Source organism: Bacillus sp. TSO22 (genome assembly GCF_020223595.1).
Lineage (GTDB): Bacteria > Bacillota > Bacilli > Bacillales > Bacillaceae > Bacillus > Bacillus inaquosorum.
This window is the reverse complement of the sequence record NZ_JAHAWO010000004.1, coordinates 171857-402542: the sequence shown is the minus strand read 5'-3', so window position 1 is coordinate 402542 and position 230686 is coordinate 171857. Positions and strand designations below refer to the sequence as shown.

General features: G+C 42.6%; 217 protein-coding genes, 1 tRNA gene and 5 pseudogenes (2 of these 223 cut by a window edge). 65 read left to right on the top strand and 158 right to left on the bottom strand.

Features of this window, described 5'->3' with window-relative positions:
* The 3 genes from KHQ79_RS06985 to KHQ79_RS06975 form a co-directional block, all read right to left on the bottom strand.
* Window positions 1-1010, bottom strand: the 5' portion of a protein-coding gene (locus tag KHQ79_RS06985) for a polysaccharide biosynthesis protein (protein WP_178938627.1). 811 nt of this gene lie to the left of the window's left edge; 1010 of the gene's 1821 nt are visible here — the first part of the coding sequence; the start codon lies at window positions 1008-1010; the stop codon falls past the left edge of the window.
* Between the two features lie 235 nt (window positions 1011-1245).
* On the bottom strand, window positions 1246-1929 hold the full coding sequence (epsB, locus tag KHQ79_RS06980; RefSeq protein ID WP_019259530.1) for a protein tyrosine kinase EpsB: 684 nt from the start codon (window positions 1927-1929) through the stop codon (window positions 1246-1248).
* Between the two features lie 5 nt (window positions 1930-1934).
* Window positions 1935-2639 (bottom strand): YveK family protein, encoded by a 705-nt coding sequence (locus KHQ79_RS06975; protein ID WP_029316905.1) that lies wholly within the window; start codon window positions 2637-2639, stop codon window positions 1935-1937.
* Window positions 2640-2870: 231 nt separating this feature from the next.
* On the opposite strand from KHQ79_RS06975, the gene slrR reads away from it, so the two are divergent.
* The 3 genes from slrR to KHQ79_RS06960 all read left to right on the top strand — a co-directional run bounded on the left by slrR (window position 2871) and on the right by KHQ79_RS06960 (window position 5067).
* Window positions 2871-3329, top strand: a complete 459-nt coding sequence (gene slrR, locus KHQ79_RS06970; RefSeq protein ID WP_225514574.1) for an HTH-type transcriptional regulator SlrR — start codon at window positions 2871-2873, stop codon at window positions 3327-3329.
* Between the two features lie 74 nt (window positions 3330-3403).
* Window positions 3404-4873: a para-nitrobenzyl esterase gene (pnbA, locus tag KHQ79_RS06965; protein WP_225514572.1), complete on the top strand. Its 1470-nt coding sequence runs from the start codon at window positions 3404-3406 to the stop codon at window positions 4871-4873.
* Window positions 4874-4875: 2 nt separating this feature from the next.
* Window positions 4876-5067: a hypothetical protein gene (locus KHQ79_RS06960; RefSeq protein ID WP_003235302.1), complete on the top strand. Its 192-nt coding sequence runs from the start codon at window positions 4876-4878 to the stop codon at window positions 5065-5067.
* A 28-nt stretch (window positions 5068-5095) separates the two neighbouring features.
* Here the strand turns inward: KHQ79_RS06960 and padC are convergent, their stop codons facing one another.
* From padC to KHQ79_RS06935, 5 genes are all read right to left on the bottom strand, one after another.
* Window positions 5096-5581, bottom strand: coding sequence for a phenolic acid decarboxylase (gene padC, locus KHQ79_RS06955; RefSeq protein WP_003235304.1), 486 nt, complete (start codon window positions 5579-5581; stop codon window positions 5096-5098).
* Window positions 5582-5602: 21 nt separating this feature from the next.
* Window positions 5603-6058 carry a DUF3237 domain-containing protein gene (locus KHQ79_RS06950; protein ID WP_225514570.1) on the bottom strand — a complete coding sequence of 152 codons (456 nt, stop codon included), beginning with the start codon at window positions 6056-6058 and terminating at the stop codon, window positions 5603-5605.
* A 123-nt stretch (window positions 6059-6181) separates the two neighbouring features.
* Entirely contained in the window at window positions 6182-6865 is a 684-nt protein-coding gene (racX, locus tag KHQ79_RS06945) for a broad specificity amino-acid racemase RacX (protein WP_225514568.1), read from the bottom strand.
* Window positions 6866-6880: 15 nt separating this feature from the next.
* Window positions 6881-8236: a serine hydrolase gene (locus KHQ79_RS06940; RefSeq protein WP_225514566.1), complete on the bottom strand. Its 1356-nt coding sequence runs from the start codon at window positions 8234-8236 to the stop codon at window positions 6881-6883.
* Between the two features lie 142 nt (window positions 8237-8378).
* On the bottom strand, window positions 8379-8867 hold the full coding sequence (locus tag KHQ79_RS06935) for a C1q-like domain-containing protein (RefSeq protein WP_225514855.1): 489 nt from the start codon (window positions 8865-8867) through the stop codon (window positions 8379-8381).
* A gap of 607 nt (window positions 8868-9474) precedes the next feature.
* Here KHQ79_RS06935 and sacB point away from each other — a divergent pair.
* Window positions 9475-10896, top strand: coding sequence for a levansucrase (gene sacB, locus KHQ79_RS06930; RefSeq protein WP_003235314.1), 1422 nt, complete (start codon window positions 9475-9477; stop codon window positions 10894-10896).
* A gap of 76 nt (window positions 10897-10972) precedes the next feature.
* Window positions 10973-12523 carry a glycoside hydrolase family 32 protein gene (locus tag KHQ79_RS06925; protein WP_225514565.1) on the top strand — a complete coding sequence of 517 codons (1551 nt, stop codon included), beginning with the start codon at window positions 10973-10975 and terminating at the stop codon, window positions 12521-12523.
* A gap of 87 nt (window positions 12524-12610) precedes the next feature.
* Here KHQ79_RS06925 and KHQ79_RS06920 read toward each other — a convergent pair whose 3' ends face one another.
* Both KHQ79_RS06920 and KHQ79_RS06915 read right to left on the bottom strand, forming a co-directional pair.
* Window positions 12611-15184, bottom strand: a complete 2574-nt coding sequence (locus KHQ79_RS06920) for an FtsX-like permease family protein (RefSeq protein WP_225514563.1) — start codon at window positions 15182-15184, stop codon at window positions 12611-12613.
* A complete protein-coding gene (locus KHQ79_RS06915; protein WP_225514561.1) occupies window positions 15181-15930 on the bottom strand; it encodes an ABC transporter ATP-binding protein in 750 nt (249 codons plus the stop codon). Before KHQ79_RS06915 ends, KHQ79_RS06920 begins: the two co-directional genes overlap by 4 nt.
* A 164-nt stretch (window positions 15931-16094) precedes the next feature.
* On the opposite strand from KHQ79_RS06915, the gene KHQ79_RS06910 reads away from it, so the two are divergent.
* Complete coding sequence (locus KHQ79_RS06910) at window positions 16095-16769, top strand: response regulator transcription factor (RefSeq protein WP_225514560.1); 675 nt, start codon at window positions 16095-16097, stop codon at window positions 16767-16769.
* Window positions 16770-16771: 2 nt separating this feature from the next.
* A complete protein-coding gene (locus tag KHQ79_RS06905; protein ID WP_225514558.1) occupies window positions 16772-18196 on the top strand; it encodes a sensor histidine kinase in 1425 nt (474 codons plus the stop codon).
* Here KHQ79_RS06905 and KHQ79_RS06900 read toward each other — a convergent pair.
* The 11 genes from KHQ79_RS06900 to KHQ79_RS06850 all read right to left on the bottom strand — a co-directional run bounded on the left by KHQ79_RS06900 (window position 18184) and on the right by KHQ79_RS06850 (window position 25339).
* Window positions 18184-18594: a vitamin K epoxide reductase family protein gene (locus KHQ79_RS06900; RefSeq protein ID WP_225514556.1), complete on the bottom strand. Its 411-nt coding sequence runs from the start codon at window positions 18592-18594 to the stop codon at window positions 18184-18186. The two genes, KHQ79_RS06905 and KHQ79_RS06900, sit on opposite strands and share 13 nt — an antisense overlap.
* Before the next feature lie 78 nt (window positions 18595-18672).
* Window positions 18673-18861, bottom strand: a complete 189-nt coding sequence (locus tag KHQ79_RS06895) for a hypothetical protein (RefSeq protein WP_044445617.1) — start codon at window positions 18859-18861, stop codon at window positions 18673-18675.
* A 73-nt stretch (window positions 18862-18934) separates the two neighbouring features.
* The gene (locus tag KHQ79_RS06890) at window positions 18935-19129 is read right to left on the bottom strand and encodes a hypothetical protein (RefSeq protein ID WP_044445618.1); all 195 of its coding nucleotides are present in this window, start codon (window positions 19127-19129) and stop codon (window positions 18935-18937) included.
* Window positions 19130-19189: 60 nt separating this feature from the next.
* Window positions 19190-19843, bottom strand: coding sequence for a DsbA family protein (locus tag KHQ79_RS06885; RefSeq protein WP_225514554.1), 654 nt, complete (start codon window positions 19841-19843; stop codon window positions 19190-19192).
* On the bottom strand, window positions 19840-20118 hold the full coding sequence (locus tag KHQ79_RS06880) for a hypothetical protein (RefSeq protein WP_225514553.1): 279 nt from the start codon (window positions 20116-20118) through the stop codon (window positions 19840-19842). Before KHQ79_RS06880 ends, KHQ79_RS06885 begins: the two co-directional genes overlap by 4 nt.
* A 17-nt stretch (window positions 20119-20135) precedes the next feature.
* The gene (locus KHQ79_RS06875; RefSeq protein ID WP_225514551.1) at window positions 20136-21899 is read right to left on the bottom strand and encodes an ABC transporter ATP-binding protein; all 1764 of its coding nucleotides are present in this window, start codon (window positions 21897-21899) and stop codon (window positions 20136-20138) included.
* Complete coding sequence (locus KHQ79_RS06870; RefSeq protein WP_225514549.1) at window positions 21899-22339, bottom strand: MauE/DoxX family redox-associated membrane protein; 441 nt, start codon at window positions 22337-22339, stop codon at window positions 21899-21901. The genes KHQ79_RS06875 and KHQ79_RS06870 overlap by 1 nt, the downstream gene beginning before the upstream one ends.
* Window positions 22340-22358: 19 nt before the next feature.
* Complete coding sequence (locus tag KHQ79_RS06865) at window positions 22359-22826, bottom strand: hypothetical protein (protein WP_225514547.1); 468 nt, start codon at window positions 22824-22826, stop codon at window positions 22359-22361.
* Window positions 22807-24639: an asparagine synthetase B family protein gene (locus KHQ79_RS06860; protein ID WP_225514545.1), complete on the bottom strand. Its 1833-nt coding sequence runs from the start codon at window positions 24637-24639 to the stop codon at window positions 22807-22809. The genes KHQ79_RS06865 and KHQ79_RS06860 overlap by 20 nt, the downstream gene beginning before the upstream one ends.
* A gap of 11 nt (window positions 24640-24650) precedes the next feature.
* A complete protein-coding gene (locus KHQ79_RS06855; RefSeq protein ID WP_044445624.1) occupies window positions 24651-25073 on the bottom strand; it encodes a lasso peptide biosynthesis B2 protein in 423 nt (140 codons plus the stop codon).
* On the bottom strand, window positions 25070-25339 hold the full coding sequence (locus KHQ79_RS06850) for a PqqD family protein (protein ID WP_225514543.1): 270 nt from the start codon (window positions 25337-25339) through the stop codon (window positions 25070-25072). The genes KHQ79_RS06855 and KHQ79_RS06850 overlap by 4 nt, the downstream gene beginning before the upstream one ends.
* A gap of 366 nt (window positions 25340-25705) precedes the next feature.
* Between KHQ79_RS06850 and KHQ79_RS06845 the strand changes: the two genes are divergently transcribed.
* From KHQ79_RS06845 to KHQ79_RS06820, 6 genes are all read left to right on the top strand, one after another.
* Entirely contained in the window at window positions 25706-26959 is a 1254-nt protein-coding gene (locus KHQ79_RS06845) for a sensor histidine kinase (protein WP_309247422.1), read from the top strand.
* Window positions 26952-27668 (top strand): LytR/AlgR family response regulator transcription factor, encoded by a 717-nt coding sequence (locus KHQ79_RS06840; RefSeq protein WP_225514540.1) that lies wholly within the window; start codon window positions 26952-26954, stop codon window positions 27666-27668. The genes KHQ79_RS06845 and KHQ79_RS06840 overlap by 8 nt, the downstream gene beginning before the upstream one ends.
* 151 nt (window positions 27669-27819) lie before the next feature.
* Entirely contained in the window at window positions 27820-29382 is a 1563-nt protein-coding gene (gene aspP, locus KHQ79_RS06835; RefSeq protein WP_133485906.1) for an aspartate/proton symporter AspP, read from the top strand.
* A gap of 94 nt (window positions 29383-29476) precedes the next feature.
* Window positions 29477-30061: a TetR/AcrR family transcriptional regulator gene (locus tag KHQ79_RS06830; RefSeq protein WP_225514538.1), complete on the top strand. Its 585-nt coding sequence runs from the start codon at window positions 29477-29479 to the stop codon at window positions 30059-30061.
* Window positions 30062-30142: 81 nt separating this feature from the next.
* Window positions 30143-30478, top strand: a complete 336-nt coding sequence (locus tag KHQ79_RS06825; protein WP_133485902.1) for a DMT family transporter — start codon at window positions 30143-30145, stop codon at window positions 30476-30478.
* Complete coding sequence (locus KHQ79_RS06820) at window positions 30478-30792, top strand: DMT family transporter (RefSeq protein WP_019259545.1); 315 nt, start codon at window positions 30478-30480, stop codon at window positions 30790-30792. Before KHQ79_RS06825 ends, KHQ79_RS06820 begins: the two co-directional genes overlap by 1 nt.
* A gap of 41 nt (window positions 30793-30833) precedes the next feature.
* Here the strand turns inward: KHQ79_RS06820 and KHQ79_RS06815 are convergent, their stop codons facing one another.
* Entirely contained in the window at window positions 30834-31346 is a 513-nt protein-coding gene (locus KHQ79_RS06815) for a DUF3231 family protein (protein WP_019259546.1), read from the bottom strand.
* A gap of 151 nt (window positions 31347-31497) precedes the next feature.
* Window positions 31498-31573 (bottom strand) — tRNA-Arg (locus KHQ79_RS06810).
* 270 nt (window positions 31574-31843) lie between these two features.
* On the opposite strand from KHQ79_RS06810, the gene clpP reads away from it, so the two are divergent.
* A complete protein-coding gene (clpP, locus tag KHQ79_RS06805) occupies window positions 31844-32440 on the top strand; it encodes an ATP-dependent Clp endopeptidase proteolytic subunit ClpP (protein ID WP_003219849.1) in 597 nt (198 codons plus the stop codon).
* Window positions 32441-32512: 72 nt separating this feature from the next.
* Here clpP and pgmB read toward each other — a convergent pair whose 3' ends face one another.
* The 10 genes from pgmB to KHQ79_RS06755 all read right to left on the bottom strand — a co-directional run bounded on the left by pgmB (window position 32513) and on the right by KHQ79_RS06755 (window position 45186).
* Window positions 32513-33187, bottom strand: a complete 675-nt coding sequence (gene pgmB / locus KHQ79_RS06800; protein WP_225514536.1) for a beta-phosphoglucomutase — start codon at window positions 33185-33187, stop codon at window positions 32513-32515.
* Complete coding sequence (locus KHQ79_RS06795; protein ID WP_225514534.1) at window positions 33184-34869, bottom strand: glycoside hydrolase family 13 protein; 1686 nt, start codon at window positions 34867-34869, stop codon at window positions 33184-33186. Before KHQ79_RS06795 ends, pgmB begins: the two co-directional genes overlap by 4 nt.
* The gene (locus tag KHQ79_RS06790) at window positions 34862-37135 is read right to left on the bottom strand and encodes a glycoside hydrolase family 65 protein (protein WP_225514532.1); all 2274 of its coding nucleotides are present in this window, start codon (window positions 37133-37135) and stop codon (window positions 34862-34864) included. Before KHQ79_RS06790 ends, KHQ79_RS06795 begins: the two co-directional genes overlap by 8 nt.
* Window positions 37113-37997: a DUF1189 domain-containing protein gene (locus tag KHQ79_RS06785; RefSeq protein WP_225514530.1), complete on the bottom strand. Its 885-nt coding sequence runs from the start codon at window positions 37995-37997 to the stop codon at window positions 37113-37115. The genes KHQ79_RS06790 and KHQ79_RS06785 overlap by 23 nt, the downstream gene beginning before the upstream one ends.
* Window positions 37998-38001: 4 nt before the next feature.
* Window positions 38002-38838 carry a maltodextrin ABC transporter permease MdxG gene (gene mdxG / locus KHQ79_RS06780; protein ID WP_225514529.1) on the bottom strand — a complete coding sequence of 279 codons (837 nt, stop codon included), beginning with the start codon at window positions 38836-38838 and terminating at the stop codon, window positions 38002-38004.
* Window positions 38839-40146, bottom strand: a complete 1308-nt coding sequence (gene mdxF / locus KHQ79_RS06775; protein WP_225514527.1) for a maltodextrin ABC transporter permease MdxF — start codon at window positions 40144-40146, stop codon at window positions 38839-38841.
* A 35-nt stretch (window positions 40147-40181) separates the two neighbouring features.
* Window positions 40182-41435, bottom strand: a complete 1254-nt coding sequence (gene mdxE, locus KHQ79_RS06770) for a maltodextrin ABC transporter substrate-binding protein MdxE (protein ID WP_019259553.1) — start codon at window positions 41433-41435, stop codon at window positions 40182-40184.
* Between the two features lie 94 nt (window positions 41436-41529).
* A complete protein-coding gene (locus KHQ79_RS06765; RefSeq protein ID WP_225514525.1) occupies window positions 41530-43299 on the bottom strand; it encodes a glycoside hydrolase family 13 protein in 1770 nt (589 codons plus the stop codon).
* 112 nt (window positions 43300-43411) lie between these two features.
* On the bottom strand, window positions 43412-44362 hold the full coding sequence (locus tag KHQ79_RS06760) for a LacI family DNA-binding transcriptional regulator (protein ID WP_225514523.1): 951 nt from the start codon (window positions 44360-44362) through the stop codon (window positions 43412-43414).
* 248 nt (window positions 44363-44610) lie between these two features.
* The gene (locus KHQ79_RS06755; protein ID WP_088112025.1) at window positions 44611-45186 is read right to left on the bottom strand and encodes an LOG family protein; all 576 of its coding nucleotides are present in this window, start codon (window positions 45184-45186) and stop codon (window positions 44611-44613) included.
* A 117-nt stretch (window positions 45187-45303) separates the two neighbouring features.
* Between KHQ79_RS06755 and KHQ79_RS06750 the strand changes: the two genes are divergently transcribed.
* Window positions 45304-45624, top strand: a complete 321-nt coding sequence (locus KHQ79_RS06750; protein WP_003219846.1) for a MazG nucleotide pyrophosphohydrolase domain-containing protein — start codon at window positions 45304-45306, stop codon at window positions 45622-45624.
* Window positions 45625-45651: 27 nt separating this feature from the next.
* Here KHQ79_RS06750 and KHQ79_RS06745 read toward each other — a convergent pair whose 3' ends face one another.
* Window positions 45652-47253 (bottom strand): SulP family inorganic anion transporter, encoded by a 1602-nt coding sequence (locus tag KHQ79_RS06745; protein ID WP_104010193.1) that lies wholly within the window; start codon window positions 47251-47253, stop codon window positions 45652-45654.
* An 18-nt stretch (window positions 47254-47271) separates the two neighbouring features.
* The gene (locus KHQ79_RS06740) at window positions 47272-47865 is read right to left on the bottom strand and encodes a beta-class carbonic anhydrase (protein WP_080010878.1); all 594 of its coding nucleotides are present in this window, start codon (window positions 47863-47865) and stop codon (window positions 47272-47274) included.
* Window positions 47866-48258: 393 nt separating this feature from the next.
* On the opposite strand from KHQ79_RS06740, the gene KHQ79_RS06735 reads away from it, so the two are divergent.
* The gene (locus KHQ79_RS06735) at window positions 48259-49236 is read left to right on the top strand and encodes a 2-hydroxyacid dehydrogenase (RefSeq protein ID WP_225514522.1); all 978 of its coding nucleotides are present in this window, start codon (window positions 48259-48261) and stop codon (window positions 49234-49236) included.
* Between the two features lie 36 nt (window positions 49237-49272).
* On the opposite strand, the gene psdB is transcribed toward KHQ79_RS06735, so the two are convergent.
* From psdB to psdR, 4 genes are all read right to left on the bottom strand, one after another.
* Window positions 49273-51213 carry a lantibiotic ABC transporter permease PsdB gene (psdB, locus tag KHQ79_RS06730; protein ID WP_119914333.1) on the bottom strand — a complete coding sequence of 647 codons (1941 nt, stop codon included), beginning with the start codon at window positions 51211-51213 and terminating at the stop codon, window positions 49273-49275.
* Window positions 51188-51967 (bottom strand): lantibiotic ABC transporter ATP-binding protein PsdA, encoded by a 780-nt coding sequence (gene psdA / locus KHQ79_RS06725; RefSeq protein WP_225514520.1) that lies wholly within the window; start codon window positions 51965-51967, stop codon window positions 51188-51190. Before psdA ends, psdB begins: the two co-directional genes overlap by 26 nt.
* A gap of 82 nt (window positions 51968-52049) precedes the next feature.
* Window positions 52050-53120: a HAMP domain-containing histidine kinase gene (locus tag KHQ79_RS06720; protein WP_225514518.1), complete on the bottom strand. Its 1071-nt coding sequence runs from the start codon at window positions 53118-53120 to the stop codon at window positions 52050-52052.
* Window positions 53114-53827 (bottom strand): two-component system response regulator PsdR, encoded by a 714-nt coding sequence (psdR, locus tag KHQ79_RS06715; protein ID WP_003235360.1) that lies wholly within the window; start codon window positions 53825-53827, stop codon window positions 53114-53116. Before psdR ends, KHQ79_RS06720 begins: the two co-directional genes overlap by 7 nt.
* 145 nt (window positions 53828-53972) lie before the next feature.
* Between psdR and KHQ79_RS06710 the strand changes: the two genes are divergently transcribed.
* The gene (locus tag KHQ79_RS06710) at window positions 53973-54182 is read left to right on the top strand and encodes a hypothetical protein (protein ID WP_060399563.1); all 210 of its coding nucleotides are present in this window, start codon (window positions 53973-53975) and stop codon (window positions 54180-54182) included.
* Window positions 54183-54217: 35 nt separating this feature from the next.
* Here the strand turns inward: KHQ79_RS06710 and KHQ79_RS06705 are convergent, their stop codons facing one another.
* From KHQ79_RS06705 to KHQ79_RS06610, 20 genes and pseudogenes are all read right to left on the bottom strand, one after another.
* Window positions 54218-54982, bottom strand: a complete 765-nt coding sequence (locus KHQ79_RS06705) for an arylamine N-acetyltransferase family protein (protein ID WP_225514516.1) — start codon at window positions 54980-54982, stop codon at window positions 54218-54220.
* The gene (locus KHQ79_RS06700) at window positions 54983-55240 is read right to left on the bottom strand and encodes an HPr family phosphocarrier protein (RefSeq protein WP_003219835.1); all 258 of its coding nucleotides are present in this window, start codon (window positions 55238-55240) and stop codon (window positions 54983-54985) included.
* Window positions 55241-55263: 23 nt separating this feature from the next.
* Window positions 55264-56214, bottom strand: coding sequence for a DNA-binding protein WhiA (gene whiA / locus KHQ79_RS06695; protein WP_225514514.1), 951 nt, complete (start codon window positions 56212-56214; stop codon window positions 55264-55266).
* A gap of 23 nt (window positions 56215-56237) precedes the next feature.
* Window positions 56238-57191, bottom strand: coding sequence for a gluconeogenesis morphogenetic factor (gene mgfK / locus KHQ79_RS06690; protein ID WP_032731799.1), 954 nt, complete (start codon window positions 57189-57191; stop codon window positions 56238-56240).
* Between the two features lies 1 nt (window position 57192).
* Entirely contained in the window at window positions 57193-58080 is an 888-nt protein-coding gene (rapZ, locus tag KHQ79_RS06685; RefSeq protein WP_003235371.1) for an RNase adapter RapZ, read from the bottom strand.
* 23 nt (window positions 58081-58103) lie between these two features.
* Window positions 58104-58580, bottom strand: a complete 477-nt coding sequence (locus KHQ79_RS06680; RefSeq protein WP_014481002.1) for an 8-oxo-dGTP diphosphatase — start codon at window positions 58578-58580, stop codon at window positions 58104-58106.
* A gap of 320 nt (window positions 58581-58900) precedes the next feature.
* Window positions 58901-59851: a thioredoxin-disulfide reductase gene (gene trxB / locus KHQ79_RS06675; RefSeq protein ID WP_003228139.1), complete on the bottom strand. Its 951-nt coding sequence runs from the start codon at window positions 59849-59851 to the stop codon at window positions 58901-58903.
* 218 nt (window positions 59852-60069) lie between these two features.
* Entirely contained in the window at window positions 60070-61482 is a 1413-nt protein-coding gene (gene cwlO, locus KHQ79_RS06670) for a peptidoglycan DL-endopeptidase CwlO (protein ID WP_225514513.1), read from the bottom strand.
* 379 nt (window positions 61483-61861) lie between these two features.
* The gene (locus KHQ79_RS06665; protein ID WP_225514511.1) at window positions 61862-63316 is read right to left on the bottom strand and encodes a tetratricopeptide repeat protein; all 1455 of its coding nucleotides are present in this window, start codon (window positions 63314-63316) and stop codon (window positions 61862-61864) included.
* Window positions 63317-63440: 124 nt separating this feature from the next.
* Window positions 63441-65210, bottom strand: a complete 1770-nt coding sequence (bmrA, locus tag KHQ79_RS06660) for a multidrug resistance ABC transporter ATP-binding protein/permease BmrA (RefSeq protein WP_225514509.1) — start codon at window positions 65208-65210, stop codon at window positions 63441-63443.
* A gap of 165 nt (window positions 65211-65375) precedes the next feature.
* A pseudogene (locus tag KHQ79_RS06655) lies at window positions 65376-65735 on the bottom strand (hypothetical protein).
* A 14-nt stretch (window positions 65736-65749) separates the two neighbouring features.
* Window positions 65750-66231 (bottom strand): annotated as a pseudogene (locus tag KHQ79_RS06650) (DUF6792 domain-containing protein); the annotation flags it as partial.
* A gap of 31 nt (window positions 66232-66262) precedes the next feature.
* On the bottom strand, window positions 66263-66886 hold the full coding sequence (hisIE, locus tag KHQ79_RS06645) for a bifunctional phosphoribosyl-AMP cyclohydrolase/phosphoribosyl-ATP diphosphatase HisIE (protein ID WP_003235384.1): 624 nt from the start codon (window positions 66884-66886) through the stop codon (window positions 66263-66265).
* Window positions 66883-67641 (bottom strand): imidazole glycerol phosphate synthase subunit HisF, encoded by a 759-nt coding sequence (gene hisF / locus KHQ79_RS06640; RefSeq protein WP_225514507.1) that lies wholly within the window; start codon window positions 67639-67641, stop codon window positions 66883-66885. The genes hisIE and hisF overlap by 4 nt, the downstream gene beginning before the upstream one ends.
* Window positions 67638-68375 carry a 1-(5-phosphoribosyl)-5-[(5-phosphoribosylamino)methylideneamino]imidazole-4-carboxamide isomerase gene (gene hisA / locus KHQ79_RS06635; RefSeq protein WP_225514505.1) on the bottom strand — a complete coding sequence of 246 codons (738 nt, stop codon included), beginning with the start codon at window positions 68373-68375 and terminating at the stop codon, window positions 67638-67640. The genes hisF and hisA overlap by 4 nt, the downstream gene beginning before the upstream one ends.
* Window positions 68372-69010 carry an imidazole glycerol phosphate synthase subunit HisH gene (hisH, locus tag KHQ79_RS06630; RefSeq protein WP_003235390.1) on the bottom strand — a complete coding sequence of 213 codons (639 nt, stop codon included), beginning with the start codon at window positions 69008-69010 and terminating at the stop codon, window positions 68372-68374. Before hisH ends, hisA begins: the two co-directional genes overlap by 4 nt.
* Window positions 69011-69595 (bottom strand): imidazoleglycerol-phosphate dehydratase HisB, encoded by a 585-nt coding sequence (gene hisB, locus KHQ79_RS06625; RefSeq protein ID WP_003235392.1) that lies wholly within the window; start codon window positions 69593-69595, stop codon window positions 69011-69013.
* Entirely contained in the window at window positions 69592-70875 is a 1284-nt protein-coding gene (hisD, locus tag KHQ79_RS06620) for a histidinol dehydrogenase (protein ID WP_003235394.1), read from the bottom strand. Before hisD ends, hisB begins: the two co-directional genes overlap by 4 nt.
* Complete coding sequence (hisG, locus tag KHQ79_RS06615; RefSeq protein ID WP_225514503.1) at window positions 70872-71513, bottom strand: ATP phosphoribosyltransferase; 642 nt, start codon at window positions 71511-71513, stop codon at window positions 70872-70874. Before hisG ends, hisD begins: the two co-directional genes overlap by 4 nt.
* Window positions 71506-72681: an ATP phosphoribosyltransferase regulatory subunit gene (locus KHQ79_RS06610; RefSeq protein WP_225514501.1), complete on the bottom strand. Its 1176-nt coding sequence runs from the start codon at window positions 72679-72681 to the stop codon at window positions 71506-71508. The genes hisG and KHQ79_RS06610 overlap by 8 nt, the downstream gene beginning before the upstream one ends.
* A 250-nt stretch (window positions 72682-72931) precedes the next feature.
* On the opposite strand from KHQ79_RS06610, the gene KHQ79_RS06605 reads away from it, so the two are divergent.
* The gene (locus tag KHQ79_RS06605; protein WP_225514500.1) at window positions 72932-73675 is read left to right on the top strand and encodes a C39 family peptidase; all 744 of its coding nucleotides are present in this window, start codon (window positions 72932-72934) and stop codon (window positions 73673-73675) included.
* 254 nt (window positions 73676-73929) lie between these two features.
* Entirely contained in the window at window positions 73930-74595 is a 666-nt protein-coding gene (gene pelC, locus KHQ79_RS06600; protein ID WP_225514498.1) for a pectate/pectin lyase PelC, read from the top strand.
* Between the two features lie 21 nt (window positions 74596-74616).
* On the opposite strand, the gene hprF is transcribed toward pelC, so the two are convergent.
* From hprF to hprK, 5 genes are read right to left on the bottom strand one after another with little or no spacing between them, the layout of a single operon-like run.
* Window positions 74617-75135 (bottom strand): heptaprenylglyceryl phosphate O-acetyltransferase, encoded by a 519-nt coding sequence (hprF, locus tag KHQ79_RS06595; protein ID WP_225514496.1) that lies wholly within the window; start codon window positions 75133-75135, stop codon window positions 74617-74619.
* Between the two features lie 3 nt (window positions 75136-75138).
* Window positions 75139-75789: a pyrophosphatase PpaX gene (gene ppaX / locus KHQ79_RS06590; protein ID WP_003235403.1), complete on the bottom strand. Its 651-nt coding sequence runs from the start codon at window positions 75787-75789 to the stop codon at window positions 75139-75141.
* Window positions 75786-76724, bottom strand: coding sequence for a nucleoside recognition domain-containing protein (locus tag KHQ79_RS06585; protein WP_119914342.1), 939 nt, complete (start codon window positions 76722-76724; stop codon window positions 75786-75788). Before KHQ79_RS06585 ends, ppaX begins: the two co-directional genes overlap by 4 nt.
* 23 nt (window positions 76725-76747) lie before the next feature.
* On the bottom strand, window positions 76748-77557 hold the full coding sequence (gene lgt, locus KHQ79_RS06580; RefSeq protein ID WP_003235405.1) for a prolipoprotein diacylglyceryl transferase: 810 nt from the start codon (window positions 77555-77557) through the stop codon (window positions 76748-76750).
* A 13-nt stretch (window positions 77558-77570) separates the two neighbouring features.
* A complete protein-coding gene (gene hprK / locus KHQ79_RS06575; protein WP_003235406.1) occupies window positions 77571-78503 on the bottom strand; it encodes an HPr(Ser) kinase/phosphatase in 933 nt (310 codons plus the stop codon).
* Window positions 78504-78684: 181 nt separating this feature from the next.
* Here hprK and nagA point away from each other — a divergent pair, with 181 nt between their 5' ends.
* Genes nagA through nagR form a run of 3 tightly spaced genes read left to right on the top strand, consistent with a single transcriptional unit; the run spans window position 78685 to window position 81349 of the window.
* Window positions 78685-79875 carry an N-acetylglucosamine-6-phosphate deacetylase gene (nagA, locus tag KHQ79_RS06570; RefSeq protein WP_119914343.1) on the top strand — a complete coding sequence of 397 codons (1191 nt, stop codon included), beginning with the start codon at window positions 78685-78687 and terminating at the stop codon, window positions 79873-79875.
* Window positions 79872-80600 carry a glucosamine-6-phosphate deaminase gene (gene nagB / locus KHQ79_RS06565; protein ID WP_225514494.1) on the top strand — a complete coding sequence of 243 codons (729 nt, stop codon included), beginning with the start codon at window positions 79872-79874 and terminating at the stop codon, window positions 80598-80600. Before nagA ends, nagB begins: the two co-directional genes overlap by 4 nt.
* 17 nt (window positions 80601-80617) lie before the next feature.
* Window positions 80618-81349 carry an N-acetylglucosamine utilization transcriptional regulator NagR gene (nagR, locus tag KHQ79_RS06560; protein ID WP_225514493.1) on the top strand — a complete coding sequence of 244 codons (732 nt, stop codon included), beginning with the start codon at window positions 80618-80620 and terminating at the stop codon, window positions 81347-81349.
* A gap of 18 nt (window positions 81350-81367) precedes the next feature.
* On the opposite strand, the gene KHQ79_RS06555 is transcribed toward nagR, so the two are convergent.
* Window positions 81368-85237, bottom strand: a complete 3870-nt coding sequence (locus KHQ79_RS06555) for a lamin tail domain-containing metallophosphoesterase family protein (protein ID WP_225514491.1) — start codon at window positions 85235-85237, stop codon at window positions 81368-81370.
* Between the two features lie 164 nt (window positions 85238-85401).
* Here KHQ79_RS06555 and KHQ79_RS06550 point away from each other — a divergent pair, with 164 nt between their 5' ends.
* Window positions 85402-85875 carry a MarR family transcriptional regulator gene (locus KHQ79_RS06550; RefSeq protein ID WP_225514489.1) on the top strand — a complete coding sequence of 158 codons (474 nt, stop codon included), beginning with the start codon at window positions 85402-85404 and terminating at the stop codon, window positions 85873-85875.
* Window positions 85876-85910: 35 nt separating this feature from the next.
* Here KHQ79_RS06550 and cypX read toward each other — a convergent pair whose 3' ends face one another.
* Together cypX and pchC are read right to left on the bottom strand one after the other, a co-directional pair.
* On the bottom strand, window positions 85911-87131 hold the full coding sequence (gene cypX, locus KHQ79_RS06545; RefSeq protein WP_225514487.1) for a pulcherriminic acid synthase: 1221 nt from the start codon (window positions 87129-87131) through the stop codon (window positions 85911-85913).
* A 14-nt stretch (window positions 87132-87145) separates the two neighbouring features.
* Entirely contained in the window at window positions 87146-87892 is a 747-nt protein-coding gene (gene pchC / locus KHQ79_RS06540) for a cyclo(L-leucyl-L-leucyl) synthase (protein ID WP_225514486.1), read from the bottom strand.
* Window positions 87893-88322: 430 nt separating this feature from the next.
* On the opposite strand from pchC, the gene pchR reads away from it, so the two are divergent.
* Window positions 88323-88832 carry a pulcherriminic acid biosynthesis transcriptional regulator PchR gene (gene pchR / locus KHQ79_RS06535; protein ID WP_003235414.1) on the top strand — a complete coding sequence of 170 codons (510 nt, stop codon included), beginning with the start codon at window positions 88323-88325 and terminating at the stop codon, window positions 88830-88832.
* Between the two features lie 21 nt (window positions 88833-88853).
* Window positions 88854-90065: an MFS transporter gene (locus KHQ79_RS06530; RefSeq protein ID WP_225514484.1), complete on the top strand. Its 1212-nt coding sequence runs from the start codon at window positions 88854-88856 to the stop codon at window positions 90063-90065.
* A 29-nt stretch (window positions 90066-90094) separates the two neighbouring features.
* Here the strand turns inward: KHQ79_RS06530 and KHQ79_RS06525 are convergent, their stop codons facing one another.
* The 4 genes from KHQ79_RS06525 to yvlA are packed head-to-tail and all read right to left on the bottom strand — an operon-like array spanning window position 90095 to window position 92106.
* Window positions 90095-90454 (bottom strand): phage holin family protein, encoded by a 360-nt coding sequence (locus KHQ79_RS06525; RefSeq protein WP_003228066.1) that lies wholly within the window; start codon window positions 90452-90454, stop codon window positions 90095-90097.
* A 1-nt stretch (window position 90455) separates the two neighbouring features.
* Window positions 90456-90653, bottom strand: coding sequence for a PspC domain-containing protein (locus tag KHQ79_RS06520; RefSeq protein WP_003235416.1), 198 nt, complete (start codon window positions 90651-90653; stop codon window positions 90456-90458).
* A 4-nt stretch (window positions 90654-90657) separates the two neighbouring features.
* Window positions 90658-91755: a DUF4097 family beta strand repeat-containing protein gene (locus KHQ79_RS06515; protein ID WP_003235417.1), complete on the bottom strand. Its 1098-nt coding sequence runs from the start codon at window positions 91753-91755 to the stop codon at window positions 90658-90660.
* Between the two features lie 24 nt (window positions 91756-91779).
* Window positions 91780-92106 carry a protein YvlA gene (gene yvlA / locus KHQ79_RS06510; RefSeq protein WP_003235418.1) on the bottom strand — a complete coding sequence of 109 codons (327 nt, stop codon included), beginning with the start codon at window positions 92104-92106 and terminating at the stop codon, window positions 91780-91782.
* Between the two features lie 217 nt (window positions 92107-92323).
* Between yvlA and KHQ79_RS06505 the strand changes: the two genes are divergently transcribed.
* Complete coding sequence (locus KHQ79_RS06505; protein WP_225514482.1) at window positions 92324-92554, top strand: hypothetical protein; 231 nt, start codon at window positions 92324-92326, stop codon at window positions 92552-92554.
* A 198-nt stretch (window positions 92555-92752) separates the two neighbouring features.
* On the opposite strand, the gene hag (KHQ79_RS06500) is transcribed toward KHQ79_RS06505, so the two are convergent.
* From hag (KHQ79_RS06500) to KHQ79_RS06485, 4 genes are all read right to left on the bottom strand, one after another.
* A complete protein-coding gene (gene hag, locus KHQ79_RS06500) occupies window positions 92753-93622 on the bottom strand; it encodes a flagellin Hag (protein ID WP_003235420.1) in 870 nt (289 codons plus the stop codon).
* Between the two features lie 353 nt (window positions 93623-93975).
* The gene (uvrA, locus tag KHQ79_RS06495; RefSeq protein ID WP_225514480.1) at window positions 93976-96849 is read right to left on the bottom strand and encodes an excinuclease ABC subunit UvrA; all 2874 of its coding nucleotides are present in this window, start codon (window positions 96847-96849) and stop codon (window positions 93976-93978) included.
* Window positions 96850-96856: 7 nt separating this feature from the next.
* Window positions 96857-98842, bottom strand: coding sequence for an excinuclease ABC subunit UvrB (gene uvrB, locus KHQ79_RS06490; protein WP_003235422.1), 1986 nt, complete (start codon window positions 98840-98842; stop codon window positions 96857-96859).
* Between the two features lie 185 nt (window positions 98843-99027).
* The gene (locus KHQ79_RS06485; RefSeq protein WP_003228053.1) at window positions 99028-99258 is read right to left on the bottom strand and encodes a CsbA family protein; all 231 of its coding nucleotides are present in this window, start codon (window positions 99256-99258) and stop codon (window positions 99028-99030) included.
* Between the two features lie 457 nt (window positions 99259-99715).
* Here KHQ79_RS06485 and KHQ79_RS06480 point away from each other — a divergent pair, with 457 nt between their 5' ends.
* From KHQ79_RS06480 to KHQ79_RS06465, 4 genes are all read left to right on the top strand, one after another.
* The gene (locus KHQ79_RS06480; RefSeq protein WP_225514478.1) at window positions 99716-99976 is read left to right on the top strand and encodes a hypothetical protein; all 261 of its coding nucleotides are present in this window, start codon (window positions 99716-99718) and stop codon (window positions 99974-99976) included.
* Window positions 99977-100275: 299 nt separating this feature from the next.
* The gene (locus tag KHQ79_RS06475) at window positions 100276-102771 is read left to right on the top strand and encodes a PEP/pyruvate-binding domain-containing protein (protein ID WP_225514476.1); all 2496 of its coding nucleotides are present in this window, start codon (window positions 100276-100278) and stop codon (window positions 102769-102771) included.
* A 76-nt stretch (window positions 102772-102847) separates the two neighbouring features.
* Window positions 102848-103417, top strand: coding sequence for a TetR/AcrR family transcriptional regulator (locus tag KHQ79_RS06470; protein WP_003235426.1), 570 nt, complete (start codon window positions 102848-102850; stop codon window positions 103415-103417).
* Between the two features lie 30 nt (window positions 103418-103447).
* Window positions 103448-104782, top strand: coding sequence for an MFS transporter (locus tag KHQ79_RS06465; RefSeq protein ID WP_225514474.1), 1335 nt, complete (start codon window positions 103448-103450; stop codon window positions 104780-104782).
* Window positions 104783-104829: 47 nt separating this feature from the next.
* Here the strand turns inward: KHQ79_RS06465 and minJ are convergent, their stop codons facing one another.
* The 30 genes from minJ to degS all read right to left on the bottom strand — a co-directional run bounded on the left by minJ (window position 104830) and on the right by degS (window position 131017).
* Window positions 104830-106026, bottom strand: a complete 1197-nt coding sequence (gene minJ / locus KHQ79_RS06460) for a cell division topological determinant MinJ (protein WP_225514473.1) — start codon at window positions 106024-106026, stop codon at window positions 104830-104832.
* Window positions 106027-106104: 78 nt separating this feature from the next.
* Window positions 106105-106458: a swarming motility protein SwrAA gene (swrA, locus tag KHQ79_RS06455; protein WP_015251121.1), complete on the bottom strand. Its 354-nt coding sequence runs from the start codon at window positions 106456-106458 to the stop codon at window positions 106105-106107.
* 383 nt (window positions 106459-106841) lie between these two features.
* The gene (gene ctpB, locus KHQ79_RS06450; RefSeq protein ID WP_225514471.1) at window positions 106842-108284 is read right to left on the bottom strand and encodes a carboxy-terminal processing protease CtpB; all 1443 of its coding nucleotides are present in this window, start codon (window positions 108282-108284) and stop codon (window positions 106842-106844) included.
* A 140-nt stretch (window positions 108285-108424) separates the two neighbouring features.
* The gene (gene ftsX, locus KHQ79_RS06445) at window positions 108425-109315 is read right to left on the bottom strand and encodes a permease-like cell division protein FtsX (RefSeq protein ID WP_032731804.1); all 891 of its coding nucleotides are present in this window, start codon (window positions 109313-109315) and stop codon (window positions 108425-108427) included.
* Window positions 109308-109994 (bottom strand): cell division ATP-binding protein FtsE, encoded by a 687-nt coding sequence (gene ftsE / locus KHQ79_RS06440; RefSeq protein WP_003235431.1) that lies wholly within the window; start codon window positions 109992-109994, stop codon window positions 109308-109310. Before ftsE ends, ftsX begins: the two co-directional genes overlap by 8 nt.
* 234 nt (window positions 109995-110228) lie before the next feature.
* Window positions 110229-110567: a cytochrome c551 gene (cccB, locus tag KHQ79_RS06435; protein WP_225514469.1), complete on the bottom strand. Its 339-nt coding sequence runs from the start codon at window positions 110565-110567 to the stop codon at window positions 110229-110231.
* Window positions 110568-110615: 48 nt separating this feature from the next.
* Window positions 110616-111461, bottom strand: a complete 846-nt coding sequence (locus KHQ79_RS06430) for a YitT family protein (RefSeq protein ID WP_019259595.1) — start codon at window positions 111459-111461, stop codon at window positions 110616-110618.
* A 165-nt stretch (window positions 111462-111626) separates the two neighbouring features.
* Window positions 111627-112728, bottom strand: a protein-coding gene (gene prfB, locus KHQ79_RS06425; RefSeq protein WP_100206186.1) for a peptide chain release factor 2 whose coding sequence is annotated in 2 segments (ribosomal slippage) — window positions 111627-112655 and window positions 112657-112728 — 1101 coding nt in all. Because the reading frame shifts where the segments join, the coding sequence is not laid out codon by codon here.
* 68 nt (window positions 112729-112796) lie between these two features.
* Entirely contained in the window at window positions 112797-115322 is a 2526-nt protein-coding gene (secA, locus tag KHQ79_RS06420) for a preprotein translocase subunit SecA (RefSeq protein ID WP_084995355.1), read from the bottom strand.
* A gap of 168 nt (window positions 115323-115490) precedes the next feature.
* Entirely contained in the window at window positions 115491-116060 is a 570-nt protein-coding gene (gene hpf / locus KHQ79_RS06415; protein ID WP_003235436.1) for a ribosome hibernation promotion factor, read from the bottom strand.
* 189 nt (window positions 116061-116249) lie between these two features.
* Window positions 116250-116627 carry a DUF8042 domain-containing protein gene (locus KHQ79_RS06410; protein ID WP_019259597.1) on the bottom strand — a complete coding sequence of 126 codons (378 nt, stop codon included), beginning with the start codon at window positions 116625-116627 and terminating at the stop codon, window positions 116250-116252.
* A gap of 9 nt (window positions 116628-116636) precedes the next feature.
* A complete protein-coding gene (gene fliT / locus KHQ79_RS06405) occupies window positions 116637-116978 on the bottom strand; it encodes a flagellar protein FliT (protein WP_003235438.1) in 342 nt (113 codons plus the stop codon).
* The gene (gene fliS, locus KHQ79_RS06400) at window positions 116975-117376 is read right to left on the bottom strand and encodes a flagellar export chaperone FliS (protein ID WP_019259599.1); all 402 of its coding nucleotides are present in this window, start codon (window positions 117374-117376) and stop codon (window positions 116975-116977) included. Before fliS ends, fliT begins: the two co-directional genes overlap by 4 nt.
* Window positions 117377-117397: 21 nt before the next feature.
* Window positions 117398-118894, bottom strand: coding sequence for a flagellar hook-associated protein 2 (locus KHQ79_RS06395; RefSeq protein WP_225514467.1), 1497 nt, complete (start codon window positions 118892-118894; stop codon window positions 117398-117400).
* 17 nt (window positions 118895-118911) lie between these two features.
* On the bottom strand, window positions 118912-119241 hold the full coding sequence (gene flaG, locus KHQ79_RS06390; RefSeq protein WP_225514465.1) for a flagellar protein FlaG: 330 nt from the start codon (window positions 119239-119241) through the stop codon (window positions 118912-118914).
* Between the two features lie 234 nt (window positions 119242-119475).
* Window positions 119476-120390 carry a flagellin Hag gene (hag, locus tag KHQ79_RS06385; protein ID WP_225514463.1) on the bottom strand — a complete coding sequence of 305 codons (915 nt, stop codon included), beginning with the start codon at window positions 120388-120390 and terminating at the stop codon, window positions 119476-119478.
* A 143-nt stretch (window positions 120391-120533) separates the two neighbouring features.
* Window positions 120534-120758 carry a carbon storage regulator CsrA gene (csrA, locus tag KHQ79_RS06380; RefSeq protein ID WP_003235443.1) on the bottom strand — a complete coding sequence of 75 codons (225 nt, stop codon included), beginning with the start codon at window positions 120756-120758 and terminating at the stop codon, window positions 120534-120536.
* On the bottom strand, window positions 120752-121183 hold the full coding sequence (fliW, locus tag KHQ79_RS06375) for a flagellar assembly protein FliW (protein WP_014115344.1): 432 nt from the start codon (window positions 121181-121183) through the stop codon (window positions 120752-120754). The genes csrA and fliW overlap by 7 nt, the downstream gene beginning before the upstream one ends.
* A gap of 32 nt (window positions 121184-121215) precedes the next feature.
* A complete protein-coding gene (locus KHQ79_RS06370) occupies window positions 121216-121779 on the bottom strand; it encodes a DUF6470 family protein (RefSeq protein ID WP_225514461.1) in 564 nt (187 codons plus the stop codon).
* A 46-nt stretch (window positions 121780-121825) separates the two neighbouring features.
* On the bottom strand, window positions 121826-122722 hold the full coding sequence (gene flgL / locus KHQ79_RS06365; protein ID WP_225514460.1) for a flagellar hook-associated protein FlgL: 897 nt from the start codon (window positions 122720-122722) through the stop codon (window positions 121826-121828).
* A 9-nt stretch (window positions 122723-122731) separates the two neighbouring features.
* Window positions 122732-124249: a flagellar hook-associated protein FlgK gene (gene flgK / locus KHQ79_RS06360; RefSeq protein ID WP_133485813.1), complete on the bottom strand. Its 1518-nt coding sequence runs from the start codon at window positions 124247-124249 to the stop codon at window positions 122732-122734.
* 18 nt (window positions 124250-124267) lie between these two features.
* Window positions 124268-124750: a flagellar protein FlgN gene (flgN, locus tag KHQ79_RS06355; RefSeq protein WP_003235451.1), complete on the bottom strand. Its 483-nt coding sequence runs from the start codon at window positions 124748-124750 to the stop codon at window positions 124268-124270.
* 15 nt (window positions 124751-124765) lie between these two features.
* Window positions 124766-125032: a flagellar biosynthesis anti-sigma factor FlgM gene (flgM, locus tag KHQ79_RS06350; protein ID WP_003235453.1), complete on the bottom strand. Its 267-nt coding sequence runs from the start codon at window positions 125030-125032 to the stop codon at window positions 124766-124768.
* Window positions 125033-125111: 79 nt separating this feature from the next.
* Window positions 125112-125531, bottom strand: a complete 420-nt coding sequence (locus tag KHQ79_RS06345) for a TIGR03826 family flagellar region protein (protein WP_003235455.1) — start codon at window positions 125529-125531, stop codon at window positions 125112-125114.
* 72 nt (window positions 125532-125603) lie between these two features.
* Entirely contained in the window at window positions 125604-126326 is a 723-nt protein-coding gene (locus KHQ79_RS06340; protein ID WP_225514458.1) for a ComF family protein, read from the bottom strand.
* A complete protein-coding gene (gene comFB, locus KHQ79_RS06335; protein WP_225514456.1) occupies window positions 126290-126586 on the bottom strand; it encodes a late competence protein ComFB in 297 nt (98 codons plus the stop codon). Before comFB ends, KHQ79_RS06340 begins: the two co-directional genes overlap by 37 nt.
* A gap of 68 nt (window positions 126587-126654) precedes the next feature.
* Entirely contained in the window at window positions 126655-128037 is a 1383-nt protein-coding gene (gene comFA / locus KHQ79_RS06330) for an ATP-dependent helicase ComFA (RefSeq protein WP_225514853.1), read from the bottom strand.
* 107 nt (window positions 128038-128144) lie between these two features.
* A complete protein-coding gene (locus tag KHQ79_RS06325) occupies window positions 128145-128990 on the bottom strand; it encodes a DegV family protein (protein WP_225514454.1) in 846 nt (281 codons plus the stop codon).
* Between the two features lie 97 nt (window positions 128991-129087).
* Window positions 129088-129777 (bottom strand): two-component system response regulator DegU, encoded by a 690-nt coding sequence (gene degU / locus KHQ79_RS06320; RefSeq protein ID WP_003219701.1) that lies wholly within the window; start codon window positions 129775-129777, stop codon window positions 129088-129090.
* Between the two features lie 82 nt (window positions 129778-129859).
* Window positions 129860-131017, bottom strand: a complete 1158-nt coding sequence (degS, locus tag KHQ79_RS06315) for a two-component sensor histidine kinase DegS (protein WP_003235467.1) — start codon at window positions 131015-131017, stop codon at window positions 129860-129862.
* A gap of 217 nt (window positions 131018-131234) precedes the next feature.
* Between degS and KHQ79_RS06310 the strand changes: the two genes are divergently transcribed.
* A complete protein-coding gene (locus tag KHQ79_RS06310; RefSeq protein ID WP_225514452.1) occupies window positions 131235-131888 on the top strand; it encodes a YigZ family protein in 654 nt (217 codons plus the stop codon).
* Window positions 131888-133042 carry an LCP family protein gene (locus KHQ79_RS06305; protein WP_225514450.1) on the top strand — a complete coding sequence of 385 codons (1155 nt, stop codon included), beginning with the start codon at window positions 131888-131890 and terminating at the stop codon, window positions 133040-133042. The genes KHQ79_RS06310 and KHQ79_RS06305 overlap by 1 nt, the downstream gene beginning before the upstream one ends.
* Window positions 133043-133113: 71 nt before the next feature.
* On the opposite strand, the gene KHQ79_RS06300 is transcribed toward KHQ79_RS06305, so the two are convergent.
* The 12 genes from KHQ79_RS06300 to KHQ79_RS06245 form a co-directional block, all read right to left on the bottom strand.
* Window positions 133114-134190, bottom strand: a complete 1077-nt coding sequence (locus KHQ79_RS06300; protein WP_100276399.1) for an MraY family glycosyltransferase — start codon at window positions 134188-134190, stop codon at window positions 133114-133116.
* 144 nt (window positions 134191-134334) lie between these two features.
* Window positions 134335-135528, bottom strand: coding sequence for a teichuronic acid biosynthesis protein TuaH (gene tuaH / locus KHQ79_RS06295; RefSeq protein WP_225514851.1), 1194 nt, complete (start codon window positions 135526-135528; stop codon window positions 134335-134337).
* A gap of 28 nt (window positions 135529-135556) precedes the next feature.
* Window positions 135557-136315, bottom strand: a complete 759-nt coding sequence (tuaG, locus tag KHQ79_RS06290) for a teichuronic acid biosynthesis protein TuaG (protein ID WP_019259613.1) — start codon at window positions 136313-136315, stop codon at window positions 135557-135559.
* A 23-nt stretch (window positions 136316-136338) separates the two neighbouring features.
* Window positions 136339-137019, bottom strand: coding sequence for a teichuronic acid biosynthesis protein TuaF (gene tuaF / locus KHQ79_RS06285; protein WP_060399605.1), 681 nt, complete (start codon window positions 137017-137019; stop codon window positions 136339-136341).
* A 28-nt stretch (window positions 137020-137047) separates the two neighbouring features.
* Window positions 137048-138514, bottom strand: coding sequence for a teichuronic acid biosynthesis protein TuaE (tuaE, locus tag KHQ79_RS06280; protein ID WP_225514448.1), 1467 nt, complete (start codon window positions 138512-138514; stop codon window positions 137048-137050).
* 85 nt (window positions 138515-138599) lie between these two features.
* On the bottom strand, window positions 138600-139985 hold the full coding sequence (gene tuaD / locus KHQ79_RS06275; protein WP_225514447.1) for a UDP-glucose 6-dehydrogenase TuaD: 1386 nt from the start codon (window positions 139983-139985) through the stop codon (window positions 138600-138602).
* 61 nt (window positions 139986-140046) lie between these two features.
* Window positions 140047-141216, bottom strand: a complete 1170-nt coding sequence (tuaC, locus tag KHQ79_RS06270; RefSeq protein ID WP_119914357.1) for a teichuronic acid biosynthesis protein TuaC — start codon at window positions 141214-141216, stop codon at window positions 140047-140049.
* Window positions 141213-142664 carry a teichuronic acid biosynthesis protein TuaB gene (gene tuaB / locus KHQ79_RS06265; RefSeq protein ID WP_029316911.1) on the bottom strand — a complete coding sequence of 484 codons (1452 nt, stop codon included), beginning with the start codon at window positions 142662-142664 and terminating at the stop codon, window positions 141213-141215. Before tuaB ends, tuaC begins: the two co-directional genes overlap by 4 nt.
* A 55-nt stretch (window positions 142665-142719) precedes the next feature.
* On the bottom strand, window positions 142720-143379 hold the full coding sequence (locus tag KHQ79_RS06260; protein WP_003235493.1) for a sugar transferase: 660 nt from the start codon (window positions 143377-143379) through the stop codon (window positions 142720-142722).
* Between the two features lie 226 nt (window positions 143380-143605).
* Window positions 143606-145096, bottom strand: a complete 1491-nt coding sequence (lytC, locus tag KHQ79_RS06255) for an N-acetylmuramoyl-L-alanine amidase LytC (protein WP_225514445.1) — start codon at window positions 145094-145096, stop codon at window positions 143606-143608.
* A 40-nt stretch (window positions 145097-145136) separates the two neighbouring features.
* Complete coding sequence (locus KHQ79_RS06250) at window positions 145137-147254, bottom strand: SpoIID/LytB domain-containing protein (RefSeq protein ID WP_225514443.1); 2118 nt, start codon at window positions 147252-147254, stop codon at window positions 145137-145139.
* A 23-nt stretch (window positions 147255-147277) separates the two neighbouring features.
* On the bottom strand, window positions 147278-147586 hold the full coding sequence (locus KHQ79_RS06245) for a hypothetical protein (RefSeq protein WP_100276405.1): 309 nt from the start codon (window positions 147584-147586) through the stop codon (window positions 147278-147280).
* 183 nt (window positions 147587-147769) lie between these two features.
* Here KHQ79_RS06245 and tagU point away from each other — a divergent pair, with 183 nt between their 5' ends.
* Window positions 147770-148690 carry a polyisoprenyl-teichoic acid--peptidoglycan teichoic acid transferase TagU gene (gene tagU / locus KHQ79_RS06240; RefSeq protein WP_225514442.1) on the top strand — a complete coding sequence of 307 codons (921 nt, stop codon included), beginning with the start codon at window positions 147770-147772 and terminating at the stop codon, window positions 148688-148690.
* A 40-nt stretch (window positions 148691-148730) separates the two neighbouring features.
* On the opposite strand, the gene wecB is transcribed toward tagU, so the two are convergent.
* Window positions 148731-149873 (bottom strand): non-hydrolyzing UDP-N-acetylglucosamine 2-epimerase, encoded by a 1143-nt coding sequence (wecB, locus tag KHQ79_RS06235; protein ID WP_225514440.1) that lies wholly within the window; start codon window positions 149871-149873, stop codon window positions 148731-148733.
* A 237-nt stretch (window positions 149874-150110) separates the two neighbouring features.
* Here wecB and galU point away from each other — a divergent pair, with 237 nt between their 5' ends.
* Window positions 150111-150989, top strand: a complete 879-nt coding sequence (gene galU / locus KHQ79_RS06230; RefSeq protein WP_029316912.1) for a UTP--glucose-1-phosphate uridylyltransferase GalU — start codon at window positions 150111-150113, stop codon at window positions 150987-150989.
* Window positions 150990-151027: 38 nt separating this feature from the next.
* Here the strand turns inward: galU and tagH are convergent, their stop codons facing one another.
* The 5 genes from tagH to tagD form a co-directional block, all read right to left on the bottom strand.
* Entirely contained in the window at window positions 151028-152611 is a 1584-nt protein-coding gene (tagH, locus tag KHQ79_RS06225) for a teichoic acids export ABC transporter ATP-binding subunit TagH (protein ID WP_225514438.1), read from the bottom strand.
* Window positions 152612-152630: 19 nt separating this feature from the next.
* Window positions 152631-153458, bottom strand: a complete 828-nt coding sequence (gene tagG / locus KHQ79_RS06220; protein WP_100276450.1) for a teichoic acids export ABC transporter permease subunit TagG — start codon at window positions 153456-153458, stop codon at window positions 152631-152633.
* Between the two features lie 165 nt (window positions 153459-153623).
* Complete coding sequence (tagF, locus tag KHQ79_RS06215; RefSeq protein ID WP_225514436.1) at window positions 153624-155795, bottom strand: teichoic acid poly(glycerol phosphate) polymerase; 2172 nt, start codon at window positions 155793-155795, stop codon at window positions 153624-153626.
* An 88-nt stretch (window positions 155796-155883) separates the two neighbouring features.
* Complete coding sequence (locus KHQ79_RS06210) at window positions 155884-157902, bottom strand: alpha-glucosyltransferase N-terminal domain-containing protein (RefSeq protein WP_225514434.1); 2019 nt, start codon at window positions 157900-157902, stop codon at window positions 155884-155886.
* A gap of 160 nt (window positions 157903-158062) precedes the next feature.
* Window positions 158063-158452, bottom strand: a complete 390-nt coding sequence (tagD, locus tag KHQ79_RS06205; RefSeq protein WP_003227921.1) for a glycerol-3-phosphate cytidylyltransferase — start codon at window positions 158450-158452, stop codon at window positions 158063-158065.
* A 409-nt stretch (window positions 158453-158861) separates the two neighbouring features.
* Here tagD and tagA point away from each other — a divergent pair, with 409 nt between their 5' ends.
* The 3 genes from tagA to KHQ79_RS06190 all read left to right on the top strand — a co-directional run bounded on the left by tagA (window position 158862) and on the right by KHQ79_RS06190 (window position 162253).
* Window positions 158862-159632, top strand: coding sequence for an N-acetylglucosaminyldiphosphoundecaprenol N-acetyl-beta-D- mannosaminyltransferase (gene tagA, locus KHQ79_RS06200; RefSeq protein ID WP_225514432.1), 771 nt, complete (start codon window positions 158862-158864; stop codon window positions 159630-159632).
* 33 nt (window positions 159633-159665) lie between these two features.
* Window positions 159666-160811 carry a CDP-glycerol glycerophosphotransferase family protein gene (locus tag KHQ79_RS06195; protein WP_225514430.1) on the top strand — a complete coding sequence of 382 codons (1146 nt, stop codon included), beginning with the start codon at window positions 159666-159668 and terminating at the stop codon, window positions 160809-160811.
* Window positions 160812-160930: 119 nt separating this feature from the next.
* Window positions 160931-162253, top strand: a complete 1323-nt coding sequence (locus KHQ79_RS06190) for a phage baseplate protein (RefSeq protein ID WP_225514428.1) — start codon at window positions 160931-160933, stop codon at window positions 162251-162253.
* A gap of 99 nt (window positions 162254-162352) precedes the next feature.
* Here KHQ79_RS06190 and KHQ79_RS06185 read toward each other — a convergent pair whose 3' ends face one another.
* Window positions 162353-164995 carry an N-acetylglucosaminidase gene (locus KHQ79_RS06185; RefSeq protein WP_225514426.1) on the bottom strand — a complete coding sequence of 881 codons (2643 nt, stop codon included), beginning with the start codon at window positions 164993-164995 and terminating at the stop codon, window positions 162353-162355.
* Between the two features lie 130 nt (window positions 164996-165125).
* Window positions 165126-166076 (bottom strand): mannose-6-phosphate isomerase, class I, encoded by a 951-nt coding sequence (gene manA, locus KHQ79_RS06180; protein WP_088111964.1) that lies wholly within the window; start codon window positions 166074-166076, stop codon window positions 165126-165128.
* A gap of 266 nt (window positions 166077-166342) precedes the next feature.
* Between manA and gerBA the strand changes: the two genes are divergently transcribed.
* The 3 genes from gerBA to KHQ79_RS06165 are packed head-to-tail and all read left to right on the top strand — an operon-like array spanning window position 166343 to window position 170027.
* Window positions 166343-167794, top strand: a complete 1452-nt coding sequence (gerBA, locus tag KHQ79_RS06175; RefSeq protein ID WP_225514424.1) for a spore germination protein GerBA — start codon at window positions 166343-166345, stop codon at window positions 167792-167794.
* 5 nt (window positions 167795-167799) lie between these two features.
* Window positions 167800-168906: a spore germination protein GerBB gene (gene gerBB / locus KHQ79_RS06170; protein ID WP_225514423.1), complete on the top strand. Its 1107-nt coding sequence runs from the start codon at window positions 167800-167802 to the stop codon at window positions 168904-168906.
* Entirely contained in the window at window positions 168903-170027 is a 1125-nt protein-coding gene (locus tag KHQ79_RS06165) for a spore germination protein GerBC (RefSeq protein ID WP_003235553.1), read from the top strand. The genes gerBB and KHQ79_RS06165 overlap by 4 nt, the downstream gene beginning before the upstream one ends.
* A gap of 36 nt (window positions 170028-170063) precedes the next feature.
* Here the strand turns inward: KHQ79_RS06165 and KHQ79_RS06160 are convergent, their stop codons facing one another.
* The gene (locus tag KHQ79_RS06160) at window positions 170064-171437 is read right to left on the bottom strand and encodes a sugar porter family MFS transporter (RefSeq protein WP_003235555.1); all 1374 of its coding nucleotides are present in this window, start codon (window positions 171435-171437) and stop codon (window positions 170064-170066) included.
* A 331-nt stretch (window positions 171438-171768) separates the two neighbouring features.
* Here KHQ79_RS06160 and tagT point away from each other — a divergent pair, with 331 nt between their 5' ends.
* Both tagT and ywtE read left to right on the top strand, forming a co-directional pair.
* Window positions 171769-172737, top strand: a complete 969-nt coding sequence (gene tagT / locus KHQ79_RS06155; RefSeq protein ID WP_003235557.1) for a polyisoprenyl-teichoic acid--peptidoglycan teichoic acid transferase TagT — start codon at window positions 171769-171771, stop codon at window positions 172735-172737.
* A 157-nt stretch (window positions 172738-172894) separates the two neighbouring features.
* Window positions 172895-173755 carry a 5-amino-6-(5-phospho-D-ribitylamino)uracil phosphatase YwtE gene (gene ywtE, locus KHQ79_RS06150; protein ID WP_003235559.1) on the top strand — a complete coding sequence of 287 codons (861 nt, stop codon included), beginning with the start codon at window positions 172895-172897 and terminating at the stop codon, window positions 173753-173755.
* 236 nt (window positions 173756-173991) lie between these two features.
* On the opposite strand, the gene pgdS is transcribed toward ywtE, so the two are convergent.
* The 5 genes from pgdS to pgsB all read right to left on the bottom strand — a co-directional run bounded on the left by pgdS (window position 173992) and on the right by pgsB (window position 178362).
* Complete coding sequence (gene pgdS, locus KHQ79_RS06145) at window positions 173992-175233, bottom strand: gamma-DL-glutamyl hydrolase (RefSeq protein ID WP_225514421.1); 1242 nt, start codon at window positions 175231-175233, stop codon at window positions 173992-173994.
* A gap of 140 nt (window positions 175234-175373) precedes the next feature.
* Window positions 175374-175541, bottom strand: a complete 168-nt coding sequence (edmS, locus tag KHQ79_RS06140) for an extrachromosomal elements maintenance protein EdmS (protein WP_003235563.1) — start codon at window positions 175539-175541, stop codon at window positions 175374-175376.
* A 14-nt stretch (window positions 175542-175555) separates the two neighbouring features.
* Window positions 175556-176698 carry a capsular polyglutamate synthetase PgsA gene (pgsA, locus tag KHQ79_RS06135; protein ID WP_225514420.1) on the bottom strand — a complete coding sequence of 381 codons (1143 nt, stop codon included), beginning with the start codon at window positions 176696-176698 and terminating at the stop codon, window positions 175556-175558.
* Between the two features lie 18 nt (window positions 176699-176716).
* Window positions 176717-177166 carry a poly-gamma-glutamate biosynthesis protein PgsC gene (gene pgsC / locus KHQ79_RS06130; protein ID WP_003227889.1) on the bottom strand — a complete coding sequence of 150 codons (450 nt, stop codon included), beginning with the start codon at window positions 177164-177166 and terminating at the stop codon, window positions 176717-176719.
* A 14-nt stretch (window positions 177167-177180) separates the two neighbouring features.
* Window positions 177181-178362 (bottom strand): poly-gamma-glutamate synthase PgsB, encoded by a 1182-nt coding sequence (gene pgsB / locus KHQ79_RS06125; protein WP_003219593.1) that lies wholly within the window; start codon window positions 178360-178362, stop codon window positions 177181-177183.
* Between the two features lie 783 nt (window positions 178363-179145).
* Here pgsB and KHQ79_RS06120 point away from each other — a divergent pair.
* The 8 genes from KHQ79_RS06120 (at window position 179146) to KHQ79_RS06085 (ending at window position 185897) form a co-directional block, all read left to right on the top strand.
* Complete coding sequence (locus KHQ79_RS06120; protein WP_225514418.1) at window positions 179146-180135, top strand: LacI family DNA-binding transcriptional regulator; 990 nt, start codon at window positions 179146-179148, stop codon at window positions 180133-180135.
* The gene (gene rbsK, locus KHQ79_RS06115) at window positions 180128-181009 is read left to right on the top strand and encodes a ribokinase (RefSeq protein WP_032731661.1); all 882 of its coding nucleotides are present in this window, start codon (window positions 180128-180130) and stop codon (window positions 181007-181009) included. The genes KHQ79_RS06120 and rbsK overlap by 8 nt, the downstream gene beginning before the upstream one ends.
* Entirely contained in the window at window positions 181006-181401 is a 396-nt protein-coding gene (rbsD, locus tag KHQ79_RS06110) for a D-ribose pyranase (protein ID WP_003235574.1), read from the top strand. The genes rbsK and rbsD overlap by 4 nt, the downstream gene beginning before the upstream one ends.
* A gap of 15 nt (window positions 181402-181416) precedes the next feature.
* Window positions 181417-182898 (top strand): ribose ABC transporter ATP-binding protein RbsA, encoded by a 1482-nt coding sequence (gene rbsA / locus KHQ79_RS06105; protein WP_225514416.1) that lies wholly within the window; start codon window positions 181417-181419, stop codon window positions 182896-182898.
* 1 nt (window position 182899) lies between these two features.
* Window positions 182900-183868: a ribose ABC transporter permease RbsC gene (gene rbsC / locus KHQ79_RS06100; protein WP_003235578.1), complete on the top strand. Its 969-nt coding sequence runs from the start codon at window positions 182900-182902 to the stop codon at window positions 183866-183868.
* A 13-nt stretch (window positions 183869-183881) separates the two neighbouring features.
* The gene (gene rbsB, locus KHQ79_RS06095) at window positions 183882-184799 is read left to right on the top strand and encodes a ribose ABC transporter substrate-binding protein RbsB (RefSeq protein WP_225514415.1); all 918 of its coding nucleotides are present in this window, start codon (window positions 183882-183884) and stop codon (window positions 184797-184799) included.
* Between the two features lie 109 nt (window positions 184800-184908).
* Window positions 184909-185445 (top strand): SH3 domain-containing protein, encoded by a 537-nt coding sequence (locus KHQ79_RS06090; protein ID WP_225514413.1) that lies wholly within the window; start codon window positions 184909-184911, stop codon window positions 185443-185445.
* Between the two features lie 155 nt (window positions 185446-185600).
* Complete coding sequence (locus tag KHQ79_RS06085) at window positions 185601-185897, top strand: DUF3892 domain-containing protein (RefSeq protein ID WP_225514412.1); 297 nt, start codon at window positions 185601-185603, stop codon at window positions 185895-185897.
* Between the two features lie 41 nt (window positions 185898-185938).
* Here the strand turns inward: KHQ79_RS06085 and KHQ79_RS06080 are convergent, their stop codons facing one another.
* From KHQ79_RS06080 to alsS, 3 genes are all read right to left on the bottom strand, one after another.
* Window positions 185939-186466 (bottom strand): NAD(P)H-dependent oxidoreductase, encoded by a 528-nt coding sequence (locus tag KHQ79_RS06080; RefSeq protein ID WP_225514410.1) that lies wholly within the window; start codon window positions 186464-186466, stop codon window positions 185939-185941.
* 98 nt (window positions 186467-186564) lie between these two features.
* Window positions 186565-187332 (bottom strand): acetolactate decarboxylase, encoded by a 768-nt coding sequence (budA, locus tag KHQ79_RS06075; protein WP_225514409.1) that lies wholly within the window; start codon window positions 187330-187332, stop codon window positions 186565-186567.
* 61 nt (window positions 187333-187393) lie between these two features.
* On the bottom strand, window positions 187394-189106 hold the full coding sequence (alsS, locus tag KHQ79_RS06070) for an acetolactate synthase AlsS (protein ID WP_225514407.1): 1713 nt from the start codon (window positions 189104-189106) through the stop codon (window positions 187394-187396).
* Between the two features lie 159 nt (window positions 189107-189265).
* Between alsS and alsR the strand changes: the two genes are divergently transcribed.
* Entirely contained in the window at window positions 189266-190153 is an 888-nt protein-coding gene (alsR, locus tag KHQ79_RS06065) for an acetoin biosynthesis transcriptional regulator AlsR (RefSeq protein WP_225514405.1), read from the top strand.
* Window positions 190154-190193: 40 nt separating this feature from the next.
* Here alsR and cotH read toward each other — a convergent pair whose 3' ends face one another.
* Window positions 190194-191285, bottom strand: a complete 1092-nt coding sequence (cotH, locus tag KHQ79_RS06060) for a spore coat protein CotH (RefSeq protein ID WP_003235593.1) — start codon at window positions 191283-191285, stop codon at window positions 190194-190196.
* 142 nt (window positions 191286-191427) lie between these two features.
* Here cotH and KHQ79_RS06055 point away from each other — a divergent pair.
* The 3 genes and pseudogenes from KHQ79_RS06055 to KHQ79_RS06045 all read left to right on the top strand — a co-directional run.
* Window positions 191428-191967: pseudogene (locus KHQ79_RS06055) on the top strand (CotG/ExsB N-terminal domain-containing protein); the annotation flags it as partial.
* A gap of 342 nt (window positions 191968-192309) precedes the next feature.
* On the top strand, window positions 192310-192927 hold the full coding sequence (locus KHQ79_RS06050) for a flavin reductase family protein (RefSeq protein ID WP_060399646.1): 618 nt from the start codon (window positions 192310-192312) through the stop codon (window positions 192925-192927).
* A gap of 157 nt (window positions 192928-193084) precedes the next feature.
* A complete protein-coding gene (locus KHQ79_RS06045; RefSeq protein WP_225514401.1) occupies window positions 193085-193429 on the top strand; it encodes a DUF4181 domain-containing protein in 345 nt (114 codons plus the stop codon).
* A gap of 2 nt (window positions 193430-193431) precedes the next feature.
* On the opposite strand, the gene ggt is transcribed toward KHQ79_RS06045, so the two are convergent.
* The gene (ggt, locus tag KHQ79_RS06040; protein WP_225514400.1) at window positions 193432-195009 is read right to left on the bottom strand and encodes a gamma-glutamyltransferase; all 1578 of its coding nucleotides are present in this window, start codon (window positions 195007-195009) and stop codon (window positions 193432-193434) included.
* Between the two features lie 212 nt (window positions 195010-195221).
* Between ggt and chrS the strand changes: the two genes are divergently transcribed.
* The 3 genes from chrS to chrA are packed head-to-tail and all read left to right on the top strand — an operon-like array spanning window position 195222 to window position 196838.
* On the top strand, window positions 195222-195698 hold the full coding sequence (chrS, locus tag KHQ79_RS06035) for a chromate efflux transcriptional regulator ChrS (protein ID WP_003235604.1): 477 nt from the start codon (window positions 195222-195224) through the stop codon (window positions 195696-195698).
* A 13-nt stretch (window positions 195699-195711) separates the two neighbouring features.
* A complete protein-coding gene (chrB, locus tag KHQ79_RS06030) occupies window positions 195712-196305 on the top strand; it encodes a chromate efflux transporter subunit ChrB (RefSeq protein ID WP_060399649.1) in 594 nt (197 codons plus the stop codon).
* The gene (chrA, locus tag KHQ79_RS06025) at window positions 196302-196838 is read left to right on the top strand and encodes a chromate resistance efflux protein ChrA (protein WP_003235610.1); all 537 of its coding nucleotides are present in this window, start codon (window positions 196302-196304) and stop codon (window positions 196836-196838) included. The genes chrB and chrA overlap by 4 nt, the downstream gene beginning before the upstream one ends.
* Before the next feature lie 26 nt (window positions 196839-196864).
* On the opposite strand, the gene KHQ79_RS06020 is transcribed toward chrA, so the two are convergent.
* Together KHQ79_RS06020 and KHQ79_RS06015 are read right to left on the bottom strand one after the other, a co-directional pair.
* Entirely contained in the window at window positions 196865-197083 is a 219-nt protein-coding gene (locus KHQ79_RS06020) for a hypothetical protein (RefSeq protein WP_225514398.1), read from the bottom strand.
* Entirely contained in the window at window positions 197080-197625 is a 546-nt protein-coding gene (locus KHQ79_RS06015; protein WP_003235613.1) for a flavodoxin family protein, read from the bottom strand. The genes KHQ79_RS06020 and KHQ79_RS06015 overlap by 4 nt, the downstream gene beginning before the upstream one ends.
* Before the next feature lie 122 nt (window positions 197626-197747).
* On the opposite strand from KHQ79_RS06015, the gene KHQ79_RS06010 reads away from it, so the two are divergent.
* Window positions 197748-198629, top strand: coding sequence for a LysR family transcriptional regulator (locus KHQ79_RS06010; protein ID WP_133485725.1), 882 nt, complete (start codon window positions 197748-197750; stop codon window positions 198627-198629).
* A gap of 98 nt (window positions 198630-198727) precedes the next feature.
* Here the strand turns inward: KHQ79_RS06010 and KHQ79_RS06005 are convergent.
* The 11 genes and pseudogenes from KHQ79_RS06005 to KHQ79_RS05955 all read right to left on the bottom strand — a co-directional run bounded on the left by KHQ79_RS06005 (window position 198728) and on the right by KHQ79_RS05955 (window position 208409).
* Window positions 198728-199445 (bottom strand): annotated as a pseudogene (locus KHQ79_RS06005) (endonuclease V).
* A 125-nt stretch (window positions 199446-199570) separates the two neighbouring features.
* On the bottom strand, window positions 199571-199924 hold the full coding sequence (locus KHQ79_RS06000) for a hypothetical protein (RefSeq protein WP_225514396.1): 354 nt from the start codon (window positions 199922-199924) through the stop codon (window positions 199571-199573).
* A 9-nt stretch (window positions 199925-199933) separates the two neighbouring features.
* Window positions 199934-201802 carry a ribonuclease YeeF family protein gene (locus KHQ79_RS05995; RefSeq protein WP_225514395.1) on the bottom strand — a complete coding sequence of 623 codons (1869 nt, stop codon included), beginning with the start codon at window positions 201800-201802 and terminating at the stop codon, window positions 199934-199936.
* A gap of 18 nt (window positions 201803-201820) precedes the next feature.
* Window positions 201821-202081, bottom strand: a complete 261-nt coding sequence (locus KHQ79_RS05990; protein WP_003235626.1) for a YwqI/YxiC family protein — start codon at window positions 202079-202081, stop codon at window positions 201821-201823.
* A gap of 9 nt (window positions 202082-202090) precedes the next feature.
* A complete protein-coding gene (locus tag KHQ79_RS05985; protein ID WP_003235627.1) occupies window positions 202091-202513 on the bottom strand; it encodes a YwqH-like family protein in 423 nt (140 codons plus the stop codon).
* 583 nt (window positions 202514-203096) lie between these two features.
* Window positions 203097-203861, bottom strand: coding sequence for a YwqG family protein (locus KHQ79_RS05980; RefSeq protein WP_225514849.1), 765 nt, complete (start codon window positions 203859-203861; stop codon window positions 203097-203099).
* Between the two features lie 386 nt (window positions 203862-204247).
* Window positions 204248-205570 (bottom strand): UDP-glucose 6-dehydrogenase UglF, encoded by a 1323-nt coding sequence (uglF, locus tag KHQ79_RS05975; protein ID WP_225514393.1) that lies wholly within the window; start codon window positions 205568-205570, stop codon window positions 204248-204250.
* A gap of 195 nt (window positions 205571-205765) precedes the next feature.
* Window positions 205766-206530, bottom strand: coding sequence for a tyrosine-protein phosphatase (locus tag KHQ79_RS05970; RefSeq protein ID WP_003235632.1), 765 nt, complete (start codon window positions 206528-206530; stop codon window positions 205766-205768).
* A gap of 48 nt (window positions 206531-206578) precedes the next feature.
* Entirely contained in the window at window positions 206579-207295 is a 717-nt protein-coding gene (locus tag KHQ79_RS05965; RefSeq protein ID WP_029316917.1) for a CpsD/CapB family tyrosine-protein kinase, read from the bottom strand.
* Window positions 207285-208031, bottom strand: coding sequence for a protein-tyrosine kinase activator TkmA (gene tkmA / locus KHQ79_RS05960; protein ID WP_003235634.1), 747 nt, complete (start codon window positions 208029-208031; stop codon window positions 207285-207287). The genes KHQ79_RS05965 and tkmA overlap by 11 nt, the downstream gene beginning before the upstream one ends.
* A gap of 234 nt (window positions 208032-208265) precedes the next feature.
* Entirely contained in the window at window positions 208266-208409 is a 144-nt protein-coding gene (locus tag KHQ79_RS05955; protein ID WP_003221769.1) for a YwzD family small protein, read from the bottom strand.
* A 203-nt stretch (window positions 208410-208612) separates the two neighbouring features.
* Here KHQ79_RS05955 and KHQ79_RS05950 point away from each other — a divergent pair, with 203 nt between their 5' ends.
* Both KHQ79_RS05950 and KHQ79_RS05945 read left to right on the top strand, forming a co-directional pair.
* Window positions 208613-210223, top strand: coding sequence for an SWIM zinc finger family protein (locus KHQ79_RS05950; RefSeq protein ID WP_119914368.1), 1611 nt, complete (start codon window positions 208613-208615; stop codon window positions 210221-210223).
* On the top strand, window positions 210210-212978 hold the full coding sequence (locus tag KHQ79_RS05945) for a DEAD/DEAH box helicase (protein ID WP_225514391.1): 2769 nt from the start codon (window positions 210210-210212) through the stop codon (window positions 212976-212978). The genes KHQ79_RS05950 and KHQ79_RS05945 overlap by 14 nt, the downstream gene beginning before the upstream one ends.
* 127 nt (window positions 212979-213105) lie before the next feature.
* Here the strand turns inward: KHQ79_RS05945 and KHQ79_RS05940 are convergent, their stop codons facing one another.
* From KHQ79_RS05940 to KHQ79_RS05925, 4 genes are all read right to left on the bottom strand, one after another.
* Entirely contained in the window at window positions 213106-213963 is an 858-nt protein-coding gene (locus KHQ79_RS05940; RefSeq protein WP_225514389.1) for a Cof-type HAD-IIB family hydrolase, read from the bottom strand.
* Between the two features lie 5 nt (window positions 213964-213968).
* Window positions 213969-214745: a transcriptional regulator GlcR gene (gene glcR / locus KHQ79_RS05935; protein WP_003221778.1), complete on the bottom strand. Its 777-nt coding sequence runs from the start codon at window positions 214743-214745 to the stop codon at window positions 213969-213971.
* A gap of 217 nt (window positions 214746-214962) precedes the next feature.
* Entirely contained in the window at window positions 214963-215304 is a 342-nt protein-coding gene (ssbB, locus tag KHQ79_RS05930; protein ID WP_003235640.1) for a single-stranded DNA-binding protein SsbB, read from the bottom strand.
* Between the two features lie 76 nt (window positions 215305-215380).
* Window positions 215381-215764 (bottom strand): hypothetical protein, encoded by a 384-nt coding sequence (locus tag KHQ79_RS05925; RefSeq protein ID WP_019259681.1) that lies wholly within the window; start codon window positions 215762-215764, stop codon window positions 215381-215383.
* A 175-nt stretch (window positions 215765-215939) separates the two neighbouring features.
* Here KHQ79_RS05925 and KHQ79_RS05920 point away from each other — a divergent pair, with 175 nt between their 5' ends.
* Together KHQ79_RS05920 and blaOXA are read left to right on the top strand one after the other, a co-directional pair.
* A complete protein-coding gene (locus tag KHQ79_RS05920; RefSeq protein ID WP_032731815.1) occupies window positions 215940-216350 on the top strand; it encodes a YwpF-like family protein in 411 nt (136 codons plus the stop codon).
* Window positions 216351-216371: 21 nt separating this feature from the next.
* The gene (blaOXA, locus tag KHQ79_RS05915) at window positions 216372-217175 is read left to right on the top strand and encodes a class D beta-lactamase (protein ID WP_060399663.1); all 804 of its coding nucleotides are present in this window, start codon (window positions 216372-216374) and stop codon (window positions 217173-217175) included.
* Window positions 217176-217247: 72 nt separating this feature from the next.
* Here the strand turns inward: blaOXA and KHQ79_RS05910 are convergent, their stop codons facing one another.
* The 3 genes from KHQ79_RS05910 to KHQ79_RS05900 all read right to left on the bottom strand — a co-directional run bounded on the left by KHQ79_RS05910 (window position 217248) and on the right by KHQ79_RS05900 (window position 225323).
* Window positions 217248-217904 (bottom strand): class A sortase, encoded by a 657-nt coding sequence (locus KHQ79_RS05910; RefSeq protein ID WP_019259684.1) that lies wholly within the window; start codon window positions 217902-217904, stop codon window positions 217248-217250.
* Between the two features lie 95 nt (window positions 217905-217999).
* On the bottom strand, window positions 218000-223933 hold the full coding sequence (locus tag KHQ79_RS05905) for a SpaA isopeptide-forming pilin-related protein (protein WP_225514387.1): 5934 nt from the start codon (window positions 223931-223933) through the stop codon (window positions 218000-218002).
* 313 nt (window positions 223934-224246) lie between these two features.
* Entirely contained in the window at window positions 224247-225323 is a 1077-nt protein-coding gene (locus KHQ79_RS05900; RefSeq protein WP_225514385.1) for a response regulator, read from the bottom strand.
* Between the two features lie 181 nt (window positions 225324-225504).
* Between KHQ79_RS05900 and KHQ79_RS05895 the strand changes: the two are divergent.
* A pseudogene (locus KHQ79_RS05895) lies at window positions 225505-227442 on the top strand (sensor histidine kinase); the annotation flags it as partial.
* A gap of 72 nt (window positions 227443-227514) precedes the next feature.
* Entirely contained in the window at window positions 227515-228585 is a 1071-nt protein-coding gene (locus KHQ79_RS05890) for a response regulator (protein ID WP_309247426.1), read from the top strand.
* Between the two features lie 39 nt (window positions 228586-228624).
* Here KHQ79_RS05890 and mscL read toward each other — a convergent pair whose 3' ends face one another.
* Window positions 228625-229017 (bottom strand): large conductance mechanosensitive channel protein MscL, encoded by a 393-nt coding sequence (mscL, locus tag KHQ79_RS05885; protein ID WP_029316919.1) that lies wholly within the window; start codon window positions 229015-229017, stop codon window positions 228625-228627.
* A gap of 72 nt (window positions 229018-229089) precedes the next feature.
* Window positions 229090-229515, bottom strand: coding sequence for a 3-hydroxyacyl-ACP dehydratase FabZ (gene fabZ / locus KHQ79_RS05880; RefSeq protein ID WP_060399668.1), 426 nt, complete (start codon window positions 229513-229515; stop codon window positions 229090-229092).
* Between the two features lie 191 nt (window positions 229516-229706).
* On the opposite strand from fabZ, the gene rapD reads away from it, so the two are divergent.
* Window positions 229707-230686 carry the 5' portion of an aspartate phosphatase RapD gene (gene rapD / locus KHQ79_RS05875; protein ID WP_225514383.1) on the top strand. 85 nt of this gene lie beyond the right edge of the window, so 980 of the gene's 1065 nt are visible here — the first part of the coding sequence; it begins with the start codon at window positions 229707-229709; its stop codon lies off the right edge, out of view.

The window sequence follows — 230686 nt, the reverse complement described above, 5'->3', positions numbered from 1 at the left end:
TCCGCAATTTCCGTATGGAACACAATCTGTTTGCCGAACCGTCCGTTCAGCTCTGTATAAATTGAATGAATGCTGTTTTCTCCATGGCCGAGCAGAATGATTTCTTTAGGCTGAAACGTGCTGATCTGTCGGCAGATTTCCGAGCCGATTGATCCACCCGCTCCCGTGACGAGAACTGTTTTTCCTTTGATGCGGTTCGAAATTTCGCTTGTGTCGAGGGTGACCGGCTTTCTGCCGAGCAAATCCTCTGCTTTTACATCTCTGATTTGCCCGGCAGTCCGTGTGCCAAGCAGCATTTCATCAAAATGAGGCATAATTTTGATGTTTACTCCAGTTCGTACACATTCTTTATATAACACCTGAAGCTCATGGGTGCGGAGTGAAGGAATGGCAATAATAATATAGTTAATTTTGAGCTTTTGCACCGCAGGCATGATACTTTCTTTTCCGCCGATCACGGGAAGCCCCATAATTTCTAATTTATGCTTCGTTTGGTCGTCATCAATAAAAGCGACAGGTATGATGTCAGGATCATCTTTTGAAAGCAGCTGCCTGACCATCAAAGTCCCTCCTGAGCCCGCCCCGATAATCAGGGCGCGGGACGAGGCGCTGCGGTTTTTTCTGATGCTTTCTTTTAACACTCTGGACAAAACACGGGTTCCTCCGATAGACAAAAGCTGAAGCACCCAGCATGCGGTTAACAGACGGAAGAACATCGTATGATACACAGCATACTGTATGACGCCAGTCACAGCGGCTGAAAGGGTAATGCCCTTAAGCAGGACGATCAGCTCGCCGATTCCGGTGTATGTCCACACCTGTTTATACTGACGGAACAGGAAAGCACATACATGATAGCTAAGGAGCAAGCTGACAGCGGTAAGCAATAATGCTCCGGAGTCATAAAATTGATAGGAATCTTTTAAAAATTGATATCCTGCAATAACTGAATTTAAAACGAGATAAGTATCCAGCGCAATAATCATTGACAGTCTTCTCCGGTAACTCAACCTTTTCCCCCCTAATTCTTTTATCGGTTTAGCTGCGGCGGTTTTCGTCCTCAAAAAAATCGGCAGCAGCTAAACCGACAACACGTCCTATGTATATATCAGATAAGTGGGCATTTAACCCGTCCTCACGCCCCGCCAGCGACGACCAGCATCTAAGGCAGCAATATCAGCTGCCCACAGCAGAGCCGAGTGCCTCCATTGATACAGGTCAGGAGACATCACCTTTACAATCCATTTAGTAGGAATAGTGTTCCGATTTCTTCATTTTCTTTTTGTTTAAAAGTGCGCCTAACAGCTTTGCATTGGATTGTTCCAGTGCATCCTTCGCTTTCAGGACGGTATCGGTTTTCGTTTTTCCGCTTAAGACGACGAGCACGCTGCCGTCTGTCTGATTTGCTAAAATCTGAGCATCTGCAACAGCCAAAAGCGGAGGGGAATCAAAGATGACGAGGCTGAATTGTTCATAGATGTCCGAGATTAAATCTCCCATTGCTTTTGAAGACAGCAATTCAGCCGGATTCGGGGGGGTCGGTCCGCTTGTCAGCACATATAAGTTATCGATCGGTGTCTTTTGCACCGTCTCACTGAGTGAAGCATTTCCGACCAGCACATTTGTCAGCCCGGTTACATTCTCAACCTGGAACGTCTGATTGATGGTCGGCTTTCTTAAATCGGCATCCACCAGCAGCACTTTCTTTTCCTGCTGCTGCGCAAAGACAGCCGCAAGATTCGCTGCACTGAACGATTTACCTTCACCAGGCACAGAGGAGGTGACGAGGATAGACCGCAAGTTGGTCTGGACGGATGAAAACTCAATGTTTGTCCGAATGGTGCGATATTGTTCCGCAACAATTGATTTATTGTGTAAAACGGATATTTGAGCCAAACCTCGCCTTGCTTTCTTTTTTCTAAAGATCACTCGCTTCACTCCCCGAAATGTTTTATCCCGCGATTCCGCCCTTTTTGGACATCAGGGACGGAGCCTAAGCATGGCAATCCGGTTCTCTCGCTGAGCTGACGTGCGCTTTTGCACGAATCATCGAGAAAATGCAGAAAAAATGCCAGTGTAATGCCGCCCATGACAGCAGCGCCAAAAGCCATGACCATATTTCGCAGCCGGGCCGGCTTGATCATCGGGCTTTCCGAAGCTTTCGCCTCTGATAAAATATGTACGCCTTGTACATTCATTCTTTCATCTACTTCTTTTTCAAACTTATTCACTAATGTGTTCGCAATCTCAGCCGCTTTCGCCGGATCATGATCCTGGACGGCAACGGTGATAATTTCTGATTCATTTTCACTGCTGGTAATCACTTTTCCTTTCAGCGAGGAAGCCGATTCAGAAAGATGCAATTCCGCCTTGACCTCTTCCATCAAGGCAGTGCTTTTCATAATCGATTGGAACGTGCTGCTGTACTGAAGATTTCGCTGGATGTCACTGAGATTCGAGTTTTCTTCACCGTCTGATTCATGAACCAGCACTTGCGTCGACGCCTGATAGGTCGGGGAAATAACCTTAAATTGCACAAACCCCGTAATAAGGGTGACGCCGATTGTGATGAGCAGAATCAGCACGAATCTGTGTCTGACAATCGCATATAATTCTTTAAAACTCATATTCTCATTCATGTATTCATAGCCTTCAGGCTTCCCGCGCCCCTTTCTGTTAATGATTGGATTATAAAAGAAAACTTTATTATTTAAAAATTGCAAAATAAGCCAATAGGTTCTCTTTAGAGAACAAAATCATGATTTTCCTCTTATTTACTGCACTTCCCTTATTATTTTAAATTTTATAAAGAACGAATAATTCCTTATAATGAACGAAATAACGACAGGAATAGAGGAGAATTTCATATTATGATTGGAAGAATTATCCGTTTGTACCGTAAAAGAAAAGGCTATTCTATAAATCAGCTGGCTGTTGAGTCAGGTGTATCTAAATCCTATTTAAGCAAGATTGAAAGAGGCGTTCATACGAATCCGTCCGTTCAATTTTTAAAAAAAGTTTCCACCACACTGGATGTTGAATTAACAGAATTATTCGACGCAGAAACAATGATGTATGAAAAAATCAGCGGCGGTGAAGAAGAATGGCGCGTACATCTTGTGCAAGCCGTACAAGCCGGAATGGAAAAGGAAGAATTGTTCACTTTTACGAACAGACTGAAGAAAGAACAGCCCGAAACCGCATCCTACCGCAACCGTAAACTGACAGAATCCAATATAGAAGAATGGAAAGCGCTGATGGCGGAAGCAAGAGAAATCGGTTTGACCGTCCAGGAAGTCAAATCCTTTTTCAAAACGATGGGCAGATGAATATTGGTTAAGGGCTTACATTCGCATCCGCAGGGTAAATCTGTTTATAATGGGGGAAAAAGGGAGAGAAAGCGATGTCTCATAAAACAGTCACGACTCATTACGGCAAAGTAAAAGGCACAACAGAAAACGGCGTACATATATGGAAAGGCATCCCTTATGCAAAGCCGCCTATCGGACAATTGCGTTTTAAAGCACCGGAGCCCCCTGACGTGTGGGAGGACGTACTGGATGCAACAGCGTACGGCCCGATTTGTCCGCAGCCGCCTGATTTGCTGTCACTTTCATATGGGGAGCTTCCCCAGCAGTCTGAGGATTGCCTGTATGTCAATGTATTTGCGCCTGACACTCCGAGTCAAAACTTGCCTGTCATGGTGTGGATTCACGGTGGCGCTTTTTATCTCGGGGCAGGCAGTGAGCCATTATATGGTGGGTCAAGACTTGCAGCACAGGGAGAAGTCATTGTCGTTACACTGAATTATCGGCTAGGGCTATTTGGATTTTTACATTTGTCTTCGTTTGATGAGACATATTCCGATAATCTTGGGCTGCTGGACCAAGCCGCCGCACTAAAATGGGTGCGAGACAATATCTCTGCGTTTGGCGGTGATCCAGATAACGTAACGGTATTTGGAGAATCCGCAGGCGGCATGAGCATTGCCGCACTGCTCGCTATGCCTGCGGCAAAAGGCCTTTTCCAGAAAGCCATCATGGAAAGCGGCGCTTCCCGAACGATGACGAAGGAAAAAGCGGCAAGCACCGCGGCAGCCTTTTTAAAGGTCCTTGGGATTTCCGAGAGCCAATTGGACAGATTGCATACTGTATCTACGGAAGATTTGCTTAATGCGGCCGATCAGCTACGGAAAGCAGAAAATGAAAATCTCTTTCAGCTGCTCTTCCAGCCCGCTCTTGATCCGAAAACGCTGCCTGCTGAACCAGAAAAAGCGATCGCAGAAGGTGCTGCTGCCGGCATTCCGCTGTTAATCGGAACAAACCGCGATGAAGGATATTTATTTTTCACCCCGGACTCAGACATTCATTCTCAGGAAACGTTTGATGCTGCGCTTGAGTATTTATTAGGGCAGCCGCTGGCCAAGAAAGCTGCCGATCTATATCCACGTTCTCTGGAAAGCCAAATTCATATGATGACTGATTTGTTATTTTGGCGCCCGGCCGTCGCCTGTGCCTCCGCCCAGTCCCATTATGCGCCTGTTTGGATGTACCGATTCGATTGGCATTCGGATAAACCGCCGTACAATAAAGCGTTTCACGCATTAGAGCTTCCTTTTGTTTTTGGAAATCTGGACGGGTTAGAACGGATGGCAAAAGCAGAGGTTACAGATGAGGTGAAACAGCTTTCTCACACCATACAATCGGCATGGACCACGTTCGCCAAAACAGGAAACCCAAGCACTGAAGATGTAAATTGGCCGGCGTATCATGAAGAAACGAGAGAGACGCTGATTTTAGATTCAGAGATTTCGATAGAGAAGGATCCTGAATCTGAAAAAAGGCAAAAACTATTCCCTTCAAAAGGAGAATAACCATGGGGAAAACCGGCTACATTGGCGCTGTCATCGTTGTGGCAGCTTGTATCATCATTTTGTCTGCAGTTGTATTTTTACGGGACACAACCTATTATCAGCTCATACGCTGGACTGGAATCATACTGTTTTTCGCAGGAATTGTGATGGTTCCCGCATATTCAGCAAAAAGAAAACCCGGGAAAGAGAAGTAATTCTCTTTATCCCGGGTTTTTCTGTTTTTTACAATTTTCCCGCGCGAATATCGTCTGTCATTCCTTCATAAGGAGCTTTCGAAATCACTTCTTCATTGTCGGCACCCTCGTTTTTCAGAAATGTAATTTCCGCAAATTCAGGTACAACGTATTTTGGATACGTTTCATATTTTTCGCGGGATTCTTTCATCAGATCAATGTGGTCATTTTGATAGCAGACCGTAATTTCAGGATGTTCATGCACCCATTTCGGGAAGAAAATAATCCCGTGCATGCGTTTTTCATTCGGCATAAAGTTTAATGAAACATCTGTGCCTGTCGGCTCTGTCCAAGAAACTTTATATACGCCTTCTGTCAGTTTGACAATATTGACTTCCTGATCCCGAACCCAGCGTCCGGCAACCATTCCGCTATGAATTCTATAATCGATTGTATGGTCGTTTTTAATATAGATCTCGTATTCCCATCCGTTTTCATAAGTATAAATCATGTGGCTTCCGATAAAGTTTTCCATCTTTCACACTCTCCTTAGTCTTTACTGTACTTCATAAATGTCTAGTCGAACGTAATCAGGGGTTCTTTCTGCGGAACCGATAAACAAGCGGTCATGCAACCATTGATAGGCTTCACTGCCTGCTTCAAATGTCGGCACCGTACGGAAATAAACATGCTCCGGATCAATGATTTCCCCGGCCGCGGCTTGTTTTCGAAACGGCTCGCTGACTTGCCGTATTCCATTGTTTTCGATGTAAATGAGTTCATGATCTGCTGTTTCGATTACATACCTGGCAGATAAATCTGTTCTGCCGTCAGCGCGAATGATTTGTGAATCGGCACCGCCCGGCAAAATACGTCCCTTTACTTCTCCGGTTATTGTTCCCGAACGAATCGGAATCAATCGTCTCAGTCCCAGGTCTGTCTCACCAATGGTAATAGGCGGATCAACCTTAATTTCTAAAGAGGCGAATGGTTTTAAAACCGGCTTCTTCATAAGCACCACCTCACCTTCAGAAAAAAACATGTAACTATTTACATGTTTACTTTAACATTATTGCATGTAGCTGTCAAACAATAGGAGCATAAAAAAACAAGGACTGTTTGTAGACAGTCCTTGTTAGCTTTGATAGGCAAGATATGTGCTGACGGTGCTTTTTGCAAGACAGTCAGAGGAATCGATAATCGGAATCTCACTTTGAATATGATCTAACACCGCATTTAAATCCGTACAGGCTGAAATAATGATGTCTGCATGCTGACTGATTTCTTCATATAGCTTCTGCCACAATGCTTGTGTATGCTGTATATGATTCGGCTGTTTGATGCCGGCAATAAGCTGGTTCACAGCCTGCTGCCAATGGTCCTTGTGAACAACTTCTTGTCCATTTGCCTCCAGCCCTTTTTGGTAGATGGCGGATTGGATGGTTGGTTCTGTTCCTAAAACCACCGCTTTTTTTGCAGGATGCGGAATCTCTTTTATCGTTTCCTCAATGATATGTAATAAGGGAACCGACAATGCCTGCTGAATCTCTTCATAGTACACATGTGCCGTATTACAAGGAAGAGCAATGAAATCAATACCTGTCTTCTCGAGCTTTACCGCTCCATCAATAATCGCTCTTTTCATCTCATCATGGTCTACGGGACGATCTGCATAGAAGGGTGTCGGACATGAATAGATCATCATGTGCGGATAGTCAATATCGTTTGAAGCCCCATACAGCTTCTGACAGTAATCAATTACCTTATCAATAAACGGCGAGGTCGATTTTGGCCCCATTCCGGCTAATATTCCGATCATCAAATTCATTCCTTTCTAAATCGTGCGGACTGCTTCTTCTTCTGAGCCATCCTCATAAAGGATAAAGCTTTTCACAGCATCATCACCTAACAAAAATTCGATTTCAACAGACAATGACCTCAGAAAGAAACGGGTTTCCGAGGAAGGAAACAATTCTAGTTTCAGCTGTCCAGTGATCTCCAAATAAAGCCGTTCATTCTCGGCTGTCACCCGTGCAGCCGTTCCGTCCTGAAAAGCGTAGCTTCCCACATAGCGGCTGTATATCGCCGGATCAATATCTTTTTTCTTTTTATCAGCAGGACGTCCCGGGATTTTATATGGCTGGCCAAATAAAATATTTTCCGCCGCTTGCAGAATTGCTTGTTCATATTCAGCATCCTCTTCCTTATTGCTCAAATAAATCAGCGTTTTACGATGATCGATATATCGGATCATCGTCGTCGAATAGCCGGGCCATCCTCCGCTGTGACTGACGATCCGTCCTTTTTCATGACTGTTTTGCAGCACCCAGCCAAAACCGTAATCGATTGTTTCCCCATTGTTCAGCTGTACAGGAGAGAACGCGGCTTCCTTAGAAGCATCGCTGATCAATTTGTCCTGATATAAAGCCTGATCAAATCGAAACAAATCACTTGTGACAGAGTTAACTGTACCGTCTCCCTGTATGCCATCGAGGTACACAACGTAGTTCGTTTCCTCAAGATCATCAGGTAGGACGTACGTTTCGGAATGTACATCATACACATATCCATATGCATAATGATCCATCCGCTCAGGCCGAAGCCTCCTATTATACACTCTCGTTTCATTCATGCCGACCGGTGAAAAAATACATGTTTTCATATAATCCGCATAGCTCTTGCCGGATGCTTTTTCAATAATAACCGCCAGCAGCACATACCCCGTATTGCTGTACAGCCAGCCTTCATTCGGCTCAAAATAACCAGGCAGCCCCTCATTCATCAGCATATCCACAATATCCTGATTCACCGCAATCTTGTGTGGATCCCAATTTGTTAAAAACCATCCCATATAATCAGGAAGCCCTGACGTATGGTTCAATAAATGCTTAACCGTTACACCCTGATACGGAAAATCCGGGAGCCAGCGCTCCACTTTGTCTTCATACCCAAGAATCCCCTTCTCCTCCAGCAATATGATTCCCAAAGCTGTAAAAGGCTTTGACAGAGACGCTAACTCAAACAAAGAGTTTGTTTGCAAGGGGCGTTTTTCCTTCAGTTCCGCATAACCGAAAGAGTGATGATATAAGATATCGCCATCCTCCGCAGCCAGAATCGTCCCGTTGAACTGATGTTTTTCGCCTAATGTCTCAAATAACGTCTTGAGATGCTTCCTTTTAGTCTGCTTCATTCTTCCACCTCCCATATCTCTGTACGTTACTAAGCTATTAATGTTTCAAATATTTTGAAAATAAAAAAGTTGATCATTCCTCAAACAGGAAAAATCAACTTTAATATATCTGTTAGATTTACATGAATCAAATATCCCCTTTTTACGAAGTCAGAGAAGGAACTCTAGCGGCTGCAAAACGAGTTCTCGTAGTCGCTTGAATTGTTCCGGCGGCAGTACTTCTCATTGCAACTGTCACCGTATCTCCGGCGTTTAACTGAAGAATTTCCGTAATGGCTACGACTGCCGGGAGATTCCCTGCTTGAGTTTCATTATTTCCGCCTACCACATCTTGATTCACGAGAAATACGACTTCTAAGTTGAAGTCAACATTCGCATTCGCTTGAAACTCAACTGATGCATTAAGAGAATATACGCCTGCTGTTCTTGGTGAAAATGTAGATGTGTCGGGGTTATATTCATTCGCCAAATCAAATTGCTCATTTTGAAATAAGACTCCGCTAGCTGCATTTGCAGCCACTGACAAATTCATATTGCTCGTGGCTCTGAAAGCAGAAATAGGCTGGTTAGTAATTGGTGCGAAGGACTGGTTTTGTTGAGAGGTTGGGGTGTTACCATTTCTGCCTTGCATGACACTTGGTGATAAAAGAGGTTCCGGTCGATCGTTCCTCTTAATCCATTTTGATGGCCGTGGCGGCATGACTTTTTCCTCCTTAAAAATCTTTCGCTTCTATCATTTGTTGGCTAGCAATACATTATTATATTGGTCGTTACTGACATTGAACGAATTACTGCTTTTCATCCAAGATGAATTTCAAGGCATGCTTCACCCTAGATGATCATTTTCTGAATCATTACTCAAAAGGTAACTTTATGCCCATGCATCAGGCGTTATAAAAAATACAGAGAATGAAAAGAAATAGCCATCTGTATTAGTTCTTTAGACCTGTAACTTTTAAATCCTTTTATGATTTTCTATCAAACAAAAGAGGAAAATAGACCAGTTGCAATCCAAACGAGAGTCTAATAGAATGATGTCGAAAAGTAAATCACGCAGGTTTGTTACTGATAAAGCAGGCAAGACCTAAAATGTGTAAAGGGCAAAGTGTATTCTTTGGCGTCACCCCTTACATATTTTAGGTCTTTTTTTATTGTGCGTAACTGACTTGCCATCTTCAAACAGGAGGGCTGGACGAAGCAGACCGCTAACACAGTACATAAAAAAGGAGACATGAACGATGAACATCAAAAAGTTTGCAAAACAAGCAACAGTATTAACCTTTACTACTGCACTGCTGGCAGGAGGCGCGACTCAAGCGTTTGCGAAAGAAACGAACCAAAAACCGTATAAGGAAACTTACGGCATTACCCACATTACCCGCCATGATATGCTGCAAATCCCTGAACAGCAAAAAAATGAAAAATATCAGGTGCCTGAATTCGATCCATCCACAATTAAAAATATCTCTTCTGCAAAAGGTCTGGACGTTTGGGACAGCTGGCCATTGCAAAACGCTGACGGCACAGTCGCAAACTATCACGGCTACCACATCGTCTTTGCATTAGCCGGAGACCCTAAAAATGCGGATGACACATCCATTTACATGTTCTATCAAAAAGTCGGCGAAACGTCTATTGACAGCTGGAAAAACGCTGGACGCGTCTTTAAAGACAGCGACAAATTCGATGCAAATGATTCTATCCTAAAAGATCAAACGCAAGAATGGTCTGGTTCAGCTACATTTACATCTGACGGAAAAATCCGTTTATTCTACACTGATTTCTCGGGTAAACATTACGGTAAACAAACACTGACAACTGCACAAGTTAACGTATCAACAACAGACAGCTCTTTGAACATCAACGGTGTAGAGGATTATAAATCAATCTTTGACGGTGACGGCAAAACGTATCAAAATGTACAGCAGTTTATCGATGAAGGCAACTACAGCTCAGGCGATAACCATACGCTGAGAGATCCTCACTACGTAGAAGATAAAGGCCGCAAATACTTAGTATTTGAAGCAAACACTGGAACTGAAGATGGCTACCAAGGCGAAGAATCTTTATTTAACAAAGCATACTATGGCAAAAGCACATCATTCTTCCGTCAAGAAAGTCAAAAACTTCTGCAAAGCGATAAAAAACGCACAGCTGAATTAGCAAACGGCGCACTCGGTATCATTGAGCTAAACGATGACTACACACTGAAAAAAGTGATGAAACCGCTAATTGCATCTAACACAGTTACAGATGAAATCGAACGCGCGAACGTCTTTAAAATGAATGGCAAATGGTATCTGTTCACTGACTCTCGCGGATCAAAAATGACGATCGACGGCATCACATCTAACGACATTTACATGCTTGGTTATGTTTCTGATTCCTTAACTGGCCCATACAAGCCGCTGAACAAAACAGGCCTCGTGCTAAAAATGGATCTTGATCCTAACGATGTGACCTTTACTTATTCACACTTCGCTGTGCCTCAAGCTGAAGGAAACAATGTCGTGATTACAAGCTACATGACAAACAGAGGATTCTTTGCTGACAGACAAGCAACGTTTGCGCCAAGCTTCCTGTTGAACATCAAAGGCAAGAAAACATCTGTTGTAAAAGACAGCATCCTTGAACAAGGACAATTAACAGTTAACAAATAAAAACGCAAAAGAAAATGCCGATATCCTATTGGCATTTTCTTTTATTTCTTATCAACATCATAAAGGTGAATCCCCTATGAACTATAAAAAAGCAGGCAAATGGCTAACCGTATTCCTCACCTTTGCAGGAATACTGCTGTTTATCGATTTAATGCCAAACGAAGAACCTGTCAAAAAAACAAAACCAACATATAAGCCAGACTACCGGGCTGCATATCACTTTACGGCACCCGACAAATGGAAAAATGATCCCCAAAAACCGCTCTATTTTGATGGGAAGTATCATTATTTCTATCTTTATAACCAAGATTATCCAAAAGGCAACGGCACAGAATGGCGCCATGCCGTTTCAGAGGATTTGGTGCACTGGACCGATGAAGGCGTGGCTATCCCGAAATATACAAACCCAAACGGTGACATTTGGACCGGTTCTGTCGTGATGGATAAAGAAAACACAGCCGGATTCGGGAAAAATGCACTTGTTGCGATTGTGACACAGCCTTCAGCCAAAGACAAAAAGCAGGAGCAACATTTGTGGTACAGCACAGACAAAGGAAAATCATTCAAGCCCTACAGTGATAACCCTGTTATGCCTAATCCGGGCACAAAGGATTTCAGAGACCCGAAAGTCATATGGGATGACCAGGATAACAAATGGGTAATGGTCATGGCTGAAGGAACAAAAATCGGCTTTTATGAATCCGATAATCTCAAGGACTGGCATTACACAAGCGGATTCTTCACGGAACAAGCGGGAATTGTGGAATGTCCTGATCTCTACATGATGCGGGCAAGTGACGGAACGAATAAGTGGGTTCTCGGTGCCAGCGCGAACGGCAAACCATGGGGCAAACCAAATACGTACGCCTACTGGACCGGGAGCTTCGACGGAAAAGAATTTACAGCGGATCAGACCGAAGCCCAATGGCTTGACCACGGCTTTGACTGGTACGGGGGCGTGACGTTCGAAGACGGCAAAAGCACAGATCCATTAGAAAAGCGGTATGCGCTTGCCTGGATGAACAATTGGGATTACGCCAACAACACACCGACAATGAAGAACGGCTTTAACGGCACAGATTCTGTCATACGCGAACTCCGGCTGCAGGAGCAGGACGGCACCTACAGCCTCGTCTCACAGCCGATTGAAGCTTTGGAGCAGCTGACCGTTTCAACTGACGAAATAGAGGATCAGGATGTGAGCGGATCAAAGACACTGGCCATCACAGGTGATACGTACCAGCTTGATATGGATCTTTCTTGGTCAGAGCTGAAAAACGCAGGCGTCAGACTGAGAGAGTCAGAAGATCAAAAGCGCCACATTGATGTCGGCATTTTCGCCGAAGGCGGCTATGCGTATGTCAACAGAGCGGCCACAAATCAGCCTGACAAAAGCAATACCTATGTCGAAAGCAAGGCTCCTTACGATGTAAGCAAACAAAAGGCGCATTTGAAAATTCTCGTCGATAAAACAACGATAGAAGTATTTGTCGGCGACGGGAAAACTGTTTTTTCAAATGAAGTATTCCCAAAACCTGAAGATAAGGGCATTACTCTTTATTCTGACGGCGGCACAGCCTCATTCAAAAATATAACGGTGAAACATTTGGATACAGTTCATGAATAAGAAACAGGTGCAGCGCGGGCTGCACCTGTTTAATTTGCTAACTTTTAATTCAAATAAAGGAAGCTAAATCAGATGGTTTTTTAAAAATTAATCTTCAAAGACTGCTCTAATTAAATTACTTTTTGAAAGCCACAAGGCAGAAGGAAGAGTAGATAAAATCCCGAGTAACGGACTTATTAATAATATGATAAGGATGACCATATACGGAATTTCAAGATTATTTACATCTAAAGCTGATAATAAGTTGTAACCCAATACGATACTTGAAATTAACCCCATTATACTTCCCGCTACAGAAATAACAATCCCTTCATATAAAGCGAGTCGAACAATTTGCCATGGCTTACCTCCTATTGCTCTCATCATCGCAAACTCCTTTTTACTTTCCCTTAAATTGCTTGCCATACTATTCATTAAGCCAACAAGAGCAATTAAGGTGATGATAAACACGCTGCTTCCCAATAATACAATGCGCTGTTTGTACTGTTGATAAAATTTATCCATTTCTTCTTTTCTATCATACAAAATGGTATCTTGATATTGTGGGTTTTCCAGAAATTTCTCAATACTCGCCTTTATATGACCTTTTTCACTTTGATCCTTAATATTAAAAAATATTTGTTCTGTTTTTTGAAGATGAAATAACTCGTTTAATGTATTCTCATTAGTAAAGAATCTCAAATCTTCATCAGGCAAAATAGGTACTTCATCAACCACACCGACAATACGTAAAGTAAATGGCTTCTTGCCAGAAACTTCACTTAAATCATCTGGTTCCAATGTGACTACATCTCCAACTCGGAACCCAATGTCCTCAGAGAATTGTTTTGTAATGACTGCCTCATAATCTCTAAGATGATCAATCCGGCCTTTCACAATGTCAAAAGGAATGATGTTTTGTACTTTTTCCAAATTCAGTCCGCCCACACTCGTTAAAATTTCTTTTTTTCCGTTTATCGTCATAAATTGCCCGTTCCAGTTTGAATCTACTCTTTTTATATCTAAATTTATAGTATGTGTTAATATGCTTGTTTGGACTGGAATTGCTTCAACTCCGTTCGTATTATCAAGTTGTTTTATAATAGAAGAAGAGAAACCTGGTTCATATGAGGCTTCAGTAGCCTGTATTACATAATCAAGCGGATATTGTTTTGATATTGTTTTTTCTGTTTGACTGACAACAGCTTGCAAAATCATAAACCCAACTAATCCAACAATAACTGCTAACGTTAACACTCTGGCAATTTGCTGACTTCTTCTCATTCTTTTCAGAGCATTTCTTCCGGCAATCATGCTTTCCATTTGATAAAACGGCCTTAAGAGAAAAGTAAGTGCCGTTACAATGATCCTCAATGCTACAGGAGTCATCACAAACATGATGAGTACAAATGATACACCCAACAGAATACTGAAGCTTCCACTTCCTCCACTTTTATGCACTGAAAATGTCATAATTGCCAGCAAGAGCAAAATCATGGTCAGAGCGATAATGGTTCTTTTTGAATCTGCTTTACTTTCACTAATTTTTTGGCTGTATGCAGCTATAGGAGAAAGTCTGCTAGTCGATAAAGCTGGTATTGTTGCTGCTAATACAGTCAAAAGAATGCTTCCAAAAAACGAAATGATTATACTTATTGCCGGGATTGATATTGATTGAATGGAATAGCCTATAAATTGTTCAGCAATATTGGACAAGGAGTAACATAGTGCAGTACCTGTAACCGTTCCCAATAATGCAGCCATAATACCTATCAGCAAAGCCTCCCAGATGACCATATAAAACAATTGGGCAGGCTTTCCGCCCAATAGTCTTAATGTTGCTAATTCTTTTTGTCTTTCTTGAACCGACATTTGCAATGTACTGACTACGATTAAAAGGCTACCTAACAAGACTGTAATTGATAAACCATTGACAATGGGTTTTAACCCACCCAGTTGTTCTTTCTCTGTCATCATCGCCTTGCGTTTATCAATGGATATACCTTCAAAATGCTCCTTTAAATCCTCTATCACTTTTTGTTTATCTGCTGATTGATCCAATTTCATCATGACTGCCGTTGCTTTATTTTGATTATGAGTTTGTGCTGCGATCCAATCATAATCAAAAATGAAGATATTATTTAATTGTTCTCTTTCATTCAAAATACCTGATACACGTACTTTTACATCTTTCCCTGGGGGAAAAGGTAAACTAATTTCAGAATGAATATCCAATCCCTTAGATTTTGCATATCGAGCCGGGATCACCACTTCCTTAGACTGCGGAAATTCCCCTTTATCAATGGAAACCAGCGGGTGCTCCATAGCCAATTGATTATGTTTAAAGCCTATATAAACAGGCTGGGCTGCAACAGCAGCAGGCATATTTTCGCTTGCATACGGAAAAAGCATCGGTGTTATTTGATTTACATCTGGAAATCCTTTTATCGTTTGCAGATCGTTCGCACTCAGTTTTTTGGTTGATCCGTTATAACCTGAAATTAAATCAAAATTACCGTACTTTTCCAATACCGATTTCTCATTTGATTGTTCTAAAGTTGCCATCATGATTTGCGAAATAATGAGCAGCATAACTCCAAGACTAATACCGATCACAGCAAATAAAGACCTGGCTCTTCTTGCTTTTAAAAATCGCCAAGCTAATTGAGCAGTTAATTTCATGCGTATACATCCTCTAATCTTTTAGTGATATGGCTTAAATTCACTTTAGGAGTCGCAGTCAGCTGAATATCTCCTGCTAATTCCCCATCCTTCATAAATACAATCCGATGCGCATGTGAAGCCACATTTGCATCATGCGTCACCATGATAAGCGATTGGTTTTTCGTATCGCAAAAGTGTCGAAGAATTGTTAAAATATCATTACCAGTTTTTGTATCAAGACTTCCGGTTGGTTCATCTGCTAATACGATACTAGGTTCCATAATAAGCGCTCTTGCAATTGCAACCCGCTGCTGCTGCCCTCCTGACATCTGGGACGGATAAGAAGAAGCGAGTCTTCCAATCCCTAATAATTGCAGCAAATCATTTGCCTTTTTATTTGCAGACTTATCTTTCTTTCCAGCAAGGAGTATAGGCAGCGTCACATTCTCCTCTGCTGTAAGCACAGGAATCAAATTAAACAACTGAAAAATAAAACCGATATTATCTCTTCTGAGTTGTGTAATTTGGGACTCATTACAATGAGATAAATGAATACCGTCTAGTGTGACTTCTCCTGAAGTTGGTTTATCTAGCCCTGACAGCATATTTAATAACGTAGACTTTCCAGAACCACTAGGACCCATAATAGCTGTAAATTCACCTTTTTTTATATCCAAATCAATATTTTTCAGTGCAAAAAATTGATTTGCACCCTCTCCATATGACTTTGATAACTTTTTGGTTTGAAGGACTGAAGTTCTCATGTTTTTCACCTCATTTTATATTTCAAATTCATTTTAAATAATTAAGCTCAATAGGGCGTTAATAAAATATCAATAAAATATCAAGATTTATTTATGCATATTCCGCAATTACAAAAAAAACGTCATAATGTTATTCAGGAACAAAACAGAAAGGAATGTCGATAATGAAAGAAACTATTTTAGTCGTCGATGATGATGCGGAAATTATTGAACTGATGAAAGACTTTCTGGAGATCGAGAATTACAATGTCCTAACAGCATTTAATGGAGAACAAGCCCTCTCCATTGTTAACAAACAAGAGGTCGACTGTATCCTACTGGATGTAATGATGCCGGGGGAATCAGGCTTTACGATATGCAAGAAAGTAAGAGAAGTAAAGGATGTCCCTATCTTATTTTTAAGCGCCAAAGAGGATCCAACCGATAAAATCAGAGGATTAAGTGTCGGCGGTGATGATTATATTGTAAAAACGGCAACACCAGGTGAGATTGTAGCCAGAATCAAAGCAGTGAGACGGCGTTCCGGACAGCAAAAACCCGGACACTCATTCAACGGCCTTACAATTGATTACTTATCCCGTGAAGTACATAAACACGGAAGAAAAGTCTCCCTAACCTCAAAGGAATTTGACTTATTATCTCTGCTTAGCAGACATCCCCATCAAGTATTTACGCACGATCAAATTATCCAACTTATATGGGGAGAGCATTATAGTGATCCGCATACAGTAAGGGTATTTATCGCGAGAATCAGAGAAAAAATTGAAGAAACCCCCTCTCAACCACGCTGGATCCTAACTGTCTGGGGTGTCGGATACAAATTTGCGGAGGGAATCTAAACATGTTAAAGGGGCATAAAAAAAGAAGAATGACAATAAAAAAATGGCTGTTTCTCTTCATTATTGCATTTATTTTGCTCCCCATATTTACTACAAAAATGGCCGTCCATTTTTATAATGAATCAAAAACAAATTCTATTGAAATTGAGGATATAATGCCTTGGCTGCAACAAAACATTCTAAGTGAGCCGGAAAATTGGAACAAAAAAGAGTGGCAAAAACAAATACGTTCTAAAACTGATGAGCTTCATATAGGGATACGTTTGCTGAACAAAGATCAAAAAGTCTTATTTTCAACAGTAGAAGAACCACATAATCATCAGATTACAAAAATAGGGCAAACAGCAGATTACTCAGTTGGAAGTACAAACTATCTTCTTGAAGAATATTATGTATATAAGAAAAAAAAACTCGCAGGCATTTTATATGTTCAAGATAAAAGGCCTGCCCTGCAAGCTTTCGATGGACATGAAAACAGTTTTCTAGAACAGTATGGAGGGGTATTCATCGCATTATTTGTTCTCCTGATGCTTTTTGTGACAGCTGCATGGTTTATGAATAAACATGTGTTAATTCCATTGATAGCACTGGAGAAAACATCTCAGCTTATTTCAAAACAGGATTTCAATTTTTCTCTTCCTTCTTCACGTGTAACAGAAATTCATGAAGTATCAAACGGATTTAAGTCCATGCAGCTGCAGCTAAAGACATCATTAGCCAAACAACAATCTCTTGAAAACGAAAGAAAATTGTTTATTGCTTCTATCGTTCATGATTTGCGAACCCCAATATTTACAATTCGGGGATATCTAGAAATAATAGAAAAGCAAATACACCAAAACCCTGAAAAAGCAAAGAAATACATTCTGACATGCAGAAATAAAGCGGATATGTTGAATCATTTAGTGTCAGACCTATTCTCGTATACGAAGCTAGAATTTTATAAAGAAAAACCAAATGTAGAGTATGTAAATCTAAACCGCTTACTTGACGATTACCTGAACGGCTACTCTGCAATATTAGAGGAAAAGGGAATTCGTCTCATAAAATCAATTCCTGAAGCTAATACATTTGTTTATGCAGATCCCGGACTTTTTTCCAGAGCTTTTTACAACATAGTAGACAATGCGATAAGATTTTCTTTTGAAAACAGTGACATTTATGTTTCGCTGTTTGAAGAGAAAAAATATGCTGTCATTGCCATTCGAGATAAAGGAAAAGGGCTGCATGAGTCTGAGTTAGACCAGATTTTTACGCCGCTCTACAGAGGAGAAAGTTCTCGCAATCGAAAAACAGGAGGAGCCGGATTGGGTTTAGCAATAAGTAAAGAAATTTTAGAAGTGCATGGAGGTAAAATTACGGCAGAAAACCACCATAAGCAAGGGGCCGTTTTCAAACTGTATTTGCCTTTACCTCATAAATCATGATTCATATTCAAATGTTCTTTTGACTGCTGCTTAATATAAAGAAAGAATAATAAAGAAATAACTGTAAACGAAAGCATACAATAAAAGCATAGAGCTTGAATATAAAATAAGGATACATACATTAAATAGATAGAAAACAGCCAGCCGATAGCTGTCAGAAAAAGCAGCAATTTATGTTTTAGCCTTTTATTCATATTTAACATCTCGATATTAAAAAGCATCACATATCCTACTATACCAATTAATGATACCGGCATATTCCCAATCATAGAATATTTACTATTGTTCACGGCATCACACCCATTTGTCGGACAAAAATATACTGATCCTGTACTCCACTTACTTATCAAGAGATAAGTTGACAGTACAATTCCAATGAGCAATAACGTTTTTTTCATAGTTGATGCTTCCTTTCTGTTATAGAATAAAGAAAGAGCGGTGATTTTAACACACCGCTCTTTATCTTTTTATTATACTTACGGCGTACATCTGTCACCTTTAATTGTTGTACAAATACAACTTGTGCGTGTTGACGTTGTCACCAAGACATATTTTCTATCAGAATCATCTAGCGTCCAGTTTTCTGTACCCCAGCCGCCGCATCCTTGAATAAGCTCTTCTGCTGCACCGAATTCGATTAAAGAAGGTTGTGAGTATGCTTTCATTAACGTACACGTCCTTTTCCAATATTTTTTGTCCAATGCTGCAAGGAAGTAATTGTACTACATTTTGTTTACATTACAATACTGGTGTACATTTTGTTCCAGATAAGCTAGTGCAGATACACAGCTTTCGGCCGCCAGTAGTCATCCATACATATTTTGAATCAGAATCATCCATTGACCAGTTTTCAACACCCCAGCCGCCGCATCCTTGAATAAGCTCTTCTGCTGTACCAAATTCAATTAAAGAAGGTTGACTATACGTTTTCATTTTCATATCTCCCCCATAAATAAAATTTAATATATTTAATGCTGAATACAGCATTGGACACTAATTTACTTTCTTCAATTCTGAATCTAATGTCTCTTTAAACTCTTTAGCAGATGGAGCTCCATAAATGATTTTTGTCCCTATTATTAAAATTGGAGTCCCCTGAAAACCTAACTTTTTAAATTCTGCTTTTGTTTTTCTTATTTCTTCTTTCGTTTCCTCATGATCTAAATCATCGTTGAACTCGTCTTTATCTAACCCAATTTGATCAGCTAACATCTTATATAAATCAGATGGATCATCTGTTTTACCCAATTTAGACGCATTATCGAATAATAATCTGCTCATATCCCAAAACCGTTCTTGATTTTCTGCTGCAATGGCGGCTGCAGATGATTCGTATGCGTTTTTATGTTCTTCCATTGGTACATGTTTAAAAATATACCTTACAAGCTGTTTATCAATATAATTTTCTTTAAACTTCATGTTTACCAAATCGTCATTTAAAATCTTGCAAGCTTGACATCCATAATCTGAAAATACAATCACATTTATCTTAGCTTTTGAATCGCCTTCTGATGATCCTGTATTCACTTCAAAATCATTTGCAATAATTTCCTGGCTATTGGAAGTGACATTTCCAGTGAAAAACAACTGATAGATAAATATACCTGCTATAAATAAAATACTGAAAGGAATGATGAATCGTTTCAATTTGGCTCATTCCTCCTTCTCGATATCCATAAAACCCCTCCTGTAATACCGCTCAATATGAGTAGCCCTACTGAGGATAATAAGTATGTGTCTTGATTCTGATCATTTTGTAATTGGTTCATCAGCTGATCAACCTCTGTCTCGGATTTTTGATCATCTTCTATTAAGCTATCTGTTGCTTTAATCGTTTCTTGTTTAATTTGATAAAACATAAACCCGGAAATAAGACTGCCTACTAAAAATAAAAGACATACAGATATGAGTAGTTTACGCATTTTTATCTCCTTATTATTTAGTTTACTTTAGCCAGTTCAGTATTATTTTGCGTATGGTATAGTTCCCGGTAGAGCCCTTCTTCCTCCATGAGCCGTTCGTGGGTTCCGGCTTGTACAATTTCTCCTTTATCTAATACATAGATCCTATCACTAGATTGGGTGACAGACATTCGATGAGCAATCGTTATAACTGTTCTGCCTTTTGTTAACTCATTCAAGGCATTTTGCACAATATACTGGGACTTTGAATCAAGTGAAGATGTGGCTTCATCAAGAATAAGAATACTAGGGTTTTGCAAGATGACTCTGGCAATCGCAATTCGCTGTTTTTCTCCACCTGAAAGCTTATATCCCCGTTCTCCGACAATCGTGTCATAACCATCAGGTAAACCTATAATTTTCTCATGTATATATGCTTGTTTCGCCGCTTCATGGACCTCTTCAATTGAAGCATTTGGATTTCCTAACATGATATTTTCTTTAATAGAAGTATGCAGCAAGTACACTTCTTGAGAAATCAATCCTATATACCTTGATATATAATCAGAACTTATTCTCTCTAGATCATGACCATCTATATAAACCCCACCTTTATCCGGTTTATATAATCTCGTCAATAAATAGGCAATTGTTGTTTTTCCAGAACCGCTAAATCCTACTATTGAAACTTTCGAACCTGCCGGTATGCGGATCGATAAATTTTTAAGTGTCTGTTCTTCTTTTTTGTAACTAAACGTGACATCGCGCAATTCAATATTCCCTTTTATATCGTGAATGATAATTGGATCTTTTGGTTCCTCTAGTTCGGGCTTCATATCAAGATATTCAAAAAATCGTTCGAACGTAATTTTTGCACTTTGAAGCATGATACCGATACGTCCCACTTCCTGAATGGGATTAAATAGAGAAGCAATGTACCCTGATAATGCAACTGCCATACCGGCGCTAATTTCAAAAGGACCACCAGGTCTTCCAAACCAGTAGACAAACAAAGGAGCAATAATAGCTGCTAAAGCGAGCAGATTATCAAAAATAGAGCCTAATAATTTTTGTTTTAGTGTTAGCTTATTGATTTCTAGTACTACATTCTTAAATGTTTCAAAAGTTTGCCGGCGTCTTCCAAATATCTTATTTAGAATTACGCCATTAATGCTGATATTTTCTGTAAGAAAAGAATTCATGAAGGAAATGTTAGTAATAAGTTTTTTGCTATATTTATAAGCAAATCTCCCAATTAAGGGCATAGGAAGAAAAAACAAAGGGATCAAAAGCAATATAACTATCGAAAGCTTCCAGCTAATCGCTACCATTGCAATGAAAGTGACCACCAATGATAATGCTGTTTGTGAAGTATAAACAATAGGTTTAAAGACTGTATTGGCTATACTTTCAGCCTCATTCGTTAAACGTGAGGTGATTTCACCTATTTTCGTATCAGTGAAAAATCGTATAGATTGCTGATAAAGTTTACGGAAAAGTCCCTCTCTTACATTGAAAATAATCTGATTTGTGAAAATTGTGATGAGGATATCTTGAACAACATGCATTACAATTTGGCATATCCCAATTGCCAGAAGAATCATGATTAACTTTTCTAACCCAAACTTGCTTGTCCCTGAAAAGCCTTTATCAATGATTTCAGCAACAATAATCGGCGTAATTGGGCTCAGTATAGACTGGACAAGTATAGTAAAAATGATAAAGGAGAGAAGCCCCCATTTTTTTCCTGCTAGAGAAAAAACTCGTTTCCAAGTGAAAGAACCATTCATTTGTGTAGTCATCACTGTAACATCTCCCTTATCACTTCATTAACATTCAAAGAGATAAGAGCCGCTAACAATACTGTATATCCCAGGTTAAACATTACTTTTTTTGCTGAAATCTTTTCGGGTGCATGCAATCCAAAACAGCCGCAGCCGAACGGCAGAGTTTGATTAAGCTTTAAGGACATCAGCAATAAAAACATCAGTTGCAGCAATATGCCAATGAGTAATCCCACTACTCGAAATGGTTCTGCAATAATCATCATTCCTACCACTAGTTCAACCGGACCTATTAAAGCAGCCAGAAAAAGAGTAAGCGTTCCTTTGAAAAACAGATGGTAACTTTCAATAACCCTTCCAAAAGCATATGGATTTTTTAATTTTCCAGTGCTGCTTTTGATGAAAACAAAACCTGCCCCTATATACAAAACATTCATAAGTATCTCATTCAGTAACATCATGAGTCCTCCCAGATTCTTATACAGCGTGACTGTTCATTTTTGAGATGGTTTCTGATAAAAACTTATTTACTTTTCCTAACTGTAACTGGTCTGGCCCTTGACAGTGAACAGATTGTTTTGTTCCATTTTTAACGAATATCAGCGTGGGGGTATACTGTATTTCAAAGTGATCTACATACGGAAACACCGGAGAGCTTTCTGTCTCATAGTCGTAATCCTCAAGCGTATTAATAATGGCAAAAGGAACTTTAGTATCTTTTAAAGCACTATGTAGCATGTTCATATTCCTAATGACATTTCGACAAGTCATCTCATCAAAAAATAATATAAACATATGACGCTCATTCTTCAAAAGTATATCCAGCTTTTTAGTATCAGTGACTAAATGGCTTAAAATCCATTTCGTATGAAGTATTTTTTTGGTTGTAACTATCACTCCAATTACCAAAACTAATAAAGGGATACTATACAGGAAAAGGCTCATTATGTTCCTCCTTTTGATACGTATGCTTTTGCAGCCACAATTCAAGAGCTAATGCAGCAAAATAATCCATCCCTTTACTCAAAACACCGTGCCTGTATTCGACAATTTTATCCCGGAATTTACTGCCTTTTATGATACCCAGCTCTTCTAAAACTAAATGTTTCAATTGAGGAAACAACCTAGGCCATTCATTTTTTAATCCTGCAAATATTAGGGCATCATTAGACGTCTTGCCCTGCCTGTTCCGCACTTCATCAGGAAGATATCCCTTCATTGATTGCCTCAGAAGGACTTTTGTTTGAGCATCTTTAATCTTCTGGTCTAATGGAATACTGAAGATAAATTCGATAAGCTTCACATTTAAAAATGGATATCTGGTTTCAATTCCTAATGATTCGGAAAAAAATTGAGCAAAACCAAAGCCTTGAGACCTTTCAATATACTGGTACATCATTTTTAACCCAGGATCTTTTATGCGATTTTCCATTTCATGTCTTTCTTTTGCTTCATCATAATACTTATCTAGAAGGACAGTTTGATCCTCATGTTTCCCTTTAAGTGCGGAGAACCCAAATTCCTTTAGCGCGCCGGAAAAGGTATAATTATATGAGGCCGCTAATTTAGAAGTTTCTTTACAAAGCTTCAAAAATTGAAAATTTCGAATAAATTTAGAAATATAATAAGGGCTAAAACCAAAAACCTGATCCCCGGCATAGCCGTTTAAGACAACTTTAGTATTGCTTTGTAAGACCATGCGGTATGTTTCGGCCAGCATTCCATATGATAGTTGATTTTTACTGGGCTCATCAGTTGAAATAGAATAATGAGGAAAATTCTTCAGAATCCAAAGATCATCACTATTTACAAATTTATAGTTTTTCTCTTTGTATTTGTTGAGAACATAGCTGATATAAAACCTTTCATCAGAATCCTTATATTTATCAAAAACACAAGATATTGGATAAACATGCTCGACATCATATTGTTTAGCTGCTGCATAAATAGAAGTTGAGTCCAAGCCTCCGCTCATGAAGACACCTGTATTTGTCATTGATCGCATTCGGGCTTTTACTGAGTGAAAAAAAATGTCTTGAAATTGTTCAATGTAATGATGAGGGTTTTTATATATTGTTTTCTTTTTAGGATCTAGCTTCCAATAAGGCGTAATACGAAGTGTTCCATTCTTAAGAGTAAGGAAACTCCCCTTTGGCAATCTTTTAACGCCAAGATACGGTGTGTCTTCTTCCGACTGTATCCCTTTTCTATATAAGAAGTCTGCTAAATAATCTTTATTCCAATCACTTACTTGATAGGTCTTGTGAATAGCCCGAATCATGGAGGAAAAGAGAAATGAACTGGCTGTCACCTTATAAAAAAATGGCCGAATCCCTAAAGGATCCCTCGCGCAGAATAACTGTTTTTCTTCTGCATCCCAAATACAAAAGGCAAAATCGCCTTCCAGTTTTGTTACAGCATTCTCTTTCCATTTCTCGTATGCCCCTAATATTAACTCTGTATCCGATGTGCGGTGAAACTCTTTTTTTATATGTAGATCTCGATAGAGTTCCTTTCGATTATCTATGCGGCAATCTGCAGTAATATAATAATTTTTAAATTTTGACTTTATAATCTTTTTTTCATACACTGATTCCGGATTAACAAATAAACTCGTTTTACCTAGTGCCACATTTTTATCAACCCATGCATTTTGGTGATCATTTCCTATTAATGAAATGGAACGTATCATTTCATTCAAACAATCTATGTCAGCAGGGCTTTTATCCAAATGATATAAACCGCAAATACCACTCATCGTCTACCGCCTCACATTTTTCTATATTCTTTCGTATGAAATTGATGTATCAAATCATTAACGAAATCTTCTGAATCATTAATGACTTGTCCATTAAATTCAAGCCAAGCATGTGATGTAAAAGGTTTCTTTTTTACGCCGATCACCAAGTCAATTGGTATACCCTTTTTATGAAAAATATGATAACTCGCAACTGACCGATGAAGACATCTCGCCTTCCCAAAAAAAAGAAAACAAACTTTCTCAACCACTCCTAGTACCATTTCTATAAACTTTAATTCTTTTTCTGTGATGTCCCTTAAAGGATCCAAAGGGGCAGGAGGAGACAAATAAGTGTGATAAACCTGTTTGAACCCTTCTTTTTTTAAGCTCTTGTCAATCTGTCTAACTATTAAAAAAGCTTTAACGTAATAGAATATCTTCATTAATCTCATGTCCACGAAATTAATCCTTTATTTTTTAATTCTTTCAAAAAAATCTCTATATCCCTAATCACCTCGTAATGTGAAGTATTATACGTTTCACTGATGATTTTCAATATGTCATCAAATCCTTTCTTCTGCTCAATCAATTTCCATATATCTAATCCTACTTCATCAAGTCCGTAATAGGTCCCGTTTTCAATATCTAGTAAAACTCCTTCATCATCTGACTCAGTTAGTTTTACATTTCTTATAATGTTAGGTTGTTTTATATTCACGTTTAAAACCACCTTTGTTTGATTTGACATAAATATAAGCTTTTAGCGATTTACATCCAATAAAAAACAATTAACAGGATAAAAAAGCAGGATAAAACAATTTTTTTACGGGATGAATGGTTCTATCGACAAAAAATGAACTCCGCCCCCATTTATGAATATGCTATAAAATATGAGGCTTCTTCCCTTTCAAGAGGAATTGTTTTATTTTAAGAAAAAATCGTATTGTAAACACAAAACAAACATGATATCTTAAATACAAATAGTAAATTTATAACAAATTTGTTTTTCACCCTACAATCTTTTCTTCTTGATTTACATTTATTAGAAATAAAAAATTACCCTGTAGAAAAAGAGAGGGTCATTATGTTGTGGAGTATTTTAAATTATTCCATTGGAGAACTTTCAATTTTTTTCATTTTGATTTTGTTTCTCTCAGATTTAAAAAGGATTTTCATTTTCTCTTTTTTTCATTTCTTCATTATGTTAAACAGCGGTCAATCTTTACTTTACTTTTCGGAAAATTTAATATTATTGTTGATGTTTTTAGGTTTTATATGTAAACTAAGCATGCGTTTCTCGATGGTTATCACACTTTCAATTATGTTTTTTCAACTTATGGCAAAAGTGATCTCATTATTGATTGTTAGTAACTTATCTATATCCCCCACATCGCTGATTTTCACCCTGATATATTTGTCCATAAGCATACAATCAATATTCTTCATTTCATTCATTAATAAAGTATTTTCATCTGAAATAAGTAAAACACATAAAAGAATTATCCTGATGTTATTTTTGACCATTACATTATCGCTGTTTCTATCGTTGCTAAAACTCCCTAATAAATTTCATATATTTTTTCTAGCTCTCTTACCATTCCTGATTTACATACTACTAACAAGATTGATTAAATTATTACAAGCTGATTCTAATCTGCTTTTAGAAAGAAAATACTCGAAAAAAACTGAAGATATCATACTCTCATTAAGAAGTAAAAAACATGACTTTTCAAACCACTTACACGTTATAAATCACTTATTTAAATCAAAAAGGTACGAGGATTTACATATATATTTGAATGAATTATGCGCGGATCTGGATGTTTCACAGACTTTAATTCATTTAAACAATAGTTCTATCGCTGGCCTATTACAGTCAAAATACGAGGTAGCTAAAAATAGAAACTTATCCTTTCATATCGAGGTTAAACATTTAATGCCGAAAACGGGCATGCAAAACTATGAGCTAATACAAGTAGTCGGCAATTTACTGGATAATGCATTTGATGCTGAATTTGAGGCAACAAAAAATCAAGATTCAATAGTTCCTCAAGTATCAGTTAGAATCAGTCAGCTTTTAAATTCATTTTTGGTTATTTCTGTTCATAATGAACATTCTGTTATACCTAAGCACAAACACACTCTTATTTTTAAAGAAGGGTATTCTACAAAATATAAACATACCGGCCTAGGCTTAGCTGCAATCAAAAAAGTGATTGATAAAGCACAAGGACGGCTTGAAGTAAACAGTTCTGAAAAAAACGGCACTACCTTTTCAATTTTTATTCCTATAATAACTGATAAAATAATTGAAAAAGAAGGTGGACAAGTTGGTTAATGCAGTCATTGCTGAAGATAATCGCCATGTTATGGATATCCTAAAAAAATTTTTGATAAGAAAAAATGTAGAAATAGTAGGAGAAGCATCTGATGGTAAAACAGCCTTTCATTTAACCGATCAGCACCAGCCTCAGCTGTTATTTGTTGATATTGATCTCCCTCAGCTAGACGGCCTATCATTAGCTAAACTTGTAAAAGCCAGATATCAGAATATAAAAATTATTTTCACTACAGGTTATAAGGAATATGCATGGAAAGCATTTGAAATTGATGCCATTGACTATTTAGTTAAACCGTTTACAGAAGAAAGGTTAAGTATTTGTTGGGAAAAAATCAAAAAGAACATACGGTTGAATTTGCATTTTGAACCTAAAGACTTTTTATTGTTAAAGAATGATAGGGGAATTGATTTTGTCAAAACAAAAAATATAGTTTATATTACTTCCGAACAAAGATACACAAAATTTGTAACATTATCCCATGGTACAAAAAAAATAATAAAAACTCCTGAAACCTTGAAGTCAATACAAGAAAAGTTAGACCGTAAGAAATTCACTCGAACTCATAAGAGTTATCTCGTAAATTTAGATTATGTCAAAAGAATTGAACCATCCGGTCAAACCTATATGATCTACTTTGATCAAATTAACGATTATGCTTATTTAAGCAAACACTACTTAAATCATGTATATGATATTTTACAATAGAAAAAATTATCCCATGTTAATACTTCTATCGTTTTAGTTACACTTTTTCAGGTGCGGCGCTTGCTGCACCTGTTTTTTTATTAGAGCGGTATTCTCTGTTACATATTGGGCATTGTAAGGAATATAAGGCTGGTTTCTAAGGAGGAAGCGGATGTCTAAACAAGGAAATTTTCAAAAATCAATGTCGCTGTTTGATCTGATTTTGATTGGGATGGGTGCCATCTTTGGGTCAGCATGGCTGTTCGCTGTCAGTAATGTCGCTTCAAAAGCAGGACCCTCCGGCGCTTTTTCCTGGATTATCGGCGGAGCCATCATTCTGTTAATCGGGCTCGTGTACGCGGAGCTTGGGGCCGCTCTGCCCCGTACCGGAGGCATCATTCGATACCCCGTTTATTCACATGGCCATCTTGTCGGCTATTTAATTTCATTTGTCACGATTGTCGCTTACACTAGCCTGATTTCAATTGAAGTGACGGCTGTGCGTCAGTATGTGGCCTATTGGTTTCCCGGCCTAACCATAAAAGGATCTGATTCGCCGACCATTGCTGGCTGGATCTTGCAATTCGCCTTGCTCTGCTTGTTTTTCCTGCTGAATTATTGGAGCGTCAAAACCTTCGCTAAGGCGAATTTCATCATATCAATTTTTAAATATATTGTACCGATTACCATCATTATCGTGCTGATCTTTCATTTTCAGCCTGAGAATTTATCTGTTGAAGGATTTGCGCCGTTTGGTTTTACAGGCATTCAGGCTGCGATTTCGACAGGCGGCGTGATGTTTGCGTATCTCGGCCTGCACCCGATTGTGGCTGTTGCAGGTGAAGTTCAAAATCCAAAACGCAATATCCCGATCGCTTTAATCATTTGCATTATCGTTTCAACCATCATTTACACGGTTTTGCAGGTCACCTTTATTGGCGCAATCCCGACAGAAACGCTAAAACATGGCTGGCCCGCAATCGGGCGGGAGTTCTCATTGCCGTTTAAAGATATTGCGATTATGCTCGGTTTAGGCTGGCTTGCAACGCTTGTCATTTTAGACGCCATTCTGTCTCCCGGAGGAAACGGGAATATTTTTATGAATACGACGTCTCGCCTCGTTTACGCCTGGGCGCGTAACGGCACATTATTTAGCATATTTTCAAAAGTGAATAAAGAAACGGGGACACCCCGTGCTTCACTCTGGCTTTCGTTTGCCCTGTCCATTTTCTGGACACTTCCCTTCCCTTCGTGGAACGCGCTCGTCAATGTCTGTTCTGTCGCGCTCATTCTTTCTTATGCGATTGCACCGATTTCTTCAGCTGCGCTGAGGGTCAATGCGAAGGACTTAAACAGGCCGTTTTATTTAAAAGGGATGAGCATTATCGGGCCGCTTTCCTTTATCTTCACGGCGTTTATCGTGTACTGGTCAGGATGGACAACCGTTTCCTGGCTGCTCGGTTCACAGCTCGTGATGTTTTTGATCTATCTCTGTTTCAGAAAATATGCGCCTCAAGAGGATGTCAGCCTTGCCCAGCAGTTAAAATCAGCGTGGTGGCTTGTCGGGTTTTATATCATGATGCTGATCTTTTCCTTCATCGGGTCTTTCGGACACGGTTTAGGCATCATCAGCAATCCAATCGACCTCATTTTGGTCGCCATCGGCTCACTTGCGATTTACTACTGGGCAAAGTATACCGGACTCCCGAAAGCCGCCATTGATTATGATAAATAAAGAAGCAAGAGTTTTTCTTGCTTCTTTATTCTTTACAAACGCACATACCCGCGATAAAATGAATGATAGTCAGTCATTACAGGAGGTGTTCCTTATGCCAAGACAAACATCGGGCAAATATGAAAAAATTCTGCAGGCCGCCATTGAAGTCATTTCTGAAAAAGGTCTCGACAAGGCCTCTATTTCTGATATTGTCAAAAAGGCCGGCACTGCCCAAGGAACGTTCTATTTGTATTTCTCATCTAAAAACGCTCTCATCCCGGCAATCGCAGAAAATCTTCTCACCCATACGCTGGATCAAATCAAAGGAAGACTGCATGGAGACGAAGGTTTTTGGACCGTTTTAGATATATTAATTGATGAGACATTTCTCATTACAGAACGTCACAAGGATATTATCGTCCTCTGTTACTCTGGGCTTGCGATCGACCACTCCATGGAAAAATGGGAGACGATCTATCAGCCTTATTATTCCTGGCTCGAAAAAATCATCCATAAGGCGATTAAAAACCATGAGGTGACTGAAGGAATCAATGCGAAATGGACAGCCAGAACGATTATCAACTTGGTCGAGAACACAGCTGAACGATTCTATATCGGATTTGAACAAGATGAAAATATTGAAGTGTTTAAAAAAGAAATCTTTACTTTCTTAAAACGAAGCTTAGGTACAGCTTAAAAAATGACTGGGTAACACCGCTCATTTTTTAATGCCTTAAAAATGACTGACGTTCATTCACAAAATAGAGAGGTGTTTCATATGAATTGGGTGCTTGTGTTTATTGCAGGTCTTTTAGAAGTTGTTTGGGCTTCCTCCCTTAAACATGCCGATTCGCTTATAGATTGGATAATCATTTTTATCTTGATCGCAATCAGCTTTATACTGTTAATCCGCTCTTATCAAAAAATCCCGATGGCCGCGGCATACACTGTATTTGTCGGAATCGGAACCGTCGGAACTTATATCACCGGAATTGTTTTGGGCGAATCCTTCTCAGCAGCGCAAATGTTCTTTTTAGTTATATTGCTGGCCGGTATTTTAGGAATGAAGCTATTTACGAAAGAAAGCACATCACAGCCGGGAGGTGAAAAATAATGGCATGGTTTTTATTAGTGGTTGCCGGCATTGAAGAAATTATAGCTGCCGTTGCCATGAAATATATAGACGGTACAAGAAAAAAATGGCCGATCATTGTGATGACTGTTGGTTTTGGCTTATCCTTTTACTGCCTTTCACAAGCGATGCTGGCCCTGCCTGCCGGCGTCGCTTATGCCGTCTGGACCGGCATTGGCAGTATTGGCGTTTCGGCGGTCGGCGTCATCTGGTTTAAGGAGCGATTTCAGCTGCCACAGCTGATTTCCCTTTGCCTTATCCTCGCCGGGGTCATCGGCCTGCGTCTTACGGCTTAATCATAAGATAAGGGCATATACAGCTGTATATGCCCTTGCCGTTAAGCGTCTTGATGTTTTTGAAGATGAAGCGGCGGCGGGATGAGCCAGCCTTTGTTTTTTAGCAGCCTTAAGTATTTTGCGCCGGTTGCCGCTTTAGATATATGGAATTGTCCAAACATCATGGCAATATCCTCACGAATTGACTGTCCCATAATTTTGCTGCATGTCACAAGACCTGCAGCATTTTGCGCTGCCGCAGAGGCCGCCACATCCGGATCAAGAAACCGCGCACCCGGCGGAATATCTTTAAGATCTGCAGCCGGCGGTTCAGGAGAAGCTGGCGGGAGCGCCACACCGTTTTCTTTCAGGATCGCACTGACTTGTTTCATTTCATCTTGGCACTTCTCAATGGACTCACGAAGCAGCTTCTTCAGGTCTTCATCACCGACATGATGCAATAACATCTGGTAATTGCCGACCATTTTATTGCCCGCCATCACATAACTCCACAAGCTGAATACCTCACCGTAATGCATCGGTTCATCTTGCGGATTTCCGCTTAAAATACCCATGTTCATCCTCCTTACAGATTCAATATCGCACATCTCATAACGTGCCCGGCTGGAGGAAAATTTATGTTCCGATGAGAAAGATTTTTGAAACAAAACAAAAAAGACAAGAGCGGCAATGCCAAACCCTTGTCTTTCCTGTTGTTCTATTGGACGCGCTCGGAGGGATTCGAACCCCCGACAGACGTGGTACCGGAAACCACCGCTCTATCCAACTGAGCTACGAGCGCATATTGACTGCGTTATGAGAACGTCAGCACAACTAATTATACGATAATTCCATTCAAATAACAACCCTCTATTTCAAGAGCGGTTTTTTTAAAACAGACACATCATCTGATTTGGCAATCTGACATATGATGGTTTGAACCCCTGTATTTTTGGGGAAAATGGGAAAAAGAGACGACTTTGCATATCCAGCCAGCTTTTTGTTTGACCTTTATTGACCAAAAATGTATCATGTAACTACATACTTACCTAAAAGGTGAAGGAGGAGCATTATGAATTTAATACCTACAGTCATTGAACAAACGAACCGCGGGGAAAGAGCGTATGACATTTATTCTCGTCTATTAAAGGATCGTATCATCATGCTTGGATCTGCGATTGATGACAACGTTGCGAACTCCATCGTGTCACAGCTTTTATTCTTAGAAGCAGAAGACCCTGAAAAAGATATTTCTATTTACATCAACAGCCCGGGCGGCTCTATCACAGCCGGTATGGCGATCTATGATACCATGCAGTTTATTAAGCCGAAGGTATCTACAATTTGTATCGGTATGGCTGCATCAATGGGCGCGTTCCTGCTTGCTGCCGGCGAAAAAGGCAAACGCTATGCGCTTCCAAACAGTGAAGTCATGATTCACCAGCCTCTTGGCGGTGCGCAAGGTCAGGCGACAGAAATTGAAATTGCCGCGAAACGCATTCTCTTGCTTCGCGACAAATTAAACAAAGTCCTTGCTGAACGTACTGGCCAGCCGCTTGAAGTGATCGAACGGGACACAGACCGTGATAACTTCAAGTCTGCTGAAGAAGCGCTTGAATACGGCCTGATTGACAAAATCCTGACTCGCAACACAGAAGAACAAAAGTAATACTGCACAACCTGCAAGAGCGATGTCTCTTGCAGGTTTTTTCATTTGAAGGAATTCATTCTCTAACGATTCTTAAAAACTTTTTATTTTATACTGCTCCCATTCCTCATTCAGCAGTTCAAGCGTCAAATCACAAGTGTTTCTCACAACCAGATCAGCACCAAGTATTGACTGTTCATGACCGACTCCAACCGCAAACATCCCGGCAGATTTGATTGCGGAAATGCCTGCTTCAGCATCTTCTATTGCCGCACAATCAGCCGGGGAAACACCGAGCAGCGCTGCAGCTGTTAAAAAGATTTCGGGATCAGGTTTCCCGTTCGCGAGAGCTGTCGGGTCAACAATGGCATGAAAATCATCAATGATCTCCAAACGTTTTAAAATCTCTGGAGCATTGCGACTTGAAGACGCTAACCCGATTTTTATATTTTCGCCTTTTAACTCACAAAGAAGCCTGCCGATTCCCGGCAAAAGATCTTTCGGCATCAATTTGCTGATCAGCGTTTGATAATATTGATTTTTTTGATGCATAAGTTCTTGTTTCTCTGCATTTGTATACTTTGTTTCCGCACCGCCAAGGATAAGTATGCTTTCAAGTGACTCTTCTCTGCTGATTCCTTTTAGGCTTTCATTCACACCCCTGTCAAAGGGAATATCGATTTGTTCGGCAATGTGCTTCCAAGCGAGAAAATGATATTCAGCTGTATCTGTTATCACTCCGTCTAAATCAAAAATGACCGCTTTCATATGCTAATGCCCATCACAGCTTCATAAGGTTCGAGGCAAATGCTCTTCAAGTCAGCTCGCTCATGCGAATAGTTCGTAATAAGCACTTTCCAATGCTCATGAATCAATTCTGGAGGCACTTCGAACAGAGCCTTGTCTTCCGACATATTCACAACGACGAGAAGCTTTTCTCCTTGATATTCACGGAGGTACGAAAAGATTTGCCGATCATTCTCCTGCAGCAGCTGAAAATCTCCATATACCATGATCTTATATTGCTTTCGTAATTGAATGAGCTTTTGATAGTAATAGAAAATCGAATCTTTATCTTCTAAGGACTCTTCCACATTGATATCTTGATAGCGGGAATTTACCGCTATCCAAGGGTCTCCGGCTGTGAATCCCGCATGTTTTCCGGCATTCCATTGCATCGGTGTTCTCGCATGATCCCGTCCTTTTTTTGCCACAGCTTTTAAAAACTCTTTTTCTGACATCGTTTTGTTTTCGACGACTAGTTCACGATATGCATTTTTTATTTCAAGATCGTCATACATCTCAAGCGGCATATCACTGTTGACCATGCCGATTTCTTCTCCCTGGTAAATAAACGGTGTTCCTTTCATCCCGTGGAGAACCGTTGCAAATGCTTTTGCACACTGCTTTCGCAACTCACCGTCATTGCCCCAGCGGGAAATAACCCTCGGCTGATCATGGTTTTCAAAATACAGGGTATTCCAGCCGACATTCATTAACGCGGACTGCCACATTGTCATCGTCTTTTTTAAAGCAACCACATCAAACGGCTTGATCTGCCATTTCCCATTTGGCGAGTTTTGTTCTGTATCAATATCCATATGTTCAAAGGTAAAGATCATATTCAGCTCTTGCCTGCTTGCATCTGTGTACTTTTTCGCCTCTTCAATATCAGAGCCGTTTGCCTCGCCGACCGTCATGCAGTCGTAATGAGAAAGCACTTCCCTGTTCATCTCTTGGATAAATTCATGAAGGCGGGGGCCATTCGAATGATAACGTCCGACGATATAGCTGCGGCTGTTATCTGTTTCGTAGTCCGGAAAATCGGTGTACTTGGAAATGGAGCCGATCACATCCATCCGCCAGCCGTCAACGCCTTTGTCCATCCAAAATCTCATCAAATCATATACTTCCCGGCGCACCGCTTCATTTTCCCAATTTAAATCAGGCTGCTTTTTCGAAAAGTAGTGCAAATAATACTGCCCCGTTCCTTCATCGAATGTCCACGCCGGGCCCGAGAAGATTGACCCCCAATTATTCGGCTCTGAGCCGTCCGGTTTAGGGTCTTTCCAAAAATAATAATCCCGGTAAGGATTGTCCTTTGACTTGCGGCTTTCAGCAAACCAGGCATGCTCATCTGACGTGTGGTTCACGACCAAATCCATGATGATTTTCATTCCGCGTTGATGCACTTCGTCAATTAACTGAAACATATCTTCATTTGTCCCAAATTTTTCGTACATGTTTCTATAGTCGCTGATGTCATAGCCGTTATCATCCTGCGGGGAATCAAACACCGGGGAGAGCCAGATCACATCCGCCCCGAGATTTTTGATGTAATCCAGCTTTTGAATCACGCCTTGCAAATCCCCGAATCCATCTCCATTGGAATCATAAAAACTGCGCGGGTAAATTTGATAAACGACTGCTTCTTTCCACCATTCACTCATCAGGCGTTCTCCTTTCACATCGTCCGTTTAGGACAACCGGTTCATCATAAACTTTCATGTGCAGCGGCTCGCCTTTTACAAGCTCAAAGATGGCGCCCATTTCGTCAACCGTAACATTGATTAATCTGTTTCGATAATTAATTTTGAATGAATATCCGTCCCATTCTTTCGGCAAAAACGGAGCAAATGACAGCGTCTCATTCGTGATGCGCATGCCTGCAAAGCCTTGAACGATTGCGAGCCAGCTTCCCGTCATTGATGTAATGTGCAAGCCTTCTTCCGTGTCATGATTGTAATTGTCAAGATCAAGCCTTGCTGTACGCTTATATAATTCAAGCGCTTTCTTTTCCATCTTGAGCTCGGCTGCGAGAACCGCATGGACAGAGGGCGACAGGCTTGATTCATGAACAGTCATCGGTTCATAAAATTCAAAGTTTCGCCGTTTTTCTTCCATTGTAAAACGGTCATGAAAAAGATAAATGCCTTGCAGAACATCTGCCTGCTTAATAAAATTGGAGCGGAGAATCTTGTCCCATGACCAATTCTGATAAAGAGGCCGCTCAGCTGGATCTAATTCATCCGCTGATTGCAGATCTTTGTCCAAGAATGTGTCATGCTGAATGAAAATTTCCAGGTCTTCACTATACGGATAGTACATGTGCTGGATGATATTTCTCCAGGCCTTCAATTCTTCTTCCTGTACATCAAGCAGGCGGCGTTTTTCCGCTGAAATACTTTCGAGATTTTCTAATGTATACTCCAACGTCCAAGCCGCAATGACATTTGTATACCAATTGTTGTTGACATTGTTTTCGTATTCATTCGGCCCTGTGACGCCATGGATCATATATTTGTTTTTTCGTTTCGAGAAGTGAACGCGGTCAGCCCAAAACCTGCTGACTTCCACGAGAACGTCTATCCCGTATTCTTTCATATAGTCACGGTCGCCTGTATATTGGACATAATTGCAGATCGCATAGCAAATCGCGCCATTGCGGTGGATTTCTTCAAAGGTGATCTCCCATTCGTTGTGGCATTCATCACCTGTGAACGTCACCATCGGGTAAAGTGCCCCCTTCATCCCCAGTTTAGCGGCATTCCGTTTAGCTGCATCCAAATGATGATAGCGATACAAAAGCAGGTTTTTCGTCACCTCCGGCTCGGCTGTCGCCAAATACATCGGCACAGCATATGCCTCAGTATCCCAATAGGCGGCACCTCCGTATTTTTCGCCAGTAAATCCTTTCGGCCCGATATTCAAACGGGCATCGCCCCCATAATATGTCGAGAATAACTGAAAGATATTGTAGCGGATCCCCTGCTGAAGTTCCTCATCCCCTTTAATCTCTATGTCCGCTTTTGCCCATCTTTCCTTCCATTGCTCAGTGTGACTCCGTTTAGCTTCTTCATATCCGTTCTCAAGAACACCCGCCAAAAGCTCCTTGGCTTTCGATAAAAGCTCTGCCTCCCGAACATCACGGGAAGTCGTGACAATAATAAACTTTTTCAAAGAAGCCTTCGTTTGGTAACTGTAGCGATTCTCGACATACATTCCAGCTGTTTGAGAGCTTTCACTGACAAAGCCCTCTGTCACGTTTGCCATTGCAGCTGAAACAGTAAAGCGCGGTGTTCCAAATGGATTTTCGATCGTTTTGGCGACTAAATGGCCGCGGTGAGGATCAGCACCTTTCGCTTCTTCCTGCCAAAACTGTTCTTGGTAGTTAGAATCTTCATTTGCGACATTTGCGTCCAGGTAAGGAACAAGCGTAATAACAGCATCTTCTGTCAGGCACTCCGCTTCATAGTGAATCGCACAAAGCTCTTTTACGGCAAGGCTAAGAAATCGCTCCGACCTGATTCTGACGGTTTTATCCTGAATGCGGACAACAGCGCTTCGCCGCAGAATCCCCTCTTTCATGTTGAGTTCTAACTCAAATGATTCGATTTGGTTTTGATAGAGATCGACTTTTTCACCGTCAACATATACACCTATGCCAATAAAGTTCATCGCATTGATCACTTTTCCGAAATATTCCGGATACCCGTTTTTCCACCAGCCTACCCGCGTTTTGTCAGGAAACCACACGCCTGCAATATATGTGCCTTGGTGGCTGTCGCCTGAATAGCCCTCTTCAAAATTCCCTCTGACTCCCATATAGCCGTTAGCAAGAGAAGTCAGGCTTTCCTGCAGCCGTGTATGTTCCTTTTGAAATGTATTTGTTTTGATTTTCCATTCATCAATCTCAAATAACCGCTGATTTATCATAATTTCCTCCCGAATGTAAGTTTCCATTATAACGGCGGGTTTTGGCCAAATATCTAAATGCAAAAGAGATCATCAAAGTGACGCCACACGAATGGATCATCAATACAGTGATCAAGTCAAAATGAACCATACCGATAGCAGCTGCCGCGCATGCCGGCAGTGCCGAGGCGCAAATCGCCGTAGATGCTGCTTCCTTGAATGACGCAATAGAGATCATGTTTGATCGTTTTGTGATCCAGATGCCACCCGCAATAACAGCCGTTAAAAAAAGCTGGATCATAAAGATTACCGCATATGCCAGCATCATGATCATCGGCTTATACTGTGCCAACCACAATTTGTCGATCAAAACCTCTACATCATGGACGTTCGGTTCCTTAAGCTCAGCCTCCAATTTCCCATAGCCAACAGAAAACCCCGTTCCGTTTTGATCGGTGATCACCAGTTGATCAGATTGAAATACGATAGCGTTATCATATCCAGTTACTTTCAACCGCCCATTTTCACCGCTTGTCTTAAACTCATGCTTCATATCAACAGCCAGCAAATTCTGTCCATCTTCCATTCGATCAGAGCTCTTCCCGCCCGTCAGTTTTCCGTTTCTGATTTGAAAGCCTTGTAATTGATCAGCAAATCGATCATTGACCTTTTGAATAGCTGACGGCATGAAAGATGTAACACTGAAGCGATCCATTTTCATAAACGAAACCGCCAACGGCGCCATCAAGGAGGCCGTCAAAAACATAAAGAGAAAGGAGAGCTGCAGCCAGCTGAATGTATTCCCGTAACGGCAAACACCAGATGGGGATGCAGCCGCTTTCAGGCAGCGGATAATAAAGCTTTCATTTTTCAGATTCTTCATCGAATTACCCCTTTGTTCCGCCGGCTGTCAGCCCGGACACAAAGTTCTTTTGGAGAATAAAGAACAAGACGCATATCGGCAGTGCGGCCAATATAGCTCCGGCCGCAAACAGGGCGACTTTTTGCTGCTGCGGATTTGAAATGAAGGACTGCAATCCTACAACGATGGTCAGCCTTTCCGGTGAGCGGAGCAAAAACTTCGCCAGCAAATAGTCGCCGAACGGTGCCATAAACGCCCAAAGCGCTTGTACCGCAAGCATCGGCTTAACAAGCGGCAGAACAATGGAAGCGAAAATCCTCAGATGTCCCGCCCCGTCAATTCGCGCAGCTTCATCAATTTCTCTCGGCACAGTATCAAAATAACCTTTCATCAGCCACGTGTTCATCGGAATTCCGCCGCCGATATAGATCGCTGTCAAAAACCAGTATTGATCAAGTGCGCCTATCAGCATTGCCAGAACGTAAAAAGCAGTCAGCGCTGCCATCGTCGGCACCATTTGAATGATTAAAAAGAATACCAGGCTCTTTTTTCGGCCTGCAAACCGATAGCGGCTGTACGTATACCCGGCAAGCGTCACAATCGTAACCTGCAATACCATGACCGATAGCGCAATGACAAGTGTATTGCCGTACCAATGAAGATAAAGTGTCTCGTCAAATAGCCGCTTAAAATGATCCAAAGTCCAAGAACCCGAAAAATCGAGCTGAAAAGCCGCCGCATTTCCCACACGGAAAGCGGATGATGCCGTAATCAGCAACGGATATATAATGACAATACTTAGCAGCGTCAAAAATAAATAGGTACAGATTCTATTAAGCATTCTGGCAGTTCTCACATTCACCTACATAACCTCCTCATTGCCAAAAGCATTCGATTTTTTAAAAGCAATCAGGGAAATTCCAATGACAATGAAAGAAATTAACAGTGTAACAGCTGCGGCAACGGAATATTGCGGTGATGTGCCTGTTGTCAGTTTATAAATCCACGAAATTAAGATATCTGTCGACCCGGCCCCAGCTCCTGCGCTGCCTGGTCCTCCCTCATTAAATAAATAGATGATCGTGAAATTATTGAAATTAAACGTATACTGAGTAATCATTACGGGTGCTGTCGCAAATAAAATCATTGGAAATGTAATATGCCGAAAACGCTGAATAAAAGTAGCCCCGTCAATCTTTGCCGCTTCATACAGTTCACCTGGAATGGCCTGAAGCACTCCCGTTACCATGACATAAATATATGGAAATCCGAGCCAAGTCTGAATCATAATGAGGGCTGTCTTTGTCCAGAAAGGATCGGTCTTCCACGCGATCGCCGGCAGCTCTACGAACGGCAGGTGATTTAATAATGGAATCACCTGTGCATTCATCGCCCCTATGCTGTCGTTAAACATGTTGGAAAAACTCATGATTGTAATAAAAGCCGGAACAGCCCATGGAAATAAGAAAATCATTCGAAATATCCGCTTGCCCTTTATAAAATCCTGATTGACGAAAAGTGCCGTCACGATACCCAAAATGATTTGCAGCGTTGTTGCACAGATTGTCCAAATAATCGTCCAGCCCAGTACATTCATAAATGTTTCACGGTAGGAGCCAAGGAAAAAAATATTCAAGAAATTTTTAAAACCGACCCAGTCAATCAGACTATTAGGCGGAATATGATAAAAATCATAGTTTGTTAATGCAACAAACAGAGTCACCAAAACCGGAAAAATAATTACAAACACCATCATGATATATGCCGGCAGTGTAAATAAATATGGAAACCCTTTATCACCCGCATGACAGATCATATCCTTGGCCGTTGTATTGACCTCCAAACCCGCCGCTTTCATAGCGGCGGTCTTACGCGAATCATGAATATTAAAGATATAGAACATGAGGAAAATCAGCGTCACGATCAATTGCAGCGTGCCTTCAATCAGCATAAACAGTGAGTGATCTTCACCGGGAACACTTCCCAATGTCATCAATCCGGTTAGCGCTTGAATGCCGAAAACGCTTAATTCAAGAGCAAACAAACCTGTGATGACAAGAAACAAGATCCCCTTTGAAAACTGCTGATTCACAATCTGCCCAAGTCCTGGAATGATCGATAAAAGCCCTGCCTTTCGTTTTTGCTTTGCAAATGTGTGGTGTGTATTCATTTTTTCGCCCTCTATTCTTCCGGACGCCCGCCGTTTTATTTCACATACTTTTCTTTGATATTGTCCTTTATGACATTTACAGCATCATTCGCTGATGTTTGCGCCGCTTTTTTTCCTGAAACCGCATCAAAAATCAAACTTTCCGCTCCCGTCCATACTTCAGCCATTTCCGGAATATTCGGAGTCGGTGTCGCTGTTTCATATTGTTTAATCACAGCTGACGTCAGCTCATTTTTTTGCTCACCTGCTTTCTTCCTTGCAGCTGTATTGGCCGGAACTTCGTTTGTATCCTCATAAAAAGCGTAAGCATTGGCATCATTTGTAGCATACTCAAGCCATTTTTCAGCCAGTTCGGGTTCTTTTGTATATTTTGAAGCAACCCAGCCCTTGCCGCCGGCAAAAGGAGCATATTCTTCTCCATTTGGCAATGTCGGAATAGGAGCCGCTCCGTAGTTCAATTTAGCCTCTTTATAGTTGGCAGCTGACCAAGGTCCGCCGATGATCGCACCCGCTTTGCCGTCTAAAAACATCTGCTGAATAAAATCGTCAGCGCTTGAATTGTCTTGCATGCCTTTTGGCCAATAGGTTTTAAACCATTTCTCCGCATATTTCACCGCTTCTACAGCCCCTTTATTGTTCAGGCCGATGTCTCCGGAATCTGTTCCGTTTTTTCCAAATACATATCCGCCGTAACCGGCCAACAGACCGTACGACATATAAAAGTCAGTCCATTTCGCTAAAAAGCCGGTTGATTTTCCTTTTTCCGAAGCAAACGCAAACCGGGAATCCTCTGTTAATTTTTCAAGATCTTTAAATGTTTTTGGTGCTGTTTGTAAGAGATCTTTGTTGTAATACAAAACAAGTGTTTCAATGACTAGCGGCATACCATACACCTTGCCGTCAACCGTCACCTGCTGCATTTCTTTATCTCCAAAACTATTTGTATTAGATGGCTTAATTTCAAGTAAATGTCCTTGCTGGCCCAAACCGCCGATCCGGTCGTACGCTGCAAGCATAACATCAGGTGCATTACCTGCCGGGCCATCAAGAGGAAGCGCTTCCAATTGCTCGAACATTTGCTTTTCAACAATTTTTATTGTGACATCATTCTCTTTTTCGAACTTTGCTTTTATGCTTTCAATAGATTCTTTATAGGTTTCTTCGACAGACACAGTCAGTACTTTTTTGCCATCAGAGCTTGCCGGATCTTTTGAATTTGAACAGGCGGCGAGACCGAATGTCAGGACTGATGCCGCCAATAAAGCGAACCCCTTTTTAAAAAGGATCATCTCTTTTCCCCCTTCTATTTATGAATCTATAACAAATGTATGGGTCTACAGAAAGCGGTTACAACATCTTTTGATTTGTTACCGATAACAGAATTTAAACAGGGGCGGCAGCACCCAAAATAAAAAATTCTCCCGGCTGAACGGCAATCACATCGCTATGATGGAGCTGCTGCTCTGTCCATACATCGTAGATTTTCTTATTCCTTTCAATATTCAAATCCCGTAAACTGACAAGTTGAGCCGCGTCTCCCTGATTAAAGAAATAAGTCAGTTTTTTTTCATCGAGAGTCCGTGAAAAACTAATAAAGTTGTTTTGGTCATCCAGCAGATTCCACTCAAGATTTCCCTCAGTCAATAAAGTGTTTTCCTGTTTGCGTAAAGCAATTAACCGCTTCATAAATAGAAGCATTTCTTGATTTTGCTTTTCTTTTTCCCAAACCATACATTTCCGGCATAAAGGATCATTTTCGCCGTCCAGCCCGATTTCTGTTCCGTAATAGATGCATGGTGAACCTGTCTGGGCAAACATAAAGGCCAGCAAAGCGCGTGCTTTTTTCTCGTCATTGCGGCATCTGGTCAAAAGGCGTTTTGTATCATGGCTATCCAGTAAATTAAACATCACCTCATTGACCTGCTTCATCCCATTCATCAAATGTGCATTTACACGGTGGGCCATACGCGAGGCTGGAATCGCCCGGTCAGCAAAATATTCAATCATAGGCTCTGTAAAAGGATAATTCATCACCGCATGAAATTCATCTCCTCTAAGCCAAGGTTCGGCAGAATGCCAGATCTCTCCTAAAATATAAAGGTCAGGCTTTTCAGCTGATACGGCTTGCCTGAATGTCTTCCAAAAAGCGTGATCCACTTCATTGGCCACATCCAAACGCCAGCCGTCAATGTCAAATTCGCGAATCCAGTACAAAGCAATATCAAGCAAATATCTCTGTACTTCGGGATTAGCCGTATTTAGCTTCGGCATATCAGGTGTAAACGCAAACCTATCATAATTGCCTTCTTTGACAGGAAAAGAGTGAATATGGAACCAATCTTTATAGCGGGATTGAGCTCCGTTTTTCACAACATCCTGCCACTGCGGAGAAGCGCTGCCTATATGATTAAAAACAGCATCAAGCATAATTCTCATCCCCCGCTGATGAAGCTGGCTGACCAATGTGCGAAAAAGCTCCGGATCTCCAAAATGCGGATCAATGGAATAGTAGTCCAGCGTGTCGTATTTATGATTAGAAGGCGCGGAAAAGATCGGAGTTACATAAATTCCGTTCACCCCTAAATCCTCTAAATAATCAAGCTTGTCAACAATTCCTTGCAAATCTCCTCCAAAAAAATCATTGACGTCCGGATCCTTGCTCCCCCACGGCAATACATTCTCCGGCGATAAGTCTTCTCTTCCATTAGCAAAACGCTCCGGAAAAATTTGATACCAAACCGTTGATTTGACCCACTCAGGCGCTTGGAATGTATCGGCCTCGTGAACAAATGGAAGTTTAAAATAAAAATGGATCGTCTCCAGCGTTTTTTCGTTATAAGGGCATACACCTGAACTTCCGAAAAAGATGTCTTCCTGATGGTCTGTTACAACAAACGCATATTGCAAACGCCTAAATGGCGGCACCACTTCAGCAAACCAATAATCATGCATTTCTGTTGCGGCAATTTTCCTCATCGGCAGCTCGTTTGCCGACCACCTGCCGACGTTGTACTCATAGGGATCACCCCAAATTAATGAAATCTGATTTGCATCACCTTTTTTCGTCCGAATCTTGATATGCACTGTCCGCCCGTCATAAGAATAAGCATCAGAACTGAACGGCTGATGATGAATCGCTGCATATTCCATCATGTCTCCCCCTTTGATTTCCGTTTTATTTAGGCCGGCTCTTAGTTTGAAAGTATCATGATGAAATAGCAGGAACAATCCTTTTTACCTTGTTACCGATAACAGAATAAGGCTCTTACAGAGTTGATTCACGTACAATTAACTCCGGCTCAAAAAATAGATTTCCTTGGGCAGCACCATCTTCATTCATTTTTTTCAAAAGCATCCTCGCACAGGCTTCCCCCATTTCAATAACAGGCTGTCTGACCGTAGTCAGCCGAGGCGAGGAGATACGGTCAAGAAAAACGCCGTCATTCCCGGTCACCGCAACGTCTTCCGGAATTCGTTTCCCAAGCGATTGCACTGCACGAATGACGCCGAGCGCGATTCGATCGGATGCACAGACAAATGCGGCCTGATTGTCCAGGGATTTCAGCACTTCTTTTGCAAGGCATTCACTTTTTTTAGAACTATTGTCGATCCGGAAAATATTCGTTTTTCTAAAGCTTTCATTCATCGCCCGAATATACCCCTGTTCTCTGGAACGTTCAAAAGGCTCATCTAAATCAATGCCAAAAAAGACAACTTCCCGCTCCCCCAGTCCTATAACGTGGCGGGTTGCCATAAAAGTGCCTTTCTCGTTATTCACATCAATAAAGTCATAGCCCATTTCATTTTCCCCAAATACGACCAGCGGCTTTTCAAAGGCTTTGATCACACCTTCAAAATCGGTCTTTCTCAAGCCGGTAGCAATAATGCCGTCGCATTGGCCAATATTGAGAGAGTTTCTTGTCACAAGCTGCAGAGCATAATGATTGCGATCCAGCTCCCGGCTGATTCCGGTCAGCAGGTTCATGTAATATGGTTCTGTCGTATCCATTTCCTCAAGAATCAACAGTTTGACAACCTGTGTTCTGTTTTGCACAAGCGCTCTTGCCGCATAATTAGGGATGTAATTCAGCTCTTTCATCGCAGAATGAACAAGCTTTTTCAATTCATCTGTCACCGTCTCAGGATGATTAATCACTCGTGATACCGTCATTTTCGAAACATTTGCCTTTTTCGCCACATCTGACAATGTTGCCATTTTCATCCCCTCCTTACCTGTGCTTATTATCCAAACTAGTGAAAAAGTCCTTTATTACAACTGATTATACGATGCAGCAAAAAGAAATTAAAAAAGAGATTTCCTTCTAGGAAATCTCACATTGTCAAAAAACTCGATTTTTAGTCGATTCTCTACCCGAAATACGTATCAACGGCTGTTGGAGGGCCCTCAGACCAAATACGATAGGCTGCTCACTCACTACCCCCCTTCCATGAGGAAGGAACTCTTTAGATTTCCGTCCACTTTTTCTCTAAAATCGGATAAGAGTAGTTCTGCATTTGCTCAATTAACTCATCAGGGCGTGAAGAACTGTGGATCAGTTTTAGGTGTGAGTCGTTAGAAAACCCTTCTTGAATGCTGTATTTGATCATTTTCATCATCGGTTCAAAATATCCGTTCACATTGTACAGTCCGATCGGCTTTTGGTGGATGCCGATCTGCGCCCAGCAAAGCACTTCAAATAATTCTTCATATGTACCGAAGCCGCCCGGCATAGCGATAAAACCATCTGCCAGCTCGCTCATTTTAGCCTTTCGTTCATGCATCCCGTTTACTTCAATCAGCTCAGTCAGATTTTGATGGACAACCTCCCCGCTGAACAAACCGCTCGGCATGACCCCGATTGCAGTTCCGCCGTTTTCCATAATCGCGTCAGCAATGGCTCCCATCAAGCCTACACGGGAGCCTCCATAGACAAGGCCGATTCCCTGCTCAGCCATGTACGCGCCAAGCTCTGCCGCTTTTCTTTTATACGCTTCATTCCCCCCCGGGTTTGACCCCGCAAATACACAAATTGTTTTCATCTTGTCATCTCCGCATCTATATATCGTGTTAAATATTCAAAAAACACACTATATATTGTCCCACCTTCATGTGATAATATCAATATGAAATACATAAAGAATGCAGGAGTGATGATGTTGCAGCTGGCTGATGCAGAAAAATGGATGAAGGAGTTTTACGAAAAAAGAGGCTGGACAGAATACGGACCGTTTATTCGAGTCGGCTTTTTAATGGAGGAAGCCGGAGAACTGGCCCGGGCTGTCAGGGCATATGAGATCGGCAGAGACCGGCCGGATGAGAAGGAATCGACACGAGCTGAGCAAAAACAAGAATTGATTGAAGAAATGGGAGATGTCATTGGAAATATCGCCATTCTTGCTGATATGTACGGTGTCTCCTTAGAAGACGTGATGAAGGCCCACCAAGAAAAACTGACAAAACGATTTGAGCATGCATAAAAAAAGCGGCCGCATTGGCCGCTTTTTTTAACCTGTGATTTCATCATGATGATCAAAGAAATGCTGCTTCCCTATTTTGTGAAATAGGCCTGTTTTATGCAGCAGCTCCTTCGGCTGCGATTGCAGTCCTACAATCATCAGCTTTCCATTGTGGCGTTTAATTCTGTTCATAACGTTCCCAAGCACTGCTTCAGCCGACGTATCCATGTAGTGCACCTTATTCATGAGCAGGATAAGGGTCTTCGGCTTTTTCTGTACATGCTCCAGCAGTGAAGATTCAAGCGAATCAATTGATCCGAAAAACAGCGGCCCTTCTATCGCATACATGCTGACAGATGGATCTTCTCTCTTTGCCGCCTTCGCCAGAACAGGGTGCGATTCCTGATTGTGGATGCGGGTTGCTTCGCTCATTCTTCTGATGAAGAAGACAAATGCGAGCAGCAAGCCGGTTGCCACACCGACGATGAGATCAAACAGAACCGTAAGAACAAAGGTCGCCGCCAAAATAAAGGAATCAGCGTTTTTCAGTCTCAACATGTTTGCGACTTCCTTCCGCTCACTCATATTCCATGCGACAACCATGAGAATCGGCGCCATACTGGCAAGCGGCACATGGGATGCATAAGGCGCGAATACGAGCAGGACAAGCAGAACGACTACACCGTGAACGACGCCGGAAACAGGTGAAACCGCTCCGTTTTTAATATTGGTTGCCGTTCTGGCGATCGCTCCTGTTGCCGGGATTCCGCCGAACAGCGGCGCAGCCATATTCGCAATTCCCTGGCCGACAAGCTCCTTGTTGCTGTCATGCTTTGAGCCCTTCATGTTATCCGCGACCATTGCGGACAAAATCGACTCAAGGCCGCCAAGAAGCGCGATGACAAGCGCTGCCGGAAACAGCATAACCATTTTATCCAGTGTAAGCTCCGGGAACTGAAATTCCGGCAAATGGCGGGGAATTTCTCCATATGTTGACCCGATCGTTGCCATGCGGTCAGGGAAAAATACAACCGCGACCAGTGTGGAAATCAGAAGAGCCAATAAAGCACCCGGTACTTTAGGCATCACTTTGGCGGATACAAGCAAAATGACGAGCCCGATCACTGCTGTCAAAATGGCATACATATTAAAGGTGCCGAGCTTCTGTGCAATTTCAAACATGTTGTGATGAAAATTCTCGTGTTTTTCAACATTTCTCAAACCGAGAAAATTAGCGATTTGCTCCGTGAAGATGAGCACGGCAATTCCGGCTGTAAAACCGACGATAACGGGCTTCGGCACGAATTTCATGATTTTTCCGAGCTTAAACAGCCCGAACAGCACCAGCATCACTCCTGCCATAAACCCTGCAATCAGCAGGTTCTCCAAGCCGTACTGCATCACAATGCCGAATAGAATCGGGACAAAGGCGCCTGTCGGACCGCCAATTTGATATTTGGATCCCCCAAACAAGGAAATACAAATCCCTGCCACAACAACAGTGTACAGCCCGTATTCAGGCTCGACTCCCGAGGCAATGGCAAATGCCATCCCTAAAGGAATTGCCACGACACCTACTACGATACCTGCAATCAGGTCTTTCTGAAATTTCTGCAAATTGTATCCCTTGAATCTCCCTGAGAATCGCATATTTTGTTATAACCTCCCTTATAAATGTGTGTTTATGAGCTCAGTTTCATAACCGTTAATGACGACATCAAGTTTTCCTGTTTCAGGATGAATGACAAGCCCGTGAACCGGAACCTTTTTCGGCAGCAACGGATGGTTCTTGATCATGTTCACACTATGGGAAACGCTTTCTTCTACGCTGTGAAAACCGGTCAGCCATGATTTCAAATCAAGTCCGGCGCTCGACAGCAAATTCAGGCAGCTTTCTTCCACCCCGCGTTCCTTCGCTTTCTCGAGAATCGAAGACGCATTCAGTCCTGACATCCCGCATTCATGGTGGCCGACAATGCACACCTCTTCAGCCTGCAATTCATAAATCGCAACCAGTATGCTTCGCATCACGCTTCCAAATGGGTGAGAAACGATGGCTCCCGCGTTTTTTACAATTTTAGCATCACCGTTTTTAAGTCCCATTGCTTGCGGAAGAAGTTCTGTGAGCCTTGTATCCATACAGGTGACAATGACGAGCTTTTTTGAAGGAAATTTTGTCGTTTTGTACGGTTCATACTTCTTCTCTCTGACAAACCGCTGATTGTGTTCCAAAATTGATGTTAAAGAAACCATTTGATTCATCTCCCATCCATATGATTTTGCAAGCCTTCTTACCCAGCTTACAGTAAGGAATTATAGCATAGGAATACGCTGCGAAAAGGCTTTCAAAAAAAGACACTATAATTGGACTGTAGAATCAAAACATAAAAATTTATATCTTTCAAAGATAATAAAATTTATATTTAATGAATCCTATAATCTGGATGCAGCTCGCATATTGATGATTTGTCTGACAAAAAATATAGGTGAATTCAGATAATTAAAAAACTTTTTTAAGCGATTTTAGCTGCTCGTTCAATTTTTATATCCATTTTAAGTTCAAAAGAACCAGAAATTCAAATGAACGTAGCTATATTTTTAACATCTATTTATTTCCGATATAATGAAAGAGACAACAGCCATAAAGGGGGAGCCTTGTTGAAACCATTTGTATTTATCACAAAACCGATTCCTGAAGAGATAGAAGCATTCATCGGTGAACATTGCCGTTATGAAATATGGCAGGAGGATACGCTTCCGAATGACGTGCTTTTTGAAAAATTAAAAGATGCTGAAGGGCTTTTAACTTCAGGAACATCCGGACCGTCAATCAATCGTGAACTGCTTGAACATGCGCCTAAGCTCAAAGTGGTCAGCAATCAATCCGTTGGGTATGATAACTTCGACATAGAAGCCATGAAAGAAAGAAGTGTCGTCGGCACTCATACACCTTATACACTGGATGACACAGTTGCGGATCTGGCCTTTTCTCTGATTCTATCTTCCGCCAGACGTGTTGCCGAACTGGACCGTTTCGTCAGAGCCGGAAAATGGGGAACCGTTGAAGAGGAAGCGCTTTTCGGCATTGATGTTCATCATCAGACGTTAGGCATTATCGGCATGGGCAGAATCGGAGAACAAGCAGCAAGACGCGCCAAATTCGGCTTCGATATGGACGTGCTTTATCATAACCGCCATCGCAAACAAGAAATTGAAGACAGCATCGGCGTCAAGTACGCTGAGCTTGATACATTGCTCGAACAATCTGATTTTATTCTGCTCATCACACCGCTGACTGATGAAACATATCACATGATAGGGGAACGCGAATTTAAGAAGATGAAGGATTCAGCAATTTTCGTCAATATTTCCCGGGGAAAGACGGTTGATGAAAAAGCACTGATTCGCGCCCTTCAGGAAGGCTGGATTAGGGGAGCCGGCTTAGACGTGTACGAGGAAGAACCTGTCGCAAAAGACAATCCCCTTTTGAAGCTAGATAATGTGACTTTACTGCCGCATATCGGCTCAGCAACAGCGAAAGTACGCTTCAATATGTGTAAACAGGCTGCCGAAAACATGGTCTCGGCCATCCAAGGGAATACACCGAAAAATCTGACAAGAGAATTTCAATAAATCAAAAATCCGGTCTGATCCAGACCGGATTTCATATTACATATGCTGGAGAACAGCGCGCTTATAAATATGACGAGTCACGATATAATAAACAGCCTGGAACACAAAATAAATGAAGATGACAATCACGGCCTCAAGAAATAAATTGGAATTCAGCATATTACTTAACGCCGCATACGCAAAGCCGGCGTGAATGGTGCCCGCGATAAATGGGATGAAGAACAAAAATCCAATTTGTTTTCCAAGGATGGAGTGAATCTCTTTGTCCGTAATCCCCATTCTCTTTAATGCTAAAACTTGCACTCTCGTATCTTCTATTTCAGTAAACATCCGCAAATACAGCATACTTCCTTGCACGATAAAAAACAGCACGCTGACAAACAGACCGATAAACAGCATTAATGCGACTCCCTGCTTCACAATTTGATAACTGGGAGCACGCGTTTGAAAATCAGATGTATGTTCTTTCGGCACCATGTTTTCAAGCTTTTCAGAGACATCCACCGCCTCCTGCCAATGCTCAAGCTCATAACCTACCACTCTCATCTGTTCCTTCAGCGGCACATCATGTGTCAGGCTGTCAAAGCTCTTTTCACTGACAACCAATAAACGGCTGACTCCCTCGACTGACATCAATATCCCTTTGTTCTGCTGCTTTTTCATGACGTAGGAAAGTGTTTTTCCTGACTTCATATGAAATGCTGCTGTTTCCCCTTCTCCAAATGTATCTTTCACCATCATTTGAAAAGGAACATTGATAAACGCTTCATTTTCTTGTAAATGAATAACAGGGAAACCTTTTTCCTTTGCGACTTGATTATAGATTTTCTCTGAAATCAGCAAGGCCTCCGCTTCCGCTTTCCTGTTCCCATATGGCGAGTCTGATTGAAAAGTGACAGGAATTCCTGTGGCATTTACCTTATACTTGATGTCAGCATCAGCTTTTTTCAATGTATTCTCAGCCGTCTCAGGCTTCATGACCTGAAAGCTGGAAGCGTCTTTTTCTACCCAGGCAACAGATTGGGGAATGCTTTGCTCCTCTTGTCTTTCTAAATCAGCATAAAACATATAGATAACACCTGTAGCGGTTAAAATGACCGCCGTAATGACAGAAGTTAAAAACAGCATTCGGGCATGATCCTTTAGCCGGAAGATCATGTTGGAACGGACAATGATATTCGTTCCTTTATAAAAGCTGTGTTTCTTTCTGTACAGCATGCGGAAAAACGCCACACTGCTTTGTGTAAAAAAGAAATACGTCCCGATTAACACTAAAATTAAAATCGGAAAGACACGAAATACCATATCAATCGCATTCGCCGTGGCAGACAGATAATAACCGCCAGCCAGACACAGCAAGGACAGCACAGTGAGCCACTTTGAATAAGCCGGCAAGCTTTTCGGCTTTCGGGCCGATTTAATCAGCTCAATGATTTCCAGCTTGCGAATCCGACCCAGCGATAAAATGAGCAGCGTCTGAAACAGGATGAGAAAGCCTGCAACAGTCATCACAAACGCTTTCGGCACAATGGCAAACGAAATCGGCACTTTCACGCTGAGCATCCATGTCATAATCATAAAAAACAGTTTTGAAAATAACAGCCCTGCTCCAATGCCGGCCGCAATCGCCGCAAGAGAAATGAGGGACTGCTCATAATAAATCATTTTGCGAAGCTGCTGCTTTGATGTTCCGAACAGCGTCAGCAGCCCAAACTCTTTCTTTCTCGCCTGCAAAAACGCTGAATTCGAATATGAGATGAAAAATACACAAAACACAATGATAACGACAAGAGCTGCGCTCAAGCACGTTTTGACAAGGCTTCCGCCATATATATTGTCTTCATTGACATCAGGGTGAAAAATAAAAGATGTGAAGACAAAAAACACCGAAACGGCAAACACACAGCTTAAAAAGTAGGCGACATATCTTTGCAGATTTCCAAGAATGTTTTTACGGGCGATGGTTCTCAAATTCATGAAAATCGCCTCCCAACACACTCAAGGTATCCAATATACTTTGATAAAACACCTGCCGGTTTGTCCCTCTATGAATCTCTGAAAAGAAACGGCCATCTTTAATAAAAACAATCCGTTTACAGAAGCTTGCCGCTGTGGCATCATGCGTGACCAATAAAATGGTCGCTTCCTTTTCTTCATTCAGCTGAGCCAGCGTGTTCATTACTTGTTTAGCCGATTTTGAATCAAGGTTTCCTGTCGGTTCATCGGCAAGAATGAGCGCCGGATTGTGAATAATCGCTCTGGCACAGGCCGCGCGCTGCTGCTGTCCGCCCGACACCTCGTATGTCCTGTGGTCGAGAATATGCTTGATTTGAAGCGCATCGGCCAGTTCATCCAGACGGGCCTCCATTTCTCTCAGCTTTACCTTATCCAATGCGAGCGGCAGCAGAATATTTTCCCGAATCGTCAGCGTATCAAGCAGATTAAAATCCTGAAAGACGAAACCGAGTTCTCTTCTGCGAAACAGAGCCAGGTCTTGATCCTTTAACGTTTTCGGCTGAATGCCGTTGATCATCATCTCGCCCTGAGTCGGCTTATCAATGGTGGCCAGCAAATTCAGGAGCGTGGTTTTTCCGCTTCCCGACGGCCCCATAATCCCGACAAATTCTCCTTTCGCCACACTGAGATCAAAGTCGCTGAGCGCTTGGTATGATATCGTTCCTTTATTTGAATAGTACGTTTTTGACAGGTTCGTTGTTTGTAACACGTTCATGTTCTGCTCCTCCTTTTTCTTTATTATAAAAAGGAAGTCAGCAGCCTCCCATCGAACTTTCTTTCAAATCTGCTCTCCAACCTTACAATGCTGTCACATTCACTAGGGTGTCACTTGAAAACACGATGGTCATCACAGTGCCAGCCCCTTCTTTTGATTCCGCATAAAGCTTATGGCCAAGCCGGCTGCACACCTGTTTTGCTAAATAAAGACCCATTCCCGTTGCCTCTGTCATACTTCGTCCGTTTTCCCCGGTAAAAAACGCGTCATAAATCCGCGGCAGATCCTGCGGCGGTATGCCGATGCCTTCATCAGCAACCGACAGGCGCGTCTCATGTCCCTCTGTTTCAATCCGGATTGTAATATGGTCGCCCACACCTTGCTTTGAATATTTCAAGGCGTTGAAAAGAAGCTGCTCAACCACAAAGGAAAGCCACTTTTGATCACTGGAAATCTGAACGGCGTTTGACGGCACATGTAGCTTTGGAAAAAGGCGCCGTTTGATAAACTGCCGTTTTTCCTGATTAATAAGTGAACGGACGAGCTCGGTCAAATCAAAGGTTTGCGGTCTTACATCAAACGCAAATTCCTCCAGCCGTGCCGTTTGCAGCATCATATCAAGACCATGGCGAAATCTCTCATTTTCATCCTCCAGCTCCTCTAAAAACGTCGGAAAAGAAGAAGCGGTTCCGTTTTTTCCTTCCTGAATCATTAAGGAAATAACAGATACCGGTGTTTTCATATGGTGGACCCATTGATTGGTGAAGGTATAATGCTGTTTTTGCTGATTCATATATTGTAAGAGCCTGCCTTCGTATTGCTGCCCGAGTGCGTTGATCATTTTCGTCCAAAGAGCTTGCTCTCGTGTTCTTGGCTTTCGGGCTTTCAAAGACGGTCCAATGTCATTCGAAGAAGAGGCTTGTTCTGCAAGCTTTTTAATATATGTGAGAAAGGAAAATTGCCGGATGTAATCAGCAGCAAAACCGGCAGCTAAAAGAGCACCAGGCAAAATCCATATGTACATCATATTTTCGGCGGGAGGTTCTGCGCCGCTCTCTATGATGCTTAAATACGCAATCAACATGGCGGTCCCTATCCCTAATAATGAAAATAGAATAATGGCTAAGCGGTCGATGAGATAAGTCTTTAACACTCCGGTTCATCCTTCCGATTGACTTGAAATTGATAGCCTTGTCCTCTTATCGTTGAAATGCAATCTTTCAGTCCGGCATTCTCCAGTTTTCTCCGCAGCCGATTGACATTGACCGTTAACGTATTATCATCAACAAAATCAATGTCATCCCATAATGCCTCCAATAGTTCATCACGGGAGACGATTTTTTTATGCTCCCTCACAAAAATCGATAGGAGCTGAAATTCTTTTTGTGAAAACAAAATGCGGGTGCTGTTCCACTCTGCCTCGTTCTGATCCGGATAAATCGTGAGCCCGCAAAGCTCCACTATTCTTGATTCCTGTGACAAAGAGGGCGAGTATTCACCATATGTGCGACGCAGGACGCTTTTGATTTTGGCCATCACTACCTCTAAATGGAATGGCTTCGTGATATAATCATCGCCGCCATTTTCAATCGCCATCACCTGATTCAGCTCATCAGTCCGTGCTGATATAAAGATAATCGGCGCATTGGAAATGGTACGGATTTGCCTGCACCAATAAAACCCGTCAAAAAAAGGCAGGTTGATATCAAGCAGCACAAGATCCGGCTTCATTTCTGCAAATTCCAATTTTATATCATTCAGCTGTTCAGCAATTTTCACTTCATATCCGTATTTTTGAAGATGACCGCCCAGCAAAGAAGCAATCCGGTCATCATCTTCCACAAGCAAAATCCGATACACGTTTATCCCCCTTATATTCTGCACGATGATTTTTCTAGAAGATTCCAAAATTCATTATAGCATGTAGAGAATCGTACATCGGTCTTTTTCTATTCGTTATGATAGAATATAAAAGGGAAAAATTTCATAAAAAGCAGGTGTCGCGATGAAGAAAATCATGCTGCTTCTAACAACTACGTCAATTCTTTCAGCATGTCAGCCGAACTATACCGGGAAATACATAGAAATTGGGGATTCACTAACTGAATACACCAAAGAGTGCTTTAAAGAGAATCACATTCCTTATCAATATGAAAAGGGAAAACTGTATATCCCAGAAGATGCATTTGATACAGTAATCAATACTTGTTCATAAGAAAAAGCTTGCAGTATGTCTGCAAGCTTTTCACATTACAAAAAATAAGTATTTAATTTCTCTTCAAACTCTGAAGGGCCGATGTCACGTTTTTGAGCCTCACCGCCGTTTTCATGAATCGTAAAATGGCGGTCTGACATGACCATCCGCCCGTTCGGTGTCAGTTTTGAGGCAAGAAGTGATTTGTTAAAAGGAGATTTTTCATGAGAATGAATCATGTCCTTCATGTCATCTAAATCACCGGGATCGCTCTCTTCAAGGGTAAAGGCGTAACCGATTTGCCAGCCTTCCCCTTTGTCCATCAACAGAACATGGCTGCCCTTTTCTGTCTCTTCCTCTTTGATTCGGAATGACCCGACAGGTGATTGTACCGTTTCTCCGGAAAGCGGTAACGGCTGGAGCGCCAGGTTGATGCCAAATCCAATATCAACGATATAATCGCCTTTTTCCGCAGACAGCAATACAGCAGCATGCGTTCCTTCTAATGCCCATTCTTCTTGTTGTCCTGCATAAACCGTTCCCCGAATGAGCTTCACATGAAATCCGGCCTCACGCAAGACAAAATAAAGAAAACCATTTAAATCGTAGCACAGGCCGCCGTACTGTTCTTTGACCAGGCGGCGCCATAGCTCTTCTTTTGTTATGTTATAATTCTCTTTTGCGAGTACAGCACGGTTTTCAAATGGAAAACGGTATGCCATTGCTTCGAGAAAAAGGGGGAGATCGCCGAAGCTGACATGGTCTTTCTCCCAGCCGATTTTCTCAAAGCACTCTTTTAGAAAATCATTCATCATTATCACCTAAACTTCTTCTTGAACATAAGCAGCCAGCTTTTCCAGCGCTTCTTGTTCGTCTTCCCCCTGGGCAATCAAGGTAACCTCAGTGCCAGTGCTTACCGCAAGGCTCATCAGACCCATGATGCTTTTCGCGTTTACTTTTTTCCCATCCTTCTCAAGAAACACATCTGACGTAAACCGGTTTGCTTCTTGTACAAACAAAGCAGCAGGACGCGCCTGCAGTCCTGTCTTTAATCGAACTTCCACTTTCTGTTGAACCATAAGATCTCCCCTTTTCTTTACGGTTATTTTAAAGTGACGGTTTGCCCTGTCCGCAGCTGTTCTGCGATTTCGTCAAGTTTTCTCAGCCTGTGGTTGATTCCTGATTTGCTGATTTTCCCGCTTGCTACCATTTCCCCTAGCTCTTTCAGCGTCACTTCCTGATAATTAATCCGCAGCTGCGCGATTTCCCGAAGTTTTTCAGGAAGCGCATCCAGGCCGATTCTTTCATCGATGTATTTAATATTTTCCACTTGTCTGAGCGAAGCGCCGATCGTTTTGTTTAAGTTGGCTGTTTCACAATTAACGAGGCGGTTGACTGAATTTCTCATATCCCTGACGATTCTGACATCCTCAAATCGCAGAAGCGAATTGTGGGCGCCGATCACGTTCAGAAACTCAGTAATCTTTTCCGCCTCTTTTAAATAGGTGATATAGCCTTTTTTCCGTTCGAGCGTTTTGCTGTTTAGCTGAAACTCATTTAACAGGTCGCATAATGAATCGTTATGCTCCTTATAAAGAGAGAAGATTTCTAAATGATACGAGGAGGTTTCCGGGTTATTGACCGAACCTCCTGCCAAAAATGCCCCTCTCATATAAGAACGCTTGCAGCATCTCTTTTTGACCAGCTCTTCCGAAATACTTCGTTCAAACACAAAATTCTCCCCGAGTATTTTTAAATCCTCTAAGATCGCTTTTGCATTTTCTGAAAACCGCACAATATAGACGTTGTTCTTTTTCAGCCGCATTTTCTTTCTCACCAGCAGCTCAACCGACACATCATATTGTTTTTTCAGCAATGTATAAATGCGGCGGGCAATCGCCGCATTTTCGGTTTGAACATCAAGTACGAGATGGCGGTTTGTAAATGATAAAGCTCCATTCATCCGGATAAGTGCAGACAGCTCCGCCTTAATGCAGCAGTCTTTCACTTCCAGATTCGTTAATTCTTTTTTTGTTTCTGATGCAAATGACATATTAGCCACCTCATTTCAAGGCTTCATTCTTTCAATAAATCAACAAGAAGAGAGGCCACTTTATGTGTATCGTGACGAATTACGTCATTTTTATACGTTACGATTTGATCTCTGATGACTTCAAGCCCCATCGCTTTCAGCTCTTCGATATCAAAATCTACAGGACGCGCCGATTCCATTTCGTACTTACGTTTTATTTCGTCAGGAATGTCTTCGCTGTTCACTAATATCGTATCAATAAAACCGCAGCCCATATGCTGATTGAGCGCTTTCACATGATCAGCAGCGGTGTAATGGAGCGTTTCGCCGGGCTGAGTCATCACATTGCAAATGTATACTTTTTTCGCCGTCGCCTTCACCACTTCTTCCCCAATCTTTGGGACGAGCAAATTGGGAAGAATGCTTGTATAGAGGCTTCCCGGGCCGATAATAATCAAATCCGCTTCCCTAATCACGTCTATCGTTTCCGGCAGCGGATCAATATGTTCAGGCGTGAGAAAAACACGCTTAATGCGCTGCCCGTACGCCGGAATCGTGGACTCGCCTGAGACCACGCGGCCGTCTTCCATCTCAGCATGCAGAACGACACTGGCATTGGCAGCTGGCAAAACCTTTCCTCTTACATTCAGCACCTTGCTCATTTCTGTGACAGCGTGAAAAAAATCACCGGTTATATTTGTCATCGCTGCCAAAATCAAATTGCCGAGAGAATGGCCTGTTAAATCATTCCCCTTATTGAAGCGGTGCTGAAAGAGATCTTCAACAAGCGGCTCCACATCGGATAAAGCGGCAAGCACATTTCTGATGTCTCCGGGAGGCGGAATTTGCAATTCATCCCGCAGACGGCCAGAGCTTCCCCCATCATCGGCAACTGTCACAATGGCCGTAATGTCAACAGGTTTATGCTTTAAGCCCCGAAGCAATACAGAAAGACCCGTACCGCCGCCAAAGATTGCGATTTTCGGCTTTTGTCCCATCTTATTTCCGGCTTCTCTTTTCAATGTCCCGGTGAGTAACATGAGTATAGTAATCCTTTTTGAAATAATCAGCTAAATTTTCGGCAAGTGTCACAGAGCGGTGCTGGCCCCCTGTGCAGCCAATTGCAATAACGACCTGGCTTTTTCCTTCTCTTTTGTAAGATGGAAGCATAAAGCTCAGCAGATCGATTAATTTTTCATTGAACTTTTGCGTTTCATTCCACTTCATGACGTAAGAGGATACCTCTTCATCCTTGCCAGTCAGCGGCCGCATGCTTTCGATATAATAAGGATTCGGCAAAAATCTGACATCAAAGACGAGATCTGCGTCAATCGGGATACCGTATTTAAAACCAAATGACATGACATTCACGGTAAATGTCTCCCCTTGGTTTGACGCAAAGTGCTTTACGATTTTTTCGCGTAAATCACGCGGCTTCATGTCCGACGTATCATAAATGATTTGAGAGCGGCCTTTTAATTCCTCAAGCAGCTCACGTTCCAGCGCGATGCCTTCAAGCGGCAGACCAGTCGCTGCCAGCGGGTGCGAACGTCTCGTTTCTTTATATCTCGTGACAAGAATGGAATCCTTCGCGTCCAAGAATAAAATTCGCGGTGTTATCCACGGATTTTCCGCCATTTCATCAAGCGCTTCGATCAGCCGGTCAAAAAATTCACGCCCACGCAAATCCATAACGAGCGCAACCTTGCTCATTTTCGAATTTGATTCCTTCATCAGCTCTAAAAATTTAGGAAGCAATGATGGCGGAAGATTATCGACGCAGAAATAGCCGAGATCTTCAAAGCTTTGAATGGCGACAGTTTTCCCCGCGCCCGACATTCCGGTTATAATGACAAGCTGAATATCATGTGATTCACTAACACTCATCTTTCTCCCCCTGACTTGTCTTTCTATTTGATATGCTGCGGGTCTAATCGATAACTAAGCAGCTCAAAGTCCGGTGTATACGTAAATGTGCCGTGCAGCAGCCCTTGTCCCTTCATCATAAAATCAAGGATATGGCCGTCTCCCGGGGCCATAGGCAGGTTTTGAATATCATTGACATCGTGCCACTGCAGCTTGCCCTCCTCTGATTCAGATACATTTTGTCCTGTATAAGAATCAGCGACAAACGTAAACATCATCCACTCAGAGACAATGTGGTCACCGTCTTTAATAATAAAGGTAAAAACGCCTTTTAACTGAGGATTTATGATATAGATACCAGTCTCTTCTCTGTACTCTCTGATGACGGAGTCTCTGACTGATTCTCCGCTCTCCATCTTGCCTCCCGGCGCGACCCACCAGCCGCGTCTCGGCTTTTGAAGCAAAAGAACCTTGTCATCCGTCTGAAGCACACAATTTGTCACTCTTTGCAAGTACGTCACCTAACCTTCTCGTCCTGTCATCGTCTCTTTATTATACCGCTTCAAGATGCCTCCCACAATGAAGAGACATTGACAATCTTTTCTTCTATTTTACAGCATATTCATCCCTGAGTTCAGATGATTTTGCTGTAACAGGCATCCGTCTTTTATTTTTGGACAAAAAAAGGACACGGATAACTGGAGAATCCGTGCCAAAAAAGTGTATTCATTATAAAAAGGGGGTCAATTACTTTATTAATCATAACCGAAAAGCATTACACAACTGTTACAGCGGAATTAAAACCCAGTAACGTTATGTGAAGCTCGTATGACAGCCCTTTTTATTTTAAGGTTTTCAGCGTTTCTTGGAGCTCTTCGACATAATGCTGTACGCTTTGTGCCGCAATACTTCCGTCTCCTGTAGCCGTTACGATTTGACGAAGTGATTTTTCGCGAATGTCTCCGGCAGCGAAAATACCTTCAACCTTTGTTTCCATTCGGTCGTTTGTTTCGATGTAGCCTTCTTCATTCGTAATGCCCAGATTTTCAAACGGTTTAGACAGAGGAAGCATGCCGATGTAAATGAATACGCCGTCTGTTTTGAATTCACTTTCTTCACCGGTTACCGTATCGACAAGCGTTACGTTACCGACTTTGCCGTTTTCCTCATGAATTTCCTTCACGGTTTTATTCCATAGGAAGTCAACTTTTTCATTATCAAATGCTCTCGCTTGAAGAATGCTTTGCGCACGGAGTTTATCACGTCTGTGAACGATCGTTACTTTTGAAGCGAAACGTGTCAGATACACGCCTTCTTCAACAGCAGAATCTCCGCCGCCGACAACGACAAGCTCTTTGCCTTTAAAGAAAGCGCCGTCACATACCGCACAATAAGACACACCGCGGCCGCCCAATTCTTTTTCGCCAGGCACGCCGATTTTTTTATACTCCGCACCCGCGGCAATGATCACAGCGCGTGCTTTATATTCTTTTGAACCGGCTTTAACCACTTTGTACTCTTTGCCATCAACGACTTCTTTAATATCACCATAAGCGTATTCAGCGCCGAATTTTTTCGCGTGTTCGAACATTTTGTTGGAAAGCTCAGGTCCGAGGATGCTTTCGAATCCAGGATAGTTTTCTACATCTTCCGTATTGGCCATTTGCCCGCCGGGAATTCCTCTTTCAATCATTAATGTCGATAAATTTGCTCTTGATGTGTATACAGCGGCCGTCATCCCAGCAGGACCCGCGCCGATTATAATCACGTCATATATTTTTTCTTCTGACACACTATTCACTCCTTAAACCATCTTTTCAAGTTTGGGCTCTTTCTTATATGATAAGAATCCCCATCAAACGTATTCCTTACCCATATCCTATAAAATCTCATGGTGATACGCTATTTTTTTGCTCATTTTTTTCTCATCACGATTAAATGAGTTCCAAAAGGGTATATATGTTAATAAAGAAAGAGCCTTCTGTTCATAGAAGGCCCTTGTCTTATTTATTATTGAACAACACGTCTTACAACGCCTTTAAATGCTTTTTTCCAGTAAACGTTGCTCATTGAGTCAACAGATACACCATGAGATGTATTGTCGTTTAGGAAAGTACCGTTTCCTAAGTAAATTCCAACGTGACCGTTTGTTTTGTATGTGTCAAAGAAAACTAAGTCTCCGCGTTTCATTTCAGACGCGCTGACAGCTTGTCCTCTTGCAACTAACGTATCAGTTGTTGTTCCGCCTACAGGTCCAAGGTTCACACCTGCAGAAGCGTATGCCCAGCGTACGAATGATGAGCAGTCAAAAATACGGTTGTTGATATCAGACTGAGTGCGTCCGCCGCCAAATTTGTACGGAGATTGTCCTACAATGCTTGAACCAACGCTGATCGCACCTTCAATTCCGCCTGAATTGCTGATAACAGTGCCGCCTGAGTTGCTGTTTGAGCTGTTGCTCTTCTTAGAAGATGAGCCGTTAGACGAACTGTTTGATGAACCGTTAGAAGAGTTGTCTGAAGAATCATCATCAGATGAGCTTGCTTTTGCTGTTTCAGTTGTAGCCGTTTGGCTGTCATCTGTTTGTGTCTCATCAGATGCTTTTTGTGCTTCTTCCTGCTTTTTGATCAAGGCAGCCGCAGCTTCTTGTTCTTTTTTGATACGTGCTTGTTCAGCTTCAGTATCTGCTTTTTGGTTTGCAAGTTCAGATGCTTCTGATTTTAATTCAGAAATCGCATCAGCCGTTTTCTTCTGGCTTGCTTTTGCTTCGTCGAAAAGCTTGTCTTTTTCATCAAGCTGTTTATCAAGGTCTTTTTGCATTGTTTCTAATTTAGCCAATGCAGCTTGAACTTCTTTCAGCTTGTCATTCAAATCCGCTTCAGAATCTTCAAGCTTCGCTTTATCCTGCTCTTGCTGCTTGATTAAATCTTTGTCTGCATCCACAATAGATGAAACCGCAGTCGCGCGAGAGATAAAGTCACCAAAGCTTGTTGATCCTAAAAGAACATCTATGTATCCTTGAGATCCGCCGCTTTCCTGTAAAGAACGAACGCGTTTTTTCAGGATTTCGTTGCGTTTTTCGATGCGGGCTTCTGTCTCTTTAATCTCTTTTTTCAGTTTTTTGATTTCTTCTTTTGTTTTATCGTTTTCTTCTTTTTTATCTTCGATCTTGTTGCTTGTATCAAGCGCCTTAGCGTTAATGTCTTTCAGTTCTTTTTCAATCTTTGATTGATTTTCCTGAAGCTCAGTTAATTCTTTTTCCTTCGCTTCGATGCTGGAAGCAACCTCAGATTGCTTGCTTTCGATTTTTTGTTTCTTTTCATCTAATGTTTCCGCCGATGCAGTTTTACTTGTAAATGGGATCAAAAAACTGCTTGTCCCGATGACGGAAGCCAAACCAAGTGTCAATAAACTCTTTCTCACTTTTATATCCTCCCTTTTACTGTGAACCTGTCCTCATTTGGAATCGTATTTTAAACATCAAGTTTCGTTCCTCATACTCTACGAGGAATGATGGTTGTTTATGGTTAATTATTCTGTGCATCTCTTATTCTGGTTGTATAGCGTTTATTTCACATCATATGTAAAAAACACTAATTCCTTATGTACGAGAATCATTATACCATCAAGTTTCGACAAATTAGCGATAAATTTTATTACATTTGTGTTTCAAACAGATGTCAAGTCGCCCATCGTTTGTCATTTTTCTTAAATGAGTAAAAAAGCTGTCGATATTATTTTATTAATATAATCTACTAAATAAAAAAAGAGTCGATTCTACAAATCGACTCTTCAAAATATTCTATTCTAGAATATCATCAATATATTTCATATATTTCGTCAAAGTTGCCGGAGAGATGCCGAATCGGGCCGCTGTGTCTTTTTTCGTATCATGTTTGCCGTGAGCTTCTTTCCAAATATAACAGATTGCCGCTGCCCAGCCCCTCTCATTTTTCAACGGAGCGGCTGCGCGGATTTGCTGGATGACATGGAACACCCAGCAGCTCATGACTTCTGTTTTCATCTCTTCTTTTTCAGCATGCTCCAATAATTTGACGGTTTGATAGGCGAAAAGCGCATCCTTTGATACGTCAGCAGCCGCGGAATCTCCATTTAAAAGCAGCTTAACAAAATGATTTTCGAAAGGAGCGGTAATTCTCTTCGAGCGTATCACCGCTTCAAGATGCTCCGTTTCTCCCTTTGTGCTGCTGATATAATAGGCTGCGAGACGCTGTTCTACAGATGAAGGAAGTGCTTCCCTCCGCTCAATCCATGGAGCCGGGCGGTCTTCTCCGGGATATTGCGACTCGACTTTTCTCCAGATCGTCTCGGCAAATTCAGTATGTCCCGTAAAATAAGCGGAGCACGAGAGCCAGTAAAAGAATGTATCGTCACCTTCAAAGCCACTTTTATATAATGATTTGAGCCATTTATATCCGATCTCATAACGGCCGACAAGCGCCAAAGTGGCTCCCAGTTTATAGCGCTGTTCCAATAGCATCGGATATACGTTAGAAAGCTGATCACTCAGTTCCGCCACTTTTTCGTCTTCTCTTTCATAATAGTAGAAAACGAGAAGATTACATAAGGCGTGAAGGTTTCCTTCATTATGACTGAGCACTTGGTAAGCGGTTTGCTTCGCTTTTACGATGTTGCCTGAATAGAAATAGGCAAGCGCCAGATTATTGTATGCTGACCAAAGCTCCGGATAATCGGCTGTGATTTCCTCAAGCGCCGCAACCGCTTCGGCAAGCTGACCGCTTTCCAGCAGTGACTTTGCCCGATCCTGTTTCATCAGCAATTCATCCTGATCATACAAAGAATCCTCCGGCCCGCCGTCTCCTAAATCGAGCAATTCAAGCAGACTTTCGTTTTCTTCGGCGAATTCACCGTCCGGATCCGCATCTGAATAAGCGGCCGCTTCTTTATAAGCTTCTTGAAATAGCCCCAGATGGGCAAAGTTATTCGCTTTAAAGTAATGGCACTCCGGCATTTCGGCCTCCAGATTTGCCATGATATAATCAAGAAGATCGTTCGACTCCTGATATTGGCCCATTTCTGAATAAATGACCGCAAGCTGCGAAAGCATCTCTGAATCCTCCGGCTCCAAATGAACCGCGCGCTGAATCAGTTTGCTTGCCCGTTTCAGATTGCGCTCTTTATACGCTTTCAAGCCTTTATGAAAAAAATATTGTCCATCTTGAAGCAGCTGGACAATTTGTGCGTGATTTTTATGTTCAGAAGTGTGTTTTCCCACAACTACCCTCCGTTTTATACAATGTACCGTCAGTAGTATACCATAAATCGCAAGCCCCTCAATAGTTCAAAAGGAAGGATTGGGAAAATCCCTCCGCTTTTTTACTGGCTGATTCGACCAAAATTTACCCGGCTTTGTTCTCTAAATCCGCGTTCATTTTCAGCTGCTGTTCAGCAAAATCTCTATATAGATCATGGGAAGCCATTAATTCATGATGTGTGCCCCGTCCGGTGATTTCTCCTTTTTCAACAAACAAAAGCTGGTCCGCGTCTACAACAGTGGATAAGCGGTGTGCGATGACAATCGTTGTACGGCCCTCCATCAGCACCTCAAGCGCCTGCTGGACTGATTTTTCAGATTGGCTGTCGAGGCTTGAAGTGGCTTCATCAAGCATAAGAATACTCGGATCACGGAGAAGCGCTCTCGCAATCGCGATTCTTTGCCTCTGTCCGCCTGACAGCATAATGCCGCGTTCGCCCACCTCTGTATCAAGCTGATTTGGCAGCTCCTTTATAAAATTGAGCGCATATGCCATCTCCGCGGCTTTTTCGATCTCGGCATCTGTTACATCACGTTCTAACCCGTAGCAAATATTTTCTCTGATCGTTCCCGACATTAACGGGCTTTCCTGTGATACATACCCGATGTGCTCCCGCCACGATTCAAGCGAGTAAGTATCAACCGGCTCGTCCCCCAGCCGAATGGTCCCTGCAGTCGGCGAATAAAAACGTTCAAGCAGCTTAAACAGCGTCGTTTTCCCGCCGCCGCTCGGACCGACAATCGCTGTGACTTTCCCTGCCTCAATGACAGCGCTGATCTCTTTCAAGATCAGCTGATCCGGCTTATAGCCAAAAGATACATGGTCAAGCTGAATAGGCAGATGCGCGTTATCAATTTGTTTTCCTGTAACTGTATCTTCCTCTTCCTCTGCCAAAATCTCAATCATCCGTTCTGTTGCGCCGATTGATTTTTGCAGCTGTGTGAAGAACGTTGTAATTTGCCCCATCGGCATAATAATTTGAAACAAATATAAAATAAAAGCCACGAGCGCTCCGGCGGTGAGCTCACCTGAAGACACCTGCATGCCGCCGTATCCGATGACTGCTACGAGAGCTGCCATTAATACAAGTGAGATGAGCGGGCTGACAAGCGACTGAACCTTGGCTTCACGAACTCCAAGTTTAAATAATGAAGAAATCCCCATCTTCCCGCGCCCATATTCGACATCCTCCGCATTTGAAGCCTTGACGAGCCTAATTTCCGGAAGAATTTGATTCAGCAGGCCTGTAAAACGGGCTGTTTCATCTTGCGTTTCCCGGGAAATCGAAAACATCTTCCGGCCTATCGGCGCTAAGATAAGAGCGGCCAGCGGAACAACAACTAACACAAGCAGTGTCAGCTTCCAGTTCATAATAAACAAGATAGACAGTGATCCAATGACAGAAATGATACCTGTAATAAATCCGCTGATATGGGTTGTAATCAGTTCTTTGACCACCATCGTATCATTCGTTACACGGCTGACTGTTTCTCCGGAAGCGTTTGTATCAAAATAGGAGACAGGGAGCTTAATTAATTTCTTCCATAATAGATCCCGCAGCCCGGAGATGATTTTTTGTCCGTTATAGTTCAGCGCATAGGTGGCATAAGCGCTTAAACCGGCCTGAACGAGAAAAACAAGCGCGATCAGCCCGATTTGTGTTCCTGACAGAGCTGACATTGAAAAGCCATCGACAAGCTGCTTCGTTAATAATGGAATCAGCAGGCTGACCAGTGTGGTCACAATACTGAGAATTAACGCAAAGGCAAGCTTTCCATAAGAAGGATTGGTCTGCTTTACTAATGCAAAAAAGGGTTTTAATTTACTTTTAGATTTTTGTTGCTGGTTTGGCATATTATTATTCCTCCTGTTTCAGCGTTCAGAAAGGTGAATTAGCATTTCAAAAGGATGATTTTTACTCTTTCTCAATCATATCAATGGAGAGAGACTTTTTCAGTATATTTTTGCCGTGATGAAAATAAAAATCTCCCACTCATGGTTGAATAGGAGATTTTTATATTATCCATCTTGAACAGGCTTCTTTTTTCTATAAGTCAATGTCACATCCTGCTGTCGCATGTCTTCAATCATCATTTTATACCGGTCAACTTTTGCAGTATGTTCTTCTTTTATCATTTGAAGTGCAGCTTATCTACTTTCGCTTTTTGATTCTAGCTCTTCTTTTATTTTTTTTACGATCAACCCTTTTTGACCTTTGATTTCCTCTTTTAAAGAAGACTCAAATTTCTTTGTCAGGCTGAGAATGTCATTGATCGGTTTATTGAGGCTGCCTGCTTTCCCCTTCATTTCGTCATAGGTTAGAAACTTATAGGTGGTTGATACAATATCTGTTTCACTTTCTGAAAATAAGGAAGTCACTCTTCATTTTCCTCCTAAGGCTGAAAATCAAATAACTGAGAAATCATTTCTTCTTTTTCAAACAGCTTTTCAATACTTTCGCGGATGTTTTTGATAAAATCTCTTTTTTCTGTTGTCTGTTTTTTTAATTCAGCAACAATTCCATCATTAGCAGGGAGCGCACCTGTGTGGAACGATTCATGAACTGAGATTTTCTCTAATTTATCGAATGTGTGGCTGAAACCAGCTGCAAGCCGGAATTGAAGATCGAAGGCATAATGCGAAGGATTTTCTTCCATATGATGAATAGCTGTGGTGATCGCCTGTTTTTTGTCTAAATATCGGAGCCTTTATAGCTGAAGCCTTTTTCCTTTGATAATGCGTTCAGCATTTGAACAATGCTGTGGCCGTCAACGATGAGTTTTAATGCGTCTTTTGTTTCTTTGTCGAGTGTTTCTATCGAGGACAAAATTGATTTTACGTACTCCACTATTTCACCAACGTTTTTTAAAGCTTGGGAGCTGCCATATAAGACAGCTCCCATCCTCTTACTTTTCAGAATGGCGTTTTTTCAATACGTCTAGCACATCATCCAGCGGCAGAGCTTGCTCTCTGAGCAGGACAAGCAGGTGATACAGCAGGTCTGCCGCTTCCCATTTGAGTTCCTCGTGGTCTCGGTTCTTCGCGGCGATGATGACTTCGGATGCTTCTTCACCGACTTTTTTCAAAATCTTATCAACACCTTCTCGGAAAAGGTAAGTGGTGTAAGCTCCTTCAGGCATTTCCGCTTGGCGTTCCGCGATCACGCGCTCCAGTTCGTTAATGATGCCGAATCGGCCCGCAGCCTGTTCTTCTGATTGTTCCTTTGTAAAACAGCTGTAGCTGCCAGTGTGGCATGCTGGGCCGGACGGTTCTACGAGTACGATCAGCGCGTCCTGGTCGCAGTCATACCGGATACCTTTGACGGCTTGCGTGTTCCCTGAGGTTTCCCCTTTATGCCATAACGCTTGGCGCGAGCGGCTGTAAAACCATGTTTCTTTTGTTTCCAGCGTTTTTTCGTACGATTCCTTGTTCATATAGGCAAGTGTCAGCACTTCTTTACTTGCCGCATCCTGTACGATGGCAGGAATTAATCCGTCCTCGTTAAAACGCAGTTCATCTGCCTGTTTCATCTCACATTCACCCCGTGCTCTTTCAAGTATGATTTCACTTCTTTAATCGATGTTTCTTTATAATGAAAAATAGAGGCGGCAAGCGCGGCGTCGGCTTCTCCTTTTGTAAAAGCCTCAAGCATATGCTGCGCGCTTCCCGCTCCTCCCGAGGCGATAACAGGTACGGTGACAGCTTCAGAAACAAGTTTTGTCAGCCTGTGGTCAAAGCCTTTTTTCTCACCGTCGGAGTCCATACTTGTCAGTAATATTTCTCCAGCTCCGCGTTTGACGCCTTCTTTTGCCCATCTTGTGACTTCCCAATCTGTTTTCTTTCTGCCGCCGTGCGTGTAGACCTTATATGTGTCAGATTCTTGGTCATACTTGGCATCGATGGCAAGGACGATGCATTGAGAACCGAAAAACTCGGCTCCTTCTGTAATCAGCTCAGGGCGGAGAACAGCTGCCGTGTTAACCGACACTTTGTCCGCTCCGGCACGCAGAATCGTTTTCATATCGCTGAGCTGATTGATGCCGCCGCCGACTGTAAACGGAATCGCGAGCTTCGCGGCAACCTGCTCCACAACGTCAACCATCGTTTTGCGTCCTTCATGCGAGGCAGAAATATCAAGAAAAACGAGTTCATCCGCGCCTTCCTGGTCGTACACTTCCGCCAGTTCAACTGGGTCACCGGCATCCTTCAATTCAAGAAATTGAATTCCTTTGACAACGCGTCCTTCTTTAACATCAAGACATGGAATAATCCGTTTTGTAATCATTTCCGCTTCACCCTTTCAAGCGCCTCGCTCAGCGTAAACTGATTGGTATACAGCGCTTTTCCGATGATCGCTCCAGAAACGCCGTCCGCCTGATAGCGAGCGAGGGCTTCGAGGTCCGCGACGGAGCTGACTCCGCCGGAAGCGATCACAGATTTCCCCGTTTCCTTCGCAAGCTCGACAGTGCTTTCAATATTGGGGCCTGACAGCATTCCGTCTGTCGCGATGTCAGTAAAAATAAAGACTTCCGCACCTTCATTGGCAAGCTCTTTGCCGAGTTCGGTTGCCTTAAGGGTTGATGTTTCCAGCCATCCCTCTGTTGAAACAAAGCCGTCTCTCGCGTCCAGTCCGATTGCAATTTTCTCGCCATATTGTTTCAGCATTTTTTTTACAAACGGTGGGTTAGAGACAGCTGAGCTCCCCAGGATCACCCGATCGACTCCTGCTGATAAGTATTCATAGACGTCACTTTCGGAACGGATCCCGCCGCCAATTTCGACTTTCAGGTCCAGCTTTTGGGCAATCTCGATCACATGGCGGTCATTTACCCTTTTCCCTTCTTTTGCGCCGTCGAGATCAACGAGATGGATCCATTCGGCACCCTCACTCGCAAATAACGCGGCCATGTCGTAAGGTGAATCGCCGTATATCGTTTCCTTATTATAATCTCCTTGAACAAGGCGGACACATTTGCCGTTTCTCATATCAATTGCCGGATATAATGTAAAAGCACTCATTTTTTCACCTTCTGTTCTGCTGCCATTTTCGTGAATTGGGTTAAGATAGACATTCCGACCGTGCTGCTTTTTTCCGGGTGGAATTGGGCGCCGAAGACGTTCCTTTTTCCAACTACAGCAGGCACTCGCACACCATAATCAGCGCTTGCCAGAAGCGCGTCCTCCTGCATCCCGTCAATGTAATAAGAATGCACGAAATAAGCGTAGCCTTCTTCTGCTTCAGCCAGCAGCGGAGATTCGTTATGAAAGGAAAGGCGGTTCCAGCCCATATGCGGAACCTTCAGCTTGTTTCCTTTCTCATCTTTTGCTTTCAGCCTGACTGCTTTTCCTTTTAACAGCCCGAGGCCTGACGCGGTGCCGTTTTCTTCGCTTTCATCAAATAAAAGCTGCATGCCGAGGCAAATCCCGAGAAGCAGTCTTCCCTCTGAGACCATATCGTGAATCAATTGATCGAGCTTCGCGTTGCGCAAATTGTCCATCGCGTCTCCAAATGAACCGACCCCCGGCAAAATGAAGGCATCGGCTTCTCTCAGCTCCTCCGGCTTTTCAGAAACAAGGTACGGCACGCCGACACGCTCAAGCGCCTTTGAGACACTGTATAAATTGCCCATTCCGTAATCTATCACGCCGATCATTTACAGCATCCCTTTCGTTGATGGTATTCCTTTAACACGCGGATCAATCGCTGTTGCTTCATCAAGCGCACGTCCGAGCGCTTTAAAAACAGCTTCAATCATGTGGTGAGTGTTTGTGCCGTAATGAACGATAACGTGCAGGTTCATCCGAGCTTCAAGCGCCAGCTTCCACAAAAATTCATGTACAAGCTCCGTATCAAATGTTCCGACTTTAGCCGCCGGGAAGTCCGCGCGCATTTCCAAGTGCGGCCGGTTGCTTAAATCAATCACGACTTGAGCAAGCGCCTCATCCATCGGTACAAACGCTGAACCGTAGCGTTTAATTCCTTTTTTATCGCCTAAGGCTTCAAGCAGCGCCTGCCCTAAGCAAATGCCGATATCTTCAGTCGTGTGGTGATCATCTATATCAACATCGCCTTTCGCGTTAATGGAAAGATCAAATTGTCCGTGTTTCGTGAATAAATCCAGCATGTGTGTCATAAACGGCACGTCTGTTTTGATATCCGCTTGTCCCTCGCCGTCTATTGCGAATGCCAGCTCAATATCTGTTTCGTTTGTTTTTCTGGCGCGTTCCGCTTTTCTCATTTTGAATTCCTCCGTTCTCTCGATTCAATTGATCTGGCATGCGCTTCTAATCCTTCAAGTCTGGCAAAAGCCGCGATGCTTTCTGCATGTTCTTCAAAGGCCGATTGACTGTAAGAAATAATGCTCGATCTCTTTTGAAAATCGGTTACGTTTAATGGACTTGAAAATCTGGCTGTTCCGTTTGTCGGAAGCACATGGTTCGGTCCGGCAAAGTAATCTCCGACAGGCTCAGGGCTGTATCTGCCTAAGAAAATCGCACCCGCATGTTTGATTCTGCCAAGCAAAGCTTCGGGAGACTGTGTGATGATTTCTAAATGCTCCGGTGCGAGTGTATTGACAGTATCAATGGCTTCATCCATTGTTTCCGCCACATATATACACCCGTAATCGTTCACTGCAGCTTCCGCTATTTCTCTTCGCGGCAAGGTTTTCAGCTGCTCGTTCACTTCGGCTGAAACCGCCTCGGCCAGCGTCATGGAATCTGTGACAAATACACTTGAGCTGAGCTTATCGTGTTCCGCCTGTGACAGCAGGTCGGCCGCAATTTCCCTCGGTATCGCTGTTTCATCAGCCAGGACGACGATTTCACTCGGTCCGGCAATCATATCGATATCGACATCACCGAACACCTCTCGTTTGGCAAGCGCGACATAAATATTTCCCGGGCCTGTGATTTTATCCACCGGCTCAATGGTTTCTGTTCCGTAAGCCAGCGCCGCAATCGCCTGAGCGCCGCCCATTTTGTAAATGTCTTTTATGCCTAGCTCAGCAGCAGCGACTAAGACCCCTGGGGACAGCTGTCCGTCTTTTCCCGGAGGCGTCACAAGAACGATTCTTTCCACACCCGCTGTCAGCGCCGGGATGACATTCATTAAAACAGATGAAGGATATGCCGCCGTTCCCCCCGGCACATATACACCGGCGGAATCAAGCGCCGTCACTTTCTGCCCCAGCATGGTACCGTCTTTTCTGTGATAAAACCAGGAGGATTGCAGCTGTCTCTCGTGATATTCCCTAATATTTTCGATTGCCTGCCTCATCACCTGAAGCAGCTGTGAATCCAGCGAGGTGTATGCTTTTTCAATTTCTTCTTTTGTGACCAGCGGGCTGTCTATTTCGATGCCGTCAAATCTCGCCGTGTAGCTGCGGACCGCCTGATCACCGTTTGCTTTTACATCTTCAATAATTGATCGGACCGTTTTTCTTTGCTCATCCGTCCCGGCATCTATGGACCGCTTGAGAGAAAACCGTTCTGCGCCGCTGATGGTTTTGATCTTCATTTTGCCGTTTCTCCTTCCACAACGAGAGATAAGCGGGATGCCATTTCGTCAATCACATCGTCTTTCATGCGATAGCTTACCGGGTTTACGATAAAGCGGGAAGTAATGTCACAAATGTGCTCCGTTTCAACAAGCCCGTTTTCTTTCAGCGTCTGTCCTGTGGAAACGATATCTACAATCCGGTCTGCAAGGCCGATGAGCGGGGCCAACTCAATTGAACCGTTGAGCCTAATGATTTCGACTTGTTCACCCTGCTCTCTAAAATAACTGGAAGCTACATTCGGATACTTTGTCGCGATTCTCGGTGCTACGCCGCTCCAGTCTGTATTCGGAAGTCCGGCGACTGCCAGGTGGCATTTGCTGATCTTCAAATCCAGCACCTCATACACATCGCGCTCCTCCTCCAGCATGACATCCTTGCCTGCAATCCCGACATCTGCAACACCATGCTCCACATATGTGGTCACGTCCATCGGCTTAGCTAATATGAAACGGAGATTTTCCTCCGGCACATCAATGATCAGTTTTCTTGAATCTTCAAACTCCTCAGGGAGCTTGTAGCCAGCCTGACGCAGCAGCCCTGCCGCTTCTTCAAATATCCGGCCCTTCGGCATCGCCATTGTGAGTAACTTACCCATTTTGCTCTTCCTTTCTGGCTCCGATAAAATAGGTGACATTTGCAAAAGATTTTGTCATCTGATCGATATTTTCAATTCCCGATAAATCTTGAAGAACTACTTTGTTCCCCTTCATACGTTCTTCATTCGCATAAGCGATGGCTTGCACCCGCTGCTCTTTGCTGAAAATAACAGCGTCTATTTCACAAGGTTCGTCTTTCATATGAAGCGCTTCAATCAGCCGGTCGATCCGAAGCCCGAAGCCTGTTGCCGGCGCGGGCGAATCAAAATGGCCCAGAAGCTTGTTATAACGGCCGCCGCTTCCAATGACAAAACCGACATTTTCGGCGTACACTTCAAATAAAATCCCTGTGTAATAGCTCATGTGGCTGACCATATTCAGATCAAGGCGGACATTTTCCGTACATCCGTAATCCTTAAGAATGTCCCACAGCGCCTTCAGCTCATCAACCACGCTTTTTCCTTGCTCAGAATCGACGATTTCCTCAGCACGTCTGCATACTTCTATGCCGCCCCGCAATTCAAGAAGCTCAAGCAGCCTGCTTTTATCAATGGAGGAAAGCGGGAGAGACTTGACATGTTCTCTGTAGCCGACATAGTTCTTCTCGTATAAAAACCTCCGCAGCACATCAGCACGCTCAACGTTTCCGAGCACCTCAACAAACAGGGCATCCGCAATGCCGGCATGGCCGATGGCAATTTTAAAGGAAGACAGCCCGGCGCTTTTTAACGCACCGATTACTAAAGCAATGACCTCCGCATCCGCGCTTGTCGTACCGTCACCGATTAATTCCACTCCGACCTGCTCGAATTCGGCAGGGCGTCCGCCTTCGCGTTCCTGAGCCCTGAACACATTTGCCGCATAGCCGACTCTGAGCGGATGATCGTGTTTCAGAAGCTTTGATGCCGCCACCCTTGCAATCGGTCCTGTCATATCCGGGCGAAGCACCAATGTCTTGCCGTCCTGATCAAGAAGCTTGAACAGCTGCTGCTCCTCAATCGCTGACTGCACGCCAACGGTATCGTAAAACTCCAGCGTCGGCGTTTCCATAAATTGATATCCCCATTTATCTATCAAATCGGTTAACGATTGTCTCACCTTTTTTTTCGTTTCGTATAAACCGGGCAGTGTATCTCTCATGCCGTGCGGTTTTTCAAACATAAACATCAACCCGAGCACCTCCGTTGCCATTGTTTGAGGGAAAATTCCAAATCCTTTAGTTCGCTAATATGATAATATGTTAGCAGATGAAAGAATGAAAATCAATGCTTAACTTCAGTTAAGATATTTTTCATTCAGATGCCCTCCTCCTAATTATGAAAAAATCATGAATAAATAATTAAAGGTACGTAATATCTCAAATTCTTTATGTTTGGCATGCTATAATACAAATCAAATAGAGAACAAGGAGATAAAGATGAAAACACTGCGAACTCTATGTATACTGATCATACTTTCAGGCGTCATTTTTTTCGGACTTAAAATAAATGCAAAAGATATAGATATTCCTTTTTTCAATAGCGATAAAAAAGAGGCTGAAAAAGAATCGGCTGCCAACAGCAAAAAGGAGCTGAAGGGAAGCGCCGAACCGCTGGATGTCATCCTTTATAACCAGATGGACGCGCCTCGGCTCTATAACGGCTGTGAAGTAACAAGCCTTGCGATGGTGCTGAATTACGCGGGATACGACGTAACAAAAAACACACTGGCAGACCAGATTGCCACAGTGCCTTTGACATACAGCAGCGGATTAAAAGGTGATCCGAATGACGGATTTGTCGGGGATATGGCGAATGGCCCGGGTCTCGGTGTCTACCATGGACCGATCTATAAGCTGGCGAAAACCTATGCCGGCAACAAAGTGTCTGACCTGACTGGAAATAGCATTTCCGCTGTTTATGAACAGCTTGAGAAAGGCAATCCTGTTTGGGTCATTACGACCGCCAACTTTACGCCGGTTGACAACATGCAGACATGGAAAACGCCAAACGGAACAATAGATATCACGTACAGCGAACACAGTGTCGCCGTTACAGGATATGATGAAAAATACGTGTATCTCAATGATCCGTATGGCTACAAAAACAGAAAAACCGACAGAACCAGCTTTGAAAAAGCGTGGGAACAAATGGGCAGCCAAGCCATCGTTATTCAAAGGTAAACTGCTGAAAACTGTTCGCTTTCACAGTGCCTATGCTCTACCCTGAGCAAATACGACAATATTCATGCTTTTTGTTTCAATCGGTAATATCGATTCATTTTCCATTTATCATCCAAAATTGTCTTTACTTTCAGGCTGTCTGTTTTTATGATTAAAGCAGATTCAGCCTTGCCCCGATCGATGTGAGAGAAGCCGGTGCAAGACGCTGAGGCTTCTCTTACAAAAATTAAAGATATCCGGGGAGGATTTTATCATTGAAAAAAATCGTGTCTATCCTATTTATATTCAGTTTGGTTATGGGTGTCAGCCAGTTTCAATCATCAACTGCTTTTGCAGCTGACAAAGTGGTTCACGAAACAATTATCGTACCAAAAAATACAACATATGACGGGAAGGGACAGCGGTTTGTAGCAGGGAAAGAATTAGGTGACGGAAGCCAGTCCGAAAATCAGGAACCTGTTTTTCGTGTAGAGGATGGAGCAACTCTGAAAAATGTGGTGCTCGGCACACCTGCTGCTGATGGCGTGCACACTTATGGAAACGTTAACATTCAGAATGTGAAGTGGGAAGATGTTGGTGAGGATGCGTTAACGGTGAAGAAGGAAGGAAAAGTGACCATCGATGGCGGCTCTGCCCAAAAAGCGTCAGATAAGATTTTCCAAATCAATAAAGCGAGCACCTTCACAGTGAAAAACTTCACGGCGGACAATGGCGGAAAGTTCATTAGACAGCTTGGCGGTTCAACCTTCCACGTTGATGTGATCATCGACAAGTGCACCATCACGAACATGAAAGAAGCGATATTCCGGACAGACAGCAAAACAAGCACGGTCAGAATGACAAATACACGCTACTCCAATGTCGGCCAAAAATGGATTGGCGTTCAGCATATTTACGAAAACAATAATACTCAATTTTAAAATAAAAAATCCCGCTGATGTTTATTCAGCGGGACTTTTCAATCTTGCTTGCATTTCTTCCTTCGTATAGATGATCCTCATCGGATTTCCGCCGACAAATGCCCCGGCAGGCACGTCTTTATGGACAAGCGTTCCGGCGGACACAATTGCGCCATCCCCTATTTCCACACCTGGCAGAATGGTCGTGTTCGCACCGATCATCACTTCGTCTCCAATCAGGACTTTGCCGATCCGGTATTCATGAATCAAATACTCATGGGCCAAAATGGTCGTATTGTACCCGATAATTGTATTTGTTCCGACTGAGATCTTTTCCGGAAACATAATATCCGGCATCACCATGAGGGCAAAGGATGTCTGATTTCCAACCTTCATCCGCAGAAATGTACGGTACAGCCAGTTTTTCATCCCTATAAACGGTGTATATCTCGCAATTTGAATGACAATAAAATTTTTGACAACCTTTACAAAAGGCACCGTTTGATAGACATGCCATAGTGAGTTAGCCCCCGAGACCGGATGGCGATCTGTTTTTCTCACAGATTACTTCACTCCAACGATTTGTAATAGATCACTCATTTTCTCAAGCATATAATCAGGCTCATGCTTCGCCAGCATTTCCGGCCCTTTAATCGTCCATGCGACTCCTGCCGTTTTTGTTCCGGCGTTTTTCCCTGCCAGCACATCGTGGTAATTATCTCCGACCATAATGGCTTCCCCAGGCTCGCTTCCAAGCTGTTTCAGCGCTAAAAGAACCGGCTCGGGATCAGGCTTTGCCATCGACACATCATCGAGGGTGACGACCGTTTCAAAAAATTCGCCGATCCCCGTCAGCTTGAGGCCCATATTGACAGTATCTCTTAATTTCGTTGTTACAATCCCTAATTTAAAGCCTGCTTTTTTTAATGCATCCAGGGTTTCATACACTGTTTCATATTCGGTTACGAGTGAATCATGCATGTCATGATTGTACGCTCTGTACATGGCGATCATATCATCGCATTTATCAGCATCCATCGAGGAGAATGTGTCAAAAAGAGACGGCCCGATAAAGGCGAGGACATCTTCTCGTTTATACTTGCTCGGGTAATAATGCTCCAGGGTATGCAAAAAGGACGCGATAATTAATTCATTCGTATTAATAAGCGTTCCGTCTAAATCAAACAGAATTGTCGTTACTTGTTTGTCACTCATATTGCTTCCTTTCCAACCGCTGAGGGTTTCCATTTTTTCCATGTATGCGCAATAACCATTGTCAGCAGCACTGCTGTGGTGACACGTATCAGAAGAAGAGGCCAGACCGGTATGCCGAGCGGAATAAAGACAAGTGTATCTTCCACGACCGCGTGGCAGGCAACAAGAAAAATAAACGCCAATGTCATATCCCGTCTGCTCACGCCGTCATCCTCGACAGCTTTGATCATAACACCCGCTCCGTAGGCCAGACCGATCGTCAATCCCGCCACCATCGTCATGGACGTATTTTTATTCATGCCAAGCAGCTGCGTAAACGGAGACAGCCACCTGGAAAAACAATGCAGCCAGCCTAAATCTCTTAAAAACTGAATGATGATCATCAGCGGGATCACAATTGCCGCAAGCTGCAAAACACCAAGTCCGGCTTTCGTTAAACCCTCGGCTAGCATTGCCAGCCAGCCGTCTGGCGCTGCACTCTTTGAAGCGATAAAACCGTACTGCGCCGTTTCCTGTCCGCCATGCCAAATGAGATTAATGACGATTGCTGACACAGCGGCCAAACCGATGCGCACCGCCAAAATAACGCCAATTCTGATGCCAACCTTTGCGGCAACTGTCGATTCGATAATCAAGTTATGACAGAATGAAAGCATAACAGCTAAAATAAAAACTTCCTTCACAGATAAATCCAATGTCAAAATCCCGGCAATTCCAGCGTACAGATTCAGCATATTTCCCAGCACAAGCGGAATAGCCGCTTCACCTGAAAGCCCGAACAGGCCCATAACCGGTGTGATCAGCCGTACCAGCCAATCCATGACAGGCGTATGCTGGAGCAAAGTGACCAATAGTGTTACCGGGAAAATGACTTTACCGAGCGTCCATGTTGTTTGAAGACCTGCCGCAAGACCAGTCAGAAAGATTTTCTTCATCCCTCATCCCCCTTTGTTGACGTCTACTCCGCGTACCGCTCCTTCGAGTACCCCTTGACCCGTCTGAAGATGATGGCTCCCACAGCCAAAACAATCAATACGATTGAAATTACCTGAGCGATGCGAAGTGCATCAGTCAGCATTAAGCTGTCAGTCCTCATTCCTTCAATAAAGTATCTTCCGATTGAATACCAAATGATATAGATCAAGAACAGCTCGCCTCTCCGCAAATTCGCTCTGCGCAGGAGCAGCAAAGCGATGACGCCGACAAAGCTCCAAAGTGATTCATATAAAAAAGTAGGGTGATAATATTGCCCGTTGATGTACATTTGATTGATGATAAATTCAGGCAGGTGCAGGCTTTCTAAAAAGGCTCTGCTGACTGCCTCGCCGTGCGCTTCCTGGTTCATGAAGTTTCCCCAGCGTCCAATCGCCTGGCCGAGCAAAATGCTTGGCGCGGCAATATCCGCAAGCTTCCAAAACGAAAGATTTTTCACTCTTGAAAATACATAACCAGTTAAAATGGCGCCGATTAACCCGCCGTGAATGGCAATGCCGCCCTTCCAAATCTTAATGATTTCTCCCGGATGTGCCGCATAATAATCCCATTCAAATGCAACGTAATAAATTCGTGCGCAAATAATCGCAATCGGAATGGCAAACAGGACAAGATCGATAAACGTGTCTTTCTGCAGCCCCCGTTTCTCACTTTCCCTCATCGCAATCCAAAGCCCTAGCAAAGCGCCGAGACCGATAATGATTCCGTACCAATGGACGGCTAACGGCCCCAGCTGAAAAGCTATCGGATTGAGTGGTTCTATCGCTTCATTCATTTAACGCCAACTCCTATTCGTCTTGTTCGCCGTCTTCAATGACGTCCGCCAGCTTGTTTGTAAATTGCTCAGCGGCGTTCAGACCCATCCGCTTCAATCTGAAGTTCATCGCTGCCACCTCGATGATGACTGCGAGATTTCGGCCCGGACGGACCGGAATCGTCAGTTTTGTAATTTCTGTATCAATGATTTTCATGGTTTCTTCCTCAAGTCCGAGACGGTCGTATTGCTTGCCCTGCTCCCAGAGTTCAAGATTCATGACAATCGTAATTCGTTTATTGCTTCTGACCGCGCCGGCACCAAACAGGGTCATCACGTTGATAATGCCAAGCCCCCTGATTTCAAGGAGATGCTCAATTAATTCAGGCGCGTTTCCGACAAGGGTATCCTGATCCTCCTGACGAATTTCAACGCAATCATCGGCAACGAGGCGGTGCCCCCTTTTCACAAGCTCCAGTGCGGTTTCACTTTTCCCGACGCCGCTTTTTCCCGTAATCAGCACGCCGACACCGTAAATATCGACAAGTACGCCATGAATCGCTGTAGTAGGCGCCAGACGGCTCTCAAGAAAATTGGTTAAACGGCTTGACAGCCTTGTCGTTTTCAGCGGCGATCTGAGGACAGGCACGCCGTTTTTCTCGGAAGCGTCAATCAGCTCCTGCGGGATAGGCATATCTCTGGAAAGAATAATAGCTGGTGTTACATCAGTGCACAGAGAATCCATTCGCTGCTTTTTATCCTCTTCCGGCAGCTGTTCAAAGAAAGAAAGCTCTGTTTTTCCGAGAAGCTGCACGCGCTCTCTCGGATAATATGTAAAATATCCGGCAATTTCAATGCCTGGTCTTGATAAGTCACTCATTGTAATCGGGCGGTTAACCCCTTCTTCTCCGCTGATTAATTCCAAATTGAACTGTTCCATTACGTCTTTTGTGCGAACCTTTGCCACGATATGTTCCTCCTGTTCCGGGCTGCCCCGAGCTTGCTCACAATACTTTCATTTTATCACTTTCGGGCTTGAACCTAAAACAGATTTTATAAAAGACGGGAAAACACCTCAGCTGGTCTAGATCACTAGTCTGAAAAGGGGTAAAATAAATGTATTCATATTCCAGAAAGGCGGATCACCTATGGCAGAAAGTCTTCTTATCAAAGGCATCGCGATCGTGACAGAAAATGAAGTAATCAAAAATGGCTATGTCGGAATCAATGGCGGAAAAATCAGCACAGTTTCAACAGAACGGCCTAAAGAGTCTTACTCAAAAGAGATTCAAGCACCGGCAGATTCCGTTTTGCTTCCCGGGATGATTGACATTCATATTCACGGCGGCTATGGCGCAGATACGATGGATGCAAGCTTTTCCGCCCTCGACACCATGTCCTCAAGACTTCCAGAAGAAGGCACGACGAGCTTTTTAGCAACAACCATTACCCAGGAACATGGGCACATTTCCCAAGCTTTGGTGAATGCAAGAGATTGGAAAGCAGCTGAAGAATCCTCTTTATTAGGCGCTGAACTGCTCGGCATTCATTTGGAGGGGCCCTTTGTTTCACCTAAAAGAGCCGGAGCGCAGCCAAAGGAATGGATCAGGCCTTCGGATGTTGCGCTTTTCAAAAAGTGGCAGCAGGAGGCGGGCGGACTGATCAAAATCGTCACACTTGCGCCGGAGGAGGATCAGCATTTTGAACTGATCCGCTATTTGAAAGACGAATCGATTATCGCGTCGATGGGGCACACAGATGCCGACTCCGCATTACTGTCGGAGGCCGCGAAAGCAGGCGCGAGCCATATGACCCATCTTTACAACGCGATGAGCCCGTTTCATCACCGAGAGCCCGGAGTGATCGGAACGGCGCTAGCCCATGATGGGTTTGTGACAGAGCTTATCGCCGACGGCATCCACTCCCATCCTTTAGCGGCAAAGCTTGCTTTTTTGGCAAAAGGCAGCAGCAAGCTCATTTTAATTACCGATTCCATGAGGGCAAAAGGCCTGAAAGATGGTGTATACGAGTTCGGCGGCCAAAGTGTGACGGTAAGAGGAAAGACAGCTCTTCTTTCCGACGGAACACTTGCCGGGTCGATCCTCAAAATGAACGAAGGCGCACGGCATATGCGTGAGTTTACAAATTGCTCTTGGATGGATATAGCTAATATAACTTCTGCAAACGCGGCCAAACAGCTGGGCATCTTTGACCGAAAAGGGAGTGTGACAGAGGGAAAAGATGCGGATCTTGTGATTGTCAGCAGTGATTGCGAGGTGATTCTCACCATCTGCCGCGGAAACATTGCATTTATATCCAAGGAGGCTGACCAGATATGAAAGTAGTTGAATGTCAAACATATGAAGAGCTAAGCCAAAAAGCAGCCAGAATAGCGGCAGACACAATCAAGGAAAAACCTGACGCCGTTCTCGGTTTAGCAACAGGCGGCACACCGGAAGGCACGTATCGCGAGCTGATCCGCCTGCACCAAACTGAGAATCTTTCATTTAAAAACGTCACCACGGTTAATTTGGATGAATACGCCGGACTTTCAAGCGATGATCCGAACAGCTATCACTACTATATGAATTCTCGTTTTTTTCAGCATATCGACAGCCAGCCAAGCCGGCATTTTATTCCCAATGGAAATGCAGACGACCTGGAAGCCGAATGCAGGCGGTACGAACAACTAGTCGAATCCATTGGCGGCACTGACATTCAGCTTCTCGGCATCGGCCGAAACGGACATATCGGCTTCAACGAACCGGGAACGCCTTTCAAGTCGCGAACACACGTTGTGACATTAAATGAACAAACCCTCCAGGCGAATGCCAGATATTTTTCTTCAATAGACAGTGTGCCGAAAAAAGCACTCACAATGGGAATCCAGACGATTCTCTCAAGCAAGCGCATTCTGCTGCTTATTTCCGGCAAAAGCAAAGCGGAAGCTGCGAGAAAGCTGTTAGAAGGAGACGTAAGCGAAGATTTCCCAGCATCGGCTTTGCACCTGCACCCCGATGTTACGATTTTGATTGATCGTGAAGCCGCGGCATTAAGACCTTGAAAGGAACATGCTGACTTATGAATATCGATAAACAATCGCCTATTCCGATTTATTATCAGATTATGGAGCAATTAAAAGCCCAAATTAAGAGCGGAGAGCTGCAGCCAGATATGCCTCTTCCCTCCGAGCGTGAATATGCCGAACAATTCAGAATCAGCCGGATGACGGTTCGCCAGGCGCTTTCTAATTTAGTCAATGAAGGCTTTCTTTATCGCCTGAAAGGACGGGGCACCTTTGTCAGCAAGCCAAAAATGGAACAAGCACTCCAAGGGCTTACAAGCTTTACCGAGGATATGAAAAGCCGCGGGATGACACCGGGCAGCAGGCTCATTGACTACCAGCTTATTGAGTCAACTGAGGAGCTCGCAGCTTTATTAGGCTGCGGGCATCCCTCTCCTATCCATAAAATCACTCGAGTGCGGCTGGCAAATGATATTCCGATGGCAATTGAATCCTCGCATATTCCGTTCGAGCTTGCGGGTGAATTAAACGAATCGCATTTTCAGTCGTCGATTTACGAGCATATTGAAAAGTACAACAGCATCCCGATTTCCCGTGCAAAACAGGAGCTTGAACCAAGCGCTGCAACATCGAAAGAAGCAAGCATTCTTGGCATTCAAAAAGGGGCGCCTGTCCTGTTAATCAAACGAACAACGTATTTACAGAACGGAACTGCTTTTGAACATGCAAAATCAGTATACAGAGGCGACCGTTATACATTTGTCCACTATATGGACCGGCTTTCATAAAAAAATCTCCAACCCTTTTTAAGGATTGGAGACATGGCGAAAATCTAACTGGTCTGGCGCCGGACGATATGTCTCTTTTTTCGTCTTGAACTTCCAGATCGGTGATTTCGTTTTGCCGTTAAAGCTGTCTTCCACAATGGTGTACCAATAATAAACAGAGTGCGGTTCAAGATCATCCCAGCGGAATTCAGCGGTATCCCCGCTCTTCACTTGCTCCCGTTTTCCGAGCTCTTCATTGGTATATACATTACATTCAAAATAATCGGTTTCCACCTTTTTGACCCTCGGCTTCAAATCAAGCGAAAGCGAAAACTCATCCTTGTTGCCGTAGGTATCCGTATCATAGTAGTTTTTATCTTGTAAATGCGGAGAGTACGTCGACACATGCACCATATCATTCGCCTGGTCAAACTGCAGCAAACGCAAATACCCTTGTCCGCCTTCTGGCCCGCCCTGATAATCGGCCAGCATTTGATGCACGAGGCGATCCGGTTTTCCATCACCATCATCATCCAGCTCATCAGTTTTTCTCATCGCACTATGATAATGCCCGCTTAACACCATCACCACATTCGGATTCGGCTTCACGACTTTTTTGAATATCTTCTCTCCGATCGGGCTTCTGTTTCCGCTGACCAGCAAATACTCATGAAAAGCTAAAACAGCCATCCGGTCAGGATGCTTCTTTAGCACTTGATTCATCCACGCGATGTCTTCATCCGTAATGCCCCATCCCATGTACAGCATGATATAATCATTGCCGTTGCTCGAAATTAAGTCATAATGTCCGCGGTTATTTTTATAAGAACCGCCATAATGCAATTTTTTATCAAAACGATGACTGCCAAAGTATTTGCCAAACGCCCTGTAGGAGCCGTCCTTATGCCCGACATCGTGGTTACCTGCCAGCACGCCGTAAGGAATCCCGCTTTTATCCAGAACAGACATTGACCGATCAGCGTTTTTCCACTGTCTGATATCGGCAGAATCATCTACAATATCACCCGTGTGAAACACATATTTGATATTGAGCTGCTTTTGATTATTTTTGATCCATGCGGTCTGTTTATCAAAAATATGCGGATAGCTTTCCGCGTAATACTGTGTATCGGACATCCAGGCAAATGTGTACATATCCTTCGCAGGAGGAATTTCATCCTGCACAATCACATTCATCTTCGACTTCCGCACAAAATCGGAGGCGATTACTGACGCCTTCAGCGTAAACGGTTTGTGATCCTTGGCAACGAAGCTGTCAACCGGCTGCCACTCTTTTGTCCGATAATTCCAAGCATACATCGTCACCTTTCTTCCCGGCAAAGAACTTCCCTTCCAGACCGCTTCCGCCAAGTCATTCTCATCAACTGACGGATCAACGGTCACTTCAAAGCGATGATAAGGGAAAAGCTCCTTCTTTTCTGTCGATACTGTTTTTCCGTCAGCAGCAGATACCCGCTCCAATTCTTTATTCGTAAAGGGGGTCTCGCTTTCCGGCACAAAGCTTTTCGGCGGTTCAGTCAGTGACGCGTGCTTGAATATTTTCACATTGTTTCGTGCTGTATATTGAAATCCTCTATAAAAAGCGACATCCATGGGGTCATCCGTCGGATCCTTCACCCGCACAGAAAGCTTAGCCCTATGCGTATCGGCTTCGCTGTCTATGACCTCCGGCTGATCCGGATGCTCACGTTCTGTTTTAAACGTCCGCTCAATGATTGTTTTATTGCCCGCGAGGTCCGTTGCGGTTATTTTTAGAGAATGTTTTCCCGGCAAAAGTTCAGAAGATGACGTATGGTAGGGAAGTGTAATGCTCTCACCATCTAAAGACGCCTCCGCTTCCTCAATTTTGCTCCATTTATCATACATATCCGCCTGCAGGATGAGATTTCCTTTGTACGTTTGTCCCTCGGTGATATTCGGCTCGATATGCGGCCCCGAATTATCTACACGCACAACCAAGCTTACATTTTCCTTGCCGTCGCTTGCTTGAATATGGTGAGCGCCTTCAGAAAGCTTTGATGTATCCCACTTCAGCAACTGTGACGTAAACAGTCCGTCAGGAAGATTGAATTGAAATTGCCAGCTTTTATTCGAGCGCTGATTATCTCCAATAAAGAGTTCCTTCTCAGGAGAAACCCTCTGATCCCTGATCACCGTCCCATCCGATAACACTAATCGAGCGTTTTTGACTAAGAAATCATCACGGTTTTCAGCCGTATCAAATGGAGACACCTTTGAACCTGATCGTATCGTAATACGCTGCAGCTGCTTCCCTTTACGGAGCAGCAACTCTGGTAAGGGAACAGAATAGGTGCGGTATTTATTTGTTGTATCATCAAATACCTTTAACACTTTGCCTTCCATCGTTACCGCGTTTTTAAAGTAAAGATTCGTTTTTCTCGTATCGAACGCAAAATACACTTCTTTTTCCATAGCGGGCTCTGTCACTTGTTTTTTTCCGTCTATCCACAGCTTAATGCTGTTAGTGCGCCCGTCTGTTGTCGCTTTGAGAAACTGAGTCCCCGATAGCGTGTCTCTGTTTTCAATGTTCATCCGCAAACCGTGCGATTTGCTTGTTTGTTTAATATCAATCATTTTGACCGGCGTTCTCGCCTCATTGATTCCGTCCCCTGCTGCCACGTAATACTCAAGCTGATCCTTCCCGATCAGTTCAGGCGAATACACAATATAATGGTAGAGATTGTCGTTGCGGTCTTTTTCAGCGAGAATGCGCTTAAACGGTTTGTTTTCATCTGTCCGATAGTAGAAGGCCGCTGTTTTCACAAGACTGCGGTCCCGTATATCAGCCCGCAGCTCAATGCTTTCTGCGGGGCGAACAGGCTTGCGGTCAGTCAAATCCTCAATGACCGGCTTTTCTTTATCAAGCTTAATTTTTCGTTTCTGCTCAGGAACTTGCGCCTGTAATACCGTTCCCGGGGACGGATTTTTTTCTCCGATTGAGATATTGAGAAGTTCTGCGGTTCCGTCCAGCGGATACTTGTAAAGCACAGATGACAGCCGGCGCAGCGCATGTTTCCGATAATGCGCGACCGAAATATCTTTTCCTGTATTCGTTGATATCACAACTGACCGCGGCCTGGTATTGGCCATCCCCTCTGTCTCTTCTAATACCGCGAGATTTTTCCCTTCCGTTAATTGTGTCTGGTAATATCGATTGAAATCCTCCGCCGTCAATTCTGGATGCCCGGCAGGCTTCAGCCAAACCACAAAAGTTTCGCCGGATGGAATGGTGATCCTTTCATCCGGTCTCCAAATCAGATCGGAGTCAGGCCCTTCTTTCGGATAGCGGTAACGGATATGATAGTCTTTAAAATCAATCGTTCTGTCAGTCGTATTATAAATCTCAATAAATTCATAACCGTCTGCACGTCCCGTGTTCTTCGTATCAACCGCTAGCTCTGTGATCAGAAGCTCCGGAATATGGGCGAGATCAGCCTGATATCCTTCAAGCTTCAGTTTCTTCGTCTCCGACTCGACCCGCTGCTTCCCATTGGTAATCACAATGTAATACTCAAGCTCACTGTTCCAAATCAATCGTTTCGGAATTTGCGCCAAAAACTTGTGAATCGCTCCGGGTGTCGGGTCCATCGGCACCATTTTGTAGCCCAGCTCATTACTTTGTTTATAAAAAAGAAAGGCAGAAAATGCTTGATACTCATTGTCACGCACTTGAGCCTCAATCATCAGATTGCTTTTCATTTCAGCTTTCACATCGATTTGAGGAGGATTTTCAAGCAAGGGTATGTAATGAGGCGTTTGGAATGGTTCCTGCTTTATAACAGGGAAAGCTTTCGATTCATGATGGCCGCCAGACAAAACTGAAAGAAAAGACAAGAACAAAGAAGCGATAACTGTGTATTTCCTCATCAAAACACCTCCCTTTTCACGTATTTTGCGTCTGAATAGGGAAGCTTATGAGTTTATTTTTGTGCAAAAAGAACAAAAAAGCGTCTGCCTCTTGAAAATTCCACTATTACCCAGTAAACTGAGGATAGTTAACCAGTTAACAATTAAATCAGAGAGGCAGATTGATGGACAACAGTATTCATGATGAATTATTTCAAGCTATACAACAATTCGCATTAAAAAGGGATAAACGCGTCTGGCAAAAGGTACAAATACCATCCCACAGCATGTCCTCAGCACATCTCGAACACCTCAAAAAAGACTGGACATTGACCCAGCTTCACATTGTTTCCTGTATACATACCAGCCAAAATGTGAACAACAGCTTCTTAGCATCCCGCTTACACATCTCAAAAGCAGCTGTTTCAAAAGCAGTTCAAGCTTTGTTGAAACACAATATCATCACAGTGACCAAAAAACCCGGCAACAAAAAAGAAATTTTTTATACGTTAACTGAAAGCGGCAGAGAACTGGCCGCATTACATGAACAGCTTCATGAAAAAGCAAAGGAGCAATACAAACAGCTCTTCAATGAATTTTCAATTGATGATTTAAAAACGGTGACTGCCTTTTTCAACTTGTGGGTCAAACATATGTAAAAAAAGCCTCACCCGATGGGAGAGACCTTTCAATCTTATTGAGCCCTGTCAAACGCAATATGAAGTGAGACGGGTCCGCGTGTATACAGACCGGACTCAGCATAACAAAAACCTTCCTCTAACCTGATATTCCGCATCTTATCCAGCACAATATTGGCTACAATCTCGATTTCGGTTTTGGCAAAAGCTGCTCCTACACAGTTATGGATGCCAGATCCGAAAGCGAGATGCCGGGCTGCGCCGCTAAAAGCGCTCTTGATGCCGAGATCTTCCCGATGAATATTAAACACGTCAGGATGTTCAAACGCTTCCGGGTCCCGGTTAGCTGCTCCGATCATACAAAAAACAATCGTATCCTTTTTGATTTCTATACCGCCGACCACCGTATCTTGGGACAGCTGCCGCGGAATCAGCTGAACCGGCGGTTTATAACGCAACGTCTCCGCAATGGCTCTCGGCACCAACGAACGCTCAGCCAAAACATCATTCATCTGCTCGGGATTGTTGAGCAAATGATATACCATCAGCGCCAGCGTCTTATCTGCCGGTTCCGTTGCGGCTAACAGCACATTGAGAATCAGTGCTAATATATCCTTGTCCGACATCGCCATGCCTTCATATTCAGACGTACACAGGATGGAAATTAAATCTGATCCCGGATTGACGCGGCGTTCCTCGATGACCGGCATCAAGTAATCGGAAAGTTGTTCGCTGCACCATAAAGAATGCGCCCGCGCTTCAGGAGTCTGAAAGATACTCGTAATAAAATCGGCAACTCCGCTGTGCCACTCAGCGATTTTTTCATGATCTCTTTTATCCAGTCCGAGCATGTCCATCGTGACACACACCGCAAACGTCTTTCCAAAATCATTGACGAGATCGATTCTCCCTTTTTCTAGATAAGGATCTAATAAGTTTTCTGCATTTTGCTTAATGAATGGAGACAGATGATCCAATGCGTCCCCGACAAAGCTTCTCACTACAATTCTTCTTTTTGCGGAGTGTTCTTTCCCATGCATTTGGGCCAGCACAGGGCCGCGCATGACCGGTTCAGCACGCTCAACAAGTGATTTTGTCGTAAAAATATCCGGATGCTGAAGGATATAGCGGACATCATGATAGCGGCTGATAAAATAACTGTCTATCGACTCTTCATAATGAACAGGATCTTCCTCCCGCAGCTGTGAAAAATAAGCATATGGATTTTCTTGAAATTGATCAGAAAGCACACTAAACAACTTAATTGATTGATTCATGTTTACTCCCCCTATCATCCTTCAGATGTGATCCGTGTTTCAGAAAGCATCTGCGCCGTTTCCTGCACAATGAGATACCCTTGATTAGGCCGCATACGAATAGAAAATTCATGGTTACTGATCTTCTCACCAAGCTTCCACGGACGATGATAAGCAAGGAGCGTCTCTTCCACCTCAAGAATATCCGGAGCTCCGATAAAAAACGGCAGCTCAGCAATGACATATTCCACAGCTAAATTCAGCATATCCTCACTGACTTCTTCCATCATCAAACTGATGCCGCGTGCACGCCCGATCATCGCTTCACGAGACATGTCCAAACAAGCATGCCGAAAATGAGGCTGCTCAAAAAACGCATGTTCAACTTCTTGTCTCATCAGCTGATAGGCTTTATTTTCTGTAAAATCAGAAAATGTATGAATCGCTTTCAGATCCCCGCCATGAGCCGCAAGAGCCCTTTCTGCAAATCTTCTGTTTCGTGATACCTCTTTTCTTACTTTTCGTTCAGCTTTGCCTCTGGGAGTTCCGAGCGCTTCAAGAAGATTAGCCGCCTCATGCCCCGCAAGCAAAACGGAAACGCTTTTAAATTCAGCAGTTGCCCATCCAATCAATCTGTAAATATAATCCTCAGAAAACCTGCTGTTAAATGGGCTGATCCCCACCAAAACATGCCGGCGCCGTTCAAATATTTCTCTGCAGTTTTGTGTCAGTGACTCAGCAGTAAAATCTACAGGCTTTCTTTCCGTCACCATTTCGGTCATCTCATTCACCTCTAAAAACTTATCCCGCTTTAAGTCATCACCCTCAAAAATGAGATGGAATAACTGGCACAACTGAACAAGACGAATGGCAGGCAGCACTTAAAGTTTCTAAGTGAATTATTTTAAGATTTAAAACTTCTTTTTCATTATTCATATCATGATCAATGTTTACTAGTAAACATTAGTCATTTTATCCCTTATCGTTCCACCCGTCAATATGAATAGTGCCTATTTTTTTGAAATAAATGTAAATGTCACATTTTTCACACACTTTTTACACTCCTGTTCAGCATGACATAACACCGGATAAAGTTTAAACATCAGCAATTGACAACGAAAGTAAGAAAAGATAAAATTAAATCGTTCACCAGTAAACAATTTTACTTATTGTTTCATCGTAAACTATTATTCCTCAGAAAGAAGGTAGCCTATGTCTGATCTGACAAAGCAAATGATATACGACATATATGTGAGACTGCTGCACCTTAATGAACAAAAAGCGAACACTTCACTTCAGCAATTTTTTAAGGAGGCCGCAGAAGAGGATGTGATCGATATCCCTAAAAACATGACAAGCATTCATGTCATTGACTGCATCGGCAAGCATGAGCCCATTAACAATGCGGGGATCGCAAAAAAAATGAACTTATCAAAAGCGAATGTAACGAAAATCAGCACAAAATTGATCACGGAAGAATTCATTAACAGCTATCAGCTGACAGATAACAAAAAAGAAGTGTATTTCAAATTAACCCGTAAAGGCAAACGGATTTTCGACTTGCATGAGAAACTGCATAAAAAAAAGGAGCTGGCCTTTTACCAATTCCTCGATTCGTTTTCACAAGATGAGCAAAATGCTGTATTGAAATTTTTAGAGCAGCTGACGTCTACACTTGAAGCAGAACAAACCGATGGGACTCCGGACAAACCTGTAAAGTAAACAAAAGGCGGTGTATTCTTTATGGCTCAAATGAAATCAAAAGCGGTATTGATCTTATACATTGTTTGCTTCAGCGCATTTTTTGCATCTTTAAGCCAAAACATTTATTCACCTATAATCCCGATCATTAAAGAATCGTTCCATGTTTCTGCAGCAATGGTGAATCTGTCAGTCTCCGTCTTTATGATTGTGACAGCGATTATGCAAATTATATTAGGGACCATTATCGATTTTAAAGGCGCGCGGTTTGTCTTGATTGCCGGAATTCTGGCAACGACAGCAGCCAGCATCGGCTGTGCGGTGACCACTGACTTTACTTTGTTTCTGATATTCAGAATGATACAGGCTGCCGGGTCCGCAGCACTGCCTCTCATTGCTGCCACAACGATCGGACAGCTTTTTACAGGCAGTGAACGCGGGAGTGCGATGGGAACGTATCAAATGCTCCTTTCCGCCGCGCCGGCTGTCGCCCCTGTCCTCGGCGGATTCATAGGCGGAGCAGCCGGATACGAAGGGATCTTCTGGATGCTCACGGCCATCTCTGTCGTTATGCTGGTTGCAAACAGCATGATTTTTCCTAAGGACTCTCCCGCAGGATCTAAGCAGCAAACCAAAGGCAATGTGTTCACTCATTACAAATCAATATTTACAAATCGAACAGGAAACGTCATTTTGGCCTTAAGTTTTGTCCTCTTTTTCATTTATTTTGCGGTGATCGTCTACCTCCCGATATTACTGACGGAGCATTATCATATTGAAGTGAGCATAGCAGGATTGTTATATTTGCCACTGGCGCTAAGCACGATCGCAGGTACGTTTTTGTTTAAAAGAATACAGGCAAAAATCTCGCTGAACACATTGTTTATCGGCAGCAATGCGGTCGCGGCCTGCAGTATCATGTTGTTCGCCGTTACACATTCCGTTTCTCTCGTTCTCATGGCTCTTACACTGGCACTGTTTGGCATCTCGATGGGGGTCATTCCTCCCTTGTACTCCACAATGATCACCAATGAATTTGAACACAACAGAGGGAGTGCAATCGGAATTTTCAACTTTATCAGATACACAGGCATGGCGGCAGGTCCGATGATATCTGCCTATCTGCTCACCATGATGCCGTCTGCCATGTCCTTTGGCTTCTTAGGCCTTGTATTTGCCGCATTGGGCTTTTGCCTTCTGCCTCAAATGTATCCGCCGCAGAAGCGCGTTAAACAAAAAAAACACCACATGTAAAAAAAGCTGCCTTCTGTATGGCAGCTTTTTTATTTCTTTCGCAGCGGCTCTAAAATGCCTTTTTGAATCAGCAAATGGAACACCGACAGGATGACGGATGCCCATATCGCTGTGCCAAAGCCGTCAATTTGAAAACTGTCACCCATAATGGACGCGGTCATCATCAGCGTGATGGCGTTAATCACAAACAAGAAGAGACCAAGCGTCACCATCGTGACTGGCAGTGTAAAGATAATCAAAAGCGGTTTAATCAGCACGTTTAAGATTGATAAAATGAGGCTGGCGATAATCGCTGCCCCGATGCTGCTGATATGGATGGAGTCAATGTATCCATCGATAACGATTAATAACAATGCATTTACCAAAATGCTGACTGCCCATTTTACCATGTCATTTCATATCCCTTTCTGACGGGACGATAAAAATCCAAATGATATAAATAAGCAAAACAGGGATAACACTTGTCATAACAGCTAAAATGACAGTTATGACTCTGAGGAGCGATGCGTCCCAGTTGAAATATTCCGCAAGACCGCCGATGACGCCGGCCATTTTCTTGTTTTTTTCTGAACGATAAAGCCTATTCATTCGATCACCTCTGTGAGTACTTTAGTTTGATGGCGCCTGTTAATGATTCTGAGAAGACGGTGATGTTTTGATCATGTGCCTGATTTGAAGTGAACATCATTTCTTTTTGAATGGTATCATTTTTTTCTTTCAGCATCTCAACATCCATTAATTCATGGGACAGCGAACCCAGATTGCTTTTGAGTTCCGCCTTCACTGCAAGATCGTCCGGAATCGCAAGCTCTACATTTCCAGTCGTCGTTTTGGTATAAATGGAGCGGCAGTCCGATTCTGTTACGTTAATTGCAATATTTCCGTTAAAGCTTTGAACGTCAATGGATTCGCTTCTCCCGCGGAGATCAATCAATCCGTTAATGGTTTCCGCTTCTATCGTGCCGCAGCTGTGGCCGGCAAGCTTAATTTGCCCGTTAGCTGTTTCAGCTATGGCTTTTTCAGCTGTTAAATGCGAGAACGACAGCACGCCGTTTGTCGTTTTCGCCGAGAACTCTTTTACATGTAAATGTTCCCCTCTGACCGGGCCATTAAACAGCTTCACCCGAATCTTATCATACTCCTTCTGAGGAATATACAAAGTCACATTCGTTTTCATCGTTTTCTTCTCAGTACGGATAAAAAACTTATTTCCTTTGATTTCACATTCAATATGCTGAAGAAATGCATGTCTCGCCGCATCCTGGCTGTCAGCGCGATATACCTTCGCCTGGCATTCCGCTCTGATATCCTCGTCTTCCCATGGGACGATATTCACACTGCCGTTGGCGATCTGAAGTTCGACACTTGAAAAGTCAGTATCTTTAAATTGAAAGATGTGCTGAACATCATACGCATGGCCAAAGTTCAAATCAAGGTCAACTTCCTTGACCTTTTTTACAGCAGAATCAATCCAGTCAAACAGCTTGGCTCCTAAAGACGGCTTACTGCTTTCTTTTTTTGCTGCTGAAAACGGCTCTTCCTCGTCATGTACATGAACTGAGAGCGCTGTGATTTTTTCTTCCTTTTCCTTGTAGTCGCTGTCAAGCTTTTCAATCAGTGTCAAAGCCTCTTGTGCTGTAAGCTTTCCTTCCTCCACGAGCTTAAGGATTCGTTCCTTTTCTTGCTTCATTGCGATCTCCTCCCCATTGTCTACTTATGCTGCACGCAGTACCTTAATACCCTGAATCACATTCCAAATGATAATGCCGATAACAACTAAGAAATAAATAACCGCTCCCGCTATGATCACAAATACAGGCAGCAGGCTGTCTCCATCAATCGCTACGGCTCCGCCAAGAAAAGCAATAAAAAGGACCAGCCAGCCGACAAAAGGAACAATGTGAGAAATAAGAGAACGTATCGCATGGCGTTTAGTTTCTTTCTCATTTACAACAAAATAAGCGACGATCGGCACAATGATTGGCGCAATGAACACACTAAAATAACAAAGTGATGCAATAATAGCTTGATTACGGTTCAATTCATTCCACACTCCTATTGTAATTGCCCATGACAAAAGATCAGGGACATTTTACTTATTCATACGTTTAAAACCTGTTGAAGGTTTCAAATTCATTCTTTAGACATGCTCCGATTTACGGAAATTGGATTTTAAAAAGTTTTAGAAGTAGAATCTTTCCGCTGTACCGATTACAATATGTAAAAAGCTTACGGCAATCAAGGAGGCTGGACAAGCAATGGAGAAAGATCCCAGTGACTATACAGTAACACAAGAATCGGTGTTAAAGCTGATTCATGAACAAAAAAGAATGAATCGTGAAATGATCGCCGAGCTAGAACAGATTCACGGACCTTTTCCGATCTCTCACGATATTCAATATATAAAAGTGCTGCTCGAGAGCAGCAATACGCATATTGTTCAAGATTTAATGAGTGTAAGCAAGCAGCTGTATAAGAAGACTTTGTAATTGCGGAAAAAGTTACATTCATTATAACTGAAACAAAGCTAAAGGTTAGATGACAAGATCTTGCCTTTTTTGTTTTGAGGAAACAAGTGATTTTGGCTGTCACAAAATGATTGTAACAAAAAAAGCCTGCCGGCACATCCAGTTAATGGACTCCTGTCGGCAAGCTGTGACTATCAGAAAGAGATAGCCGTTCAGAAATTAACGTAACAATTGAAGTACGTTTTGAGGCTGTTGGTTCGCTTGAGCAAGCATCGCTTGAGAAGCTTGAGAAAGAATATTGTTCTTTGTGAACTCGCTCATCTCTTTAGCCATGTCAACGTCACGGATACGAGACTCAGCAGCTGTTAAGTTTTCAGAAGAAGCACCAAGGTTGTTGATTGTGTGCTCTAGACGGTTTTGTACCGCACCAAGTTTAGCACGTTGAGCAGATACTTGATTCGTTGCTGCGTCGATAGCTCCAAGTTGATCGTCAAATGAATTAGTTGTGAAATCTGTTACTTTAATATCTTTGATTTTAATAGTGTCTGAACCTATGTCAGCAGCTTTCATGCTCTCAATGTTTACACTTAACTGCTGTCCGCCATTCGCTCCAATTTGGAATGTAAGCTTTTTACCGCTTGCTTCTGAAAAAGAACCGTCTAACAGGTTTTTACCGTTAAATTGCGTACGGTCCGCAATACCTTTACTTCCATCTTGCCCACCGATCTCTTCAATTAAAGAGTCCATTTCGTCTTGGATCGCTTGAAGGTCAGTAGCATCTTGCGTACCTGTGTTTCCTGCTTGAACAGTAAGTTCACGCATACGTTGAAGGATCGCATGAGTTTCAGTTAATGCACCCTCAGCTGTTTGGATAAGAGAGATTCCGTCTTGAGAGTTTTTAGAAGCCATTTCAAGACCTCTGATTTGTCCTCTCATTTTTTCAGAGATCGCAAGACCCGCTGCGTCATCTCCTGCACGGTTAATACGAAGACCTGAAGAAAGTTTCTCCATGTTTTTTGAGCTCGCGTTGTTGTTTGAAGACAAACGGTTTAGTGTGTTAAGCGCTGCGATATTGTGGTTAATTCTCATGTGTAAAATACCTCCATGTGTATATGTTTTTGAAATCAAAGACTTCCTTTTCTTTGATTTCTGGCGTATGAGATTCCTTAAAGCTTCTAACTTATGTAGACCCTGTTATAAGGATACCTTCAAATCCCATAATAGGGCTTTTTTGCTCAATATGGAAAACATCATCCGCCCCTCAATTCATATATCGACAGCGCTTTGTAAATGTTTAGGTGTTTTTCCAAAGAAATTTTACCCATTAAAAATTGAAACGATCACACAAATATTATCTTTTTCCGTTATGCCATAAGAAAAGCTTGCCTGCTAAGCCCAAGGATGGACTTGCTGACAAGCTGAACTCTCTCTAAATAATGGTTTTAAGATGTAGCCGTTTCTTTCGCTTCTAAGAGCGATTTCATGCGTTTTTTGTCACGCTCCATAACAGGCTTCAAATAACGGCCTGTATACGATTCTTCCACTTCAGTGATTTCCTCAGGCGTTCCCGACGCGACAATGGTTCCGCCTCCGGCTCCGCCTTCTGGCCCCAGATCCACAATATAATCTGCCGTCTTAATGATATCTAAATTATGCTCAATGACGAGTACTGTATCTCCATTGTCCACCAAACGCTGAAGCACGACAAGAAGTCTGGCGATATCGTCGACGTGCAAACCTGTCGTCGGTTCATCTAAAATGTAGAGCGTGCGCCCTGTTGACCGTTTGTGCAGCTCCGATGCGAGCTTCACGCGCTGCGCTTCTCCGCCCGACAAGGTCGTCGCTGGCTGACCGAGTGTAATATAACCTAATCCGACATCATAAAGGGTTTGGAGCTTACGCTTGATTTTTGGGATATTTTCAAAGAAAGAAAGAGCATCTTCAACCGTCATATCAAGCACATCAGAGATGCTTTTTCCTTTGTACGTCACTTCAAGCGTTTCCCGGTTATAGCGTTTGCCGTGGCACACCTCGCACGGAACGTATACGTCAGGAAGGAAGTGCATTTCAATTTTTATAATCCCGTCTCCGCGGCAGGCTTCACATCGCCCGCCCTTCACGTTAAAGCTGAAACGGCCTTTTTTATAGCCACGTACCTTTGCTTCATTTGTCTGTGCGAATACATCACGAATGTCATCAAACACACCGGTGTATGTCGCAGGATTGGATCTCGGCGTTCTTCCGATTGGCGCCTGGTCAATGTCAATGACTTTGTCTAAATGATCCAAGCCTTTAATTTCTTTGTGGCTACCGGGCTTCGCTTTCGCTTTATGAAGCTTTTGCGCCAGCGCCTTGTGCAAAATTTCATTAACGAGGGTACTCTTTCCTGATCCGGAAACCCCTGTAACCGCTGTGAACGTTCCAAGCGGGAACTTGGCATTCGCTTTTTTCAGGTTGTTTTCTGCAGCGCCTTTAATCTCAATGTAACGGCCGTCCGGCTTTCTTCTTTCAGGAGGTAATGGGATGAACTTTTTCCCTGATAAATAGCTGCCCGTTAATGAGTTTGGATCTTCCATCACTTCTTCCGGCGTGCCCGCAGATGTCACCTGTCCGCCGTGAATGCCGGCGCCAGGCCCAATATCAATTAAATAATCGGCTGCCATCATCGTGTCCTCATCGTGTTCGACAACAATCAGCGTGTTCCCAAGGTCTCTCATGTTTTTCAGGGCGCTGATTAAGCGGTCGTTATCACGCTGATGCAGGCCGATAGACGGCTCATCTAAAATATAAAGCACACCGGATAAGCGCGAGCCGATTTGCGTCGCCAGCCTGATGCGCTGTGCCTCTCCTCCGGACAATGTTCCCGCGGCCCTGCTCAGTGTCAGGTAATCAAGGCCGACTTTGTCCAGAAAGCTTAAGCGCTCCACAATTTCGCGCAAGATCATATCGGCAATCTTCATATCCTTCTCAGAAAGGGTAAGGCCTTTGAAGAAAGCAAGTGCATTACCGACAGACAGCTCGGTAATTGTTCCGATGTGGCGTCCGTCAATCAGTACAGCAAGCGCCTCTTTCTTTAACCGATAGCCTTTGCACGTAGGACAAGACTTCTGAGACATATACTGCTCCATTTGTTCACGGATAAAATCAGAGCTTGTCTCCTTATAGCGTCTTTCAATATTGCGCAATACGCCTTCAAATTGAATTTCGCCTTCACGTATTTGCCCAAAGTCATTTTCATAACGGAAATAAATCAAATCATCTCCGCTGCCGTACAGCACTTTATCCAGCTGATGCTTCGGCAGATCTTTTACAGGCACGTCCATATCAATCCCGTAGTGGGTGCAGACCGCCTCAAGCAGCTGCGGATAATATTGTGAGCTGATCGGTGTCCAAGGGGCGACCGCATTCTCCTTCAATGACAAATCTTGATTGGGGATGACGAGATCCGCATCCACTTCAAGCTTCATTCCGAGACCGTCACACGTCGGACACGCTCCGAATGGGCTGTTGAATGAAAACAGCCGCGGCTCAAGTTCGCCGATTGAAAATCCGCAGTGCGGGCAGGCATGATGCTCACTGAACATCAACTCTTCCTCACCGATGACATCAATCATGACCCTTCCTTCACCTAAACGGAGGGCTGTTTCCAATGAATCTGACAGACGGGCTGCCACGCCTTCTTTCACCACAATTCGGTCAATGACAACCTCAATCGAATGCTTTTTATTCTTTTCTAATTCAATATCATCAGAAAGCTCAGCCATTTCGCCGTCAATTCTGACTCTGACATAGCCTTGTTTTCTGATCTGTTCAAGCACCTTGACATGAGCGCCTTTTCGGCCCGAGACAATCGGAGCCAGTACCTGAAGCTTTGTCCGTTCCGGATATTCCAGAATTCTGTCCACCATTTGCTCGATGGTCTGCGATGTAATCTCAATTCCGTGCTCCGGACAATGAGGCTTCCCTACTCTCGCATACAAAAGACGCAGATAATCATAAATCTCAGTTACCGTACCGACTGTAGACCTCGGATTGCGGCTCGTTGTTTTCTGATCAATGCTGATGGCGGGAGACAGCCCCTCAATCGCATCAACATCCGGCTTATCCATTTGCCCTAAAAACTGGCGGGCATAGGCAGACAAAGACTCAACATATCGTCGCTGTCCTTCTGCATATATGGTGTCAAAGGCAAGGGAGGATTTCCCTGATCCGGACAAACCAGTGACAACGACAAGCTGATCTCTCGGAATTGTTACATCTATATTTTTCAGGTTATGCGCCCTGGCTCCCTTCACCTCTATCCGATCCATAGCCATTTGTTCATCATCCTTCCGCTTTTAGCTCTAAAAGTAAATCGCGAAGCTCCGCGGCTCTTTCAAAGTCAAGCGCCTTGGCGGCTTCTTTCATTTCGTGCTCCATCTGTTCAACGACTTTCTGGCGTTCTTTCTTCGTCATTTTCGACAGCTTCGGCGCGGCTTTTGTTTTGTATTCCGCTTTGTCCTCAGCTGCTACTGTGGCACGAATGACATCGCGAATTTCTTTATTTATTGTTTTCGGCGTAATGCCGTGCTCTTCATTAAACCGCTCCTGCTGCTCGCGGCGGCGTTTTGTTTCATTAATCGCAATTTCCATAGACTTCGTTATTTTATCGGCATACATAATGACGCGGCCTTCAGAGTTCCTTGCTGCCCGTCCGATGGTCTGGATAAGCGAACGCTCCGAACGAAGGAAGCCTTCCTTATCCGCATCCAAAATCGCAACGAGGGATACTTCGGGTATATCGAGGCCTTCCCTCAGCAGGTTGATTCCGATAAGCACATCATGCTTGCCGAGGCGCAGGTCGCGGATAATTTCAATCCGTTCAAGCGTCTTTATCTCTGAATGCAGATAGTTTACTTTAATGCCAATTTCCTTTAAATAATCGGTGAGATCCTCTGACATTTTCTTCGTCAAGGTTGTCACGAGCACCCGTTCATCCCGCTCAATTCTTGCTTGAATTTCGCCGATCAAGTCATCAATCTGGCCTTCGATCGGGCGCACATCAATAAGCGGGTCAAGAAGCCCCGTCGGACGGATGATCTGTTCGATCATTTCATCCGTATGCTCAATCTCATACGGCCCTGGCGTTGCTGATACATACACGATATTGTGCATATGCTTTTCAAACTCTTCAAAACGGAGCGGACGGTTATCAAGCGCTGACGGAAGACGGAAGCCGTGATCCACGAGCACCTGTTTCCGCGCCTGGTCTCCATTAAACATGCCGCGCACCTGAGGAATCGTCACATGCGACTCATCTACCACGATCATAAAATCGTCTGGGAAATAATCGAGAAGTGTATACGGCGTTGAACCCGGCGGCCGAAGCGTCAGATGTCTTGAATAGTTCTCAATGCCGGAGCAGAAACCCATTTCCCGCATCATTTCAAGGTCATATCTTGTCCGCTGCTCTAAACGCTGCGCTTCAAGCAGCTTGCCGTTTTCATGCATGACCTTCAGCTGCTCCTCAAGCTCCTTCTCGATATTTTGAATCGCTTTCTCCATTTTCTCGGCCCGCGTTACGAAGTGGGATGCCGGAAAAATCGCGACATGGTCGCGGTCGCCGAGAATTTCTCCTGTCAGGGCGTCCACTTCCCGGATCCGTTCAATTTCATCTCCGAAAAACTCAACTCTTACACAGTGTTCATCACGAGATGCCGGGAAGATTTCCACGACATCTCCGCGCACACGAAATGTACCGCGCTGAAAGTCGATATCATTGCGGGCATATTGGATGTCTACAAGCTTTCTGAGCAGCTCGTTGCGCTCGATTTCCATTTCAGGCCGCAGTGACACGACCATTTCCCGGTATTCTTCAGGCGAACCGAGGCCATATATACAAGACACACTCGCGATGATAATGACATCTCTCCGCTCAAACAAAGAAGATGTAGCGGAGTGTCTCAGTTTATCAATTTCATCATTAATACTTGCGTCTTTCTCTATAAACGTATCCGTTTGAGGCACATACGCCTCCGGCTGATAATAATCATAGTAGCTGACAAAATACTCGACAGCGTTGTTCGGAAAAAATTCCTTGAACTCACTGTAAAGCTGTCCGGCGAGGGTTTTGTTATGGGCTATCACGAGAGTCGGCTTATTGACTTCTTTAATCAAATTGGACACCGTAAATGTTTTGCCCGTTCCTGTCGCACCCAGCAGAGTCTGATGCTTCTTGCCCTCCTGAATTCCTTTTACAAGTTTTTCAATGGCTTTCGGCTGATCTCCCTGGGGCTGATATTTCGAGACTAACTCAAAGCGATCTTTCACAAAATAAGCCTCCGTTTCTTTAACGAAATCTTCCTATAGATATAGTAACACAATGGAATGCAAAATCACTAAAAATACGAACTAAAGTTCGGTGGTTTTTTATTTCCAGCTGTTTTCATGTATAAAAAACCTGCTTTTAAAACGTAAAAGCAGGAATTCAGTCGTTATATTCATTATGTCCGATTTTATTCTTCTTTTTTCTCAGCAGCTTTTTTGGCCATATACAGTCCGCCAGCCACAAGAGACACAACATCCAATCCTACAATAAAATACGTTTCTGTATAGCCTTTCAAATAAGAGGCAAACAGCAATGCAGCTGTTAGAGCGATCGCCACATAATGATTAAAGGTGACTCTTGTAAAAAGGACAACAAGCATAAAAGGGAAAAACAATGCAAAAACGGCTTTTGTAATCAACAAAAACCCTCCTCAAGGATTCTTCATCTGATCTGATTATAGTAAAAAATGAAGAATCGGACAATCGTGCAATCGTTCCCTCTTTCTACACCATACCCTTTTTCAGCCTAAATCAACCATCATATCTGCACTTTGGTCCCGGCCAAGAGAAACATCAATAGATCTAACAATGATAATTAATAGAATGGAATGATTTACAAGATAAACAAGCAGAGTTATATTATGGTTGTAAGAACTGGTCAGTTTAAAACAAAAATAGACAGGGAGTGACAAATATGAAGTTCAAGTTCGTTACATATGTTTCAACAGCAGCTGTACTATCCGGTCTCCTTATGGCAACACAACCCGCTTCTGCAATCACGGGTTTAGCTGATAATAAAAGTTCAGCACTTGAAGTTCTTCCGGATAATCATTATAGATGGAAGCTCCAGACGGCTGCCGATGAAGATTGGTTCCTTTGGAAAACAAAACGGCTGACGAGCATGATGTGTCCGCTTCGTTTACTTCTCCAAGCGGAAAAAACTACAATCTTGAAGTACAATATGTGACCCCCGAGAAGACAATCGTTATCAAGGCTGAAGATCATGGCCAAGGGGGAACGGACTCCATTCACCTCACCTCGATTAAGCCCGGAGAAAGTGTGTACATGAGGCTGAAATCCCATGATGGTGACTACAGCACAACAAGCAACTATGATTTCACTTATTCTATAAAGTAAGAACATATATTAATTTACATGAGTGCCGCTGGTCCAATCAGCGGCACTTTTTTATGAATGCATGCCCGCCGCCAGATTACAAGAATAAAAGAAAATAGGCATACAGCACCAGTTCAACTGCATTTTTCATGATAATATAACTAACTTAACTATTCATTTAATTTAGGACTTTCTGAGTTTGACAGCATTTTCCTGAAAACCTACAATTGAACGATAGTGTTCACTATCATTTTTTGAACACAGGCTCCGTCATAAAAAACTAGAGAGAAAACAAAATGAAGGAAAGAGGGGTTTCAAATATGTATTCTGTTTTATTTCGCCAGGCAGAAGAGTCCAGCCAGCTGGCTGGAGCAAAAGGCATGAATTTGATCAAACTGACCAAACACGGTCTTCCTGTTCCGGACGGGTTTATTATTCAGACGAATGCACTCGCCCGTTTTATGGAGGACAACCAGATTCATGATACAAGCGAAAGCATTGAGAGCGCGATCATCGCCGGAGCATTTTCAGATGAACTGAAACATGAGCTGACAAATTCCTTTTACAAGCTGAGAGAATCATACCGCTCTGTTGCCGTGCGTTCTTCATCTGCCTCGGAAGATTTAGAAGGCGCTTCATTCGCGGGTCAATATGAAACCTACTTAAATATCAAAACAGAAGAAGAGTTTCTAGCTAAAGTGAAAGAATGCTGGGCCTCATTTTTCTCAGGCCGAGTCAGCAGCTATAAGAAAAAAATGAACAATCAAATCGCAGAGCCGTTAATGGGGGTTGTCGTTCAGGGCCTGATCGATTCTGAAGTATCAGGCGTTATTTTCAGCCGCAATCCCGTTACCCATGATGATAGAGAGCTATTAATCAGCGCCAGCTACGGTTTGGGGGAAGCTGTCGTATCAGGAAGTGTCACCCCAGACACATTTATAGTCAATAAATCTTCGTTTGAGATTCAGAAAGAAATAGGCGCAAAGGAAATTTACATGGAGTCTGCGGCAGAAGGAATTGCTGAAAAAGAAACGAGCGAAGACATGCGCAGCCGTTTTTGCCTTACAGACGAACAAGTGATTGAACTGACTGAAATCACGAAAAAAACCGAGGACCTGTACAGGTATCCAGTGGATGTAGAATTCGGAATCGCTGCTCATCAAGTATACCTTCTGCAGGCCCGCCCAATTACAACCATTGAACAGGACAAAAAAGCGGCAGAAGAAGAACGCAGCTTCATGATTACAGACGCTGATATGAATGATTTCTGGCTCAACATGGAGTCAAATATTGAAGGTCCGGTGAGTCCGTTATTTTCATCGTTCATTGTGCCGGCATTGGAATACGGCTTGAAGAAGAGCATGCAAAAGTTCCCGATTGGCATAGTTGTTGACGAAGTAAAACTTTATCGCGGGCACATTTATTCCAAAAACCAAGGCGGACAACAGCCACCTTCTGAAGACTGCGGCAAAGAGCTTTTTCCGATATTATCGGAGCGTATGTATGACATCATCAATCACACATACCTCCCGTTTTACAGGAAGCTGGATCAGCTCGCACAAACTGAGCATACCGCAGAAAGCGCACTGGATGCTTTTCAAAAATTAAAAGCCTTTTATCTCACGGCTTACGAGGAGCACTTCAATATCGTTTTCCCGCAAATCCTTCTAACAAACAAACTGCAAGCGATGTATCAGCATATTCAAGGAGAGTCCGAAAACGCTCATTTTTACGAGATGCTGACAGGAAAAATGAACAAATCACTGGAAACAGACCGCTGCCTGTGGCTATTTTCCGTTGAAGTTCGGGAAAACCCGAATCTGCTGGCGATTTTTGAAAACAACAAGCCGGAACAGCTGCAGGAGAAATTGGAACAAACAGATGTGGGCAGACACTTCCTGAAGAACATTCATGAATTTTTACAGGAATACGGGTGGAGATCTGTTAAGAGCCATGACCTGATTGAACAGATCTGGGCAGAAAATCCGTATTTTGCACTGGCCAATATTCACAATTATGTCCGCAATGGCTATCATTTTGACAACGAATTTCAGAAAACGAGAGATAAACGAGAGAAATTATACAATGAGTTCTTGGAAAACATAGAAGATCCCGCTTTGCGTAAAGAATTTGACCGTTACTATCAGTGGACGCTGAGCGCTGCAAATATAAAGGATGACCACCACTTTTATATTGACGCCATGCTGGATGCCAAGGCAAGAATCTTTCTGCTGAAGGTAGGTGAACTGCTGGCGGACAGCGGTGTCATTCAGGATCGTGAAGACCTTTGGTTCTTATATGATGATGAAGTGGAAGACGCGCTTCTTCACCCTGTATCCCTGCAAGAAAAGGCTGAAAAACGCAGACAGGTCTTTCACGAGTATGAGCTTGCCCAAGCCCCTGCCTATCTCGGCACTCCGACAAAAGAACAGCTCAAAGCTGCTGAAGAAATTGTCGGCGCTGTCATAGAGGATGAAAAAAACACGGAGAATCATATTTTTGGCATTGCGGCATCAAGCGGCATTGCAACAGGTCCGGTTAAAATCATTCGGGACGCCAGTGAATTTTCTCAATTCGCGCCTGGGGAAGTCCTCGTTTGCAAAATGACCACACCGCTATGGACCAGCCTGTTTCAAGACGCCAAAGCGATTATTACAGATACGGGCGGCATTTTGTCTCACGCTGCGATTATTGCTCGCGAATATGGGATTCCCGCCGTTCTCGGCACACGTACAGCAACAGAAAGACTTCAGGACGGAGACATCATCACTGTTGACGGAAGCAGCGGCAAAATCACAGTTGTCAGCCGGGCCTGATGCGTCCTGCCTCTTTCTTATACAAGCGGGGCAGGTGTATACTTGTCCTGCCAGTATATTCGTGAGGTGAAACGTATTGAGACCGACAAACAAGCGAATCCTTGACGCCGCCATGCAGCTGCTCGTCAAAAAAGGATATCGTGCAACGACTACAAAAGAAATCGCAGAAAAAGCAAATGTAAGTGAAGCAACGATTTTCAGGAATTTCAAAAACAAACAGGGACTAGTCGAGGCTTTGCTTTCTCAGCATCCTCCAAACAGAAGCAGCATTTTGGAACAAACAGAAGGCGATTTGTACAAAGACCTGCTTCATATCGGAACCTGTCTCTTGGAGGAGCTCGAACAAAGAAAAGATATGATTAAAATCAGCTTTCGTGAACCGGCCATGTTTCAGGATGTCATCAACCACGTAACTGAATATCCCCAATCTATGAAACAGCTATTGGTTGATTATCTCAAAACGATGGGCGAAAAAGGGGTTATTCAGACAGGAGATGAAGCGGAGCATGCCGACGTGTTCATGTCGATCATTTTCGGTTATTTTATTCACCGTCTCCATTTAGGAAACCGTGTGATTTCAATGCCCCAGGAAAAAATGCTGGAGCATAGCACCGCTCTATTTGTCAAAGGAATTTCTGCTGATTAACTCCTTGGCATAACAAAAAGGAGGATCCCAATGAGCTCAAGAAAAGAATGGGCGCTGATCGTCTCGCTATTATTGGGGGCCATCCTGGTTCCCATTAACTCAACGATGATCGCGGTCGCGCTCTCATCTATATCCCATACGTATAACGAGTCCATCGCAAGCATCACTTGGGTGGTTACCGTTTATTTAATCGTGATGGCAGTCACACAGCCGATTGCCGGAAAACTCGGTGACATGTACGGCAATAAAACAATGTACTTATGGGGCGTCGGCCTTTTTCTTATCGCATCCTTAGGCTGCGCACTCTCACCGAGCCTGGTGCTGTTGATTGTCTTTCGGGCATTGCAGGCTGTCGGCGGCGCACTGCTTACGCCAAACAGCATTGCCATTATCCGTCACGTTGTTTCTGAAAAACGCCTTCCGAAAGTGTTTGGATTTTTCGGACTTGGCGCAGGACTTGGCGCAGCACTCGGACCTTTCATCGGCTCTATGCTGATTGACAGCTTCAGCTGGCATTCAATTTTTTGGGTCAACATCCCGTTTCTCGCCATTGCTTTATTTACGGCATTAACGATGTTCCCTCAATATAAAGAAAACAAATCTAACGCGCCGCTGGATATCATCGGCTCTCTCTTGCTTGCAGGCAGTATCGTTTCGATTATCCTGCTGACGAAAAATGAGGCTTCATGGGGCTATGCGGTATACAGTGTATTGATACTTCTTTTTGTCCCGCTTTTTTTCAGAAGAGAAAAGCGTACACAGCACCCAATTATTGACTTTACACTGTTTAAAAGCTCAACCTTTACAAATGCCAATCTATCAGTCTTATTAAGCAATCTGATGATGTATGCCGTCTTATTGATCATGCCGTTATTCATGACGAACCAATTTGGGCTTAATACGTCTAACAGCGGCATGGCGCTTTCTGTATTTTCGATCTTTATGTCGGCCAGCAACTGGGTGGGCGCACAGCTCCATCACAAATGGGGAGCAAAGAAAATCATTTTTCTTTCATTTGCGATGATGGCTGGAGCGAATCTATTATTTTTGTTCTTAAGCAGCTCTCACTCGGTCTTATTCCTGATGATTTCTCTCATCCTGGGAGGGCTCGCATCCGGAGTCGGACTGACCAGCATGCAGGTATCGTCCCTTGCCACAGTAGACCCCGGCATGTCAGGAGTCGCGTCCGGCATTTTCTCGACCTTCCGTTATTTCGGAAGCATCATTTCATCAGCCTTAATCGGCCTGATTTCAGGATATCACACCCTATTTATGATTCTCTTTGCTGTATCCATCATTGGCGTTTTTGTTTCATTGGGCATCAAATCTGATGAAACCGCACGAATGGAAAAAAACTCAGCGTAACACAAAACAGCCCGGCACCACATCTTCTTGCGGTGCCGGGCTGTCTTTTATGATCCGGACAAAGCGGCTGCTTCGTCTTCACGGTCATCCTTTACGAAAAGGATACCCAATTCATGGTGTTCTCCCTCATACGACGCTCGCTGATCAAAGCGAATTTCTCCATTCAAACCGATAATTTCAAGCTTTACATATGCACGGTTATGCTGGAGCGCTTCATAAAAATCAGATACGTTCTTAACGGGTATGCCATTGACTTTCGTAATGATTTCCCCGATTTTCAATTCCAGGTCCTCAGCTGGCGTATTTGGTATAATACCAAGCACCATTAAGCCCTGATCACGTTTCGAGAAATAAAACGGAGCCGCATTATCATTTACCCTTTGCTTAATGGATAGAAAAATACGTCCTAATAAAGCCACACAAACGGCTGCACCCGCAAGCGGCGTCCACAGTAAGCTTGCTGCACCGAGAGCTGTGACGACAAGACCGAGAATACAAACGCGTTTCGCTGTGATCCTTATGCTCGTTTCAGGCAGCGACCCCTGCACCCTTTGCCCGAATCCGACAAAGTAAGGAATCCAAAGAAAATGGAATGACCCGCCGGGAACAGTAAACACAGGCCACCAGCTGAAGTGCGATTCTAATCCGTTACCGGGTACGAGAAGGAACAGCGGCAAAAGCCATATCCGGTTTGCCAGCTGCTGGCCGATCGGCAAACCGCGGCTGCTCACGACAAGTGCCGGTGATGTTCTTACATGTGCAGAGCGATAAGCAACCGCTCCTTCAATGATAATCAGCAAGCCTAAAAACACGGCCATAGCCGGCCAAACGACTGCAAATCCTTGCGGGAATCTCTCAAGGAGGGGTTCCGCCTGACTCATTTGCAGTCCAAAACCTATCAGCATACTCACACTGACGATATATGCAGCAGACATCCAGTTTGCGCGAAGAGTGAGCGCTGCCGCTGCAGTGATAACGGCAATAATCGCAAGTATACCGAGAGGAATCGAGATCCCGAGTACGCCTACAACAACTGACAAAAGGAGACCAGGGATCAGTCCCTTAGTATAAGTAAATTTCAGTTCATCATAAATATCTGCTATTCTTGTATGAAAGGTTTTTCGTTCCCGTTTGATTCTTACATAGCCAAAAGCCAGGCTTATGAAGATAAAAAACCAGAAAAGCGGGTGTAAGAAGAACAGGCCCGCACCTTTTAACAGTTCAATTCCCCATTGAACAGACACTATCTTTCACCGCCTCAAGCCAAACATGTTACTCATATTCTATCAAATATTAAATGGCTTGGATATCCTCAGGAGGGTTTATCTCTCTTGCGTCATCCACAGCGTGACATTCGATAGTGAAAAATCCTTTAAATAATGGTTTACATCCACATCCAATAGCCCGCTGATCAGATGCATCGACCTTTTTATATCTGTCAGATTGATTCCTAATCGCTTATGGTTTTTCATTAAGTAATTAAAATAATGTTTGGCACATTCTTCATTGATGTCATTTACTGATTCGACATTGGTGTAATTGACCAAATACCTGCTGAATAGCATAAGAAGACTTAGTGCTTTTGTAGCCGAAAATGTTACGTCTTGTGTTCTGTCTTTTAATTGTTCCACTAATTCATAATATTTTTTTTCACGCACAATACTTGCCCTCTTCAATTGTGAACCCCCATTTTCTTTATACAGATAAGCACGGGCCAGTATAAGCAGCAGTACTGGAGTGCTAACAAGCATTCTCGCTAACGTTACTCTTTAAATACCTGTCGTTCAGCTGCCATAAACCTGATTACTGTTCTTTTTAGAACCTTCTTATATTGTATGAAGTAAACAAAGACTAGGCAACTTGCAAAAGTTTCATTTTAAATGCATATTATCTCGTTAGAAAGTCTCTCTCATATATTGATATCGGGTAATCACAGTCCTTTATAAATGTTTATTTGTGAAAATTTTTTTAATTTCTTGTCAAAAACTCAATTTTTATGTGACTTATGATCCAGTTTATCTTTAAGCATAAAGAAACAGGAGATGGAATACCATCTCCTTTAATTGACAAATAATGATTTCAGCGCTGTTTGAAGCTGCAAGTCATTTTTTTCATCGGATTTTTTCTTTTCTACCTGCTGATTTAATGCCTCTGCAGTGCGAGTGTCGATTACACCCGTTTTATCCAGCTTGTTTTGATCCTGAAAGGCCATAACCGCTTTTTTCATGTCTTTGCTGAAATAGCCATCGTTACGTCCAGGATCAAAGCTGAGGCCTTTTAATAAAACCTGTGCATGCTTGACGTCTTCATTGTTCATATCCACTTTAAGCGGTTCCTTAAGCTGCAAGGGCCCGGCGGAAAAATAATCAGGCTGCTTAATTGCAATGGTCGGCTCAATTCCTTTCTTATGAATCCAGTTCCCATTCGGCGTCAGCCACTTGTAAAGCGTTAATTTGATGTTGCTGCCGTCTCCCATCGGAACAGCCTGTTGAACCGTTCCCTTACCAAAAGACGTATCGCCTACAACATCATAATGCCCTGCTTCTTTTAATGCGCCGGCAAGGATTTCCGATGCGGAGGCACTCCCTTTATCCGTGATCACATTGACAGGATACGCTTTTTTATGGGTCAATGTTGAAAAATACCGTTTTTTATCTCCATTGCGTTCAGCAATCTGAATATACGGCTGATCCTTTGTGACGAAGTGCTTGAGAATTTCTTCCACACTTTGAAGATATCCGCCCGGGTTGCCGCGTACATCTATGACGAGTCCTTCTATTCCTTTTTTCTCAAGATTCCCCAGCGCTTTTGCAAAATCCTCTGCTGTACGCTCAGAAAAAGTAGAGATGGCGATATACCCGACAGAATGCCCCTGTACTTTTTTCTCTGAAGCAAAAACCGTTTCGAGCGGAATCTCAGCTCTCTTGATCCGGAATGACAGCTGCTTCTTCGTCCCAGGCCGCTGAATCTTTATTGAAACGCTGGACCCTTTCTTTCCTCTTATTTTTAACACCGCTTGGTTTAAATCCTTGCCGGCCATCGATTCTCCATTGATGCTGATAATTTCATCATTGGGCTTAAGCCCTGCTTTTTCGGCTGGTGATTGTTTAAATGGAGAAACAATAATAATTTTGCCGTCTTCCATTCCAACCTCAGCCCCGATGCCTTCAAACGAGGAATCAAGAGAATCAGAAAATTGCTTAGCCGTCTGCTTGTCCATGTAGACAGAATAAGGATCATTTAGCGTAGACAGCATTCCTTGGATGGCTCCCTCGAGCAGCTTTTCTCTATCAACTTTTTCTACGTACTCATTCGAAATTAACTCATACGCTTTTTCGATTTTGTCCATAGCCTTATGCCGTTCAGAGTCAGCTTGTGCCGTCGCAGGAACAGCTGCAGTCTGGGGCTTATCCATCTCAAGCAGGTTCATTCCCGCATATACACCGGCGCCTCCGAACAGCATGCTCCCCGCTGCGATCACAGCCATTATCTTTTGATTCATCCTTTACTCCTCCTGTATGCCAGACTGTCTTTATCAAAACCTAGAGATAGTATATGTAAAGGATGGAGATTTCATGTAATCATAGAAGAAAAAGAAGGCAAAAGAAAAGCCGCCCCGGAAGCGGGACGGCTTTTTTCTCTTTATACTCGCAGAAACTTGCGGATGGAAGTCAGACTTCCCCATACTCCAATTACTGCGCCGATTGCAACCAGCACTAACGAAACTTGGAATACAAATGGATTATAAGGAAGAAGAGAGACAAATGATCCTTGAACCTTTGGAACGACCCATCCGATGACGTATTGATAAGTGCTCAGCACCAGTGCGATCGGAATCACAGAACCGAATACGCCAAGCAGTAATCCTTCAAGGAAAAACGGCCAGCGGATAAACCAGTTCGTCGCGCCGACAAGCTTCATGATTTCAATTTCTTTTCTTCTTGCGAAAATCGTAATTTTAATGGTGTTGGAAATTAAGAACATCGCCGTAAATACCAAGCCGATAATTAACGCGATTCCAATGTTGCGGGAAACGCCGACCACTTTAAATAAACGGCTGACCTCTTCTTTTCCGTAAGTGACTTTATACACATGATCCATTTTTTCAATCTTTTTGGCCACGTTCGGCGTATCATGCGGATCTGTCGTTTTGACGACAAACGCATCATTAAGCGGGTTTTCCTGATCCTGCATCGTCAGGGATTTACCGCTGTCACCAAAACTGTCAACCAGCTGGTCAAGCTCTTTTTCTTTTGATGAAAAAGTGACACTCTGAATGCCCTTCAATTCCTTAATATCGTTCTGCAGTTTGTCCTGTGCCTTCTGATCTGCAGTCAGATCAATCAAAACTTTAATTTCGACTTGTTTTTCAGCATTCGTGGCCATGTTATTCAAATTCAGCATAATCACTAAAAACACGCCGACTAAAATCAGCGTAACGGTTACAGCACTAATGGATGCAAACGTCATCCATGTGTTTCTCCCGAGAGATTTAAAACTCTCACGCAAGTGGCGCCCGAGAATTTTAATCATATGAACCATACTCCCCTCTTGACTCATCACGCACAATGATACCATCTTCGATTGCAATGACACGTTTCTTAATGGTGTTTACGATTTCTTTATTATGTGTAGCCATCACGACTGTTGTCCCGCGGTTATTAATTTCCTCCAGCGTCTTCATGACTTCCCAGGACGTATCGGGATCAAGGTTTCCTGTAGGTTCATCAGCAATGACAACATCAGGGTTATTCACAATTGATCTGGCAATAGATACACGCTGCTGCTCCCCGCCTGAAAGCTGGTCAGGAAATTGTCTCGCTTTATGCTTCAGCTGCACGAGATCAAGCACTTCAAGCACCCGTTTCTTAATGACAGACGGCTGTTCTCCAATCACTTCAAGGGCAAATGCTACATTTTCAAAAACAGTAAGTTTCGGCAGAAGTTTGAAATCCTGGAAGACAACGCCTATTTTACGGCGCACAAAAGGAATCTCTTTTTCTTTAATTGTCGCGAGATCTTTATGATTAAGTAAAATTTGTCCTTTTGTCGGCTTTTCTTCTCTGTATATCATTTTAATAAAAGTAGACTTACCCGCTCCGCTCGGACCGACAACATAAACAAACTCGCCGGGATGAATGGCAACAGAAATCCCATTAAGCGCTTTTACGCCGTTCGGATAGGCTTTGTATACTTCTTTCATCTCTATCATGAAATCACCTAATCTTTTATATCATTTTATGTATCACACGGTCATACTCTTCGAATGCATTCGACAATTTATGACCCACTCATTTGTTAAAAGATGAAAAATCTGAAAGTTTCATTTTTCAATACACTTCATTATACGTCAAATTTAGACATAATACTATTACAGTTTCTTTTCATTCATATTGTCATGGCATAAAAAAATCCTTGCCTGCACTGCGGCAAAGATTTCCTTATCTTACTTTTTGTCTGACAGCCATTTGGCAATAACGGCGGCTTCCTTATCATCTACAAGCCCCTTCGGCATATTGCCGCGGCCGTTTTTAATAATGCTTTCAATTTTGTCTTCGTCGTATTTGCCTCCGACCTCTTGAAGATTAGGCCCTGACACACCTTCTAAATCCTTGCCGTGGCAGCCTACGCAGCTTTGCTGATATAATTCTTCCCCTTCAGATGCAGAGGCTTCAGTCTTGCTGCCTGTATCTGTCTTCTCTTCTTTTACATCATTTGAACCGCAGGCAGCCAACAGAACAGAAAGCATAAATACAAGCATTAGTATCGATAACTTTGATTTCATGTTGAGAAGCACAACTCCTTTACGATCTCTTCTATATTATAACCTCGTTTAAGCACGTTTGAAACCCTCGCCCAGCACCTCACTTGCATCCGCCACAATCACAAAAGCTGACTCATCAATCTGTTTGACGATTTGTTTCAATTTGGTGAATTCAGTTTGCCCAACCACGCACATTAAAATTGGGCGGTCATCGTCAGTATATCCGCCGACCGCGGAAATTTTCGTCACGCCTCTGTCAATCTTCTGCAAAACGGCCTCCTTGACAGCCTGCTCCTGCTTTGTAATAATGAGCGCCATTTTTGAACGATTGAAGCCGACTTGAACGACATCAATGGTTTTGCTGGACACAAAGACGCCAAGCATGGCATATAAGCCTTGCTCAATATTAAATACGATCATAGCCGTAACGACAATCAATCCGTCAATGATTGCGAGACACGTCCCCAGCGACAGACCGGAGTACTTATGAATGATCTGTGCAGCCAAGGCCGTTCCTCCCGTCGAGCCTTTCCCTAAGTACACAATGCCAATTCCCACACCAATGCCGACACCGCCAAAAATCGCTGCAAGGAGCTCATGATGGGTGGCGGGCTGAATATCCCTTGTCAAAAACACAACAAGGGGCAAAAAAACAGAACCCGCAAGCGTCTTAAGCCCAAATTTACCGCCGAGCAAAATGACACCGGCAATAAATAAAGGAATATTAATAATCCACTGTACAAACGCTGCTTCAAAACCATATGACTGCAAAATCGTACTGATTCCGCTGACACCGCCGGCTGCAATCTTGTTTGGAAGCAAAAATACATTAAAGGACACGGCTGTAATCGCTGCTCCTATTAATATGTATACATAATCCCGCAAAACCCGAAGTGTTTGATTCCGTACATCCATCATATATCCTCCGTTTCTTCCAATGCTCTCCGATAGCATTTTAATCCTTCCCTGATTAGATGTAAATAACACCCAAACACAGTGGTAATATGCTAAAGCAGCAGTGAAATCAAGGATATGAAGGAATTAAAAAACACACCTGTATACATCAGGTGTGTTTTCTGCTTATGAAAGCTTAGAACGCAGGTAGGCATCAATAAATGTATCAATGTCTCCGTCCATTACCGCTTGAACGTTACCCATTTCTGTATTGGTCCGATGGTCTTTTACCATGGAATACGGATGGAATACGTAAGAACGGATTTGGCTGCCCCAGCCGATTTCTTTTTGTTCACCGCGGATTTCATCCAGCTCTGCCTGCTGTTCTTCAATTCTGCGCTGATACAGCTTGGCCTTCAGCATTTTCATGGCTCTTTCACGGTTTTTAATTTGTGAGCGCTCCGTTTGGCACGTCACAACCACATTCGTCGGCAAGTGAGTAATCCGAACGGCTGAATCCGTCGTATTGACGTGCTGTCCGCCCGCTCCGCTTGCACGGTACGTATCAACTTTAATATCCTCCGTACGGATATCAATATCGATCTCATCGTTAAATTCAGGCATGACTTCACACGATACGAATGATGTATGGCGGCGGCCTGAAGAATCAAACGGGGAAATCCGCACAAGACGATGAACGCCTTTTTCCGCCTTGATATATCCGTAAGCGTTGTGGCCTTTAATCAGCAATGTGACTGACTTAATTCCGGCCTCATCACCTGGAAGGTAATCGAGTGTTTCCACTTTAAAACCGCGGCGCTCAGCCCATCTAGTGTACATTCTGAGAAGCATAGAGCCCCAATCCTGTGACTCTGTACCGCCCGCACCCGGGTGCAGCTCCAAAATTGCGTTGTTTTTATCATACGGTTCACTGAGAAGAAGCTGAAGCTCAAATTCGTTGAACTCCTTAGTTAATGCCTTTAGCTCTTTCTCAAGCTCTAGCTGGAGATCCTGATCCGGCTCTTCTTTCAGAAGGTCATGAGTCATTTGCAATTCTTCATGGGATTCATTCAATTTTTTATAGGAATTGACATAATCCTTTAAACCATTCGCTTCATTTATGACCGTTTGGGCTTTCTGCTGATCATTCCAGAATTCCGGATCAGCCATTTGTTCATCTAGCTCAGCAATGCGGGCCTCCTTTGATTCGAGGTCAAAGAGACCCCCTAAAGTCCGCTAAACGAGAAGCCATATTTTCGAGCTCTGCTCTAATTTCTGATAATTCCATTCCATTCACCTCATTAAAAGATCCGCGGGCGCCACAGGCGCCGCGGTCAGTATCCTTGCCTGAGCGAACTATTCAGTCCGGCCGCAGCAATTTTTATATTTTTTCCCGCTTCCGCAGTGGCATGGCGCATTTCTGCCGATATCAACCACTTTGCGAACCGGTGCTTTCTTCGCTTTTTTGTTTTCATCGCCTTCCTGAGGCTGATGAGCCGTCGTTTGGCCTTGTACAACCTCTTCGCGCTCCAGATTGTTTTCAATCTCAGCTTTCATCACAAATTTTGCGACTTCGTCCTCAATTGATTCAATCATATGCTCAAACATCGCAAAGCCTTCCATTTGATACTCACGCAGCGGGTTCGTTTGCGCGTAAGCACGAAGGTGAATCCCTTGGCGAAGCTGATCCATCGCATCGATATGGTCCATCCATTTTGAATCGACGGCGCGAAGGACAATGACTTTCTCGAATTCGCGCATTTGTTCTTCGCCGAATTTTTCTTCTTTTTCATCATATTTGGTCATGATGCGATCCATGATGAGTTCATGCATTTCATCCGGTTCTTTGCCGAAGATGTCACTCTTCTCAAGCGCGCCTTCATCAAGATAAGTCGCGTTGACAAGCTCAACGAGACCGTCAAGCTTCCACTCCTCAGGAAGCTCTTCTCTTGGCGTATAGGCAGCAATTGCCCGTTCGAGAGAAGACTTGATCATATTTTCAACGATTTCACGCAGGTTTTCAGAGTCGATGACTTCAAAGCGCTGCTTATAAATGACCTCGCGCTGCTGGCGGAGAACGTCATCATATTGCAGAAGCTGTTTACGTGAATCGAAGTTATTTCCTTCCACGCGTTTTTGAGACGATTCAACCGCGCGGGATACCATTTTGCTTTGAATCGGAGTGGAATCATCCATACCAAAGCGGTCAAGCATCGCCATTGTCCGCTCAGCTCCGAATCTGCGCATCAATTCATCTTCCATAGAAAGATAAAATTGAGTGATCCCCGGGTCTCCCTGACGTCCAGAACGTCCCCGGAGCTGGTTGTCAATCCGGCGTGATTCATGGCGTTCCGTTCCGACAACAGCTAGGCCTCCAAGCTCTTTTACACCTTCGCCAAGCTTAATGTCCGTTCCGCGCCCCGCCATGTTTGTCGCAATCGTAACTGCGCCTTTTTGGCCGGCCTCTTCAATGATCTGCGCTTCACGTTCATGGTTTTTGGCGTTTAATACTTGATGCGGGATCCCTTTGTTTTTGAGCAGCTTAGAGATCAGCTCAGACGTTTCAACCGCAACCGTACCGACAAGAACAGGCTGTCCCGTCATGTAACGCTGTGCGACATCCTCCGCAACCGCCTTAAACTTTCCTTCCATCGTGCGGTAAATTAAATCCGGACGGTCGTCACGGACAACAGGCTGGTTAGTAGGAATTGTGACAACCTGCATGTTGTAGATGTTGCGGAATTCCTCTTCCTCTGTCTTAGCTGTACCCGTCATACCGGCAAGCTTTTCGTACATCCGGAAGTAGTTTTGGAACGTAATCGTCGCCAAGGTCATGCTCTCATTTTGAATTTCAAGCCCTTCCTTCGCTTCAATCGCCTGGTGAAGCCCCTCACTGTAGCGGCGGCCTTTCATCAGACGTCCCGTGAAGGAATCAACAATAACAACCTGTCCGTCTTCCACTACATAGTCAACGTCCTTTTGCATCGCAACGTGAGCTTTTAAGGACTGGTTGATATGGTGGTTGAGCGCGACATGCTTCACATCAAACAGGTTATCGATGCCGAATGCTTTTTCCGCCTTCGTCATTCCTTCTTCAGTAAGCTGAACAGCTTTTGTTTTGATATCATACGTATAATCCTTCTCTGCTTTTAACGTACGGACAAAAGCATTTGCCTGCACGTATAGCTTAGTGGATTTCGCAGCTTGTCCAGAAATGATAAGCGGTGTTCTCGCTTCATCGACTAAGATAGAGTCAACTTCATCTATTACCGCAAAATGAAGCGGGCGCTGAACCATCTGCTCTTTATATAGAACCATATTGTCACGCAAATAATCGAAGCCAAGCTCGTTGTTTGTGGAGTAAGTAATGTCAGCAGCATAAGCTTCCCGTTTTTCGTCTTTTGACATTGAGTTTAAATTCAAGCCGACAGTCAAACCGAGAAACTCGAAAATTTTCCCCATCTGCTCAGCATCACGGCTTGCCAAATATTCGTTGACAGTCACGACGTGTACGCCTTTACCTGTTAACGCATTTAAATAAACAGGCAGAGTAGACGTTAACGTTTTCCCTTCCCCTGTTTTCATTTCCGCGATATTTCCGTCATGAAGCGCCACGCCCCCCATGAGCTGGACTTTGAACGGAAACATGCCGGTTACGCGGCGCGAAGCTTCCCGAACAACAGCAAATGCTTCCACAAGAAGATCATCAGTTGTCGCCCCTTTTTCAAGGCGCTCTTTAAATTCAATTGTTTTATGTTTCAGCGCGTCGTCAGAGAGATTTTCATAGTCTCCGCGAATCGCATCAATATCGTTAGCTATTTTTTCGTATCTATTCAGCGTACGTTTTGTTGGATCAAACATTTTATTTAAAATTCCAAGCATTTATAACGCTCCTCTATCTTCACATGCCTGTTTTTGCAGGCATGTATAAATAATTTACTAGTCCATGTATACCTCTCATTATCATATCATACCTTTTGTTATTTCCAAAGAATTTGCAAATAAGAAAAACAAAAACCTTCCGCGGACATCACGGAAGGCTGCTCTTTATTATTCAGTCGGTTCAATCAAGCCATATTTCCCATCATTTCTGCGGTACACGACATTTGTAAGGTTTGTTTCCGCATTTGTGAAAACAAAGAAATTATGGCCGAGCATATTCATTTGCAAGATCGCTTCTTCACTATCCATCGGCTTTAAATTAAAGCGTTTCTGACGGACAATGTCCAAGCTCTCATCCTCTTCTATTTCATCCTGAACCGCAATATCTGTATCAGAGTCAAGGCCGTTTGCCAATAAATATTTTGGAGAGCCCTGTTCACGGAATTTACGGTTTACTTTCGTTTTATGCTTACGAATTTGACGTTCCAGTTTGTTTGTTGCGAGATCTATTGCGTTGTACATATCCTCGTTATGCACCTCAGACCGAAGCGCCAGATCTGTCATCGGAATCGTAACCTCAACTTTAGACTCCTTGTCATTGTAAAACTTCAAGTTGACGTTCACATCGGCATTCACGCTATGGTCAAAATAACGCTCCAGCTTGCCGATCTTCTTCTCGACATGATCCTTTAACGCGGGTGTCACTTCAATATTTTCTCCTCTGATGTTATAGTTCATCAAAGAACGCCTCCCTTTTATTAAGGATATGTATCTATTTCTCCTTTACCCTTTACAATTCCTGCTGAAACGTAAACTTTTTGTGAAAATTCAGTGAACTTTGTCGAATTGTGTTGTATTTGCTGCTATATCAGCGGTTCGGAGGTATATGTATATGCTGATGGTACGAAACAAATACCTCACCCTCGCCTAATTGATTACAAAGGGCTCCATGCATTTATGAATGGACATCATCCATTTTCTATAATGAATCAAAAAATGTTCTTTTAAATACTCACAGAACTCATGGGAGGGAAAAGAGAAAGAAACCAATTGATCAAACTCCGCAAAAATTTCGTCAAATGCTTTAACGCAAATTTCAGCGCACCGCGTATTCATAACAAAGAGAAGTGTTGAATGTGTTGAATCCAAATGAAAAAAGGCTTGGATCAGATCTTGGTAGATCCGATCCCCTTCTGTTTTTGATAAATTCTGTTCAGCCTCTATCAAATAACACAGCCCTTCCTCAATGGTAAAAAGAAGATGATAATAAGCTGATAAAAGCGTATAATCTTCAATGCTTTTCAAGGCACTCACCTATTTACGCTTGTCATAATATCTGCCGTCAATCGTGATGTTGTTATAAGGATTTAAATACGTCGTATGCATCGCACGTTTTCTTTTTACCTGCTGGAGTTCTGCTGCGATTGACTGCTTCAGTCTCTCCATTTCCTTCACAATTTGCTGATCCCATGTAAGGACTAGCTTCATCTGCTTTTGTTCCTCTTCTGAAAGCGGCAGAGATATCTCCTGAATAAGTTCAGACCGTTTAGCAACAAAGTCTTCAATTTGCTTTAAAAGTTCATCGCTTTCCGGTGTATCTTGTATGTGTGACAGCATACTCTTCGTCTCAGTGTATAGTTGATCTATGTTTTTCATGCGATCCCGCCTGATCCGTGCCGGTCCTTCCGTTCACTTTGCATAGCTTGTTTCCAAGCATCGCGAAAATCTGTTACATAACCTTCAACCTCAGCCAGCATACTCGTATCATTTTTGATATTTGCCTGTACCAATCTTCGATACATATAATCGTACATCGCACCCATGGAAGCGGAAAGCTCTATGTTACGGTTAAGCGTAAAATTTAATTCTTGAATGATATTTTGCGCTTTAATAAGATTTTCATTTTTACGTTCCATATCATCATTCTCAATCGCCTGAGATGCAAGTCTTATAAATTTCAAACAGCCATTATACAGCATAAGCGTCAGTTCACCGGGTGTAGCGGTATTTACTGAATTTTGCTGATAGGCCGTATAAGGATTTTGGATCGCCATGTGTCATCCTCCAAATTACATTTATTGTACAAGAAGCTGTGATAAATAGGACGCTTGTTCGTTCATCTTTTGAATCGCAGAATCCATTGCACTGAATTTTTTATAATAGCGGTTTTCTATGGTATTCAATCTGTCCTGCATATCGGTGATTTCAGTACTGATAGAATTCAAATTTTTCCCAATTAAATAGTCGCTAGTTCCCATTGTTGAATTACCGGCTTTTGATTCAATGCTTTTTACTGTGCTTCTCAGCGTTTCACTGATACGTTTCATAATACCTTTATCACTATAGTTGCTGTCGCTCGATCCGCTCGTAAACAAATTGGCAACACTTTGCGGATCTTCTGCTATTTTTGCTTTTAGTTTATCCTCGTCTATTTCTAAATGACCCCGTTTAAGATAAGCGCTTGAAGTAGTAATACCAAATTGTGTCAACTGATAAGATTCACCATTCGCATTTACTTGAGAATAAAAATCAGTCCGCAACTGGTTTGTCCCGGCGCTTATGCTGCTATCATTTCTAAGTAAACCGCTTTTTGCTTTTTCCTCCCAGAGTTCTACTTCTTTATCAGACATTGCTTCTTTTTGATCACTTGTCAGCGGAGTGTAATCCCTGTACTTTGTTTCTTTCAGCTTCTCATTTAGACTATCAACTAACGTGTTATATTTATCTACAAATTCTTTAATTTTGTTATAAATACCGTCAACATCCGTAGCAACGGATGTGGTAACAGGGCCAGTTGCTGCTGTTGTATTTTTTAGTGAGTACGTCACACCATTAACCGTAAAATTGTTTGACAGCTTCTCCATTTCAAAGCCATTAATCGTTACTTTTGCATTCGTTCCTTCTTTGTAAGCAGTGAGCTTATTATCAGCATCTAATGAAAAACCAAGCTGACCGGACATAAAATCAGCCGTAGCTGTGTCCGCTGCCTGTATGCTGCCTCCTGCACCTGTTGCTTTAGAAGAAAATGCAATCGTTTCTACATATTCTGTACCATTAAAAATTTTATCTTTAAATGCTGAGACTCCTAAATCCGAGGTGTTAATCTTAGAAATCACATTATCAATCGTATCGGCACTCGTCACACTGATCTTGACTGATTTTGCTGTTGTTTCACCAGGCGCAACCACGTTAAATGTCAAATTATAATCGCCTTGCGTATATCCTGAATAATTGTTTGCCTTATATGTTGCTGCTGTTGCCAAACTTGCTACTTCGACAGTAGAGGAAGAGTTTGGCGCACTAACACTTCCAGTAGCAGTCAAAACAGACTCGTTTGAACTAGTTACAGTTTTACTCTGATATACACTTGGATATGTGAGCGTATTTTGAGACATAAAGTCTTGCAATTCTTTTATTTTTGAGTTTACTTCACGATAGCTGTCACGTTGCCATTCGAGAAGCTGCTTTTTTTGCGTCAATTTATCAAGCGGCACTCTTTCTGTCTGCATCAGCTTTGATACGATATCATCTATATCCATTCCTGACGCCAGACCTGTTATTCTCGTGACCATTTCAAACCACTCCTAATCTACTTTTTTTCATCTACAAATAATCCAATAAATTCAGTCATAGCCGCATAAAAATCAAGCCACCGTTTTGGCGGAATTTCGCGGATGACTTCATTTGTAGAGTCCTCTATTACCTTTACATAGTATTCATTTAACTTTTCATGGAGCTCAAACTTCAGGTGAACTTGCGAAGGTTCCAAAAGCTTGTTCATTTCCCCTACCATTTCAACAAGATGGGTATATGAAACTTGATGAATAGGAACCTCACTCTCATGATCTTTCTGATTATGTATTTGAGTATCATAACGATCCCAAACAGGTTGTAACGTAGTGAGCCTTTCAATGTTCAATTGATCATCCCCTATGCCCCAATCTATCGTTTATATCGACTAAGTCGAGATAAGATTACACATATTTTTGGAAAAAAACTCATCCGTTTTAGATTTCTTGTTTGGAAATACATTTATAAAAAGTTAGTGGAGAATCCGGTTATTATATCATGAGTTAGTGACAGCAAGGGGAATGGTTTGGAGTTAGAAATATAAAATAAAAGACCCCGGCTAACGCCAAGGTCCTTTTTAAAATTAACGTAACAATTGAAGTACGTTTTGTGGCTGTTGGTTCGCTTGAGCAAGCATAGCTTGAGAAGCTTGAGAAAGAATGTTGTTCTTTGTGAACTCGCTCATCTCTTTAGCCATGTCAACGTCACGGATACGAGACTCAGCAGCTGTCAAGTTTTCACCAGAAGCGCTTAAGTTGTTGATTGTGTGCTCAAGACGGTTTTGTACCGCACCAAGCTTAGCACGCTGAGAAGAAACTTGGTTGATCGCTTCATCAACAATTTTCAATTGATTATCGAAACCAATATCAGCTGTATCTGCTGCATTATCAGCGAATTTTGTTACATCAAGATCATTAACAGAATGAAGAGCTGCAATTGAACCATCAGCTTCTTTAATTCCAAGAGCGTCAGCACCCATATCCTCAATATTTACAGAGATTTGCTGTGTAGCATTTGCTCCGATTTGGAAAACCAAGTTCTTTTGATTTGCAGGAGTAGCTGTGTCAACTTTGTAAGTGCCATCTAGCAATTTCTTACCGTTGAATTCTGTACGATTTGAAATACCATCGATTTCATCTGTTAAAGCTGAAATTTCATCTTGAATAGACTGCAAGTCAGTTGCTTTGTCCTGAGTACCAGTGTTTCCTGCTTGAACAACTAGTTCACGAACACGTTGAAGGATCGCATGAGTTTCAGTCAATGCACCCTCAGCTGTTTGGATAAGAGAGATTCCGTCTTGAGAGTTTTTAGAAGCCATTTCAAGACCTCTGATTTGTCCTCTCATTTTTTCAGAGATCGCAAGACCTGCTGCGTCATCTCCCGCACGGTTGATACGAAGACCTGAAGAAAGTTTCTCCATGTTTTTTTGGCTCGCACTGTTGTTTGAAGACAAACGGTTCAGTGTGTTAAGCGCTGCGATATTGTGGTTAATTCTCATTGTTTTGTTCCTCCCTGAATATGTTTTTAGGCACGTCCTTGTGCCACATTTTTTGTAACTGGCGGAGTATTTGCGTCTCATCCCGGCTACATCATTAATATCGGATTGTCTCTGATTTTGTTAATACAAAAATAAAAAAATCCTCACTTTTTTTGTGAGGATAATGCGGAGATCACATCGCTGGATAACGCTGCTGCACGGTTATTTTCTTCCTGAATGGTCAAGTAAATTTCTTTTCTGTGAATATCAATATGCTTTGGGGCTTCAATTCCAAGTTTCACTTGATCACCCTCAACCGCAATCACTTTTACTTCAATATCAGCACCTATTTGAATCGCTTCATTTATTTTCCGCGATAAAACTAGCATGATTCTCCTCCAATCGGATGTTTTGTCGTATATGAGGAGTCGTGTAAAACGACTTGCTTAGCCATCATGTTCTTGCGATTCACAATAATGGGGGCCAATAAATTGGCAGTAGATTTTTCGAATGGCTCTGCCATGGTCAAGATTGTCATGACTTCTACGTCTTCAATATTATCGATATCCAAAAGTTCAGCAGTTGATTCATCAAGGTCAAACTCATAATTCTTAAAAAAGATGAACGGACTTACAACGATGAACGCAAGATTTTCTGAAGTGACGGACTGCAGTGCCACGAATGGAGAGTCTTCTGAAAGCGGAAGAATGACGAACTGTTTTTCTTCTAAAAAGCCTGGAATCCCGTTTTCAAAAAGAATGATTTGTTCTTCTTTTACGTTCATTTGGCCATGGTACTTAGTATGAATGATCATTGTTCACGATCCTTTTCTTTTTACTTTTCGAGTTATTCTTTCGGGTATTCTACATCTATATTTAAATCAGGGTATTGGAGCATGTCAACCTTAACGTTCCCCGGCGTATATTCAACAATTGGTTTATGCGGTTCAGCCTGAATAACAGGCTTTTGCGGCGTAATCTGAATATCAAGCTGTGACGGGGTATATTGTATTTTCACCCTTGAAAGAGAAGGAGCATAATTTTCGCCTAATTGAATTTGGTGCATCTCAGAGTTCCTCTTTGCTTGTGAAGCGATTGGGTTCCCCTTATTTTCAATTCTCATAAGCTCGTCCCCTTCTTCTGCAGTACGGGCTATTCCCTCCATGACATCCTCATGTCCTTGCTGGGCGGCTTCTTCGATTCTTTTGAATATATGTTTTCTGTCTAATTCTTCCCATGCTTGCGTTTGGTCAATCGTGAGTTTTCCAGGTGTCACCGATATTTCCATTTCCGCGCTTGGCTGTTCGATATCTAAATCGGCTTGCGGCTGCTCCATTTTTAAGCTGGCAGGCGTCGTTGTTAAACCAATTTTCCCTTGAACACTATGCATAATCAATCTGGGAATTTGCATCACTCTACCTCCTAAACTATAAAAAAAGCGAACTCCTGAGAGCCGCTTACTTTAAAAAGTCAATCAATGTAGGCTGAACAATTTGCGCATTTACAGCCAGAGTAGCCCTATGCACGCTTTGCTGCGCAATAAATTCAGTTATTACTTCTTCCAGTTCTACATCTTCATTGTCTGATAACACTTTTGTAGCTGTTTCTTCCTGAGCTGAGAGTCTTGTATTAATCAGTTCAAGACGATTATACCTCGCTCCAAGATCAGAACGTTCAGCACTCATGCCCTCAGAAAATTGTTCAATATCATTTAAAACGCTATCCATGCCATCTAGTGAACCTGAACTAAGTGCTTTCTCAAATGAGTCAAGCATTTCAAACACATTCTGTCCGCTTTCAGAAGTGCCCCCAAAAGCTGACTTTGGATCTGAATTCACTTTTAATGTCATATTATTAGAGATATTGACAATGACATCAGCAGTATCAGAGATTGTAAAAGTTCCGTCTCCGTTATCTGTAACGGGAGGCTTGTCTGAGTTTGTGCCATTAAAGATATATCTGCCGTTCACTTGTGTATTCGCAATATTTAAAAGCTGTTCCTTTAACTGCTTCACTTCTACACCAATTGCTTGCCGCTCCGCTTCACCATTTGTGTCATTTTGAGCTTGAACAGCTAATTCTTTAACTTTTGTTAATATGTCAATTCCTTCAGTAATGTTCGTCTCTGTGTTTTCGAGCCAGGTAAAGGCCTGAGAAGCATTATTTTGATATTGCTGCACTTGAGACAATTGCGTATTATATTTTAAGCTTTTCATTGCTACTACAGGATCGTCGGACGCTTTTGAGATTTTTTTCCCTGATGAAATCTGTGATTGAAGTTTATCCAGCTTCGAGTAGCTTGAACCGATATATCTCAATGAGTTTTGCTGAATCATGCCTTGTGTTACTCTCATTTGATCTACCTACCTTCCTCCGACACCCATGCCATTGATTACTTTATCGAGTATTTCGTCTTGTAAAGTGACCATTCTCGCAGCAGCATTGTATGCGTGTTGGAATTGAATCATATTCGTCATTTCTTCGTCTAAAGAAACTGCGCTCATTTGCTGACGGTTTATGTCAGCGTCATTAAGCTGTGTTTCTGTATTAGACGCCAGGCGATTAGCTTCTTGTGCTTTAATTCCAAGCTCGCCAATCAGCCCTGCATAGTAATCTAACACACTTGTTTTTTTACCATTAATGGTTATATCACCGGTTAAAACATTCGCTAAATTTGTTGCATTTGAATTATCGTTGGCTGCGCCAGTCAGTGAGAAAGCAATGTTTGCGCCTTTTGAATCTAATATGCTGTCAGCAACTTTAATCTTGCCTGCTGCTCCTTTTGCAGTTTCACCGTTGGTAAAATCAAAAAAGTCCCCGCCTTGTTCTCCGCTCTTGGTCAAACCATTTCTGTGCACCTCATTAAAAGCTTTTGCGAATTCAAGCGCCATATTATCAAGGTCAGAAAGCATGTCCGGGTATATGCCCTTTTCTTGGCCGTCTGCTGTTACATACCCGTAAGACTCTATAAATCCTAAAAGGGATCCCTTACTGCTGAATGACTCAGCCTGTACAGCAGTGTCTCCGATTGAAATACTTGATACTAACCCAGTTTCATTATCATAGTTGGCTGCAAGTTCTGAAACCTCGTAATTTTTACCGTCCAAAACAGTTCCCAGAGACTGTTTATTCTTATCAAGGATTTCAATGGAAACAGTCCCTTCAGCAGAAGCAAGCGCATTCCCGCCTGATTTGTTGTAGCTGACCTTGATATCAACCATTGAGGATAATTTATCTATCAGCAAATCTCGCTGATCATATAAACCATTCGGAAGAAGCCCGACCGGTTCTACTTGTGCAATTTGTTTATTTAAACTGTTTAATTGAGAAAGCAGAGAATTGACATCCAACACAGTCGTATCTAGCTCTGCTTTTAAGTTCGATTGAACATTTGTAAGTGATTCAGAAATATAATTAAACGTTTCTGCTACAGCTTTCCCTTTTTGAGCAACAACAGAACGCGCGCTGTCTTCGTTTGTATTATTCGATAATTCCTGCAGGGAATTCCAAAACGAATTGAGCACACTGTTTAAGCCGCTGTCATCCGTCTCATTTAAGATGCCTTCCATTTGGGACAGAGCTTTAGCTTTCGTGTCGTAGTATCCGGCACTGTTGTTTTGAAGACGGTATTGGTAGTCAAGAAAGATATCTCTTATTCTCTCAACTGACTTCCCTTGAACACCGGTTCCCATTTGTCCTGCGGTTTTTTCTGCGTTTTTGGATACAGCAGGGAAATAGTCGGTTGCTTCCAATGAGACTCGCTGTCTTGTATAACCATCAGTATTGGCATTTGCCACGTTATTTGCAGTAGTGCTTAACGCTGCCTGCTGAGCGCTTAACGCCCGCCTTGCAGTTTCAAGCCCCATAAAGGTAGATGTCATATTCTGAATTCCTTTCTGCTAAGCTTTTGAATCAAATAGTTTCATTCGGCTGCTCTTCGGAAGCTCAGCTTTAATTGATTTGCTATAATTGAAGTTGTTTTCCTTAGGAACCAGCGTATCGTATGAAATAGAGATGAATTGCAGCGCGTCTCTCGTCAGCTGCCTATTCATCTCATTCACTTCTTTCAGTCGTCCGAGAACTTTAGAAAGAGATTCATATAGTTGTTCCAGCTCTTCCTTTTCACTGCCAGAGGTTTTGGCGATACATGCGGAAATGGTGTTATTTTCGCTGTATCCGAGAAAGGCAGAAGTTGCTTTGATACGGTCATCTTCTGTCTGCCCGATAGCTTGAATATATTTTTGCTCTTTTGTCAAAATGTTAGAAAGCTCTTTTGTTTTGCCGCCTTTGAGCGCTTCCGTCTTTTCCTCAGACAGCGTGAGCAGGTGCTCATGCAGAACGCAAAGTCGCTTCAATTGTTCAATAATTGGCTTTGCTGACATGGGCTTTCTCCTTTTTTATTGCTTTTTATAAAAATTAATCATATTTTTCGCTACATGATTTGCGTCTACTTTGTATGACCCGTTTTCAATTTGCGCTTTAAGCTGCGCAATTTTTTCCTGGCGTGAACCAGTGACTGCGTCGGATGCATTTTGCATTTCTTTAGCCTGTGATGAAATTTCAATTTTATCTTGAGGCTGTGCAGCAGTTTTTTGCACCGCTTGCTTTTCATAATTTTTTTGGTATGGATTAACGGATTGTGTTCCAAATTGATTGATTTTCATAGGATTCCTCTCGCTTTCCGTTGCAGTCTTTAAACAATCTAACCCTTTTATCGACTGCGTTTTCAGTTAGTTTAGGGAATCAATTGTTTTTGGTATTATAGGCATAGTATGTGTCTTTTTTACTATTTTCTCTCTCTGTTTTCAGTGCGTCCTCGTGGTCCAAATGATCCATTTGAGCCTTTAAATCGGACTGACAAGCCTTGCAGAACTTGCCTTCCCGAATCGATGTCCCGCACCTTTCACAAGGGTATGCCAAATTGGGAAGATGAGTGATTTGAATGCGTTTTTGCCTGATGAATTTCAATATCAGCTCTTCTTCTACACCTGTTTCCTCGGTTATGCGGCTCAAAGTTGATTGCCGGTTTTCCTGTTTCCTTAAAAACTTATATACAATCTCAAATGATTTTTCTTCTTCCTTAATACACGCCTGACATACGGTTTGCAGCTTTGTTTTTAAAAATAAAGCATTGCATTTCGGACAATTCGCCAGTTCTCCCATCTTTTTTCTCCTTATTCGATAATATGCCTGTGTTAATTTCTAGTGATTATATCGGCATAAAAACAGAATCATTTAGCTTCTGATCAAGGTAAAAGATGCCACTGAACGGGCTTTTCCTTTCTCTAATAAACAGCGGGCTGCAAAATTCAAAGTGGCGCCTGTTGTATAAAGATCGTCTATTAAAATGATATTCATACCTTCGGCTGAGTTGTTTTTTGTATCAAAAATACGCTCCGAAAGCAGGCGTTCTGTTTTCTTTTTCTTAGACTGTTTCTCATTATTGAGGCGGATGAGGGGATGGTGGATAGGACGGTCTAAGCATTCTGCCAGGAGCTGCGCCTGGTTAAATCCACGCTCTTCTTCCCGTTCCTTGCTCAGCGGAATAGGAACGAGAACAAAATGCTTATCGGGGTAAACCTCTGAGAAGGTTGAAGAAAAATCGCTTTTAAATGCATTTATGATTTCTGCATCTCCTCTAAATTTAAAACGGGAGAGCGTTTCTTTCATCATTTCATTATATGTGTAAACTGAACGGTTTTGGCGGAGCAGCAAACTGTCACTGACCCTTGATTTCCACACCTCGCAATCTCTGCATACCGAATGAACGGATTGAGGTCTGCCGCACAAGGTGCAGATTTGTCCTGTGATTTTCTTAAATTTGCTTCTGCAGGAATGACAGACCTTTTCGTCCGGCTTTAATAAAAAAAGGGCGCTCCATGTAACAGCTTGAGAAAATTGTGAATCGCACAATAGACAGATCAGTTTATGATTACCTCCTCCTGCTTCGTTTGGCATAAATCGCTTGGACTCTCTGATACCACAGCAGCAGATTCAGCCAAAATTACAAGCATAGCCGTGTTTTTTTGTTTATCTACCAGCTCAGCTTTCGTATATGCGATCTTTTTAAGATCAGTGACATAGGATGGCTTTACTTTGTTTAAAGAAAGTGCCAATACATCGTTTTTACATACTTGGCAAGTGCAAGTCATATGAAGCTGGTCCATATATCGGTCGAGCAGTTCTTTCATTACGATTTCTTTTGAATTGACAAGCATTTTTACAGCTCCTCATCATCGGTTATATGAGTATACTGTACCATGTTTTCAAATAATGGCTAGTCTGTTCATTCATTTTTTGCTGCCAAGTCATTCATTTCTTTTATATGCCTTCTTGCATCCAGCATACTCTTTGTTTTTCCGTAGTGAAAGAAAATGACATCACCATCCGCATGCTCTTTATGCCGCCCGGTTCTTCCTGCAATTTGAACAAGTGCGCTTTCCGTAAAGATAGGTGATTCTGCCCCTAATACACCTGTCTGCACCTTTGGGACCGTGACGCCTCTTTCTAGTATTGTTGTTGTGAGTAAGAGATCAAGCTGGCCGTCTCTGAATTGCTGTACTTTCTCTTTTCTTTGCTTATCTTCCGCATGTACAGACGCAATTCTGCAATTAACATCTTTAAAGCATGCAGCTGCCTTTTTCAGAACAGAAACGGAGGGAACAAATAAAAAAACAGGCCTCCCCTCTTTCACATGAAACGCTATCCATCTCTTTACTGCTGACGGAACTTTGTTTCGATTTAATTTCTTTTTCCAGTTTCCGCACCATACAAAGCGCGGTTCTGGCAAAGGTTTTTTGTGGTGTCTTGCTGGAATCCGAACTGAGTGTAGCTGTCCGTTCAGTGTTTTTCTTTTTAATTCTTTAGGGGGTGTTGCACTTAGGTAAACAAGAGTGCTGTTTTTCTTTCTTGCTTTTTGAACAGCGAATTGAAGAGTTTGATCAGCAGAATACGGAAAAGCATCAACTTCATCAACGATCATGACGTCGAATGCGTCTTTATATCGCAAGAGTTGATGTGTAGTGGAAATCATAAGCGGAGATAACCGCCCTTTGTCCTCGCTTCCTCCATAAAGCGCTGAAATGCCAGCACCCTGAAAGGCAGCCTTGAGTCTCGGAGCTAGCTCTAATACAACATCGGTGCGGGGTGTCGCAATACAAACACGCAGTCCTTGATTTAACGCGGATTCTATACCGGGGAATAGCATCTCTGTTTTGCCAGCACCGCAAACCGCCCAGATGAGGAGCTCTTCTTTTTTTGATATGGCCTCAATTAAGACATTGGCAGCTTTTTGCTGTCCGCTTGAGAGCTGGCCATTCCACGTAAGCTTGATAGGCTGCCAATTGGGCTCATCTTCCTCTATCCATGAATATAAAGGAACATCTTCACTCACTCTGCCCATCATGACACAAGAACGGCAATACAGCTGATTCTTTCCAGATGAATGATAAAAAGAAAAATACCGCTGGCCATTTTGGCCGCACCTATTACACCTATACCCCCGTTTATTTACGGATATAGAGTTTTGAGCGGCGATATAGCCATTTTTGATATGCCATTCAATCATCTCATCGGAAAATGGGAGTTCAGTTCTGAGCAACTGACGGCTTTGAAGCGTCTGCTGCAATTCTTTTGAGAAAGAAATGTTCTTTTCAGCTGGCACAATCAGCATAGCACCGCCTCCTTTCGAGACAGTATGCCTGAATGAATATTTTCTGTCCAGCAATCAAAATAAGAATATAAAAAAATCTCCGCTGCTAAAACGGAGATTTTGCGTTATTTAAAACACCAGCAAATTCCTAGCGCGCCCTCACCCAAATGAGTGCCGATTACCGCGCCAAAATAGCTGTTATAAAATTCAACATGAGGATATTTAGCAGAAAGTTCTTCAATGATTTTCGCTGCTTCTTCTTCTCGATTAGCGTGGATAACAGCAGCACGCATAGGCAATCCTTTACTCGCATCTTCGTCTAAAAGCTCATAAATTCGCGAAATTGCTTTTTTACGTGTGCGAATCTTCTCAAAAGGCACAATTACCTTATTGTCAAAATAAAGAATAGGCTTTACCTTTAGAAGACTCCCAATGAAGGCTTGGGCGCTGCTTAATCGTCCGCCCCGCTGAAGGTGGGCTAAATCATCTACCATAAAATACGCCCGAACTGTTTTTTTCATTTCTTCCAGTTCTTTTATAATATCTTCCGGCGATGATGCTCCATTTTTGATTAATTCAGCAGCCTTAAGAGCATAAAAGCCTTGAGCCAAACAGCTGATCTCTGAGTCAAATGGATACACGTCAATATTGTCGACCATAGTGTCAGCCGTTGCTGCACTGCTGAACGTACCGCTGATTCCGCTGGAAAGATGGATACTGATGACCGCATCATAAGTCTCGCCAAGCTCTTCATACAAAGCAACCAGCTCGCCGATTGGCGGCTGAGAAGTCGTCGGAAGCTCATTATGTTTTTTAACTTCTTCGTAAAAGCTTTTCCAGTCCAGTTCGATTTCTTCACGGTAAGTTTCTTCCCCAAAAACAACCTGAAGGGGGATCATATGTATCTGATGTTGTTCACGCATTTCTTTCGGAATATATGCTGTGCTGTCTGTTACTACTGCAATATTCATAGCTTCGATACCTGCCTTATTGCTTTATAACTCTATTGTAAGGGAAACAGCGACCTAAAAAAAGACCTGCCTAGTAAAAGGCAAGTCTCATTTTATACTATCTCATTTCTACCCAGCCATTTTTAATGGCGACCACAACAGCTTGCGTCCGGTCGTTTACATTCATTTTTTGTAAGATATTGCTCACATGGTTTTTCACGGTTTTCTCACTGATAAACAATGATTCACCAATACCGCGGTTGCTTTTTCCGTCTGCAAGCATCTGCAGCACTTCACATTCCCGCCTAGTTAAAATATGTAATGGTCTGCGGATTTCAGGGTAAACCTCATGCTGAGGATGTGCAGAAACTCCGCTTGTTGCAAGACGGCGGAATTCGTTAACGAGGTTGTGAGTAACCTTCGGATGAAGGTAAGAACCGCCCTCGGCAACTACTTTAACCGCTTCAATCAATGTATCAGCATCCATCTCTTTCAGCAGATAACCTCTTGCGCCTGTTTTCAGGGCATGTGTTACATAATTTTCGTCATCGTGAATTGATAGAATAATTACTTTAGATTCAGGATACAGCTCTACAAGCTGTTTTGTAGCTTCCACGCCATTTACGTTTGGCATATTGATATCCATGATCACAACATCAGGATGATAGTGCTCTACAATACGAGCCGCTTCGTCTCCGTCGTCACCTTCGGCTACCACTTCAAAGGTAGGTTCAAAATCCAATATCCGTTTTACACCTTCACGAAATAACTGATGGTCGTCGATAATAACAATGTTTACTTTAGTCACAAGCCACGCCTCCTTGTATTATTGTTCTATATACTCTATCATTCAGTCAATATGCCTTTTGGCTCTATTTTACAAATCATAGTCAAAGAGATAACGGAACCTTAATCATAATAAATGTCCCAAGACCTATTTTCGAATCTATTGTCATGGTTCCTTCCAATAAATCTACTCTTTCTTTCATGCCCAGCAAACCGAATGATTTGTTTTTCTTCTCTTTCGCTTCCTTCAGGTCGAACCCTTTGCCGTTATCTTTAATCATTAAAATCACAAAATCCTTTGTGATCTCAACTTTGACTGTAATTTCTTCAGATTCAGAATGCTTTAGCGCATTAGACACAGCTTCCTGTGCGAGCCTGAAGAGCGCAACTTCAAACTGGGGCGCTAGGCGCTTATCCTCTGTTTCACCAATGCATTGAAAATGTATTTTGACCTTCCCGTTATATTCCTCGGTTGTATATAGATATTTTCTTAAAGTTGGAATTAGGCCTAGGTCATCAAGGGCCATCGGTCTTAAATCATATATAATCCTTCTCACTTCGTAAAGGGCATTCCGCACATTTTGACGGAGATTTTTAATTTCTTGGAATCCGTCCTCAGCACCCCGGTCACGGAAAATCCGCTCAATTAATTCCGATCTCATCATAACATTTGCCAGCATTTGAGCAGGCCCGTCATGAATTTCTCTGGAGACTCTTTTTCGCTCTTCTTCCTGCGCCTCAATAATTCTTAAGCCGAAATCCTGTTTTGCCTGAGCATCAGCAAGCAGCAGTCCCACCTCGCGCAAATCCTGATTCAAGTAGTTGAGCACAACTGTAATTTGGCTTACTAATGATTCAGACCGCTCAATGATTTCCTGAAGGCCTAACAATCTGCGTTCTAAATCATCCCGGCGTTCTCGCAGTTGCTTCTCACGCTGCTGGATCATCGTCAATTCTACCTGCAGCTTATGGGCTTTTTCGTAAGCATTGCGGATTTCTTCTTCACTGAATCTATGAAAATTGCGGCTGACCTCAGATAAACGGTTTCTCGCATGGCGGGTTTGCACTTCAAGTTTATCGCCAAGCTCGATAACTTCATACACCTGCTGTTTAATTTGTTTCAGTTCTTCAACCAGCTGTTCATACTGCTGGCGTGACTGCTCCCCGATTTGAAAAACCTCGTCCTTGCTCCCGTCAACGGTTTTCAGCATCTTCATCAGAATAGAATCCAGCACTTTGGAATCCATCTTTGTTTTATTCATAATTTCCCTCCGTCACGGCGTTGTCATATATTTTTATTATAAATGTAATTGATCTGCAAATTGTGTCGAATTATAATGAAAGAATGCGTATATTCTAGAAAAAAACAATTTTATATACCTTCTTACTCTTTATGATAACAAAATACGCACAAAAATTCTAAAGACTGTACGAATTTGTATAGACAGTCTTTTATGCTTAGCAGGAGGGTCAGCAAGCATGCTGCACAGCTATTTTACTGTGAAAGAAGCAGGAGAACACGAGATTGTTATAGAAAAATCGCGTTTTATCTGTCATTTAAGCCGTGTTTCTACCGAACAAGAGGCACAGGAATTTATACAGAAAATAAAGAAACAGCACTGGAATGCGACTCATAATTGCTCGGCTTACGTAATTGGCGAGAACGATCATATCCAAAAAGCCAATGATGATGGAGAACCAAGCGGTACAGCGGGAGTGCCGATGCTCGAGGTATTAAAAAAACGCGGACTTAAGGACACTTGCGCCGTCGTTACACGATACTTCGGAGGCATTAAACTTGGTGCCGGCGGATTAATTCGCGCTTATGGGAAATCAGTGTCTGAAGGATTAAATCATATAGGTGTTGTAGAACGGAAACTTATGCGGGTCATGCATACTTCCGCAGATTACACTTGGCTTGGCAAAATTGAAAATGAATTAAGAGAATCACAATTTCTGTTAAAGGAAATCCATTATGCGGAAAATGTTGAATTCGAAACATACGTGGAAGAAAAAGATACAAACGCATTTTCTGAGTGGATGACAGAACTGACAAATGGAAAAAGTGATATTAAAGAGGGAGAGTTGACGTATCTTGAAAAAGCCGTCAATCACATAAAGGAGACTGAATAATGGCTGAACGCGTTAGAGTGCGTGTGCGAAAAAAGAAAAAGAGCAAACGCAGGAAAATCTTAAAAAGAATTGTGTTATTGTTCGCCCTTGCATTATTGGTAGTCGTTGGGCTTGGAGGATATAAACTTTATAAAACCATTAGCGCTGCGGATGATTCATACGATGCTCTTTCCCGCGGAAATAAATCAAATCTTCGCAGCGAAGTTGTAGATATGAAGAAAAAACCGTTTTCTATTTTATTTATGGGAATAGAGGATTACGCGACCAAAGGACAAAAAGGGAGATCAGACTCTCTTATTGTAGTTACCCTTGATCCCAAAAATAAAACCATGAAAATGCTGAGCATTCCGCGTGATACACGGGTGCAATTAGCCAGTGACACAACCGGAAGCAAAACAAAGATTAATGCCGCTTACAGCAAAGGCGGAAAAGATGAGACAGTTGAAACCGTTGAAAACTTCTTGCAAATCCCGATCGATAAATATGTCACAGTTGATTTTGACGGATTTAAAGATGTAATTAATGAAGTTGGCGGTATTGATGTAAATGTGCCTTTCGATTTCGATGAAAAAAGTGACGTAGACGAAAGCAAACGGATCTACTTCAAAAAAGGCGAGATGCACTTAAACGGCGAAGAAGCCTTGGCGTATGCCCGTATGAGAAAACAGGATAAACGCGGAGACTTCGGCCGTAATGACAGACAGAAACAAATTTTAAATGCACTGATTGACCGAATGTCAAGTGCAAGCAACATTGCTAAGATTGATAAAATCGCAGAAAAAGCCAGCGAGAACGTTGAAACCAATATTCGCATTACTGAAGGTTTAGCGCTGCAGCAGATTTACAGCGGCTTTACCAGCAAGAAAATCGACACTTTGAGCATTACAGGATCTGATTTGTATTTAGGGCCTAGCAACACGTATTATTTTGAACCGGATGCCACAAATCTGGAAAAAGTCAGAAAAACGCTCCAAGAGCATTTAGATTATACTCCAGATACAAGCAGCACTGACACTTCCGGTACCGGAAGTTCAACATACGGCACTGGCACGGAAGACAGCACAACAGACAGTACGACGAGCGGAAGCAGCTATTCGAATGACAACACAAGCTCAAACAGTACAACGAATTCAACAACTGATTCATCCTATTAAAAAAAGCCCGGTCCTTTAAAGGATCGGGCTTTTTTGTGCAGAAAAAAACTCCGGCAATTCAGCCGGAGTTTTTAATTCCTTTTCAACAGCCGTTTATAAAATTTCGTAAACGGCTTAAATTTTTCATTCACAAGTCCTGTCACTTCTGCAATAATCTGCATAAAAATAATTAAAATGAAGATAATAAACAAAGAAAGCCAGATTGTGGCACTTTTAAGTACAATTGCACTTATGCTGAAAATAAATCCAATTAGATAAATCACAATGACCGACATCCGATGTGAAAGGCCAAAGGCCATCAGTCTGTGGTGGATATGCGACTTATCTGGTGCCGAAATGGGCTGTTTGTTTAATATTCTCCTGATGATTGCAAATGTTGTATCAAAAATCGGTACGCCCAATATAATAATCGGGATAACGATACTGAACAATGTTACGCTTTTATACAAGCCTAATAATGAAAGAATCGAAATACTATACCCTAAAAAAAGTGATCCTGTATCACCCATAAAGATTTTTGCCGGGTGGAAGTTGTAAAACAAAAATCCAAGCGTACTGGCGATCACAACCAATGAAAGTGACAGAATCAGTACTTTTCCGCCCGATAGCGCCATGACGGCGATCGTTGACAGGCCGATAACAGAGAGACCTGCGGCAAGGCCATCTAATCCGTCAATCAGGTTAATCGCGTTTGTGATGCCGACAATCCATAATACTGTCAGCGGATAAGCCATCCATCCTAACTCAAACCGTTCTGTTAAAAAAGGTACTGAGAAAAAGTCCATTTTTAAGCCAGTGCTTACAATCATAATGGCTACACCTAATTGAATCAAAAACTTAACTTTTGCACTTAATTGATATTTATCGTCAAGAATACCCAACACAATAATGATGAATGCCCCGACTGTAATAGCCGTCATTCTTGTTTCTGTGTATATACCGGATGCAAGCACGCCTGCAACCACCCCGATAAATATGGCCAGCCCGCCCATCCGGGGCATGATTTTGTCATGTACTTTTCGATTGCCGGGCTGATCAACTGCACCTATTTTAATCGCAATCCTTTTTACGATTGGGGTTATGATTAAAACTGTAAGCAGCGAGACAATAAACGCAACAACAATGCGAATCATGCGTTCGTCAAGCATAAAGAAGTCTCCTTTGGAATTAAATGAAGTCTTTATTTATATAGAGAACCGTTCCTTCCATTATACCTTCTCCTTAGTTATTATAACAAGCTTCATCAAAAAGAAACACGTATAATCAAAAAACGCGCATCCCAATTTATAGGACTACGCATGTTTTTGAATCCCTGTATATTTCATGATTTGTTTAAATAAGCAATTCCAATCTTGCGCGCGGGCAATGTTTCGGCGCATTTCTTTATACGTTTCATCTTCGTTTTGACTGAGCACTTTTTCGCAAGCGACTATAAAATCAATCGGATGATCGCCTTCTACATATTCGTATACATACGGCTGTTTCATTTTTGAGGTTGACGGAAGATTAGAGCCGACGACAGGCTTTCCAGTCGCCAAAAATTCAAATAGTTTCAGCGGAAACACAGCTTGATTATACGATGATTTTTTATATGGCATGATACCGATATCGATAAGCTCCATATAATGCGGAACTTCTTTTGGATCTGCCGGGCCGGTCCATATGACATTGGGAAGCCTCAAAAGCTCTTGAAACGAGACATCGCCGTTGGTGGCATCCGGACCAACCCATAAAAATGTCCAATCAGGCTTTTGCAGCGCAGCTTCTTCAATCATTTTAAAATCGAGTTTAGGTTTGATCCCGCCGATAAAACCTAATACTGTTCCTTCTCTTCCCTGCAATATGCTGCGATCGGGAGCTTGTTTATTTGCAGAAAACAGCTCATATTCAACACCGTTTTCGACTGTATGAACCTTTTCTCGTCCTGCTGTCAGTTTTTTGTCTACTTCTTTGTGAAGATAATCCGATGAGCAGGTAATGGAATCTGCACGGTCTATAATTCTCAGCTCCGCCGATTTAATGACTTTTCGCCGGAACTCAGACAGCAGATTTGAACGGCCGCTGATCGGCGCTGCCCATAAATCACTGCAATCATAAATGACCTGATCCCAGGGATACAGCGAAGACAGCAGCGGAAATCCAGGGAACGTGTACCATAAACAGCAGCGTTCACCGTTTGCAGAAGCAGATGTCAGCTCATCAAGTAAAGGTTTGAGCTTATGCCTGTAAAAGACATCTGTATATCGTCCGAAACGAAACATTTTTTTCTCCAGCAGGTCTTTGACAGCAAATTGCCTGATGCCTGAATGAACTTGCTGAAATTCATTTCCTTGGGGGCGTGGAGCCGGACACACCCAAATGACTTCCTTCGTTTCCTCCTGAGCGGCTAAAAATTCTGCCAGCCGGTGCCTTCTGTATCTCAATTGGTCTTTTCCCCATTCAGCAGTGGCAACGATCACATGAATGATTGCTTCTTTTGTTTCCACCTTCATCACCTTTTCTCTCTGTCTGCGGCTATAATCTTTTTTTCACCGCGTTTTTTGCATATTGAACAAAACACCATGTGGCTTTGATGAAATGAAGCCGTTCGATCTCCCTGTAGACAAACCACGTTTTTTTCGCAGCCTTCCATTTGTTGCTGGATATCGAGTTATCTACAAGCCGATATTCAGCTAGGCATTCATTCATTCCATAGGCGGTAAATCCTTTTTTCAAAAGAGACAGCCATGTGGCCAAGTCCTGTCTCGTTCTAATATTCGGCATTTGGATCTGTCCCGTTTGCTCCCTGTCAATCATCACGGTCAAGCAGCCGATAATCGTATTTTTCAGAGCGTCATCGTACGTCAGGCTTTCCGGTGCATGAATAAATTTATCGAGCGGGGTTCCGTCCTGCGCCATTAAGCTGTAGCCTGTGAAAGAAAACGCACAGGAACGCTCCATCATAAAATCAAGCTGCTTTTCCAGTTTGTCTTTTTTCCATTTATCATCACTGTCCAAAAATGCTACATAACGTCCTTGAGCGCGCTCCAATGCTTTGTTTCGAGCAACCGCAGCTCCGCTGTTCTCTTCCAGATACACGACATGAATTCTTTCATCTATTTTTTCATACTGCTTTAAAATGTCGCGTGTCCCGTCCGTTGAGCAATCATCCACGATAATCATTTCCCAATGAGAATGGCTCTGATCTAACACTGAATGAATCGTGTCTTCAATATAGTCACGCGCATTATAAGAAGGTGTAATGACAGATACGAGAGGTTTCCAATTGGTCATGATCACATCTCCATCGTATGATTTTAAAAGGATTCCCTGAAAAATTCAGGAATGACAACGAACATAAAGGCAATCGTGAGGCCGATCATAACGCCAAGAACCGCTTTCTTTTTCGGGGACATTCCGCCGCCTGCTGCCTCACTTACGGTTTCAGAATCAGTAACACTGGCCGGTTTCAGATTAAGCTGCGTGTTTTTCAGCTCATACAAAAATCTCTCTTTATCCACTTTGGAATCCTCGCTTACCGTCTCACCTTCGAGTGCATCTATGCTGCGGCGGATGACGGCTTCTCTTTCTGAATATAGCTTTTGATCGTTTTTGAGAAAGGCGGAGGTAATGCCGTTTAAGATGGATTCCGTTCTATCCTTATCCTCGTCGCTATAGCTCAAGGTCAGTAAAGATTTAGATTCCGTTTTGATGGTAAGCTTCTCTTTGATCTCTGCCAAATCTTCATCCTTTTCGTCAGGAAGCGCCTCCTTCAAAAAAGAGTCACTCTTGAGCAGAAGCGGAATCTCCTCTGTACTGTTATAAACCGGATGATCATAGCTCCCCACAGCCAAAGTGTCCTCGGCTGTATAGCTCTTTTGATCAGCGATCTGTGACGGCAGGATATAACCGGCCGCACCTAATATAATTGGCACTGCTATGATCCAAATGATATTTTTTTTAATACGCCGGGCTATTCTTATCAATATATCGTTCATATAAGTCTCCCTGCTTTTTGTAGTCAGTTTATCTGTACAGCGGTTCAGGCATCTGTCTGGATCGCCTTAACACATTCACGGCGGCGATGACGAGCGCCAGAAACACCCAATGGAAAAATAAATTTGAAACAGAACTTGGGCTGATACTGGATACCAGGAAACTGACCAATGCCGTAATAAGCCCTTCTGTGATCAGTTTTGACTGATTTCCCAATTTTCTTTCATAAAATTTGTAAAGCACCCAAATGAGGTAAGCATAAACGGCCAGATATCCCAGCATGATGAACAAGCCAAAGTTAGCAAGGATTTCAACAAGCCAGTTGTGCACCTCTGTCACGTTGTCAGTATCATATAAAGCATGATGCTCAAGATAATAGGATACATTCCCTGCTCCGACTCCGAATCCGTATGAATCAAGGAAAAAGTGCCATGCGTTTTTCAGCAGATTGGCCCGGGCCACATTTGACGGAAGCATGTCATGAAATGAATGCAGCGTCTGCGGGGCCAGAAATAGCTCCCAAAACTTTGAATAAATTCGGCCGGCGAAAAGAACCGCAAAAATGGTGATTCCTGCCGCAGACAGCCAGATGGCCATTTTCTTTAGAACAGGCGGCAATACAATGAAGATGTAGACAGCAGCGCCGGAAAAAATACCCAGAAGGCTGGCTCTTGAACCGGTAGCAAAAATTAAATACAACGCACAGAGTGAGAGCAAAAGGCCAATCGCCTTGATGTATCCATTCTTTATGTTTTTCACCAATGTAATGTAAAAAAAGAAGCTGATCGATAAAAATGTTGCAAAGTCATTTTGATTAAAAAAGACCGATGTCGGATAATGCTGCTTATATTCCGGTCCGCTGTATAGCGTTGAACTCGGGAGATGATGATGGGTCATATGATTGTAAAAACCAATGATCATCAGGAATACTGTCATCACCAGCCAAATGGTATAAACAACCATGAGCCGCTCCATTTTTTGCACGTACATGACAATGAGGTAAATGAAGAAAATTCCCATTGCCAACAAGGCCAAATATTTGATGCCGGCTGTCACCGATTTGGCCCACAGCAGAGAAACAAGGCCGTATATAAACCAAAAAGCGAAAAAGAGCAAAATCCCTTTCACTTGCAGTCCGTTCCATCTTTCAATATGTGTTCGATTCCGCACCACACCGATCACATGGAGGCACCCCGCTGCAATGAGCAGAAGCCTGTAAAGAAACAAACTGAAAAATCCAAGATGAATCGCGAAAAATGCATTATTTAAAAAAGTGCAGGCGATCAAAATATAGATTACAGCCATAAAGAGCCGTTCTTTTGTTGTAAATGCGGTTGCAAGCGTCAGTACAAACAGACCAATTGCCAACACCGCAAGCACGGCAGCCATCTGTATTAAACCTATATCTGTACGGATGGCTCCCAGCAATAGGACGACTCCAAATATGGCAGCGGCCAGTAACGAAAGCGTATGGACCGCTGAACGTTTGATACTCACATGTTTAACCCCTTTCCTGATGTTTCAGGAGCCGGCGGCCGAGCCTAAGCAGCCAGCAGCTTTAACCAAGTAACACTTTTTCTTTTTATAGGTTGACGCTCCCCAAGTCTTTAGCCAATTCCTCGAGCGGCAAGCCCGGAAAATACTTGTCAGCAGGCTCCGCTCCCCGAACAGCAGGACGGCCGATGGAGTGATAAATGTATCCGGCTGCCTGCATCTCTTCAAGTGAAAATAAATTTCTGCCGTCGATGATGATCGGCTGTTTTAAGAGAGTTTTCACTTTTACAAGCTCCATTTCTTTCACTTCCGGCCAATCCGTTAAGATCAGGCATGCATCAGTGTCCTCAATCGCATCATACACATCTGTGTAATACTCGACCTGTTCGCCAAGGATCGCTGAGGCTTCAGGAATAGCAATCGGATCGTATGCTTTTACATGTGCGCCCAGCAGCTGCAGCATCGGGATAATATCTAGAGCAGGAGCGGATCTCACATCGTTTGTATTTGGCTTGAAGGCCAATCCGAGAACGGAAATGGTTCTTCCTTTGATGCTTCCCATAACAGTTAAGAGTTTATCTACAATGTGAACGCGCTGCTTTTCGTTCGTTTCAATGACAGCTTCTATAAGCTTAAATGGATAGCCAGCCGATTTTGCGATTTGAAGCAGTGCGGTTGTATCCTTAGGAAAACAGGAGCCGCCAAACCCAATACCCGCTTTTAGGAACTTTCTGCCGATACGGCTGTCAAGCCCCACGCCATCAGCAACTTTTGAAACATCTGCGCCGACTCGCTCACAAATGTTTGCGATATCGTTGATAAAGGAAATCTTTGTCGCCAGAAACGCATTCGCGGCATATTTAATCATTTCTGCACTTTCTAAGTTTGTTTTAATGACAGGAGCGTGGAAAGGCTGGTGCAGATCCTCAATGATGGCAGCGGCTTTATGACTTGTTGAGCCAATCACGGCACGCTCCATATTCATCGTGTCATGAATCGCTGAGCCCTCCCGAAGGAATTCAGGATTAGATACAACATCAAATGAGTATCTTCCCTTTGAAGCTTTTTGAACGATTGATTGAACGAGTTTTCCTGTTCCGACCGGGACTGTGCTTTTATTTACGATAATTTTGTAGCCGTTAAGGTGCTCACCGATTGTTTTCGCCGCCGCTTTGACGTACGTTAAATCAGCTTCACCTGTTTTGGACATCGGAGTTCCGACTGCAATATAAATAATGTCTGACGCCCGAATGGCGGACGGGATATCGTTAGTAAAGGACAGACGCTGATCCAGCACATTTTTTTCAACTAAGTCTGCAAGCCCTGGCTCATAGATCGGGATTACTCCATTTTTCAGACTTCTGATTTTTGATTCATCGATATCACAGCAAACAACTTTATTGCCGATCTCCGCAAAGCAAGTGCCTGACACGAGTCCTACATAACCTGTTCCAATTACAGCTATTTTTTTCACAGCGCTCATCCCTCTCCTGTAAAATTACCTTCTTATTTATATTGGTCGCAGTTTCTTACGATTAAACGGACGTTTTCATGACCGTCTGATACTGATGATGCAAGGCCTTGGCATTTTTTCCGGCGTCAAATTGCGCCTGCACGATTTCATACAAATCATCTGCAACTTCCGGTTTCCATATTTGCTCATGTTCGTACAGAGTGATCGCTTCCGCCAAGGCTTGAGCAGATTTCGGTTTAATCAGCAAATGCTGATGCTTTCCGAATAAAGATGCCACACCGCCAACATCTGTACAGATGACAGGAACTCTTAGCGCCAGCGCCTCAATCACGACAGTCGGCATCCCCTCACTGTAAGAAGGAAGCACGAACATGTCTGCCGCAAGCAAATAGTCTCTTACCTTATGATTGGGCACTTGACCTGTGACGATATGTCCCTTCTGGATCAGCAATGATTTTGCAGGACCATCCCCGACAAAGACTGCCTTAGGAGGTTCCTTCAACGATTCGATGGCTTCAGACAGTTCAAAAATGCCTTTCTCCCTGACGAGCCGTCCCACATAGACCGCCAGACGCTGATCGAGCGGAAGCCCGAGTTTTTTTCTGATTTCTTCTTTTGTTGACTCATTCTCCTGAAAGCGGCTCAGCTGTATGCCGATCGGCAGAACCGAGCTGTCAAAGCCGGAAAGCGTTTTGGTTTCTTCCTGGAGCTTGTGGCTGACTGCTAAAACGGCTGACGCGGAACCAACCGCACGATTGAAGGCTTTAAACGCCCCTTTGCTGTAATGCGGATAGACATTCACATCACTGCCGTGCAAGGTCAGAACATAAGGAATTCGCTCTGACTCCGACACGACTGCCGCAGCCCCGCCCGATGGCATGGCAAAATGCGCATGGATCAGATCCGGATGTATGTCGCGCTGTTTCATCGTTTTTAAAACGGCTGATGCGATTCTCCGGTGAGGCTGAGCCCACTTCAGCTGGCCGGGAACTGCTCGATAGAAAGGCCGGTGAACCGGTACCCCCTTCCTAATCTCATACTCCGGTCTGGCATCCTTTTTTCGATATGCCTTTTTCAGCATGCGGACAGGGGCCGAATGAAAAGGCCTTGGGCATATCACGGTGATATCTAGCCCGAGTTTTTGCAGCTCTTGCACCTGTGTCTCATGAAACACACCCTCACCGGGTTTCAGACTGCTCGGATATACGCTTGTGATCCACAAAATCTTCATGACAAACGTCCTTTTCTTAGTAGTTTGCTTTTCGTTTGAGGGTACGCTTTTACCAAAAGAAAGAGATAGCACAGCGCCCCGGCCGCCACTGAAATGGCCAGTCGCATTTCTGCCTGCAGACTGAAGTGTTCTGTACCTAGACTTACACCAAACGCGATGATGCCCATCGCGGCTGTGATCAGAAACGGCTTCATAATAGACTGGAAATAAGCCGAAAGGTTAAGCTTAATGACATATGACAGGAGCCAGCGCCCGATCAGGAAATTGAAAACGCTGATGATGGCATATACCCATGCGACTGTCTGCAGATTTCCCGTTTGTACAGCTGCAAACAGTGACAAACCGTAAAGCAGCAGCACACCGGAATCCCAATAAAACGCTAAGTCCGCTCTTCCTTTAGCAAGAAGTACAGATCCATTTGGATTCATGAGTACTCTAAGTATCCCGACAATGGCCAAAACATTTAGAACCGGAACAGCAGCAAGCCATTTTTCTCCAAATACCGCTGCGATAAAGGCGTCTGACACAGACACAAGCCCGATTAACAGAGGAAACGACACTAGCGCCAGCATTTTTGTCATATTCAAAAATCCTTCTCTGATCACGCTGTTTTCATATTTGTTTTTTGCGAAAACAGGGAATGCCACCCGTGTCACAATCGGATTGATCTTCAAAACCGGAATGGTAACAATCTGGTAAGCAAGGTTATAAATCCCCAACGCTTCAGCACCGATAAACCGGCCGATCAAAATCATATCGATATTCGCTCCCAGCCTGTTCACAAGACGGGATGAAAGCTGAAAGGCTCCAAAGGAAAAGAACTCCTTCATTCCCCTCAAGTCAAAAACAAAAGCGGGGTGCCATTTTTTCCGGTATACGGCCCAATATAAAAGCCCTTTACTGGACTGCAGCAGCACTTGAGAAATGACGTATGCCAAAATCGCATCCATCATAAAAACCGCTATCGCTAAATATCCGAAGGACAATACATTTGAAAAAATCTCAATTTTACTTAACGTATTAAAATGCAGCTGCTTTTGCAGCATATACTGATACTGCTGTCCGATTGGCGCGATTAAAAACATAATCGCCAAAATCCGAATCAGAAACACCAGCTCTTCCCTTTGATAAAATCCCGCAATGACGGGACTGCTCACATATAATAGAACAAACAGCAAAACGCCGGTCATAATATTAAGCCAATACAGTGTTGACAGCTGTCGCTCCGTCGCATCATCTCTCTGAATTAACGCTGCGCCAAAACCCATATCAAGCACAATCTGGGCGAATACTGTAACCGTTGTGATCATGCCGACGAGTCCAAATTCCGTTAAGGTCATCATATTTCCTAGCAGAGCAAACTGAACGATTTGTATGATTGTAATACACATGGTTGAAATACTTGTCCACTTTGCCCCGCTCATGATTTGTTTTGTAATACTTGGCATCATATTCCCTACTTCTTTTTAAGCTCAGATTGATGGTGAATGCAGGCATTCAGTTTTATCTTGCACCATCACCTGTCCAGACTACTTTACAAGTTTTTAACATAATTTTTAATTCTAAAGTGAAAGTCAGATTGCGAATGTAATATAAATCAAATATCAGCTTTTCCTTCGGCGTCATATCATAACCGCCGTTCACCTGAGCCCAGCCGCTCAATCCCGGTTTAACAGCCAGACGCTGTGTAAAGCCTGGAATTTCATTCTGGAATTTTTCCGTAAACACGGGACGTTCCGGACGAGGGCCAATCATACTCATATCGCCTTTCAGCACATTAAATAGCTGAGGAAGCTCGTCAATTCTCGTTCTTCTGATAAAAGCTCCGATCCTTGTCACCCGCGGATCTTGCTTCTGCGCCCAAACAGCCCCGGACTTCTCGGCATCTATTTTCATGGAACGAAGCTTATAAAGCTTAAATGGTTTTCCGCCTTTCCCTACGCGTTCCTGCGTATAAATGGCAGGCCCCGGCGTCTCCAAACAAATCAATATTGAAAATACCGCAATCATTGGCAGCGCAATCGCCAATCCAATGAGCGCAAACCAAATATCCATTACGCGCTTTACTGCCAAATAACGAGTCGTCTTTTCAGATAATGTAAAAGAATTTATTTGCTGAACTGAGAATTCACGACTCACATTCATGCTTTTCTCTGCACTCACTGACACACACCTCACGATTTGTTTGGGATGTTATGATGACCTATGCCAGTCAGTTTAGCAGACGGATGTTAATTGTATGTAAATGGTATGTTAAAAAGTGTGAATTACGTGTTTTTTCTGATAAATGTTGTTAATACTCTTTTACTATTTTATATACAAGTACTATTTGTTTTAATCATTTCATATAAAAAAGAGACAAATCTGTGATTAGATTTGTCTCTTTCGATTATCTGTAATAAGATACTGTGCCGTCATGAATAGCTTGTGCAGCTTTATCTTTATAAACCGCTTGTTTCAATTTACTTGCATCAGATGCATTTGTGATAAAGGCAGTCTCAACTAAAACACTTGGCATTTTAGAATATTTAATAACGTAGAAACCAGCTGTTTTTACTCCCCGGTCTCTCGTTCCAAGATTAGCAGCTAACTTTGGTTGAATTTGTTCAGCCAGTCTCTTGCTATTTGCTGCTTGATATGTTGTATCGTAGTACGTCTCACTTCCATTTGGTGATGAGCTATCATTAGCATTTGCATGTATACTGATAAATAAATCTGCTTGTGCAGAAGCTGCTTTACTTACTCTCTCCTGTAAAGAATAAAAAGTATCATTAGATCTCGACATTACTGGAAGAGCCCCCGAAGCATTTAGCTTTGTATTTACTCTTTTCGCTATGTCAAGGTTAACCTCTTTTTCAAGGAGTCCATTGCCGATAGCTCCTGAATCTTGATCACCGTGACCGGGGTCAATAAAAATTGTTTCACCTACAACAGGATTCTTTAGCTGATTAGCTACTTTTGTGCTTATAGCAGGAGTGTTTCCGATAATCGTAAAGTTAGACATGTTTTTACTGCCAATGATTTTCCGAGCTCCTGTAGATAAATTTTCACCATTTGTCAGAATAAGAGATTGTTTCTTCTTAGCTGCCAAAGTAGCTCCTGCAATAGAGTCAGGATAACTGAATCCATTGCTTACATATACGGTGCTTGTTGATAAATTAAGTTTTTGTACAATATTTGCAGCAAGCTCATATCTGTTTGAACCGCTAATTCTTAGAGGGGAAGGCAGCTTATTATATACCGTACTGCTGATACTTCCAGTACCTCCTACAACAACAGTACTATTAATCCCCTTATCTTTTATCACCGATGTTGTCGCACTATTTATAGATGTTTTATTTGTAAAAAGAATTGGATAACCATTTTTCGCTGCATAAGGGATTACTGCCGGAGCGTCTGCGTATAAGAAACCATTTAAAATAACAGCTTTTGAGGTCGCATTCATCGCTTTTGCCACCCGTGCAGCCGTATCATAGCGGTTGCTTCCTGCAATTCGTTTAATACTTATCCCTAAGCTTTTAATCTGATTAGCAGTGTTAGAAGAAACAGCAGGTGTACCACCCACAATAATTACATTTTTAGTCTGCATCTCTTTCAATCTTGTTTTTGTTTCATACGAAAGCTTATCAGTATTTGTGTAAAGCAATGGTGCATTCTTCTGATAAGCAAGAGGTGCTGCTGAAATCGCATCTGCATAAGAACTTCCACCGACAATTACAGCTGTACTTGCTGTTGAATACATTTGCTTTGATATTTGAACAGCAGTGCCATATCTATTGCTTCCCCCGACTCTTTTTACCGAGTTATCGGCCAATGCTGTTGGTACAAAAAGAATGAGCCCCAGAAAACACATTGTTAGGACTTTTATATAAGAACGCAATTGATTTCCTCCTTAAATGGCCTCTAAAACCCTAAAATAATCAATAACTTGTCAGAGTTGTACCAGGATAGTAAAATTTCAAAATTGAACTATATGAATCTCCAGCTTCTGCTCTTGCTTTTGCTCCATATTGACTCATTCCGATTCCGTGACCGTATCCCTTACCGCTGATTGTATACTTTGAAGTATCTTTTTTAACAGTCACATAAGTACTTTTAAATACAGTCGCCCCAATCATTGTTCTTAACTCAGTTGTTGGTACACTAATGGTTGCAATTTTACTCAAGTTATAGGAGCCGGTACTGCTTTTAACAAAATACTTCACTTTCATCGTTGCTGTTTTTGCACGTTGTCCCTGCGTCGTACCGCTAAAGCTCAAATCGTCTATACTCGCAATTTTGACAGAGTCAGCACCTGTTTCTTTATTTTTCAAGATCCAGTTTTTAACCCCAGAAAGTCTTGCAGAATCAACTTCAGTTGCTGAAGACCACCAAGAAGACGGCTTCGTTAAGTCCAGCGAATTCGTATCAAGCTGTTTTTTTGATAGAGTAAGCGTCCAGTTTATTTGAGGATCCTTAGTATCTTTCTTTGCAATCAAGTAAGGTACACTTGATGACCATACTTCGTTACTCGCTTCTGTGTAACCGCCATTACTGGAAGAATAAGCTGCAGTCACAAGAGATCCGTTATATTTCAGAACTTTCCCCTTCGTTTGCTCAACCGCTTTATTGGTATTTGAATTCCAACTGTATCCTCCATAAACTTGAAAAGCGGTTGTATCAGGTACAGTAGTTCCTGTTTTTGTTATCGAGTAGGTTCTTGCAGCGACAGTCTGTGCTTTAAGAGCCTCAAGTGACCAGCTTGCAGGCATTTCATTCGGAATAACGCCTTTTAAGTAATCCTCAAATGGAATATTTTCATTTACCGGTCGGATATATTTAGTAGATTCAATAGAGAAATTAACCGTTCCAAGATACTGCTTTCCATTAAGACTAATCCTGTTAGAAGTAGAATAGTTTTCCGGTTTAATTCTTAGAGAGTTTCCGTAAGTTTTGATATTTTCAAGATTTAATTTTCCGCTGCTGATTTTTAGATTATAGGTGCTTCCGTTTGCTAAATAAAATTCATCAGCAAGTGAATTCTCGACTTCAGCAGAAATAGAACTGGTGCTTCCGATAAAGTCGTATGCATATGTGGCTTTATCCTTCGTTATGCTTTTAGCCGCCGTCGGAACGCTATCTTGTTTAATAAATAAAATTTGGCTGTTTTTCTTCGAAGCAAGCGAAGCGCCTACCAATACGTCTGCATATTTCGTTCCGTTCGTCATTACGACTTTATCAGCCTTCAACTTTAGTTGCTTAATTATATTTGCTGTGAGCTCATATCTGGTTGATCCAGGTATCCTCTGTACAGTTGAAGTTTTTTTAATTTGATTTTCTACACTATCACTGACACTAAATGAACTGCCTATAATGATTACTTGTTTTGGCAAATCATAATCCGGAAGCTTATCTTTCTCTGTAAGCAAAATAGGGTATCCGTGTGCTGCTGCGTACGGAGCAATGGCTAAAGCATCTTGAAATACCCTTCCGGTTACAACGATCGCTTTATCATAACTGCCCATTTGTTTTGCAATATTTTCTGATAATACATATCTATTTTTTCCGCTTATCCTTTTCACAGCTCCATATGGTTTCAGCTTGTTTTCTACATCTTTTGAAATGCTTCGTGCTCCCCCAATTATTAAAATATTATCAGGGTTAAACTTAGCAATTTGTCTTTCAGTAGTTTTTGTTAACGTATCAGGCTGAGTAAATAAAACTGGAGCATCCAGTTTTTTTGCCAATGGAATAACAGGCAATGCATCAATAAATATATCTCGATTCACCAATATAACTGTATTAGGATTTTTCCACTGACTGCTGGATGCAAGAGTTGCAGTTTCATATCGTGAAGCGCCTGCAAAGCGATTCGTAACAGCAACATTATCTCCAGTTACTTTATAAAATCCTGTTGGCGATAGACTGATGCTCGATTTATTTCCAATATAATTTGACAATTTAACTGAGATGTTTGAGTCTGCTGCAAAAGTAACTGATGGAATCAATAATAAGATTGCAGCAAGCGAACACATTATCAATCGTTTGCAAGATTTCAAAATTTCAGGTTCCTCCCTATATCTTAGTTGGCACGTTCAATATCTTTTAACAGAAGCTGACCCTCATTATTTTTTTCATATGTAATCTTTACTTTATCTCCATTGTTAAAATTATCAAGATCACTTGTCGATTCTTCTGTGATATCAAGACTAACCGCCTCATTATCTACAGTTACTTCTATTGTATGAGTATCTGCTAACCCTACATAAATACCTTCTTTTGTTTCAATGTTACTGTTTGTCGATACATCTTCACCTTGGCTCTTTTGGCTATTAACCCCGCAACCCGAAAGAAGCAATATAAAGAACATTAAAGCAATCAATTTTTTCATTTTTTTCACCTCATTATGTTTTATCGTCAATCTATTTTATATTTTAAAGAAAAATTAAGAAACAGTGAAACTTTTTTTAATAAAAAACGACTATTTTAGGATTTCATTCTTGTATTAAATAGAGTTGTATTTATTGGAAATTTAACTCATAATAAAAATAATTTAACAGACGAGGTGCAAAGGATGAGAAGTAAACGCAGAAAAAAGAAAAAAACCTTATTATTGACAATTTTAACGATAATCGGACTTCTTGTGCTCGGAACAGGCGGCTACGCATACTACTTATGGCATAAAGCAGCTTCAACCGTGGCAAGTATTCATGAAAGTATTGATAAATCTAAAAAGAGGGATACTGAGGTCAACATCAATAAAAAAGATCCGGTTTCCGTCTTAATCATGGGTGTGGATGAACGCGACGGCGATAAAGGCCGTGCCGACACGCTCATTTATATGACCGTTAACCCAAAAACGAATACAACTGACATGGTCAGCATTCCGCGTGACACATATACAAAAATTATCGGGAAAGGCACAATGGATAAAATCAACCATTCATACGCATTCGGCGGTACGCAGATGACGGTTGACACGGTTGAAAACTTCCTCGATGTTCCGGTTGATTATTTTGTAAAAGTGAACATGGAAAGCTTTAGAGACGTTGTTGATACACTTGGCGGCATCACAGTAAACAGTACATTCGCGTTCAGCTATGACGGTTATTCGTTCGGCAAAGGAGAAATCACACTGAACGGAAAAGAAGCACTCGCCTATACCCGGATGAGAAAAGAAGATCCGAGAGGCGATTTCGGCCGCCAGGACCGCCAGCGACAAGTGATCGAAGGAATCATTAATAAAGGCGCAAATATTTCTTCTATCACGAAATTTGGAGATATGTTTAAAGTCGTTGAAGATAATGTGAAAACGAACTTGACCTTCGATGACATGTGGGATATCCAGTCCGACTACAAAGGCGCGCGTAAAAAGATTAAACAGCACGAACTAAAAGGTACAGGCACGAAAATCAACGGAATTTACTACTACCAGGCTGATGAAAGCGCACTTTCCGATATCACAAAAGAGCTGAAGGAAAGCCTCGAAAATTAAAACAAAAAGAAGCTTCGCACAGTGTGCAAAGCTTCTTTTTTTATTTTCCTGTAAATGAGTCCGGATGGTCTTGCCGATATCCGTAATGATACAGCAATTCTTCCACAATCCGTCGCGAAGCCTCTCCATCTCCGTACGGATTAGAAGCGTAGGACATTTTCTGGTACTCATCATCATCAGTTAACAGCTGTTTTGCCAGCTGATAAATGTTTTCCTCATCCGTCCCCGCAAGCTTCAGCGTCCCCGCTTCCACTCCTTCAGGCCGTTCCGTCGTATCACGCAGCACAAGCACCGGTTTCCCGAGAGATGGTGCTTCCTCCTGCACGCCGCCAGAATCTGTCAAAATGAAATGCGATTTTGCCGCAAAGTTATGGAAATCAATAACTTCTAAAGGTTCAATCAGATGCACTCTGTCAGAATCGCCAAAATGCTTCTGAGCCGCTTCCCGGACAACAGGATTCAGGTGCACAGGGTAAACGACCTGTACATCTTTAAATTCCTCAACAATTCTGCGGATGGCCTTGAACATGTTTTCCATTGGCTCACCTAGATTTTCCCGGCGATGCGCGGTCAGCAGAATCATTTTATCCTCGCCCACCTGATCAAGGCAAGGATGTGAATAGCCGTCCCTCACCGTTGTGCGGAGTGCGTCTATCGCTGTATTGCCCGTTACAAAAATGGAGTCTGCCTTTTTATTTTCTTTTAATAAATTGTCTTTGGCCTGGCCTGTCGGTGCAAAATGCAAATCAGCAATCGCACCGGTCATCTGGCGGTTGAGCTCTTCCGGAAATGGAGAATACTTATTCCCCGTACGGAGCCCAGCCTCCACATGGCCAACAGCAATTTGATGATAAAAAGCGGCTAGGCTTCCGGCAAATGTCGTCGTCGTATCACCATGGACAAGCACAATATCGGGCTTGATGTCTTTAAACAGCTCATCCAATTTCACAAGTGCGTTGGACGTAATCTCTGCCAGCGTCTGCCGCTCCTTCATAATGTTCAAATCGAAATCAGGCTTTATGTGAAACGCATCTAAAACCTGATCGAGCATTTGTCTGTGCTGTGCAGTGACCGTCACATAGGAATCTATTTCAGGATATTTTCTCAATTCAAGCACAAGCGGTGCCATCTTGATCGCTTCCGGCCTGGTCCCGAAAACGGTCATGACTTTTAGTTTTTTCATATTTGTCACCTGGTTTTCTGCTAAAGTAAATAAATTCATACTCCTTATTCTACATAAAAATATATCATTTTAAATCATTTCATTCCGATTCAAATAAAATTATATATGTATTAAGGATAAACCTTGTTTAAAAATGGTTTATCCTATATCATGAAAATGTGTAAAAACATAATTATTAGGGTAAATAGAGAATAGTTTAACCATAAATTTTTTCGATCATAAGGAAGGTGCCTTTAAATGAAAAAAGTACGTAAAGCCATAATTCCAGCAGCAGGCTTAGGAACACGTTTTCTTCCGGCTACGAAAGCAATGCCGAAAGAAATGCTTCCTATCGTTGATAAGCCTACCATTCAATACATAATTGAAGAAGCTGTTGAAGCCGGTATTGAAGATATTATTATCGTAACAGGAAAAAGCAAGCGTGCGATTGAGGATCATTTTGATTACTCTCCTGAGCTTGAAAGAAACCTAGAAGAAAAAGGAAAAACTGAACTTCTTGAAAAAGTGAAAAAAGCTTCTAACCTGGCTGACATTCACTATATCCGCCAAAAAGAGCCTAAAGGACTCGGACACGCTGTCTGGTGCGCACGCAACTTTATTGGTGACGAGCCGTTTGCGGTTCTGCTTGGAGACGATATTGTACAGGCAGAAACACCAGGGTTGCGCCAATTAATGGATGAATACGAAAGAACACTTTCTTCTATTATCGGTGTTCAGCAAGTGCCTGAAGATGAAACACACCGCTACGGCATTATCGACCCGCTGACAAGTGAGGGCCGCCGTTACCAGGTGAAAAATTTCGTTGAGAAGCCGCCTAAAGGCACTGCACCTTCTAACCTTGCCATCTTAGGCCGTTACGTTTTCACACCTGAGATCTTCATGTACTTAGAGGAGCAGCAGGTTGGCGCCGGCGGTGAAATTCAGCTGACAGACGCCATCCAAAAACTGAATGAAATTCAAAGAGTGTTTGCTTACGATTTTGAAGGCAAGCGTTATGATGTTGGCGAAAAGCTCGGCTTTATCACAACAACTCTTGAATTTGCGATGCAGGATAAAGAGCTTCGCGAGCAGCTCGTTCCATTTATGGAAGGTTTACTAAACAAAGAAGAAATCTAAACAAAAAGGCTATTGGAGATTCATCCAATAGCCTTTTCTTATTTCGACATCAAGGTCAGCGTATGCTCTTCATTATCAACTGCAAAAACCAGATCAGCTGTATTTATAAGAAAACGATTCTTGCTGCTGTCATACAATACATCGCTGTCACTTAAAGATAGTGACGCCGGAGTAACGGGAGAAATGTTATGAAAGATAAGCTCTGATGCTTTACCATTCTCCAAGACATAGCTGATTTTTTCATAATCAAAATCTAACGTTTTTCTGCCGTCAGCTGTATCTCCTTCAGTATATCCATTCAATTTCGATTGAATGCTGGTACTGCTGTCTCCCAAGAATTTCATGAAGTAATCATAGGAAGATGCTGCATTTTGCGGGACATAAGGCGTAAAGGCCGCAGCCTGCAATTCAGCATGTTTCACGTTTGTTGCAACAGCGCTCTGTTTCACAAAATAAGACTTCTCATCAAACTTTATTTTCACTGCTTTTTTGCCTTTTGCAGCTACCGTCACCTCGGTACCGAATGGCAGTGTAACGCCAGCCTCCTGCTTCAAATCTTGATCCTTATAAACAGACGCTTTTTCAGCTGCTATAACCCCTTGCTTATTGACTGCAGTTAAGTGTTCCTCTGCTTTGCCCTTTGCATCTCCATCATGCTTCTTCACTTCATTTTGCGGAATCGCGCCAAACGAAGCAATTGTACGAAGCGGGGCATTAAAGAACATCGTTCCCGCCATGAAGACTGTCAGAATAGACAAAATAGCAATTTGAATAGCATTAGCCAGTGATTTCGGCTTTTTCTTCTTATTGCGGAAACGGGCAAACGCTTCAGGATCTTCTTTCTTCCGCTCTTCCGTTTGCTCTTTTTTATATGTTTCTTTTTCTTTTTTCGACAGCTTATTAAACCAGTCAATAAACGCTTTGTACTCTTTGACAACTGTTTTTGTCTCATCAAACATACGAAGCTCGCCGTAGTGCATCCAAGCGACGCGGTCACACATCTTTTCAATCTGGCCGATGGAGTGGCTGACAAAAAATATGGTTTTTCCTTGCTTTTTAAACTCATTTATTCTGTCTACACACTTCTGATAAAACGTTTGGTCCCCTACGGAGAGCGCTTCGTCAATAATTAAAATGTCAGGGTCAATATGAACGGAAATCGCGAAACCGAGTCGCGATTTCATACCGCTGGAATAGTTTTTAACCGGCTGATTAATAAAATCGCCAATCTCTGCAAATTCAACGATACTGTCATACATGTCATCAATTTCTTTATTGGTTAACCCCATCATTAGACACTTGAGCCGGACATTGTCCCGGCCCGTCAGTTGATTATTTAAACCGGCAGCAATCGCAATCAGCGACGGCTGGCCGTTCATTTCAATTTCACCGCTGGTCGGCGGAATAATTTTAGCCAGCAGGTTAGACATGGTCGATTTCCCTGACCCATTTATCCCTACAAAGCCGATTGTCTCTCCCTCATACACGTCAAAGGAGACATTCCGCACAGCAAAAAAACCATTATCCTTAGCCGGAAAAAACAATCCTTTAATCTTGTCCGATTGTTTTTTATACAAATGATACTGCTTTGAAACATTTCGAAACGAAACTTTTAGTTTCATCGTACAATCTCCTTACGTATTAAAGAAAGTCAACAAACTTATCTCTGAATTTCATATGCAGGATAGAACCTACTAACAATAAAAGGAATGTCATCAGCCAGAAATACAGTGTGTACTTCATATCTTGGAAAAACCATTGGCCGTCTAAGAAGCTGTTGCGGAACCCATCAATAATGTAGAATAGTGGATTCAGCTTCAGAATAGGCACTAATTCGGGATGGCTATGACCGAGTTTTGCATTAACATCCCAAAAAATTGGCAACAAGAAAAACAAAAGTCTTGTTACGGCCTGCAGCAAAAATTGATAATCCCTAATCAGTACACTGATCGTTGAATTAAACAAACTAAACGAAAACATAAAAGCAATCATACAGATGAAGTAATAAATATATTGTAACCAATGCACACTCGGGAAAACACCATTAACTAGTAGTACAATGATATAAATCACCATCATGATGACATAACTAAATAAGTTAGATGCAATGGCCACCGATGGTAGTGAACTAATCGGAAAGTTCATTTTAGCCACCATATTAATGCGCTTAAATACACTGTTTGAGCCATCAAGTATAGTTGGACTGATGAAAAACCATGGGATTAATCCTGCCAGCATCCAAATAATAAAAGGTACTTCGCCCGCTCCGGTTGTCACAGGACCGCCCTTTCTAATCCCCATACCAAATACGAACCAGTAGGCCAGCATTTGGATAAGCGGATTTAAGAACTGCCATAAGACACCTAAATAATTCATTTGATATTTAGACTTGGTTTCATAAGCCGCCAATCTTAAAATTAAAGGAAATGACGTTATTTGCTCTCTGAGTATTCGCAACAAATCATTCATTTTTTATCTTCCTTAGACTTAATTGTTTTTGGGAATCTTTCTGTTTAAAAATTTGAAAGCACCGCTGATTATTGTAACAGATCCTGCATTTTTTTTCACTTCTCAACAAGTATCTAAAAAGCTGCCGAAATATCGACAGCTACACATTTTATATAATAACCTAAATTATTCAGCTTTAAATACAGTATGAACAACCTTTTCCGATGAACGTCCTGACTCTAAATAGCAAAACTTATCATAAAAAGGACCAAAAGAAACCGGAAGCTTATAACCAGGCGATGAGATCTGTTTGATAGCCTCAATCGTTTCTTCAGTAGTTTTCACTAATGGACCAGGAGCTTCTTTTTCAAAATCAAAGTAGAAACCACGTAACTTATCTCGGTAGGTTTCGATGTCAGGAACAAAGAAAAGCATTGGTCGTTTTAAATTTGCAAAATCAAAGAATACCGAAGAATAATCAGTAATAAGCAAATCAGAGACCATATACAATTCTCGTATATCCTCATAAGCAGAAAAATCAAATGCAAACCCTTCAAAAGGCCCCAAATCAAAATTCTCAGCTACCAGATAATGCATTCTTAAAATCACAATATATTCATTTCCAAGCTCTTGTCTAAGCTGATGCAAATCTAAATCGAGATCGAACTTATAACGCCCTTTTGCATAAAACTGATCATCTCTCCATGTAGGAGCATATAAAATGACCTTTTTATCTCTAGGAATATTTAATCTGCTCTTAATTGAAGATATTGTTTCTTCATTATTATCATTGTGAAGGAAGTCATTTCTAGGATATCCGGACTCAATCATTGTTTTGTTAAACTGAAACGCACGTGCAAAGATCTCAGTTGAATATCCATTTGGTGAAATCAAGTAATCCCAGTTAGAAGCTTCTTTGATAAAATTCCTTTTATATTTTTTGGTGTTTGTGCCAGGCATATGGACTTCTTCCATATCCATTGCAAGTCGTTTTAAAGGCGTGCCATGCCATGTTTGTAAATATGTTGTGTGCTTTGGTTTTGGAATCCATAATGGAAGCCTGCTGTTAACAACCCAGTACTCGGCTCTTGCCATAGCAAAAAGCCATTTTATTGAGAGACGACTAATATAAGGAATCCCCTTTTCATCAAATGGCGCTGAATATTGTTTATTTACACTCCAGTACATTTTATAATCAGGGTGGTTTTCCCGCATATATTCATAAATCGCTCTTGGATTACAACTGTATTGTTTCCCGTTAAAACTTTCAAAAATGATTGTTTTCCTTTTAACAGGCATCCTGCTAGCCATCATGAATAATGATTTGTATGTTTTTGTGATAAACTTATTTCTCATTTTTTTGATCTTTTTTATTTTTGATACAAACTGCTTCTTTTTTCCTTTAACAAAGTATTTAATCCTTGTATTAAGGCTATAGTCGTTTACTCTGATACCTAGAGTCTGTTTTTTCTTTTTCTTAAAGACCTCATAACGAACCGGTGCGTTGTTAGATTTTATAACACTTACTAATCCTTTTAATTTGTTTTTTCGATCTCCTAAAACAAGAGCAGTGCTGTTGAACTGAAACTCCGTTCCGTCCTTGTCAGTGCATACATACTCCATAAAAAGACGATAAGCATAACGTTTTTCATTTGAATAAGGAATTTCTTTCAAAGGCACTTTCACTTCAAAATCATATAATTCCGGAACAAAACCGTCTACTCTCATGTTTTCAAGCCCTTGTGTTTTTCCTTCAAGCTGGATTGGAAACTTTTCCTCAATAGGTGTTTCTCCGCCCTTTTTTAAGATAAGGTTCAAGTCTTTTATCCGATACTGATTTTCGGAACTCAGGTAACCAGCATAACCGGTTATGCTTATTTCTTCAGAGTTAATCTCAATTTGATCAAACCTGATGATTTTGGCCTCTCTTTTCACCTTAATAGAAAAGTTGCCTTTATCAGTTGTGTATGGCAAAATTAAAAGTTCTGTAGTTTGATCAACATGAAAGGCGCGCTCAATTGTATCTACTTCGGCAGAAAGACGTTTCAATAATGGTAATTGTTCCTGCTCCGCATCTTCATATTTTTTTCGGAATTCAACATAAAAGTCATATGTTTGTCCCATTTCAATAGGCATAGGAAAACCATGAATATTCACATCAGCTTTATACTCTAATGAGCCAGTGTTTTGAAGCGAAAATTCAGATTCTGTTCCTGAACGTCTCTCTTTTAGCTTTAAAAATAACTGATGATCCTCTAAAAATTGTTGTTCTGAATCAATTGAGATCAACAATTCAAGATTTCCTAAATTGTTTTTCAAGCTTTTCAAAATACATTTAATCACAGTGTTTTCAATCATTACTTTTTTCTGCTCCTCTGTATAAAAGCTCTATCCTCTTTGCTTCCTTTTATTAGTGTCACGACTAAGGACATTACCCAGCAAAATATCAACCCTCTTTTATTTCCGTGACCCTCCAAGAGAAATTCCCTTTAACTGTTGTGTAGGGCTCTACTCTAAAACCATTATCAGTAACTATATTGTTTCCTGACAACTTTGTTTCTTCACTCGAAAGTCTGCGCATTGTTTTAATGTGACTATTTGCATTGAAAAGAATATAAAAATCAATGACTTGAGTTTTATTAGCTGCTATCTTTTCAATATTCACATCTTTTTTTAGATCAATTATAAAGTGCTGATCACTTTGTAAGTCTGTTGAAATAATTTCAGCCTTATTCTTTCTGTCCAAGCCCACTAAGCTGATTTTAATAAGATCATGATCAAAATTTTCAATATCAATTTCTATTTTGCTTTTATTAGAATCCTCGGTATAAGAACTAATAGATAGTTCTTTTTTTCCAATCTGTTTAGAGAGCTTCTCTCTTTCTGCACGCACCTCAATCATCTGATTTAAAGCAAAAGCCCAATTTTCGATATAGTTGGGTCTTGAATATTTTTCAGCCATTTTAAAGGCTTGTTCTGAAAATTTCTGATGAGTACTTTCATCTTTCATTAAAGAGATAATGGCTTGACCCAACTTTTCTATATTATACTGTTCAATGACATACCCGTTTACTCCGTCAGTAACTAAACTCCTTGCTCCATAATCATAATCATACGTTACGACAGGGCACCCATTGCTCAGCGCCTCCATATTTGAAAGACCGAATCCTTCAAAGTGAGAGGTTGAAATGGTTAGCCAAGCTTTTTGAAACTCTGAGTCAGGGTTATCTGTATAACCTTTCAAAAAGACATTATTCTTCAGTTTGGTATCTTCAATCTCTTTTTTTATTTTTTCAAAATCTTCACCTGATCCGAATATATCAAGTTTTGCTTCAGGAATTTCTTTCACGACTAAGCTAAAAGCTTTTACTGCATGTATTAGATTCTTCATAGATGCAAGTCTTGAAATTATTACAGCTTTGTATTTTTCACTCGGCACATTCAATACATCGGGATTAAGCGGCTTATCAATTGTATGCGGAGTAAAGAAAAACGTCTCTTGTTCCCCTGAAATTAATTTAAAATCTTCTAACTGTTCCTCAGTTATAAAAAAGACAGCATCCAAATTATACATCTGACTAAAAACTTCTTTATAGCGGCCCTTAATTTGATATTTGTTGTTACCGTAATGTTTGTTATGAATGATTGCTCCATAATACGAAGAAGGGGATTTTTTCACTTTGAAAACATGTTTGTCTTGCGGCCTGCTGTCTACTAAAAACAACTTAGGTTTATCATTTTCGTTTTGCAGATGTTCTATCCAATATTGACGCAGTTCCGATTCATCTTTTACTTTTATCTCACCCTCAAGGGAGTACCAAATAATATGAGATAATTGAACATCTTTTGCTTCATTGTTCCATACATAGAGTTTGTCTAAATATACTTGATTTTTTTCATTAATATATTCCTGCAGATACATTTTGTTTAGTTGCACATCAAAATGAGTAATAAGAACTAAATTACCGTTCTTCGTATATTCCTCTCTCTTTATGAGCTGGTTTTTATCGTTCCAATAATCGACATAACGGATCGTCTTCTCATCTCCATAGTAAACTACAGAAATTTCATTGTTCTTATTACCAAACAATCTTGATACAGTTTTTGCAAACTTCCCCATGCCAGCTTGCTTTTTTATCTGGTCAAGACCTATCCTTTCGTCGTATAATCTTTTCCCATTTGTTTTTTCACTTAAAAAATCATCGAATAGATTAATAACACTCGTGAATTTTTTATCAATCTTAGCGTTGTTGTACAATTCGTCAATCTTAGAAGACAACTCTAGATCAAAACGAAACGTTAAGAAAAATGTATTTTGGTTACACTCTTCTCCAAATAATTTAGAACGCAATAATAATGATTTCGTCAGACCGCCATAATTACTTGGCAGACCACCAGAGATAAAATAATAATTCATGTCAGGAATTTGTTTTATATTAGATTCACTCACCGCATGTAAAGACAATTTCTTACTCCCTTTCGGCATCTAGAATATATGATCATTGAGTTTTATATCTACCCGTAAACATTAGCCACAAAAACCAATGTAAGCATCAAAAAGTACTTCTTATTTCAATAAGAAGTACTTTTATTAGATATTAAGCCAATGATATCAGGATCCTAAATTATAAACCAGCGATTTCCTCTTTGATCTTTGTTGTAGAGATGCCTTCAGTTCTCGGAAGGTAAACGACCTCACACTGATCTTTGAGAAAGTCGAATTTACCTTCCCAGTCATCCCCCATAACAAAAACATCAATATTATGATCGATAATATCTTGCTTTTTTTGCTCCCAATTTTTTTCAGGAATTACTTCATCCACATATCGAATCGTTTCTAAAATTAACTTACGGTGCTCATAGCTGTGATAAGCCTTTTTTTGCTTTTGTAAGTTGAATTCATCTGTTGAAATAGCAACAACTAAATAATCACCGAGCTGCTTTGCACGCTCAAGCAATTTAATGTGACCCCAATGCAATAAATCAAAAGTTCCATATGTGATGACTTTCTTCATTTAAAGTAACGCTCCTTCCTAATGTTAAACACTATTAAAAACACTACTGTCGTTAGCGATTGAATTCTAAGAGCCCTGCAATTCTTACAATTGTATTCCTTATATCGACATATTTCTCGTATGTCTTCACTGATCATTAATTATAGCATACCGCCTAAAAAAGGTTAAGTGCTCACGCGGAGAAAAACATTCCAAAATATGTAACTCCAATAAAACTCCCTTAACATCAAGGATTGTTATTCATTCGTTCATTCAATTGTAAAATTGGAAACATATTTAAATTTAATGTAAAGATAATGTTAAGCCTTTGTTGAAGATTTATGTTAAAATATAAGCTAGACTGATTTTGTTTTTTAAACACTCTTTTTAACTATATAAATAGATTCTTATAAGGAAGGAGGAGCCAGACATGCAAACAGAGACTATTCATCATATTCCTTATGTTAACAGCAACTTAACATCGTTCATCAATTACCTTGAAAAACATTATATTGATCAGAAGATCGGTGCTGTCATTTCCACTGTCAATCCTGAAATTGCATTTGCAGCCATTAGAGATCAGGACTACTTTGATGTACTATCTTCTTCAAACTTCATTTTGCCTGATGGCATCGGTGTAGTCATGATGTCACGTTTGACTAACAACAGGCTTCAGTCCCGAATAGCAGGGTATGATGTTTTTAAAGAACTTCTAGGTATAGCTGACAAAAAGAAAAAACGTATATTTCTGTACGGTGCGAAGAAAGATGTTATAAAAGGTGTTGTATCCAAAATTTCTTCTGAATACCCCAACATTCAAATTGCAGGTTATTCAGACGGTTATGTCCAAGATCGCACCACAGTCGCAAAACAAATTGCAAAAGCAAACCCAGATATGGTATTCGTAGCATTAGGGTATCCTCATCAAGAGAAATTCATTCATAACTACAGACACTTGTTCCCTAAAGCTGTATCTATAGGTCTGGGAGGAAGCTTTGATGTATTTAGCGGCAATGTCAAACGGGCCCCTTCCTGGATGATACGTTTAAATTTAGAATGGTTTTATCGTTTAATCTCGAATCCATGGCGATGGAAGAGAATGCTTAGCATACCAAAATATGCTTTAGCAGTTTTAAAAGAAGAAAAAAACAAAAAAACTTTCTATCCAAAGCCTGAAAAAGATCACACAAAACAGATATAAAACGAAAATTTTTATATAAGTGGATTGATAAAAATGAAAATAAGATCATTACTGGCGAATTACTATTTGTATTTTTTATCGGCAATCGCCTTTTTTCTGCAATGGGTGAAACCTGAAAATAATGTGACCCTCCTTATCTCATTTGAAGCAAATGCAAAAGCGATTTTGGAGGAATATGAACAAGGTCAATACCCATATAACATTAACATTATGTATACTCAGCAGGCATCTTCAATTGCTCAGAGATTCACCAATGTAGGTGCGTATTTATTAAAAGAAAAGAATCCAATTCATCTCATTAAAGCTGTATATCTAATGTTTAACAGCAAAGTCGTCATAACAGATAATTACTTTCTATTAACAAGTGTGTTAAACAATCGAAAGAAAACCAAATGTATTCAAGTATGGCACGCAAATGGATCACTTAAAAAATTCGGTTTGGAAGATATCACAAACAAACAACGTACAAAAACTGATATTAAAAGGTTCAAAAAAGTATACAGCTCGTTTGATTATTTAACTGTTGGCTCAGATGAAATGGCAAATATCTTCAAGAAATCATTCGGAATAAAAGATCATCAATTGTTAAAAATAGGTGTACCTTTAACAGACCCTTATTACCAGGAAAGTAAAAAGATAAAAACAGATAATCTAAAATTAAAAAGCAAAAAAATAATCCTTTATGCACCGACGTTTAGGGATTATGATATGCACTCAATTCAATTGCCATTTACGGAAAAACAATTAATTCATCAATTAAAAGAAGAATATGTTTTATTTGTTAAACTGCATCCCGCAATACAAAACAATATAGCTATCAAATATTCTAGTGATTATATCAAAGATGTTTCTAATTATGCCTTATATGATTTACTTATAGCTGCAGACATTTTAGTCACTGACTATTCTTCTGTTCCTTTTGAATTTTCGATTTTAAATAAACCCATTCTTTTCTATACTTATGATTTACAACTTTATCAAGAGAAGCGGGGATTGGTTGATAATTATCTTTCTATAATACCTGGAAGAGCTTGTTATGATAGTAAATCATTAATAAATGAAATACAAACCCCATTTAATAATTCCAAAATAAAAGATTTTTCCGATAAGTGGAATAAGTATTCCGAAGGAAATTCAAGCAAAAATTTATTGCATTTTGTAGAAAATTTAATAAAGTAATTGTTAACACTTGCCCAAAACGGAACAAGTGTTCTTTTTTCTCTTGACTACCGAACGTATGTTTGGTTTAATGTAATTAGTTGCTTATGGCAGCAAATAATAATAGAGGTGGTAAATTTATGAGAAAAAAAGAACTGTTTGATTTCACCAACATCACTCCAAAATTATTTACTGAACTTCGTGTAGCGGATAAAACCGTACTTCAATCATTCAATTTCGATGAGAAAAACCATCAAATTTATACAACTCAAGTGGCAACTGGAATGGGAAAAGACAACACCCAGAGCTATCGTATAACTCGTCTATCTTTTGAAGGGTTACAATTAGACAGCATGCTGCTCAAACATGGAGGTCACGGAACAAATATAGGCATTGAAAACCGTAATGGTACCATTTATATTTGGTCACTATACGATAGACCAAATGAAACAGATAAAAGTGATTTAGTTTGTTTCCCATATAAAGCAGGGGCGACTTTAGATGAAAATTCTAAAGAACTTCAGCGATTCTCGAATCTCCCTTTAAATCATAGGGTTACACCTGCTCTTGATATGAAGAATAGACAGTTGGCACTTAGACAGTACGATACAGAGAGTAATAAACAGTGGGTGACAATCTTTGACCTGGACGATGCAATAACAAATAAAAACAATCCTCTTTATACTATTAATATTCCTAACGAACTGCATTATTTACAAGGTTTCTTTTTAGATGACGGTTATGTATATTGGTATACAGGAGATACAAACAGCAAAAGCTATCCTAATCTCATTACTGTATTCGATTCGACTAATAAAATAGTGTTGCAAAAAGAAATTACTGTTGGCAAAGACTTGTCCACTAGATATGAGAATAACTTCCGTGAGCCAGAAGGGATTTGTATGTACACTAATCCTGAAACAGGGGCAAAATCATTAATGGTGGGAATTACAAGTGGAAAAGAAGGAAATCGTATAAGTAGAATTTATGCATACCATTCCTATGAAAACTTTATGAATCATGTACCAATGCTTCGTTCCCCTTTATTAAAAACGGTGGGTCACCAAGATACACCTCCGGAAAGATTTCAACCATTTATTCAAACCTTCATTTTAGAGTATAATGCTCAAAACAAAAAATGGATGGTCCCGACTTCAGGTTATTTACCATCTTACACATCAAATTTAGTTCGAAATATTACTATCAACCCAGAGGGAAACTTACAAGTTACTTTAAATGAACGCTATATTAGTTTACTGCATCAATCGATAGAAGGAGATTTCCGCTTAAAACAAAAGGATATCCGTATGGGATCCTGGTATTTTGCGGGCGGAGAAAAATCAAATGTACTTGAAATAGGTTTTATGAAAGGGAGTACAAAAGTCAGACCTGATGATGCTGCCATCTCAAATGCTTCAAGAATGAGTATTTTTATGATTGTTGCAGACAAAATTGAGATCTGATATACAAAAAGCCTAGAGCTATTAAATAGCTCTAGCCTTTTCCCTTTATTAATTAACAACACATAAAATATTATATGAATATATCAACTTTCTAAGTTTTTATTGATATTCCGGAACATCAAAGTAAAGCGTATAACCGTCCAGCAATGAATACAGGCTGTACATGCGGTTTACTTGTTTGTACGCCCAGCCGATGTCTGTTGCATATTGGTGTGTTGCTGTGGCTGACCATCTCATTTTGTACAGTGTGTCCTGATTGTAGGCTGTGTTGTGTATATACGATGAGCCTATGAATTTTGCTCCGCCGATAATGGCCGCTTCTGGTGTGAACCAGCCTTGCTCGTACGCATATTTGGCGCCGTAGTAATTCGGGTTGCTGTCGTATGCGCCAATTCCGTACATGTTATATACGGTTTTTCCGTTATAGGTTAAGCCATTGGCTAAATCGGATGTTCCGTTGCCTGTTTCTAGGAGAGCGTGTGAGATTAAATACAGCTCATTGATGCCGTATTTATTGGCGGCATCGATGAACGCCTTTGCTTTCCCTGTCAGGATGCCTTTGCTGGCAAGCACTTTCTGATTGACTTCAGTGACACTGAGGCCGGCTGTCTGTGACAGTTTGAGAAATTGGAAGTAGTATTTGCTGTCTCTGGAAAAGTTATTCGGATCCACGTATTGAACCACTTCATCACTGCTTGCGTTTCGCCAGCCCAAATTGATTTTGGCCCAGCCGTTTGTCTGGCCGATGATTTTCACCTTATCGCCCTTTTTAAATTGGCCGATCACGTTCGTCGGGCTGACTGCCGGTGTAGACCGAATATTTAATACATCAGCCGTAACGGTTGAAGTTGCTGTATTAATATAAGTGAGCGATACGTAAGCCGCCCCGTCTGTTTGCGGGCTTACTGTCATTTGTTTTTGGACCATATCACGAAGCGAGAGATTGTAATTTGTTTTCATGATTTGCGGGCCGTTTTTGATTTTTACGATAGATGATGTCCATCCGTATAATTGTTTTAGCTTCAATGATGCCGTAGCAGCTGCGTCATTGCCTGTGAACTGTTCGTTTATGCTGATTTTATACAGCGTATTGGTTTTTGTTGTGTAACTTGGGCTTACACTTTGTGCTTTTAGATAGGTTAACCCCTTGTTCAATGCTGTTTTGCTGCTGAGCTGAGCTGTCACGATTTTGTATTGTGTATATGCCGTTTCGCCTGTTTTTGCTGTTGTGCCGGCGGCATTGTTTTGTTTAAAAAATGCTAATACGCGGTTAATATCTTCCTGACTGATGATTGCCTCAGTCATAATTTTATAACTGCTCGCTGCTGTCTGACCGGTTTTCTGGCTTGCTGCTGATATGTGATTCGATTTGAAAAACGTAAGTGCCTGATTGACTTTCGCTGTATCAAGCAGAGATTCAGTTGTTATTTTAAACGTGTTAGCTAATTGTTTTTTGACTGATTTTGCAGATGCACTGATCTGATTTTTCTTTAATACGTTCAAGCCCTTTGTAACTTTTGCTTGATCTGATGTTTCTTCTGAAATGAGCTGATATTGGTTTTCTGCTGTTGTTCCAGCTGCTGTTTTCGTTGCCTTTACTTTTTTCTGAGCAAAGAAGGCTGCTGCTTTGTTTGCTTGCTGCTCGCCTAAAATCTTTGCCGTCGTAATTTGATAGGCTGTGGATGTTGTCGTTTTTTTGACGCTTGCTGACGTGTAATGCCACTTTTTCTTTTTAAAGAAAGTATCTACTTTTTGCAGCTGCTGTTTTGTTAAACCCTTCATATTCACGGTATATGATGTGCTTTTGCCAACCTTTTGATAACTGCCGGATACACCGGTGTTTTTCTTAATTTGGCTGATGGCGTCCTTCACTGTATTCAGCCCTTTGAAATAAGCTGATTGGACATTGTATGACTCAGCAGTTGCTTTTTGATTGATTGACTTGTAGCTTCCTGTAATACCAGTGCTCTGTTTCAGCTGATTTAATAGGTTTTTGGCATTCGCTTCACCTGAAATGGCGGCTGTTGTAAAAGTATAATAGGCTTGTCCTTTCACCGTTTCTTTTAATGATGCCTTCAGCCCCGATCCCTTTTGGAATGCGCTTTTGATCTGCTCAGCTTTGCTGTTTCCCACGATTGTGCCTGACTGAATGACTGTGACAGAAACCGTGTGTGTGATAGGCTGATACGAGCTTTTAATCCCTGTTTGCTTAGCAAGGCTCTGTATAAGCGCCTTGACTTTTGTCTCATCAGCGATTTCTGATGTCGTGACGTTCACATAGGACTGAGCTGTTCCTGAAGCTTTTACAGCGCCAGCCACTCCCGTTTCCTGTTTAAGCTTGGTCAGCAAAGTGTTTGCCTGTTTTTCTCCGGAAATGGCACCTGAGGTGATGGTGACATACGGCTGTTTGCTACCGACAGGACTTGACGTGCCTGTAATCGCTGTCTGTTTGTTGAGCCCACTCAGTATTGCTTTCGCTTCTGCTTCGCTTTGTATGCCTGCAGCGGAAATTTGGTAGGTCGTTGTTGTGCCTGAAGCCTGATAGGAAGCATCCCAGCCAGTGTCTTTTTCCAGTTTGGCGACAGCCTGCGAGGCTTGGCTTTCTGTACTGAACGTTTTAGACGGCTCTACCTTATATATCGAGTAGTCCGTATACGCTGCAGCCTGTGCAGAACCGGATATGGCAAAAAAGGCAAGGGACGCGGCGGACAGAAGCATAGGTGCGATTAATCTCTTTTTCATTCCTTCTCCTCTTTCTTATTCAATGAGTATATAAAACTAGTTTATTTATCGGCACGCTTATGCTTCATTTATAGGTGAATCACTTCCATTTTTTTAATAAAAAAAACTTAATCTCGAAGTGAGATTAAGTTTAAATATGAGACACGATAAGTGTACAAGTTCCTTTAATCGTAAAATCGGGCATTTGAGCGGGCAAAATAAAGTGATCGCCTTTATTGAGCGGACATGTTTCGTCTCCATAGATCAGCAAACCGCTTCCTTCTATCACGCTGCAAAGCAGGAAGGATTCATCCTGAGATAGCTCGGCCTCACCATTTATGTCCCATTTATATACCGAAAAATATTCCCCTTGGACAAACGTTTTAATGGTTATTCCTTTTCTGGATTCGGTCGATTCATCTATATACCCGTCCACATGGGGAACCGTTGCCGCATTGACCGCTTTGGCAAAATGAAGCTCTCTCGGCCTTCCGTTGTTATCAAGCCGGTCATAGTCGTACACCCGGTATGTGGCATCTGAATTTTGCTGTGTTTCTAAAACAAGTGCCCCTTTACACAAGGCGTGCAGCGTACCGCTCGGCACATAATAGAAATCACCCGGTTTAATTTTGATTCTTCGCAGCAGGCCTTCCCAGTCACCGCTGTTGATCATTGTGACAAGTTCGGTTTTTGAGCGGGCCGTATGTCCGTAAATGATTTCCGCGTTTTCCTTACAGTCGATAATGTACCAGCATTCCGTCTTGCCGAGTTCTCCCTCTTCATTTTCTCCAGCATAATAATCATCAGGGTGAACTTTAATCGACATATCTTCCTTCACGTCCAGCAGCTTTGTCAGAAGCGGAAATCGCTCTCCCTCCACGCCGCCGAATACTTCCCGATGCTCATCCCAAAGCTCAGTCAGTGTCTTCCCTTTATACGGGCCATTCGCTACGGTGCTCGGTCCTTTTGGATGAGCGGAAATAGCCCAGCATTCCCCCGTTCTTTCTGAAGGAATGCCGTATCCAAATCTATCTCGTAAAGCGGTGCCGCCCCAGATTTTTTCTTTAAACACAGGTGTTAGAAAAATCGGTGATTGCGTCATGATCCGTACCCCTCCCCTGTAAATAGCTGATCATTATTTTCCCGGTGCGCCCCCCTTACAAACGCCCGTATAAGCTGTCTTTTTCCTATGACAACATATGTACAAAGCATCATCTTTCGACAACCCTTTAAAGAAAACGCTTCCTTTATATTATATCACGTCGAAAAGAAGCTTTGTTTCAGGCTTTTCCTTATGAAGAATAATTCTCCTTTATTGATACAAATTAAGAAAAACCGTCAATATGTTTTATAAAGGGGAGAGAAACTATGCAAATCGACTCTGATCTCCAGCGCAATGTAGAAACATTGAAAAAAAAATTAGGGCAAAACGACGATATCATGTTTTATACGTTTTCTTTCGGAGACAGCAGACAGAAGGCGTGCCTACTGTATATTGACAGTTTGACAGAAAATAAACTTCTGGCGCAATACGTCATTTCTCCATTACAAAAAGAATCATTAGCCCAAAAGGTAGGCATGATTGAAGATTTATCAGCTTTCTTTTTCGGCTATCATCACAGTGTGATCTCTACAATAAAAGAAATACAGCAGCTCATTTTTTCCGGACATACCATTTTGCTGGCTGATGGTTACAGCGCGGGCCTGGCATTTGATACGAAAACATTAATGACGCGCAACCTTGAAGAACCTTCCTCTGAAATCGTGGAACGCGGTCCGAAGATTGGCTTTATTGAAAAACTGCGGACAAACACGGCGCTTTTACGAGAGCGGACGAGTGACCCTAATCTCGTCATAAAAGAAATGACGATAGGCAAAAGGACAAAAAAAAAGATAGCTGTCGCATATATTCAGGATATCGCCCCTGATTATGTCGTAAAAGAAGTGTTTAAACGGCTGAAGTCCATCACGACAGATGATTTGCCGGAATCAGGCACACTTGAACAGCTCATTGAGGATGAACCTTTTTCGATCTTTCCGACGATCTTAAGCACCGAACGTCCAGATCGTGTAGAAAGCTCTTTGTTAGAAGGCAGGGTTTCCATTTTGGTGGACGGCACCCCGTTTGCTCTCATTGTACCGGCAACGGTTGATGAATTTATTCATTCACCGGATGATTACAGCCAACGCTGGATTACAATGTCACTTATTCGTCTGCTTCGTTATTCGAGCATCCTGATTACCATTTATTTGCCCGGCTTATATATTTCTCTCGTTTCCTTCCACACGGGGCTTTTGCCGACCAGAATGGCCATTTCGATTGCAGGCAGCAGACTGAATGTGCCTTTTCCGCCTTTTGTCGAAGCCTTTATTATGATATTTACGATAGAACTGATCAGGGAAGCCGGTTTAAGGCTGCCAAAGCCTATCGGACAAACGATTGGACTTATTGGAGGCGTTGTCATTGGACAGGCAGCCGTACAGGCGCAAATTGTCAGCGCGCTGATGGTCATTGTGGTGTCCATTACCGCATTGGCATCCTTTACCGTTCCTTCATACGCCTATAACTTTCCGCTGCGCATTATTCGCATTGCGGGTATGATAAGTGCTGCAATGCTTGGCATGTATGGCGTCATCATGGTCTTTCTGTTTGTGATCGGCCACTTGATGCGACTGAAAAGCTTTGGCCAGGATTACATTATTCCGATAATGGCACAGCCCGGACAAGATTTAAAGGACACTGTGATTCGCATCCCTACCCTATTTTTAAAAAGAAGGCCTACCCGTAAAGACACAAAAGATAAAATCAGACAAAGGTGATAGCTATGATGCAATCAGAGGACAAGCTTACATTTATGCAGACGCTTATTATGGTAAGCAGTACAATGATCGGTGCCGGTGTCTTAACCCTTCCCCGCTCAGCCGCTGAAACCGACAGTCCGAGCGGATGGATCATGATCCTGCTGCAGGGTGTTATTTTTATTATTTTCGCCCTGCTTTTTTTGCCTTTTCTTCAACGGAACAGAGGGAAAACGATTTTTGAGCTCAACAGTATTGCAGCCGGAAAATTTATCGGTTTCTTTTTGAATTTATTTATTTCCCTTTATTTTATCGGTATCGTATGCTTTCAAACGCGGGTTTTGGGTGAGGTTGTCGGATTCTTTCTTTTAAAAAACACGCCGATGGCGGTTGTCGTGATTATTTTTCTGGCGGTTGCCATCTATCATGTGGCCGGAGGCGTTTACCCCATTGCGAAGGTATATGCGTATATCTTTCCTGTCACTATTATTATTTTCCTTATGCTTCTGATGTTCAGCTTTCGTTTATTTCAATTAGATTTTATCCGGCCCGTATTTGAAGGCGGTTATCAAAGTTTTTTTCATTTATTTCCTAAAACCCTTTTATATTTTTCAGGATTTGAAATTATTTTTTATCTCGTTCCCTTTATGAAAGATCCAAAACAGGTAAAAAAAGCTGTCGCTTTGGGCATTGCAACCACGACTGTTTTCTATAGCATTACTTTGTTTATGGTCATTGGCTGTATGAGTGTGGCTGAGGCAAAAACAGTGACGTGGCCGACCATTTCACTCATTCACGCATTAGAAATCCCAGGGATTTTTATTGAACGATTTGACCTGTTTTTACAGCTAACCTGGACAGCCCAGCAATTTGCATGTATGCTCGGCTCCTTTAAGGGGGCGCATATTGGATTAACAGATATCTTTCACCTGAAAAATAAAAACAATCCGTGGCTGCTTGCTGCACTGCTGGCTGTTACATTTTTCCTATCAATGTTTCCTGAAGATCTTAATGCCGTGTTTTATTACGGTACACTTCTCGGATATGTGTTTCTAGGTGTCATTGCAATACCATTTCTTATCTGGTTTTTAAGCTGGATACAGAAAAAACTGGGGAGGGATCAGCTGCAATGAAGACAATGATGAAGCTTGCAGCAATGGTTCTGATGCTGCAGATGCTCTGCGGATGCTGGGATGTCAAAAATATTGAAAAACTGTCTTTCGCCAGAGGGCTTGCTATCGATGAAACTGATGACCATCAGTATAAATTAACGTATCAAAACCTTCTTCCCCAAAGTGAAGACAGCCAAGCATCCGGAAAACCCGAATTTGTCAATGTGACATCCCACGGGAAAACCATTCTAGAAGCAGTCAGTGATGTATCCATTAAAGACCCTCCTATCTATAGCGACCATTTAAAAGTCATTCTTCTGGGAGAAACACTCATGAGGAATCAAAACGTAGATCAGGTCTTCAACCATTTTATCCGGGATGATGAACTGCGGCGCAGCAGCTATTTGATGGCAGCCAGAGGGAAAGCCGGAGATATTTTTACGAAAGGAAGTCCGAAGCAGCAGCTGCCGATGCCTTCCGAAAAGCTGATTGATCTAACCAATAACAGCGGGTATAACGGGAAGATTATGCTGCCGCTGCGCATCGGCAGGGCTTCTATCTATTGCCAAAATGGCTACAGTTTTCTCATTCAAGCCGTGAAAAACCAAAAGGGAAAAGCAAAGTATGACGGGGCAGGCATTATCAAAAGCGGCAGTAATAAACTCGTTGGATTTCTTTCAGCTGATGAAACCCAGACACTGACATGGGTCATGGGGACGATCCAGGGCGGCGTCATGCCGACGACAGATAAAGGACATCCGATTACGTTTGAGATTAAAAGGTCGAAATCTAAAATCAAGCCGGCCATTGAAAACGGAAAGCCTGTCTTTCAGATTTCTGTCAACACAAAGGGTATCCTGACAGAAGACCAAAATCCGAATGAAAACTCCTTTAGTAAAAGCTATTTGCACAGGCTTGAGAACATTTTTGAGAAAAAGCTTGAACGCGATGTAAAGAGGATTATGGATAAACTGCAGCATGAGTATAAAACCGATCCGGTCTTTTTATCCGACTACATCCGAATTCAATACCCTGAATACTGGAATAAAGTAAAAGGACATTGGGATGAAATATTTTCTGAGGCTGATTTTAAATACGATATTTCTTTCAAAATCATTAACTTTGGCACAGTCGGAAGATGAGCAATCAAAAGGGTGCGCATGATCGCGCACCCTTTTTTATGTTCCGACAGTCTGCTGTTTTCCAGCCGATCCTCCCTGTCCGTTTTTGTCCCTTAAATCCTGCTCAATTTCTTCAAGGCTTTTTCCCTTCGTCTCTGTCACTTTAAACCGGACAAATAAGAACGCCATAATACCGATCGCGGCATAAATCAGGAATAAATAACTGATGCCGATCGCTTCCATTAATATTGGATAGGTTAATGAAACAATCAGTGTCCCAACGTGCAGCATCAAGGTGGATACCCCGGTTCCGATTCCTCTGACATGGAGCGGGAATAATTCAGGAAGCATAACCCAGACAACCGGGCCCCAGCTGACCGCAAAAACAACGATAAACACGCCTAAACAAATGACTGTCGTCCATGAGGCAGCCGGAGTGTTATCGAAAAAGAGATTCACCAGTGCGAGAACGATCAAGCTGATCACCATCCCGGCATTCCCGAATAACAATAGCGGCTTTCTCCCGATCTTGTCTATGATTTTTATCGCTACTAATGTCATGAGAACATTGACTGTGCCGATTCCGACCGTTCCTAAAATCGAAGCGGAGTTTCCGAATCCGACGTTTGTAAAGGTCTTTGGCGCATAATAGATGATCGTATTCGTTCCGATAAATTGTTGCAGAAACGCCAGTCCCAAGCCGGCAATCAGCGCGGGACGCACCCAAGGATCGAACAGCTCCTTCAGGCCTCCTTCATCCTGCTTTTCCGCTTCTTGAATATCATGTATTTCCTGATCAATATCTTTTGTGCCACGCAATTTTTCAAGAATCTTCTTCGCTTTGCCCTCTTCGCCGTTCGTGAACAGCCAGCGCGGGCTCTCCGGCATAAACAAAATGCCAATGAGCAAGAGCAGAGACGGTACAGCAGCCAATCCAAGCATCCAGCGCCACGCTTCGGCATCAGCAAATATGTAATTGACAATGTAAGAAAGAAGGATGCCCACCGTGATCATCAACTGATTCAGGGATGACAGCGCCCCGCGTTTTTGTTTTGGCGCCAGTTCAGATAAATAGAGCGGTACGATGGTCGTCGATGTTCCGACTGCAAGTCCCAAAATGATGCGAAACAGCACCATGACTCCTGTATTCGGGGCGAGCGCCACACCCAGACCTCCTATACAAAACAGCAGCGCGGCCGCCATAATTGCTTTTTTTCTGCCGAAACGGTCAGTCAGCTTGCCAGCCGCTCCTGAGCCTAATATCGCCCCAACCAATAAGGAGCTGACAACAAGTCCTTCCGTAAAGGCGTTCAAGCCTAAATCCTTTTTCATAAATAAAATAGCTCCGGAAATCACTCCGGTATCATAGCCGTATAATGCGCCTCCCAGAGCGCCGAAAAAATAAAGCCATATATTTGACTGCTTTTTCATAAAAATGACTCCCTTTCTCCATCAGCTGCAATCATTCTGTGTCTGTGGCGTTTTTTAGAAATCTTTTAGCCTCTTTTTCCGGCCATTAAACCTTTTCATTCTTGCAGATCACAAGTTTCCAATCATTTACTTGCATTTTTTTCAATAGAGCCGAAACATTTTCCCTCTTGCGGCGTCCAATATAAGGTGATTCAGCACATTATAAATTTCAATTTTCAAGAACAAGAACTTATAAATATAGGAATTTTTATCGAAAAATGTCTTTCGGTGAGTTGCCCTATGACAAAATGAATGGTACGCTTCAAATATTAAAGGAACGAGAGGTATTGATATGGAGGAACGATCACAGCGCAGAAAGAAAAAGAGACGACTTAGAAAATGGGTGAAAATCGTTGCCGGTTTGATGGCTTTTCTTGTCATTGCGGCAGGCTCTGTCGGCGCCTATGCTTATGTAAAGCTGAATAATGCTTCTAAAGAAGCTCACGTCAGCCTTGCACGCGGAGAACAATCAGTAAAACGGATTAAAGAATTTGATCCCGGTAAAGATTCTTTCTCTGTATTGCTCTTAGGAATTGATGCCAGAGAGGAAAACGGCGAGAGTGTCGATCAGGCAAGAAGTGATGCGAATGTGCTGGTTACATTTAACCGGAAAGAAAAAACAGCCAAAATGCTGAGCATTCCGCGTGATGCCTATGTCAACATCCCAGGCCACGGCTACGATAAATTTACACATGCTCATGCCTACGGCGGCGTTGACCTCACTGTGAAAACAGTTGAGGAAATGCTGGATATTCCAGTTGATTATGTCGTAGAAAGCAATTTCACAGCTTTTGAAGATGTCGTAAATGAGCTGAACGGCGTCAAAGTAACGGTAAAAAGCGATAAAGTCATTCAGCAAATCAAAAAAGATACAAAAGGAAAAGTGGTTCTTCAAAAAGGAACACATACGCTTGATGGAGAAGAAGCGCTTGCTTACGTAAGAACACGTAAAGCAGACAGTGACCTTTTACGCGGACAAAGACAAATGGAAGTGCTGAGCGCCATTATTGATAAATCAAAATCACTTAGCTCAATTCCGGCTTATGATGATATTGTGGATACGATGGGACAAAATCTGAAAATGAACTTATCTCTTAAAGATGCCATTGGCCTGTTCCCGTTCATCACTTCATTGAAATCAGTTGAGTCAATTCAGCTGACGGGTTATGATTATGAACCTGCCGGTGTGTACTATTTCAAGTTAAACGATACAAAGCTGCAGGAAGTCAAAGAAGAGCTGCAAAACGATTTAGGTGTATAATGAACGGGATGGCGATTACGCCATCCCGTTTTTACATATTTCCTTGTTGAAAATTATCAAAGTAACGTTTAGCCTTGATTTATATGGTTTATGTTTCTAAGGAAAGCTGAACATACTACACGAAGCAGGTTCATTTTTAAGGAGGTTCCCCCTACATATGAAATTAATTGCGATTGATTTAGACGGTACATTACTGAATAAAGAAAGCGTCATTTCTGCTGAAAACAGGGCGGCTATCAAACGGGCCGTTGATGCCGGCATCCTCGTCACCATTTGCACGGGAAGAGCAACATTTGATGTAAAAGCGCTGCTGGATGACTTGGACATCCCGATCATTGCGGCAAATGGCGGAACGATCCACGACACGGGTTACCGTTTGATCAGCCGGACATTAATGGATCAGGAGGCCGGTAAAGCGATCGCTGATTACTTACTCTCAAAAAATATTTACTTTGAGGTATATACAGATGACCATCTGCTTTCTCCTTTTGACGGCGAAGCTAAGCTGCATGCGGAGCTTGATATTCTAAAGAGCGCGAATCCAAACGAAAAGACGGATGAATTGTGGCAAGGAGCCATGACTCAGTTCAAGCAGTTCGGCATTAAACCGATCCCTCATATCGAATCGGTTTTTGACGGCAGTGAAAACATTTATAAGCTGCTTTGCTTCTCCTTTGACATGGACAAGCTGAAACAAGCGAAGGAAGAGCTGAAGCATCATAAAAAACTGGCACAAACCTCTTCCGGAAAACATATTATCGAAATCCTCCCGGCTTCTTCAGGTAAAGGACGCGCGCTGACAGAGCTGGCTGAAATATACGGAATTGAAACACAGGATATTTATGCGATCGGCGACAGTCCGAACGATTTGTCCATGTTTGAAGTCGCAGGACACCGTATCGCCATGGAAAATGCAATCGATGAATTAAAAGAAAAAAGCACCTTTGTCACAAAGAGCAATGACGAAAATGGTGTGGCTTACTTTATTGACCAGCTTCTTTCCGGCCAATATGCATAAAGAAAAGACTCCAGAGATTCTGGAGTCCTCAAATTGTTGACAAAATCCTAAAACGGTTTTAGTTTTAGGATTTTGTCATTTTTTCAGCGTGATTGAAAACCCTTGAAGTCTAGGAAAGGTGAGCATTGGAGCGGAGCGAATGTTCTAATTCGTGAGCACCGACGCGCAGACTTGACAACGAATGCGAGGGTTTGTCGACACGCTGAAGACTCCAGAGATTCTGGAGTCTTTGTCTTTTATTGCACCCGTACACTCCCCGCATATTTATCTTTCCAATACGTGCTTGTGTTCATATTGGTGATGGTCACACCATTTGATAATGTGACATGAACAACTTGTCCGTTTCCAATATAGATGGCGGGATTTAAGCTTGTTGATTGGAAGAACACAATGTCTCCCGGCTTCAGGTCCGCCTTCTCAATCTTAGTTCCGGCTTTGTACTGGCTTGTTGCGTATCGAGGCAGGGAAATACCCGCTGCTTTCTGGTACACATACTGGACAAAACCAGCTGTATCAAACCCAGTCTCTGGAGACGCTCCGCCTTTTTTGTAAGGAACTTCTCCGATATAAAGCGTAGCTTCGGATACGATCGGATTTTCTTTTGGAATTGTCAGGTTGTCAAATCGGCGAATGCCTGTCATCTTCGATTTCCAGTAATCCTCTGACAAGTAGGAAATGGTTACTTTTTCTGAACGGCTTGCCTGAATAAATCTTCCTCCGCCAGCATAAATGCCTGCATGTGAAATTCCCGTTTTGTACGTATTGCTGAAATAGACAACATCACCAGGCTTTATGTTCTGAGGCGCCACCTTCTCACCCACTGCCCACTGTTGTTCGGCTGATCGCGGCAGATATATGCCGAGTGCCTGTTGAAACACATATTGCACGAGCCCTGAGCAATCAAAGCCTTCTGACGGTGTGCTTCCGCCAAACACATATGGAATGCCGATATATTTTTCGGCCTCCTCAACGACAGGAACATCAGCCGTGGCCGGATCGGCTGCGATTCGTCTCGCCCCGATATAAGATCCGCTCCAATAGCTGCTTTTTGTGTAATTGGTGATGATAACCCCTTTTGATAACGTACTGTGAATCATTTGGCCGTCTCCGATGTAAAGAGCGACGTGTGTCGGAGCAGTCCCGGTGCTTCCCTCTTTTTTGAAAAATAAAATATCGCCCTGCTTCAGGTCTTCCGGCTTTACGGCCGTTCCGACTTTATACTGGTCGTTCACAGATCTCGGCAGATGAATATCAGCCTTACTGAAAACATATTGAATCAATCCCGAAGGATCGAATCCCTCTCTCGCCGTTTCACCGCCGTATTTATACTGATACCCAAGCAGTTTTTTTGCTTCGCTGACGATCAATTCAGATGATGTATCAGCCTCCGCAATCTCCGCTTTTGTCATAATTGGAACCAAAAAACAAATGATAACCGCCACAAGCAAAAACTTCTTCCAGTTTGCCAGTGTGTTCACTTTTATTATCTCCTCCTCTTTTTGCAGTTTTAACATCGGTATTTTTTTGAATATGTTAAGAAACTTTTTGATATTTTTACAGAATGAATATGCTGGGCAAATAAAAAGAGAATGTCTCATCAGACACTCTCTTTTTCGAATTATTTATTGGCGTTTACCGGTTCTTCCTGCTGTTGGATTTTATGCATTTCCGTATTAATCTTCTGTTTTTCCTGATCTGTCAGCTGATCATTGAATTTAAAAGCTGACATAAACATGAACACAATGGCTACGGCAACAAACGGCCAGCTAGCTTTGACAAATTTCATCTTTATCACTCCGATTATTTAGATTTTAGTTTGTCGCTATGATCAACATCAAACATCAGTTTTCCGTCTTCTACTTTCCATGCGAAATTAGAGTCTTTTGTCAGTTCACGAATAATTGTTTTCTGTTTGAGACTGTCTTTTTTGACCGGTGCAGGCGTCGCTTCATGGATATCAATCGGCGTCACTTCGAAGTGGCCTGTTCCGTTTTTCTTCAGGTGATACTGAACCAGTGCACTGTCTCTCGTTCTCGTCCAGCCTTGGTCAAAGACAAAGTTGCCGAGGCTGTAGAAAATGACGGTTCCGTTATACACTTCAATCGGTTCCAGTACGTGCGGGTGATGGCCGACGATGATATCAGCTCCCGCATCAGACATGGCTCTTGCAAGCTGGCGCTGACGGTCGTTTGGATCGTTGTCATACTCTTGTCCCCAATGTGACTGCACAACGACGATGTCCGCATGTTTTTTCGCTTCTGAAATCATAGGAATAAAGATTTCAGGATCTGCGGGCAGCACGCCCGGCATATTCTTTTTAGCCGCGAAGCCTTTTCCGGACACATCTGTAAAGCCGAGCGTGGCAATCGTTACCCCATTGACTTCCTGGTACGAAATATTCTTTTTCGCATCGCTTAAGCTGTATCCTGCTCCAACGATATCAAGATCTTGTTTTGCAAATTCTCCAAGTGTATCTTTCATCCCCTGAGCGCCGTAATCCATTGCGTGGTTGTTTGCGCTGTTGAGAACCGTGAAGTTCATATCTTTTAAGACTTGCACTGATTCCTTATTCGTCTGCAGATGAATTTCTTTATCTGCTTGTTTATAATTCTTTTTATAGGTTACCGGGTTTTCGAAGTTTCCTGCTACATAATCCGAGGCTTTAAAAATCGGTTCAACATATTGAAAAATACTGTCTGCCCCTTTTTGCTCCGTTACTTTTTCAACATAGCGGCCCATCATAATATCACCGACAAACGAGGCTGAGAGAACGTCGTCAGAATACGTTTTGACCTTTGGCGTTTCTGCTTTTCCAGCCCACATAAAAGCGAACATGAGGACAAAAACGATCGGAATGGCGATAAATACGTGCTTATTGGTTTTCTTTTTTTGCTGTTTTGTCAGCTTTAGCAGCTTTTCATGAAAGCTCAGTTCTTTTTTCATCGTTTGACACACCTTACATTAAATTAAGTAGTAAACAAACATGATAGCAAAGGTCGCTCCGCTCAATAGCAGCGTGCTTCCGAACGTAATGGTTAATCCTTGTTTCTGAATGGTATTGGCAATTAAACCTGGCACGATGATGCCGATTCCTCGAAATTCTGCGATTTCAAATGGTACAATCGGGTATAAGAAATCAAACGCGATTTTCAGGACAATCCCTGTTATCAGCATGGCAGCGAATTTTCTGCGCCCGTATAAAATCATAAATTTGGATAAACCGTATTTCACAATGACATAAGTGAGCAAGCTCACTAACAAAACGAGTAAAATAAAGACCGGCTGATTAAACACAAGTCCTAAATATCCCGGTACAACAAGTCCTGCCGGCACGATTCCTGTTTTTTCTGCAAAAATCAAACTGAGTAGTACACCTAAAATTAGTGCAATGTATAAATCTGATCCGAACATGTCTGCATTTCCTCCTAGCTTACGAGCTGCTTAACCTTGTATTCGTGGATTTTTTCAATTAAAGGCTCTGCGGCACCATGAATATTGCCGACGCCATATATGACACGGTTGTGCATTCTTTTCTTTAACAATTCCATAATTTCTTCTGTTGACTTGTACTCTAGATCATGCAGTTTGTCTGCAGGAATTTTGCCTTCTTCGTAGGCTTTTACGATCGGTTCTGTTGTTTCACCAATTAAGATCAGTTCACTTGCTTCAATATAAGGCAATACGTCATTTGCGAATTGCTGTGTCCGATCGACACGGTCTGCGCGGCAGTTCATGATGATGATCGGATCATCGGTCGGGTAACCGATTTCTTTTACACGTTTCCATATATTCAAAGTAGAAGAAGCGTCGTTTGCGGCAAACCCATTAACAAAGTGCCCAGGCTCGCTCGGACTGATCAGCGGAAGAATTCTCATTGCTCCCGGATCTGGCGGCGCATTCAGCATTCCTTTAAACGCTGTTTCTTCGTCAATGCCGAGTGCTTGAGCCACACCCAGTGCCAGAGAAGCGTTATCAGGGAATACCATGTATTCAAATTTACGCAAATATTCATCTGTAATTTTTGAGTTATCAGCAATGATGACTTTTGTGTTTCGTTCTTTTGCTTTTTGTTTAAAGAACTCGGTATATTCACTATCTGTAATAACAAGATGGCCATTATAAGGAATTGTAGCAGTAAACGCTTCCGCAATTTCATCGAGCGTAGGCCCCATGACATCCATATGGTCTTCTAAAACGTTAACGATCACGCCGATATTGGCTTGCAGAAGTTCTTCCTGAAAGATAATTTGATAATCCGGGTTAACAGCCATGCATTCACTGACAATCGCATTAGCCCCTCTTTCTACTGTTTCTTTCATGACTTCTTTTTGCTCTCCGATATTCGGTCCCTGAGGTTTCCGTTTAATCGGCTTTTCCTCCGGTGTATCCCAGTAAATCATTCTTGCGTCTGTTCCTGTTGTTTTTCCAACAGTCTTGTAACCGGCTTCTATTAATATTCCGGTTGTCAGCCTTGTCACAGTCGATTTCCCTCGGATGCCGTTAATATTCACTCGAACAGGGAGGGCATCAATGTTTTTCTGATGTCGTCGTTTTTCTAATATTCCGATGACCAGTATGACAGCACAGGCTATAATGAGTAACCACATTGCTTTTCGACATCTCCTTCTATATTGTTGTAAATTCATTCATCAGTATATAGAATCACTATGAATTCTCAATCGGCATTATGTAACATAATCTCCCCTAATCCACTAAGCCAAACTTCTCTTTTGAAAGAGATTTTGTACCCACAAACTGTTTTCTATTTTTGGAAAAAGGCAGGACTTACACCTTATCTCTTTTTTTAAAAAACAAAAGGAATGCGCTTTCATTTTTCTCTTGATATCCTTCTGGACGTATAGTCACACCTCGGTGTTTGCATTTAATATGTATTTCAAATCAATCTTTTTTTCAGCCTATGATATCAAGCTTTTCCTGCTATAATGCGTGTTTCCGGTTCTTATGAACACAAAATATTTTTTTCCTGTTTCTTAAGGACAAGGTCATAATGTCACCCTTTCTGCATGGAAGCGGCAATATTAGGCCCATACCAAAATGACTAATGGGATCATTCATGAAAACGCTAAACATCCGGGTCCGATTTCTCTAACATAATTAAACATTTTCTGGGCGGATAGTCTTTTCTGTTTCTCCTCATTTACAGGTCTAAACGCATGACTTTGAAACAATTTTAATAAAACTTAATATTTGTTCAAGAAATCTTCATCCAGAATTGTGAAGACTTTGTCAAAAAAAGAGCGAAAACCTTAAATTTCTCAATTATATATACAATTTACAGTTAGATTTCTTTTGATATTTTTATTGCCAACTTCGGAATGCTCATGATAATCTATCTATGTAAACGGTTACACAAACAAGGAGGAGCTGTTTTGGCTACAATTAAAGATGTCGCCGGAGCGGCGGGCGTTTCTGTTGCGACGGTATCCCGCGTCCTGAATGACAACGGCTATGTACATGAAGAAACGCGAACGCGTGTCGTAGCGGCGATGGAGAAGCTGAACTATTACCCGAATGAAGTCGCCAGATCTCTTTATAAAAGAGAATCCCGGCTGATCGGGCTTTTGCTCCCGGATATCACAAACCCTTTCTTCCCCCAGCTTGCCCGCGGTGCGGAGGATGAATTGAACCGGGAAGGCTATCGCCTTATTTTCGGCAACAGTGACGAGGAATTAAAAAAAGAACTTGAGTACCTTCAAACCTTTAAACAAAATCATGTCGCTGGCATTATTGCCGCAACGAATTACCCGGATCTTGATGAATACAGCGGCATGAATCACCCTGTCGTTTTTCTGGACAGAACACCTGAAGGCGCTCCTTCTGTGTCCAGTGACGGCCATACAGGAGGAAAATTAGCTGCCGAAGCCATCATTCACGGAAGAAGCAAGCGCATTACGCTCTTGAGAGGCCCCGCTCACCTGCCGACCGCTCAAGACCGCTTTAACGGCGCTTTGGAGATCTTACAGCAGGCCGAAGTTGATTTTCAGGTCATCGAGACGGCTTCATTTTCTTTCAAGGATGCGCAATCGATGGCGAAGGAGCTGTTTGCCTCATATCCTGAGACAGACGGTGTGATAGCGAGTAATGATATTCAGGCCGCTGCGGTTTTACATGAAGCATTGCGGCGCGGAAAAAACGTGCCGGAGGATATTCAAATTATCGGCTATGATGACATTCCGCAAAGCGAGCTGCTGTTCCCGCCTCTGTCTACAATTAAACAGCCTGCATATGACATGGGCAAAGAAGCAGCCAAACTGCTTTTGCGTATCATCAAAAAACAGCCGCTGACAGAAACGGCGATTCAAATGCCCGTCACCTATATAGGAAGAAAGACGACAAGAAAGGAAGATCATGATGCGTAATATTTGTGTGATTGGAAGCTGTTCTATGGATTTAGTGGTCACCTCGGACAAACGCCCAAAAGCCGGTGAAACAGTACTTGGCACGTCGTTTCAGACTGTGCCGGGCGGTAAAGGAGCAAATCAGGCCGTTGCTGCTGCAAGACTTGGCGCCCACGTGTTTATGGTTGGCAAGGTCGGAGACGATCATTATGGAACAGCCATTTTGGATAATTTAAAAGCAAACGGCGTTCGCACCGATTATATGGAACCGGTTACACATAAAGAAAGCGGAACCGCCCACATTGTGCTTGCTGAAGGTGATAACAGCATTGTCGTCGTCAAAGGTGCGAACGATGACATCACCCCATCTTATGCGATTGACGCGCTTGAACAGATTGAAAAGATCGATATGGTCCTGATTCAGCAGGAAATCCCGGAGGAAACGGTTGATGAGGTGTGCAGATACTGCCATTCTCACGATATCCCGATCATGCTCAACCCGGCACCGGCCCGCCCGCTGAAGCAGGAAACAATTGATCACGCCACCTACCTCACGCCGAATGAACACGAGGCGTCGATCTTATTCCCTAGGCTTACCGTTTCTGAGGCCTTGGCGCTTTATCCGGCGAAGCTCTTTATTACAGAAGGAAAACAAGGCGTCCGCTATTCAGCGGGAAGCAAAGAGCGGCTCATCCCGTCCTTCCCTGTTGAGCCTGTTGATACTACCGGAGCCGGTGATACGTTTAACGCAGCCTTCGCCGTTGCTCTGGCGGAGGGAAAAGACATTGAAGCTGCATTGCGGTTTGCCAACCGTGCCGCTTCCCTTTCTGTCTGTTCCTTCGGCGCCCAAGGCGGAATGCCGACAAGAAAAGAAGTAGAGGAGCTGCTGTCATGAAAAAACACGGTATACTGAACAGCCATCTTGCCAAGCTTTTAGCCGATCTTGGCCACACTGATAAAATTGTCATCGCGGATGCGGGGCTGCCCGTTCCTGACGGCGTTTTGAAAATTGATCTTTCACTGAAGCCGGGTCTCCCGGCTTTCCAGGATACAACGGCAGTGCTCGCAGACGAGATGGTCGTCGAAAAAGTCATTGCTGCATCTGAAATAAAAGCTTCTAATCAGGAGAATGCGAGATTTCTAGAGAATCTTTTTTCAGAGCAGAAGATTGAATACCTTTCTCACGAAGAATTTAAGCTGCTGACAAAAGAAGCAAAAGCAATTATAAGAACAGGTGAATTCACACCATATGCAAACTGTATCCTGCAGGCGGGTGTGCTTTTCTAGAAAGGAGGATGGGACATGCAGATTGAAATGAAAGACATTTATAAAGCATTCGGAAAAAACCAAGTGCTGTCGGGCGTTTCCTTTCAGCTCGTGCCCGGTGAGGTTCACGCATTAATGGGAGAAAACGGCGCCGGCAAGTCCACGCTTATGAACATTCTGACAGGCCTGCATAAATCGGATAAAGGGCAAATCAGCATAAACGGAAACGAAACGTATTTTCCCAATCCGAAGGAAGCGGAAAAGCATGGAATCGCTTTTATCCATCAGGAATTGAATATCTGGCCGGAAATGACCGTTCTTGAGAATCTATTTATCGGAAAAGAGATATCCTCTAAGCTGGGTGTTCTACAAACGAGAAAAATGAAAGCGCTAGCAAAAGAGCAATTTGACAAACTGTCTGTCTCTCTTTCTCTTGATCAAGAAGCGGGCGAGTGTTCCGTCGGACAGCAGCAAATGATCGAAATCGCAAAAGCGCTCATGACCAATGCCGAGGTAATCATTATGGATGAACCGACAGCAGCGTTGACGGAACGTGAAATCAGCAAGCTATTTGAGGTCATTACAGCGTTAAAAAAGAACGGCGTATCCATTGTATACATTTCGCACCGCATGGAAGAAATTTTTGCGATTTGCGACAGAATCACCATCATGCGTGATGGAAAAACCGTAGACACAACAAACATCTCAGAAACCGATTTTGATGAAGTCGTCAAAAAAATGGTCGGCCGCGAGCTGACTGAACGATATCCGACACGCACCCCTTCTCTCGGCGACAAAATATTCGAGGTGAAAAATGCCTCCGTCAAAGGACGTTTTGAAGATGTCAGCTTTTATGTTCGTTCCGGTGAAATCGTTGGTGTTTCCGGATTGATGGGAGCCGGCCGGACAGAAATCATGAGAGCGCTGTTCGGCGTTGACAGGCTGGACTCGGGTGAGATATGGATCGCGGGAAAAAAGACGTCCATTAAGAACCCGCAGGATGCGGTGAAAAAAGGGCTCGGCTTTATCACAGAGAACCGCAAAGATGAAGGGCTGCTGCTCGACACATCAATTCGCGAGAATATTGCTCTGCCCAATTTGTCCAGTTTTTCTCCAAAGGGCCTCATTGATCACAAACGGGAAGCTGAATTTGTCGATCTGTTAATCAAACGCCTGACCATCAAAACGGCATCATCTGAAACGCATGCACGCCATTTATCAGGAGGCAACCAGCAAAAAGTGGTGATTGCCAAGTGGATCGGCATCGGGCCGAAAGTGCTCATCTTGGATGAGCCGACCAGAGGTGTGGATGTTGGCGCCAAACGGGAGATTTATTCGCTGATGAATGAGCTGACAGAACGCGGCGTCGCCATCATTATGGTGTCATCAGAGCTGCCGGAAATTCTCGGAATGAGCGATCGCATTATCGTTGTCCATGAAGGCAGAATCAGCGGAGAAATCGATGCGAAGAAAGCAACACAAGAACGAATTATGACACTTGCCACGGGAGGGCGGTAATATGAAAACAGAACAACTGCAAACAGAACAAAAACGGATCCACTTCGACGGAGTCATGCAAAAGCTCGGCCCGTTTCTCGGTTTATTTATTCTCGTGATCATTGTATCTATTTTAAATCCCAGCTTTCTTGAACCGCTGAATATTTTAAACCTGCTTCGCCAGGTCGCTATTAACGGATTAATCGCGTTCGGCATGACCTTTGTGATTTTAACAGGCGGCATTGATCTTTCTGTCGGCGCTATTCTTGCCCTGTCCAGCGCTTTAGTTGCGGGAATGATTGTATCTGGTGTCGATCCGGTTCTTGCGATTATCCTGGGCTGTATCATTGGTGGCGTACTCGGCATGATCAACGGACTATTGATCACAAAAGGAAAAATGGCGCCCTTTATCGCCACGCTTGCGACCATGACTGTGTTTCGCGGACTGACGCTTGTGTATACAGACGGAAATCCGATTACCGGACTTGGCACAAACTACGCTTTTCAGCTGTTCGGGCGCGGTTACTTTTTAGGCATTCCTGTACCGGCGATTACGATGGTTCTTGCCTTTGTCATCCTTTGGGTGCTTCTTCATAAAACACCGTTCGGACGCCGAACATACGCAATCGGAGGCAATGAAAAAGCCGCGCTCATTTCAGGCATTAAAGTGACGCGCGTGAAAGTGATGATCTATTCTTTAGCCGGGCTTTTATCCGCCCTTGCCGGCGCCATATTGACTTCCCGCCTGCATTCTGCACAGCCGACTGCCGGGGAATCGTACGAACTGGATGCTATCGCAGCGGTCGTCTTAGGCGGAACAAGTCTTTCCGGCGGCCGCGGACGCATTGTCGGCACGTTAATCGGGGTGCTGATCATCGGCACACTTAATAACGGGCTCAACCTGCTTGGCGTCTCATCGTTTTACCAACTGGTTGTCAAAGGGATAGTCATCTTAATTGCGGTACTATTAGACCGCAAGAAGTCAGCATAGGAGGGTTTTTCATATGAAAAAGGCTGTATCCGTCATTTTAACGTTATCATTGTTTTTATTAACTGCCTGTTCGCTTGAGCCTCCCCAATGGGCAAAGCCGTCAAACTCGGGCAACAAAAAGGAATTCACCATCGGCTTGTCCGTCTCAACGCTTAACAATCCCTTTTTTGTCTTATTAAAAAAGGGTATCGAAAAAGAAGCTGAAAAACGGGGAATGAAAGTCATCATTGTCGATGCACAAAATGATTCATCAAAACAGACGAGTGACGTAGAAGACTTAATTCAGCAAGGTGTCGACGCATTGTTAATCAACCCGACTGATTCCTCGGCGATCTCAACGGCAGTAGAATCTGCAAACTCAGTCGGTGTGCCCGTCGTAACAATCGATCGTTCCGCCGAACAAGGAAAAGTTGAAACTCTCGTTGCTTCTGATAATGTCAAAGGCGGTGAAATGGCCGCAGAATTCATTGCTGACAAACTTGGAAAAGGAGCAAAGGTGGCAGAGCTTGAAGGCGTGCCCGGCGCATCTGCCACACGGGAACGCGGCTCAGGATTTCATAACATCGCAGATGAAAAGCTTGACGTTGTCACAAAGCAATCAGCTGACTTTGACCGCACCAAAGGCCTGACTGTCATGGAAAACCTGCTGCAGGGACATCCGGATATCCAAGCTGTTTTTGCTCACAATGATGAAATGGCGCTCGGTGCTCTCGAAGCAATTAACAGCTCGGGAAAAGATATTTTAGTGATCGGTTTTGACGGCAATAAAGATGCGCTCGCTTCCATTAAAGACGGAAAGCTCTCAGCCACTGTCGCCCAGCAGCCTGAATTGATCGGTAAACTGGCTACAGAAGCAGCCGATGATATTTTGCATGGGAAAAAAGTGAAGAAATCCATATCTGCACCTCTCAAACTAGAAACACAAAAATAATTGCCAAGGATCAGATCTTTATCTGATCCTTTTTTATGTTTAGGAATCTGTGAAAACGTGAATAGGGATATAGAATGAACTATTTCTCTTACGTGAGGAGAGGAACGAAATGAACAAAACAACAAAAATATTATCCACTCTGGCACTTGCAGCCGGAATGACTGCGGCTTCCGCAGGAGGCGCAAGCACGATCCATGCACAGCAGCCAGAAACAACTGTAAGCATTGATGATTTATACAGCTATCCGATTGATTCTTATTTGGTGTCAGCAGAGGCCCTAAATGTCAGAACGAAGGCTTCCCCATCAAGTCATAAAGCCGATACGCTGCACTTAGGCGACAGCTTAAAGCTGATTTCCTTCGCAAATGCTGACTGGGCAAAGGTTCATTATAAAAACGGCAAAACAGGCTTTGTCTCCACTCATTACATTGTAAAAGCTGCGACAACAGTAAAAACCAAAACAAAAACAAAAGTATATACATCCGCTGAAGGAAAGAGCATCAAGACTCTTCCAGCAAACACAAGCGTTTCTTTTTTAGGCTGGAGTAAAACGAAAAAAGGCGGTTTTGATTTTGATTGGGTATTCGTTGATTACGGCGGAGCGACAGGCTATATGAAAACAAAGGATTTACACATGACAAAATAACTGAAAGGGATTCCGTGTCTATGCGGAATCCCTTTTATTATGAATTGATTTGTCACATCCCCGCGATATTTCTCAGGAAATATTGTCGTATGCCATGCCGAAACCATACATGATCATCGACATTTTTGTTCACGTTAAATAATGGAGGTGTAGATATGGATCAATTTGAAGCAGCATATGAATCGTATAAGGCTCAGCAAACAAACGGCGAACAGCAAGCTGTTCCAGCTGGACAAGAAGAAATTATTGCAGTCAGAAGAAATGAGGATGACAATATTATCGCAGTGAAAACGAACACAGGAAGAGAGCTCGACTATCCCACTGCGCTGTCAGAAGCACAAGCGGGAAAACTCGCTCATGTTGATGTCTTCCATAAATACGGACGTGATATTTTGCGAAGTGAACCGGACGGCATAAAGGAAAATAATCTGTCAGAGCTGCCGGATTTTTAATTATAGAAAAGCCCTGCCGCATGCTGGACAGGGCTTTTCTTTTAAGCGAAAGGCTGCTGGATGTATTCGGCTAGCCGTTTTGCACTGAGGGAAATATCCTCTGCAGTTGCATAGTTCACGCCATAGAACACATATGGAGGCAGGTATTTCGTGCCGATCAGATTGCTCGTGGCCTGAAATGGTTTCAAAAGCTCACTAATCGAGTAATGATTTGCTCCGCCAGCTTGATATTTTTCCGCTTCGCTCCCTGTTGAAACAGCCAGCATCAGCTCCTTGCCATGCAAGGCGTTTCCTTCTGAACCAAAGGCCCAGCCGTAAGTCAGCACAAGATCCTGCCATTTTTTTAAGAGCGGCGGAGAGCTGTACCAATAAAACGGAAATTGGAAGACAATCCTGTCGTATTGCTCACACAGCTGCTGCTCCTTCGCAACATCTATCGCTTCATCCGGGTATTCCTTATAAAGCTCCCGTACTGTAATATTGTCATGTTTACCTAATTCCTCTACCCACGCCTTATTAACAACTGAGGTTTCCATATGAGGATGAACTGCTAAAACCAATATTTTCATCAGACCACACCTTTACCCTTTTGACGTTATTTTATCTAAAATCAGGAAAAGAGCCAAATAAAAAGAAAGCCCTGCACAGAAAGGCTTTCTTTTTTCCTTTATTCAGGGCTTCCTTCAGTTGTTTCGATATCTTTAGCAAAATCAGGGTTATCCAGATTCGCATTAAAGAACTCCGCTGTATTCGGAAGTCTGAGATTCATGTTCATTTTTTGAGAGATCGTAACCGTACAATCCTCAAGCACATAGTCAAAAACGTGTCCGCCTGAATTGCGTCCTTCATCAATGAAGTGCAGGTGATAGCCAGATACGGCGATTCCGTTAGCATAAGCCGGTGTCAGGAAACCTACGATCGTCCCTCTCACGTTGTCGAAGTTGAAAATCGGCTGCGTTTTGACCGCTTCAACCATCGGCACGTAAGGTTTTTCTTGCAGTTCTACCGTTCTTGTCTGCACTTTTTTAAACAACCCGTCAATGCGGATAGCATAAAATAAGTTTTTGCTTGGCAGAATGCTGTTGATCTCTTTTTCAAATTCTTCACGTGTCATTTTCGCATCAATTTTGTGCGTCATGTCCGGTGTAAAGAACGTAAATGAACAGAACGGAGAACGGTCCCCGTTTTGGACCGGTGTGGCAGTTCCGTCTGAACGGAGACGGTAAAATTCGCCGTCAAACCCAATTAGCTCTCCGTCAAGCTTGTTAAAGGTTCCGATACCGAAGTCTCCGTATTTCGGAATCTCTGACAGTTCAAAATCCCCGTCATATACTCCATCTAATAGAGAAGTCATTGTTGATACTTGATAAATCTGGCTCACAGGCTGATCTTTTTGGCCCCGGCTGAGCACTTGAATGTTGCTTTCGCGTTTCATAATTCCCTTCACTCCTTTTGTTTAGTGCTGTTCATCAAACAGTGTCATGATGCGCAGAGTGCTAGAGAGCTTTCGTTTTCATGAGTTCTCCGAATTCTTTCGGAAGCTTGTCACTTGCTAAATTAATGTTATCACTGTAGTCAACCGGGACATCAATGATAACAGGACCCTCCGCGTTCATACCTTGACGCAGTACATCTGCCAGCTGGTCTGGTGATTCTACGCGCAAGCCAGTTGCTCCGAAGCTTTCCGCATATTTCACGATATCGATATTTCCGAAATCGACCGCAGATGTACGGTTATATTTTTTCAATTGCTGGAATGCAACCATGTCATATGTGCTGTCGTTCCATACAATGTGTACAATTGGTGCTTTTAAACGAACTGCTGTCTCTAATTCCATTGCTGAGAATAAGAAACCGCCGTCACCAGAGACTGATACCACTTTTTCTCCCGGTTTCACCAATGAAGCGCCGATTGCCCAAGGAAGCGCAACGCCGAGTGTTTGCATACCGTTACTAATCATTAATGTTAATGGCTCGTAGCTGCGGAAATAACGTGACATCCAAATCGCATGTGAACCGATATCACAAGTCACTGTAACATGATCATCGACTGCGTTTCGCAATTCTTTAACGATTTCAAGAGGATGCACTCTGTCTGATTTCCAATCTGCAGGCACCTGCTCACCTTCATGCATATATTGTTTTAAATCAGAAAGGATTTTCTGCTCACGTTCAGCAAAGTCCACTTTCACAGCATCATGTTCGATATGATTGATCGTGGACGGAATGTCACCGATCAATTCAAGTTCCGGCTGGTAGGCATGATCAATGTCAGCCAGGATTTCATCTAAATGGATGATTGTCCGGTCACCATTGACATTCCAGAATTTCGGATCGTATTCAATTGGGTCATAACCGATTGTCAAAACAACATCAGCCTGCTCAATCAGCAAATCGCCAGGCTGGTTACGGAACAAACCGATACGGCCAAAATACTGATCTTCTAAATCCCTCGTAAGAGTACCGGCAGCTTGATATGTTTCGACGAATGGAAGCTGAACCTTTTTCAAAAGCTTGCGAACCGCTTTAATCGCTTCCGGTCTTCCGCCCTTCATGCCGACTAAAACGACAGGAAGCTTCGCTGTTTGGATTTTTGCAATGGCCGCACTGATTGCAGCATCCGGTGCAGGACCAAGTTTTGGCGCTTCGACAGCACGCACGCTTTGTGTATTTGTGACTTCATTCACAACATCTTGCGGAAAGCTCACAAAAGCGGCCCCAGCCTGACCTGCTGACGCTATTCTAAATGCATTTGTAACAGCTTCCGGTATATTTTTTACATCTTGAACTTCTACACTGTATTTTGTAATCGGCTGAAATAGCGCCGCATTATCCAAAGATTGATGTGTCCGTTTTAAACGATCTGCACGGATCACGTTCCCAGCAAGCGCAACGACAGGGTCACCTTCAGTGTTTGCTGTCAGCAATCCTGTTGCCAAGTTAGAAGCACCTGGTCCTGATGTGACTAACACGACTCCCGGTTTTCCAGTTAAACGGCCGACTGCTTGCGCCATAAATGCTGCATTTTGTTCATGCCGGGCAACGATAATTTCAGGCCCTTTATCTTGTAAAGCGTCAAAAACCGCATCAATTTTTGCACCTGGAATGCCAAATACATGTGTGACACCTTGCTCCGCTAAGCAATCAACAACAAGCTCCGCCCCTCTGTTTTTCACAAGGGATTTTTGTTCTTTTGTTGCTTTTGTCAACACCCTCACTCCTTATTATGCATTTTAAACATAAAATTTTAAATATTTCTTGTGATACGTTTCACTATACACTCTTTGGAAATTGACCTCCAATATCGATTCGCCTTATGATTAATATGTATTACGAATTATTAACCTAAGGAAAGGAATGCATATTGAATGGAGCTTCGCCATCTTCAATACTTTATCGCAGTAGCCGAAGAGCTTCATTTCGGAAAAGCTGCGCGGCGGCTGAACATGACACAGCCTCCTCTCAGCCAGCAGATCAAACAGCTGGAAGAAGAAGTCGGGGTGACGCTTCTGAAGAGGACAAAACGATTTGTCGAGCTGACCGCGGCCGGCGAAATCTTTTTAAATCACTGCCGGTCAGCTTTGATGCAAATTGGACAAGGAATTGAACTTGCACAGCGGACGGCTCGCGGCGAGCACGGCCACCTTGTCATTGGTTTTGTCGGATCTGCTACATATGAATTTCTGCCGCCGATCATCCGGGAATACCGTAAAAAATTCCCCTCTGTGAAAATTGAACTGAAAGAAATCACTTCTTACCGGCAGCAGGAGGAGTTGCTCAAGGGAAATATCGATATCGGCATTCTCCATCCGCCGTTAGAGCATCCGGAGCTGCAAATTGAGACAACCCAGAGCAGTCCATGCATCCTCGCTTTACCAAAACAGCATCCGCTTGCATTAAAAGAATCAATCAACATTACAGATTTGGAAAACGAACCGATCATCACCCTTTCCAAAGAAGCGTGGCCTACGTTATATACCGACTTTATTCAGCTCTGTGAAAACGCAGGTTTTGTGCCAAATATTGTTCAGGAAGCGACAGAATATCAAATGGTAATCGGACTGGTGACAGCGGGCATTGGTATTACCATTGTGCCATCCTCGGCCAGACGGCTGTTTAATCTTGATGTCACGTATCGAAGCGTTGATCATTTTCAGCTCAAAGCAGAATGGATTATCGCGTATAAAAAAGATAGCCAAAACCCTGTACTGGGACAATTTGTGGATATATGCAAATCGTTAAATGAACGGAAATAAAAAAAAGGCGCTCCGTTCACCGGAATCCGCCCGTTTATCGTCAGGATAAAAGATCAAGCTCACTTTTGAGGTAATCAGCTCTTTTTATAATATACTCACATATTACATCCGGCTCACGGTCAAAACGCTCAATATCATTCTTTTTATATGGGTCCATCAGGACAAACGGTCTAATCTGCTCATACATCGCCATTATTTTCGGTTTCATATATTCTATTGTAAAAAGAGATTGGAGCGTTTCTTCTAACAGATGTTTGTAGGACCTGCGAAAATCGGGTTCATCCAATATCCGGGCGGTTAGTGTATTAAATCCTTGAATTCTTACATAATCGGCAGCCATCCGCTCTCCGTGGATATCCCTGCCCCAGGTCGCATCATAATCCCAAGGAATCACCTCAAATAATCCGGTTTCACTGTTTCTGTACAACGCGTAGTTGTGGACAAACCCGTCATAGTTTGAGGTGAACACAATGCCGGCGAGCCAGCGCAAATACTTGTCGATATCCACATGCTTTGTCACTTCTGATTTAAATTGGGCTTTAGGGACAGTATTAATTTTAAAGATCATATCCTGTAAATAAAAATCGTCTTCCTCAGTCCCTGTCTTCTTTTCATATCCATGCTCAAGCGATGTCTTCGTTTCCCTTTCCAAATCGCTCATCAGAGAGAAATTAGCATCATCATCAACCGCGTAAAAAACCGCCCCGTCCGCCAGCTTCCTTTTCGCTAAATAAAATTCGTCGACGGATTCAAGTTCAAGATAAACCCCTTCATTCTTTCCATTCACCTTTAAAAACACAAACTCCGCCTTTGGTGACAGCGTCCCAAGCTCTGAGAAAAAATCCAGGGACAATTTGTTTCTCATCATGGAAGGATCTTTATACTCCGCATTTAAGTGAATCTCTCTCGCGCCGCGGAATGTTTTCGGCTGATAAAAGGAAATATGGTATGACTTCTTTTTGAAGTCTCTGATATGCGATCCCCGGTAAGCGATATCAATATCCAGCCTTTTTTGATTTACCTTCATCACAGCCGGCACCGGATCATCGTCCCATATATCTTTTTTTAATTCACGCAAATCTTTTGGATGAACAAACAGCTGATAAAGCGGCATATTGGATTGGTTCTTCATCCATAATCCCCCTAACAAATTTTAGGCTTTTATTTTTGTGAGATCTCAGCGGAACACTTATACACTTTTAAAAAACGTGCGTACTATGTGGGTAGTAAGGATATTTATCCTTAAAAACATTTTTTAAAAGGAGGATTTCAAATTGGGCCACTATTCCCATTCTGACATCAAAGAAGCGGTGAAATCCGCTAAAAAAGAAGGTTTGAAGGACTATTTATACCAAGAGCCTCATGGAAAAAAGCGCAGCCATAAAAAGTCGTACCGCTCTCACAAAAAATCACGCAGCTTCAAAAAATCGTACTGCTCTCACAAGAAATCACGCAGCCACAAAAAATCATACTGTTCTCACAAGAAATCACGCAGCTATAAGAAATCGTACTGCTCTCACAAGAAATCTCGCAGCTTCAAAAAATCGTACTGCTCTCACAAAAAATCACGCAGCTTCAAAAAATCGTACTGCTCTCACAAAAAATCACGTAGCTTCAAAAAGTCGTACCGCTCTCACAAAAAATCACGCAGCTTCAAAAAATCGTACTGCTCTCACAAAAAATCTCGTAGCTTCAAAAAGTCGTACCGCTCTCACAAAAAATCACGCAGCTTCAAAAAATCGTACTGCTCTCACAAAAAATCTCGCAGCTACAAAAAGTCTTACTGCTCTCACAAGAAAAGGTCTCGCAGCTACAAAAAGTCTTTCCACGCACTCAAAAAAACGTATTATTCTCATGAGAAAACATCTCACAAAAAACATTACAAAAAACCGCACCACGACTACTACAAAAAACATGATGATTATCACAGCAAAAAAGAATTCTGGAAAGACGGCAATTGCTGGGTAGTCAAAAAGAAATACAAATAATACCTTTTCCTTACCATAGGCTGCCGACAAATGTACGGAAGCCTATTTTTCATTTTCCCCTGTATTAGATATATGTCATGACATAACATATGCAACCCGCATTATTTGGTTTCCTTGAAACCATTTCGTTATAATCAAGGTATCCTAACGATAAAGGCGGTTTTTGCTATGTACATATTTCAAGCGGATCAGCTTAGTGCCAAAGACACATACAAGCTATTGTCAGGTGCCGTCATCCCCCGCCCCATTGCTTTTGTGACCACACTTTCTTCAGGGGGAACGGTAAATGCTGCGCCTTTCAGTTTTTATAACGTTGTCAGCTCTGATCCTCCGCTTCTCAGTATTTCTGTTAACAGGGCGGGAGGACGCCAAAAAGATACAGCCCGAAATGCATTAGAGAACGGAGAATTTGTTGTCCATGTCAGTGATGAAGCCATCATTGAAGACATCAATGAAACGGCGGCAAGCTTAGGGCCCGACGAAAGCGAACTCACACGGACCTCGCTTCATCCTGTCGAAAGCAAATCTGTTTCAGTTCCCGGCATTAAGGAGGCACGCATTCGTTTTGAATGCACATTAGAGCGGCATATTGCGTTCGACAATGATCAAGGCGTGACGACAGCAGATCTGCTCATCGGCAGAGTTGTCTGCTTCCATCTGGATGAAAAGGTGTATGATGCCGAAAAAGGGTATGTTTTGACAGATGAATTAAAGCCAGCCTCAAGATTGGCGGGAAACCACTATGCGAAGCTCGGTGAAGAATTTACGCTGGTTCGTCCCAGCTGAACAAAGGGACTATTTAAATAGAAGAAACTAGTCAAAAAGACCTCGTAATCACAAAATGTTGCCTATAAAAAAAGAACACCCGGAGAAAGTCCGGGTGTTCTTTTATGAAACATTTTTCCTTTTTCTTCGTATAAAAGGTAGATTAGGAGGGATTGGAATGGCAGGCACTCATTTTTTGATTGTGATACTGGTCGCGACTTTTATCAATACTGCTTTTTATATCTATGCCCAGAAAAAATTAGGCATCCCTAAACCGCCTTGGTGGTATAAACCCGTAAATAGTACACAAGGATTGCTGGAAATCATCTTGCTCATTTTATTAGGTTTTTCTTTGTTTCGCTTTCCTCCCGAGAATATGCTTATTCTATTTCTATTCTTGACGAATTGTTTGCGTACATTTATGGAATGGAAATATAGGCGGGAAGAAAAACAATATGTACACTATTTATTTGGTGCCGCCCTACTTCTAGTTATTTTTATTTATATTTGTATTTTCTTTTAATCTCAAACCCCCACAGCCGCTCCATCTCCCCGCGGGTCGGCTCCGCCTTGGAGAAAGCCTTCTTCATCAACTTTGATTGCTGCTGCGTGTCCCATCAGCGGATCATAGTCACCGACAACCTCAACGAGATGTCCGCTGTCTTTCAGCTTTTGAATTGTTTTCTCTGTGAATCTGCCCTCGACTCTGAGACCTTCATATTCCTCTCCCCACGTTCTGCCCCATACCCAGCGCGGTTCGCTGATTGCCTGCTGAGGGTGCATTCCGTAGTCCAGCATTCGGGTAATGATGGCCGTCTGGGTCTGCGGCTGGCCCTCGCCGCCTTGTGTGCCGTACAGGATTTTCGGTTTTCCGTCTTTGCAGGCCATAGCTGGCATAAGCGTGTGGAAGCTGCGCTTTTTCGGTTCAAGCGTATTGACATGATCTTGATCCAATGAGAAAAATGACCCGCGGTTTTGCAGTAATATGCCTGTATCACCGGCAGTGACTGCAGAGCCAAATTCAAAGTACAGGCTTTGAATGAATGACACTGCGTTGCCATCCCCATCGATTACGGCCGCATATGCCGTATCACTTCCCACTGGTCTGCTTTCTGCCGGTTCTGCCAGATAGCCGATATCTCCCGCCAATCGTTTCGCATAATTTTTATCCAAAAGCCTTTCAAGCGGAATGTCAGCAAACGCAGGGTCAGTCAAAAAGGCATTCCGATCTATAAAACTCTTTTTCAGCGCCTCCACAAGCACATGATAATACTCAAATGAACCATGCTCGATTTGGCGGAAATCATAGTTTTCCAAAATGTTCAGTGTTAATAAACCGGTAAAACCCTGAGAATTCGGCGGCGCCTGGTACACACTGTACCCTCGATAATCACTTGATACAGGCTCCATCCACTCGCCCCGGTGCGCTTTAAAATCATCGAGTGTCATGTAACTGCCGTTATGCTGTAAATACGAGACAATCCGCTGAGCAATATCTCCTTCATAGAATGCGCTTCTTCCTTTTTCGGCAATCATGTTCAAACTGTCTGCAAGCTCTTTTTGCACAAACCGCTCTCCCGGGACAGGCGCTTTCCCGCTTCTCGTGAAGATGTCGGCCGTGTAAGGCGTGGAGACCAGCAGTTCCAGATTCATTTCTGTGTGACGGCACTGATCAGCAGATACTGGAAAACCATTTTGGGCATAGTCGAGTGCAGGCTCCAACACGTCCGTAAGAGACATACGTCCGTACTCCTTCAGTACAGCATCCCAGCTATCAACCATCCCCGGCACGGTAATGGCACTGTCGATTCCGCGCAGCGGAATCGCGCTCTTTCCCTTGTATACATCTCTCGTTACATTTTTCCCTGAACGTCCGCTGCCATTATAGACTCTTACCTCCTTTGTTTCCTGGTGAAAGGTCAGCCAAAAGGAATCTCCGCCAAGTCCCGTCATATGCGGATATACAACTGCCAGACAAGCACTCACCGCAACGGCAGCGTCAAACGCGTTTCCTCCCTTGTCCAGTATGCGGTTTCCAGCTTGTGAAGCGAGATAATGCGGACTGACGACCATTTGCTTTGTACCGATGACAGATTTGTTCATCACAAGTCCCCTTTTTAAGTGATTTTCTTCAGTATAGGGAGCCTGATTTTCCACATCTACTGATCCGGCAGAAAAACTGACGAACTTTATCCTTTTCGCAAATAACAAGATATATTTCCATTCATTTTGAAAATGAATATAAAAATTTACATTCGAAACGTAACTTTTATGATAAAATGATCTCTAAAAGGCTACGAAAGCAGGTGGAACAATTGAGTCATGAATATCAAATCCCCAACCTTGTTCTAGATGAGATCGACAAACAAATTCTCACCATTTTGCACGAGGAAGGCAGGATATCTTATACGGACCTTGGCAAAAGAGTCGATTTGTCACGGGTTGCTGTCCAGGCTCGAATTAATCAATTAATCGAAGCCGGTGTGATTGAAAAATTCACCGCTGTTATCAATCCGGCTAAAATCGGCATCCATGTATCCGTGTTTTTCAATGTCGAGGTCGAGCCGCAGTTTTTAGAAGAGGTCGCTCTTAAGCTTGAGGAAGAGCCTGCGGTCACCAGCCTTTATCACATGACAGGCCCGAGCAAGCTGCATATGCATGGGATCTTTGCCAACGATCAAGAGATGGAAGAGTTTTTAACAAAGCGGCTGTATCCGCTGCGAGGCGTCGTCAGCGTTGATTGCCAGATGCTCATCAAACGCTACAAAAGCCGTATGGGAATGAAGCTGTAAAGGAGAGAAACGAATGAAAAACCATCCTTATCGGGATATGACGGCCGCAATGGTGCGCACTGGAATATTAGGGTTCGGGGGCGGGCCTTCCGTGATTCCGCTGATTCGCCATGAAGCGGTGAATAAATATAAATGGATTGATGATGATGAATTCGGAGAAATATTAGCGATCGCCAATGCGCTTCCCGGACCAATTGCCACAAAAATGGCGGCGTATCTGGGCTTCAAGCTAAAAGGCACGTTAGGCGCAATCGTGGCGACTCTCGCCCATATTCTGCCTACATGTCTTGCTATGGTGGGCTTGTTTGCGGCTGTAAATGTCTTAAGCCATTCAGCAATTGTTGCCGGCATGATTGGTGCCGTAACACCGGTGATTGCCGTAATGCTCGGCATCATGGCGTACGAGTTTGGCCAAAAAGCGCTTAAAGGTTTCGGCTGGGTCACCGGCATCCTGTTTTTCATCATCGCTTTTATCGGCCTGCAAACTTTGCAGATCAATCCCGGCTTGGTCATTATCATTTTCTTAGCATACGGCGCGTTTCATTTTAAACTGAAGGACAAAATGACAAATAAACATTCAAAAGATAAAGGAATGTCGGCCTCATGATCATGATGTATGTATTTCTGGCGTTTTTTATCGCAAACGTACTCGGATATGGCGGCGGGCCTGCGTCGATCCCGCTGATGTTTGAAGAAGTCGTAAACAGATACAGCTGGCTTTCAAACGACCAATTCTCAAACATGCTCGCACTTGCAAACGCATTGCCAGGCCCGATCGCAACCAAAATCGCCGCGTATGTCGGCTACAGCGCAGGCGGGTGGCCCGGTTTTCTGATTGCGCTGATCGCAACCGTCGTACCGTCAGCGCTTGCATTGATCGTCCTGCTGCGTATCATTCAGCGCTTCCGCCAATCACCCGTTATCAAAGGCATGACACTGTCCGTTCAGCCTGTCATTGCGGTCATGATGCTTATTCTTACCTGGCAAATCGGCGCAGACGGCATCAAAGCGATCGGCTGGATTCAATCACTAGTAATTGCGGGAATTTCCCTCCTTGCCATGACAAAATTCAAGATGCACCCGGCATTTTTGATTATCGCAGCGTTTTTATATGGAGGCCTTGTAATCCCCTATTTATAGAAAAAAGCACCTAGACAGGTGCTTTTTTATTTTGGCCCAGATATGCCGTTTGATATGACAACTGTTTCTTCGCTTGTATTGTCCTTGATGAGGTGCTTAATTTGCAGGGTGGTCCCTGCCATTCTCGCATATTGCTGAACCTGAGGCGAATTGGTTTCAACCTGTATCCAAACAGAAGTGTACGCCTTCCAAGATAAAAAGAGAGCTAGAATCAGCATGCCAGCGATAACCATGAGCAACTTCATAGAGCATCACTTCTTTTCAATAAGCTGCTCGCCGCGTTCAGCGCCTGATGATCATGAAGAATATCGCCAGGACGATTGCCTTCTCCCAGCACATAGCCTTTAAAGGGCATTCCCATAAAATGAAAAATATGTTCAAATTGCTGAATCAGCGGCAGCCCTTTTAGTTTAGGATTGTCTCCTCCTACTGCTGTTACATATGCCTGCTTCGCTGACATTTGCTGTTTAAAATCAGGAAATCGCGGATCTCTCAACGTCTGTGACCAGCGATCAATAAACAGCTTTAATGTCCCTGACATGCCAAACCAATAAATTGGGGTGGCGAATACAAGAATATCGCACGGCAATATCCGTTCAATGATAGAATCGTAGTCATCTTGAACAGGACGAAAGCCGCCTTGAGCGTGACGCAGATCCTCAATTGGCTGGATCTGATATTTCCGCAAATGAATATGCTCCGCATCGAATCCTTGAACAGCCTTCTCCGCAAGAAGATCCGTATTTCCGCCAGGCCTCGTTCCGCCATTAATGACCGCAATTTTCATGATGCATCTGCTCCTTTGTTTACGAATGATTTTCTCCATCATATAATGGATTCATTAATCAATACAGATGATTATTTCGATTATTCCAATCGATAATACCGATTTAGAAAGGGCGAGAACAAATGGAATTGAAGCAGCTGATCACCTTTATTACGGCAGCAGAACATGTAAACTTCACCCTTACCGCCAAGATGCTTAACTATGCACAATCAAGCGTTACCTCTCAGATCAAATCACTTGAAGAAGAAATCGGGACTCCTTTATTTGAACGGCTCGGCAAGCGGCTCATCCTGACAGAAGCCGGTAAAACGTTCAAATCCTATGCGGAGAAGATCATTGCGTTAACAGAAGAGGCAAAAATGGCCGCAAATCAAGTAAGAGAAACAACAGGAACCTTAAAAATCGGGGCGACGGAAAGCCAGTGCACCTACCGCCTTCCGCCTATCATAAAAGAATTTAAACAGGCTTTTCCCCAAGTAAAGCTCATATTCAAACCGTATATTTCAAACGAGCAAGCGAAAGAACAGCTCTTACAGGGCCAGCTAGATATCACATTCATCTTGGATGTAAACCGGCCGGACGACGCATTACACGTTGAATCTTTGATTCAGGATGAGATCAAAATGGTGGCTGCTAACGACCATCCTTTTCCTGCAGATTTACCAGTAACATTGAAGGATCTTCAAAACGAAACCCTTCTGCTGACAGAAGACGGCTGCTCGTACCGCACTCTCTTTGAGAACAATTTACATGATTCCGGTGTCTACCCTAACAAATTAGAATTTGTCAGCATAGAAGCCATCAAACAATGCGTGATGGCCGGACTTGGAATTGGAATCTTACCTGAAATGACAGTAAAAGATGATATTGCAGCAGGTCGGATGAAAGAACTCAATTGGCAGAGCGAATGCCCCGTTTTTACTCAATTAGCATGGCATAAGGACAAGTGGATGTCTGCACCATTGAAGGCTTTGATCGATTTGACGCGGAAAACATTCAAATAAAAACCTTGCCGCAAGGACGGCAAGGTTTTTGATAAAGCAGGATACCGGGAAAGCACACAGCATACAAAAAAACACTTGATGGCTTAGAGTCCCAAATGTTATCCATGATTTTTCTGATAAAACGTTCGTAAAACATGTGTTTCAAGGTCAGCCAGGCGGACAGGGATCGGCAGTCTGCTTTCATGACTGATCATGCTCATCGTGATTTGATAGCTGCTTTCTAAATCAATGTTATTTCCGCAAGACAAGAAAATAGGCTTCACGTCCCGCCGCGTCCGCAGAGCCCGGCCATATACCTCGCCGTCAATGATAATATCGGTATATGCACAGACTTCATTTTCAGGCATCACGAAATCACAGCCTTTGATTTTGAGATACGTTTTCGCAATTCCAATCGTCGGCTTACCGAGAAAAAAAGCCGCGTGAGTGGCAACGCCCATATGGTTGTAATGCAGATACCCGTTGCCATCAAACAAAAACACATCCGGCTCCGTCTCAAGCTTTTTGGCCGCCTCAATGATCAGCGGCAGCTCACGAAACGCAAGAAAACCGGCCACATACGGCACGCTGATTTTCCTCATTCTGTGCACTTTTTCAATGACTTCTTTCTTTTGTATCAACATCAATCACGATGATACTGCACACCCCGTATGGTTCCCCGTCCTGTTCCCAATAAGCGAGGTCGACGCCTGCGCAGGTGTTGATGGAGTCTGGGGTGATGGTGGGTGATAGGTTGATTTTAGGTTGAAGGATGTGTTGTATTTTTACAAATTCTTCTTTGTTTAGGTTAAATAAATGTATTTGTTTAACATGTATCTAAAATCAATCCTACCTCTTGTTAACTAGTGTCTGTTTTTTTGTTGTATTTATTTTCACTTTAAAAGTTCTAGTTAAAAACTTGCAACTCCATGTTCTGCAAGCTTTTTTAAATGAATGTTTAACTACATTTCATTATTCGTAACTTTGTTTAATATAAATTCTATATTTTCAACTATTTCAATATGGCTATTTGACTGAAATTCATACATGGGTTGATCCCAATCCTCATTTTGTATCAAAACTAGTTGATAAAATCCATTAGCATCCGCATCTGGATACCACCCTAAATCAAGTAAGTAATTTTCACGAGAGTATGTTAATTGCAATAAATCTTGTGAAAAAAATAACCACTTTTCATCGTCTGGTGCTAGGTTTTTCGGATCAATTTCTCTAAAACTATTTTGATTTATGGTCCATCCTTTTGGAATTCTTAAGGATTGTAAACTTATTTCTGGCATTTTTTTTATCTTTCTCATAAAAGCCTCCTATTGCTTATCAATACCAAGTTGTTTTAAATACTTATCTAATCGACTGCCGGCAATCGGATGACCATGATATTCACCACCAGAAAACTCCGCTCTAATCCAACTTGTTGGTGTACCTAGATCATAACCGACTGTTTTTCCTGCATCATAAATGAAATAATAGTTGTTATTTCCATTATCAATAATATGACCTTTTAGAAGTGCCTCTTTTTCTAAAGCTTTGTTATTCACATCTGGTAAGTACTGAGCAGCTTTTTTACCTGTCATACTAAAACGTTTTGCTTCTTCAGGTGTCTTAGCCTTAACATGTTTATGTCCATGCGGAGTGAACGAAGCATTATTAAGCATCGTTCTAAATTCTTTACGACCATAATATCCATCATGCGCTACTTTATCGTGATTTTTAGAAATGTTAGGACTATGAGATCTTCCCTTATGGATGCCATCACTAACCATCTTCACAATCCCAAGATCCTTAACAGCCGTCTTTTCCACATCTACACGAACTGTCGGAATTCCGAAAGTGAAGCCATCCGGAGTTACTGGGCGTTCTGCGTATACGCGGACGTTTGTTGGGACTTTGAATTGTTTTACTTTTTCTAGTGTCTTGTTAGCTTTTTGAACTTTTGAATGGGTTGCAAGCGGTATGCCTTTGTCTATATGTTTCGCCAATGCACCAGCACCAACCAAACTTAATGCCGCTTCCAGCGCACCCGATTTCCGCTTCTCCTCAGACACTTTGTTTCCAAACATATCTCTACCTGTCACGGCTTCAGAGAATCCGTTTGACGCAACAAGGCCGTATGCGCCCATTTCTGACATTTTGAGAATGTCTAAGGATTTGCCTGTTTTGTAGGCGTCTAAAGCGTGTTCTGCGGCAATAGCCGCTTTTCCGGTTTTGTAGATGGCTTTTCCGCCTTTGAAAGCGCGGCCTGCCCAGCCGACGACCGGTATGAATCCGGCTGCGGCCATAGCTCCTGCGGTCACACGTTCTGCGGTGGAGAGTTTTTCTCCGGTAACCGGATCAACGCCTTCGGTTGCTCTTTTATAATCATAATAGCCAGTGACTTCTCCAGTAAAGTTGCAAACTCCATCCCATGTTTTTTCGTACCAAGGTTTGTTAGCTTCTTCTTCAGCCTTTTCCTGAAGCCGCCTTGCTTCGGCTTGCTGGGCTTTTGCATCGATATAGGTCGTTCCTTGCTTTTCTACTTCAATGACGCTTTTGTAAACTTCATTGCTGTGGAAGGCTTTTTTGTTATAGTACATAGGGGATGCGCTCTTCCCGTTGCTGGTGGCCTGCATGAGAACAGAATATTTGGTGAGCACTGCGTTGTCCAGAGATTCTAAATTTTGATATTCAGTGGTCAGGGATTCATCAAGCTTATCGACTGCCGTGATCGTGTCACGTCTGATTTTTTGGGCATCGCCCATCTTATCTGCATAGTCGTCAAGCGTGTACATGTCGAGATCAATAATATCGCTGATGCCTGACAAAATAGAATCGATTTCTTCTTTATGAGCGGAGACAATCTCTGAGGCTTTCAAGTCTCCATTGGGCAGCTCATGATCCAAAAAAGAAGTTTCCACATATGAATCATTCAGTTCTTGATCTTTAATATCTCCTGAAATGCCATTTAAAAACGCAATTTGAGCAGAGACAAGCGTCAGCCAGCTGTCAACGATTTCCGCCTGTCCCTGAAAGAAAGCTTTAATATTGTCCGCGCCTTTTCCTTTAAAATCGTCACCTAAATCTGCAACGCCCTGAAACGCTTTTTTCAGCGTATTCAGCTGCTCCTCAAGCGTCTCATATTGCTTTTTTCTGCTCTTTGCTTCATCGATTAAAGATTGTGATTCAAATACTTTGCTCATCGCACTGCCCTTTCTTTTCTATTTTACAGCTATCGCCTCGTCCTGCTCTTTGAGTGAATCAACGTTATCCTTTGTGTCCTCGATATTTTTCTGTACCGCTTTTTTATAATCTCCGAGCATGGTCTTGATGTTCTCCTCACGCTCATGATATTTTTTCGTGTAATCAAGGCTGTTTTTTCCATTGGAGCCCGCGGCGCCGATTGATACGTCAGCAAGCGCATCTTTGACAGAATCCAATGTTTTGATGACTGTGCCGTATTTCAGCTTAATTTCTGACATAAAAAAAGATCACCACCATTTTAGTTTACTAATTTGTTTTCCTGCTTCTTCCACGAACTCTTCTCCCTTAGCAAGAAGATCGCCTGCGGCATTCGCTGCACTCTTGGTCAAGTTCAGCTCAAATTTCTCTGCTTCAAGAGTGAATATTTTGAATTGAATTGAAGCCATATAATCGTTATATTTATCATTCACAATCTTGGATGCTTCCGATTTCGCCTCTTCTCTGCCCTTGTCGAAATCATCCGCTTTCGTTCCTGTCCAGTGCTTGCCCAATTCCGGTTTCACAATTTCTTTGATTTCAGTGATTGCCTCTTCTTGCAGTGTGTCTATGTCCTTTTTTGCTTTTTTCAGCTTTTCGATCTTGTCTTCCACGTCGGAAATTTTTCCGTTGAGCGAACTTTTGATATCCGCTAATACACTTTCATAACCCATCTGAATCACCTCTTAATACTCAAAAAGTCGTATGGAGGGGCTGATGAAGATAGACTTTTCCATACTTTATTTCCATATATTATATTTTAAAATAGCCAGAAGGCGGCTTAAATAGGGTAAATGGCTTAATTTAGGCTTATAACGCTCTCGATATGTAGGTCTATGATCTTGTTTTTGTTCGTTATACAGCCAATAAAAGCGTTTTATAACATTGAAATGCCTGAAGTCATAGTTACAAAGACACTTGAAAGAGACAGATGTTGATGATCTGTCTCTTTCCGTGCAATGGTAATTACTGTAATATAAAGATAAAAAACAGGGTGATGATGATGAGTTTTTTCAGTCCGATGATGTTATTTTTTGTTGTCTTTCCTTTTCTGTCCTTCTTTGTTTTCGGTATTGCAGGCACATTGCTGTTTAAAAAACACGGCCTTTAGTCAATGCCTCTTACGGTGCTCAGCTTATTGGTCATATTTATGTTCTGCATTGACTCGGCTACGCCTGATTTTGTTGTGTAGCTTATTTCATTTCCGCTTCTGACCCTATTGGCGGCAGGGGTGACCCTTTGGATCAAAAGCCTGTATTAGCTGCAGTCCCAGTTGTACAGAACGTTTGAAAAGTCTTTTTTCCTTAAATCGTCAGGTGTGATGAAAAAATTTGCGATGCCGACGTCTCCCCACATTGAATCGATATCATCGTCTGAATCAATTTGCAGAAGGAGAACAGTATGTTCTTTATACGCGTATTCCCTCGGATCATTCTGAGTAAAAGAAGCGTACCCGCCGATTTTATGGCCGAACCCGTTTTCAGCCAGCTCATTATAAATGTCTTCTTCATCCTCACCGAACTGATCAAAGAATTTCATTGTTTCCATGCCCGCATATTGCTCAAATTGAAAATCTGTAGGCAGCACCCATTCCGCAGATGTCTCAGGCTCGACTGCTGCTTCTGATAAAATCGGAAAATCACATTCGTCTGTGTCGATAAATGAAAAATCAGAAACAAGCTCGTCCTCGTTTTCTATGATATTCTCAAAATAGATCACTCTGAAATTCTTTTGTTCACATTGATTGTCAAAATTCAACCCATACACGTCATCATGAACAGAAATGTAAAACTGCAGGATACCCGCAGAAGGAAAGCCGTCAAGCTGGGGAATTTGCGAGAAATTAATCTGCGCCAGGAGCTTCATCGGCTGTCCATTTTCGTCAGTCGGGTATGTTTCATGCTTGGGAAAATAGGGCTCACCGGCAATTTTGCTCTCATATCGCCCTGTTTTCTCTTTTCGGACATTCAATTTCACATATTCTTTTGCTGATTTCTCCAGCATATCTCGATACGGTCCCATTTTTTCAGGCAGATGTTTCTTCACGATTACTCTCCTTTTCCAGCATCTCCAAATGATTTTGGCAGCTCTTGTTTTTCTAGTTTTTCTTTTGTTTCTTCTAATGTTTTTCCGCTTTTTCAAGCTGTTGTTTATGGTATGTATGCTTCAATTAATCATATTCTGCATACGGTCCAATACCATCACCTAAAATCCTTCATGATTCCAAACAGTTATATTTACATAGATTCACGAAGGCTTTCCATTTTCATAAAGTCACTATTCCTATCTAAATTTTCAAACAATAGTTAAATAGTAGCAAATGTATCCAGCCTCCACAAGCAGGAGAATAGACTTATCATCCGCAATAAACAAAAAAAGACTGGTTCACAACCAGTCTTTTTTTACATCTATTGAATTGCCCCCGACGGAACAACCGCCTTCCGCCCCACAGAATAATACTCCACCCCTGCAGCCGCAGCTTCATCCAATGTGTAGCAGTTTCTGCCGTCAAATATGAGCGGCGTTTCCATCAAATCTCGATAGGCTGCTAACGGAAATTGTTTAATGTCAGCCCAGTCGGTTAAAATCATGACGGCGTCGGAACCTTTGACAGCTTCCTCGATCGTCTCTTTATATTCAACAGCTTGCGGGAGAACATGCTTCGCATGGCTTGCGGCAATGGGATCGTAGGCTTTCATACGGGCGTCGAGCGCAGCGAGACGGTCTGCAATGACAATCGACGGCGCTTCCCTCATATCGTCCGTATTCGGTTTAAATGACAGACCTAAAAGGGCAATCGTTTTTCCCGTCACCCCGCCGAGCCTGTTCAGCGCTTTATCCACCAGCATCGCCTGCTGATTGTTGTTGACTTTGATGACCGATTTCAGCAGTTCAAAATCATGCTCGACATTGCCGGCAATTTGCACGAGAGCGTTTGTGTCCTTTGGAAAACAAGAGCCGCCGTAGCCTATGCCCGCTTTTAAAAACTGGCTCCCGATCCGCTTATCCTGCCCCATACCGTACGCGACTGCTTCAATATCGGCGCCGACCTTTTCACATATATTCGAAATTTCATTTATAAAACTGATCTTAGTGGCAAGAAATGCATTTGAGGCATATTTGATCATCTCGGCGCTTCTGATATCCGTTTGATAAATCGGAATTTGAAACGGGCGGAAAAGCTCCTCAAGCGTCTTTGCTGTTGTCTGATCCGCTGTTCCGATCACGATCCTGTCGCCGTGAAACGTGTCATAGATCGCTGACCCTTCACGTAAAAATTCAGGATTGGATGCGACCGAAATGCTGACAGGCTCCGCAAGATGTTTAGAGATCAGCCCCTCAATCAAATCGTTTGTCCCGACGGGCACTGTGCTTTTCGTTACCACGATGGCATCCCGTTTGACATGCCGGGCGATGCGTTTGGCCGCATCTGTAATATGCTCCAGATTCGCGTGCCCGTCGCTTTTCTGCGGTGTGCCGACCGCTATAAAAATAATGTCTGCCTGTGCCAAGCCGTTCTCATAGCTCGTTTCAAAGTTCAGCCGTCCATCAGCTGTATTTTTTCTCATCAGCTCTTCAAGACCCGGTTCAAATATGGGGGAAATGCCTTTTCTCATTTCATCAATCTTGTGAGCGTCAATATCAATGCAGGTTACATGATGTCCAATCTCAGAAAGAGAAACACCTGTCACAAGACCGACATAGCCTGTTCCGATGACTGTTATATTCATTGTTTCCCTCCAACAGTTAAATTGCTGCTTTGCAGCTTTCGTATTATCGTATGAGAACATCCTATCATGAATGCGGATGATCTCCCGCATAGCCTGTCGGGTACAGCCTGTACAGATTTCTGAAATGTGATTCAATCATACAGTATACTATTATATCGCTCTCAGAAAGAAAGTGGTGAAATGAGAACCGGCTGTTTAAAAGAGCCCAAATAATTTTCTTCTTTTGACCGGTTGCGGGGGCTGCCTGTAGATCGTTTGATTTTGCAGAAGAAGCTCGGCGTTTTCCGTCAGCAAATAAGGAAATTCCGGACCGAATTCTTTCTCTAGAATATAAAGGGCCTCTTGATTGTGAACGTTTCTCGTTTTCACATTATGGGCATCTGAGGCTACGAAATGAATCAAATTGGCTTCAGCCAGCCGGAGAGAAAATGCTTTCATCTGTTTTCCGAAAGTCCCCGCAAGACTTCCTGAAGTCATCTGAGATGCCGCTCCTTTTTCCACAAGATGATACAGCAAGGACGGGTTTTCGCGAATTTCCCTGTTGCGTTCAGGATGGGCGATAACCGGAATATATCCTTTCAGCTGCAAATCATAAAAAAGCTGCTCCGCATATCGGGGAACCTGATCAAACGGAAACTCAATCAGGATGTATTTCGTATCGTTCAGCGAAAGCAGCTGCTGTTCAGCAAGGTCTCGTTCCAAATCGCCGTAAATTCTGATTTCCTGCCCCGGAAGCACGGTTAAAGGGATATCTTCTTTAATTAAACGTTTGTTTAACTGATCTGCCGCTTCTCTGACTGCGGCTGGCTCGTTTTCATACATCCCGTTCTTATGATGCGGTGTCGCAATGATGGTCCGGATTCCCTGACGAACAGCGGCTCTTGCCATTTCTATGCTGTCGGCTGAATCACTTGCCCCGTCATCCATTGCCGGAAGAATGTGACAGTGAATATCTATCATGTCTTAGCCCCCTTTTTTCGCAAAAATAAATAACGGGCAAGATGCACGTTATTTATTTTGTATGAAATTTTCCTTGTTTCCGTAATATCCGTATTCAGAGTGCTTCGAAAGCTTTTTGCCGTTCATAATCGCCCCAAGGAGCTTGCTATTGCATGATTCGAGCGCCTCTTTTGCTTTTGCCGCTTGTTCTTTTTCTGTTTTTCCGCTTGAAATGACCAAAACAGAACCGTCTGCTACGTTGCCTAAAATCTGTGCATCCGCTACGGCGAGAATAGGCGGCGTATCAAAAATGACCATATCATACGCCGCACACGCTTCGTCTGCAAGCTCTTTCATCCACTTCGAGGAGAGTAGCTCGGCCGGGTTTGGCGGGATCGGCCCGCTCGTCAGCACTTCAAGATGTTTTTCATTTGAGGCTTGTACAGCCTGTTCCAGTGAGCTTTTCTTTAATAGAACAGATGTTAAGCCAATCATATTTTCTAGATGAAAGGCCGTATGTACCGTTGGTTTTCGCAAATCAGCATCAATCAGGAGCACTTTTTTTCCCTGCTGGGCAAATACGACAGCCAGGTTAGCGGCCGTCGTTGATTTTCCTTCTCCGGGACAGGCCGATGTGATCATCACTGATTTCATCTGGCGGTCCACTGAAGCAAATTCTATATTCGTACGAATCGTCCGATATTGTTCAGAGTTCAAGGATTTCGGCTCTGTCATCGCAATGACATTCCTGCGCATCCAAGAGCCCCTGCTTTTTCTAAACGCCAAAATGTCCACTCCCCGCTTTTTCAGATTGGATACCGTGTAAGCTCTTCGCTGTTTTCGGCTCATTCGCAATGGTGGAAACCGTCCCTAAAACCGGTATGTCCAGCAAGGATTCGAGCTGCTCTTCCGATTTGATCGTATTATCCAAATGCTCAAGCAGGAAGGCCAGTCCGATGCTTCCCGCCAATCCGGCCGCAAACGCGATGGCAATGTTAAGAAGCGGCTTTGGCGATACAGGTGAGGGATGTTCTGAAACCTCGGCTTTTGACAGGATACTGACATTGTCAACATTCATAATGGATGTGATTTTGTCTTTAAAGACAGATGCGATGGTATTGGCAATATGAGCCGCTGTTTCCGCGTTTTCATCCCTGACTGATATGTTGACCACTTGGGAGTCCTGTTCGCTGGATACGGTAATTTTGTCATTCAGCTCTTGAGATGTCATCGACAGGCCTATTTCTTTAATAACTTCATCTAAAATCGCAGGGCTCTTAATGATGACGTTATACGTATTGATTAACTGAAGATTGGTTTGGACATCGTTAAATTGGACTTCTTTTTGGTCGTTTTTCGATTGATTGACCAGAATCTGAGTTGAATTTTCATAGATGGGTGTAAGTGCGAAGAAACTGATGAGTCCGCCGGCAGCAGTGGCAGCTGCGGTTACAATCATAATCAAAAGTATGCGTTTTGTTAACGTTGATAATATCTCTTTTAAACTAGTAGATTCTCCCATGATACCTCCAAATCTCTTATAGCATCCTTTTCCATCTACGATTATACAACGTAGAAACCGCATTTCTCCAGCTTTTCACGTGACAATATTCGACAAATTTTTACAAAACGATATGGTGAGAATCTTTATGTAAGCGCTATATTTATTGTCTTGACAAAGCTGCCTCTTTTTCTCCTATTCAGACAGCCACGTAATCTCGCATAAAAAAAATCCCGCAAAAGGCGTGCGGGATTCTTATGTTGCATATCCATTTTTAATATGAGAAATCAAATTTTCAAGCATTTCCTTCGTCGTCATCTCAGATGACCGCTCACCAATTTCATGTGCATGCATCAAAATTTTCAGAAATTCCTCTTGATTCAATTTCTTTTCACTCATCTTTTTGTTCCTTTCAGCTTCCATTAAGTTGAAAACACGATTATTATATGATGCCGGTTATCAATTTGCAATCTCTAATACATCATTCGACACATCCCATTTTTTATGTCCTTTTTTAGGAAAAACTTTTTCAGGCCGATGGGTTGCGATATAATAGAGAAATTGGATCTTTTTATTACGTGACTCGGTTAGGAGCGATAATCATGCTTCAGAATATGATTTCCAAAGACGATGTGCTGGCATCTGCTGAACAGCTAAAAGAACTTCTTCCTTACAATGAGGAAAATGTTCAGCTGATCAAAAAAGCCCTTATTTTATATCGGCAGGATTCAGTCTATCGTTTACAAGCAGTGAGTCCGACGGAAGTTACGGCTTATGTGCAGGATGTTGTGCCTGTGCGGGTCACATTGAACTTGTTTGTTATAGTCAAAAGCGGCTGTTCATGTCCGTCCGGAAGAATCTGCCGCCATATGCTGGCTGTGTTTTTATATGTATATGCAATGTTCGAGCGAGTGGGTACTTTTACAGAGTATTGGCTGGAGAGGGAAAAGCTTGAGGAAAGCAAAGAGCTCGTCCGCCGCCAGTTTCAGGAAAAGGTGCTGCCTAATGAAGAATCGCTTTCAAGCTGGCTTTCTTTTTTTGATTCAGAGTTTTCTCTCTGGCAGGCGCGCACGCCGGAAGGCAGCCAAAACATGCAGGGCCTCTATTACGGCTACCTGTCCGCATTAAAAAAGCATGCGCCGAACAAGCCGGAGCTGAAAAGCCTGTATCAGATTCATTCCGCAATTGCGGTTTGGCTTCGCATGTTCACATTGATTGAAGCGGGCAAGCTAAACCCCGAGCAAGACTTTTATTCCCTCAATCCGTACGTTGAACAGCTGATGGATACAATCTACAGCTCTATTGATAAATTAAAAACATACGCGCTGTCTTTTGCGCTTGATCCATTTTTGGAAAAAACACCGGATGTTGTCCGAAACTTGCTGTTGAAAGAAGAAATTTTTCAATATGAACGCATCCGCATCTTCGGTGAAATTTGGAGTGCGCTGCTGTCGCGGTCAAAATGGGTGGCGCGCGAACAGGAGATTTTGAAAAAAGAAGCCGGACGGCGTTTTTCTCCTGAATTGCAATTCGGCCGCCTACATTTGGAATTCCTGCAGAAAAATGATGACGTTATTTTTGCGGAAGCTGATCAATTCCCGCCGGAAGCGCTGCCATATACATTTCAGTGGCTGAGTGAAATCACTGCCAAGAAGGATTGGAAACGGCTGAAAACATGGTACCAGCGGATTGAACCGATTGCGATGGGTTATACGAAGCTGGATAAGCCGTTTAAAGAGATTCGCGACGTAATCGGCGAGCTGTTCCTTCTGCTGAATGCCTATGTGAAGCAAACCAATGACCAAGCGCTGTTTGAACGCTATGCTGCGGGCTGTCTGCCGTATACGTTCACAGAATACAGCCATCATTTATATGAGAAAAAACGATATGCCGAGTGGATCGAGATTCACAGCCTTGTCGGCTTTTCCATCTATGAAATGGATAAAATCATGCTGAAGGAAATTGCAGCGAGCGACCCGGAGGCGCTTATACCGGCTTATCACAGAGAAGTGGCCTTTTTCATCGATCAGAAGAACCGCAGCTCGTACAAGGAAGCCGCCCGGTATTTGAAAAAATTGCGCACCCTGTACAGAAAAGCGAAGAAACTGAAGGTGTGGGAGCGGTATATTCAGCAGCTGAGCTCGCATTATAAGCGCCTGCGCGCACTTCAAGAAGAACTGCAGAAAGGAAAGTTGATTGATGGCGAGTCTTAAAGAAATTCTCATTCACGTCGAACAAATGGAAGATGGGTCATTTACACTCTCAGCTTTTGATGAGAATGAGCAGCCTCTTCCCTACAGCCATATGAAAAAGCATTTGTTCCAATGGCACGAATCCTCATTTTACGGAACCTTTCTTGAGGATGTCAGCTTCATCGGGACAACCGCTGTTTTGCTTTCTCCATGGATGACTGTAGAGCTTCTCGGCAAAAACTCGTTCAACTCATTCAGCTCCGTACAGCTTACTGAAGAAACGGAGCCGCTGATCGAGGCGGCATCGACCATCTATGAATTTATCGCAGACGGCGATTTTCTGCCTGACTATGAAGCATGGACAAACGGTGTTTTTCGCTGGAAGGACCGCGACAATATACTGGATGGCTTTACTGCGGATTGGTTTTCCGCTGCAGTGCAGGACTACATCCAATACGACGATGACCTGCGGGAGAAATGGGAACACATCAAGGAGAAATCGCCTGCGGTCACGACATTCCGCGGACATTTTCTCGATGAAGAGGATTTTCTTGAAGGGATCGGCTGGATTGACGATCAATCTCCATTTACAGTCGGCCTGCGCTTAAATGAACCAGACTTTGACGGAGACGATTGGAAAATCGAAATGTTTTTACGCGATAAAAAGAGCAGCGCTGTTGAATTCTTTGACGGGCTGAAGAGCCTCAAAAGATCGTGGCAGGCATACAGCGATAAAATCGCGCGTGAACAGGACCGCTTTCACAGAACGGTTCCGTGGCTCTCATTTGATTCCGGGACAACACTGATTTCAGAGGAAGAAGCCTGGATCTTCCTGTCAGAAGCGAGTGAGACGCTTGTCGATATGGGCATTGAAATTCTCCTCCCGTCCTGGTGGCAGATTGTCAGAGACAGCAGCATGATGCTGAAAGCAAAGGTGTCGTCCGCCCCGCGCGGCGAGTCATTTGTCGGCATGAATGCGCTGCTTGATTTCAACTGGCGGTTTGCGACAAATGGAATTGAGCTGACTGAGGCTGAATTTAATGAGCTTGTCGCCAGCAACAGACGCCTCGTTAATATCCGCGGGCAATGGGTGAAAATTGATCCGCAGTTTATTAAACAGATGAAGCGACTGATGGAAAAAGCGGAATCAGAAGGACTCCACATGTCTGATATTCTGGCCCGCGAGCTAATGGATCAGCAGGAAGGCGGGCTTGAGGATTCAGATCTGATTGATACATCCGCTTTTGCCGGCATTCAATTTGATCTGTCCAAACAGCTTAGGTCACTGATTCGGAAGCTCACTACCGCGGAAAACCTGCCGGAGCACGAAGTCAGTCCTTCTTTCAAAGGGACACTCCGACCTTATCAGAAATACGGCATGAACTGGCTGCTGTTTCTGCGGGAAAGCGGTTTTGGCGCCTGTCTGGCTGACGATATGGGTCTTGGGAAAACGATTCAAATGATCGCCTATTTCCTTCACGTGAAGGAAAGCGGCCGGCAAAAAACGCCGAATTTGATTATTGCGCCGACATCCGTACTCGGCAACTGGCAGCGGGAGCTTCAAACCTTTGCCCCTGATCTGTCTGTCGCGCTCCATTATGGGCCGCGCCGTCCAAAGGGTGATGATTTCGCTGCGCATTACGAAACCGCAGATGTGGTACTCACTTCATACGGGCTGTCGCATGCCGATGCTGAAGAGCTGTCTTCTGTGACATGGAACACGATCTGCCTTGATGAAGCGCAAAATATTAAAAATGCGCATACGAAACAATCACGCGCAATCAGAAAGCTCAAAGGGCTTCACCATATCGCGCTGAGCGGGACTCCAATGGAAAACCGTTTGACCGAGCTGTGGTCCATTTTTGACTTCATGAATAAAGGCTACCTCGGCAGTTTGACAGGCTTCCATAAACGGTATGTGCTGCCGATTGAAAAAGACCGGGACGAAAAGAGAATCGGTCAGCTTCAGCAATTAATACGGCCGTTCCTTCTCCGGCGGACGAAACGGGATGAAGAGGTCGCGCTTAATCTTCCTGAGAAGCTGGAAGAAAAAGAATTTATCCCGCTCTCAGCCGAACAGGCGTCACTTTATGAACAGCTTGTCAAAGACACATTTGACCATATGACGTCACTGACCGGCATGCAGCGAAAAGCGCTGATTCTCAGCATGCTCGGACGGCTCAAGCAAATTTGCGACCATCCTGCACTCTATTTAAAAGAAGATCAAACCGAGCTGCTGGCCGGCAGATCAGTCAAGCTCGAAAAATTGCTGGAACTCATGACAGCGATTCGCGCCCAAAACGAAAGCTGCCTCATTTTCACGCAATACATTCAGATGGGGAACATGATGAAAAGGCTGCTTGAAAAAACGTTCGGCGAACCTGTGCAATTTCTAAACGGGAGCCTCTCCAAGCAAGAGCGGGATTCACTCGTTGAGAGATTCCAGAAGAAAGAATACCCGACACTCATTCTTTCACTCAAAGCTGGAGGCACCGGACTTAATTTGACCGCCGCCAATCACGTCATCCATTATGACAGATGGTGGAACCCGGCGGTTGAAAATCAAGCGACTGACCGGGCATACCGCATTGGCCAGGAGCGCTTTGTCCACGTTCATAAAATGATTACAACGGGAACAATCGAAGAAAAAATTGATGTCATGCTCGAATCGAAGCAAACCCTAAACGACCAAATTATCCAAAGTGAAAACTGGATTACCGAGCTTTCCACACAGGAACTCGAAGAATTGTTTACATTGAGCGCCTCAGCGCAATAATTGACTATAAAAAAAGCTGGCTCCTGAAAGAGCCAGCTTTTTTCCGTTCATAGCCGTCACGCCGGATTTCCAAAGAATCCGTTACGCCGGTTATCAACAGGATGCACGTTTGGTGCAGCATATAAACCTACAGCAAATTCTTAATCATATGTGCGACACCGTGTTCGTCATTGGTCAAGGTGACAGCATTAGCGATCGCTTTGATATCTTCCCGCGCATTGCCCATCGCTACACCTTTTCCCGCAGCCTCCAGCATCGATTTGTCATTTAAACTGTCACCTACAGCTGCGGTTTCTTCGATCGGAATATTCAGCCGTTCCGCAAGCCTCTCCAGCGCCTGCCCCTTGGAAGCTTTGCGGGCAGAAAGCTCAAAGTTATGCTCAGCCGAACTGACAAGCGTCAAATCTTCAGCATGCTCATATCTTTTCCAGCCTGCCTCAAGCTTCTCTTTGAGGAAAGAAAAACCGAGAATATTATAAAAGTCGATCTCCTGATCAGCCTCAAACAGCTCTTGAAACGAGCCAATGTAAGCGAAGCCGGATTGGCTGTATTGCACCTCGGCCGCCTGCATAAGGACAGAAAGATCTGCTTCCGGATTCGCGCTTCTGAATCGGTCCAGCTCAACATCAAGAAGCTCTCTCCCGTTTTGTGGCGTATAAATGGCTGAACCTGTGAATACCTCGTAGTAATAGTTTTCTGACTCAAGCCATGAGAGAATGTCATACGCCCGTTGTTTCTCAATGGTTTCCTGATGATAAAGCCTGCCGTCAGGATCGTGAATGACGGCGCCGTTTGCGCTGATGACCCACGTTTTGATCCCGAGCGGCTCAAAAATCGATTCAACATCAAAATAAGCGCGCCCAGTTGACACCACTACTTCAATGCCGTCTTTCTGCGCCTGACGCAGCGCATTTTCATTTTCCAAGCTTACCTGATGCTTGCTGTTGAGTAAGGTTCCATCTAAGTCAATCGCAATTAATTTCACGTTTGTCAGCCCTTTCCTTCATCCTGCTCTGTCACGAGAAGTTCCACACCGTTACGGTCAAGCAAGTCACAAAACGCCTGATTCGGCAGCCTGTCTGTGATCAACAGATCGATTTCACTCAGCTCCGCATACTGATAAAAACTGGTGCTCCCCAGCTTCGAATGATCTGCAAGCGCGATCACCTGCTTTGCCTGCTGAATCATTTTTCGCTTTACCATGCCATCTTCTTCATGCGCAATTGTAATGCCATGCTCGGAAATGCCAACCACACCGATCAGCGCTTTATCGACGTGATAGCTTGAAAGCTTTTCAATCACTGAGGCGCCGTACAGAAACCGGTGCTCCTTTTCCAGCTTGCCCCCGAGCAGATAGATTTCAATTCCCTCTTTATCGGACAGCACTTCCGCGAGATTAATCGAGTTGGTAATCACCGTACAATCATCCGCATTCAAATGCTTTGCACATGCCTGAACGGTTGTAGAGGCGTCTAAAATCACCCGGTCACCATCATGAATGAGCGATGCGGCAAGCCTGCCGATCTTGTTTTTTTCCTCGGACACTGTTTTCAATCGGCCTGAATAACTTTGAATTTTCTGATGCACAGTCGGCAAAATGGCACCACCCCTTGTGCGGATGATGGCATTCTGTTCCTCCAGCTTCACAAGATCCCGTCTCGCTGTATCCCTTGACACTTGAAGGAGCGTACAGATCTGCTCCGTTGTAATTCGGTTATGCTGTTTTAAAAAATCCAAAATCGCTACTAATCTTTCTTCTTGGTACACGCCCTCATTCCTTTTCTTAGCATTCATCTTTAAGTAATTATAAGTTTTTACTCAATTACAATCAACATTATTAAGTGAATTTAAGCAAAAATGCATCTTGAGAACCAATTTTTCCTAAAAAGAAAAACCAGTCTGGTCGACTGGTCAGTTTTGAGGGGATGATGCGGAGATCCGGATAATCGTGAATGGATAGAAATCGGGAGGAGCAGGGGTTATGTCAATCGGCCGTTTTTTCCCGGGGTTTAGGGTCCATAAAACGAACAGTATCAGCCAACACTTCCGTTACATACACGTTAACGCCTTCTGCGTTTTCATAGCTCCTTGTCTGGATCCGCCCGCTTACGCCGACGAGAGAACCTTTTTGGCAATACAACGCCGTGTTTTCAGCTGTTTTTCTCCAAAGTGTGCAATTGACGTAATCGGCCTCGATTTCACCTGAAGCATTTTTGAAGCTGCGGTTTACCGCGAGCGTAACGTGTGCAACTGCCGCACCGGCGGAAGTGTAGCGAAGCTCAGGATCTTTTGTAAGACGTCCGACTAGCATGACCTGATTGAACATGCGATTCCTCCTCTCCTTGCGGTTATATGTATTGTAGATGATGCAATGAGAAAAGAAAAACGCTTAAAAATGACTTTCAGCCTCTGTTTTTATCTTTCGTTTTCATTTTTCCTTCAGCTAAAAACATCTTTTGTTTTTTCCCTTTAAAGAAATATGTACTTTTTAAAAACCGGAAAAAGATTTGCTTTGTCAGCCAATTTTGCGTATTCATGCACACATAGGAAGAACCATCCCATGCAAACCACTGAAAGCTCAGTTTTTTTTCCGGCAATGACACCTCAATTTTATACTGCTCCATGCCGTCGTGTGTTTCGTATAAAAAACTCATCCTCCCTTTTTTGTTCAAATGGACTTCAAAAACTTCTTTACGGCTTAATATATATGCTTCATCCTTTTGAATCAAACGGTTTTCAGAAGGAGTGCCGTCAATGTAAATTTCTTTTAAACGAAATTGATTCATACACATCTCTCCGTAATCCATAGTCAGTTACAGTATAATGAAAAAATAGAAATTATTAAATGTTTCACCAATATGAAATTCTTTAGCCCCGGCATTGCAGCGTTTTTTCCTCTAAAAAGTTTATGTTATAATGGAAGGCAAGAAATCTTTGGAAGTAATCGGGGTGAGAAAAGAAATGAAAACCTTTAAACTGGTTGACCTGAATGTGGAACGAGTGGACAAGGAAGAAAAATCAATTGAACAGTTTCCCCTAATTGACGGACTGATTATAAATAAAGAAGACGGTGAAAACCACTGGCTGATTGAAGCGCTTGTATCGAAAGAACACCTGTCTTTTTTTGAACAGCTTCAAAACAGCCAAACTGAAGCCAAAGTATTTGTAACGATCACGAAAAAAAGCAACCGCCCCGCCCAGCTGACAGCGGCAGTGAAAAATATTGTCAAGCTGGAAGAAAGCATACAGGTTTTAATCTACGGACAAATGGTGACAAGAAAACAGCAAGGCACTGAAACCATTCTGGAGTCCCTTGTAAAAGAGGGCTATACAGGAACAAAACTGATTGAGGCGTTTAAGCAAAACATATAAAAAATTTCTGAGGTGAAGATATTGAGCAAGGGAAAGATGCAAGCACTCTTTTTATCACTTATCGGTGCGGCTCTCCTCATGACATCAAGTTTACAGACACCTACAGAAGCTGAAGCTGCAGAGAAAAACATAAATTCGAAAAAGCTGAAGGTTGATGAGTTTTTCACAGATCACGACGGCACTTTTATCTTGCGGGATTTAAAAAACGAAAAAACATTCGTCTACAACGATCAGCGCGCAAAACAAAGATTTGCGCCGCAGTCGACGTTTAAAGTTCCTAATGCGCTTATCGGATTAGAAACAGGCGCTGTTAAAGATGAATATGATATCAAATACTGGGATGGCGTGAAACGGGAACTTGACGTTTGGAACCAAGACCATACGCTCGGCTCTGCTATGAGATATTCAGTGGTTTGGTATTACCAAGCAATGGCCCGGGACATCGGAGAAGAGCGAATGAAGGAATGGATTGAAAAAACAGGTTACGGCAACCAAGACATCAGCGGCGGAATTGATCAATTCTGGCTAAGCAGCACTCTCAAAATCTCTCCTTTAGAACAAACAGATTTTATGGAATCGTTATACAAAGAAAAACTACCATTTGACAAAAGCGTCATGAAGACGGTAAAACGGATGATGATTCAAGAAGACGAAGACCACTATACGCTTTATGGAAAAACCGGTTCTGGCTCAGGCATCGGCTGGTATGCCGGCTTTGTTAAAACCGAGCACGGGGCGTACAGCTTCGTGACGAACATTGACGGAACCGGAACAGAAGCGAAAAGCATCACAATGGACATTTTGAAGAAATATGTTCTGCATTAAAAAAGACTGCCGTTAGGAAACGGCAGTCTTTTTTCTGTAAATATCCACTGCAAAAGAAAGACATCAAGAAACTTACATTTCGCTATTGATATCATCTGTATGGCCGACAGCATCAATCAATTTCCCTTTAACTGCTAGACGTCCTTTCGTTTCCACAGCTTTGTCACAGGTAATTAACGTAATTTCCTTTTCTTTTGTATTCTGAATCACATCTGCATGTATTTCTGAAATCGTTTCTGTTGATGTCACTGAGTAAATATAGTCTTTTTTAAAATCTGTAATCACAATTTTGGCGCCTTTTTTTATATTCAACAGAGGTCCAAACAGAAGACTCTTTTGCTTCAGATGATGGCCCGCCAACGGATAATTCCCCTCGCCCATTTTCTGATCCGGGCGCATTGTTGCCGCCCCGATCAGAAGATTTTCGTTGGTAGTGCCTTTTAGGATCGGAAGCTCCAGATCGACACTTTTAATGGTTATCCGTCCGATGATCGCTTTCTGATCGTGATCAAAGCCAGCCTTTATGGCTTCCATCAAATCAGGCGGCTGGATTGAGTCAAATTCAAAAGCAGCTTCTTTCTCATTATTTTTTTTCAGCTGCTCCACAGTTAATGCCGACTCATTCTGGCTTTTGCTAAGATAGACTATGATTCCTCCTTTCAAAAAAGGGGAACAGATAAGCAACAGTCCGAAAAGAATGAACAACGTAATGATCATTTTCTTGTACATGCAAAAAATTCCTTTCTTATGCTTCATTCAAAAAGAGCTGTGTCACTTTTAAAAAAGCACCTGATCGATTCTTCAATGATCAGGTGCTTTCATATTTATCCCTTTCTTTGCTTCTTTCTTGAGGCAACAGCTAAGCCTCCGCCTGCCATAAGCAGCAGAATACCGATCATTACTGTCAGCGTGCTGTCCGAATCTCCAGTTTTCGGAAGAGGATTTTCTGTTTTCGAATCACCCGATGTACCATTGGTTTTCGAATGATGTCCATCTTCCTTCACATTTCCACCCGGTGCAGGTTTGTCAGGTGTTGGCATTTTTACTTTTTGATTAGAAACAACGATCTCTACAGCTTTTGACTGTCCTTTTTCAATTGTGAATTCGATCGGTGTTTCATCTAGTTTGTAACCTTCGGGTGCCTTCGTTTCAATAAACTGATAGCTTCCCGGCGCAAGGCCTTTTACTGTGAACTGCCCCTTATTATCTGTTTTCCAGAGTTCAGGCAGCTCTTTGCCAAAGCCGTCAGTTTTTACAGGCTTGCCGCTTGCGTCCAATAACTTGAATTCAGCGCCCGCCAAAACTGTATTTTTATCGTCTTGATCCACTTTCGTCACATTCACGTCACCTGGTGCCAATATGTTCTCCACGGTGATGTCGATTGGTTTCGTTTCTGTATTTGTGATCTTGAACGATATAGGTGTTTGATCCAAATGATAATCCTTAGGCGCTTTTGTTTCGACAAACTGATATTCGCCAGCTTTAAGGCCGTGCACGGTAATTTGACCTTTTTCATCCGTCGTCAAGCCGGATTTCAGCACTTTTCCGTTGGCGTCTGTCAGATTGAACTCCGCGCCTTGCAGAACTTTATTTTTATCATGCTGATCCACTTTGGTGAGAACAACAAGGTTCTTGGTATTAACCGCTGTCACTTTCACTTGTTCAGGTTTGCCGCTATATTCAGCTTTAATGGTGAATGACACTGGTTTTTCGGATAAAAGATATCCATCCGGCGCCTCTTTTTCAATAAATTGATAGCTTCCCGGTGCTAACCCGTCAACTTCAATTTTGCCGTCTTCTTTTGAGACTAGATCGTCTCTCACAGTTTCCCCATTGCTGTCAGTGATTTTGAATACTGCGCCTGCTAAGCCTTTTCCATCTTGATCTTCTTTCATCAGCTGAACCGAGCCTTTATCATTCACGACAATCCCGGCTTCAGCAGGTTCTGGCTTTCCTGTTGCTGATTCAGAAATGGTAAACTCTTTTTTCTCTGTGTTTAACACATAACCGGATGGCGCTTTTGTTTCAACAAAGGCGTAACGGCCCGGCGCAAGGCCTGAAGCTGTGATGTTCCCGTCTTTATCGGAAGTCAGCTCTTCTTGAACTGTATTTCCTTCCTGGTCAATAATTTTAAAGACGGCTCCTTCAAGTTTTTGGCCTTCAGCATTTTCCTTCGTCAGCTGAGCAGAGCCTTTATGGTTAATCGCGATCCCGGCTTTTGCTGGTTCAGGCTTTCCTGCTGCTGATTCAGAAATCGTGAACTCTATTTTTTCCGTGTTTAACACATAGCCGGATGGCGCTTTTGTTTCGACAAAAGCATAGCGGCCCGGCGCAAGGCCTGAAGCTGTGACTCTACCGTTTTTATCCGATGCCAGCTCTTCTTGAACCGTTTTCCCTTCCTTATCGATAATCTTAAAGACGGCTCCTTCAAGTTTCTGGCCGTCGCCATCTTCCTTCATTAACTCAACTGCACCTTTATCGTTCACGGCAATCCCGGCATCTGCGGATTCTGGCTTTCCTGCTGCTGATTCTGAGATCGTAAATTCTTTTTTCTCCGTGTTCAGCACATAGCCGGCTGGCGCTTTCGTTTCAACAAAAGCGTAGCGTCCCGGTGCAAGGCCCGAAGCCTCTATTTTTCCGTCCTTATTCGAGGTCAGCCCCTCTTGAACGGTATTTTCATCCTGATCGACAATGTTGAATACTGCGCCTTCAAGTTTCTCGCCCTCAGCATTTTCCTTCGTCAGAGAGACTTTTCCTTGGTAGTTGGTCATTGCTCCCAAATTAACGTCGGACACTTGATTCTGTTCATTCTTTGCGATGGAGAAGTGAATCGCTTTTGTATTCACGATAAAGCCTGCCGGAGCTTTCGTTTCTGTCAGGCGATAGTAGCCCGCCGGCAAACCGTTCATTTCCACTTTTCCGTTTTTATCAGATTTTATATCAGTTCGTATGAGAGTATAGGTGCCGTCATTTGACTTTTTCTCCAGCTTGAAAACAGCACCCGCCAAAGGCTTATGTTGTTCATCTTGTTTGATAAGCGTCACCTTGTTCTGTTGATTTACGACTTTGTACAGCGCTCCTGTCTTAGAGGAATTGCTGTCTATCTTTACAGGGACCCCTTTTACATAAGCATCGCTGATCGTATATCCGTCAGGCGCTTTTACTTCTTTTAATACGTAGGAACCGTAGCGGATATTTCCGAATGTAAGCTTCCCGCCAGCATCTGTCGTGCCCTTGCGCAGGAGCTGCTTGGCGTCCTCAGACCATAATTGAAAGTCTGCTCCTTCTAGAGCTTTATCGTCCTCACCTGTTTTAAAGATCGTCAGGCTTCCTTTTTCTCCAGATCCGGAACCGTCGCCGCTTGAAATGGCAACAAAGATCGAGCTGCTGTTTTCCTGAGTCTGTTCTTTCACATTTGTTCCTGAAATGGACACCTTATTTTTAACGTGGCCGTTCGTTCCGGCTATGTTAATCAGAGAACGGTATTTGATCAAATAGGCACGGTCAATTTGCTTATAGCTGCCTATGAATGTCAGGACAAACGATTGTTCACCTGTTGTATTGTTGGTTTTGATGTCTAACGTGTAATCTTTGTCTTTTTGAAGCTCGACATCGCCCGCGGTCAGATTTCCGCTGCTGTCTTTGACCACACCGTTTTCATCATATTTTGCTTGATATACTTTAAAAGAATCTGCATCTAGTATTTGATTTTCATCCGGCGTGTCAGTAACTTTTACGTCATCCAGCGTTGATTGGCTGGAGTTGACATTAATGTTCCAATCGATGTAGCTTCCATTTTGTTTGCCGCCTTTGAAAACCAGATTTCCTCCGTTCGTAACTGAAACAGAGCCCGTCAACGTGCGGTCTGCATAACCGTCATTATGGTATGTCGCTTTATTTGTGTACTGGTTCTGATCAATGACCTGCCCCTTGAGTGATGTCTTAAACTCAATCAGATATGGTACAGAATCACCTGTTTTAAGGTGTACCGTCAGAGTGCGTTTATTATTCGCAGAAGGTTCTTCGACATCATACTTGGAAGGATCAAGTGCGTCTCCTTCTGTGATGGAGCCGTTTTTATTGATCGTATAGCTCTTGACCACAACGGAACCCGGCACAAATTGCTGAGGATCTGTTATGACATCTTTGATATAAGGGTTTTTCGTCGGCTCGCCATTATAATTGACGCCGATTTTCCACGTGATTTCCTTTGAAACCGCGTTGTATGAACCGTTTTTGAAACCATTGTTTGTAGTCTGATGATTCGGCGTAAAACCGCTTGATACCTTATTCGTGCGCTCGTTGCCGTTTTGATCAGTCCATGTTGACTGAGCTGTATTCTTGACGCTTTCGTTAGAATAATCAGCATTGAATGTTGTTGTGTAAGTAATCTTAAATTGACTGTCGGTTTTTGCGTAATCTCCGATCAATGCCAAAGTAAAGCCTTTATGATCGGGTTTTTTTGTCAACGTGTAATCTTTGTCTTTCTGCAATGTTTTGTTGTTCGTTATGTCTTGAATTTTGAACGAGTCATCAATCAGAACCAATCCGCCGCTTTCGAATTGGTCATCCAGCATCCAATTGTTCATCTCATATTTGTTTTTATTAACTGTAATCGTCCAATCAGCCGTCTTCTTCTCATAATCAACATTTGAATACCCTTTGATGAGGTTCTGTTGAATGGCTATTCCAGAAGCTTCTTTTGAATCACCTGTTCCGGTCACCACGCTGTTGGTGTATGTTGTCGATTTATCAATGATCACTCCGCTGTTGACCTTTGTTTGATATGTGATTTTGTAAGCGCTGGTAATGGTTTTATTAAATTTGACTTCAAATCCGCTTCCATTATCGATCAGCGTATAGTCCTCGCCTTCCTTTAAAGGCGTTCCCGCTTGCTCGCTGCCGTTCTGTCCAAAGGTAATAGGAATAACCTTCAAGGAATCTTTCACAAGGTGCAAATCGCCAGTTCCAAAAGAATCTTTAATGCTGGCCTTGGATTGATCGATCTGTTTCTCACCGTAGTTGTATGAAAGAGCCCAGCTGAATGTTTGAGATTCTCCATCATAGCCTGTCGATGATTTCGCAATCATTTTTCCATATTTGGCTGCAACAGTGGCTTCGGCAGAAATGGGTTCCAGGTTGTCTCCGCTGAATGCCGCCTTGTTCGTCAGCGTTAGATTTCCGCCTTCACTCGGCTTCGCACTATTGTCAATGTCAGTTTCATATACAAGGCGGTAGGCTGAATCAATTGTCCCATCAAATGAGACATTTCCTTTTGAATCAACGCTGTAGCCGGAAGAAACTTCATTTCCTTTGCTGACAGAACCATCAATGTTCACATTGAGTTCATACACTTTAACTGAACGGTAGATTAAACCCTCTGGAAGGCTTTCCGTGAGTTTGGCATTTTTGACTTGATCCAATTTTTTATTGACATCGACCGTCCATGTTACTTTACCGGGGTTGATGCCTTTATCCAGAACACCTGATTTATCAATGGTTTTACTCACATTTGGCTTAAAATAAACCGTTGTTTCAGGCGTATCGGAATTTACAGGGAATGGAATCTTTTGTGTTGTCGATCCCGTTATTTTTTTCTCATTGAACTGCGTATTGATAACCAATGTGCCTTTGACATTAGAACTTTCTTTTACCTCGCCGTTAAATGTCATCACCACATGTCCGTTCGTATCAATAGAAAATGTCCCGTAGGTGGTGTCTCCGACGCCTAACGGCAGGTTCAAAATATCATTATGCATAATAAATTCTTTAGGCAAATCAAATTCATATTTATCGCCGGCATTGATTGTTTTTCCTAAATCGTCAGGAATAGCCCAATCAATTGAAATTTTCACCGGAGAATTCGTATCGGCGCGATTGCCCTTGTCATATGGCTTTCCGTTTTCGTCCGTCAATGTCACGCCGGTTAGAATATGTTGCGTGATTTGTTTTTCTTCAGTTTCCAGACTTCTGAAAGCTGATTGACTTGAGGATGACACTTTTTTTGAATCATCGCTCTTAGGAGAATCACTGCTCTTAGAGTCTGCCGATGGTTTTGGTTCCTCTTCTTTTTGATCCTTGCTGACTGAAGGTGCAGATTTGTCATCTGTCCCTTTCTGATCACCCGCAGTATCAGAAGAGTCGTTTTTTGGCTCTTCCGCCTCGGCATCTGGTGTCTCATCTTTCTTGACAGGGATGATCACCTGCTGGGTGTTGCCTCCCCCTAGTTGAAAAAGGGCCGCTACTGTATGTTCATCGTCTTTTACATCTGCAGTAAACTTAGCTGGCAGTGTGATGGTCCCCTTGGCATCAGGAGAATCCGCGGTTGCACTTTTTAATTTCACCGTCAGAGTGCTGCTGCCCGCTGGCACTTGATAGCTGCCGATGACCTGATCAGCAGATTTGATCTCACCTTCTGCACCTTTATCAAATGTAAAGCTTTTAGGTATCTCCACATTGATGTCCTGTTCGCTTACTGCTTCTTTATCATGTTTTAATGACCAATCATATGTCAGTGTCACTTCATCCCCCGGCGATAATGCCGGTTCGTTTCCTTTTGACCCGTCAACAACCTGCTGATTCCTGTCTTTGACTGTCACTGAATCGAAAAATTGTCTGTCGCTTGCTGATACGCCCACAGCCTCTGCTGTAAGAGTATAGCTGGCAATCTGGCTGAAGAAGAAAAAGATGGCCAGGCTTATGATCATGAATATCCGCCCGCTTTTCTTCAGCCCTAAGGGAAAACTCCTCGCTCTCAACTTTCCATTCCTCCCTTTCATATCTATTTTTCACTTGCCGATTGATCCGCGAGACCATAGAATCATGTCTCATCCCCCCATTGCTAATGCCGAATGAGTTTAAAAACGAAGCTGAACCAAACTACATTGTATGAAATGGAACTATACAAATTCTGTACAACTAAAACTGAATGAATTGGAGATTTAAAGTTTCAATGGAGACGTATGGCGAGGGTTTTCCATGAAGATGACATGTACAAAAAGAAAACCAGTGTGCTTCGATAGGGCAATCGACACACACTGGCTGGAGATGGATTTTTGCTATATTTATACTTTAATTAATTTGATCCTTCATTTGTTTGTAGCGCTGATATTCTTTTATCGCCTCTTCTACCTTCCCGCTTTTGTTAAATAGCTGCAGCTTATATTGCATAATTTTATGATCAAAAGGCTCCATTTTCTCGGCCTGCAGGCAAATGTCCATCGCTTGATGATCTTTCATTTCACGAATGAGAAAATCGATCAGTTCATAAGCCTTTCCTAGCCAAAGCTGGACTAGACGCGTCTTTTCCGGTTCTGCCCACAAATAGCCATGCTCCATCAGATAATGATTTTGATAGGACATGAAAATATCCATGTGCAGATGTAATGTAGCTGTATTGAGCGGGGGCGCCTCTTTTAGTGACTGTTCCCATTCCACAACATCGATTTTTGCGCCTGAAAGTCGAAGAATATACCCTGTGTCGGTCTTCTCGATTGTTTGGCTGAAAGGGATCTGGCTGAGCAATTTCCTTATCTGATAAATGGTAGAGTAGAGTTGGGTGCTTGCTTTTGAGACATCATAATTAGGCCAAAAAAGATCGATTAGCGTGTCTTTACTGACAACACGCCCTTGATTATGAAGTAAAAAGGTGTATATTTCGCGTGCTTTGGACGTTCTCCACTTGACGGGAATGTTTGTTTTGACTTCCTTTAAGATCTGATGAAACTGCAGGTTCCCAAAACATTGGATCAAATAATGCGCCTCGGTATTTTCCATAGATGCTCTAAGCTTGTTATTCGTTCTGATTCGCTCAACAGTTGTCTCAAGCCGCTTGTAAATAACAGGCTTCAACAAATAATCAATAGCATTCAGCTCAAACGCTTTGATAGCGAATTCATTATAGGCCGTGATGAAAACGACTTGGATATTCTCATTCATCGATTGAATCGTTTCAGCAAGTTCAATGCCATTTACCCCCGGCATTTCAATATCAAGAAACACTGCATCTACAGCAGCAACCTCAGGATGCTCCAGTACTTCAATCGGATCTTGATACGCCATAATAGATTGAAAGGCGTTTGTCCGTTCAAGCATATTTTTAAAGTGAAGCAATGCCAGGTGCTCATCATCAACAATTAACGCTTTCACAAAACATCACACCCTATATGTAAAATCGAGATATCAGTAAATAACTTCTATTATATCATGCCAAATTGCCCCTTTATCTGGATTCTTTTTCTTTCTATTGTAGTTTTTGAAAGTTTGCATTTAAAATATTTATAAAAAATGGGAATTAAGAATAATCCTATTGGGATAAAGGAGCACTGATATGAAAGAAAAATTCATTTTTATTTCGATTATTTTTGGTTATGCCGCTTTCTTTATGATTTTTATAGGCATTGACCATTTTTCGGGATCAACACTTCCTGCGGCAAGGCATGGAGTCATGAATCTGGAAAACTGGGATTTTCTGAAGGATGGAAATGTACAGCTGAATGGAAAGTGGACATTATATCCCAATCAGCTGCTGTCACCAAAAGAGATTTCTTCAGCAAAAGGAAAAGATCCCGTCTTCGTTGATGTTCCCAGCAATGTGAAGGTGACCAAACAGGGCATCAATGTGGATTACGGAACGTACAAGCTGATTATCAGATCAAATCAAGATAATCAGCTTTTTGGGATCAGCACATCGTTTATTTACAGTGCAAATCGCATCTATTTCAATGGACAATCCATTGGACAGAGCGGCAGCCCTTCAAATAAACCTGATTTCACGGCGCAAAACAGACCGTATACGAGCTTTTTTACGCTTCACAAGGGTGACAATGAACTTGTGGTACAATTTTCAAACTTCGGAAAAACGCCGGGATGGGGAATCGCAAAGCCAATTACTTTTGGCACCCAGGAGCAAATAGTGCTGGAAAACAAAATTTCCTTTCTTAATGATACAATCATGATTACAGCTTTTTTCATTACCGGATTATATTTTCTGGGCTTTTTCCTGCAAAGAAAAAAAGATAAACATTTGTTGTTTTTTTCTGTTATGTGTCTTCTGTTTTCGTTCATTATTCTGATGATCGGAAAAGAGCGAATTATATTTCTCCTCTTTCCGTCAATTTCATTTTCACTGCTAAATTCATTGAGGGCAATCTCTACAGTGCTCGTCAGCATTGCGGTTTTTCTCTATCTCTTTTTTGCTTACAGAGAGATTGTTTCAAAGCGTTTTATTCGCATTGCCACTGTTTCTTCCGGGCTGGTCTTGATCACAGATTTTTTAACAGTGGGTTTTATCGGCCATGCCTCGTACATCTTACATTCTGTGCTAGCCGTCTCAACTCTGGTTTATATTACATATATTTTTACGATTGCTGCGATCCGCAAAATGGAAGGAAGTCTGTATCTTACTATTGCATCTATATCAATGAGTGCTTTTGTCATTTTAACCACCATTTCAGCTTACAGCGGCAAAACGGCTTTTTCCTTTAATTCGATTTATTCATTGCCAACAGTTATCGCTTTGCTGGCGATCGTTCTGCTGATGGCGCAGCAATTTGCCGGAGCATTCCGTGAAAATGAAGTGCTGTCGTGGAAATTGCTCAGAATTGACCGGCTAAAGGATGAATTTATTGCCAAAACATCACATGAATTCAAAACACCGCTGAACAGCATTATTAATATATGCCAAACGCTGCTGGCCGGCAAAGGAAAAAGAACGATAGAAGAAGAGAAAGAAAACATGCAGCTTGTCATCCGCATGGGCTACAGGCTGTCCAATCTGGTGCATGACATTCTGGATTTAGAAAACCTAAAGCAAGGCATGCTTCAGATTCACCCGGTTCCTGTTGATATTTATACTTTAATCTGTTCGGAAATGAATTTCTACAATCTCTTGTCCAGACATAAAAACTTGAACATTATAAATCATATTCCAGCCGGCCTTCCTTTGGTACTCACAGATGAAAACCGCTTTCGGCAAATTGTAACCAATCTAGTAGACAATGCAATCAAGTATACAACGGAGGGCCAAATTACACTTTCTGCTTCAAGACTGAACGATAACATGATCAAGGTGACAGTAACGGATACCGGAAGCGGCATTTCAGAAGCCGATTGCCAAACCATATTTGAGTCTTTTCAGCAAGCCGAAACAAATAAAGACGACGGAGCCGGTCTTGGCCTAAGCATCGTCAAACAGCTGGTTCAGCTACAAAACGGAGACATTTGGGTCGAATCGGAAGAGGGAAAAGGTTCGTCATTCCATTTCACATTGCCGATTGCTCAAAATGAACCTGTACCTGAAACAAAGAAGGGTCTTCCTGATTTACAATCCGGGATAGATATGTCAGATATCTCTATGAGCACGCCTTATTACTCTGAGAAAATTGACGCGCCAACGATTTTGATTGTCGATGATAACATCGACAGTTTAAAAATCTTAATCGATATGCTGGAAGGCGTTCCCTACAATGTGATTGCTGCGAAAAACGGAATGGAGGCATTAGAAGTTGTCTCTTGCACGAAGCTTGATTTGGTTATTCTGGACTTGATGATGCCGGATATGACCGGTTTCGAAGTCTGTATGAGAATTCGCGAACGATTCAGCCTGGTTGATCTCCCGGTTCTGATGATTACAGCAGCCATTATCGGCCATGACAAATACAAGGCTTTTCATGCCGGAGCGAATGACATTTTGCAAAAGCCTTATCATTACTCTGAATTTATGGCGCGTATCAAAAACCTGATTATGATGAAACATACAGCAAATCAAGCCACAAGAATGGAAATGGCATTTCTCCAATCGCAAATCAAGCCTCATTTTCTTTACAATGTATTAAACACGATCATTTCTCTCAGTCATTTGGATATTGAAAAAGCGCGGGAGGTAACAGAGGAATTTACCAACTATTTAAGAATGAGTTTCGACTTCCAAAATACATCAGTCATCAGTTCATTCAAACATGAGCTTTCTATTATCAGTTCCTATCTTTCCATAGAAAAGACGCGCTTCGGCGATCGGCTTGAGGTTTTTTTCGATATAGACAATAACATTGACTTTATCCTTCCGCCTTTAATGATTCAGCCCTTGGTGGAAAATGCCGTTCTTCACGGCGTCAGCAAGAAAAGAGGCGGAGGATGGATCAAGCTGACAGCTAAAAAACAAAACAGGAACGAGTATTACATCAAAGTAGAAGATAACGGTGTCGGCATGGCTCCGGAAAAACGAAAAGATCTCTTATCTTCGGGTTTCGACCGCAGCGTCGGATTAAAAAATATCAACCAGCGGCTGAAACATTTTTGCGGAAGCGAGTTGAAAATCAGCAGCACTCCGGAAGCCGGCACCTCTGTTTCCATGCTTATTCATCTTGCTGAAACAACGGAAAACCCCGCAGCATTAAGTGAAAGGAATTGAAAATAAAAAAAGACCGCCGTTAGGAAACGGCAGTCTTTTTTATTCCGGCGACCTTGTTTGCTGCTTCAGCAGATCTCTGATTTCCTTCAGCAGCTCCTCTTGCGCATCCGGCGCTTCCTCCGCCGCCTCTTCCTCTGCTTCTTTTTTGCGTCTCAACCCATTCAAAGTCCGAATAACAATAAAAATGGAGAACGATATAATTAAGAAGTTTACAATCGTCTGTATAAAGCTGCCGTACTTCACTACAGCTTCGCCAAACGTAAACGACAAGCCTGAAAAATCAAGCCCGCCCAGCAGCAAGCCCACCAAAGGCATGATGATATCATTGACTAGAGATGTGACAATCTTGCCGAACGCGCCGCCTATTACAACACCGATTGCGAGGTCAACAATGTTCCCGCGCATGGCAAAGGCCTTAAATTCTTTCCACATACAATCACCTGCTTTTTTCATGTTTTGAACGAAAAAAGACAAATGTGCCGCTGCCCATCTGCCTTATTTCAGTTATTCTCCGAGAGCAAAAGTCAGTTCGACTTCGCAAACAACTTCGCCATCAACTGTGGCAATACCTTTTCCGCGCCCGATTGTGCCGCGCGCACGAGTGATTTCAACCTCAAGATGAAGCTGATCACCAGGCTTGACTTGTTTTTTAAACCGGCAATTGTCAATGCCCGCAAAGAACGCCAGTCTGCCGCGGTTTTCTTCTTTAATCAGCATCGCAACAGCTCCGACTTGAGCAAGCGCTTCTACAATTAATACGCCGGGCATTACCGGATACTGTGGAAAATGTCCGTTAAAGAACTCTTCATTAGCAGTTACATTTTTATAGCCTTTTGCCCGTTTGCCCTCTTCAACTTCCGTAATCCGGTCTACAAGCAAAAACGGATAACGGTGAGGAATAATTTCTTTAATTTGCTGAGTATCAAGCATTCTCTTGACATCTCCTTCATCTGCATTAGTATGTATAGCAATCATAAAAGATCCAATCTGTACATTTGAAAAGTATATTATGAATTAATCTCTTTTTCAACCGCGCTAAAATGTAACCAACTGTCAATGAGAGCCGTCAAAAGTTATGATATGATAATTATAGATTTTACCAATAGCAAAGAGGTAGGAAAATGATTTCGAAGTTTATTGAAAAAAGGATGCAAAACATGTTAGACGAGTGGTATTCCGCAATGAGCAAGCGCAAAATGAATCACGTTTGCACACTGAAAGAGAAAATTGACCAGCACCTTCCGAAGCTCAAAAAGAATACAAAACTTTGGATGCGTTATCAATTGTTTCAGGCCCGCCATCAGCTGCTTTTTGAAAACCAGAACGGACTTGATTCATTGTTCGATGATCTGTACGGTCTGGAAGACAAAATGGATGATGAATTGAAATATTATCTGTATTTTTTCTCAGGATTATACGAAATGGTAAAAACAGCTCCGAAACATGCAGTGAATCATTTTAAAAAAGCTGAACAGTACCTGGCCGCCATTCAAAATACGTTTGAAGCCGCTGATTTATATTATCAAACCGCCGGCGCCTATTACTTGATGAAATCACCGCCGCTTTCCATCCAATACGTCAAAAAAGCATTACACATCTATTTACATCAATTCGGCTATATAAAAAAGGTGATCACCTGCAAGCTTTTGCTCGCCGTTAATTATATTGATCAAGAGCGCTACGAAAAAGCTGAACAGCTTTTCAAAGAAATCATTAGGAAAACCCAGCAATTACATGACGAAAACCTGCTATGCCACGCTTATTATAACCTTGGCTTTTTAAAAGCAACCGAAAAAAAAGACCAGGAAGCGCTTCTTTACTTTAAAAAGGTATTAAAGAATCAAGAATTTGAAACGAATTCTCCAGTCTCGTATCTGCATTGTGTGTACGAATCTGTCAGAGCGCTTTTTAAAACAGGAAAGGTCACAGAAGCGAAAGCCGTCCTGGAAAAAGGGAAAGAATTATCTGAAAAGGTAGACATTCAAACCATTTACTTAAAATTAAAAACGCTTGAAGCGCTCTACACATCAGTTGAAGACCCCTATGATCAGCTACTTGAATATGTGCTTGAATTAGAAAAAATTGAAGCGTGGGTGGATTT

Coding starts and splice junctions, on each gene's coding strand:
- KHQ79_RS06975 (WP_029316905.1), bottom strand. CDS start 2,639: ATGAATGAGAATATGAGTTTTAAAGAATTATATGCGATTGTCAGACAC.
- slrR (WP_225514574.1), top strand. CDS start 2,871: ATGATTGGAAGAATTATCCGTTTGTACCGTAAAAGAAAAGGCTATTCT.
- pnbA (WP_225514572.1), top strand. CDS start 3,404: ATGTCTCATAAAACAGTCACGACTCATTACGGCAAAGTAAAAGGCACA.
- KHQ79_RS06960 (WP_003235302.1), top strand. CDS start 4,876: ATGGGGAAAACCGGCTACATTGGCGCTGTCATCGTTGTGGCAGCTTGT.
- padC (WP_003235304.1), bottom strand. CDS start 5,581: ATGGAAAACTTTATCGGAAGCCACATGATTTATACTTATGAAAACGGA.
- KHQ79_RS06950 (WP_225514570.1), bottom strand. CDS start 6,058: ATGAAGAAGCCGGTTTTAAAACCATTCGCCTCTTTAGAAATTAAGGTT.
- racX (WP_225514568.1), bottom strand. CDS start 6,865: ATGATCGGAATATTAGCCGGAATGGGGCCAAAATCGACCTCGCCGTTT.
- KHQ79_RS06940 (WP_225514566.1), bottom strand. CDS start 8,236: ATGAAGCAGACTAAAAGGAAGCATCTCAAGACGTTATTTGAGACATTA.
- KHQ79_RS06935 (WP_225514855.1), bottom strand. CDS start 8,867: ATGCAAGGCAGAAATGGTAACACCCCAACCTCTCAACAAAACCAGTCC.
- sacB (WP_003235314.1), top strand. CDS start 9,475: ATGAACATCAAAAAGTTTGCAAAACAAGCAACAGTATTAACCTTTACT.
- KHQ79_RS06925 (WP_225514565.1), top strand. CDS start 10,973: ATGAACTATAAAAAAGCAGGCAAATGGCTAACCGTATTCCTCACCTTT.
- KHQ79_RS06920 (WP_225514563.1), bottom strand. CDS start 15,184: ATGAAATTAACTGCTCAATTAGCTTGGCGATTTTTAAAAGCAAGAAGA.
- KHQ79_RS06915 (WP_225514561.1), bottom strand. CDS start 15,930: ATGAGAACTTCAGTCCTTCAAACCAAAAAGTTATCAAAGTCATATGGA.
- KHQ79_RS06910 (WP_225514560.1), top strand. CDS start 16,095: ATGAAAGAAACTATTTTAGTCGTCGATGATGATGCGGAAATTATTGAA.
- KHQ79_RS06905 (WP_225514558.1), top strand. CDS start 16,772: ATGTTAAAGGGGCATAAAAAAAGAAGAATGACAATAAAAAAATGGCTG.
- KHQ79_RS06900 (WP_225514556.1), bottom strand. CDS start 18,594: ATGAAAAAAACGTTATTGCTCATTGGAATTGTACTGTCAACTTATCTC.
- KHQ79_RS06895 (WP_044445617.1), bottom strand. CDS start 18,861: ATGAAAGCATACTCACAACCTTCTTTAATCGAATTCGGTGCAGCAGAA.
- KHQ79_RS06890 (WP_044445618.1), bottom strand. CDS start 19,129: ATGAAAACGTATAGTCAACCTTCTTTAATTGAATTTGGTACAGCAGAA.
- KHQ79_RS06880 (WP_225514553.1), bottom strand. CDS start 20,118: ATGCGTAAACTACTCATATCTGTATGTCTTTTATTTTTAGTAGGCAGT.
- KHQ79_RS06875 (WP_225514551.1), bottom strand. CDS start 21,899: ATGACTACACAAATGAATGGTTCTTTCACTTGGAAACGAGTTTTTTCT.
- KHQ79_RS06870 (WP_225514549.1), bottom strand. CDS start 22,339: ATGTTACTGAATGAGATACTTATGAATGTTTTGTATATAGGGGCAGGT.
- KHQ79_RS06865 (WP_225514547.1), bottom strand. CDS start 22,826: ATGAGCCTTTTCCTGTATAGTATCCCTTTATTAGTTTTGGTAATTGGA.
- KHQ79_RS06860 (WP_225514545.1), bottom strand. CDS start 24,639: ATGAGTGGTATTTGCGGTTTATATCATTTGGATAAAAGCCCTGCTGAC.
- KHQ79_RS06855 (WP_044445624.1), bottom strand. CDS start 25,073: ATGAGATTAATGAAGATATTCTATTACGTTAAAGCTTTTTTAATAGTT.
- KHQ79_RS06845 (WP_309247422.1), top strand. CDS start 25,706: ATGTTGTGGAGTATTTTAAATTATTCCATTGGAGAACTTTCAATTTTT.
- aspP (WP_133485906.1), top strand. CDS start 27,820: ATGTCTAAACAAGGAAATTTTCAAAAATCAATGTCGCTGTTTGATCTG.
- KHQ79_RS06830 (WP_225514538.1), top strand. CDS start 29,477: ATGCCAAGACAAACATCGGGCAAATATGAAAAAATTCTGCAGGCCGCC.
- KHQ79_RS06825 (WP_133485902.1), top strand. CDS start 30,143: ATGAATTGGGTGCTTGTGTTTATTGCAGGTCTTTTAGAAGTTGTTTGG.
- KHQ79_RS06820 (WP_019259545.1), top strand. CDS start 30,478: ATGGCATGGTTTTTATTAGTGGTTGCCGGCATTGAAGAAATTATAGCT.
- KHQ79_RS06815 (WP_019259546.1), bottom strand. CDS start 31,346: ATGGGTATTTTAAGCGGAAATCCGCAAGATGAACCGATGCATTACGGT.
- clpP (WP_003219849.1), top strand. CDS start 31,844: ATGAATTTAATACCTACAGTCATTGAACAAACGAACCGCGGGGAAAGA.
- pgmB (WP_225514536.1), bottom strand. CDS start 33,187: ATGAAAGCGGTCATTTTTGATTTAGACGGAGTGATAACAGATACAGCT.
- KHQ79_RS06795 (WP_225514534.1), bottom strand. CDS start 34,869: ATGAGTGAATGGTGGAAAGAAGCAGTCGTTTATCAAATTTACCCGCGC.
- KHQ79_RS06790 (WP_225514532.1), bottom strand. CDS start 37,135: ATGATAAATCAGCGGTTATTTGAGATTGATGAATGGAAAATCAAAACA.
- KHQ79_RS06785 (WP_225514530.1), bottom strand. CDS start 37,997: ATGAAGAATCTGAAAAATGAAAGCTTTATTATCCGCTGCCTGAAAGCG.
- mdxF (WP_225514527.1), bottom strand. CDS start 40,146: ATGAATACACACCACACATTTGCAAAGCAAAAACGAAAGGCAGGGCTT.
- mdxE (WP_019259553.1), bottom strand. CDS start 41,435: ATGATCCTTTTTAAAAAGGGGTTCGCTTTATTGGCGGCATCAGTCCTG.
- KHQ79_RS06765 (WP_225514525.1), bottom strand. CDS start 43,299: ATGATGGAATATGCAGCGATTCATCATCAGCCGTTCAGTTCTGATGCT.
- KHQ79_RS06760 (WP_225514523.1), bottom strand. CDS start 44,362: ATGGCAACATTGTCAGATGTGGCGAAAAAGGCAAATGTTTCGAAAATG.
- KHQ79_RS06755 (WP_088112025.1), bottom strand. CDS start 45,186: ATGAAAACAATTTGTGTATTTGCGGGGTCAAACCCGGGGGGGAATGAA.
- KHQ79_RS06745 (WP_104010193.1), bottom strand. CDS start 47,253: ATGCGATTCTCAGGGAGATTCAAGGGATACAATTTGCAGAAATTTCAG.
- KHQ79_RS06740 (WP_080010878.1), bottom strand. CDS start 47,865: ATGAATCAAATGGTTTCTTTAACATCAATTTTGGAACACAATCAGCGG.
- psdB (WP_119914333.1), bottom strand. CDS start 51,213: ATGAATTTGAGAACCATCGCCCGTAAAAACATTCTTGGAAATCTGCAA.
- psdA (WP_225514520.1), bottom strand. CDS start 51,967: ATGAACGTGTTACAAACAACGAACCTGTCAAAAACGTACTATTCAAAT.
- KHQ79_RS06710 (WP_060399563.1), top strand. CDS start 53,973: ATGAAGAAAATCATGCTGCTTCTAACAACTACGTCAATTCTTTCAGCA.
- KHQ79_RS06700 (WP_003219835.1), bottom strand. CDS start 55,240: ATGGTTCAACAGAAAGTGGAAGTTCGATTAAAGACAGGACTGCAGGCG.
- whiA (WP_225514514.1), bottom strand. CDS start 56,214: ATGTCATTTGCATCAGAAACAAAAAAAGAATTAACGAATCTGGAAGTG.
- mgfK (WP_032731799.1), bottom strand. CDS start 57,191: ATGGGACAAAAGCCGAAAATCGCAATCTTTGGCGGCGGTACGGGTCTT.
- rapZ (WP_003235371.1), bottom strand. CDS start 58,080: ATGAGTGTTAGTGAATCACATGATATTCAGCTTGTCATTATAACCGGA.
- bmrA (WP_225514509.1), bottom strand. CDS start 65,210: ATGCCAAACCAGCAACAAAAATCTAAAAGTAAATTAAAACCCTTTTTT.
- hisIE (WP_003235384.1), bottom strand. CDS start 66,886: ATGAAACAGGCAGATGAACTGCGTTTTAACGAGGACGGATTAATTCCT.
- hisF (WP_225514507.1), bottom strand. CDS start 67,641: ATGATTACAAAACGGATTATTCCATGTCTTGATGTTAAAGAAGGACGC.
- hisA (WP_225514505.1), bottom strand. CDS start 68,375: ATGAGTGCTTTTACATTATATCCGGCAATTGATATGAGAAACGGCAAA.
- hisH (WP_003235390.1), bottom strand. CDS start 69,010: ATGATCGGCGTGATAGATTACGGAATGGGCAATTTATACAGTGTCTCA.
- hisB (WP_003235392.1), bottom strand. CDS start 69,595: ATGAGAAAAGCGGAACGCGCCAGAAAAACAAACGAAACAGATATTGAG.
- hisD (WP_003235394.1), bottom strand. CDS start 70,875: ATGAAGATCAAAACCATCAGCGGCGCAGAACGGTTTTCTCTCAAGCGG.
- hisG (WP_225514503.1), bottom strand. CDS start 71,513: ATGGGTAAGTTACTCACAATGGCGATGCCGAAGGGCCGGATATTTGAA.
- KHQ79_RS06610 (WP_225514501.1), bottom strand. CDS start 72,681: ATGTTTATGTTTGAAAAACCGCACGGCATGAGAGATACACTGCCCGGT.
- KHQ79_RS06605 (WP_225514500.1), top strand. CDS start 72,932: ATGAAAACACTGCGAACTCTATGTATACTGATCATACTTTCAGGCGTC.
- ppaX (WP_003235403.1), bottom strand. CDS start 75,789: ATGAGTGACAAACAAGTAACGACAATTCTGTTTGATTTAGACGGAACG.
- KHQ79_RS06585 (WP_119914342.1), bottom strand. CDS start 76,724: ATGAAGAAAATCTTTCTGACTGGTCTTGCGGCAGGTCTTCAAACAACA.
- lgt (WP_003235405.1), bottom strand. CDS start 77,557: ATGAATGAAGCGATAGAACCACTCAATCCGATAGCTTTTCAGCTGGGG.
- nagA (WP_119914343.1), top strand. CDS start 78,685: ATGGCAGAAAGTCTTCTTATCAAAGGCATCGCGATCGTGACAGAAAAT.
- nagB (WP_225514494.1), top strand. CDS start 79,872: ATGAAAGTAGTTGAATGTCAAACATATGAAGAGCTAAGCCAAAAAGCA.
- nagR (WP_225514493.1), top strand. CDS start 80,618: ATGAATATCGATAAACAATCGCCTATTCCGATTTATTATCAGATTATG.
- KHQ79_RS06555 (WP_225514491.1), bottom strand. CDS start 85,237: ATGAGGAAATACACAGTTATCGCTTCTTTGTTCTTGTCTTTTCTTTCA.
- KHQ79_RS06550 (WP_225514489.1), top strand. CDS start 85,402: ATGGACAACAGTATTCATGATGAATTATTTCAAGCTATACAACAATTC.
- cypX (WP_225514487.1), bottom strand. CDS start 87,131: ATGAATCAATCAATTAAGTTGTTTAGTGTGCTTTCTGATCAATTTCAA.
- pchC (WP_225514486.1), bottom strand. CDS start 87,892: ATGACCGAAATGGTGACGGAAAGAAAGCCTGTAGATTTTACTGCTGAG.
- pchR (WP_003235414.1), top strand. CDS start 88,323: ATGTCTGATCTGACAAAGCAAATGATATACGACATATATGTGAGACTG.
- KHQ79_RS06530 (WP_225514484.1), top strand. CDS start 88,854: ATGGCTCAAATGAAATCAAAAGCGGTATTGATCTTATACATTGTTTGC.
- KHQ79_RS06525 (WP_003228066.1), bottom strand. CDS start 90,454: ATGGTAAAATGGGCAGTCAGCATTTTGGTAAATGCATTGTTATTAATC.
- KHQ79_RS06520 (WP_003235416.1), bottom strand. CDS start 90,653: ATGAATAGGCTTTATCGTTCAGAAAAAAACAAGAAAATGGCCGGCGTC.
- KHQ79_RS06515 (WP_003235417.1), bottom strand. CDS start 91,755: ATGAAGCAAGAAAAGGAACGAATCCTTAAGCTCGTGGAGGAAGGAAAG.
- KHQ79_RS06505 (WP_225514482.1), top strand. CDS start 92,324: ATGGAGAAAGATCCCAGTGACTATACAGTAACACAAGAATCGGTGTTA.
- hag (WP_003235420.1), bottom strand. CDS start 93,622: ATGAGAATTAACCACAATATCGCAGCGCTTAACACACTAAACCGTTTG.
- uvrA (WP_225514480.1), bottom strand. CDS start 96,849: ATGGCTATGGATCGGATAGAGGTGAAGGGAGCCAGGGCGCATAACCTG.
- KHQ79_RS06475 (WP_225514476.1), top strand. CDS start 100,276: ATGTATTCTGTTTTATTTCGCCAGGCAGAAGAGTCCAGCCAGCTGGCT.
- KHQ79_RS06465 (WP_225514474.1), top strand. CDS start 103,448: ATGAGCTCAAGAAAAGAATGGGCGCTGATCGTCTCGCTATTATTGGGG.
- ctpB (WP_225514471.1), bottom strand. CDS start 108,284: ATGAATCAAAAGATAATGGCTGTGATCGCAGCGGGGAGCATGCTGTTC.
- ftsX (WP_032731804.1), bottom strand. CDS start 109,315: ATGATTAAAATTCTCGGGCGCCACTTGCGTGAGAGTTTTAAATCTCTC.
- ftsE (WP_003235431.1), bottom strand. CDS start 109,994: ATGATAGAGATGAAAGAAGTATACAAAGCCTATCCGAACGGCGTAAAA.
- cccB (WP_225514469.1), bottom strand. CDS start 110,567: ATGAAATCAAAGTTATCGATACTAATGCTTGTATTTATGCTTTCTGTT.
- KHQ79_RS06430 (WP_019259595.1), bottom strand. CDS start 111,461: ATGGATGTACGGAATCAAACACTTCGGGTTTTGCGGGATTATGTATAC.
- secA (WP_084995355.1), bottom strand. CDS start 115,322: ATGCTTGGAATTTTAAATAAAATGTTTGATCCAACAAAACGTACGCTG.
- hpf (WP_003235436.1), bottom strand. CDS start 116,060: ATGAACTATAACATCAGAGGAGAAAATATTGAAGTGACACCCGCGTTA.
- fliT (WP_003235438.1), bottom strand. CDS start 116,978: ATGAAAAACATAGATCAACTATACACTGAGACGAAGAGTATGCTGTCA.
- fliS (WP_019259599.1), bottom strand. CDS start 117,376: ATGGCGATCCAAAATCCTTATACGGCCTATCAGCAAAATTCAGTAAAT.
- KHQ79_RS06395 (WP_225514467.1), bottom strand. CDS start 118,894: ATGGTCACGAGAATAACAGGTCTGGCGTCAGGAATGGATATAGATGAT.
- hag (WP_225514463.1), bottom strand. CDS start 120,390: ATGAGAATTAACCACAATATCGCAGCGCTTAACACACTGAACCGTTTG.
- csrA (WP_003235443.1), bottom strand. CDS start 120,758: ATGCTAGTTTTATCGCGGAAAATAAATGAAGCGATTCAAATAGGTGCT.
- fliW (WP_014115344.1), bottom strand. CDS start 121,183: ATGATCATTCATACTAAGTACCATGGCCAAATGAACGTAAAAGAAGAA.
- KHQ79_RS06370 (WP_225514461.1), bottom strand. CDS start 121,779: ATGCAAATTCCCAGATTGATTATGCATAGTGTTCAAGGGAAAATTGGT.
- flgL (WP_225514460.1), bottom strand. CDS start 122,722: ATGAGAGTAACACAAGGCATGATTCAGCAAAACTCATTGAGATATATC.
- flgK (WP_133485813.1), bottom strand. CDS start 124,249: ATGACATCTACCTTTATGGGGCTTGAAACTGCAAGGCGGGCGTTAAGC.
- flgN (WP_003235451.1), bottom strand. CDS start 124,750: ATGTCAGCAAAGCCAATTATTGAACAATTGAAGCGACTTTGCGTTCTG.
- flgM (WP_003235453.1), bottom strand. CDS start 125,032: ATGAAAATCAATCAATTTGGAACACAATCCGTTAATCCATACCAAAAA.
- KHQ79_RS06345 (WP_003235455.1), bottom strand. CDS start 125,531: ATGGGAGAACTGGCGAATTGTCCGAAATGCAATGCTTTATTTTTAAAA.
- KHQ79_RS06340 (WP_225514458.1), bottom strand. CDS start 126,326: ATGCCAAACGAAGCAGGAGGAGGTAATCATAAACTGATCTGTCTATTG.
- comFB (WP_225514456.1), bottom strand. CDS start 126,586: ATGCTTGTCAATTCAAAAGAAATCGTAATGAAAGAACTGCTCGACCGA.
- KHQ79_RS06325 (WP_225514454.1), bottom strand. CDS start 128,990: ATGAATATTGCAGTAGTAACAGACAGCACAGCATATATTCCGAAAGAA.
- degS (WP_003235467.1), bottom strand. CDS start 131,017: ATGAATAAAACAAAGATGGATTCCAAAGTGCTGGATTCTATTCTGATG.
- KHQ79_RS06310 (WP_225514452.1), top strand. CDS start 131,235: ATGCTGCACAGCTATTTTACTGTGAAAGAAGCAGGAGAACACGAGATT.
- KHQ79_RS06305 (WP_225514450.1), top strand. CDS start 131,888: ATGGCTGAACGCGTTAGAGTGCGTGTGCGAAAAAAGAAAAAGAGCAAA.
- KHQ79_RS06300 (WP_100276399.1), bottom strand. CDS start 134,190: ATGCTTGACGAACGCATGATTCGCATTGTTGTTGCGTTTATTGTCTCG.
- tuaG (WP_019259613.1), bottom strand. CDS start 136,315: ATGACCAATTGGAAACCTCTCGTATCTGTCATTACACCTTCTTATAAT.
- tuaF (WP_060399605.1), bottom strand. CDS start 137,019: ATGAACGATATATTGATAAGAATAGCCCGGCGTATTAAAAAAAATATC.
- tuaC (WP_119914357.1), bottom strand. CDS start 141,216: ATGAAGATTTTGTGGATCACAAGCGTATATCCGAGCAGTCTGAAACCC.
- tuaB (WP_029316911.1), bottom strand. CDS start 142,664: ATGCCAAGTATTACAAAACAAATCATGAGCGGGGCAAAGTGGACAAGT.
- KHQ79_RS06245 (WP_100276405.1), bottom strand. CDS start 147,586: ATGAAAAAATTGATTGCTTTAATGTTCTTTATATTGCTTCTTTCGGGT.
- tagU (WP_225514442.1), top strand. CDS start 147,770: ATGAGAAGTAAACGCAGAAAAAAGAAAAAAACCTTATTATTGACAATT.
- wecB (WP_225514440.1), bottom strand. CDS start 149,873: ATGAAAAAACTAAAAGTCATGACCGTTTTCGGGACCAGGCCGGAAGCG.
- galU (WP_029316912.1), top strand. CDS start 150,111: ATGAAAAAAGTACGTAAAGCCATAATTCCAGCAGCAGGCTTAGGAACA.
- tagH (WP_225514438.1), bottom strand. CDS start 152,611: ATGAAACTAAAAGTTTCGTTTCGAAATGTTTCAAAGCAGTATCATTTG.
- tagG (WP_100276450.1), bottom strand. CDS start 153,458: ATGAATGATTTGTTGCGAATACTCAGAGAGCAAATAACGTCATTTCCT.
- tagF (WP_225514436.1), bottom strand. CDS start 155,795: ATGATTGAAAACACTGTGATTAAATGTATTTTGAAAAGCTTGAAAAAC.
- tagD (WP_003227921.1), bottom strand. CDS start 158,452: ATGAAGAAAGTCATCACATATGGAACTTTTGATTTATTGCATTGGGGT.
- tagA (WP_225514432.1), top strand. CDS start 158,862: ATGCAAACAGAGACTATTCATCATATTCCTTATGTTAACAGCAACTTA.
- KHQ79_RS06195 (WP_225514430.1), top strand. CDS start 159,666: ATGAAAATAAGATCATTACTGGCGAATTACTATTTGTATTTTTTATCG.
- KHQ79_RS06190 (WP_225514428.1), top strand. CDS start 160,931: ATGAGAAAAAAAGAACTGTTTGATTTCACCAACATCACTCCAAAATTA.
- KHQ79_RS06185 (WP_225514426.1), bottom strand. CDS start 164,995: ATGAAAAAGAGATTAATCGCACCTATGCTTCTGTCCGCCGCGTCCCTT.
- manA (WP_088111964.1), bottom strand. CDS start 166,076: ATGACGCAATCACCGATTTTTCTAACACCTGTGTTTAAAGAAAAAATC.
- gerBA (WP_225514424.1), top strand. CDS start 166,343: ATGCAAATCGACTCTGATCTCCAGCGCAATGTAGAAACATTGAAAAAA.
- gerBB (WP_225514423.1), top strand. CDS start 167,800: ATGATGCAATCAGAGGACAAGCTTACATTTATGCAGACGCTTATTATG.
- KHQ79_RS06165 (WP_003235553.1), top strand. CDS start 168,903: ATGAAGACAATGATGAAGCTTGCAGCAATGGTTCTGATGCTGCAGATG.
- KHQ79_RS06160 (WP_003235555.1), bottom strand. CDS start 171,437: ATGAAAAAGCAGTCAAATATATGGCTTTATTTTTTCGGCGCTCTGGGA.
- tagT (WP_003235557.1), top strand. CDS start 171,769: ATGGAGGAACGATCACAGCGCAGAAAGAAAAAGAGACGACTTAGAAAA.
- ywtE (WP_003235559.1), top strand. CDS start 172,895: ATGAAATTAATTGCGATTGATTTAGACGGTACATTACTGAATAAAGAA.
- edmS (WP_003235563.1), bottom strand. CDS start 175,541: ATGAAATTTGTCAAAGCTAGCTGGCCGTTTGTTGCCGTAGCCATTGTG.
- pgsA (WP_225514420.1), bottom strand. CDS start 176,698: ATGAAAAAAGAACTGAGCTTTCATGAAAAGCTGCTAAAGCTGACAAAA.
- pgsC (WP_003227889.1), bottom strand. CDS start 177,166: ATGTTCGGATCAGATTTATACATTGCACTAATTTTAGGTGTACTACTC.
- pgsB (WP_003219593.1), bottom strand. CDS start 178,362: ATGTGGTTACTCATTATAGCCTGTGCTGTCATACTGGTCATCGGAATA.
- rbsK (WP_032731661.1), top strand. CDS start 180,128: ATGCGTAATATTTGTGTGATTGGAAGCTGTTCTATGGATTTAGTGGTC.
- rbsD (WP_003235574.1), top strand. CDS start 181,006: ATGAAAAAACACGGTATACTGAACAGCCATCTTGCCAAGCTTTTAGCC.
- rbsA (WP_225514416.1), top strand. CDS start 181,417: ATGCAGATTGAAATGAAAGACATTTATAAAGCATTCGGAAAAAACCAA.
- rbsC (WP_003235578.1), top strand. CDS start 182,900: ATGAAAACAGAACAACTGCAAACAGAACAAAAACGGATCCACTTCGAC.
- rbsB (WP_225514415.1), top strand. CDS start 183,882: ATGAAAAAGGCTGTATCCGTCATTTTAACGTTATCATTGTTTTTATTA.
- KHQ79_RS06090 (WP_225514413.1), top strand. CDS start 184,909: ATGAACAAAACAACAAAAATATTATCCACTCTGGCACTTGCAGCCGGA.
- KHQ79_RS06085 (WP_225514412.1), top strand. CDS start 185,601: ATGGATCAATTTGAAGCAGCATATGAATCGTATAAGGCTCAGCAAACA.
- KHQ79_RS06080 (WP_225514410.1), bottom strand. CDS start 186,466: ATGAAAATATTGGTTTTAGCAGTTCATCCTCATATGGAAACCTCAGTT.
- budA (WP_225514409.1), bottom strand. CDS start 187,332: ATGAAACGCGAAAGCAACATTCAAGTGCTCAGCCGGGGCCAAAAAGAT.
- alsR (WP_225514405.1), top strand. CDS start 189,266: ATGGAGCTTCGCCATCTTCAATACTTTATCGCAGTAGCCGAAGAGCTT.
- cotH (WP_003235593.1), bottom strand. CDS start 191,285: ATGAAGAACCAATCCAATATGCCGCTTTATCAGCTGTTTGTTCATCCA.
- KHQ79_RS06050 (WP_060399646.1), top strand. CDS start 192,310: ATGTACATATTTCAAGCGGATCAGCTTAGTGCCAAAGACACATACAAG.
- KHQ79_RS06045 (WP_225514401.1), top strand. CDS start 193,085: ATGGCAGGCACTCATTTTTTGATTGTGATACTGGTCGCGACTTTTATC.
- ggt (WP_225514400.1), bottom strand. CDS start 195,009: ATGAACAAATCTGTCATCGGTACAAAGCAAATGGTCGTCAGTCCGCAT.
- chrB (WP_060399649.1), top strand. CDS start 195,712: ATGAAAAACCATCCTTATCGGGATATGACGGCCGCAATGGTGCGCACT.
- chrA (WP_003235610.1), top strand. CDS start 196,302: ATGATCATGATGTATGTATTTCTGGCGTTTTTTATCGCAAACGTACTC.
- KHQ79_RS06020 (WP_225514398.1), bottom strand. CDS start 197,083: ATGAAGTTGCTCATGGTTATCGCTGGCATGCTGATTCTAGCTCTCTTT.
- KHQ79_RS06015 (WP_003235613.1), bottom strand. CDS start 197,625: ATGAAAATTGCGGTCATTAATGGCGGAACGAGGCCTGGCGGAAATACG.
- KHQ79_RS06010 (WP_133485725.1), top strand. CDS start 197,748: ATGGAATTGAAGCAGCTGATCACCTTTATTACGGCAGCAGAACATGTA.
- KHQ79_RS06000 (WP_225514396.1), bottom strand. CDS start 199,924: ATGAGAAAGATAAAAAAAATGCCAGAAATAAGTTTACAATCCTTAAGA.
- KHQ79_RS05995 (WP_225514395.1), bottom strand. CDS start 201,802: ATGAGCAAAGTATTTGAATCACAATCTTTAATCGATGAAGCAAAGAGC.
- KHQ79_RS05990 (WP_003235626.1), bottom strand. CDS start 202,081: ATGTCAGAAATTAAGCTGAAATACGGCACAGTCATCAAAACATTGGAT.
- KHQ79_RS05985 (WP_003235627.1), bottom strand. CDS start 202,513: ATGGGTTATGAAAGTGTATTAGCGGATATCAAAAGTTCGCTCAACGGA.
- KHQ79_RS05980 (WP_225514849.1), bottom strand. CDS start 203,861: ATGGGACCGTATCGAGATATGCTGGAGAAATCAGCAAAAGAATATGTG.
- uglF (WP_225514393.1), bottom strand. CDS start 205,570: ATGAATATAACAGTCATCGGAACAGGCTATGTCGGTCTTGTGACAGGT.
- KHQ79_RS05970 (WP_003235632.1), bottom strand. CDS start 206,530: ATGATAGATATTCACTGTCACATTCTTCCGGCAATGGATGACGGGGCA.
- tkmA (WP_003235634.1), bottom strand. CDS start 208,031: ATGGGAGAATCTACTAGTTTAAAAGAGATATTATCAACGTTAACAAAA.
- KHQ79_RS05955 (WP_003221769.1), bottom strand. CDS start 208,409: ATGAGTGAAAAGAAATTGAATCAAGAGGAATTTCTGAAAATTTTGATG.
- KHQ79_RS05950 (WP_119914368.1), top strand. CDS start 208,613: ATGCTTCAGAATATGATTTCCAAAGACGATGTGCTGGCATCTGCTGAA.
- KHQ79_RS05945 (WP_225514391.1), top strand. CDS start 210,210: ATGGCGAGTCTTAAAGAAATTCTCATTCACGTCGAACAAATGGAAGAT.
- ssbB (WP_003235640.1), bottom strand. CDS start 215,304: ATGTTCAATCAGGTCATGCTAGTCGGACGTCTTACAAAAGATCCTGAG.
- KHQ79_RS05925 (WP_019259681.1), bottom strand. CDS start 215,764: ATGAATCAATTTCGTTTAAAAGAAATTTACATTGACGGCACTCCTTCT.
- KHQ79_RS05920 (WP_032731815.1), top strand. CDS start 215,940: ATGAAAACCTTTAAACTGGTTGACCTGAATGTGGAACGAGTGGACAAG.
- KHQ79_RS05910 (WP_019259684.1), bottom strand. CDS start 217,904: ATGTACAAGAAAATGATCATTACGTTGTTCATTCTTTTCGGACTGTTG.
- KHQ79_RS05890 (WP_309247426.1), top strand. CDS start 227,515: ATGTCAGATATCTCTATGAGCACGCCTTATTACTCTGAGAAAATTGAC.
- mscL (WP_029316919.1), bottom strand. CDS start 229,017: ATGTGGAAAGAATTTAAGGCCTTTGCCATGCGCGGGAACATTGTTGAC.
- fabZ (WP_060399668.1), bottom strand. CDS start 229,515: ATGCTTGATACTCAGCAAATTAAAGAAATTATTCCTCACCGTTATCCG.